The following is a 230686-nucleotide window of genomic DNA, read 5'->3' as shown; positions in this document are numbered from 1 at the left end:
ACCCACGGTGCGTTGACGACGCAAGTCCTCGATGCCGTCATGCTTGTAGGTGATGCGGCCGTCCCAGAAAAATTTGTCGGTCAGGAAGCGATCCAGCGAGTACTCGGCGCTCCAGTTGTTGGTGGTGGTCGTGTCGTCCTGAGTCTCGCGGTTGAACTCGCCTTTGGCGTTGTGCCGCCAACGACCATGGCTGGCAGAGGTCTTGAAGGCCAGGTTGTAGTCGTCGGTGTCCGTGTCCGCCCGCTGGAAGTCCAGCGCTGCATCGATGTTGCCTTTCCAGACCAGATCGGTGACCACCGGCTTGGGTTTCATGATCTGCTGGATGCTGGCCAGGTCGACCGTCTTGGGCGCATCACCGTTGGCCAGGGTCACCTTGCCTTCGTCCGCCGCCTTCAGCGATTTGGACATCTCGCTCGTGTACGCATCCTGTTTCACCAGCAGGTGTTGGTCACTTTCCAGCGTCTTGACTTCTTTCCAGTCCAGCGGAATATCGCCTGCATACTTGGTATTGAGCAGCAGTTTCCCGCCGTCGAAAACCTTGATGGTCCCCGTCAGTTTGTCACCGTTCTTCAACCAGACGGTATCGGCGAGCAAGGGGGTAGAGGCACTGGTGATAGCGATGCACAACAGGGTTCTGGACAACATAAGCGACGACAAGGCTCTGGCTGGCGGTTAAATCGGGCATTATCCCTCGGGACAACATCGAGGCAATCCGTGGACCGCCGACACAGGATTCAAAGACCGTAGGAAGTTTCTTCAGTTCCGTGTCGAACAGAATTGCGGGTCCTTTAAACAGGAACGAACGCGTGAGCGAACACATTTCATGGATGCAAGACCCCAGTGGACAACCGCCCGCAGAAGCCCGGCGCACGGCGGTTTATCTGACCATGCATCAAATCCCCGAAGGCAAGGTCGTCAGTTACGGGCAGTTGGCCGAATTGGCCGGTTTAGGACGAGCGGCACGTTTTGTTGGCCGAACCTTGAGCCAGTTGCCCGACGGTAGCCACCTGCCCTGGCATCGCGTGATCGGCGCGGGCGGACGGCTGAGCCTGCCGGCTGGAACGGTTTCTGGCGAAGAGCAACGCGCCCGCCTGCGCGCCGAAGGCGTGACCATCCGTAACAATCGCGTGGATATGGCGCGTCATGGCTGGCGCCCGACAGAGGACAACGGTTAGAGTGCGCGCTTTGTTTATGTAATCTGAGGCAGATTCCAGCCCATGCCCCGCAAAACCTGGCGCGCCGCGCTCGCCGCTTATGCCAGCCCATCGACGTTCGTGCTGCTGCTCCTCGGATTCGCCGCGGGCATGCCTTATATGCTCGTGTTTTCCACGCTGTCGGTCTGGCTCAGGGAAGCGGGTGTTGCCCGTGAGACCATCGGCTACGCCAGCTTGATCGGCCTGGCGTACGCTTTCAAATGGGTCTGGTCGCCTCTTCTCGATCAGTGGCGGCTGCCACTGCTGGGCAAGCTGGGTCGACGCCGCTCCTGGCTGGTGCTCTCGCAAACCCTGGTGACGCTCGGCCTGATCGGCATGGGCTTTTGCGACCCCCAGCAGCATTTGTCCTGGCTGATTGCGATCGCTGTGGTGGTCGCGTTTTCGTCCGCGACGCAGGATATCGCCATCGACGCCTATCGCCTCGAGATCGCCTCGGACAGCCAGCAAGCCACCCTCGCCGCCAGCTACATGGCGGGCTATCGCGTGGCCGCCCTGCTCGCCACAGCGGGCGCCTTGTATTTCGCCGAAGGCTTCGGCTCATCCGGCTTCGCCTACAAGCACTCAGCCTGGACCGGCACGTATGTCATCTTCGGCCTGCTGATGCTGCCCGCGCTGATCACCACGCTGGTCATGCGCGAACCCGCCGTCGCTTTGCGCACGCAACTGTCGGCGGCGCGCTACGGCTTTGCGCACCAGTTGGCGTCGGTGTTCGTGCTGATCATCCTGCTGGTGTCGGTCCCCGCGATGTTCACCCAGCTCTACAATACCGACTTCGCCAGCGTACTGTTCAAGGATGCCACCTGGAAAAGCCTGTTGATGGAAGATCGGGCGTTCCTGCGCGCCATCCTGTACACCCTGCTCACGGCGGCCTGCCTGTCATCCATAGGCCGACGCGGCCTGGCACCGGTGCTGACGCCAATCAACGACTTCATCCTGCGCTACCGCTGGCAGGCCTTTCTGCTCCTGGGCCTGATCGCCACCTACCGCATGTCCGACACGGTCATGGGGGTGATGGCCAACGTGTTCTACATCGATCAGGGCTTCACCAAGGACCAGATCGCCAGTGTCAGCAAAATCTTCGGCCTGGTCATGACGCTGGTCGGCGCGGCCTTCGGCGGCCTGGCGATCGTGCGCTTCGGCATTCTGCCGATTCTGTTCATCGGCGGCGCAACCTCCGCTGCCACTAACCTGCTGTTTCTGATGCTGGCCGACATGGGCCCTAACCTGAAGATGCTGATCCTTACGATCTCGCTCGACAACTTCAGCTCCGGGCTGGCGACTTCAGCGTTCGTGGCGTACCTGTCGAGCCTGACCAACCTCAAGTTTTCTGCCACCCAATACGCCCTCCTGAGCTCTATCATGCTGCTGTTGCCCCGGCTGATCGGTGGCTATTCGGGGGTGATGGTCGAAAAACTGGGCTACCACAACTTCTTCTTGATCACTGCGTTGATGGGTGTACCGACCCTGTTCATGATCGCCCTGCACTGGGGCCAGGAGTTGCGCAAGGAAAAGCCGTCCGAAGACGAGAAACCGGTAGAGGAGCCCGCCAGCGAGCGACCCTGAAGGCTGCGGAGAGCCTCAGAGACGTCCCGACGCCGCCCCTTTACGCAAAAGCCCCGATCTCTCGCGAGTCGGGGCTTTTGCGTTACAAGATTGTCCGTATCAGGTCAGTGATTAACGCTGCAGCGCGGTTTCCTGCTGCTCCTGCACCACGCGAACGACACGCTGCGGGAACGGAATGTCGATATTGGCGGCGCGCAGGCGGTCGCGGATTTCCGCGTTGAACCGGTTGGACACCTCACCGAAATCACCGGTTTTGGTCCAGACTCGCAGCGAAACGGTGATCGAACTGTCGCCCAACGCCGCCACCACGGCCTGGGGCGCCGGGTCCTGCAAGACACGGGGGTCATCGGCCATTTCCATCAGCACCTGCAGGGCCTGCTTGAGGTCTGCGTCGTAATCGATGCCCACGTCGAACGTGATCTTGCGGGTCGGCTGCCGGTTCGTGTTGGTGATGATGCCGTTGGAGAGGTTACCGTTGGGGAGGATGACCGTCTTGTTGTCGCCGGTGCGGATGATGGTGTGGAAGATCTGGATGCTGTCCACGGTGCCAGCGACACCCTGCGCCTCGATCCAGTCACCGATGCGAAACGGACGGAACAGCAGGATCAGAACCCCGCCGGCAAAATTGGCCAGACTGCCTTGCAGCGCCAGGCCAATGGCCAGACCTGCGGCACCAATCGCCGCGACGAACGAGGTGGTCTCCACACCGATCATCGAGGCGACACTGACGATCAGCAGAATTTTGAGAATGATGTTGCTCAGGCTGCAAATGAACCCCTGCAACGCCAGGTCGACGTGGCGCAACGCCAACAGCGCCCCGACCTTGGATGTCAGCTTGTTGATCAGCCACCAGCCCACCAGCAATACGACAACGGCCAGCAGCACGCGGCTGCCGTACTGCATGACCATGGGAATCCAGGCTTGGGAAGCCTTGACCAGATGATCCACTTGGCCATTCAGATCCAGATCCATTGATTACTCCTTACGGTCGCGAAACGAAACACTGAAACGACACCTGCATCGAGGCTCTTCGTTTCAAGGGACCTGCACTCCGACGCGCACAAACCGGGCAGGTTCCGCGTCGGGGCAAATCGAGGGACGGTCAGTCGCGGAAGTTGTTGAACTGAAGCGGCATGCCGAAGCTGTGGCCACGCAGGGCCGCGATGGCTTCCTGAAGATCATCGCGCTTCTTGCCGGTGACGCGGACCTGCTCGCCTTGAATCGCGGCCTGGACCTTGAGCTTGGCTTCCTTGATGTGGGCGACGATCTTCTTTGCCAGCTCCTTGTCGATGCCCTCTTTGAGGGTGGCTTCCTGCTTCATCACTTTGCCGGAGGGATAAGCGTCTTTGACTTCCAGGCATTGCACGTCGATCTTGCGCTTGATCAGCGCCATCTTGAGGATCTCGATCATCGCCTCGAGCTGGAATTCCGCTTCGGCGGTGAGGTTGACGGTCAGTTCCTTTTCCTTGAATTCGAAGCTGCCTTTGCCTTTGAGGTCGTAACGGCGGTCCAGCTCCTTGATCGCGTTGTCGACGGCATTCGTGACTTCGTGTTTATCCAGTTCAGACACTACGTCGAACGAGGGCATGTCATTTCTCCAATTGATGCGGCGCGGCTCGATGCACAGGGAGCGCGCCTGACGTGACGGGTTGAAAACCGGGTCATTATAACGAGACTTTTCTTCGGTTCATGCGGGCCCGACAATGTCGTGTTGGTTTTACCTTGGCAGACCGGGCGCAGTGGCAGTGAACGAGCGCTTGAAGAGCGCTCCACGAAAACACGACGCGCGGCGTTTATAAGGGGCTGTTTGTGAGCACTCTCATCGCTGATATCGGCGAGCCCACGTCAGTGACGTGGCACATCCTGGGCGCGGGCAGCCTGGGCACTCTCTGGGCCACGCGGCTGGCCCGTGCCGGTTTCAGCGTGCGCCTGATCCTGCGGGATCGGGCGCGCCTGGACGCTTACCTGACGCGAGGAGGCCTGACCTTGAGCGAACAGGGCCAGCGGCATACCTTCGCTCTCCCGGCCGGGATTATCGACGACGCGGAGCCCATCGAGCGCGTCATCGTGGCATGCAAGGCCTACGACGCCGAGCCTGCCGTGGCCGGTATCGCGTCGCGGCTCATCCCCGGCGCGGACGTCCTGCTGCTGCAAAACGGCTTGGGCAGTCAGGAAGCAGTCGCGGCGCGGATTCCTCACGCCCGCTGTACCTTCGTTTCCAGTACCGAAGGCGCTTTCCGCGATGACGACTTCAGCGTCGTCTTCGCCGGCCAGGGCTTCAATTGGCTGGGAGATGACCAGCAAGGTCCCGCGCCCGAATGGCTCGCCGCACTCGTCCAGGCGGGCATTGCGCATGAATGGACGCCGAAGATTCTCGATCGTCTGTGGCGCAAACTGGCACTGAATTGCGCCATCAACCCCCTGACCGTGCTGCACGGCTGCCGCAACGGCCAATTGCAGCAGCATGCCGGGGAAGTCAGCGCGTTGTGCAACGAGTTGACTGCCGTACTCAGGGCGTGTGGACACCCCGAAGCCGCTGAAGGCCTGGATGAGGCGGTGACCGAGGTTATTCAAGCCACAGCGGCCAATTACTCGTCGATGTACCAGGACGTGAAACAGGGGCGGCGTACGGAGATCGGGTACCTGTTGGGGTATGCGTGCAATGCCGCACGGCAGCAGGGTGTGAAAGCCCCCGGGCTGAACGCTTTGCAGGAGCGATTGATACAGCGATTGCTCGCCAAAGGCCTGCCGGCCGATTGAGCGGAGGCGCGTGGCCCTGCGTGTTCGCCCGCTGGGCGGCTTGCAACTGCGCCGCCCATTGAGTCCGGGCTTTCAAATCGCGGGTTTGCGTCAGCCTCGAACAGCGCTAACCTGCCCCTTCCTCATTCGTCAGTGATCCTGCCCCATGCCATTGCGCCAGCGCCTTGAAAATCTGCCCGTCGGCCAGAAGCTACTGGCCGCCCTGCTGGTTCTGCTGACCACCGTTCTGTTGGTCGCCAATCTGACGTTCATCAGTGCCGCTTATTACATTTCCCAGGAAGCGATGGCGCCCCAGGCGCTGCAGACCATCGGGCGGCTGATCAGTAATCCCGGGCTGTCCGAACAGGCACTCGCTTCGTCGACCAATGCCCAAGCGCTGCTCAACGAATTGAAGAACTACGGTCCGCTGCGCGCCGCTGCCGTTTATGACAACAACGGCAACCGACTGGCGCAGGTGCAGCAAGGCGACAAGCTGCGTCTGCCTGAGTATTACCGCAACATCGAAAGCTGGCGCATCACCGAGTTTCGTAACACCCAGCTGATATCAATCCCCAAACCGGGCCAGGCTCCCGGCCATCTGTTATTGGTGGCCAGCAGTGAGCTGCCCGCAGCGTTCTACACTGGCACCCTGACGGCCAGCCTGGGGATCCTGATTTTCAGCGTCCTGCTGTGGGCTGGCGTGGCGCGGCAGATTCGCCGCTTTATCACCGAACCGATTTACCAGTTGGAAGAACTGTCTCGCCGGGTCACCCGTGAGGAAAATTACGCACTGCGCGCGGGCCCTGGCAATCAGGATGAAATCGGTTCCCTGGCTGAAGCCTTCAACACCATGCTGTCGCGAATGGAAGCGCGGGAGCAGCAGCTCAAGCGGGCGCGGGACGAGTCTCAGGAAGCCTATGACCAGGCACAGGGCCTGGCGGAAGAAACCCGCCACACTAACCGTAAATTGGAGCTGGAAGTCCAGGTTCGCAGCAAAATCGAGAAGAAACTCACCGGTTTCCAGAATTATCTGAACAGCATCATCGACTCCATGCCCTCTGCCCTGATCGCGCTGGACGAACAGTTGTACGTGACCCAGTGGAACCAGGAGGCAGGTGCCCTCTCCGGCACGCCGCTGGACGAGGCACTCAACCAACCCATCTTCCTGGCCTTCCCGCCGATGAAGGCATTTCTGCCGCAGATCAAGCAAACCGTCGAAAAGCACACCGTGACCAAGATTGAGCGCGTCACCTGGGTCAAGGACGACCTCACACGCCATTTCGCACTGACGTTCTATCCGTTGACCGGCGGGGCGGGGCGCGGCGTGGTGATCCGCATTGACGACATTACCCAGCGCCTGTCGCTGGAGGACATGATGGTGCAGTCCGAGAAGATGCTTTCGGTGGGTGGGCTTGCCGCTGGCATGGCCCACGAGATCAATAACCCGCTGGGCGCGATCATGCACAACGTGCAAAACATCCGACGGCGTCTGTCCCCTGATCTACCGAAGAACCTGGAACAAGCCGAGCAGGACGGCGTCGAACTGGCCGCCGTGAACCAGTACCTCACTGCGCGGGAAGTCCCGCAATTGCTCGACGGTATTCAGCAGGCGGGGGCCAGGGCAGCGAAAATCGTCAGCCACATGCTCAGTTTCAGCCGACGCAGCAACCGGCAGATGGCCCCTTGCGACCTCCCTGCGTTGATTGATCAGGCGGTAGAAATTGCCAGTAACGACTTCGACCTGACGATCGGTTTCGACTTCAAAGGGCAAAATATTCTTCGTCAGTTCGATCCGGCACTCGGGCCCGTTCCCGGCACCGCGAACGAACTGGAACAGGTGTTGCTCAACCTGTTGAAAAACGCCGCCCAGGCGATCCATCAGCGGGAAAACGAAAACGAACCCGAACCGGGACGGATCATTCTGCGCACGCGGCTCAATCCGCCCTGGGCGGAGATTCAGGTCGAAGACAATGGCGTCGGCATGCCGGAAAACGTGCGTAAGCGCATCTTCGAACCTTTCTTCACGACCAAGGAAGTTGGCCAGGGGACCGGGCTGGGCCTGTCGGTTTCATATTTCATCATCACCAACAATCACAAGGGCCAGATGGAGGTGCACTCCACCCTGGGTCAAGGCACATGTTTCACCCTGCGTCTGCCACTGGAAGGCAACCCGGTGAACGTGCCTGCCCCTCAAGTGATTGGCCAGAACGACCGGGAGTAAGGCACATGGGATTTCGCTTGTCGAAGATTTACACACGGACCGGCGACAAGGGCGAAACTGGCCTGGGCGATGGCCGTCGGGTGCCGAAGGACCATCCGCGAGTCGAGGCCATTGGCGAAGTCGACTCACTGAACAGCCAGTTGGGACTGCTGCTGGCAGGCCTCGAAAAGATCGCCCATGCCGTGCCAACGATTCAGGAGGTGATCGATGTACTCGCGCCTTGCCAACATCGGCTGTTCGATTTGGGGGGCGAGCTGGCCATGCCTGACTATCAAGCGCTGAACGCCGCCGAAGTCGAGCGGCTGGAGCGCGCCATTGATGCCTGGAACGAAGAAGTCGGCCCGCTGGAGAATTTCATCCTGCCCGGCGGCTCGATGCTGGTTGCCCAAGCCCATGTCTGTCGCAGCCTGGCGCGGAGTGCCGAGCGCCGTTGCCAGCACCTGAACGCCGTCGAACCCCTGAATGGGGTGGGGCTGGCGTACATCAATCGTCTGTCCGATCTGCTGTTCGTGGCAGCGCGAATCATTGCGCGCAGGCAAGGTGTTGCGGAGATTTTATGGGAGCCGGCGAAAAAGCCGGAGTGATTCGACTTCCGCAACCCTGTCGGATGCCCGCGACACCCTGAGCACCGCGTTACATGATCGTTCCCACGCTCCGCGTGGGAATGCCGCTCGCGAGGCTCTGCGTCGCACTGACGCGGAGCGTCAGGGGCTACGTACCCACGCAGAGCGTGGGTACGATCAACAGGGGAGTTTTTACACCTTCGGCCAGAACGCGCGGATTCCGGCCACGCCCTGCGCGCCGTTTTCCCACGCCTGTTCCCGCTGCGCAGGCCCTACCCCGCCCAACAGATAGACCGGCTTGCTGAACCCGTCTATCAACGCCCGCGCCTGCTCCCAGCCCAACGGCGTGGCATCCGGGTGCGTCTGGGTCGGTTGAACCGGTGACAGGGTGACGAAATCCACACCCATCTGCTCAGCCAAGGACAGTTCTTCAGCGCTATGGCAAGACGCCGCCAACCAGCGCTCTTCCGGGAACGGACGGCCCTTGCTGGCGTACTTGCGCAGTTGTTCGCTGGTCAGGTGCCAGCCCGCCGCCGGGAAGTCGCCGAGCCACTCCAGAGGACCCTTGAGCATCAACTGGGCTTTGCCTGCGCACAGGCCCACGGCGTCGACCGCTACATCGCGGTATTTAGGGTCGTACATGTTCGGGGCGCGCAACTGGATCAGCTTGATACCGCTGGCGATTGCATTCTGCATGCCTTGCAGCAGCGCCGGCGTGTCGAGGCCGTCCGGCGTGATCAGGTACTCGCTCGGCAAGCGCGCAGCAGCCACGATGGGCGTATTCGCCGCCGGAAACTCGTACCCGACCAGCGCCTTGTTCGACACCCACGCCAACGGCTGCCCTTCGGCGCCATGGGGCTCGCCCCTGAGCGACGAGACCTCCCAGACATCCAGCAACACCTGTTTGTCGGGGTAGTCGTGCTTGATCTTGATCAGCGGCCGCGCGTCAACGACCTCGATACCCAGCTCTTCCCTCAACTCACGCGTCAGGGCCGCCTGGACGGTTTCACCAGGCTCGACCTTTCCACCGGGAAACTCCCACAAGCCGCCCTGGTGCTGCTTGTCAGCCCGTCGGGCAATGAGAATCTTGCCGTCAGTGCCGCGGATGACCGCGGCGGCTACATGGATGCGTTTCACCTCAAACCCCAATCAGGTGCGGTATTCCGCGTTGATCTTCACGTATTCGTGGGACAGGTCGGTGGTCCAGATGGTTTCGCTGCAATCACCCCGGCCCAGCTCGATGCGAATGGTGATCTCTTCTTCAGCCATCACCGCCGAGCCCTGCTCTTCGGTGTACGTCGCCGCGCGAGCACCCTGGCTGGCGATGCAGACGCCGCTGAGGAAGACGTCGATCTTGCTCACATCCAGCTCCGGGACACCGGCCCGGCCCACGGCGGCCAGAATTCGGCCCCAGTTCGGATCGGAGGCGAACAAAGCGGTCTTGATCAATGGGGAGTGGGCAACGGTGTAGCCGACGTCCAAGCATTCTTGATGCGTGCCGCCACCGTTGACTTCGACCGTCACGAACTTGGTCGCCCCCTCGCCGTCACGCACGATGGCCTGAGCGACCTCCATGCAGACGTCGAACACGGCTTGTCTCAGCGCCTCGAACAACGGCCCTTTGGGCTCGGTGACTTCAGGCAGGTCGGCCTGACCGGTGGCAATCAGCATGCAGCAGTCATTGGTCGAGGTATCGCCGTCGATGGTGATGCGGTTGAAGGATTTGTTGGCACCGTCACGCACCAGGTCTTGCAGCACGCTCTGCGAGACCTTGGCGTCGGTGGCGATGTAGCCGAGCATCGTGGCCATGTTCGGGCGAATCATCCCGGCGCCTTTGCTGATGCCGGTGACTGTCACGGTCACGCCGTCGATCTGGAACTGACGGCTGGCGCCCTTGGGCAGGGTATCCGTGGTCATGATGCCTGTGGCGGCCGCTGCCCAGTTATCCACCGAAAGATCGTCCAACGCCGCCTGCAAGGCACCTTCGAACTTTTCCACAGGCAACGGCTCGCCGATCACCCCGGTGGAGAACGGCAGGACGGCACTGGCATCGACGCCGGTCAGTTCCGCCAGCTTCGCCGTGGTGCGTTCGGCCGCGCGCAGGCCCGGCTCACCAGTACCCGCGTTGGCGTTCCCGGTGTTGGTCAGCAGGTAGCGAACGGTGCCGCCCACACGCTGTTTGGACAGGATCACGGGGGCCGCGCAGAAAGCGTTCAGGGTGAACACGCCGGCCACGCTGGAACCTTCGGCGCAGCGCATGACCACGACGTCCTTGCGCCCTGGACGCTTGATGCCGGCAGACGAAATGCCAAGCTCGAAACCGGGAACCGGGTGCAGCGTCGGCAGAGGACCAAGACCAACAGCCATGAAATGCGCTCCTTGAAAGCCAGGCCGCCGGGCAGGCCACGACGGCTCGATAATTGGAAAAACGCCGCGACGGCTAGGCCGGTCGCGGCGCGATATTACAGAGAAACGACTGCCAGGCCGTAGATCAGGAAATCTGACCGTGGCAGTGCTTGTATTTCTTGCCCGAACCGCACCAGCACAGCTCGTTGCGACCCAGCTTCTGGTCGTTGCGCACCGGGGACATTGCAGTCGCAGCGGCCACCGCGACGTCATCGCCCTCCTCCACCAGAGCCGCTGGCTGCTCGAGGCCCGGCGCTTCGGCGTGTTGGAACTGCATGCGCTGGGCCAGCTCTTCGGCCTCGCGACGCAGACGGGCTTCTTCTTCGGCCGGGTCTTCGCGACGGACCTGAACGTGGGACAGTACGCGGATCGTGTCGCGCTTGATCGAGTCCAGCAATTCCTGGAACAGCGTGAACGACTCCCGCTTGTATTCCTGTTTCGGGTTCTTCTGAGCGTAGCCGCGCAGGTGGATGCCGTGGCGCAGGTGGTCCATGGTCGACAGGTGGTCTTTCCACAGGTCGTCCAGCACGCGCAGCAGAATCTGCTTCTCGAAGGTGCGCAGCGCCTCGGCGCTGGCCTGGTCTTCTTTCTCGTTGTAGGCCGCGAGGATGGCTTCCAGCAGCTTGGGGCGCAGGTTTTCTTCGTGCAGGTGATCGTCTTCGTCCAGCCATTGCTGGATCGGCAATTTCACGCCGAAGTCACTGTTCAACGCCGCTTCCAGGCCAGCCACATCCCACTGCTCCGGCAGGGATTGTGGCGGAATGTGAGCGCTGATCGTGGCATCCAGAACTTCCTCACGGAATTCGGCGATGGTGTCGCCAATGTTCTCTGCCGCCAGCAGGCTGTTGCGCATGTGGTAGATCACTTTGCGCTGTTCGTTGGAGACGTCGTCGAACTCCAGCAACTGCTTGCGGATATCGAAGTTGCGGCCTTCGACCTTGCGCTGCGCTTTCTCGATGGCGTTGGTCACCATGCGGTGCTCGATGGCTTCGCCGGACTGCATGCCCAGCGCTTTCATGAAGTTCTTCACCCGGTCGGAGGCGAAGATGCGCATCAGGCTATCTTCCAGCGAGAGGTAGAAGCGGCTCGAACCGGTGTCGCCCTGACGACCCGCACGGCCCCGCAACTGGTTGTCGATACGACGCGACTCATGGCGCTCGGAGGCGATGACGTGCAGACCGCCCGCCTCGATGACCTGCTGATGACGCTTTTGCCAGTCGGCCTTGATCTGTGCGACCTGCTCGGGTGTCGGGTTTTCCAGGCTGGCGACTTCCACTTCCCAGTTGCCACCCAACAGGATGTCGGTGCCGCGACCGGCCATGTTGGTGGCGATGGTCAGGGCGCCAGGACGACCGGCCTGGGCAATGATTTCGGCTTCCTTTTCGTGGAACTTGGCGTTCAGGACCTTGTGATCGATGCCTTCCTTCTTGAGCAGGTTGGACATGTGCTCGGAAGTTTCGATGGTCGCCGTACCCACCAGCACCGGACGTTGCTCGGCCAGGCAGGCCTTGATGTCGGCAATGATGGCCGCGTACTTCTCGTCGGCGGTCAGGTACACCAGGTCGTTGTAGTCCTTTCGCGCCAACGGCTTGTTCGGCGGAATGACCATCACGGCGAGGTTGTAGATCTGATGGAATTCGAACGCTTCGGTGTCAGCCGTACCGGTCATGCCGGACAGCTTGGTGTACAGACGGAAGTAGTTCTGGAAAGTGGTCGAGGCGAGGGTCTGGCTCTCCGCCTGGATGTTCAGGTTCTCTTTGGCTTCGATGGCCTGGTGCAGGCCTTCGGACAAGCGACGCCCCGGCATCGTACGACCGGTGTGTTCGTCGACCAGCATGATGCCGCCGTCCTGAACGATGTACTCGACGTTGCGATGGAACAGTTTGTGCGCGCGCAGGCCGGCATAGACGTGGGTCAGCAGGCCCAGGTTGTGTGCCGAATACAGGCTCTCGCCTTCAGCGAGCAGCCCGACTTGAGTCAGCATCTCTTCGATGAACTGGTGGCCGGCCTCGTTCAGTTCCACCTGACGGGATTTCTCGTCGATGGTGAAGTGGCCCTGCTTGGTCACCTGGCCTTCCACTTCCTCGATGTGCTGTTCGAGTCGGGGGATCAGCTTGTTGATTTCGGTGTACAGCTTGGAACTGTCCTCCGCCTGACCGGAAATGATCAGCGGGGTACGGGCTTCGTCGATGAGGATGGAGTCCACTTCGTCGATCACGGCGAAGTTCAGTTCGCGCTGGAATTTGTCTTCCAGGCTGAAGGCCATGTTGTCGCGCAGGTAATCGAAGCCGAATTCGTTGTTGGTGCCGTAGGTGATGTCGGAATTGTAAGCAGCGCGCTTTTCTTCCGGCGGCTGGAACGGTGTGACGACGCCGACGGTCAGGCCGAGAAACTCATACAGAGGGCGCATCCAGTTGGCGTCGCGACGTGCCAGATAGTCGTTCACGGTCACGACGTGCACGCCTTTACCGGACAGCGCGTTCAGGTACACCGCGAGGGTCGCGACCAGGGTCTTGCCTTCACCGGTGCGCATCTCGGCAATCATGCCTTCATGCAGGGTCATGCCGCCGATCAACTGCACGTCGAAGTGGCGCATTCCCATGATGCGCTTGCCCGCTTCACGGCACACCGCAAAGGCTTCGGGCAGGAGCTTATCGAGGGTCTCACCTTTGGCGATGCGGGCCTTGAACTCTTCGGTCTTGGCGCGCAACTGCTCGTCCGAAAGGGCCACCATTTGCTCTTCGAAGCCGTTGACGATCTGGACCGTCTTGAGCATGCGCTTCACTTCGCGCTCGTTCTTGCTTCCGAAAAGTTTTTTCAACAAAGGTGCAAACATATCGACAGGATCTTCCACACATAGGAATGGAGGGCGGCCCCGTGAGTCGCCCGTGCAGCCCTCATGGCCGCATGCGAACGAGCATTCTACCCGGAAATGGTGGTGAGGAAAGTGGCGTTATTCCACGATGCTGGCACTGCAATGTTACGGGGCAGAAGTACAATAGGGGCATTTCTTCGGACTTCAACCCGTACGGGCATCTGAATACTTAAACTTTTCTTCATAATCAGACTGCTCGTTTTGCACCGAGCCTCGCGTCGAGAGTGAGGGGCACCATTCTGGTAACATCGCTGACTGGTATCGAAAGGCACTCCTGACATGGCATTCCGGCCCCTCCCGGCTCGCGCACCTTCGGTTTTTTTGCGTGATGCAAGATCCCTCAAGGCCATTTTCAATCACGCTCAGCGGCTGGCTCACTTGCAACGACTGCTGGAAAGCCAGCTGCAGCCGGCTGCGAGAGAACATTGTCATGTGGCGTCCTGGCGCGAGGGTACGCTGGTGTTGGTGGTCACCGATGGTCACTGGGCTACCCGGCTGCGCTATCAGCAGAAGCGGCTGCAACGGCAGTTGGTGGCGTTCAAGGAGTTCGCCAATCTGACTCGGCTGTCGTTGAAGGTTCAACCGTCGATCACGCGCGGAGCCTTGCCGGGCGCGGCGAGGGACTTATCTCCCGTGGCCGCAGAGGCACTCAATGAGGCCGCCGAAGGCATTAGCGATCCAAAGTTGAGGGCGGCGCTGGAACGCCTGGCAGCGCATGGGAAACCTCGAAAGTCGAGCGACTGAACGGCCTTCGCGTCTGCCTGAATCCTTCGGCAGTCGCCATAAAAAAGGCCACCCGGAGGTGGCCTGAAATAGTCAAACTGAGAAGAAGAGGTGTTGTTACACCGCCGCTACAGGGCGCATGTACGAGATCGGTGCGGTACTGGCATCTTCGAACGTCACGACTTCCCACGCATCTTCCTGGGCGATCAACGCACGCAGTAGACGATTGTTCAGGCCGTGTCCGGACTTGAAGCCCTGGTACTCGCCGATCAGGCTGTTGCCCAGCAGATACAGGTCACCGATGGCATCCAGGATCTTGTGCTTGACGAATTCGTCTTCATAACGAAGACCGTCTTCGTTCAACACGCCGTCCTTGTCAACGACGATAGCGTTTTCAACGCTGCCGCCCAGGGCAAGGTTGTGCTTGCGCAGGTATTCGATGTCCTTCATGAAACCGAAAGTACGTGCGCGGCTCACTTCTTTCACGAACGAAGTGCTGGAGAAGTCGACGCTCGCCGTTTGCGTGCGGTTTTTCAGGTAGGGGTGGTCGAAGTCAATTTCGAAACTCACCTTGAAACCTTCGAACGGCACGAACTTGGCGTATTTACCGTCTTCTTCCACGCAGACTTCTTTCAGAATGCGGATGAACTTCTTCGGTGCGTCCTGTTCTTCCAGGCCAGCCGATTGAATCAGGAATACAAAGGGGCCTGCGCTGCCGTCCATGATTGGAACTTCGGAGGCGGAAAGTTCAACGTAGGCGTTATCGATGCCAAGGCCAGCCATGGCCGACAGCAAGTGTTCAACCGTATCGACCTTCACATCGCCATTGAACAGCGTCGTGGAAAGCGTGGTATCGCCCACATTCAGCGCGTGTGCGTTGATCTGGACAACCGGCTCGAGGTCGGTACGGAAAAACACAATGCCAGCGTTCACAGGTGCAGGTTTGAGGGTCAGGTAAACCTTTTCCCCCGAGTGCAGGCCGATACCTGTGGCACGGATAATATTCTTCAGGGTGCGTTGTTTAATCATGGCATTGGCCGCTTCAGCGCATATCGCGAATTAGTATCAACAAAGGCTGGCGATGATAGCAGACCTCGCCTTTGCTGAACACCAATCACCCTCATACCCCTGATAGAACTCATCAATCAGCCTGACGACGCAGGAATGCTGGAATATCCAGGTAATCCAGATCGTCCTGCGGATTCATTTTCGCCGCAGCAGTGGCGCCTGCGTGAGCCTGATTGCGCATCACGGTAGGACGGTCCAGGTCGCGGTAATTGACCGAAGGCTGCTCCTGGCGAACGGCCTGCTGCTGCACGGGTGCCGCTTGAGCCGTCTGCATGGTGTTGTCGATGACCTTCACAGGCTTCTCGATCTTCGCACCCAGGCCCGTGGCGACCACGGTGACGTGCAGTTCGTCGCGCATGTCTGGGTCGATGACGGTACCGACCTTGACCATGGCGTGTTCGGAGGCGAACGCTTCGATGATGCTGCCGACGTCCGAGTACTCACCCAGCGACAGGTCAGGACCGGCCGTGATGTTGACCAGAATGCCGCGGGCACCTTGCAGGTTCACATCTTCCAGCAACGGATTGCGGATGGCCGCCTCGGTGGCTTCGCGTGCACGGTTCGGACCACTGGCTGCACCCGTACCCATCATTGCCATGCCCATTTCGGACATCACGGTGCGCACGTCAGCGAAGTCGACGTTGATCATGCCCGGGCGCTTGATGATATCGGAGATACCGCGAACGGCACCGGCCAGTACATCGTCCGCCTTGGCGAACGCCGACAGCAGGCTGGCGTCTTTGCCCAGGATGGTGAGCAGCTTCTCGTTGGGAATGGTGATCAACGAGTCGACGCTTTCGGACAGCGCGCGGATGCCTTCATCGGCGATCTGCATGCGCTTGCGGCCTTCGAACGGAAATGGACGTGTCACGACCGCGACGGTCAGGATGCCCAGTTCCTTGGCCACTTCGGCGATGATCGGGGCTGCACCGGTACCGGTACCGCCACCCATGCCGGTGGTGATGAAGACCATGTTGGTGCCCTGCAGCACTTCAGCGATGCGCTCACGATCTTCCAGGGCGGCCTGACGACCGACTTCCGGGTTGGCACCGGCACCCAGACCTTTGGTCACGCCGGTACCCAGTTGCAGGATGGTCCGCGCACCAATGTTTTTCAGGGCTTGAGCATCGGTGTTGGCGCAGATGAACTCAACGCCTTCGATGTTGCTCTTGACCATGTGATTGACCGCGTTGCCGCCGCCACCACCAACACCGATAACTTTGATTACCGGGCTTTGTGGGATGTTGTCTACGAGCTCGAACATGTTCCCTCTCCTTCACTTCTCTAGTTTTTTATCGCCTACTGCCGCCTACCACTTTTGAAACTTAGAAATTCCCCTGGACCCACCGTTTGAGGCGCTCAAACACGGGGGCCTTAGGTTCATCGCTATAACTGCTACCGGAGCCGGACAAGCCCGACAACGAGATGCCGTCGGACTGCTTTTGCAGTCCATACAGCAACAGGCCGACCCCAGTGGAGTAAATCGGGTTGCGAACCACGTCCGCGAGCCCTTTGACATTGTGCGGTGTGCCCAGGCGCACCGGCATGTGGAAGATTTCCTCGGCCAGCTCGACCGCACCTTCCATCTTGGAGGTGCCACCGGTCAGCACGATGCCCGCTGGAATCAGGTCCTCGTAACCGCTGCGACGCAGTTCGGCCTGAATCAGCGTGAACAGTTCGTCATAGCGGGGCTCGACCACTTCGGCCAAGGCTTGACGGGACAGTTCGCGAGGTGGACGGTCGCCCACGCTCGGCACCTTGATGGTCTCACCCGCACCGGCCAGTTTGGCCAGGGCGCAGGCGTAACGGATCTTGATTTCTTCGGCGTACTGAGTCGGTGTACGCAGCGCCATGGCGATGTCATTGGTGACTTGATCGCCAGCGATCGGGATCACCGCCGTATGACGGATGGCGCCCTCGGTGAAGATTGCGATGTCGGTCGTACCACCGCCGATGTCCACCAGGCACACGCCGAGTTCTTTCTCGTCGTCGGTCAGGACCGAATAGGCCGAAGCCAGTTGCTCGAGGATGATGTCATCGACTTCCAGGCCGCAACGGCGCACGCACTTTTCGATGTTCTGTGCAGCGTTCACGGCGCAGGTCACGACGTGCACCTTGGCCTCCAGACGCACGCCCGACATGCCCAGTGGCTCGCGGACGCCTTCCTGGTTATCGATCACGTAGTCCTGCGGCAAGGTGTGCAGCACGCGCTGGTCAGCCGGGATCGCCACCGCCTGGGCAGCATCGAGCACGCGCTCCAGGTCGGCGGAGCTCACTTCACGGTCACGAATCGCCACGATACCGTGGGAGTTCAGGCTGCGGATGTGATTGCCCGCGACACCGACGAACGCCGAGTGGATGCGGCAGCCCGCCATCAGTTGCGCTTCTTCCACGGCACGCTGAATCGACTGCACGGTCGACTCGATGTTCACCACCACGCCCTTCTTCAGGCCGCGTGATGGGTGGGTGCCGATACCGACGATTTCCAGCGTGCCATCAGCCGCGACTTCGCCTACCAGCGCCACCACCTTGGAGGTACCGATATCCAATCCGACGATCATTTTGCCGCTTTGCACGTTTGCCATGGGTCCTGCCTCTTATCAATTCTTCGCGACGGCGGGTTTTTCCGTCGTTGGCGCTGGTGCCTGCTCACGCCACCCAACAGCCAGGCCGTTGTTGTAGCGCAGGTCGACGCGCGCAATGTTCGTGATCTGTTCTTTAAGCGTTTTTTCATAGATGGCGATAAAGCGGCGCATCTTCTCTACCAGATGGTCACGCCCCAGCAACAACTCCAGGCCAGGCCCGGCATTGTTCGCGCCGGTGGTGAGGAACCAACTGCCTCGCTCACGCAATTCCAGACGCGCGATGGAGAACCCCAATGGGCGCAACATCTGACTCAGCACCTGATACTGCTGCATCACCTGCTGTTGAGCCCGTTGAGGCCCGAACAACTGCGGAAGGTGTTCGTAGTTGGACAGTTCACGCGGGGTGAATGCCTGGCCCTGGTTGTTCAGCAGGGCTTCATCGCCCCAGCGCGCCACCGGCAACTGTTCTTCCAGACGAATCACCACCTGATCTGGCCAGACCCGACGCACTTCGGCGTGGGCGATCCAGGGCATCTGCTCCAGTTCAGTGCGCATCCCCGCCAGATCGATCGTAAAGAAGCTGGTGGCCACGTATGGCGCAATCCGCTGCTGCACCGCTTGCTGGCTGATGTAGCTCAAGTCGCCCTGAACGTTGATCCGCGAGATCGGCCGATCGGCGTAGGGCAATAGACGCTGGGCAGCTTCGTAAGAGCCGAAGCCGAACACCACCAGCAGTACCGGCCACATCAGGCCGCGCAGGAAACCGAAGTTCGGCTTGGGCAGACGGGCCGACAGCGGCTCCTTGGCCACCATACGGCTGGCGCCACGGGGTACCGGCTTGCGACCACCGGAAACGGGTTGCTGATGACGTAGTGTTGTGCCGAGCATGACTTACCCCCGCACCTGGACACTGTCGGCCAGAATCGCCAACACCAACTGGTTGAAATCGAGCCCGGCGGCGCTCGCCGCCATGGGCACCAGACTGTGATCGGTCATGCCGGGAACGGTGTTGACTTCCAGCAGCCAGAACTTGCCCTCGGCATCCTGCATGACATCCGTGCGCGCCCAACCGGCGACACCCACCGCCTCGCAGGCACGGGCGGCCAGCGCCTTGAGTTCCTGCTCCTTGGCCGCATCCAGGCCACACGGAATCCGGTACTGGGTGTCAGAAGCCAGATACTTGGCATCGTAATCGTAAAAACTGTGGGGGGTGCCCAGGCCGATGGGAGGCAGGATTTGCCCACGCAGAGACGCGACCGTGAACTCAGGACCTTGAATCCATTGTTCGACCAATACGTGCGAATCGTAGGTACTGGCGGCATTCCATGCGGCGATCAATTCGTCGACGCCGGTCACCTTGGCCATACCGATACTGGAGCCTTCATGGGCGGGTTTGACGATCAAAGGAAAGCCCAGTTCCGTCGCCGCAGAAATACAGTCAGCTTCGCTGTTCAGTACGGCGTGACGGGGTGTGGGTAAGCCCAGGCTCTGCCAGACCTGCTTGGTGCGCAGCTTGTCCATCGCCAGTGCAGAGGCCAGTACACCGCTGCCTGTATAAGGGATGCCCAGACACTCCAGCAAACCCTGCATGGTGCCGTCTTCGCCGCCACGACCGTGCAGGACGATGAACGCACGGTCGATGGTTTCGCTGGCCAGTCGATGCAGGAAGTCATCGCCCACATCGATGCCAAAGGCATCGACACCCGCGCTCAGCAGTGCCTGAAGCACCGCTTGGCCGGATTTCAGGGACACCTCCCGCTCCGCACTCTTGCCACCGAAAAGCACGGCAACCCGACCGAAGGTTTTCGGTTCCAGGGTCGAGAGCAGGGAGACTGGCGCGACGGCTGTCATTTCAGCTTACCTTCGGTAGAAGCCACGATGGCGCCCGTGAATAACGGGCTCTTGAGCAATTGCGGGGCAAGGCCGCCGATGTCTCCCGCGCCTTGGCACAGCAGAATGTCGCCCGCCCGCAACAGCGGCTTGACCAGCGGGGCCAGTTCGGCGCCACGCTCGATGTAAATCGGGTCCAACTGGCCACGCTGGCGGATGCTGTGCGCCAACTGGCGGCTGTCCGCACCTGGAATCGGCTCTTCGCCTGCGGGGTAGACTTCCATCAACAACAGCACATTGGCGTCATTGAGCACCTGCACGAAATCGTCGTACAGGTCGCGCGTACGGCTGTAACGGTGCGGTTGATAGACCATGACCAGTCGACGATCCGGCCAGCCCCCGCGCACCGCATTGATTACCGCAGCGACTTCCCGAGGATGGTGGCCGTAGTCGTCCACCAGCATGACGTTGCCGCCTTCGACCGGCAGTTCGCCATATACCTGGAACCGACGGCCCACGCCCTGAAAGCCCGAGAGGCCCTGAATGATGGCCTCATCGGTGATGCCCTCATCGGTCGCGATGGCGATGGTGGCCAGCGAGTTGAGCACATTGTGATTGCCTGGCATGTTCACCGACACGTCGAGCGGCTCACGGTCGCGGCGCAGCACGGTGAAGTGAGTGCGCATCCCCTCCTGACGGACATTGATCGCGCGCACGTCAGCGTCTTCGTTGAAGCCGTAGGTCACCACCGGCCGCTTGACCGATGGCAGGATGTCGCGCACCACAGGGTCGTCGGTGCACACCACCGCCAGCCCGTAGAACGGCAGGTTGTGCAGGAACTCGACGAAGGTTTTCTTCAGCTTGTTGAAGTCACCTTCGTACGTCGCCATGTGGTCGGCGTCGATGTTGGTCACGACGGCCACCAGCGGCTGCAGGTGGAGGAAACTGGCGTCGCTTTCGTCAGCCTCGGCGATGAGGTAACGGCTGGTGCCCAGTTGGGCGTTGGTGCCTGCTGCGTTCAGACGGCCACCAATGACGAACGTCGGATCAAGCCCGCCCGCCGCGAACACTGATGCGATCAGGCTGGTGGTGGTGGTCTTGCCATGGGTACCGGCGACGGCGATGCCATGGCGGTAGCGCATCAGCTCGGCGAGCATTTCCGCACGGGGCACCACCGGAATGCGGCGCTCCAGCGCGGTCGCCACTTCCGGGTTGGACGTGTTCACAGCGCTGGACACGACCAGTACGTCAGCCGCCGCGGCGTTTTCCGCACGATGACCGATGAAGATCTGCGCGCCGAACGTTTCCAGACGCTCGGTCACGGGCGACGCTTTCAGGTCGGAACCGGACACGTCATAACCCAGGTTCAGCAACACCTCGGCGATGCCGCACATGCCCACGCCACCGATCCCGACGAAGTGGATGCGACGGATGCGGCGCATTTCTGGTTGTGGCATAGCGCGTTGACTCTCAACCATGGACGACCTCCAGGCAGACATCGACGACGGTGTGGGTGGCGTCCGGCTTGGCCAGTTGGCGAGCCGTTGCAGCCATGCGCTTCAATTGTTCGGGTTGCATCAAAACCTCTTTCAGGCGAGCCGCCATTTCGGCAGCGCCGGTTGTTCTCTGTGGCATGACGAAGGCAGCGCCTTCGCGGGCCAGGTATTCGGCGTTCCGTGACTGGTGGTCATCGATTGCGTGGGGCAGCGGCACCAGCAGCGAAGGCAGCCCAGCCGCCGCCAATTCACTGATGGTCAACGCGCCGGCGCGGCATACCACCAGATCCGCCCAGCCGTAGGCTTGGGCCATATCCTTGATGAACGGCGCGACCTGCGCATCGACGCCTACGGCGCGGTAACGCTCGGCGGTGATTTCGTCGTGGTTTTTGCCAGCCTGGTGGAAGACTTCAGGCCGGACCTCGACCGGTACTTGCGCCAGCGCCTCCGGCAACAGCTTGTTCAGCGGTTCAGCACCCAGACTGCCGCCTAGCACCAGCAGGCGCGGCTTGCGACCTTCCAAGGCCTGGCGCGGGGTTTCGAAGAACAGTTCGGGACGCACAGGGTTACCCGTGGTGCGACGCTTGGCCGACGCCGCGAACGTCTGAGGAAACGCCTCGCACACCCGCGCCGCGAAAGATGCCAGGCTGCGATTGGCCGTCCCCGCGACCGCGTTCTGTTCATGAATGATCAAGGGCACACCCGCCAATTTGGCCGCCAGCCCGCCCGGCCCTGTGACATAGCCGCCAAACCCGACGACGCAGACTGGCTTCAATTCGCGCACGACCTTGCGCGCCTGCAGCAATGCCTTGAGCAGCATGAATGGCGCCTTGAGCAACGAAAGACGCCCCTTTCCGCGCAGACCGGTCACGTCGATCAGGTGCAATTTCAGGCCAGCAGCCGGGACCAGTTCGTTCTCGATACCCCGCGGGGTGCCAAGCCAGTGGACGGTATAGCCACGTGCCTGGAATTCCCGCGCGCAGGCGAGCGCCGGGAACACGTGCCCGCCGGTGCCGCCTGCCATGATCAAGACATTACCGACGGCCATGGCTCGGCTCCTCGGCAAAATCGCTTTCTTTGAACTCGGCTTCTTCACTGCCCATGTTGTTGCGCGACTCCCATTCGATACGCAACAACAGCCCAAGGCTGGCACAGCAGATGATCAGGGAGCTGCCGCCATAGCTGAGGAACGGCAGGGTCAGACCTTTGGTAGGCAGCAGCCCGACGTTCACTCCGATGTTGATCAGGAACTGGCCAATCCACAGGAAGGCCAGACCATAAGCGGTGTAAGCCGCAAAGAATTGCTTGGCGCGCTCGGCCCACATGCCGATGTACATCGCACGAATACTCACGAACACGAACAGCGCGACGGTGGCCAGCGAGCCGACGACGCCCAGCTCTTCGGCCAATACCGAAAACACGAAGTCGGTATGCGCTTCCGGGAGGTAGAACTGTTTCTGCACGCTGTTGCCCAGCCCCACGCCGAACCATTCGCCACGGCCGAACGCGATCAGCGCCTGAGTCAGCTGATAGCCCGAGCCGAACTGATCGGACCAAGGGTCGGTGAAGGTGATCAGACGCGCCATCCGGTACGGCTGCGCCTGAACCAGCACGAACACGGCCGCCACCGCGAGCGCCACCATCAGCGTAAAGCGGAACAAGCCGACGCCACCGAGGAACAGCATTGCGGCAGCCGAGCCCATCATCACGACGGTGGCCCCGAAGTCAGGTTCCATCAGCAGCAGCCCTGCCATCGGCAGCAGCACGATGAAGGGCTTGAAGAAGCCCATCCAGCTCTCGCGCACTTCCTGTTGACGCCGGATGAGGTAACCCGCAAGGAAAATCACCACGAATACCTTGGCGATTTCCGAAGGCTGCACGTTGAACATGCCGAAACCGATCCAGCGCATCGAGCCGTTCACCTCGCGCCCGATGCCGGGCACGATGACCAGCACCAACAAACCGAAGGCGCCGATCAGCATCAGCCAGCCCAGACGTTGCCAGGTGGCCACGGGAATCATCATGGTCGCGATGCACGCACCCAGCCCCAGCACCAGGTAAATCAGATGGCGGGTCATCATGTACAGCGCGTTGCCCGACTGCACGGCAGCCACTTCCGACGAGGCGGAAGTGATCATCACCAGGCCCAGGCCCAGCAGCGCCAGACAGCCGGCGAGCATGGGGAAATCGACATCGACACCACGGCCGCTGATGATCGGCGACGGGTAAGGCTTGATCACGCCAAAGATCATGACAAGTCTCCCACGGCCTGTGCGAACAGGCGTCCGCGCTCTTCGAAATTCTTGAACATATCCAGGCTCGCACAGGCGGGGGACAGCAGCACCGCGTCGCCTTCCAGGGCCGCATCGGCGGCGCTCTGCACCGCTTCTTCCAAGGTATTGACGCGAATCAGCGGCACCGAATCGCCAAAGGTCGCGGCGAGCAGCTCGGCATCGCGCCCTAGCAGAACGACCGCACGGCAGTGCGTCGCCACTGACGCTTTCAAGGCCGAGAAATCAGCGCCCTTGCCGTCACCGCCGGCAATCAGCACCAGCTTGCCCTTGATGTCCGCGCCCAGGCCTTCGATGGCAGCCAGCGCGGCGCCTACGTTGGTGGCCTTGGAGTCATCGTAATAGTTGACGCCATGGCGCTCGCGCACCCACTGGCAGCGATGCACCAGGCCTGCGAAGCGACGCAGCGCCTCAAGCATGGGCGCGAACGACAGCCCGGCGGCGTGCCCGAGCGCGAGCGCTGCAAGCGCGTTCGCCTGGTTATGCGCGCCACGGATCTTCAGTTCACTGACAGGCATCAGGGCGTCGAACTGGAACGCGAGGTATTTTTCGCCGTTTTCTTCGCGCAGACCGAAGCCGTTGACGTCCGGCTTGTTCAAACCGAAGGTCCAACAGGCTACGCCCTCACCAATGAGCGGACGCGACAGGGCGTCCTGGCGATTGACCACCACCTGGCGCGCGCCGCGGAAAATCCGGTGCTTGGCCAGATGATAAGCAGGCAAGCCGCTGTAGCGATCCATGTGGTCTTCGCTGACGTTCAGCACGGTAGCCACTTCGGCGCCAAGATGATCGGTGGTTTCCAGCTGAAAGCTCGACAACTCCAGGACGTACAACTCGACGTCATCGCTCAGCAGGTCGAGTGCTGGCGTGCCGAGGTTACCGCCGACCGCCACGCGTTTGCCCGCTGCGACGGCCATTTCCCCAACCAGCGTGGTGACGGTGCTTTTCGCGTTGGAGCCGCTGATCGCGATGATCGGCGCCTTGGCATTGCGGGCAAACACCTCGATGTCACCGGAAAGCTTGACGCCGCGCGCTGCCGCTTGCTGCAGCGCAGGGGTGGCGAGGGCCAGGCCGGGACTCACGTACAGTTCATCGGCGCGGCAGAGGAATTCGACGTCCAGCTCACCACAACGCACTTCCACCTGCGGGTAGTCGCGACGCAGGGTCGCCAGTTCCGGAGGATTCTCCCGCGTATCGGCCACGGCAAACGCCACGCCCCGGCTCGCCAGGAAGCGAACCAGGGACATGCCGCTCTTGCCGAGGCCGACAACGATGCGGAAGTGGTCAGAAGCGATCAGTGACACTCTGTCTTACCTCAGTTTCAACGTAGCAAGGCCGATCAGCACGAGGATCACGGTGATGATCCAGAAACGGACAATCACACGCGGCTCGGGCCAGCCCTTGAGTTCGAAATGGTGATGGATCGGCGCCATGCGAAAAACGCGGCGGCCGGTCAACTTAAACGATGCAACCTGAATGACGACTGACAGGGTCTCCATCACGAACACGCCACCCATGATGAACAGGACGATTTCCTGACGGACGATGACCGCGATGGTGCCCAGTGCCGCACCCAGCGCCAGCGCGCCGACGTCGCCCATGAACACCTGGGCCGGATAAGTGTTGAACCACAGAAAGCCCAGACCGGCGCCAATCAACGCGCCGCAGAAGACAATCAGCTCACCGGCACCCGGCACATAAGGAATCAGCAGGTATTCGGCGAATTTCACGTTACCGGACAGATAGCAGAAGATGCCAAGGGCCCCGCCGACCATGACCGTCGGCATGATGGCCAGGCCGTCCAGACCGTCGGTCAGGTTGACGGCGTTGCTGGAGCCGACGATCACGAAATACGTGAGGATCACGAAGCCCACGCCCAGCGGGATGCTGAAGTCCTTGAGCATTGGGATCAGCAGTGTCGTTTCTACCGGCGTCTGCGCGGTCATATAAAGGAAGATCGCAGCGCCAAGACCGAACACCGATTGCCAGAAATATTTCCACCGGCTCGGCAGGCCGCGCGAGTTCTTTTCGATGACCTTGCGATAATCGTCGACCCAGCCGATGCCGCCGAACAGCAGCGTGACGATCAGCACGACCCACACGTAGCGGTTGGTCAAATCGGCCCACAGCAAGGTAGCAATACCAATGGCGGACAGAATCAGCGCGCCCCCCATGGTCGGGGTGCCGGATTTGGACAGGTGGGATTGAGGGCCGTCGTTGCGGACGGATTGACCGATCTGCTTGTTCTGCAGGGCACGGATCATCCACGGACCCAGGCACAGCGAGAGCGACAGTGCGGTGAGCACGCCGAGAATCCCGCGCAGGGTCAGGTACTGGAAGACCGCGAAGCCTTTGTAGAACTGTTGCAGATACTCGGCCAGCAGCAGCAGCATTAATGTTTCTCCAGGCGAGTTCCGCACAGCGCGGCGACGACGTTTTCCATCGCGGCGCTGCGAGAACCTTTGATCAAAATGGTGGTGTTCTTGTCTTGCTCGGCGCCCAGCGCCTTGATCAGGTCAGCCTGACTTGCAAAATGGCGGGCATCCTGCCCGAAAGCCTTGACCGCATGGGCCATCAACGGACCGACGGCATACAGCGCATCGACCTTGCCTGCGGCATACGCGCCGACATCGCGATGCCCCTGTTCCGCCCAGTCGCCCAACTCGCCAATGTCCCCCAGTACCAGCACCTTGCGGCCCGGGAACGTCGTGAGGATATCGGTGGCGGCGGCCACGGAGGTTGGGTTGGCGTTGTAGGTGTCGTCGATCACGCGAATGCCGTTGGTCGCCAGTTGCGCGACCGTGCGCCCTTTGACGGGCTGGACATTGTTCAGGCCGGCCACGATGCCGGGCAGTGCAACGCCCAGCGCATGGGCGGCAGCCGCCGCAGCCAACGCGTTGGCCACGTTGTGGGCGCCCAGAAGATTCAGCTGCACCTGCGCCGACCCCGCCGGACTGTGCAGGGTAAACGCCGGGCATCCACGGGCATCGATGCCCAGGTCACTGGCGTAGACGTCCGCTTCGCTGTCCTTGATCGAAAAGCTCAGCACATTCCGCGCCCCTGCCCGCGCGACCCAGATGTCGAACGCCTTGTCGTCACGGTTCAACACCGCGGTGCCTCGACCGTCCAGGCCTTCAATGATTTCGCCTTTGGCTTCGACGATCTTCTGTGGCCCCCCGAACTCACCGACATGAGCAGTCCCCGCATTGGTCAATACCGACACATGGGGCTTGGTCAGACTCACGGTGAATGCGATTTCTCCGACGCGGGACGCACCCAACTCGATGACCGCGGCGTCGAACTCCGGCGCTAGCGCCAGCAAAGTGAGCGGAACGCCCAGCTCGTTGTTCAGATTGCCCTTGGTCGCCAGGACAGAGCCGCGCGTGCGCAGGATGCTCGCCAGCATTTCCTTGACCGTGGTCTTGCCGCTGGAACCGGTGATCGCCGCGACCGGTTTGTCGACGAACGCATTGCGATTCATCGCGCCCAACTGAGCCAGCGCTTTGCGGGTATCGCCGACGATCAACTGGGGCAGAGCACTTCCTGGAACCTCGCGCTCGACCAAGGCGCCAACGGCCCCCTTGGCAGCGACCTGGTCGAGATAATCGTGCCCATCAAAACGCGGGCCGGTCAGCGCCACGAACAATTGCCCGGCTTCGATCGCACGGCTGTCGATGCTGACACCCTCGAAGCTGACATCCTCACCCACCCGGCGTGCGTCGAGTGGCAACAGCAATTCGCTGAACGAAAGCGGCTTAATCATGTGCAGCCTCCCATGCGTCCAGTGCCTTGGCGGCTTCCTCAAGATCGGAAAACGGATGGCGCTGGCCATCGATTTCCTGGTAATCCTCATGCCCTTTGCCTGCCAGCACGATCACATCGGCGGCTTGGGCCTCGGCAATGATCCGGGCGATGGCCTGCCCGCGACCTGCCACGAAGGTCACGCCCTCCACGGCAGCAAACCCGGCGCGGATGTCATCGAATATGACGGCAGGGTCTTCTGTGCGTGGGTTGTCGTCGGTGACCAGCACCTTGTCAGCCAGGCGCTCGACCACTTCGGCCATGATCGGACGCTTGCCGCGATCCCGATCACCGCCGCAGCCGAACAGGCAAGTCAGTTGGCCTTTCACGTGCGGCCGAAGCGCGAGCAAGACTTTTTCCAGTGCGTCCGGGGTGTGCGCGTAATCCACCACCACCAGAGGACGAGCGCCGCCGCCCAGGCGCTGCATGCGCCCGACCGGACCTTCCAGGCCTGGGAGCACCTTGAGAATTTCGTCCAGCGGATAGTCCAGGCCAAGCAACGCGCCGACCGCAGCCAGCACATTGCTCAGGTTGAAACGCCCCAGCAGACTGCTGCGCAGCACATGGTCGCCCTGCGGTGTCACGAGCGTGGCGCGAACACCGTCGTCGTCGAACTGGGCATCGCGACAGAACAGATAGGCGCGGCTGTCTTCCTGGCTGTAGGTAATCAGACGCGAGGGGTGGACCTGGCTCGCCAGTTGACGACCGAAATCATCGTCAAGGTTGACCACGCGGCAACGCAAGTCATCCCAGGCGAACAACTTGGCTTTCGCTGCGCCATAGGCTTCCATCGTGCCGTGGTAGTCCAGATGGTCGCGAGACAGGTTGGTCATGACCGCGACATCGAACGCCAGTGCCGTCACCCGCCCCTGATCCAGGCCGTGAGACGACACTTCCATGGCTATTGCCTTGGCACCGGCCTTTTTCAGGTCGTAGAGGGTCGACTGAACGGAAATCGGATCGGGTGTGGTGTGAATTCCGCTTTTCAGCTCGCTGTAAAAGCCGGTGCCGAGCGTGCCGATCAAACCGCAGCGCTCACCCAGCGCGTCCAGCGCTTGAGCGATCAACTGGGTGACGCTGGTCTTGCCATTGGTTCCGGTCACACCGACCAGGTTCAGACTGCGGCTCGGATCCCCATAGAAACGACCGGCGATATCCGACAATTGCGCCCCCAGCCCTTTGACCGGAATCATGGGGATATCCGTGATCGGCAGCACTTTCGCGCCTTCCGCTTCGTAGGCGACCGCGGCTGCACCGTGGGCAATGGCATCGGTAATGTGATCGCGCCCGTCGACTTTAAGGCCCGGAACCGCCAGGAACAAATCACCTGGACGCACCTTGCGGCTGTCCAGGGTCAGTTCCCGGATCAGCAGGTCGCGGTCGCTCTGAGCGAAGATCTTGTTCAGGTTGAAGGCCATCAGCCGCGCCCTCCTTTTACCGGAACGACCAGTGGCGCCGCGTTGGCCTGCTGCTCGGGCGGAACGGGCGCGAGGTTATCAGGGCGCACGTTCATCAGACGCAGCGTGCCCGACATGACCTTGCTGAAGACCGGTGCCGAGACCAGACCACCGAAGTAGCCACCTTTGCTCGGCTCGTCGATGACCACCACGATGGCGTAGCGCGGATTGCTCATCGGTCCGAATCCGGCGAACAGGGAGCGGTAGGAGTTTTCAGCGTACCCCTTGGTACCGACCGACGTTTTACGCGCAGTACCGGACTTGCCGGCAACGTGGTAGGACGGGACGCGGGCACGATAAACGCCACGCGGGTCCTCGATGACCGCCTGAAGCATGGTTTGCAAGGTCTTGGCGGTTGCTTCCGGGATGGCCTGGGTCGCTTCGGCCGGCTTGTCGGTTTTTAGAATGGTCAGCGGGACGATCTTGCCGTTGTTGGCCAGTGCCGAGTAGGCGTGGACAAGTTGCAGCGCCGTCACCGACAGGCCATAGCCGTACGATAGGGTCGCCGTTTCCGCCTTGCGCCATTCGCGGTAGTTCGGCAGGTTGCCGACACGCTCGCCGGGAAAGCCCAGCCCTGTGTACTGACCCAGGCCTACACGCTGCATGGCACGGAAAATGGCTTCGCCACCCACGTCAAACGCCACCTTGCTCATGCCGACGTTACTGGAGTTGATCAGAATGCCGGTCAGGTCGAGGATCGGGCCTTCGGTCTTGGTCACGTCACGAATGGTGTATTTACCGATCTGCAACGTGCCGGGGTACACCTCGACCTTGTCGCTGGGCTTCCAGCGGCCGCTGTCCAGCGCCGCGGTCATGGAAATCGGTTTCATCGTCGAGCCCGGCTCGAACACGTCGATGATTGCGCGGTTACGCATGGCGGCTGGCACCATGGTCCGGCGGTTATTAGGGTTGTAGGTTGGCTGGTTCACCATCGCCAACACTTCACCGCTCTTCACGTCCATGATGACAAGGCTTCCCGCCTTGGCGTCGTTTTCCTGAATCGCATTGCGCAGCTCGCGGGTCGCCAGGTATTGCAGGCGCAGATCAATAGACAAAGCCAAGGTCTTCCCGGCCTTGGCGTTTTTCTTCACTTGCAGGTCTTTGATCAACCTGCCGCGCCGGTCCTTGATGACCTGCCGCTTACCGGGCACGCCGGCGAGCCAGTCGTCGTATGCCAGCTCCACGCCTTCGCGGCCGTGGTCGTCCAGGTCGGTAAAGCCGACCATGTGCGCGGTGACATCGCCTGCCGGATAGAAACGGCGAAACTCTTCTTTGCCGTAGACTCCCGGTACCTTCAAATCGAGCACCGCCTGCCCCTGCTCCGGGGTCAGGCCACGGACCAGGTAGATAAACTCCTTGGAAGCCTGTTCATTCAGACGGTCGGTCAAGGCTTTGGGATCCTGCCCCAAGGCTTGCGCCAACACACCCCATTTGCTTTTATCCGCCTGCATTTCGGACGGGTTTGCCCAAATAGTGGTGACAGGCGTACTGACGGCCAGCGGCTCTCCATTGCGGTCGGTAATCAACCCGCGGTGAGCGGGAATCGAGACGGTGCGCAGACTGCGAGCATCGCCTTGCTCGATCAGGAAGCGGTGGTCAATGACCTGTAGATCGACGATGCGGTAGGAAATGGCCAAGACCATGACCGACAGCAAACCGACCACCACGCGGAACCGCCACGGATACAGTGCGCCTTCAAGCTTCATCATGGCGACACCATCCGGATGTCGGCGGCATTGGGAATGTGCATTTTCAACTGATCGGTGGCCAGGTTTTCAATGCGGCTATGGGCCGTCCAAGTGCTCTGTTCCAGGATCAGCCGCCCCCACTCGGCCTGCGCCTTGTCACGAACGCTGAGTTCGGCATACAGGGAATTGAGCAACTGGCGGTTCCAGTGCGCGCTGTAGGAAACGGCAATCGCCGATACCAGGACGGCGATGAAAAGCAGCATCATGAAGAAGCTGCCCCCGGGCAGGGGTTTGAAGAAACCGCGATTCACCGGAGTTTCTCCGCAACGCGCATCACGGCACTGCGTGAGCGAGGGTTGGCGCGGGTCTCTTCATCGGAGGCGAATTGAGCCTTTCCGATCAGCTTGATGCGAGGTTCGAAGGCCTGATGCCGGATCGGCAGATTGCGCGGCATGTTGTCCGCTTCGCCCTTCACCAGCTTGCGCATGAACAGTTTGACGATACGATCTTCCAGGGAGTGAAAGCTGATCACGGCCAGACGGCCGCCCACTTCGAGGGCTTCCAGCGCGGCATCCAGGCCCGCTTCCAGATCGCCCAATTCGTTATTGACGTGAATGCGCAACCCTTGGAACGCGCGGGTCGCAGGGTTCTTGCCCTTCTCCCATGCCGGATTGGCCACTTTAAGGACCTCGGCCAGGTCACCGGTGCGCTCGAAAGGCTGGACCTCACGGCGCGCGACCACTGCAGCCGCCATGCGCTTGGCGAAACGTTCTTCGCCATATTCCTTGAAGACACGCGCGATTTCGTCCACGGGGGCGGTATTGACGAATTCCGCAGCGCTGACACCGCGCGACGGATCCATGCGCATGTCCAGCGGACCATCGTTCATGAAGCTGAAGCCGCGTTCCGGGTCGTCGAGCTGTGGCGAAGAAACGCCCAAGTCCAACAGAATACCGCTGACATTCCCGGCAATGCCCCGGGCTAGAGCCTCGTCGCCCAATTCGGCAAAACTGCGCTGCACAATGACAAAGCGGCCGTCTTCGGCCGCCAGCGCTTGCCCGGTGGCAATCGCTTGAGGATCCTTGTCGAAGCCGAGAAGCCGGCCATCCGGCCCGAGCTTCTGGAGAATGAGACGGCTGTGGCCGCCCCGCCCGAACGTGCCATCCAGATAGCAGCCATCGGCGCGCACCGCGAGAGCCTCGACGGCTTCTTCGAGCAGTACGGTGATGTGAGTAAAGCCGCTATTCATAGTCACAGAATCAGATCACGCAGTTCATCAGGCATCGCGCCCGGTTTTTGAATGGCCGCCAGGTCCGCATCAGCCAGCGCGTTCCAGGCGTCCTCATCCCACAATTGAAACTTGTTCAGCTGGCCTACCAGCATGACTCGCTTATCGAGCTTGGCGTACTCACGCAAACGGGGTGGCACCAGGAAACGACCGCTGCCATCGAGTTCCAGATCAACCGCATTGCCGATCAGCAACCGCTGTAAACGGCGGTTCTCTTCGCGAAATGTCGCGAGCTCACGCAACTTGGCCTCAATCAGTTCCCATTCCGGGAGCGGATAGATGCACAAGCAGGGGTCGACGGTATCAATGGTGACGATCAATTGGCCGGCGCTACGCGAATCGAGCTCGTCACGGTACCGGCTCGGCATAGCGAGACGGCCCTTTGCGTCGAGATTGATTGCATTTGCACCACGGAACACAGGCGCTTTCTCCGAATATTATCTTTTTGCGCTCAAAAAACCCACTTCACGCCACTTTCCGCCACTTGCGCACACTATAGGAATCCGCCCACCACACCGTCAAGGCAACTTCTTAAGGAAAAGCCTTACAGGACGGAGATTTACGCGACGTCATAGAGGAGTTTTAAGAAAAAACGGAGCGCTCCTTCGGATAAACCCGAAGAAACTCAAAAGCATGAGGCTCGAAGTTAAAGTGCTTTCTCAGGTTCTGACTTTTTTCGATATTTACGACGAGGGGTATTACGAGGGAAATGCGAGGTGGGAAGAGGTGGAGAGTCGATCTGTAAGCCGGGTTCTGTCGAGGACAGTCATTCCTCTACGATGGCCATCACTGGACATCTTTAGCAACCTACCCGGTTCCAGCGCGGGCCACGCCTTGGAACCCTATTTGGTCTTGCTCCGAGTGGGGTTTACCTAGCCACGCACTGTTGCCAGCCGTGCGGTGCGCTCTTACCGCACCTTTTCACCCTTACCGGCACCGAAGTGCTTAGGCGGTTGTTTTCTGTGGCACTTTCCGTAGGCTCGCGCCCCCCAGGCGTTACCTGGCACTCCGCCCTATGGAGCCCGGACTTTCCTCCCCCTTTCATTGCGGAACAATGAAAAGCAGCGACTGTCCAATCGACTCTCCGCCGCCAAGGGTACTGACTGACGGGCTCCAGAACAAGCTTTAATCAGCCTTCCGGCCATTTAAACGACCGGCTGAGGAGCCACTGTCACTCGCCTTTCTGCCTCTCAAGCGCTACTTGATAAAGCAGATTCTTGCGCACACCGGTGATCTCGGCGGCCAGTGCCGCCGCGCGCTTGAGCGGCATTTCCCCCAGGAGCAGGTCCAGCACGCGCCGCGCTTCGGCACCCACTGCATCTTCACCTTCAGGCTCACTCCACCCTGCCACCAGCACCACGCACTCACCGCGCTGCTGGTTGCTGTCGCGCTCGACGAATTCGCGCAGCTCACCCAGCGGCAACCCCTTCAGGGTTTCAAAGGTCTTGGTCAACTCACGCCCCAGCACAGCCGGCCGATCAGCGCCGAAGATCGCTTCCATATCCTGAAGGCATTCCAGAATGCGGTGAGGCGCTTCATAAAAGATGACTGTGCGCGGCTCCTCCCTGAGCAGTTCGAGTCGCGCCTTGCGGCCGACCGACTTGGCCGGAAGAAAGCCTTCGAAAATGAAACGATCGGACGGCAGCCCGGCGGCGGACAATGCTGCGATCAGCGCGCAGGCCCCCGGAACGGGAATGACCTGAACCCCCGCCGCCCGCGCTTGACGCACCAGGTGATAACCCGGATCGGAAATCAGCGGTGTGCCCGCATCGGAAATCAAGGCCACGTTGTCTCCGGCCTGCAAACGAGCGATGAATCGGCTGCCCTCATCGCGCTCGTTGTGTTCGTGACACGCCGCCAGCGGAGTGGAAATGCCGAAATGCTGCATCAGCCGCAACGAATGCCGGGTATCTTCAGCAGCGATCAACGAAACTTCACGCAACACCTTCAAGGCGCGCACGCTCATGTCATCCAGGTTGCCAATTGGCGTGGCCACCACATAAAGCGAGCCTGCAGTGGAATTCGAAACACCCGGAGCAGTCAAAGCGGACACCTCATGGTCGGTCAAAGCCTGCATTGTACAGGTTAAGGCGAAACAAACAGGGAGATTGACGAATGAAGCGAACGACTCGCCCCGGTCTCAGGGCCGTGTGCCCAGGCCAGGACAAATCATTGACCGAGCAGCCCACTCCATGCGCGAGCGGGCCAATATCTGGGGTTTAACGTCTACGACATCGCACCCCGGCCAGCGCTTGGGTACAATTCCACGCTTATTTGCTTGAGTACCAGGACATATACATGATCGCTTGCCTGCGGCTGTTCTCTGCCCTCTGCCTGGCTGCCCTGTTGGCGGCCTGTGCCAGTTCACCCTCTTCGAGTCTGGGCGAGCTGCCCCGCACGCCGGATGCCAGTATCGAGCAACTGCTTGAACAGGCTGCCGCCGCCAAGACACCGGACCAGGCCGCGCTACTGCGCCTGACGGCTGCGGATCTGGCCGCGCGCCAGAACAATCCGAGCCGCGCGGCCAGCATCCTGGAGCAGGTCCAGATCGATCAGCTCAAGACCGACAAGCAAATCTACGCCAATACCTTGTCCGCTGAACTTGCGCTCGGGCGCAGCCAGCCCAAGGCGGCGCTGACAGCGCTCAACCATTCCAGCATGCAGCACCTGGGCGAAATGCCCGTGGACTTGCAGACCCGAGCTCACACGGCACGCGCCCGCGCTTTCGAGGCCGATGGCCAACCGCTTGCCGCTGCCAGCGAACGAGTCTTCATGGGCCCGCTCCTGCAAGGCGATGCTCTGACCGCCAACAACGATGCCATCTGGACGCTGGTCGCCGCCCTGCCGCCGGAACAACTGCAAAGCACCGCAAATGACGACATGGGGGGCTGGCTGAGCCTCGCACGTGCTGTCAAAGGCGCCGGTACGCTGGAGCAGCAGCAGGCTGCCATCGACAACTGGAAAGCGCAGAACCCGCAGCACCCTGCTGCCCGCCAACTGCCTACCTCTCTCGCTCAACTGCGGGAGCTGAAAAGCCAGCCACTGACCAAGATTGCCCTGCTGCTGCCGCAGGATGGCCCGCTCGCCTCGGTCGCACGCGCCCTGCGCGACGGCTTCATGGCTGCGCATTATCAAGCACAGCAGGCTGGTCAGCCGTCGCCTGCCATTGAGGTCTTCGACAGCTCCCGCGTGACATCCATGGATGCCTTCTACGCTCAGGCCAAGGCCGCAGGCGCGCAAATGGTTGTCGGTCCGTTGGAGAAGCCGCTGGTCAAGCAACTCAGCGCGCACCCGCAGTTGCCGATCACCACGCTGGCGTTGAACTACAGCGATGTGACCACCCAAGGCCCGGCGGAGCTGTTCCAGTTCGGCTTGGCGGCGGAAGACGAAGCTCGCGAAGTGTCTCGCCGCGCCTGGGCGGACGGCAAACGCAGCGCAGTGGCCATGGTGCCGAAAGGCGAATGGGGCGACCGCGTACTTGAAGCCTTCCGTCAAAGCTGGCAAGCCAAGGGCGGGACGCTGCTGGGCGTCGAGCGTATCGACCAACCCGTTGCGCTGGCCCAACAAGTGGCGGACCTGTTCCAGTTGCGTAACAGCGAAGGCCGCGCCCAGCGCCTGCAGAGCACCACTGGCGCTCAAATGGCCGCTCAGCCCTCGCGCCGTCAGGACGTCGATTTCATGTTCCTGGCTGCCACTCCGCAGCAAGCGCAGCAGATCAAACCGACGATGGTCTTCCAGTACGCGGGCGATGTACCGGTCTACGCCACTTCCCATCTGTTCACCAACAGCGGCGACCAAGCCATGTACAACGACTTGGCTGGCGTGCGCTTCTGTGAAACGCCTTGGCTGCTGAATGCGGCCGACCCGCTGCGCCAGCAGGTCACCAATCAGTGGCCGCAGGCCGCCGGCAGCCTGGGTCGTCTGTATGCCATGGGCATCGACGCCTACCGTCTCGCGCCGCGCCTGACTCAACTCAAGACCCTTCCGGAAAGCCGCATCGACGGCCTGTCGGGGAGCCTGGCCATCGGTCAGGGCCAGCGTATCGAGCGTCAATTGCCATGGGCTCAGTTTGTCGATGGCAAGGTCCAGCGCCTGCCGGATACGGCTCCTTGACCACGGACCCGGCGCGACCGACCGCAGGGCAAATGGCGGAAGCCTATGCCCTGCGTCACCTACAGCAGCATGGATTGCAGCTCATCGCGCAGAACTGGTCATGCAAACGCGGCGAGCTTGATCTGGTCATGCTCGACGGCGATACAGTAGTATTCGTCGAAGTTCGCTATAGGCGCCATGCCGGATGGGGCGGCGCACTGGAGAGCGTCGATTTTCGCAAGCAGGAAAAACTCATCCTGGCCGCGCAATGGTTTCTGCAGAGCAATCTGAAATGGTCCGATTTCCCCTGCCGTTTCGATGTCGTGGCGATCAACGGCGACCCAGGCGCGGCCCCTGCTCTGAACTGGCTGCAACATGCGTTCGAAGGCTAAACCCCAGTGAATGCACAAGCGGCGCGCTTTTCCGGACACCTCATTCACACCGTTTTTTGCTCTTTGCTTTGCGGGCTGCACAGTTTTGTGCCGGGAGGCCGCTGACCTGATTCAGACGCCCACCGCCCAGCCGCCCCTATTAAGGTTTTCATAGATGGACATGCAATCCCGAATTCGCCAGCTTTTTCAGGCCAGCATCGATACCAAGCAACAGGCGATGGACGTTCTTGCACCTTACATCGAGCAAGCCAGCCAGGTCATGGTCGACGCTCTGCTTACCGAGCGCAAGATTCTCGCCTGCGGCAACGGCGGTTCGGCGGGAGACGCTCAGCACTTCTCGTCCGAACTGCTGAACCGCTTCGAACGCGAGCGTCCGAGCCTGCCCGCCATCGCACTGACCACAGACACTTCGACGATCACCTCAATCGCCAACGACTACAGTTACAACGAGATTTTTTCCAAGCAGATTCGCGCCCTCGGCCAGCCCAACGATGTCCTTCTGGCGATCTCCACCAGTGGCAACTCCGCCAACATCATCCAAGCCATTCAGGCCGCCCATGACCGGGAAATGATCGTCGTGGCTCTGACCGGGCGCGACGGCGGCGACGTGGCGTCGCTGCTGCTGCCGGAAGACGTGGAAATCCGTGTTCCGGCCGAAGTCACCGCACGCATTCAGGAGGTCCACCTGTTGGTGATCCACTGCTTGTGCTACTTGATCGACAGCCAAATTTTCGGGAGTGAAGAATGATATCCACACGCCTCAGCCTGGTGGCCCTGACCCTTTGCCTGGGTCTCAGCGGATGCAGCTCAGTGGTCAATGTCAGCCGCGAAGCGCCGATCGAGGATGATCGCGGTACCCGCACATTGGGCAGCAAGATCGACGACTCGCTGATCGAAACCAAGGTGGCGGTCAATATCGCCAAAGCCAGTCCCGACCTGGATAACGCTTCGCACATCGTCGTGACCAGCTTCAATGGCATCGTCCTGCTGGCAGGCCAAACGCCTCGCGCCGACCTCAAGCAACTCGCGGAACAGACCGCCAGCCAAGTGCAGAAGGTCAAGAAGGTCAACAACGAGCTGCAGGTCATCGAGCCCTCTTCCCTGCTCGCCCGCAGTAACGACGCCTGGCTGACCAGCAAGATCAAGACCGAAATGCTGACCGACAGCGCCATTCCCGGCTCGCGCATCAAGGTGGTGACCGAGAACGGGATCGTGTACCTGTTGGGCCTGCTGACCCAGGCGGAAGCCAACCGCGCTACCAATCTGGTCCAGGGCGTGAGTGGCGTGCAGAAAATCGTGAAGCTGTTCGAGTACATCGACTGACACGGGTCGAGCTTGTAGGAGCGCCCTTACCCGAGATGGGCTCATGGCGTCCGACACATCCGCTGCGGCTGTAGATACGTATTCGCGGGCAAGCGCACTCCTACAACGGGTTTTTCTGCAGCACAAAAAAGGCGATCCACCCGGATCGCCTTTTTCGTTACTGCCGAAAGATCACTTGACCACTTTCAGACTCGGCCGACCGCTGGGGCGCGGCGGCTCGTCATCAGGTGGCGGCATGTCATCGTCCTCGACATCCAGATCCTCATCGTCGTCGACTGCCGGCTCCAGGTCGAAAACCATGCCTTGGCCATTTTCCCGAGCATAGATGCCCATGACCGCCGCAACCGGCACGTAGAGACTATGGGGAACGCCGCCGAAGCGGCCTTCGAAACTCACGGCGTCGTTGTCCATATGCAAATGACGCACAGCGCTCGGCGAAATGTTGAGGACAATCTGCCCATCATTGGCGAAGCCCTGGGGAACCTGGACGGCCGGATATTCGGCATTGACCAGGATGTGTGGCGTGCAATCGTTGTCCACGATCCACTCGTAAAGAGCGCGGATCAAGTAGGGGCGACTGGAATTCATCGAACGGTTCCTTAAGCCTTAGCGCATGTCGCGTTCGGCAGCAGACAAGCTTGCCTGAAATGCCTCACGCGCGAACTGGCGCTCCATATAATCAAGCAGCGGCTTGGCGGGCCGCGGCAATTCGATACCCAGAACCGGCAGACGCCAGAGTATGGGCAGTAGACAGCAGTCGACCAGACTTTGCTCGTCACTGAGGAAAAAAGGCTTTTCCGCAAACAGTGGCGAGACGCCGGTCAGACTTTCGCGCAATTCCTTGCGCGCCTGGGCACGCGAGGCCTCTTTGGTGCGCGAATCCAGAATGACATCCACCAAAGCACACCAGTCGCGCTGAATGCGGTGCATCAGCAGACGGCTGTTGGCTCGGGCCACAGGGTAAACCGGCAGTAAAGGCGGATGCGGATAGCGCTCATCCAGATATTCCATGACCACCGTCGATTCGTAGAGAGCCAGGTCACGATCGACCAGCGTGGGTACTGTGCCGTAAGGGTTTACCTCGATCAGCCTGGCGGAGGGCTGGCCTCCAACGACATCGATGATCTCGGCGCTGACACCCTTCTCGGCGAGCACGATGCGCACGCGGTGGGAATAGTGGTCGGCGGGGTCGGAGTAACAGGCCAACCGGTTGGTCACGCCCATGGCGATCCTCCTCGCTTGTCAAATAGGCAGAAGCAGAAAAACGAACGCGCCCGAACGACGCCTGCGGCGTTATCCATAAGGGGGTGTTCATCGCGGGCGACAAGATAGCGCATTTATGCCCTGCAAATTCTGCAATCTTTCGCCCGCCACTATACCCGGTCTGTGGTCATTACCCGAATCCGACGCTTCATAGCTGGGCCCGTGAAGGATACGCGCGTGCCAATGCGCGTTCGGCGCTGACCCAGCCACGATCGAAAGCAGGCACTGCTTCAAGCCAGTGGCTCAGTGCACATCCTTCCAGTACTCGCGCTTGAGGAGATAAGCGAAGATGAACAGCACCGCCAGGTACAACAGCACATAGGTACCGATGCGCTGATGCTGCAATTTGACCGGGTTCGCCGAGTAGGCGAGGAACGTCACGAGATTCTTCACCTTTTCGTCGAATTGCTCCTCGGTCAACGTGCCGGTCTTAGGCACGATGGTCAATTGGTCACAGGCTTCATGGGTCAGAGGACTGCCGGTCAGGGGGTCGTACTGCTTCTTGCCCCCCTCGACGCGTTGAATCTGCTTGCAGCCGATAACCTGACGCCCCTGCAGCCCGACGAGGACGTTAGGCATGCCGACGTTCGGAAAGACCGTGTTGTTCACGCCCCAGGGGCGGGCAGGGTCTTCGTAGAACGAACGCAAATACCCATACAGCCAGTCAGTGCCACGCACACGGGCGACCAACGTCAGATCGGGCGGCGCGGCGCCGAACCAGACCTTGGCCTCGGCAGGCTGCATGCCGGTGACCATGTGGTCCCCGATCTTCGCCCCCGTGAACACCAGTTTCTCGAGCATCAGATCGTGGGGAATCCCCAGATCGTCCGCCACCCGCTCATAGCGTTGAAATTTAGCGCCATGACAGCCCATGCAATAGTTGACGAACGTCCGCGCCCCGTCTTGCATCGCCACCTTGTCGGAGACATCGATATCCACACTTTCGAGCTCAGGCCCGCCATGCTCTTCGGCGAAGGCCAGCACCGGTAGCGCTACCAGGAGGAGTACCGCCCATAGTCTTTTCATCAGCCCGTCACCCTTTCCGGTACCGGTTTTGTCTTCTCCATGCGCGTATAGAACGGCATCAGGATGAAGTAGCCGAAGTAGAGGAACGTGCACACCTGTGACAGCAACGCTCGGCCTGGGCTGGGCGGCAGCACGCCCAGCACCCCCAGGGTCACGAACGCCACGCAGAACAACATCAACCAGACTCGGCTCAGCCAACCTTTATAGCGCATGGACTTGACCGGACTGCGATCCAGCCATGGCAGCACGAACAGCACTGCAATGGCGGCCCCCATCGCCATGACGCCCATGAGTTTGTCAGGGATCGCACGCAAGATGGCGTAGAACGGAGTGAAGTACCAGACAGGGGCGATGTGTTCCGGCGTCTTGAATGCGTTGGCTTGTTCGAAATTGGGCTTTTCCAGGAAATAACCGCCCATCTCCGGAAAGAAAAACACAATGGAACAGAAGATGAACAGAAACACGACCACACCGACGATGTCCTTGACTGTGTAGTACGGGTGAAACGCAATGCCATCCAGCGGTTTGCCGTTCTCATCCTTGAGCTTCTTGATGTCCACGCCATCCGGGTTGTTCGATCCGACTTCGTGAAGCGCCAGGATGTGCAGCACCACCAGCCCGAGGATCACGATGGGCAGCGCCACGACGTGCAGCGCGAAGAAGCGGTTCAAAGTAATGCCCGAAATCAGATAGTCGCCACGTATCCATTGGGTGAGGTCATTGCCAATGACCGGAATGGCCCCGAACAGCGAAATGATCACCTGCGCGCCCCAGTACGACATCTGCCCCCAAGGCAAGAGATACCCCATGAAGGCCTCCGCCATGAGCGCCAGGTAAATCAGCATCCCGAAGATCCAGACCAGTTCCCGTGGCTTCTGGTACGAGCCGTAGAGCAGTCCGCGAAACATATGCAGATAAACGACGATGAAGAACGCCGACGCGCCCGTGGAATGCAGCAAGCGCAGGATCGAACCGTATTCCACGTCACGCATGATGTATTCGACGGACGCGAACGCTTCTTCCGCCGAAGGGGTGTAGCTCATCGTCAACCAGATGCCGGTGACAATCTGGTTGACCAATACCAATAGCGCGAGCGAGCCGAAGAAATAGAAAAAGTTGAAGTTCTTGGGGGCGTAGTACTTGCTCAGGTGGTCTTCCCACAGGGAAGTGGCAGGGAAACGTGCATCAATCCAGTCCATGAGCTTGCTCATCACGCTTTCTCCTGGTCGACACCAATGACGATGACCGAGTCCGACTCATAGGAATGGGGCGGTACTGGCAGGTTTAAGGGTGCGGGTTGGGCCTTGTAGACGCGGCCGGCCAAGTCGTAGTGGGAGCCGTGACAGGGACAGAAATAGCCCCCCACCCAATCCTTTCCCAAGTCCGCCGGGGCTACTTCCGGACGGAAGGTGGGCGAACAACCCAGGTGGGTACAGATCCCGATCAACAGCAGCATCTCGGGCTTGATCGAACGGACCACAGGATCGACGTACGCAGGCTGAGTGGAGTTCTTGGACTCGGGATCGGAAAGCTGAGCGGTGATCTTGCCTAAATTGGTGAGGATTTCCGGTGTGCGGTGAACAATGAACACCGGTTGGCCACGCCACTCGGCGATGATCTGTTGGCCGGGCTCGATCTTGCTGATGTTGACCTTGACGGGGGCGCCAGCGGCCTTGGCTTTGGCACTGGGAAACCAGGACCCTACGAACGGAACCGCAGCACCGACCGCCCCTGCAGCACCGACCACCGAAGTGGCAGCGACAAGGAAGCGACGCCGGCCTGCGTTCACGCCGTCATTGCTCATTACGCCCTCTCCCATCAGCTGTTGGATGCCCGGTAAGCCAGGCGCCCTTTTCGAATTATTTTTCTAGCTGTCGATGCATCCTGCCAAGGGCAATCGGAGCACCCCTGATCCTTCTAGGAGACTGCCGTTTGGCGAAAACTGGGAAGCCATGAAGATCGAGGCATCCGCGGGTGATCCACGTCGTCATCACCAATAATAGACGCCCATAAAAAAACGCCCAGTTCCCACAGGGAACTGAGCGTTCTTTTTGAACGAAAGCGAATTAACGCTTCGAGTACTGCGGACGCTTACGCGCTTTACGCAGACCGACTTTCTTACGTTCAACTTCGCGAGCATCGCGAGTGACGTAGCCTGCTTTGCGCAATGCGCTGCGCAGGGTTTCGTCGTAGGACATCAGAGCGCGGGTGATACCGTGGCGAATTGCGCCAGCCTGACCACTTACACCGCCGCCGATAACGGTGACGTAGATGTCGAATTTTTCAACGGTCTCGGTCAGTTCCAGAGGCTGACGAACCACCATGCGGGCGGTTTCGCGGCCGAAGAACGTGTCCAGCGAGCGGTTGTTGATGGAGATGTTACCGGTGCCCGGACGCAGGAAAACGCGTGCGGTTGCGGTCTTGCGACGGCCAGTGCCGTAATTTTGAGTCGCCGACATAATGAACTATTCCGTTAAAACTTCAGTTCTTGGGGCTGCTGAGCAGTATGAGGGTGAGCAGCGCCCGCATAGACTTTCAGCTTACGATACATGTCGCGACCCAGCGGGTTCTTAGGCAGCATGCCTTTGACCGCGGTCTCGATCACGCGCTCAGGAGCTTTGGCGATCAGCTTTTCAAAGTTGATCGACTTGATCCCGCCCGGGAAACCGGAGTGAGAGTAGTAGATCTTGTCGGAGGTCTTGGCGCCAGTGACACGGATTTGCTCAGCGTTGATCACGACGATGTAGTCGCCAGTGTCGACGTGCGGAGTATATTCCGGCTTGTGCTTGCCACGCAGACGGCTCGCGATTTCAGTGGCCAAACGACCCAGGGTCTGGCCAGCAGCGTCGACGACGTACCAGTCGCGCTTTACTGTTTCCGGTTTAGCGGTAAAAGTTTTCATTCTTTATAGCCTCAAAGGCCGCCTGAAAAAATAGACGGCGGAGCATACTCGTTAGTACGGTCTTTGACAAGTCAAAGGCCGCCGGGCACGAACGCTATAGGGGGCTCGGGTCAGCGCGTTCGATCGCAGCGGTGTCTTGTATCGCGGGGCATCACTCCCACGATGAAGAGCTGCGGAATTATGCAGATTGCGAAAAAAATTTCAACCTGCTTTTATGGGTCTTTTGATCGGGAGAGCTGTATGGATTACCGCCAACTGGGCAGAACCGACCTCACTGTCAGCGCGATCTGCCTGGGCACCATGACCTGGGGCGAGCAGAATACCCAGGCCGAAGCCTTCGCCCAGATTGAGCGAGCCAAGGCTGCCGGGATCAACTTCATGGATACCGCCGAGATGTATCCTGTCCCGCCCAAGAAAGAAACCTACGCCAGCACCGAAACCATCATCGGCAACTGGTTCAGTAAAAGCGGCGACCGCGCCGACTGGATCCTCGCCAGCAAAATCGCCGGGCCGGGCAACGGCATCGACTACATTCGCAACGCGCCGCTGAAATTCAACCGCGCGCATATCGTTGCCGCCGTCGATGCCAGCCTCAAGCGCTTGCAGACCGACTACATCGATCTCTACCAACTGCACTGGCCCGAGCGCAGCACCAATTTCTTCGGCAAGCTGGGTTATACCCACAGCGAGGAACAGTTCACGCCGCTGCTCGAGACCCTCGAAGCTCTGGACGAGCAGGTCAAGGCTGGGAAGATCCGCCATGTGGGTCTGTCCAACGAGAGCGCGTGGGGCGCGATGAAATACCTGGCCGAGTCCGAGGCCCACGGCCTGGTACGCCCGGTGTCCATCCAGAACCCCTACAACCTGCTGAACCGCAGCTTCGAGGTGGGGCTGGCCGAAGTGGCGATTCGCGAACAATGCGGCCTGCTGGCGTACTCGCCGATGGCGTTCGGACTGCTGTCCGGCAAGTACGCCGACGGTGCCCGCCCACCCAAAGGTCGACTCAGCCTGTACAGTCGCTTCACCCGCTACTTCAATCCGCAATCGGAAACCGCCTGCGCCCGCTATGTCGCACTGGCCCGAGAGCATGGCCTGGATCCGGCGCAGATGGCGCTGGCGTTCGTCACCGGCCGTGCGTTCGTCACCAGCAACATCATCGGGGCGACGACGCTCGAGCAACTGGAGAGCAACCTGGCCAGCGCCGATTTGGTGTTGTCCGAAGAGGTGTTGGCGGGTATCGAGGCGATTCACAAGGATCAACCAAACCCAGCTCCGTAACGCATAACCCCTGTAGGAGCGCGCTTGCCCGCGATTGCGATGTGTCTGAAACGTTGATATTGACTGACACACCCCATTCGCGGGCAAGCGCGCTCCTACAAGCGTTCGATTCAAAGCGACCGGGCAATGATCTCTTTCATGATCTCGTTGGTGCCCGCATAAATCCGCTGCACCCGCGCATCCGCCCAAGCCCGTGCGATCGGGTATTCCCACATGAAGCCGTAGCCGCCATGCAATTGCACGCATTCGTCCAGCACCTTGCATTGCAGGTCCGTAGCCCAGTATTTGGCCATCGCCGCCGTCGGCACATCCAGCTTGCCCTCTAAATGCAATGCCAGACAGCGGTCGATAAATACACGCCCGATCTGCACTTCGGTAGCGATCTCCGCCAGCTTGAACCGAGTGTTCTGGAAATCAGCGATCGCCTGCCCAAACGCCTTGCGCTCGCGGGTGTAATCCAGTGTCCATTGCAACGCGGCTTCAGCCGACGCAATGGCACCAATGGCGACGGTCAGGCGCTCTTGTGGCAGCTCCTGCATCAAATAGGCAAAGCCCATGCCTGCCTGTCCCAACAGGTTCTCCTTCGGCACCCGAACATCTTGAAAGAACAATTCGGAGGTGTCTTGCGCCTTCATCCCGACCTTTTCCAGACGCTTGCCCTTCTCGAAGCCCGGCGTGCCCGCCTCCACAAGAAACAGGCTTGTCCCCTTCGCGCCTGCGTTGGGGTCGGTTTTAGCCACGACGATCACCAGATCCGCGAGAAACCCGTTAGTGATGAATGTCTTTGAGCCATTGATGACGTACTCGTCCCCTTGCAGAACGGCCGTGGTCTTCACGCCCTGCAGGTCAGAGCCCGCGCCCGGCTCAGTCATGGCGATCGCGGAGACCAACTCGCCAGAGACCATCCTCGGCAGGTATTTGCGCTTAAGCGCCTCATCGCCGTAATGCAGGATGTAAGGCGCAACGATGTCCGAATGCAGGGAGAAACCGATGCCGGTCAGGCCCAGTCGGTAAATCTCTTCGATGACGACCGTGGTGTAGAGAAAGTCCGCCGCCATGCCGCCGTATTCTTCGGGCAGGTGGGAACACAACATCCCTTGTTCACCAGCGCGGTTCCACAGGCTGCGCTCAACATGCCCCTGCTTTTCCCATTGCGCATGAAAGGGCGCGGCCTCTTGCTCGAGAAATTTGCGGACGCTGTCGCGGAAAAGCTCGTGTTCCGGGCTGAAGAGTGGTCTTGGGAGCATGGGGACACCTTATGGGGAAGGATCGGCTGGTCGTCACGGACAGAGCGTAAGCCGAGGGATTTGACGACGACACTGGACACACCCGACAAAAAATAAGACGATCACGCCGTTGCTTGACCACTTTCCCTTATAAGAACAAAAGATTATGTCTACTCAACACACCGTGCCCTTGCGGCGCGTTAGCATCCTCGCGATCGATGGAATCTTCGCCTCGACCCTGACTCAGGCCAAAGACTTCTTTCATCTGGCCAGCCTGCGCTATGGCAAGCAGTTGGGCCAAGGCCTGAAAGCCGCCTTCGAAACTCGGCTCGTCAGCCCCGATGGCCAGCAGGTCCGCAGCTTCAGCGAGGTGATTCTGCCGGTCGACGGTACGCTGGAAAACGCCGATATCATCATCCTTCCTGCCTTCGTCGATAATTTCGACACGCTGCGCGCCCGGTATCCGCAGATCCTGCCCTGGCTACGCGAGCAGCATGCGCGGGGGGCCGTACTCTGCGGGGAAGCCAGCGGTGTGTTCTGGCTGGCGGAGGCAGGTTTGCTCGACGGCAAGGAAGCGACCACCTACTGGCGCTTCTTCAATGACTTCGCCGAGCGCTTTCCAAACGTACTGCTCAATCAAGAGAAACACCTGACTGACGCCGACAACCTGTACTGCGCCGGCGGCAGCATCTCAGCCTGTGACTTGTATATCTATCTGATCGAACGCTTTTGCGGCGCCAACGTGGCGCAAACCGTGGCGCGGGACATTCTCTACGAGGTTCAGCGCAGCTATTCGCCAGGGCGCATGGGCTTCGGCGGCCAGAAACTGCATCAGGACGTGATCATTCTGCAGATTCAACATTGGCTCGAGCAGCACTTCGCCGACAAATTCCGTTTCGAAGACGTGGCGCGCGAACACGGGATGAGCATCCGCAATTTCATGCGTCGCTTCCAGACCGCCACGGGTGATAAACCGCTGCATTATCTGCAACGGCTGCGGATCGAGACCGCCAAAGGGCTGCTGTCAGGGTCGCGCAAGAGCATCAAGACCATCAGTTACGAAGTCGGCTATGACGATGCGAGCTTCTTCGCTCGGCTGTTCAGGCAACACACCGAGCTGTCGCCGAATCAATACCGGCAACAATTCCAGCAGGCCGCCTAAATCGACTGTACGAGCGCGCTTGCCCGCGACAGCGGCGTGTCAGACAACCTTGTTCTGACTGAGCGATCGCGGTCGCGGGCAAGCGCGCTCCTACAGGGGGTGACGCACGCAAGGTCACTCCTTCGCTCGGCTGTACAGGCAACACACCGAGCTGTCGCCGAATCACTACCGGCAACAATTCCAGCAGGCCGCCTAAATCGATTGTAGGAGCGCGCTTGCCCGCGACAGCGGCGTGTCAGGCAACCCTGTTCTGACTGAGCGATCGCGATCGCGGGCAAGCGCGCTCCTACAGGGGGTGACGCACGCAAGGTCACTTGTTCGCTCGGCTGCTCCGCCAGCACACGGAGTTGTCGCCCAATCAATACCGGCAACAATTCCAGCAGGCCGCCTAAATCGACAGTAGGAGCGCGCTTGCCCGCGACAGCGGCGTGTCAGACAACCCTGTTCTGACTGAGCAATCGCGATCGCGGGCAAGCGCGCTCCTACAGGTGGTGACTGCGGTTACGGCTTGTGCGCCCGTGACAGGAACTCGTGGGATTGCATCTCCAGCAAGCGGCTCAGCGTGCGCTGGAATTCGAAGTTCAACCGGCCACCGGCATACAGATCCTTCAGCTCGACTTCTGCCGAAATGATCAGCTTCACGTTGCGGTCGTAAAACTCGTCGACCATGTTGATGAAGCGACGGGCGACGTCGTCGGTGGTGACACTCATCTGCTCAACGCCGCTGAGCAAAACGGCGTGGAAGATCTTGCCCAACTCGATGTAGTCATTCTGGCTGCGCGGGCCGTCGCACAGTTCGCGAAACTCGAACCAAGCCACATCGTCGCAGGTACGCAGCGCCTTGATCGGGCGGTTCTCGATCATCAGCACATCGTTTTCGGTGGCCTTGGTGCACTCTGGCGTCAGGGCACGAAAGCTTTTGCGCAAGCTTTCATGCGCAGCTTCGTTCAGTGGAAAGTGGAACAGCTCGGCCTGCTCCAGATGACGCAAGCGGTAGTCCACGCCGCTGTCGACGTTGACGATGTCGGTATTCTGCTTGATCAGCGCAATCGCTGGCAGGAAGCGAGCCCGCTGCAGGCCGTCCTTGTACAGACCGTCCGGCACGATGTTCGACGTGGCCACGAGGGTCACGCCGTTCTTGAAGAGTTCCTCCATCAAGGTGCCGAGAATCATGGCATCGGTGATATCGGACACGAAAAACTCGTCGAAGCAGATCACTCGGGCTTCCTGAGCGAAGCGCTTGGCAATCGCCTTCAGCGGATCCTTCTCACCCTTGAGGGTCTTCATTTCCTCGTGCACACGCTTCATGAAACGGTGGAAGTGCGTGCGCATCTTGTCTTCGAACGGCAGCGCCTCAAAGAAGGTGTCCACCAGATAGGTCTTGCCCCGGCCTACCCCACCCCAGAAATACAGGCCTTTGACCAACGTGGCGTCCTTCTTGCCGAACAGCTTGCCGAACAGGCCGGGCTTGCTCTCATGGGCGGCGATCAGATCGTCGTACAGACGCTGCAGATGACGCACCGCATTTTCCTGCGCGGCGTCATGGAAGAACTCGGGTTTCTTAAGGTCGTTCTGATAGCTTTCTAGAGGCGTCATAATTTCGTTAACGAGGTAACAAAAACGGGCCGTCACTGTAGCGATGGCCCGTTGTAATGGCAATTAATCCTGCTGCGGCGTCAAGGCCAGCCTCAGGCTCTCGATGGCCGCATCACGGGCCGTAGCCTCGGCATAGGACGGACTGTCCGCGACACAGGCTCCGTCCAGCCAGACAGTGAAGGCCTGGCCTTCGCTGCGGATGTCCAGCGGGCCGCCTTGCTGCAACTGCTTGGTGACGGCACCCGCTGCCTTGCCATCGGCGAAAGTCCGCGACAGCAGCAGTTGCTCGCCATCAGCGGCCAGCAGACGGAAACGGAAACTGCCGTCGTCCTCGCGGAAGCTGACGAAACGCGCGCCTTTGACGGCTTTCTTTTTCGTCGCAGCGACCGCTTGCGTGGACTCGCGGAAAGAGCGCAGGCCCACGGCCTCACGCAGTTCACCGAGGAACGGAGTGGCGATACGACGCGCCTTCTGGGCACCGGCCAGCAGAATGTCTTCGAGATCGGCCGGACGTTCAATCAGACGATGGTAGTTCTCCCGCGCCTCTCCCAGTTCCGTGTCGAGCAACTGGAACAGACGTTGTTTGGCGTCGCCCCAGCCCAGCCCTTGCAACAGATCAGCGCGCAGTGCCTGGGTCTGCTCTTGAGTGCCGAAAGCCTGATACAAGGTAAACAGGTGCGAATTGTCCGGATCCTTGGGCTCGCCCGGCAGGCGGGAGTCAGTGACGATGCGCGAAATCGCCTCCTTCATCGCTTTCGCACTGCTGAACAAAGGGATGGTGTTGTCGTAGCTCTTCGACATCTTGCGACCGTCGAGGCCCGGAAGGGTCGCCACGCTCTCTTCGATCAGCGCTTCGGGCATGACGAAAAACGCTTTGCCCTGGCCGAACAGGTGGTTGAAGCGCTGGCCGATGTCGCGGGCCATCTCCACGTGCTGAATCTGGTCACGACCGACCGGCACTTGCTCCGCGTTGAACATCAGGATGTCCGCCGCCATCAGCACGGGATAGCTGAAAAGCCCCATAGTGACGCCCGCATCCGGGTCCTCTCCCGCTTCGACGTTCTTGTCGACGGAAGCCTTATAAGCGTGGGCGCGATTGAGCAGGCCCTTGCCCGCGACGCAGGTCAGCAGCCAGGTCAACTCAGGGATTTCCGGAATGTCGGACTGGCGATAGAAGGTCACCCGGTCCACGTCCAAGCCAGCGGCGAGCCACGTCGCGGCGATTTCCAGACGCGAACGCTGGATGCGCTGAGGGTCGTCGCATTTGATCAACGCGTGGTAGTCCGCCAGGAAGTAGAACGAATCGGCATCGCTCTGGCGGCTGGCGACGATGGCCGGGCGAATGGCACCGGCGTAGTTCCCCAAATGGGGCGTACCGGTGGTGGTGATACCGGTCAGGATACGAGTGGTCATGGCAGGTCGCTTATTCTGGGTGCGGCGGATTCAAAGGCGCGGTACGACCAGATCCTTGAGATCGGTCAGCTTGCCGTGGAAAAAGTGCCCGCATTCTGCCACTTTCAGCAGCTCATGGGGGCGCGAGAGTGCGTCAGACCAGGCATATACGAGTTGTGGGTCAACGACTTCGTCGGTTTCCGGCTGAATCAGCGTCAAAGGCGCTTGTTGGGGCAGCGAACCCGGATCAGCGATACGCATCACCGCGGGCGCTACCATGAACAGATGACTCAGCACTTGCCCCTTGGCTTCAAGGCGACCACCGAGAGTGGCGGCGACAAAACCACCGAACGAGAAACCGAACAGGGTCATCGGCAGGTCGGGGTGCTTCTCACGCAGCCAGACAGCGGCGGCTTCTGCATCGTCGACTTCGCCCTGGCCCATGTCCGAACTGCCCGCGCTCTCTCCAACGCCCCGATAGTTGAAACGCAGCGTGATGTATCCTGCGTCACGCGCGGTGCGTTGAAGGGTCGAAACGACCTTATTGAGCATCGTGCCGCCCTGGACCGGGTTAGGATGGCAGATCAGTGCCAGGCCCTTGGCCTCCTCCACATCGAGGTACAGGGCTTCGAGTTGGCCCACCGGGCCATCGATGAATACGGGGGTTTCACGCATGAGCAAGAATGAACTCCGTGACCTTCAATTGGGTCGACTCGTCTAGCTGATTGTCTGTGGCTGGCATGTCGGCGACGCGTCGCCGCTATACAGCGCAGGTTCGAGCCGTTAACGTAAAGCAAAGCCGTTTATAGAGGAAGGACTCGTGGATTACTCGCTCTTAGTTTGGTTGCTGCCGACGATTGCCCTGGTTGCCGGTGTTGCCATCGGTTTCTTCGTGGCACGTGCGCTGCCCAATGCCGCGCCTAACAGCACTCAGCGCCAGCTGGATGACGTTCAGGAGCGTTTCGACACCTACCAGAACGAGGTGGTCACTCATTTCAACAGTACGGCTAATCTGGTCAAGAAGCTTTCCCAGAGCTATCAGGACGTTCAGGAACACCTCGCCGAGGGCGCCAACCGCTTGGCCACCGACGACATCACTCGCCAACGTCTCCTGGCCGCTCTGCACCCAGATGCCCTGCAGCCACCTCGCGATCGCCTGACACCGCCACGCACTGCCGCCGAGCCTCCACGGGACTACGCACCTAAAGCGCCGAATACACCCGGCATGCTCGATGAGCATTACGGTTTGAAGAAGTAAGCGCACCAGTGACTGCAAAAGCCCGCCCTTGGGACATTCAAGGGCGGGCTTTTTAGTGCCCCTCAGAAATGCCCGACACGCCTGTCAGACGCCGTCGGATATCACCTCAAGGTTGCCCGCCCTAAGCTCCCCTCGTATTTCTGGAGGGATCATGAACTTCATCAAGGCTGCCGCGTTGTGCATTGCACTGACTGGCTGCATATCCACGGACTGCACCGAGAATTGCTACCTCACCGAACAACAGGCATATGAATCGCGGTGGGAGCAGTTATGTGAGAAACACACGTTTGACCGGCGTTGTGAGGGGCGTTCGCCCTTGCCGGTTTTATGAGCGTCTGATTCTGCCCGAAGGGCGTAGGAGCGTCGCTTGCCCGCGATCTGGCGCGAAGCGGCAATAAAACCTGAGTACTCGGTAAGTCTGAAACAACGCGCTGTCTGATTTTGCTGCCGCTGCGCGCCAGATCGCGGGCAAGGCACGCTCCTACGGCCTGCGGCCATAAGCCGATCGCGGAGCAACAAAAAACCCACCATCGCTGGCGGGTTTCTTGTGCAACGAACAACGCTTAGATCGCGCCGCGGGCACGCAACAGATCGATGACCTGTTTCGCGCCTTCTTCAACACTCAGCGACTGCGTGTCGATCACCAGGTCGGCATCCAGCGGCACGTCATACGGGAAGGACTCACCCGGGATGTTGTCCTTGTCGGCAGCATACAGGCCCTGCGGGTCGCGCTCGCGACAAGCTTGCGGCGAGGCCTGCACGTAGACCGTGATCAGACGATCATCCCCGATCAGCGCTTTGGCATTCGAACGGCCTGCGGCATCCGGAGCCACGAACGCAGCCAGTGTAAGCAGGCCCGCTTCGTTGAACTGGCGCGCCACATGTGCGGCACGGCGCCAGTTTTCGGTACGTCCTGCCCGGTCCTGCGGCAGCCCTTTGTTCAGGTCATGACGCAGGTTCTGCCCATCGAGGACGAACACGGCGCGGCCCATGTCGAACAGCTTGCGCTCAACGGCATAGGCCAGGGTGCTCTTGCCCGCGCCAGACAGGCCGCTGAACAGCACGGTGGCAGGTTTTTGACCGAAACGCTGGGCCCGCTCTTCGACCGAGACATGAGCCAGCGCGCCATGGTGAGTGTCATGACCGGCTGCAACTGGCTTGGCGATGATCATGCCCGCAGCGACGGTGCCGTTGGTCAGACGGTCGATGACAATGAATGCGCCCGTGGTGCGGTTGGTGTCATAGCCGTCCAAGGCGATTGGCGCGTCAAGGCTGACTTTCACCCGACCGATTTCGTTCAACTGCAGCGCGCTGGCGGGGCCCTCTTCCAGGGTGTTCACATCGACCCGGTGGGTGATGCTGGCGATCGAGCCCGGCACATAGGAGGTGGCGCGCTTGATATCGTATTTCTTGCCCGGGAGCATCGGCTCTTCGGCCATCCACACCAGCATGGCATCGAACGCATCGGCCACTTGCGGAACGTTGTCGGCATGGACCAACAGGTCCCCGCGGGAGATGTCGATCTCATCTTCCATGGTCAGGGTCACAGCCTGGCCAGGGCCGGCGTGCTCCAGTTCACCTTCGAAGGTGACGATGGATTTCACCCGGCTGCCCTTACCGGAGGGCAATACCACGACTTCGTCGCCCTTGCGCACGATGCCGCTGGCCAGCGTCCCGGCGAAGCCACGGAAGTTCAGGTTGGGACGGTTGACGTACTGCACCGGGAAGCGCAGGTCATCGAGGTTGCGGTCGTTGGAAATCTCCACGGTTTCGAGGATTTCCATCAGCGACTTGCCGGTGTACCACGGCGAGCGCTCGCTACGGTTCACGACGTTATCGCCCTTGAGCGCCGACATCGGAACGAATTCCATGGTGGTCGGTTTCAAGGAAATACGCTCGGCGAACGCGAGATAGTCGGCCTTGATCTGCTCGAACACCGTTTCGTCGAAGCCGTTGAGGTCCATCTTGTTGATGGCGACCACGATGTGCTTGATGCCCAGCAGCGACGCGATGTAGCTGTGACGGCGGGTCTGGGTCTGTACGCCGTAGCGGGCGTCCACCAGGATGATGGCCAGGTCACAGGTGGAAGCACCGGTGGCCATATTGCGGGTGTACTGTTCGTGGCCAGGTGTATCGGCAATGATGAATTTGCGTTTGGCCGTCGAGAAATAGCGGTATGCCACGTCGATGGTGATGCCCTGCTCGCGCTCGGCTTGCAGGCCGTCCACCAAAAGCGCGAGATCGACGTCTTCGCCCGTGGTACCGGACTTCTTGGAATCACGGGTAATGGCTTCCAGATGATCTTCGTAGATCATCTTGGAATCATGCAGCAGGCGACCGATCAACGTGCTCTTGCCGTCGTCGACGTTGCCGCAGGTGAGAAAGCGCAGCATCTCTTTACGTTCGTGCTGGGCCAGGTAGGCGAGGATGTCCTCGCTGATCAAATCAGATTGGTGACTCATAGCATTCAAGCTCCAAGCTGTAAGCGTCAAGCGGCAAGCTTGTCGGCGTACAGCTAGTTAGAAATTTTGTTGATCAGCCCAACGAGCATCTTGGCAAACCGCAGACTCGTTCAAAGAACCGGTGGCTGCTCACAAAGACTTTGGAGCTATGCACCCAGACTTGCAGCTTGCCGCTTGCCACTCGAAGCTTAGAAGTAGCCCTGGCGTTTCTTGTCTTCCATCGAGCCCGCACCATCGTGGTCGATCACGCGGCCTTGGCGCTCGGACGTTCGCGTCAGGAGCATTTCCTGGATGATGTCTGTCAGGGTTTCGGCCTCCGACTCGACAGCGCCCGTCAACGGGTAGCAACCAAGCGTACGGAAACGCACCTTTTTCTTGACGATGCGCGCCTTTTCTTCATCGGTCAGGTGCTCAAGGATGCGCTCGTCGTCGATCATGATCAGCGTGCCGTTCTTTTCGATCACTTCGCGCTCGGCGGCGAAGTACAACGGCACGATCGGGATGCCTTCGAGGTAGATGTACTGCCAGATGTCCAGCTCGGTCCAGTTGGAAAGCGGGAACACCCGGATGGACTCGCCCTTATTGACGTTGCCGTTGTAGACGTTCCACAGCTCCGGGCGCTGGTTTTTAGGGTCCCAGCGATGCTTGCTGTCGCGGAACGAGTACACCCGCTCCTTGGCGCGGGACTTCTCTTCATCGCGGCGGGCACCGCCAAAGGCAGCGTCGAAGCCGTGTTTGTCCAGCGCCTGCTTCAGGCCCTGGGTTTTCATGATGTCGGTGTGCTTGGAGCTGCCGTGGGTGAACGGGTTGATGTCCTGGGCCACCCCTTCCGGGTTGATGTGGGTAATCAACTCAAGCCCCATCTCCTCGACCATCTTGTCGCGGAAGCGGTACATCTCCTGGAATTTCCAACGCGTGTCGACGTGCATCACCGGGAACGGCAGCTTGCCCGGAAAGAACGCCTTGCGTGCCAGGTGCAGCATCACGGCGGAGTCCTTGCCGATCGAGTACAGCATCACCGGGTTATCGAACTCGGCGGCGACCTCACGGATGATGTGGATGCTTTCCGCCTCCAACTGTTTCAGATGCGTCAGTTTGTCGACCATGGTTACTCACGGGATCACGTACTTGTATGGAGAGCCTGCGGGCTCTATCGAGCGAGGCACTTTATCATGGGGGCTGATTCTAATCAGCGGCCTCTATAGATCGAAACGGTATAACCATATAGCTCGGGATTTGGACCGTTCTTGACGCCGCCGCCTTGGATTGCGCGTGGTCAACAATCGGCCGGATGAGACGCAAAAGACGATGACTTCACTCTCTACAGACACGCTGCAATCGACTCGGCATGACCCATCAGATGGGATTCGGGCAGTCGATGAACAAATGCTCCAGCGCAAAGCGTCGCGCCAGGTAATCCCCCAACGCTTGAACGCCGTATCGCTCCGTCGCGTGATGACCCGCGGCAATGAAGCTGATGTCGTTTTCCCGCGCGCTGTGGAACGTTTGCTCCGAGGCCTCGCCGCTCAAATACAGGTCGACGCCTGCCAGCACGGCCTGATCGATGTAACCCTGCCCGCCCCCGGTGCACCAGCCCACGCGGCGAATCATCTCGCTGCCCTCGATCAGCAACGGTTCACGCCCCAGCGCGCTCTGCACCCGGTGGGCGAAATCCCGCGGCGTCATGGGTTCGGAGAGTGAGCCGACAAGCCCCACGATGCGTGGATTGTCCGGGTCGAGCGGCCCTTCCACCGTAATGTCCAACTGTCTTGCCAGTTGCACGTTGTTACCCACTTCGGCGTGCAGGTCGAGGGGCAGATGATAGGCGAGCAGACTGATATCGTGCTTGAGGAGCGTCTTCAGCCGACGTTGCTTCATCCCGGTGATACGGGCGTCCTCTCCTTTCCAGAAATACCCGTGATGCACGAGCACGACATCCGCCTCGGCATCGACTGCGGCATCCAGCAATGCCTGGCTGGCCGTGACGCCGGAGACGATCCGGGTGACATGTGGCCGCCCTTCGACCTGCAGACCGTTGGGGCAATAATCCTGAATCCGTGCACTGCCCAAATAGCGGTCGGCTTCTTCAACGAGTGTGTTCAGAGAAACAGCCATAAAAGTCTCCTAAATAGGCATTTCAGACCGTGCCGGTCCTCGTATAATGCCCGCCATTATGGCGCAGGTACGCTGCGTTTTTTCCTTTCAGGACCTTGTTCGATGCTCAAAGCGCTGCGTTTTCTCGGCTGGCCATTGCTCGCTGGTGTGCTTATCGCTTTATTGATTATTCAGCGTTATCCGCAGTGGGTCGGCCTGCCCAGCCAGGACGTCAACCTGCAGCAAGCCCCGCAGACCGCCTTCATTCAACAGGGGCCGGTGTCGTACGCCGATGCCGTGAGCAGCGCCGCCCCTGCGGTGGCCAACCTGTACACAACCAAGATGGTCAACAACAAGCCGAATCATCCGCTGTTCGAAGACCCACAGTTCCGGCGCTTCTTCGGTGACAACCTGCCCAAGCAGCGACGCATGGAGTCCAGCCTGGGTTCGGCGGTGATCATGAGCCCCGAGGGCTACCTGTTGACCAACAACCACGTCACCTCAGGTGCCGATCAGATCGTCGTGGCGCTCAAAGACGGCCGGGAAACCATCGCACGGGTGATCGGCAGCGATCCGGAAACCGACCTGGCGGTTTTGAAGATTGACTTGAAAAACCTGCCCTCCATTACGCTGGGCAGCTCGGACAACATCCGCATCGGTGATGTCGCGCTGGCCATCGGCAACCCGTTCGGCGTCGGCCAGACGGTGACGATGGGGATCATCAGTGCCACGGGGCGTAACCAGTTGGGTCTGAACACCTACGAAGACTTCATCCAGACCGATGCCGCCATCAACCCAGGCAACTCCGGCGGCGCGCTGGTGGATGCCAACGGCAACCTCACCGGGATCAATACCGCGATTTTCTCCAAATCCGGCGGCTCTCAGGGCATCGGTTTTGCGATCCCGACCAAGCTGGCGCTGGAAGTGATGAAGTCCATCATCGAACACGGCCAAGTGATTCGTGGCTGGCTGGGCATCGAGGTGCAACCCTTGACCCAGGAGCTGGCTGAGTCCTTTGGCCTGAAGGACCGCCCCGGCATCGTCGTTGCCGGTATTTTCCGCGATGGGCCTGCGCAAAAGGCCGGCCTTCAATTGGGCGACGTGATTTTGAGCATCAATGGCGAGCCGGCGGGCGACGGCCGCAAGTCGATGAACCAGGTGGCCCGCACCAAGCCTTCCGAGCGAATCGCAATTCAGGTCATGCGCAACGGCAAGGAATTGAAACTGACGGCTGAAGTGGGCCTGCGCCCACCGCAGACGCCGCCACCGGCTGCCGATGACTGAGCCGTTGGGCTACTCAGCGGAAAATCGTTAACCCGCCAAATAAAAAAACCGCCGAATACGGCGGTTTTTTATTGGCGAGACAACAGATCAAAGATCCCCCAGCGCCTCCACCAGCGCCTGATTCTGTTCTGGCGTGCCGATCGTGATACGCAGGAACTGGGCAATGCGTGCCTGCTTGAAATGGCGCACGATAACGCCCTGCTCCCGGACCTTAGCAGCCAGGCCCGCCGCATCGTGGTTCGGGTGACGAGCAAAGATGAAGTTGGCCGCAGACGGCAGCACCTCGAAGCCCTTGGCTTGCAGTTGCCCCACCAACTGCTCACGGCTGGCGATGACCAGCCCGCAGGTTTTATCGAAATACTCGCGATCATCGAACGCGGCTGCGGCGCCGACAATGGCCATGCGATCCAACGGGTAGGAATTGAAGCTGTTTTTGACCCGCTCCAGCGCCTCGATCAGGTCCGGATGCCCGACGGCCAGGCCCACTCGCAGGCCTGCCAGCGAGCGGGACTTGGACAGCGTCTGCGTGACCAACAGGTTCGGGTAGCGAGCCACAAGAGCAATTGCGCTCTGACCGCCGAAGTCAATGTAAGCCTCATCGACGATCACCACCGAGTCCGGGTTGGCTTCGACGATGCGTTCGACGGCGTCGAGTGCAAGCAGGCAGCCCGTCGGTGCGTTGGGGTTCGGAAAGATGATGCCGCCATTTGGACGGCTGTAGTCCTCGACGCGAATCTGAAATTGGTCGTCCAGCGGCACCGCTTCGTACTCGACGCCATAGAGGCCGCAGTACACCGGATAGAAGCTGTAGCTGATGTCCGGGAAGAGCAGCGGCTTATCCCGCAGGAAGAACGCGTGATACGCGTGGGCGAGGACTTCATCCGAACCGTTGCCCAAAAACACCTGACGGGCATCGACGCCGTAGTACCGGGCCACGGCCTGTTTCAGCAGGTCGCTGTTCGGGTCCGGATACAAACGCAGGTTGTCGTTGACCTCGGCGCGCATCGCTTCGATGGCTTTGGGCGAAGGGCCATAGGGGTTTTCGTTAGTGTTCAGCTTCACCAACTTGCTCAACTTCGGTTGCTCACCCGGCACGTAAGGCACGAGATCACGGACGAAGGGACTCCAGAACTTGCTCATGATCAACGGCCTTCCTGAGGTGTGTCGACGATTCGGTATTCAGCGCTGCGTGCGTGGGCGGTCAATGACTCGCCACGTGCCAGCACCGAGGCGGTCTTGCCCAGTTCCGACGCGCCTTGTTCCGAACAGAAAATGATCGAGGAACGCTTCTGGAAGTCGTAGACGCCCAGCGGCGATGAGAAGCGCGCGGTGCCGGAAGTGGGCAAGACGTGGTTCGGGCCAGCGCAGTAGTCGCCCAGCGCTTCGGACGTGTGGCGCCCCATGAAAATCGCGCCGGCATGACGAATCTGCGGCAGCCAGGCCTGTGGGTCCGCCACTGACAGTTCCAGGTGCTCGGGTGCGATACGATTGGCGACTTCGATGGCCTGGGCCATGTCGGCCACCTTGATGAGCGCGCCGCGCCCGGTGATGGAGGTCTGGATGATGTCGGCACGTTCCATGGTCGGCATCAGTTTGCTGATGCTGGCGGCCACCCGGTCGAGGAAATCGGCATCAGGGCTGACCAGAATAGCCTGGGCGTCCTCGTCGTGCTCTGCCTGAGAGAACAAGTCCATGGCGATCCAGTCCGGATCGGTCTGGCCGTCGCACACCACCAGAATTTCGGAAGGCCCGGCGATCATGTCGATGCCGACCTGCCCGAAGACATGGCGTTTGGCAGTGGCGACGTAGATATTGCCCGGCCCGACCACTTTATCCACCTGCGGGACGCTTTCCGTGCCGTACGCCAGCGCTGCAACCGCCTGAGCACCGCCAATCGTGAAGACGCGATCGACACCGGCGATGCAGGCCGCGGCCAGCACCAACTCGTTGACCTCGCCACGGGGCGTCGGCACCACCATCACCACCTCACCGACGCCAGCCACCTTGGCCGGAATCGCGTTCATGAGCACAGAGGACGGATAGGAGGCCTTGCCGCCTGGCACGTAGAGGCCTGCACGGTCCAACGGCGTGACCTTCTGGCCCAACACGGTCCCATCGGGCTCGGTGTAGCTCCAGGAATCCTGCTTTTGGCGCTCGTGGTAGCTGCGTACGCGCTCGGCTGCTTTTTCAAGCGCCTGACGCTGGGCGGGTGTGATGCGGGTCAGCGCCAGTTCCAGACGCTCGCGGGGCAGGATCAGGTCGGCCATCGACTGCGCGTTCAGGCCGTCGAAGCGCTGGGTGTACTCCACCACGGCTGCGTCGCCGCGCTCGCGGACATTCTTGATGATATCCAGCACACGCTGGTTGACCGCGTCGTCGGACACACTCTCCCAGCTCAGCAGATGAGCCAGATGTCGAGCGAAATCCGGATCAGCAGCGTCGAGTCGGCGAAGGGTATTGGGACTGGTCATAGCGTGAGCCTCTATAAATGGCGTTTTCTCAGGAGCCTTGAGCAAAGGCAGGAGCCTAAGCTACCAAGCCATCCGCGCAGGCACCTGAGAAATTTGGCTATGACGCGGATAGCTGGGCGCAACGTTCGAAGCCGTTGCGCCAGACAGTCAGCCGCGGTGTCGCGACTCCACGGCTGTGCGAAGCGTATCGATCAACGACTGGATACGCGCGTGTTGCATTTTCATCGAGGCCTTGTTCACCACCAGGCGCGAGCTGATGGTCGCGATCAGATCCTGGGGCTCAAGGCCATTGGCACGCAAGGTGTTGCCCGTGTCGACGACGTCGATGATCTTGTCGGCCAGCCCGACCAGGGGTGCCAATTCCATCGAACCGTACAGCTTGATGATGTCGACCTGACGCCCCTGCTCGGCATAATAACGCTTGGCGACATTGACGAATTTGGTGGCCACACGCAGTCGGCCTTTCGGCTCCGCGGCGCCAACCGCACCGGCAGTCATCAACTTGCACTTGGCAATTTGCAGGTCCAGCGGCTCGTAAAGACCCTGACCGCCATATTCCATGAGGACATCCTTGCCTGCCACGCCCAGATCCGCCGCACCATGCTCGACGTAGGTTGGCACATCGGTGGCCCGGACAATCAGCAGACGCACGTCATCCTGAGTCGTCGGGATAATCAACTTGCGGCTCTTGTCCGGGTTCTCGGTCGGCACGATGCCCGCAGCAGCGAGAAGCGGCAAGGTGTCGTCAAGGATCCGGCCCTTGGACAGTGCGATGGTCAACATGGAAAACGTCAGTCCTTATCAGCATGCGCATGTCGGGTCGCAAGTGGCGCCCGACACTCTTCGAACCTGGGAAGGGCCGAAGCGAAACGATTCAAAAGGTCGAACTTTCAATCAGCCCGTGGCCGTTCGCACGGCGCGAACCGCCACGGACCACTCACCGCTAGCCCGGTACGCGACGGATCTTCGCACCCAGCATCTGCAGCTTCTCTTCGATGCATTCGTAGCCGCGGTCGATGTGGTAGATGCGGTCGATCAGCGTATCGCCTTGGGCGACCAGCGCCGACAGCACCAGGCTGGCCGAAGCACGCAAGTCGGTGGCCATGACCGGCGCGCCCTTGAGCTTCTCACAACCGGTGACGATCGCAGTATTGCCTTCGACCTGGATCTGCGCGCCCATACGGTGCATCTCGTAGACATGCATGAAACGGTTTTCGAAAATCGTTTCGATGATCGCGCCGGTGCCTTCGGCAATGGCGTTCAGCGAGATGAACTGCGCCTGCATGTCTGTCGGAAACGCCGGGTACGGGGCGGTTCGCAGGTTTACGGCCTTCGGACGCTTGCCGTGCATGTTCAGCTCGATCCAGTCTTCGCCGGTGGTGATTTCTGCTCCAGCTTCACGCAGCTTTTCCAGCACCGCTTCGAGAATAGTCGGATCAGTATCCTTGACCTTGACGCGACCGCCGGTCACGGCAGCGGCGACCAGATAGGTGCCGGTCTCGATCCGGTCAGGCATGACGCGATACGTCGCCCGACCCAAGCGCTCGACACCTTCGATGGTGATGGTGTCGGTACCGGCGCCGGAGACCTTGCCGCCCATGGCGTTGATGAAGTTCGCCAGATCGACGACTTCCGGCTCGCGGGCGGCGTTCTGCAGGACGCTGCGCCCTTTTGCCAGCGCGGCGGCCATCATGATGTTCTCAGTGCCCGTGACGCTTACGGTATCGAAGAAGAAATGAGCGCCACGCAGCCCGCCTTCCGGCGCCTTGGCCTTGATGTACCCGCCTTCGACTTCAATGATCGCGCCCATGGCTTCAAGCCCGCGAATGTGCAGGTCGACAGGACGCGAACCGATGGCACAGCCACCCGGCAAGGCGACTTCGGCCTCACCGAAGCGCGCAACCATCGGCCCCAGGACCAGAATGGACGCACGCATGGTTTTCACCAGTTCGTACGGTGCGACCAAGGTCTTGATGGTGCGGGGGTCGATTTCAACGCTGAGCTTCTCATCGATGATGGGCTCGATGCCCATGCGACCGAACAGCTCGATCATGGTCGTGATGTCGTGCAGGTGCGGCAGGTTGGCGACGGTGACGGGACCATCAGCCAGCAAGGTGGCTGCGAGAATCGGCAGGGCAGAGTTCTTCGCCCCGGAAATGCGGATTTCGCCATCGAGGCGAATGCCGCCAGTAATAATCAGTTTGTCCATTGGGATCTCGACGCCAACGTGGCTCAGGTGCGCTCGGCCCAAGCCGCGCGGCTGAAAAATTTCATGGTGACCGCATGGATGCTGCCATCGGCGATCCAAGGGTTCAAATGCGTGTAGATCTGCTGCTGGCGCTTGACTGGACTCAGTGTAGCCAGTTCATCGCTGATCACGTTCAGCTGGAAGTTGCAGCCTTCGCCTTCAACTTCGACCTGGACCTCTGGCAGCTTACCTTCAAGGAAGCTCTTAACTTCTACGGCCTGCATGCTTAACCTCAATCGGCGCCCTACGCGCGCGGGTCGGCCATCATACAAAAAAGCCCTCTCGTTGCGAACCCTGCTTTGCAGGAGCCGGACGAGGGGCTTGAGCGATGACGGCGATCAATGTTGTTCGAACACCTCGGTGACACCCGATACCTGCGCGATTTCTCTCATGTCTTCCGGCAGTGCACGAACGCTGGCCGATTTGCCCGCTGCCTGAGCATCGCGCATGAAGGCCAGAAGCAAGGCCAGCCCTACGCTGCTCGATTTCTCCACTGCCGAGCAATCGAGCACCACGGAAGGCGAATCACTGGCCTTGATCAGTTCGGCGCCCTGCTTGCGCAAGGCGGGAGCGGTGCGATAGTCCAGGATGCCGAACAACTTCAATTCGCCGCCGCCGACCGCGGTGACACATGCCTCACTCATTTGACGACCTTTTCAGGCGAGTTTTCAGTGGCATCCTTGGCCTTGGCGACTTCACCGGCCCAGCCATCGATGGTCTTGTCCAGGTTGTTGCCATTGCGCTGCATCGCATCGGCAAACTGGTCACGGAACAGTTTGCCGATGTTGATGCCGTTGATGATCACGTTACGCACTTTCCAGTTATCGTTGATCTTCACGAGGGTGTAAGAAACGGGGTACACCGCGCCGTTGTTGCCCTTGACCGACATGTCGACCGAAGCACGATCAGAGCCGTCGTCACGCGCCGAGCCAACGGTAATGCCCTGGTTGTTGTACTCCAGCAGCGCATTGCCATAGAACTGGATCAGGCTGCGCTTGAAGTTTTCCTGGAAGCGCTGCATCTGTGCCGGTGTGGCGTTACGCGAGTACTTGACGGTCATGATGCTCTTGGAGATGCCGTCGGCATCGATCACCGGACCGACGATTCCATTGAGCGCGTCATAAAAGGCCTGCGGGTTGGTCTTGTAACTTTCTTTGTTGGCAGCCAGATCCGCCAGCAATTGCTTGGTGGTGTTGTCCACCAGGTCATGGGCGGAGGACAGGCTGGCAGCCGCGTTGGCAAACAGAGGCAGAGCAGCCAGCAGCACCAGAAGGCCACGGCGCAGAATCGAGATCATGAAAAAACTCCTCATTTGGCGTCTTTACCCACAGAGTTGAGCAGGAATTTGCCGATCAGGTCCTCGAGTACCAACGACGACTGGGTGTCATGAATCGTACCGCCATCCTTTAGCAACTGGTCGTCCCCACCTACGCTGATGCCGACGTACTTTTCGCCCAGCAGGCCTGCGGTGAGGATCGAAGCGGTGGAGTCGGACGGCAGGTTGTTGACCCGCTTGTCGACTTCCATGGTCACACGGCCCGTAAAAGTATCGTGGTCCAGATCGATCGCTGTGACCTTGCCGATGGTCACACCGGCCATGGTCACCTTCGCTCTGACAGTCAAACCGGCGATATTGTCGAAATTTGCATAAAGTTTATAGCTGTCAGTGGTCGTGCTGGCGCTCAGACCGCTGACGCGCAGGGCCAGCAAGAGCAGAGCCAGGATACCGGCCAGCAGGAACAGGCCGACACCGGTTTCGAGGGCGCGGTTTTGCATCAGAAGTCTCCAAACATCAAGGCGGTCAGAATAAAGTCCAGGCCCAGTACGGCCAAAGAGGCATAAACCACGGTCTTGGTCGTGGCGCGACTGATCCCCTCGGAGGTGGGCTCGCAGTCATAGCCTTGGAAAACGGCAATCCAGGTGACCACGAAAGCGAAGACAACGCTTTTAATGACACCGTTGATGACGTCGTTGGGAAAGGAAACGCTGTTCTGCATGTTGGCCCAGAACGAACCTTCGTAGACGCCCAGCCAATCGACGGCGACCCACGAACCGCCCCAGATGCCGACGACGCTGAAAATCAGCGCGAGCACCGGCAAGGAGATGAAGCCTGCCCATAGCCGAGGCGCCACGATGTATTTCAGCGGATCGACACCGATCATCTCAAGGCTGGACAACTGCTCAGTGGATTTCATGTTGCCGATTTCCGCCGTCAGCGCCGACCCGGCGCGACCTGCGAACAGCAAGGCAGTGACCACGGGCCCCAGCTCACGCAAAAGAGTCAGCGCGACCATTTGCCCGACCGCTTGCTCCGAGCCGTATTTGGCCAGAATACTGAAGCCCTGCAACGCCAGCACCATGCCGATGAAAATGCCGGAGACGACGATGATCGCCAGGGACATCACCCCCACCGAGTAAAGCTGGCGAACCAGCAACTGGAAGCCACCGCCGATACCGCCCCGCCCCAGCAAGGCGTGAGCCAGAAACAGGCCCGAACGCCCCAGTACTGCAACAATATCGATCGCGGATCGCCCCATCAGGCGAACGCGATCCATCAACGACTTTCTGCGCATCAGCGCTTCCCCAAAAGATCTTCGCGAAAATCCGGCGCCGGATAGTGAAAAGGTACAGGGCCGTCTGGATCCCCTGTCATGAACTGGCGAATGCGCGGGTTATCCGACTGCATCAATTCCTGCGGCGTTCCCTGCCCCAGAACCTGACCGTCGCCGACCACATAGAGATAGTCTGCAATGCTCGCGGTTTCGGCCAGATCGTGAGAGACGACGACACTGGTGATGCCGAGCGCATCGTTGAGCAGGCGAATCAACCGAACCAGCACCCCCATGGCGATCGGGTCCTGGCCCACGAAGGGTTCGTCATACATGAGAATCTGCGGATCGAGAGCGATGGCGCGCGCCAGCGCGACCCGGCGCTTCATGCCGCCCGACAGTTCGTCGGGCATCAACTCGACGGCACCGCGCAGCCCCACCGCCTGCAATTTCAGCAGCACGATGTCGCGAATCATGTCTTCCGGAAGCTGGGTGTGCACGCGCAGGGGAAACGCGACGTTTTCAAAAACATCGAGATCGGTGAACAGTGCACCGCTCTGAAAGAGGACGCCCATCTGTTTGCGCGCATCGAACAGATCGCTGCGCGACAACTTCGGCAGGTTCTGGCCATTGACCCAGACCTCGCCGGCACTGGGACGCAGCTGTGCGCCCATCAATCGCAGCAGGGTGGTCTTACCACTGCCCGACGGCCCCATGATGCCGGTGACCTTGCCCCGGGGGATGCGGATATCCACATTATTGAAGATGCTGCGCGTGCCGCGCTTGAAGGACACTCCCTTCAGCTCGACCGCGTAGGCGTTATCGGCGCTCATCTAAACTCCTTGCGATGCAGCCTGCCTCTCAGAGATCGCGTCGTATTCGATCGACACTCCGCCTGGAGGGGCCGAACAAGCCGCGGACTATAACACCGCTGTCGTACGCCGCCCAAGCGCCAACTTGGTCAGTTGTAATTTCAGCGAAATATTTCATGGCCCGTGGAAATTTCCTTCCAACGTCAGCGCAATTGGGTGACAAGCGCTGAAGGAACAGTCGTTTCGATAAACAAAGAACTGCGATGAGGCGTGAGGGTTTTCAACATTGTCGCTATAATCGCCGCCTTTTCACCCGACCGACCCTTTTCAGACATGACCAACCCTCGCGACCTGATCCAATCCGCCCAGTGCACCATCCGCCTCGAAATCGAAGCGGTCGAAAGTCTGCTCGCGCACATTGACGCGGACTTCGTCAGTGCCTGCGAGATGATTCTCGCCAGCAAGGGCCGGGTGGTGGTCGTCGGCATGGGCAAGTCCGGGCACATCGGCAAGAAAATCGCCGCCACCCTGGCCAGCACGGGTACCCCTGCCTTCTTCGTGCACCCTGCCGAGGCCAGCCACGGCGACATGGGCATGATCACCGGCGAGGACATCATCCTGGCCTTGTCCAATTCAGGCACGACTGCCGAAATCGTGACGCTGTTGCCACTGATCAAACGCCTGGGCATCCAGCTTATCAGCCTGACCGGCAACCCCGAATCCGCTCTGGCCAAGGCCGCAGACGTCAACCTCAACGCACGCGTGGAGAAAGAGGCCTGCCCGCTGAACCTGGCACCCACATCGTCGACCACCGCAGCGCTGGTCATGGGCGATGCGCTGGCCGTGGCACTGCTCGACGCTCGCGGCTTTACCGCCGAGGACTTCGCCTTCTCGCACCCGGGCGGCGCGCTGGGTAGACGCCTGCTGCTGAAGGTCGAGCACGTCATGCACACGGGGGACGCGCTGCCAAAAGTCGCCCGTGGCACGCCGCTGCGCGACTCGCTGATGGAAATGACCCGCAAGGGCCTTGGCATGACGGCCATTCTCGAAGCGGATGGTCGTCTGGCCGGGATCTTCACCGACGGCGATCTGCGCCGCACACTGGATCGCGACATCGACCTCCGCAACGCGTCCATTGACGAGGTGATGACCGTCCATGGCAAGACGGTGCATCAGGAAATGCTCGCCGCCGAAGCCTTGAAGATCATGGAAGACAACAAGATCGGCGCCTTGATCGTGGTCGATGAGAACGACCACCCTATCGGCGCCTTCAACCTTCAGGACTTGCTGCGCGCGGGAGTCATGTAAGTGAGTGACGAAATGAACGAACTGATGCAACGCGGCAAGAAAATCAAACTGGCTGTCTTCGATGTCGACGGCGTCCTGACGGACGGCCGCCTGTACTTCCTTGAAGATGGCAGTGAATTCAAGACGTTCAACACACTGGATGGTCAGGGTATCAAGATGCTGATCAATTCCGGCGTGACTACCGCTATCATCAGCGGACGCAAGACGCCTGTCGTGGAGCGCCGCGCCAAGAACCTGGGCATCGCGCACCTTTATCAGGGCCGCGAAGACAAATTGGTGGTGCTCGATGAACTGCTCGAGCAATTGAACCTGAGCTACGAACAGGTGGCCTACCTGGGCGATGATCTGCCGGATCTGCCGGTGATTCGCCGCGTCGGTCTGGGCATGGCGGTTGCCAACGCGGCCGGTTTCGTCCGCGAACATGCGGACGGCGTCACCCAGGCACGCGGCGGCGAAGGCGCTGCCCGGGAATTCTGCGAGTTGATCCTGAGCGCTCAGGGCAACCTCGAAGCGGCCCACGCCGCCTACTTATAGAAGTGCAATTATGCTGAGTAAACGGATTCGTACATTTCTGACATTCGGTGTCCTTGCCGCACTGCTTGCAGCGGCGGGCTACTGGAACATCAGCCCGGAAAGCTTCATGGACCAACCCAAGCCGGCCGTGGACGAAAGCGCGATCGACTACTATGCGACGAACGCCCACAGCATCCAGTACCTGGAAGACGGCTCGGTCCAGTACGACCTGACGGCGGACAAGGTGGAGCACCTCAAGGCCACAGACGTGACACTGATGACGACGCCTGTCCTGGCGATGTACCGCGGAACGGAATTTCCGTGGCATGTGAAAAGCGTGCGCGCTGAAGTCTCACCTGGCGGCGACCACGTCGAGCTGATCGACGATGTGCGCATCAACCGCACCGACGAAAAGAACCGCACCACGATCATCACCAGCACCCGCATGACCGTCTTCCCTCAGAAGCAATATGCGGAAACCGCGCAACCCGTTAGAATCGACGGATTTAACGGCGTGAGCACCGGTACGGGTATGAAGGCCTATCTAAAAGAAAGCAGGATTCACCTGCTATCGAATGCAAGAGGACAGTATGAGGCTCCTTAAAACCCTCCCTATTTTGCTCGGCTTGGGCGCAGCACTGGGAAGCGTGAGCGCCTGGGCTCTGCCGAACGATCAGGATCAGCCTATCCGTATCCAGGCCGACGACGCCCAGCTGGATGATAAACAAGGCATCGCCACCTACACCGGGAATGTGATCATTACCCAAGGCTCGATGAAGGTCACCGGCAACAAGGTGACCATGACGCGCACTCCGGCGGGCGACATCGACGTCGTGACTTCCGTGGGTAACCTTGCGTATTTCGAACAGCTGCAGACGGCAGGTGATCCGAAACCCGTTCAGGGCTGGGGCGTAACGATTCAGTACCATGCTCCGCAAAACCGGGTCGTGCTGATCGACAAGGCCAAGGTTGTCGACAAGGACAACAACACCACCCAGGGCGAGAAGATTGTCTATGACACCGTGCGCAAGCTGGCGAGCGCCGGCCGCGCCAACGGCAGCAAGGTCACCGAATCGCGCCCTCGCGTCGACATGGTGATCCAGCCGAAAAAGAAAACCGACCAGCAGAAGGCCCAGTAATGGCAACGCTGAAAGCCCAACACCTGGCCAAGTCCTACAAGGCTCGCCAGGTCGTCCGTGACGTCAGCCTGTCCATCGACAGCGGCCAGATCGTTGGCCTCCTGGGGCCGAACGGCGCAGGCAAGACGACCTGCTTCTACATGATCGTCGGCCTGGTGCAGGCCGATCAGGGCCGCGTGCTGATCGACGATCAGGATGTGAGCCATCAGCCCATGCACGGTCGCGCCCGCGCCGGTATTGGCTATCTGCCGCAGGAAGCCTCGATCTTCCGCAAGCTGTCGGTCTCGGACAACATCATGGCCATCCTCGAGACCCGCAAGGACCTCGACCGCGCCGGGCGTCGCAAGGAGCTGGAAAGCCTGCTCCAGGAATTTCACATCACCCACATCCGCGACAACCTGGGCATGAGCCTGTCGGGTGGTGAGCGCCGCCGTGTGGAAATTGCACGGGCCTTGGCCACCTCCCCCAAGTTCATCCTGCTGGACGAACCTTTCGCCGGTGTCGACCCTATCTCCGTTGGCGACATCAAGCAGATCATCCACCACCTGAAAGCGAAAGGCATCGGCGTTCTGATCACTGATCACAATGTCCGTGAAACGCTCGATATCTGCGAAACAGCCTACATCGTTAACGATGGGCAGCTCATCGCAGAGGGTGATGCCGAAACGATCCTTGCCAACCAATTGGTGAAGGAAGTGTACCTCGGCCACGAGTTCCGCCTTTAAAAGGCCGATGACGAGCGGGTGGCGAGTGAACGCAGCATGCGGCTCATCGCCAACCTCGCATTAACTGCCATCACACTCTAGGCAAACGAGCCGCTTTCAGGCATATAATTTGCTTAGTTTGGCGCCTCGGCGCCTCGTAGTGGATGGCGCGAGCGCGCCGGCGAATAAGGTATTAAGCCCCTGCCATGAAACCTTCGCTAGTCTTGAGAATGGGCCAGCAGCTGACGATGACGCCGCAGCTGCAACAGGCCATCCGCTTGCTCCAATTGTCGACGCTGGATCTTCAACAGGAAATCCAGGAGGCATTGGAATCCAACCCCATGCTGGAACGCCAGGAAGAAGGCGACGATTTCGACAACGCTGATCCCATGGCCGATAACGTCGAAGCCAAGCCAGCTGCCGACGTTCAAGAACCGACATACCAGGAATCTTCGACCACCACGGTCGACAATCTCGAAGACGGCGAATGGGGCGACAGCGAACGCATTCCCAACGAACTGCCCGTCGATACGGCGTGGGAAGACATCTACCAGACCAGCGCCAGCAGCCTGCCAAGCAACGATGACGATGAGTGGGACTTCACCACCCGCACCTCGGCGGGTGAGAGCCTGCAAAGCCATCTGCTCTGGCAGTTGAACCTGGCGCCCATGTCCGACACCGACCGCCTGATTGCCGTCACGCTGATCGACTGCATCAACAACCAGGGATATCTGGACGAGTCGCTGGAGGAATTGCTCGACGCATTCGATCCAGAACTCGACATCGAACTGGACGAAATCGAAGCCGTCCTGCACCGCATCCAGCAGTTCGAACCGGCTGGCGTCGGTGCTAGGACGCTGAGCGAATGCCTGCTGCTGCAATTGCGCCAGCTTCCGGTGAAGACCAAGTGGTTGGCCGAAGCCCAGCGACTGGTCAGCGACTACATCGATTTGCTGGGCAGCCGCGATTACGCGCAATTGATGCGCCGGATGAAAATCAAGGAAGACGACCTGCGTCAGGTCATCGAGCTGGTTCAGAGCCTCAATCCCCGCCCCGGCTCGCAGATCGAGTCGACCGAAGCCGAATACGTCGTGCCGGACGTCATCGTGCGCAAGGACAACGAACGTTGGCTGGTCGAACTCAACCAGGAGGCAGTGCCGCGCCTGCGGGTGAATCCTCAGTACGCCGGTTTCGTGCGTCGCGCCGACACCAGTGCGGACAACACCTTCATGCGCAATCAGTTGCAGGAAGCGCGCTGGTTCATCAAGAGCCTGCAAAGCCGGAACGAGACCCTCATGAAAGTGGCGACCCAGATCGTCGAGCATCAGAGGGGTTTCCTGGAATACGGCGACGAGGCAATGAAACCCTTGGTGCTGCATGACATCGCAGAAGCGGTGGGCATGCACGAATCGACGATTTCACGCGTGACCACGCAGAAATTCATGCACACGCCCCGTGGCATCTATGAACTGAAGTACTTCTTTTCCAGTCACGTCAGCACCTCCGAAGGCGGTGAATGCTCGTCCACGGCGATCCGCGCGATCATCAAGAAACTGGTTGCCGCGGAAAATCAGAAAAAGCCGTTGAGCGACAGCAAGATCGCTGGTTTACTGGAGGCACAAGGCATTCAAGTGGCGCGTCGCACCGTCGCCAAGTATCGCGAATCTCTCGGGATAGCGCCTTCGAGCGAACGTAAGCGACTGATGTAACGCCACAGCCACAGCGTTCCAGTGGCAGGCATCCAAGCCTGCCTCTTAATGCACTGGCAACGAAGGAGAAGCTGTATGCAAGTCAACATCAGTGGACACCAACTGGAAGTCACCAAGCCTCTGCGCGAGTACGTCGAGCTGAAGCTGAAGAAGCTCGAAGGGCACTTTGACAAGATTACGAACGTGCAGGTGACGATGGCCGTCGAGAAGCTCAAACAGAAGATCGAGGCCACCTTGCATATCCCTGGTGGAGAGGTGGTTGCCATTGCGGAACATGACGACATGTACGCGGCGATCGACCTGCTCACGGACAAGCTCGACAGACAATTGCTCAAGCATAAGGAAAAGCAGCAAAGCATCCTCAAGGGTGCGGCAGCTCGCTGATACTCCCCATCCATGATCCGACTTGAAAACATCCTGACCCCTGGCCGTTCCTTGGTGAACGTGCCAGGCGGCAGTAAAAAAGCCGTACTGGAACAGATCGCCAGACTGATCGGGCAGCAAGTGCCCGAGTTCGACTGGGAAACTGTGTACGAAAGCCTCATTGCCCGCGAAAAACTGGGCTCGACCGGTTTCGGAAACGGCATCGCCATTCCGCACTGTCGGCTCAAGGGATGCAGTGCGCCGGTCAGCGCGGTGCTCCATCTGGAGCGGCCTGTTGACTTCGATGCCATCGACGGCGCGCCTGTAGACCTGCTTTTCGTCCTGCTCGTGCCCGAAGCGGCAACCGATGCTCATCTGGAGCTGCTGCGCCAGATCGCCAGCATGCTCGATCGCGCCGACGTCCGCGCCAGCCTGCGCGCGGCCAAAAGTAGCGATGAGCTCTACAACGTTGTGCTCCACGTCCAGAACGGCCACTGATCATGCGCATGATCATCGTCAGCGGTCGCTCCGGCTCTGGCAAGAGTACGGCCCTCGATGTTCTTGAAGACAGCGGCTTCTACTGCGTCGACAATCTGCCGGCCGGGCTGCTGCCCGAGCTCGCCGAACGCGCATTGATCAACACTGAACTGGCCGAACCGCTGCTCGCGGTCTCCATAGACGCGCGCAACCTGCCGAGCCATTTGACCCGCTTCCCGCGCATGCTCGAAGAGGTCCGTGGCCGACATATTCGCTGCGACGTGCTGTTTCTGGACGCTGAAGAATCCACCCTTCTCAAACGCTTTTCCGAAACCCGTCGCCGTCACCCCCTGAGTAACGCGACACGCTCGTTGGCCGAGGCCATCCGCGACGAAAAAACGCTGCTAGGGCCGATCATCGACCTCGCCGACCTGACCATCGACACGACTCACCTGAACCTGTATCAGCTGCGCGACACTTTGAAGTTGCGACTGCTGAACAAACCTGAGCCCGGCACGGCTTTCCTGATCGAGTCGTTCGGATTCAAGCGGGGAATGCCGGTCGACGCCGACTTGGTGTTCGATGTGCGCTGCTTGCCCAATCCCTACTGGAAACCCGAACTGCGCGAGCAATCCGGGCTCGATCAGCCGGTTGCCGACTACCTTGCAGCCCAACCCGACGTCGAAGAGATGTTTCAGGACATCGCTTCCTATCTGACCAAATGGTTGCCGCGCTTCGCCGCCAGCAATCGAGCTTACGTCACCATTGCCATTGGCTGCACCGGCGGGCACCACCGCTCCGTCTACCTGACCGAACGTCTCGGCCAGGTGCTGCAGCAATCGCTCAAGAATGTTCAGGTCCGCCACCGCGACCTCAGCTGAAAGGACCCTTCACGCGATGCCCGCTCACCAAATCACCATCATCAACAAGCTGGGCTTGCATGCCCGGGCTGCCGCCAAATTCGTCGGCGTTGCCGGCAAGTATCCCTGCCAGATCCGTGTCGGCCGTTCTCCCGACAGCATGGTCGACGGCAAAAGCATCATGGCCGTCATGATGCTCGCTGCGGGGAAAGGCACCGAGATTCACCTTTTGACCGAGGGACAAGACGAGCAGGCTGCCCTGGAGGGCCTGATCGAGCTTATCAACAACAGGTTCGATGAGGGTGAGTGACACCAGTGGCCCTTGAGCTGTTCGCCCTCCCCGCTTGACGCTTTGAAACCTGCACTATTGCCGATTCTTCATCGTCTGAATGTGTCCCACCGCATACCTTCGCACATCAATTCGCCAAATTGGGATCCCTATACTTGATCATTCAAAGTGGTGGATCTTTAATTCATCGCTTTGAAACACCTCGTCGCTCATCGCCCAGCTCGATCTTGGCAGGCCTGAGCAACAGCTCGACTCCAGACTCGGGCGGAGCATATTCCAGGTGTCCTCCCCAAAGAGCTAATCGATGACACTGTCCGCTGAACTGGTGCGCAAAGGGACTTGGTCCCGTTCGGAAAAGATGTTGATGTCGGGCAGCGTGCTGGCGGTGATAGCGATTTTATCGATCGTTACCTCGTTGCTTGCGCGAGAGTACGCGAGCGCAACCGACAGTGCGGTTCGCGCGGCGCACAACGTGGTGCAACTCATCGATGCGGACGTGCAGCGTAATGCCGACTTGTATGACACCTCGCTGGAGGGAATGATTGCAACATGGCAGCAGCCCGAGGTGATGTCGGTTTCACCGCAGTTGCGCCAACAAATAGTCTTTGATCGCTCGACTGCCGCGCCTTACAAGGGCGACTTGGTGGTCCTGGATGAAACCGGCACCATCGTTGCCGATTCCATCTCGGTCATTCCCCGCCACGACAACTTCGCTGACCGTCCCAGTTTCATCCTGCACAGAAGCAATCCGTCCCTTGGATTGCTGGTCACCGGGCCCTTCAAATCTCGCTGGGGGTTCAAGGACTGGTGCATCAGTTTCAGCCGCCGTATTCCTTCATCCAATGGCAAGTTCGTGGGCATCGTGGCCGCATCAATGCGGTTGGCGTACTTCAGTCGCCTGTTCCGAGGGCTGGACGTGGGACAACATGGCACGATCAACCTGATCAGTGCACAGGGAGTGATGCTGGCCCGGGAGCCGGAGCAAACCGAGCGAACGTTCATCGGCCAGGATTTGAGCGAACGAACGAATTTTCGGCGCATTCTCAGAGAGGTCAACGGCAGCTTCGCTGCTCGATCGGAGTTGGATGGCGAGCATCGGCTCTATACCTTCTCACGAGTGGGCGATCTGCCGTTGATCGTGGTCGTCGCCCAGTCACAAGCTGAGGTGTACGCCGTCTGGAAGCGCAACACGCTGTTGGTTGCGGGAGCCACTGGCCTGCTATGCCTGGGAATCCTCTGGCTGTCCTACCTGCTCGGCAAACAGTTGCAGTTACGACAAAAGGCGGAACGGGAACTTGCCGAACTGGCAGCGACAGATGGCCTGACCGGCCTGGCCAACCGTCGCCATCTTGATCGTGTGCTCCGCCAGGAATGGGCACGCAGCGCCAGGACGGGTAAGCCGCTGTCATTACTCATGATCGATGTGGACCACTTCAAGGCATTTAACGACCGCCATGGTCATCATGGAGGGGATATCGCCTTGCGCAACGTGGCCCAAGCGCTGTCGGCCAACATCCGTCGTCCGGGGGACCTTGCCGCTCGGTACGGCGGAGAGGAGTTCATCGCGGTGCTCCCAGAGACTGACCTCAAGGGGGCGCACGCATTGGCTGAGACGATCAGGGCAGCCATCGCCGTTTTGCCGCCTTATGCTGGCGACCAGCACGCCGTCACCGTCAGCATCGGGGTGGCTTCGCGCATACCAGATTCGAGTGAAAAAGAAGCGCAGCTGTTTACTGAAGCAGACGACGCGCTCTATCGCGCCAAACGAAGAGGACGCAACCGCGTTGAAACTCAACCAGCGATCGAGCCCGAAACGATCCAGCCATAAAAAAACGCCAGGCGGGCTGGCGTTTTTTATGGACGCTAAAGCGATTAGCTCGCTTTACGTACGGCGTCGCGCAGCGCTTTCACTTTATCGTGATTGGCTTGCACGCCTACGAGTTGACGCTTGATCAGGGTCACTACGTTAGTAGGCAGTGCTTTCTCCTCCGCCTTCTGGCGTGCCTCTTTGTAGGCTTTCAAGGCGTGGTCTTCGCCGCGCTCGACTTCATTGAGCACTGCTTCGTCGCTTTTGCCAGTGACAGCCGCTTTCAGCTCCACCCACAGGCGGTGAATGGTCCCAGTGGCGCTCGACGAATTGTCTGGATCACCACCCAGTGCGCGAACCTCTGCCTGGAGTTCACGTACCGCCGAAGCGCATTCGGACGAGCGAGACAGGAAATATGCTTTGATTTCCGGATTCTTCAGGTCTTCGGCGGCAGTATGAAAGCCTTTTTCGCCGTCTTTACTGGTCTCGATCAAATCATTGAGAATCGAAATGGCTTCTTTGTTGATGTCTGTCATTTTTGCAGTTCCTCTATGGCAGTTAATCGAAGAGTTGATGTATCTACGTTCGATGAAAGTCTTGTTGCATTGCCCGTGCCATTTAGAGAGAAAACAACAATCCTTTTATCATCATAGACTTACAAACGAGTTTAATTATTGGATTATCGCGTTCTGCATGATGTTCTCATTGGCATACATGCAGAATGCACGTATCGTCGAGGTTCACTTAATGCGACAGACGGAGCGGTCATGGATGCTGAGAAGCTGAAGCAACTTGTCAGTCTGGAAATGCCCTTTGGCAAATATAAAGGTCGCCTCTTGGCAGATTTGCCAGGCGATTACCTGAATTGGTTCGCACGTCAGGGGTTCCCTGCAGGCGATTTGGGTCGCCTGCTCGCGTTGATGCATGAAATCGACCACAACGGCCTGTCTGCCCTTCTGGACCCACTGCGCAGCCGCCCTCGCGAAGCGCTGAGAGAACGTCCTCTGAAAACGCCGATCCGCTTTTCCTGAACCTGAACCCGAGCCTGACCACAGACCCAGCACAAAAAAGGCGGCGACCGCATACGAATACGGTGCCGCCAAAGAGCTTCATGGAAACACAACTACAAGGAGTGCTGAAGATACGGGAGGGCTCGGTACCGGGTGCGGTACATATCTATCGCGCTTGAATCTTTCGAGAACGATGCAAAAAAAAAACGGCGCTCCTGACCAAGGGAACACCGTTAAATAGCCATGCAACAACGACTTCTTGCGTGACGCCCATCGAGGGGTCATTGAAACAGCTTCTGCTTGAACGGAAGCTGTCGAAGGTCAATCCAGCGAACGGGGTACGGATTCAGCCGAACAAGGCGACAGCTTCAGCGGTCGCGTCGGTGATGCGCCCCCAGTCACCGTTCTTCACCCAGGCGTTATCGATCATCCAGGTGCCCCCCACACACATCACATTCGGCAGCGCCATGTAGCTTTTCAGATTGGCGGCACTGACGCCGCCGGTGGGGCAAAAACGCACTTCCGGGAACGGGCCACCCAGCGCCTTGATTGCACCGACGCCCCCGCTGATTTCCGCAGGAAACAGCTTGAAGCGGCGATAGCCCAGCGCGTAACCGATCATGATCTCCGAGGCGCTGGCGATACCAGGCAGGAGCGGCAATTCGCTTTGCGCACCCGCCTCCAGCAGATCCTGTGTGCTGCCGGGCGTGACGATGAACTGCGAACCCGCATCCTCGGAAGCTTTCAACATGTGTCGATCCAGCACTGTCCCCGCCCCCACGCACAGCTCTGGACGGGCATCGCGCAGGATGCGAATCGCCTTGAGACCGAATTCGGAGCGCAGGGTGATTTCCAGCGCGGTCAAACCGCCCGCCGCCAGCGCGTCGGCCAGCGGCAGCACGTCCTGCTCACGCGCGATGGTGATGACCGGCAAAATCTTCGCTTTCGCGCAGAGTTCGTCGATTTGGGCAACTTTGCTCGCCATGCTGTTCAACGGTTGTGTCATAGGGTTTTTCTCCATGGCGGCTGATCCTTCGCTTATGGGCACCAGTAAATCTCTAGAGACGAGTTAAGGAATGCGCGTACAGGCATTTCGGCAACGTCGCCGCCGGCCAGCGCGGCACGCAGTGTTTCCAGTTTTGCCTGTCCGGAAATGGACAGAATCGGAGTCGTCGCCGACGCCAACAGGGACCGCGTCATGGTCAGACGCTGATGAGGAATGCTCGGCGCCAGCATGGGCAGACAACGACGTTCGCTCCCCAAGTCCAAGGCCTGAGCCAGATTCGGGCTGTTTGGGAACAATGATGCCGTGTGACCGTCGTCCCCCATGCCGAGCACCAGCACGTCGATTTTCGGCAATTCTTTCAGGGCTTCATCCGCAGCGGCAGCGGCTTCATCCAGCGTCGTGGTCGGACGATAGAGGCCAAAAAATCCGGCCTCGGCGGCTGGCCCCTGGAGCAAGAAACGCTTGAGCAGGCCAGCGTTGCTGTCGGCATGTTCGGTGGGCACCCAGCGTTCGTCGGCCAGACTGATGACGACCTTCGACCACTGGATCGGCTTTTGCGCCAGCGCCTGGAAAAAAGCGACCGGGCTTTTGCCACCCGATACCACCAGTGTCGCGACGCCATGCGGGTTGTCGGAAATGGCCGCGCTCAGGCGTTCGGCCACGTGGTCGGCCAACGCACTGGCCAGTTGTTCGGGGCTGTCGAATTCGTTGGCCTTCAGACCAGCCGGCAAATCAAGTTCACATATCGCCATACCAGGATCTCCCGTCACGAGTAATGAGCGCAATGGAACTCATCGGCCCCCAAGAGCCTGCCGCGTAAGGCTTGGGCGCATCGCCCGCCTTTTTCCAGCCAGCAATCAGCTGGTCGCACCATTGCCACGCATACTCAATCTCATCTTTGCGGACAAACAGGTTTTGATTGCCGCGCATGACCTCCAACAACAACCGCTCGTAGGCGTCCGGAATCCGGGCGCTGCGGTAGGCGTCAGAGAAGCTCAGTTGCAGCGGATTGCTGCGAAGTTGCATGCCTTTGTCCAGCCCCTGATCCTTGGTCATCACTTGCAGCGAGATACCTTCGTCGGGCTGCAGGCGGATGATCAGTCGGTTGCTGATCTGCATCCGTTGCTCAGGCGCAAAAATATAGTGCGGGGGTTCCTTGAAGTGGATCACGATCTGCGACAGCTTTTGCGGCATTCGCTTGCCGGTGCGCAGGTAGAAAGGCACCCCGGCCCAGCGCCAGTTGCGAATATCGGCACGAATGGCAACGAAGGTCTCGGTATCGCTCGCCGTGTTGGAGTTCTCCTCCTCAAGATAACCTGGCACCGGCTTCCCTTCGCTGTAACCGGCGATGTACTGGCCGCGTACCACTTGCGTCGCAAGCCGCTCCGGAGTGAACGGCGCCAATGCTTTGAGCACCTTGACCTTCTCGTCACGAATGCTGTCGGCGGACAGGTCGCTGGGGGGATCCATCGCGATCAGACACAGCAGTTGCAGCAAGTGGTTCTGAATCATGTCGCGCAACTGACCGGCCTGGTCGAAGTACCCCCAGCGGCCCTCGATGCCGACCTTTTCCGCCACGGTAATCTCAACGTGGGAAATGTAATTCTGGTTCCACTGGGTTTCGAAGAGGCTGTTGGCGAATCGCAGTGCGATGAGGTTTTGAACCGTGTCCTTGCCCAGATAGTGATCGATGCGGTAAACGCGGTTTTCCGGGAGGAATCTGGCCACGGCGTCGTTGACCCGCTGAGAAGACGCCAGGTCGTGACCAATCGGCTTTTCCAGCACGGCTCGTGTACGGTCAGTCAAGCCAACCAGCGCCAGGTTTTCGCAGATGGCCCCGTAGACCGAAGCAGGCGTGGCGAAGTAGGCGATCATGGTTTGCGCGTCGCCGACCTTCTCGGCCAGCGCGGCGTAGTCTTCGCCTTTCAAAAAATCCACGTGCAGGTAACTCAGGCGCGCCTGGAAACGCTCCACATGTTCACGCTCAAGCTGCGCCTCGGGTACGAAACGACGCAGGCTTTTATCGATATACGCCAGATGCTCCTCAGGCGTACCCGCTTCTCGGGCCAACGCGAGAATTCGCGTCTCGGCGTGCAGCAGTCCAGCACGGTCCAGCTGGTACAACGCAGGGAACAGCTTGCGCACCGCCAGGTCGCCCAAGGCGCCAAACAAGGCAAACGTGCACGGTTCAACCGTAATCGAGAGCATAATGTTGGTTCTTTTATCAAGTTAAGCTACAAATACCTTTTTTAAAGGCGTTACTCAAGGCCATATGTAGTAATAACCACAACATTTGCCCAAAAAGCACTTAAGAGTGGTGATCGCTACAGGCCCCCAGTACGATAGGCCACCTTTGCTACAGGCTAAAGGCCCAGTGAGTACCTTTTGCACAATGGCTCACCGATCAGCCTGTTACAGCTTTACGAGAAGGACGTTGAATGGAACGCGTACGCAATCTTCTGGAGCAGATCCAGAGCCGCCTTGATGAACTGAACAAGGCCGAGCGCAAAGTCGCCGAGGTGATTCTGAGCAATCCCCAACAGGCCACGCGCTTCAGCATCGCCGCGCTCGCGCAGGCCGCCAAGGTCAGCGAACCGACCGTCAATCGTTTCTGTCGGTCATTCGACGTCAGCGGCTATCCCGAACTGAAACTGCAACTGGCCCAAAGCCTGGCCAGCGGCGCAGCCTACGTCAGCCGCGCAGTCGAAGCCGATGACAACCCCGACGCGTATACCCGCAAGATCTTCGCCAGTGCCATCGCGTCGCTGGATAGCGTGTGCCAGGTGCTCGATCCGACGCTGATCAGCAAGGCTGTCGACCTGCTGATCCAGGCACGGCAGATCCACTTCTTCGGCCTCGGTGCTTCTGCGCCTGTAGCGCTCGATGCCCAGCACAAATTCTTCCGCTTCAATCTTGCGGTGACCGCGCACGCCGACGTGCTGATGCAACGCATGCTGGCCTCGGTGGCGCATACCGGCGAACTGTTCGTGATCATTTCCTACACCGGCCGCACCCGCGAGCTGGTGGAGGTCGCGCGCATCGCAAGGGAAAACGGCGCATCGGTCCTCGGCCTGACCGCTGCCAATTCCCCGCTGGCCCAGGCCAGCTCGTTGAGCCTCAATATCCCACTGCCTGAAGACACCGACATCTATATGCCGATGACGTCGCGCATCATCCAGTTGACTGTCCTCGATGTGCTGGCGACCGGCATGACGCTGCGCCGCGGCGTGGACTTCCAGCCCCATCTGCGCAAGATCAAGGAAAGCCTCAACGCCAGCCGCTATCCGGTCGATGATGGGTTGGATTGAACCTGGCGACCTGGCGATCGTGACGCGGCGTCGCCGCATCGAACACTCAACCTACCCGACCAGACTTGCCTGCAGGCTCAACCGGGCACGCTGCCCGGGCGCAAGGTGCAGGCAGTCGCCGACGCCTGAAGCGGCCTCCACCCGCACGAACTCCGCCGCCTCGTGCCCTGTCACCCCCAACAGTGGCCGGCTGCCCGGGTGCCAGACAGCGGTGTTGACGCTGTCATGGGTATCGATGCTCAACCGCCGCTGCCAGTTATCGTCCTGAAGCTCAAGCGCTCCAGCATGATCGAAGCGACGTTGACAGCCACCCGACAGCCGCAACCCGCCGCTCTGGGCGCAAACGGCACGATTGATTCCGTCGTAGCCTTGCACACCGTCCAGCCCCTCCAACGCAACATCGGCGACATCGCTGACTCGCCAGTAAGCATGCAAGGCGTGGCCGAACTGGCATGGTTCGCTGTCCTGATGCTGCGTTTCGAGTCGCAGCCCCATGACAGCCCCCAGTTGGGCGTAGAGGTCCGCCTGCCAGTCCCATAAGCACAAGCGCCAATGCAAGGAGACGCCTTCATCGTGCTCCCGACTGTCGATCAGCTTCCAGTTCAGCAACCGCCCCCAGCCATTCGCTGGCCAGCCGCCTTCCTCGGGATGCCGCCCCACCCACGGCCAACAGACCGGCACACCGCCTCGTATGGCCCCTACATGGGGCCATCGCGAAGCGCACCAAAGCCAGGGTTTCTGTCCGGCAGGCTGAAAGTGCAGGAGCTGAGCGCCCTGCCGACTGAACACCGCCTGACACTGGGGGTGCGTAATGATGAGCACGTCACGCTGTTGGTGACGCTCCCATTGAAACGTCGGCTGAGGGCGTGCGGACGTAAAAAAGCGCTGAAAAGGGTGTTGGGGCACTGTTGGATCGGTGCTGGACATTGCTCGACCCCATAAAAAACGCTCCTGAAAGCGGAGCCGTTACACGAAAAAAAGCGGGCAGCCTGGCTGCCCGCAAAGCACACACGACCCTGGATCGTTTGTGAAGCACATCAAGTGCGCCACGCGGGGGAGCGACCCGCGCAGCGGTTCGAGCGGTCAGAACTTGGATTGAATCTTGAGGCCCGCAACCAGTGCGTTATCCGCTTCGGTCACGCCGCCTGGGCTCTTCACGTATTGCAGGTTCGGACGCACGGTCAGCCAGTCGGTGACGTGGAAGCCGTAGTAAATTTCCGAGTTGTATTCGCTGGTCTGCACAGGCTGGAACAGAGGGTTGTCGTAATCGTTCACGCCGTTGAAGGCATTGAGCTCACGCTGAGCGTCACGAACATCGTCGTTCACGTGAATGCGCGCGATACCAATACCAATGTCATCTTTCGGACGTGCATCGAACGGACCTTTGTACACAAAGCCGATCTGCTGATAGTTGTCGACGAAGTTGGTGGCTTTGTCATGCACGGTAGCGTTGGCGAAGATGCTCAACCCGCGAGAGGTGTCGCCGTTGTGGGTGGTCAACTGTTGTTGCGCCACGATCCACCAGCCGTGCTTGTCCTTGTGAGACTTGAAGTCGCCGCCAAAGATACGCTGGTTCTGGCCATTGACGTTTTCAGTGACGTCATCGGCGCTCGGCGAACTGAGGTAGTAACCGACGCGGTACTCGCCTGGCAGGGAGTTCACGCTTGGCGACCACACCAGTTCCACTGGGACCACGGTGCCTTTCGCGCCGCTGCCACTGAGCTTGAAGCCGTTGCCGGTTTCCAGGTAGGAAGGGTTCTGCTCGTAAACGCCGATCTGGGCGAAGACTTCCGGCGTGATGTTGTATTTCACGCGCAGGGCCCACTGGCTGACCGGCCAGTTGTACCAGGTGTTCACGTAGTTGCCCACTTGCGAGCCGCAGAACGACAGGTTCTGGAAGTCGCATGGGAAGCTGTTGAAATCTTCGCCTTCGCCGAAGCGGCCGAGTTTGATGTCCAGCGCACCGTCAAAATACTTCTGCTTGACCCACATCTGCGTCAGACGCCAAGTCTGCCCGCGGCCCCAGACTTCTTGCGAGGAACTGAGGGTGCCAGCGCGAGGATCGCCTATACGATCGTTGGAGATGTTGTTACCGCTACGCTCGGTGATCGCCAGTTTGAATTCCGCGTCATGCCAACCGAGGATTTTCTGCAGATCCATTTGCACGCCAAACGCGAACTGGTCGCTGTAGCGGCCCGTCGTGTCGTGGTTATAGCCGCCGGCCAGGTTCGAGCCCGCCTCGCCTACGTACTCGATCGGGAAATCGTAGCCCTTGTCGTAAAGCTCCTGGCGCAGTCCGCCCCAGTCGCCGGTCAAGTGTTCACTCGCTTTGAACGGTTCCATCGCGGAAGCCGTTCCCGACAGCGACAACGCGCTCAGGACCGACAAGCCACCGATTAACTGGAACTGGTTAAGCGATTTGCCTTTTACCTTCTTCATCCCTTAGATCCTCGTTTTATTGTTATTAGCCTTGAACAGCGTTAACCACTTGCTTCGTGTGCCTGACAGGGCCCTCGTTACGGCAGCAGCGCCCTGTCAGATGTGCTCGTTGATACGGTATGGGTACCCTTGAATGGTTGCGAGTCAGTTGCGGTTGAGCCGGGTGACGTTACTCACCCCCTCGGCAGGCTGCGACTTCTTCAGCGCGCCCAGGCGCTCGCCGGTAGCGGCGTCGAACAGCAACACCTTGGCCGGGTCGAACTGCAAGGTCAACGTCTCACCCACAGCAGGCGCGACATCCGGCGCGAGGCGGCAGCAGACCTTGCTGTCGTTGAGGGTCACGAATACCAGCGTATCGGGCCCTGTCGGTTCGGTGACCTGCACTTCGGCGCGAATGGTAGGCAGCCCCGCCGCCTCACCGGACGCTAGCGTGATCTGCTCAGGACGAAGGCCCAGAATCACCTCACGGTCTTCAAGCCCGGCATCGCTCATGTTCATCGGCAATTCGCAGCGTGCCTGCCCGCTGTCCAGCAAGGCCACAAGGCGACCCTCCTTGCGTTGCAGGCGCAGCGGAATGAAATTCATGGGCGGCGAACCGATGAAGCTGGCGACGAATTGATTGGCCGGGTCGTTGTAGATCTCTTTCGGCGTACCGAACTGCTGGATGATCCCATCCTTCATCACAGCCACTTTGTCGCCCAGGGTCATGGCCTCGATCTGGTCATGGGTCACGTAGACCGTGGTGGTTTTCAGGCGCTGGTGCATCAGCTTCATTTCAGTACGCATCTCGACACGCAGCTTGGCGTCGAGGTTGGAAAGCGGCTCGTCGAACAGGTAGATCTTCGGACGGCGCGCCAAGGCGCGGCCCATCGCCACTCGCTGCTGCTGACCGCCAGAAAGCTGGCCTGGCTTGCGGTTGAGCAAGTGTTCGATCTGCAACAGCTTGGCGACGCGTGCCACCTCGGCGTCGATGTCCGCCTGGCTCATCTTGCGGATCTTCAGTCCGAACTCGATGTTTTCGCGCACGCTCATCGTGGGGTACAGCGCGTAGGACTGAAACACCATGGCGATGTCGCGGTCCTTCGGGCTCATGCCGCTGACGTCCTGATCACCGATCATGATTGCGCCACCGGTAATGTTTTCCAGGCCCGCGATGCAGTTCATCAGGGTCGACTTACCGCACCCTGATGGGCCTACCAGGATCAGAAACTCGCCATCCTTGATAGACAGCTCGATGTTTTTCAGCGTGTCCGGCAGACCGGTACCATACGTCTTGTTTACATTGCGAAGTTCAAGCGTTGCCATGATTACCCCTTGACTGCGCCGGCCGTCAGCCCACGCACGAAATACTTGCCTGCCAGCACGTAGACCAGCAGGGTTGGCAGGCCGGCGATCATCGCCGCCGCCATGTCCACGTTGTATTCCTTGACCCCGGTACTGGTGTTGACCAGGTTGTTCAACGCCACGGTGATCGGTTGCGATTCGCCGCTCGAGAACACCACGCCGAAGAGGAAGTCGTTCCAGATTTGGGTGAACTGCCAGATCAGGCAGACCATGATGATCGGCGTAGACATCGGCAGAATGATGCGACGGAAGATCGTGAAGAAGCCTGCACCGTCAAGGCGGGCAGCTTTGACCAACGCATCCGGAATGCTCACGTAATAGTTACGGAAAAACAGCGTAGTGAACGCCAGGCCGTAAACGACGTGAACCAGGACCAGGCCGGTCGTCGTGCTGGCCAGGCCCATCTTGCCAAGCGTGAACGAAGCGGGCAGCAGCACGGTCTGGAACGGCAGGAAGCAACCAAAGAGCAGCAGACCGAAGAACATCTGCGACCCTCGGAAGCGCCACATCGACAGCACGTAGCCATTCAACGCGCCGATTGCAGTGGAAATCAGCACCGCCGGAACGGTGATCATGATCGAGTTCCAGAAGTACCCTCTCACCGTCGCCCAGGCCTTGAGCCAGCCGATGGTGGTGATTTCGGCAGGCCAACTCAGCAGGTTGCCAGTGCCAATGTCTTCCGGCGACTTGAAGCTGGTCAGCAGCATCACCACCAGTGGGATCAGGTAAATGAGCACCGCGCCGATCAGCACCGCGTAAATCGCCAGGCGGCTCAAGCTCAATGTCGGTTTCTCGGCGAGACTAGTCATGGCGCTTGGTCCTCAGCTCGGAGTACAGGTAAGGCACGAGGATGGCGAGAATCGCACCGAGCATCAGAATCGCACTGGCCGACCCCATCCCCATCTGGCCACGGCTGAAGGTGAACGAGTACATGAACATGGCCGGCAGGTCCGACGCATAGCCGGGCCCACCCGCAGTCATCGCAGCGACCAGGTCGAAGCTCTTGATCGCAATGTGGGCGAGGATCATCACCGAGCTGAAAAACACGGGACGCAGGCTAGGCAACACGACTTTCCAGTAGATTTTCGGCATGCTGGCGCCGTCGATTTGAGCGGCACGGATGATCGATTGATCGACACCCCGCAGGCCGGCCAGGAACATCGCCATGATGAAGCCCGACGCTTGCCATACCGCGGCGATCACCAGGCAATACACGACGCGATCCGGATCGATCAGCCAATCCAGACGGAACCCTTCCCAGCCCCAATCACGCAACAGCTTGTCGAGCCCCATGCCGGGGTTGAGCAGCCATTTCCAGGCGGTACCAGTGACGATCATCGAGAGCGCCATCGGGTAGAGATAGACCGTGCGGATGAAACCTTCGCGGCGGATGCGCTGGTCCAGGAAAACGGCCAGCAACACGCCAACGACCAGGCTGATGCCAATGAAGAGGCCGCCGAACACCGCGAGGTTCTTGCTCGCGACCCACCAGCGGTCGTTGTCGAACAGCCGGGCATACTGCGCCAGCCCCACGAATTTGTAGGACGGCAGGAATGTAGAGTTGGTGAACGAGAGGATGAACGTCCACAGGATATAACCGTAGAAGCCCACCAGAACGATGAACATGCTGGGCGCCAGCACCAGTTTAGGTAGCCAGCGCTGCAGTGCATCGAACGGCGAGGCTTTGCTGAACACAGCAACAGAACTCATGGTGAAATCCAGTACAGAAAAATGAAGAACACAAACATGTCAAGGTGTAGGCGTGCACTTGCCCGCGATGGCGGAGTATCAGTCAACAATTATGTGTCTGGCACACCGTATCGCGGGCAAGCGCACTCCTACAGCCCAGCGCTACCGCAGCTTACTTAGCCGCCTTGATCGCAGCGCCCAATTTCTTGGCCGCGTCGGCCGGGTCGGCTTTCGGATCATTGATGTAGTTGGTCACAACGTCGAAGAACGCCCCTTGAACCGCCAGGGTAGTTGCCATGTTGTGCGCCATGCTCGGTTGCAGCCCACCACTCTTCGCATCGGTGAGGAAGTCTTTGGCGGCGGTCTGGGCGCAGGCATCGAAGCCGTACTTGCCCATGTCGGCGAGCATGTCGTTGCGCACAGGAATCGAGCCCTTGTTGATGCTGAAGACTTTCTGGAAGTTTTCACCCAACACGACTTTGGCGATGTCCTGCTGCCCGGCAGCGGTTCCGGCATCTTTCTGTTTGAAAACGGCCAGCGAGTCGATGTTGTAGGTGAATGCCTTGTCGGTGCCAGGGAACGCCACGCACTCGTAATCCTTGCCTGCAACTTTCTTGGCGGCGGTCCATTCGGACTTGGCCCAGTCACCCATGATCTGCATGCCGGCCTTGCCGTTGATGACCTTGGCCGCTTCCAGGTTCCAGTCCTGGCCTTTGCCGTCCGGATCCATGTAGGTGGCGACTTTCTTCAGTTCGGTCAGCGACTTGACCATCTCGGGACCGGTCAGGGCGCCGTTGTCCAGGTCGACCAGGGCTTTCTTGTAGCCGTCAGCCCCCATCACCGACAGGACCACCGCTTCGAAGACGGTGCTGTCCTGCCAAGGCTGGCCACCATGGGCAAGCGGGATGAAGCCGGCTTTCTTGAGTTTGTCGCCCGCGGCGTAAAACTCTTCCAGCGTGGTCGGGGCTTTTTCGATACCGGCTTTCTTGAAGACTTCCGGGTTGATCCACAACCAGTTCACACGGTGAATATTCACCGGAACGGCCACATAGTCACCTTCGTACTTCACGGTGTCGGAGACTTTCTTGTCGAGGATGCTGTCCCACTTTTCTTCTTTGGCGGTGTCTTTCAAGACATCGGTATCAAGCAGGCCCGTGGACGCCCACTCCTGGATATCCGGACCTTTGATCTGTGCGACACCCGGTGGATTACCGGCTACCGCGCGGCTTTTCAGCACGGTCATGGCGGTCGAACCGCCGCCACCGGCCACGGCGCCGTCTTTCCAGGTGAAGCCATCTTTTTCGACTTGGGCTTTGAGCACGTCGACAGCCGCTTTTTCACCGCCCGACGTCCACCAGTGGACCACTTCGACAGTGCCTTTGGAATCAGCGGCGATGGCGCTCAGAGGGAACAACGAGGCGAGAGAAACGAGTGCTGCGAGACGGGAGATCGAATTCATCTAGTTGACCTTTCTTGTTGTTATGCATGAGCAAGTCTTGGTGCTTGCGCTGCATGGATTCTAAACAACGAGTTAGAGCGGACGGTAACGAAGGGATGCGCGAATGTCACAAACTGGTGACATTCGCACACCTAACTGCTGCGCCCGCAACGCGTGATGGGACAGCGCCGAAAATGATATTGCTCCCCCTCCCTGTAGCATCGTTGCAGGCACGCTCGCCCTGGTGAACCGCGTTATCGCGAAATGATCAGGCGCATGGACTCAAAAGTTCGCGGCTCGTCGCTTTCGGAAGGCCCGACCGCGTCAACTCATTCAACCCCGCGAGGCAGGTAAAGCGTCACGCGCAGGCCACCCTCGCGCAGGTTCTGCAATGTCACTTCACCGCCATGGCTGTGGGCAATGTTGCGTGCAATGCCCAGCCCCAGGCCGTAGCCCTGCTGCTGTTTACCCGCTAGACGGAAATGCGGCTCGAATACCTGCTCCAGACGCTGTTCAGGAACGCCCGGCCCTTCGTCTTCGACACGCAACACAAAAGCCTCGGCATCGTCCTCGACGAACAGATGCGCCTTGTCGCCGTATTTGATGGCATTGTCGATCAGGTTGCCCATGCAACGGCGCAACGCCAGAGGCTTGCCATAGAACATTGACATGGCCTTGCCTTGAAGGGTGACGCGGCCATCACCATTGACGCCCAAGTAGGGCTCGATCAGGCAATCCAGAGCATGGTTGAGGTCTACCGGCTCGATGTTTTCATGGATGTCCGTATCCTTCACGCATTGCAGCGCGCCTTTCACCAGCAACTCCAGCTCGTCCAGATCGCGGGTGAATTTGGCTTGCATCGCCTCGTCTTCCAACAGCTCGACGCGCAGGCGCAGGCGGGTGATCGGGGTGCGCAAATCATGGGAAATGGCGCTGAACAGTTGGCCGCGCTCGGTCAGGTAACGGCTGATGCGGTCGCGCATGGTGTTGAAGGCGCGCGTCACTTCAATCACCTCGCTGCCGCCGCCTTCCACGACAGGCTCGACGTCCGCGCCCAGCGACAGATCGCGTGCGGCGCGAGCCAGACGTTTGAGCGGACCGCTCTGCCAGTGCACCAACAGGCCGATGAACAGCAGCAGGAAAATGCTGGTCAGCGCGATGAACCAGACCTGTTGGGAGGGCAGCCCCTCCTCCTCCAGCATGGTGTAGGGCTCGGGCAGCAAGGACGCGATATACAGCCATTCGCCCGGTGAGAGCTCGATCTGAGTGACCAGCACTGGAGGATTCAAAGGTTCCAGAGTCAATGCGTAGTGCGCCCAGGAACGCGGCAATTCGTCGAGTTTCAGGCCACTGTTGAAAATGCGCAGGTCTTCGGGTCGCACGAAACGCACGAGGATGTCGGGGGCAGCCCCCAGGTTCTGCCGCAGCACCTGGCCTACCACATCGATCACCGCTGTTTTGCGGACGGTGGGCTCCAACACTTGCATGTCCAGTGGCCGTTCGTTGAGCGACACGAAAAACCGCGTGCCTCCCATGCTGCGCAGTTGGTCGAGCACCATCGGCCGAAACGCCACGGGCAGTGAGCGGAAATAACTCACGCTCGCTGCCATGGAAAAGCCGAGGCTACGGGCACTGGTGATCAGGCCTTCCATTTGCGTCGCACGCAATTGCGACAGCCAGATCAGGCTGGAAAGCGTCTGGGCCAGGAGCACGGCGAGCAACGTCAACAGCAGCATGCGCCCCAGCAGCGAGCGCGGCACCGGCACTCGGCGCTTCTTCTCGTTGCTCATCGACGGTCAGTAACCGTTGCTGGCTTGAGGCAGGACGTTGGCTGCCAGCAGGTAACCGCTGCCGCGAACGGTACGGATCAGCCGGGGTGCCTTGCCCGTGTCCCGCAGACGTTGGCGCAGCCGGCTCACGGCCATGTCAACAATGCGTTCCAGAGGCATCAGCTCCCGCCCTCGGGTCGCGTTGCCAATGGTGTCACGATCGAGAATCTGCTGGGGGTTGTCGAGGAACAGCTTGAGCAGCGCAAAATCGGCGCCAGAGAGAATCACTTCTTCGCCATCGTTGTGAAACAGTCGATGGCTGACCATGTCCAGACGCCACTCGTCGAACACGAGCACTTCGCCACCGCCGCGCTCCTGCCCGAACTGGGCACGCCGCAACAGGGCCTTGATTCGGGCCTGCAACTCACGGGGGGAGAAAGGTTTGGCCATGTAGTCGTCAGCGCCCAACTCCAGGCCGATGACTCGGTCGGCTTCGTCGGAGCTGGCCGTCAGCATGATGATCGGGACATGGGGTTGCCGCGGATGCTGGCGAACCCAGCGGCAGAGGCTGAACCCGTCTTCGTCGGGCAACATTACATCGAGTATCAGCAGGTCACTGGGTTCGTCATTGAACGCCTGACGAAACTCGGCGCCGTCACCGACGGTACGCACCTGAAAACCGGAGCGGCTCAGGTAGGCCTGCAGCAATTCCCGAATCTCCTGATCGTCGTCGACGACCAGTATCGATTTACTGACAGCGTTCAATTGGATCGTCCTTGTGGGTACTCAAATTATTGTTATAAGCATCAGTTGCGAGCCACAGGCTGCAGCTTGTGGCTTAGAGCTGGCGGCTCGCCGCAGCCTGATCGAGGGCCACGCCTGCCCCCACCAGCCCGGGATATTCCGCCGTCACCAGCCAAACCGGCACGTCCTTGAAGTAATCCTTCATCAGGCCTTTTTCCGCGAACGCCTTATTGAAGCCGCTCTGCAGGAAGAAGTCGACAAAACGCGGGATCACGCCACCGGCGATGTACACACCCCCTCGGCCGCCGACAGTCAACACGTTGTTACCCGCCACGCGCCCGAGAAATACGCAGAACTGATCCAGCACGGCGCTGGCCACTGGATCGCCTTTGAGCGCCGCGGAGGTGATTGCGGCAGGAGATTTCAAGACCGGTTCGATATCATCCAAAGCGCAACTGACGCGATAGAGCAGCAACAGACCGGCGCCGCTGAGGACGGTTTCCGCACTGACGTGCTCATGGTCGGCCATCAGGCGTGTCCATAGCAGGGCTTCTCGGTGGCTGCCGATAGGTAAATCGACGTGGCCTCCCTCACCAGGAACAGCAGTCCAATGGGTTTCACCGGAACGGATCAACGTGCCCACGCCCAGCCCGGTCCCCGGACCGATCACCACACGCGCCCCTTTCGGGTCGCCCTTGCCATGACGGACGGTGAGGTACTCGTCATCGGTCAGCCGAGTCATGCCCAATGCCATCGCCGTGAAGTCGTTGACCATGATCAGGTGGTCGATTTTCAACGCCTTGCAGAACGCCTGACGGTTGATTTTCCAGTGACTGTTGGTGAAATGGAAATCATCGCCCGTCACGGGGCCTGCCACGGCCAGGCAGATGGATTGCACATCCCCCAATTGCAGCTCCAGATCCTCCAGATAGACCGCCAACGCCTTCTCGGGGCTGGCGTAATCGACGGTCGGAAAGACCCGGATCGAATGCAACTGATCGTCTTCCCAAATGGCGAAACGCGCATTTGTGCCGCCGATATCACCCACCATCGCCAATGTCACTTGAGCGTCTCCAGATTTGCAGTGAAGGCACTGGCCCCCTTCTCTGCCGAGCTGAAGGCCATGCGCATGAATCCGAACAGTTCGCGGCCGGTGCCCACATTGTGGGACAAGCGACCGATCGCCGGTTCTCTGGCCGCCAATTCTGCCGGTTCGACCAGAACTTGCAACGTCCCTTTGACGCCATCCACTCGGATGAGATCTCCGTCACGCACCAAAGCCAAAGGGCCACCATCCGACGCTTCCGGGCAAACGTGAATCGCCGCCGGGATTTTCCCTGACGCGCCGGACATGCGACCGTCGGTGATCAACGCCACTTTGAATCCGCGGTCCTGCAGTACGCCCAGAAAAGGCGTCATCTTGTGCAACTCGGGCATGCCATTGGAGCGCGGCCCCTGGAAGCGCATCACCGCGACGAAGTCTCGTTCCAGCTCACCCGCTTTGAATGCGTCTGCCAGGTCTTGCTGATCCTCGAAGACGCGGGCGGGCGCTTCGACAATTTGATGCTCGAGCGCCACTGCCGAGACTTTCATTACGCCACGACCCAGGTTGCCTTCCATCACGCGCAGACCACCCTCTGGCGAGAACGGTCGGGCGACCGGACGCAGGATGTTTTCATCCAGGCTTTCTCGGGGGCCATCACGCCACACCAGCTTGCCGTCCTCGAGGAACGGCTCCTGGGTGTAGCGGCGCAGACCACGCCCCATCACCGTGTTGACGTCCTCGTGGAGCAAACCGGCATCCAGCAGTTCACGGATCAGGAACGACATGCCGCCCGCTGCCTGGAAATGGTTGATGTCTGCTTTGCCATTTGGATAGACATGAGTGAGGGTCGGTACGACTTCCGAAAGATCGGCCATGTCCTGCCAGGTCAATTGAATGCCGGCGCACTGCGCGATGGCCGGCATGTGCAGTGTGTGGTTGGTCGAACCGCCCGTCGCGTTTAATGCAACGATCGAGTTGACCAGCGCACGCTCGTCCACAATCTCTCCCAACGGGATGAATTCGCCGCTCTGCTTGGTCAGGCGGGTCACCTGGAACGCGGCCTCGCGTGTCAGGGCATCGCGCAACGGGGTGTAAGGATTGACGAAGGAGGCGCCCGGCAAGTGAAGCCCCATGACTTCCATGAGCAACTGATTGGTGTTGGCCGTGCCGTAGAAGGTGCAAGTCCCCGGACCGTGATAGGACTTCATTTCCGAGTCCAGCAGTTCTTCGCGGGTCGCCTTGCCTTCGGCGTAGCGTTGCCGCACGTCGGCCTTTTCCTTATTGGAAATGCCCGACACCATTGGCCCGCCCGGCACGAAGATCGTTGGCAGGTGGCCGAAACGCAGGGACCCCATCAACAGCCCGGGCACGATCTTGTCGCAGATACCAAGCATCAACGCGGCATCGAACATGTTGTGGGAAAGCGCCACGGCGGTGGCCATCGCGATGACTTCGCGGCTGGCGATACTCAGTTCCATTCCTGGCTCGCCTTGGGTGACGCCATCGCACATGGCGGGCACACCGCCTGCGAATTGACCGACAGAGCCAATCTCACGCAAGGCCTTCTTGATCTGCTCGGGGAAATGCTCGTACGGCTGGTGCGCCGAGAGCATGTCGTTGTATGCCGAAACGATGGCCACGTTGGCCGCATTCATCATCCGCAGGCTGTGCTTGTCTTCGCTGCCACAGGCCGCCACCCCATGAGCGAAGTTGGCGCATTGCAGCTTGCCCCGCATCGGCCCATCACTTGCAGCGCCCCGGATCAGTTGCAGATAGCGCTGACGGGTGTCACGGCTGCGAGCGATCAGCCGTTCAGTTACCTCAAGGACGCGGGGATGCATTGTCATGAACTCCAGGCTAGCGGATGGGTCACCCGTTTCAGGCGCTTACAAAATCTGACAACCATGATGGCCCTGAAGAAACGCTTCAGCAACGCATTGATTTTCAGACGATTGTGCTGGCCCGACGGGTTTCTATTTGTAGATAAAACAAAATACTGCCACTAAAAAGGCTTGTTTTCTATTTTTATGAGAATAATCTTGTAATTCCAACAACAAATTCACCGAGGATGGGCATATGACGCTCCGCATCGCAATCAATGGTTTTGGCCGGATCGGCCGCAATGTCCTTCGTGCACTCTATACCCAGGGCTACCGTCAGGACTTGCAGGTCGTCGCCATCAACGATCTGGGCGACAGCGAGATCAACGCCCACCTGCTCAAGTACGACACCGTGCATGGCCCCTTCGACGCCACTGTCGAACACGACAAGGAAAGCATCACGGTCAACGGTGACCGTATTGCGGTCAGCGCGATTCGCAACCCCGCCGAATTGCCATGGAAATCCGAGAACATCGACGTGGTGTTCGAATGCACCGGGCTGTTCACCGACCGTGCCAAGGCCGCCGCGCACATTACGGCCGGCGCGAAGAAAGTCATCATCTCGGCGCCCGCCAAAGGCGCGGATGCCACTGTGGTCTTCGGCGTCAACCATGACGTGCTGCGCCAATCCCACCAAGTGATCTCCAACGCTTCGTGCACCACCAACTGCCTGGCCCCGGTCGCGCAGGTCCTGAACCGCGAATTGGGGATCGAAAGCGGCTTGATGACCACGATTCACGCCTACACCAATGACCAGAACCTGATTGACGTCTATCACACCGACCCCTATCGCGCGCGCTCGGCCACGCAATCGATGATCCCAAGCAAGACCGGCGCCGCCGAGGCCGTGGGCCTTGTGCTGCCGGAGTTGGCAGGCAAGCTGACTGGCATGGCCGTTCGTGTACCGGTCATCAACGTGTCGCTGGTGGACCTGACCATCCATCTCAAGCGCGATACCACGGTGGAGGAGGTCAACGCGATCATGAAAGACGCCGCGAAGCACTCGAAAATTCTCGGTTATAACTCGCTGCCATTGGTCTCCCACGACTTCAACCACAACCCGCTGTCATCGATCTTCGACGCCAACCACACCAAAGTCAGCGGTCGTCTGCTGAAAGTCCTGGCCTGGTATGACAACGAGTGGGGCTTCTCCAACCGCATGCTGGATAATTGCCTGGCGTTGATGAAGGCGGAATAAGTCTTCCCCGGGGCATTTCAATTTGCAGGTGCGCTGGCCCGCGATGACATCGTGGGCCAGCGCATTCCCACGGCCTTGAAACCCCGTATCTGTCGTTTACGCATTCTTTGCAAACTCAGCCCTTGACCCAATCGGTTAATGACAATCATTATCATTAGCTGATTTTCTGGTTGAGTACATCTGTGAGTCATTCACACTTCAACGACGTTTTCCTGGCAAGGCGGACGATTCTGCTGCGCACGCTCCAACGCATGGTCCGCAACTCCAGCACTGCCGAGGATTTGCTGCAGGAAACCTACCTTCGAGTGGCCCGGGCGCTGCGCGAACGCGCCATCGAGCACCTCGAGCCCTTCGTGTTCCAGACCGCCCGCAATCTGGCGCTGGATCACCTGCGCGCCAGACGCCTGCACGCACGCACGGTCGTCGAGGATTTACCCCTGGCCGACCTTCACAGCATCGTCGCGCCCAACGCCGCGCTGGAAGACACCGAGCACGCCAGCCGATTGCTGCAGAGCCTTACTGCGAGCCTGGAAAAGCTCACGCCGCGCCAGCAGAAAATCTTCACCCTGAGCCGATTGAACGGCTGCAGCTATCCTGAAATTGCCGAAGAGCTGGGGGTTTCCGCCAGCACCGTACAAAAGGAACTCAAGCTGATCATGGCAATTTGCGTCGGGGTTGCAGCCCGGCTTGAACGTCGATGAGAGCTGCCTGATCCTTACTCCACAAGACACCTTGCGGAAGCTCGCCACCGTAGCGCTAAACTCCCGCCCCATACCGTGTAGCCGAGGACGCCCCTTGACGGACTCTCACTCATCCGGCCCTGGTCAGGCATCCCCGACGCCGAACGACAGCGCCATGGATCAAGCCCTGAACTGGCTGATCGAACTGGAAAGTGCTGACGCACGACAGCACGTGCGTTTTCAGGAATGGCTCGCCGCCGACCCTGACCATGGCGAAGCGTTCGCCAAGGCCGAGGCCATCTGGAACTCCCGACCGGTTTTCGATGCCGCGCTGAGCGTTGCCGCGCCAAAAAAATCGTCGACCCTGCGTCGCCTGCGCCCGCACTGGATGCCATTGGCCACTGCCGCCATTGTGCTACTGGGCTTGTTCAACTTCAGCGAGCTGCCCCTACGGTTGAAAGCCGACCACCTGACAGTGGCGGGAGAGCGCCAGCGCCTGGAGCTAGAAGACGGTTCGAGGGTGCTACTCAATACCCGATCGGCATTCTCCAGCGAGTTGGATGATCGGCAACGGATCGCCCGGCTTTACGAGGGCGAAGCTTTCTTCGAAGTGCCTGGCGCCAAGGGTTTGCCACTGGAAGTCGAGGCTGGCCCGGTGCGCATGAGCGCCAGCAGCACCTCGTTTGCCGTGCGTTATCTGGACGGCGTCGCGCAGATTCAGGTCGAACGTGGCGCCGTAAATGTCCATTCAGCCAAAGGCAACTCCCAGATGAATCTGAATGCAGGCGACAGTCTGCGCGTCGGCCCCGATGGTTTCGGAGACCGAGAGAAGCTAGATCGGAACAGGGACTTGGCCTGGGTCCAGGGACGCCTGATCTTCGATAACTGCCCGCTGAGCGAAGTCCTGACAGAGCTACGCCGTTACTACCCCGGCTGGATCGTCAACGCCAACACCCAGCTGGATCGGGTCGCGGTGACAGGCAACTATCGGCTGGACAATCCCATCGACGTGGTCCGCTCATTGGCGCAAATCACCTCCGCGCGCCTGCACGAACTGCCTGCGCTGCTGATTCTGAATTGAGGGCAATTATTTTTACGCGATAGCCGCGAGTCGTTCGTCTCGTTATAGCCAATGCAAGTGATTCCTATTACCAACACACTTGCGAACACTGTACCGACACGCATGACACGGAGTGCTATCGATGCCGCCCACGTTTACCCCTCCCCTATCCGACTCCTCCAGCGCCACCGGTCATTTCGCCCTGACGCTGCTGACCATCGCGGTGCTGTGCGCCGGCCTGCACAGCGCGCCCCTTTCAGCCGCCGAGCAGCCGGCGCGCGTGGCGGGCAACTACGCGTTCTCGATTGAGCAACAACCGCTGGTGTCAGCGCTGAACGCGTTCAGCACAGTGACAGGGTGGCAGATGGGGATGTCGGCAGACTTGGCGCAGAACGTCACGTCGCCAGGAGTCACCGGCTCGATGTCCGCAGAAAAGGCCCTCGATCGTCTGCTGGCAGGCAGCAACCTGAGCTATCGCCATTTGGGCGACAACACTGTCGTGCTGGAGAAACGCAACACCGCGGGTACCTTGGCACTGGACCCGGTGACCGTCAGTGCCACCCGTCAGGCGCAGTCGGTAGCTTCGGTTCCCAGCACCGTCACCGTGCACGACCGCGCCGAACTGGATCGCCAAAACGTCAACAACATTCGCGATCTGGTGCGCTATGAGCCGGGCGTGACAGTGGGCGGCGCCGGTCAGCGCGCTGGCACCAGTGGCTACAACATTCGCGGCATCGATGGGGACCGCATCCTGACTCAAGTCGACGGGGTCGAAGTGCCGGATAACTACTTTTCAGGCCCCTATGCCAACACGCACCGCAACTACGTCGATCCGGAAATCGTCAAGCGCGTGGAAGTCCTGCGCGGCGCGGCCTCGGCGCTGTACGGCAGCAGTGCCATCGGCGGTGCAGTGAGCTATTACACGCTCGACCCGGACGACATCATCAAAGAAGGCAAAGATGTCGGCGCCCGCTTAAAGACCGGGTACAGCTCGGCGGACAATAGCTGGCTGAACTCGGCCACGGTGGCCGGTCGCGAAGGTGATTTCGACGCGTTGCTGCATGTCAGCCAACGCAACGGGCGCGAGACCGAATCCTTCGGTGAGCACGGTGGCACTGGCCTGAATCGTACGGCGGCCAACCCGGAAGACGCTCGCGCCACCAATGTGCTGGCCAAACTGGGCTGGAACTATGACGAAGGTGATCGTCTGGCATTCACTTATGAGAAGTACAAGGACGACACCCACACCAATCAGAAGAGTGCAGTGGGTGGGCCCTTCACCGGCGGGCGCGGTTTCGGCTTCTATCGAGGCCGCGAAGGCAACGACGTCATCACCCGTGAGCGTTTCGGTCTGGAAAACACCTTCGCGCTGGACAGCCTGCTGGTAGACAACGTCAAGTGGAGCTTGAACTACCAGATTGCCAAGACCGATCAGAACACCATCGAGCGTTACGTGCCGGGCAGCCGGGACGTTTGGCGAACTCGCGACACCACCTATAAAGAACGCCAGTGGATCTTTGACGCTCAATTGGACAAGGCCTTCAACCTCGGTGATACCGAGCACCTGTTGACCTATGGCACCACCCTCAAGCAACAGAAAGTCACAGGTGAACGCAGCGGGACCGCAACCTGTGCCGCCGTTCTGGGCAGTTGTCGCACCCTTGGCACGGCCAGCCCCACTGCCTCCGACAGCCTGGCGACCAACAGCGACTTCCCTGACCCAACCATCAACACCTATGCCCTGTTCGCTCAGGATCAGATCACCTGGGGCGACTGGACCTTCATGCCAGGTGCACGCTACGACTACACACGGCTCGATCCGCACGTCACGGATGCGTTCCTGCGCGCGGTCAACCTGACCAGCGCCGATCAGTTCAACGACAAAGAGAAGAAATGGCATCGTCTGTCGCCAAAACTGGGTGTGACCTACGCCATCAACGACGCCTATACCTGGTACGGCCAATATGCCGAAGGTTTCCGAACGCCAAGTGCCAAAGCGCTGTACGGCCGGTTCCAGAACCTCAATTCTGGCTATGTCGTCGAGCCGAACCCGGACCTCGAACCGGAAAAGAGCATAGGCTACGAAACGGGCCTGCGCGGGCGCTTCGACGAAGGGTCGTTCGACTTGGCGGTGTTCTACAACAAATACCGCGATTTCATCAATGAAGACGCCATTCAGCCAGCGACCTCCTCGGCCGCGGTGTTCCAGTCCAATAACATCAAGCACGCCACCATCAAGGGGTTGGAACTCAAGGGTCGTTTGAATCTGGACACCTTCGGCGCGCCGCAGGGCCTGTACACCCAAGGCTCGCTCGCCTACGCCTACGGACGCAATGACGACACGGGTCAACCGCTCAACAGCGTCAACCCGCTGACCGGCGTATGGGGGCTGGGTTATGACCAGAAACGCTACGGTGGCCTGCTGAGCTGGATCCTGGTCAAGCGCAAAACCCGTGTCGACGACTCCAGTTTTCACGCGCCCGACGGCTCGAGTTCGCCATTCAAGACGCCGGGGTTCGGCCTGGTGGATCTGACCGGCTATTACAAGGTTGCCGACGACGTGACGGTCAGCGGCGGTCTCTACAACCTGGCCGACAAGAAATACTGGCTGTGGGATGACGTGCGCGGCTACGACGGCGTTGGCGAAGCAGGCGTGACTGCGCCAGCCAACCTTGACCGCCTGACCCAACCCGGTCGCAATTTCGCTATCAATCTGGTGTGGGACATCTAAACGTGACGCTCTTGTAGGAGCGCGCTTGCCCGCGATTCAGGCGCCTCGGTCTGTCAGGCAAACCGTGTCAGCGTTTATCGCGGGCAAGCGCGCTCCTACGGATCGCGTCGATCATCATCTTTTTTACTGTGGTTCGAGACTCAATCGTCTTGTTTACAAGGCCTCACTTTCCAAGGAAGACACCATGTCCGATGTCCCGATTCGCCGCTCGCAGCGGCTCAACCAAATAACCCATGCCCCTCACGAGAAGCTGGACCAGGCCGTGAAAGCCCACGCGCCTTTCGAAACGCTGGCGAGCTACAAGCGTTTTCTGAGTGCTCAGTACCTGTTCCAGCAAGAACTGAAAGCGCTGTACAACGACCCACAACTGGCCGTTCTGATCGCCGATCTTCCGGAGCGCTGCCGGGCCGAGCAGGCCAAAGCCGATCTCCATGACCTCGACGCCCCCCTTCCGTCGCCCTTGGCGGGTGCCGTTGACGCGCCATCACAAGCCGAAGCGCTGGGCTGGCTCTTCGTGTCAGAGGGCTCGAAACTCGGCGCAGCGTTCCTGATCAAGCGTGCCGTCGTGCTGAATCTGAGCGAAACCTTCGGCGCCCGCCATCTGGGTGAACCCGTGGGTGGCCGTGCCGATGGGTGGAAGCGCTTCATCCGCATCCTCGATGAATTACCTTTCAGTGACGAACAGGAGCGCCAGCTCGACCAAGGCGCAATCGCGGCATTCGAGCGTTTCAACGTGTTGCTGGACTACGCCTACGCGTCGGCACCCGAGTCCGAACCCGCGTGAGGGTGCCCACGGGCTGCCTGGCTTTGTTAAGCTGGGCACCTTCAACGGGCGCGCCCCGTGCAAAGCTCTTCACCCGGTTGTCCCGAGACCCATGACCCACACACCGCCCGGCAGCAAACTGTCCCGCATCCTGTTCGGCATCCTGGCGTACGTCAGCCTTGCCATTGGCATCATCGCCATCTTCATTCCAGGGCTGCCCACCACCGAGTTCATCCTGCTGGCCGCCTGGGCGGCAACCAAAAGCTCCCCCCGCCTGAGCGCGTGGCTGGAAAACCACCGGCTGTTCGGCCCGATGCTCAGCAATTGGCGCAACGGCAAACTCATCGCTCGCGGCGCGAAGATCAGCGCGACGGTCACCATGCTGATCTGCGCAGTGGTCATGCTGCTGATGCTGAAGCACCACTGGTGGATGTATTTCGCTATTACCGGCATGGTGCTGGTCAATCTTTGGATATGGTCCCGCCCCGAGCCTGCCGTACGCACGACCGACTGTTCCGAGTCTTCCGGCCAGCGCTGAACCCAATGCCAGCAACAGGGTCTGCTCCTTACGATCATCGCTTCTTGAGGGAGTCGTCACATGTTCGAGCCAGGCCATCTGCACATAGCCCACGCGGCCCTGCAGCCGGAAGACGTCGGTTACGACCTGCACATTCGCTATGAATTGAGCCAGACCGACGCCGGTCCCGGCATGCATTTCATCTTAGAAGGCGAGATCGATGGCAAAAGCGTCAACGAAACATTCGACCTGCCCAAAGACCTGGCCTACAACTTCGCCCACGATGTTTCGCGTCTGGCCGAGCAACACGGCTTGCCGAAGCACACGGACCTGCACGACATGCATGGGCAGTACGACGCCATGTTCAAAGACATTCGCGACCAACTCGACATGAAATCGGGAGACCCAGTCAAGCCAGAGCATTTAGGCTAGCGGCGCTTTCCTATTGCTCGCCACCCGGTACGGCATGAAATGCCGCAGGCTTTGCTGGCATAATCTGCGCTCACTTCCGCCCGGCCGCTTTCACACCCCATGCGCATCCACGTCACGTTCATCGACCGCGTCGGCATCACTCAAGAAGTGCTGGCGATCCTCGGCGCGCGGAATCTGAACCTCGATGCCGTGGAGATGGTGCCACCCAACGTCTACATCGATGCACCGACGCTGAGCCATGAATTGCTCGAAGCGCTCAAGGACAGGCTGTTTCGTGTGCGGGGCGTGGAAGCGATCAAAGTCGTGGACATCCTCCCCGGGCAGCGACGGCACCTGCAACTCGACGCGCTGCTTGCCGCCATGACCGACCCGGTGCTGGCACTCGACAGCGCCGGCCACGTACTGCTGGCCAACCCCGCACTGGTCGCTCTATACGGTCGCGACCCTTCCGGAGAATCGGTAGGCGATCTGTTCACCGATTCCGCACTGCAGACGGCATTGCTGGAAAACGGCTTCCGGCTGCCCATGCGTGAGGTCACCCTGAACGGCGAGGCTTTGCTGCTGGACGCCACGCCGATCACCGACGCCGGGGCTCTGCTCACGCTGTACTTGCCCAGCCGCATCGGCGAACGCCTCTCGGCGCTGCATCACGACCATGCCGAGGGCTTCGATTCGCTGCTGGGCGATTCCGCTCCGATCCGCACACTCAAGGCCCGTGCGCAGCGCGTTGCCGCCCTGGACGCCCCGCTGCTGATCCGCGGCGAAACCGGGACCGGTAAAGAGCTGGTGGCCCGCGCCTGTCACGCCGTCAGCGCGCGCAACGGCGCGCCTTTTCTGGCGCTGAATTGCGCAGCGCTGCCGGAAAGCCTGGCCGAGAGCGAACTGTTCGGTTATGCCCCCGGGGCGTTCACCGGCGCTCAACGAGGCGGCAAACCCGGCCTGATGGAGATGGCGAATCAGGGAACGGTCTTTCTCGATGAGATCGGAGAGATGTCGCCGTATCTGCAGGCCAAGTTGCTGCGGTTCCTGAATGATGGGAGCTTCCGTCGGGTGGGCGGCGATAAAGAAGTGAAGGTCAACGTCCGGATTGTCAGCGCGACCCACCGCGACCTCGAAAAAATGGTCGCCGAAGGCACCTTTCGTGAAGACCTGTTCTACCGCCTGAATGTGCTCAACCTGGAAGTCCCGCCGTTGCGTGAACGGGGTCAGGACATCCTGCTGCTCGCGCGCTTCTTCATGGAACAGGCCTGCACGCAGATTCAGCGTCCGGTGTGCCGACTCGCGCCTGCGACATACCCGGCTTTGCTGGGCAATCGCTGGCCAGGGAATGTCCGACAGTTGCAGAACGTGATCTTCCGCGCTGCCGCCATCTGCGAAAGCGCGCTGGTCGACATTGGCGATCTGGACATTGCCGGGACGTCCGTGGCCCGGCAAGGCGACGGCGAGATTCACAGTCTCGAAGCAGCGGTAGAGGGTTTTGAAAAGTCGCTGCTGGAAAAACTCTATGGCGAATATCCCTCGACCCGGCAATTGGCGGCTCGCTTGCAAACCTCCCACACCGCCATCGCCCATCGGCTGCGCAAGTATGGAATCCCTGGCAGACCGTAGACTGCCCTGTAGGAGCGCGCCTGCCCGCTACAGAGGGGGTATTGCTGATACAGGCATTGCCTGACACACGCCAGGGCGGGCAAGCGTGCTCCCACAAAAGCAATCCGGAACGAATTCGAAACACCGGAACGATATCGTTACGACCTGCGTATACCCCCAAGCGACAAGGCGTTGATCCCGAAGCACTTTTCAAACCGTGCCAAACTGTAGCGATTTCGCTACACATACCCCTCTCGATACTTCGCAGAACTCCCTGGAGGCCTTGATTTACAAGCCTGGTACAAGTTTGGCCGCAAACTTGCTATAGACCTGCCCCATCATGCTCGCGCCAACGACGAGCAGTCTTTACCCCCGGGGAGTTTCCATGAGCGAATTGCGTTTTACCGAAGATCATGAGTGGCTGCGTGCCGAAGCGGATGGCAGCGTTACGGTCGGCATCACGGCTTTCGCACAAGACGCACTGGGCGACGTGGTTTTCGTTCAACTGCCTGAGCTACAGTCCTACGACAAAGGCGCCGAGGCGGCTACCGTTGAATCGGTCAAAGCGGCCAGCGGTGTTTACATGCCATTGAATGGCGAGGTCGTCGAAATCAACCCGGCACTGGATGCCAATCCGGAACTGGTCAACGAAGACCCGATGGGCCAAGGCTGGTTCTTCCGTTTTATTCCTTCCGACGCTACCGCTGTCGGCCATTTGCTGGATCAGGACGCCTATGACCGCCTGATCAAAGCCAACGCCGAAGCCTGAGGAACGCGTAATGACCGATCGCATCGAATTGAGCACCGCCAACGAATTCATCCCCCGCCACATCGGCCCTCGTGCCAGTGACGAACACGCCATGCTGGCGACTCTGGGTTTCGACTCGCTGGAGGCGCTGAGCGCCACCGTCATCCCAGAGTCGATCAAAGGCACCAGCGTCCTGGGCCTTTCTGCCGGACAAAGCGAAGCAGACGCACTGGCGGACATCAAAGCCATCGCCGCGAAAAACCAGCTGTTCAAAACGTACATCGGACAGGGCTATTACAACACCCACACACCGGCGCCGATCCTGCGTAACCTGCTGGAAAACCCGGCCTGGTACACGGCATACACCCCGTACCAACCTGAAATTTCCCAGGGTCGCCTGGAGTCGCTGCTCAATTTCCAGACCCTGATCAGCGACCTGACCGGCCTGCCCATCGCCAACGCCTCGCTACTGGACGAAGCGACCGCTGCCGCCGAAGCCATGACGTTCTGCAAGCGCTTGAGCAAAAACAAAGGCAGCAACAAATTCTTCGCTTCGGCTCACTGTCACCCACAGACCCTCGACGTGCTGCGCACCCGTGCCGAGCCGCTGGGGATCGAGGTGGTTGTAGCGGATGAAAGCCAACTGAACGATGTCAGCGAGTTCTTCGGCGCCGTGCTGCAATATCCGGCCAGCAATGGCGACCTGTTCGACTACCGCGAACTGGTAGAGCGTTTCCATGCCGCCAACGCACTGGTGGCCGTTGCCGCCGATCTGTTGGCCTTGACCCTCCTGACACCGCCGGGTGAGTTCGGCGCGGACGTGGCGATCGGCAGCGCGCAACGCTTCGGTGTACCACTGGGCTTTGGTGGCCCGCACGCGGCGTACTTCTCCACCAAAGATTCCTACAAGCGTGACATGCCCGGCCGCCTGGTGGGCGTGTCCATCGACCGCTTCGGCAAAACGGCCTTGCGCTTGGCCATGCAGACCCGCGAGCAACACATCCGTCGCGAAAAGGCCACCAGCAACATCTGCACCGCGCAGGTCCTCCTTGCCAACATCGCCAGCATGTACGCCGTTTACCATGGCCCCGTCGGATTGACCCGTATCGCCAATCGCGTGCATCACCTGACCGCGATCTTCGCCAAGGGCTTGAGCCAGCTGGGCTTGAACGCCGAACAGGCCTTCTTCTTCGACAGCATCACCCTGAACACCGGGGCGAAAACCGCGGAATGGCACGCCAAGGCCCGTGCCCAACAGATCAACCTGCGCGAAGTGGATGCCGAGCGTCTGGGTCTCTCGCTGGACGAAACCACCCAGCCCGCCGACGTTGAAGCGCTGTGGAAACTGTTCGCGACCGACGGCCAGGCGCTCCCTGATTTCGGCGCCCTGGCAAGCAGCGTGGAATCACACCTGCCCGCCGGATTGAAGCGTCAATCGCCGATCCTCAGCCATCCGGTATTCAACCGCTACCACTCAGAAACCGAGCTGATGCGTTACCTGCGTCGCCTGGCCGACAAGGACCTGGCGCTGGACCGCACCATGATTCCGCTGGGTTCCTGCACCATGAAGCTCAACGCCGCCAGCGAAATGATTCCGGTGACCTGGGCCGAGTTCGGCAACTTGCACCCATTCGCGCCTGCCGAGCAGAGTGCTGGCTACCAGCAACTGACCGACGAGCTGGAAGCCATGTTGTGTGCAGCCACCGGGTATGACGCGATCTCGCTGCAACCGAACGCCGGTTCCCAGGGCGAGTACGCTGGTCTGCTGGCCATCCGCGCCTATCACCAGAGCCGTGGCGATGAGCGCCGTGATATCTGCCTGATCCCATCCTCGGCCCACGGCACCAACCCGGCCACCGCCCAGATGGCAGGCATGCGCGTGGTCGTCACCGCTTGCGATGCCCGTGGCAACGTCGACATCGAGGACTTGCGCGCCAAGGCCATCGAGCACCGTGACCACCTCGCGGCGCTGATGATCACCTACCCGTCGACTCACGGCGTTTTCGAGGAAGGCATTCGCGAAATCTGCGGCATCATCCACGACAACGGCGGCCAGGTGTACATCGACGGCGCCAACATGAACGCCATGGTGGGCCTCTGCGCACCGGGCAAGTTCGGCGGTGACGTGTCCCACCTGAACCTGCACAAGACATTCTGCATTCCCCATGGCGGCGGCGGCCCAGGTGTCGGCCCTATCGGCGTGAAGTCGCACTTGGCGCCATTCCTGCCGGGCCACGGCAAGATGGAGCGCAAGGAAGGCGCGGTCTGCGCAGCACCGTTCGGCAGCGCGAGCATCCTGCCGATCACTTGGATGTACATTCGCATGATGGGCGGCGAAGGGCTGAAACGGGCTTCGCAGCTGGCGATCCTGAACGCCAACTACATCTCCCGCCGCCTGGAAGAGCACTATCCCGTGCTGTACACCGGCAGCAGTGGCCTGGTCGCGCACGAATGCATCCTCGACCTGCGCCCGCTCAAGGACAGCAGCGGCATCAGCGTAGACGATGTGGCCAAGCGCCTGATCGACTTTGGCTTCCACGCTCCGACCATGTCGTTCCCGGTGGCAGGAACCCTGATGATCGAGCCGACCGAAAGCGAGTCGAAGGAAGAACTGGACCGTTTCTGCGACGCGATGATCAAGATCCGCGAAGAAATTCGTGCGGTCGAGAGCGGTGAGTTGAACAAAGACGACAACCCACTGAAAAACGCACCGCACACCGCTGCGGAATTGGTCGGTGAGTGGAGCCATCCGTACAGCCGCGAGCAAGCGGTCTACCCAGTGGCCTCGTTGGTCGAGGGCAAGTACTGGCCACCGGTCGGGCGTGTCGACAACGTGTTCGGCGACCGTAACCTGGTTTGCGCTTGCCCCTCCATCGAAAACTACGCCTGACGAACAGCCCCAAGCTGCAAGCCACAAGAGAAAGCAGGTCGCGTTTTCTTGTGGCTGGCGGTCTGGAGTCCGAAACCCATCAGCTCGTTACCTGCCGCTTGAAGCTTGAAGCTCATAGCTGCTTTCCCTTCGGAGGCGACAATGTCCCTGAGCGTGTTTGACCTGTTCAAGATCGGCATCGGCCCCTCCAGCTCCCACACCGTGGGCCCCATGCGCGCCGCGGCGCGGTTCGTCGAAGGCTTGCGCCGCGACGGTCTTCTACCCTCGACGGCCTGTGTGAAAGTCGAGCTGTACGGATCCTTGGGCGCCACCGGCAAGGGGCACGGAAGCGACAAAGCTGTACTGTTGGGCCTGGAGGGTGAGCACCCGGACACGGTCGATACCGAACAGGTGAATGAGCGCTTGCAGCGCATCCGCAGCAGCCAGCGGATCAACCTGCTGGGTGAGCACAGCATTGCATTCATTGAAAAACAGCACCTGGCAATGATCCGCAAACCGTTGGCGTATCACCCCAACGGCATGATCTTTCGCGCATTCGACGATGCGGGATTGCAGATCCGCAGCCGCGAGTACTACTCGGTCGGCGGCGGATTTGTGGTCGATGAGGAGGCGGCGGGTGCCGACCGAATCGTCGAAGACAGCACCGTTCTCCCCTACCCGTTCAAAACCGCCAAGGAGCTGATGGCCCATTGCGCCAACACCGGGTTGTGCATCAGCCAAATCATGCTGGCCAACGAAGCTGCCTGGCGACCGGAGGCCGAAACCCGTGCCGGGCTGCTGAATATCTGGCAGGTGATGCAGGATTGCGTCGAAGCCGGCTGCCGCAACGAAGGCATTCTCGCCGGAGGTTTGAAGGTGAAGCGCCGCGCTGCCGGGTTGTACCGGCAGCTGTGCAAGAACCCGGAGGCTTCGCTGCGCGACGCGTTGTCCGTGCTGGACTGGGTCAATCTGTACGCGCTGGCAGTCAATGAAGAAAACGCCAACGGTGGGCGCGTGGTCACAGCGCCCACCAATGGCGCGGCAGGCATTGTGCCGGCCGTTCTGCATTACTACATGCGCTTCATCAACGGTGCCAACGAAGAAGGCGTGGTCCGTTTCCTGTTGACGGCCGCTGCCATTGGCATTCTCTACAAGGAAAACGCCTCCATTTCGGGTGCCGAAGTCGGCTGCCAAGGCGAAGTCGGCGTGGCCTGTTCAATGGCCGCGGGGGCATTGTGCGAGGTCCTGGGCGGCAGCGTGCAGCAGGTGGAAAACGCCGCCGAAATCGGGATGGAACATAACCTTGGCCTGACGTGCGACCCGATTGGCGGCCTGGTCCAGGTTCCTTGCATCGAGCGCAACGCCATGGGCTCGGTCAAGGCCATCAACGCTGTGCGCATGGCTTTGCGCGGTGACGGCCAGCACTTCGTGTCGCTGGACAAAGTCATTCGCACGATGCGCCAGACCGGTGCCGACATGAAAAGCAAGTACAAGGAAACAGCCCGTGGCGGGCTGGCCGTGAACATTATCGAGTGCTGATTTCAGCCGTTTTTTCGGGTTTCAGCGGCGAGCGCCGAAGCCCCCTCCAAGGAGTCATCGATGTCCACTGAACTGTTGAAAACCCCGCTGAACGCCCTGCACCGAGAATTGGGCGCCAAGATGGTCGAGTTCGCAGGCTACGACATGCCTGTCCAGTACCCGGCGGGCGTGATGAAGGAACACCTGCACACTCGCGATCAGGCAGGCCTGTTCGATGTGTCGCACATGGGTCAGATCCTGCTTAGCGGCGCCGACGCTGCCGCCGCCCTGGAAACCCTGGTGCCGGTGGACATCATCGACCTGCCCGTGGGCATGCAGCGTTACGCTCTGTTCACTGACGCTGCAGGCGGGATTCTGGATGACCTGATGGTCGCCAACCTGGGCGACGATCGATTGATGCTCGTGGTCAACGCCGCTTGCAAGAACGACGACCTGGCTCACCTGCGCCAGCACATCGGCAGCCGGTGTGAAATCACGCCACTCTTCGAGGAGCGCGCGCTGTTGGCGCTGCAAGGTCCACAGGCCGTGACGGTACTCTCCCGCCTGGCGCCGGACGTGGCGAAAATGACCTTCATGCAATACACCGCAATGCAGATCGACGGCATCGACTGCTATGTCAGCCGCTCGGGCTACACCGGTGAGGACGGTTACGAAATCTCGGTTCCCGGCGACCAGGTTCAGTCCCTGGCCCGGCGTCTGCTGGCCGAGCCGGAAGTCGCCCCCATCGGCCTGGGCGCGCGTGACTCCCTGCGACTCGAAGCCGGGCTCTGCCTCTACGGCCACGACATGAACACCGAGACCACCCCCATTCAGGCCAGCCTGCTGTGGGCCATCTCCAAGGTGCGCCGTGCCGATGGCGCCCGCGCAGGCGGTTTCCCGGGCGCCGAGCAGATTTTTGCTCAGCACCAAAACGGTGCAGCACGCAAGCGCGTAGGGCTCTTGCCACAAGAGCGCACGCCTGTTCGGGAGGGCGCCGACATCGTCGATGCAGATGATCAGGTCGTCGGCCGAGTGTGCAGTGGGGGTTTCGGCCCGACACTGGGCGCTCCTGTTGCGATGGGCTACGTGGACGCCGCATTGACGGCACTGGAGACGCCGCTCTGGGCAATTGTGCGCGGTAAAAAAGTGCCGATGAAAGTCAGCAAAATGCCCTTCGTCGCACCTCGTTATTTCCGCGGCTGACCTGGACGCCAACAGACTGCAGCACCGCAACAGTGCAAGTCATTGCTCGACTGCTGCAGTCTGGCGCCTTGAAAACAGCAAAGAAAGTGTCAAAAAAACTGCACTTCCATATAAGCATCAACTGCAAAAACTATCGATTCGCGCCCCTTGGTTAAAGTTTTCAAAAAGTGGCCGAAAGCCCCTGAAACCGGGCTTATCCGGGGCTTGTTTTTTCTGCGAGAGTTAGCGTAGAGTCGCTTAACTGTGTTTGCATGGGTCGCTGGGATCGTGACCTGGGCAGTAGCGCTGAAAGCAATGCTACATCCCGCTCTACGTTTCTTCTTCCTGCAACCAGCCCAGTACTCTTTCGTGTGAAAGGGGCTGTCATTAATTTATGCTTCAAGGAATAAGAAAATGTCTCAACGTCAGAGCGGTACCGTTAAGTGGTTTAACGACGAGAAAGGTTTTGGTTTTATCACTCCAGAGAGCGGTCCGGATCTGTTCGTCCACTTCCGCGCTATTCAAGGCAGCGGCTTCAAGAGCCTGAAAGAAGGCCAGAAAGTGACCTTCGTCGCCGTGCAAGGCCAGAAAGGCATGCAGGCTGACGAAGTTATCGCTGAAGCTTGATTGCTGAAGCCTGAAAAGCCCCTGATGGCAACATCAGGGGCTTTTTTATGCCTGTCGTTTTCTACACTGTCGGTACCTTCACGATCAGGCAGCGTCATGTCCCGACACCTCTTGAGCCCTCAGGGCGATTTCCCACCGGCCGGGCTTGGTCGACGTTTGGCGGCCATTTTCTACGACGCCTTGCTGTGCGTTGCCCTCCTCATGGTGACCACCTTCATTTACAAACTGCTGTGGATGGGCGTCATGGGCGAAGCCAGGCTTCGCCAACTGTCCGATGCAGGAGCCCTCGATGGCGATCCGCTGCTCTCGACTCTTCTGGTGTTCGCGCTGTTCGCATTCTTCGCCAAATTCTGGACCCACGCCGGGCAGACCCTGGGCATGCAGGTTTGGGGCATCCGCGTGCAAAACGCCGATGGGACGGCCATCAGCCTGTGGCAGGCATTGCTGCGTTTTCTGGTGGCGATCGCTTCCTGGCTGTGTGTGGGCCTGGGTTTCTTTTGGAGCCTCTTCGACCAGCGCAAACGCACCTGGCATGACCTGTATTCGAACACGCAGTTGGTGCGAATTCCGAAGCGCGGTAAATAAGTGAGCGATGAAGTCCTTGAGCGCCTCGCTCTGCATATGCTTTCAATTCCATCTCGCGCCCACAAAAAAGCCGACCCGGAGGTCGGCTTTTCCTGGCATCAGGCGATCAGCCCGCTCGACGCAGCAGCCAGAGGCCGGCCAGCGCGCAAATCCCTGCGGGCACCAGCACCGCGAACAGCGGTGAGAAGCCGAACACCAGACTCGACGGGCCCAACAGGTCCTGAGCGATCCGGAAGGTGAACCCCACCAGAACACCGGTGAACACGCGCTGCCCAAGGGTCACGGAGCGCAGCGGACCGAAGATGAAGGAGATCGCCATCAACACCAGGGCGACCGTCACCAGCGGTTGCAGAATCTTGGTGTAGAACGCGAGCCAATAGCGACCGTTTGCCAGCCCTTGGTCAGCCAGGTAATGCGCGTAGCCATACAGCCCCGTCATCGACAACGACTCGGGCGGCAGCACGACCGTGCTGAGCAATTGCGGGCTAAGGGAAATGTCCCAGCGCTCTTCCGGGGCAGTGACGACTTCGGTACGGCCCTCATGGAACAGTGTGGTGGAGACATCCTTGAGCAGCCAGTAATCGGTTTTGTAGTTCGCCTGCTTGGCGAAACTGGCGCTGAGCATGTGACGCTGGTCGTCGAAACGGTACCGCGTCACACCATACAGCAGGCCATTGGGCTGCACCGTGTTGATGTGGATGAACTCTTCACCTTGACGGTGCCAAAGACCATGGCGAGCACTTTGCGCGTCGCCCGTGCCCTGTGCCAGCGAACGAGCGGCCTGAGCGGACGCTTCGGTCACGGGGGCAACGTATTCGCCAATGAGCAGACCGGCCACCATCAGCACCAGCATGGGCTTCATGACCGCCCAGACGATGCGCCCAATGGAAACGCCCGCCGCCCTCATGATGGTCAATTCGCTGCTGCTGGCCAGCGTTCCCAGGCCAATCAGGCAGCCGATCAGTGCAGCCATCGGCAGCATGTCATACAGCCGCCGCGGCGCGGTCATGACCACGTAGCTGCCCGCATCCCAGAAGGTGTAGGTGTCGCTGATGTCGGCCATCTCGTCGATGAAGGCGAACAGCGATGCCAGACCGAGAATGATGCCGAGCACGGCGATGATCGCCATGAAGACGCTTTTACCGATGTAGCGATCCAGCTTAACCACGGGCCACCTCCGATTGTGCACGGCGACTCGCCCGATTCAAACGCAACGGCTCCCAGTAAAGCAGCCCCAGACCAATGGCCAGGAAGATGCCGTGCACCCACCACAGGCCCAGCACGGCGGGAATTTTGCCTTTTTCCAGCGCACCGCGAGAGGCAATCAGGATGGTCAGGTACGCCATGTACAGCAGAATGGCGGGCAGCAACTTGAGGAAACGGCCCTGACGCGGGTTGACCCGCGCCAACGGAACGGCCATCAATGCCACGATGAACACCAGGATCGGCAACGAAATGCGCCATTGCAACTCGGCCCTGTTCCGCAGCGAGTCTTCGCCGGTGAACAATTCGGAGGTCGGGATGGCGTCGCGGTCGGTGATTTCATCGCTGATGTCAGGCTTGGGCAACAGCGCACCATAGGTGTCGTACTTGATGGAACGGTAGTTGGCCTGCCCCGGGTTGCCATCGTAGCGATAGCCATTGTTCAGAATCAGATAACGGCTGCCGTCCGGCTTGATTTCCTGCTTGCCCTTCTCGGCCACCAGCACCGTGATGCCGTGATCCTTCTTCTCGTCCATCTTCTTCTCGGAGATGAACACGCCGCCGAGGTTGATCCGGTCGTCGGTCATGGTTTCGGTGTAGGTCACGCGGCTGCCGTCCCGCAGCAACTGGAAGCGGCCCGGTACGAGGGTATCGAACTCGGTCATCGCATCCTGTTTGTTGATCAGCAGTTGAAACTGGGTGGCCCCTTGCGGCGCGAGGCTGAAGCTCAGCCAGGCAACGAGCAGCGACACCAGCGCGGCAGGTGCCAGGGTCATCGCCAAGAGACGCTGCTGGCTCATGCCGGTCGCCGACAAAACGGTCATTTCGCTTTCCAGGTACAGGCGCCCGTAGGCCAGCAAAATGCCGAGGAACAGCCCCAGCGGCAAGATCAGTTGCAGAAAGCCCGGCAGACGGAAGCCCATGATCAGAAACAGCACACCCGGATCGAGCGCACCTGAAGCCGCCTGGGCGAGGTATTTGATGAAACGGCCACTCATGATGATGACCAGCAGCACGGCACTCACAGCGCTCAAGGTAACCAGCACTTCTCGGGACAGGTAACGGAAGACAATCAAACCAGACACTCCAGGGGCGTCACGCTCAGGCAGCCTGACAAGGAAATGGGTCACTCAGGGCGCGCGCGACCGCGGGCCCTCGAAAAAATATGCGGCATTATCCTGTGATTGATCGTGTCTGTCACTGCGTGCACCGGATACTTATTTACCCTATAGGCGCCTGAGCGCCCTGTACGGGGTTGTCAGGGGTCATGAGCCGGGGTCAAACTGCGGGCCTTGTCGCGAGCACAGGGTTGCAGCTCATCGCAATCCGCCGCGCCGCGCATTCAAATTGCGATGAACCACAGTTTATTCGGGGACCCCGACATGGAATTGGTTGTTAAGAGCGTCAGTGCAGAAACCTTGAAAACCGCCACATTGGTGGTTGCCGTCGGTGAAGGCCGTACCCTGAGCGATGTAGCACAAAGTATCGATCTGCTGAGCGGCGGCGCGATCAGCGCGGTGCTCAAGCGCGGCGACCTGGCGGGAAAAGTGGGCCAGACCCTGCTCCTGCACAACCTGCCGAACCTCAAGGCTGAACGCGTGTTGTTGGTTGGCACCGGGAAAGAGCCTGAACTGGGCGACCGTCCCTTCCGCAAGATCGTCGGCGCAGTGCTGAGCACCTTGAAAACCCTGGGCGGGACCGATGCGGCCTTTGCGCTGGATCACCTCAAAGTCAAAAACCGCGACACCTACGGCAAGAGCCGCCTGCTGGTAGAAACGCTGGCCGATGGCGAATACGTGTTCGATCAGTTCAAGAGCCAGAAAGTCGACCCTCGCGCCCTCAAGAAAGTCACGCTGCTGACTGCCAAATCCAACGTCGCGGATGTAGAGCGCGCCGCCAAACACGCCCAGGCCATCGCCGCAGGCATGGCGGTAACCCGCACCCTGGGCAACCTGCCGCCGAACATCTGCCACCCGACGTACCTGGGCGAACAGGCCAAAGCCTTGGGCAAGGCCAACAAGGGCCTGAAGGTGGAAGTCCTGGACGAGAAGAAAATCGCCGATCTAGGCATGGGCTCGTTCCTCGCCGTCGGTCAGGGCAGCGCTCAGCCACCTCGACTGATCGTGATGCAGTACAACAACGGCAAGAAGAGCGAGAAGCCCTTCGTGCTCGTCGGCAAAGGCATCACCTTCGACACGGGCGGCATCAGCCTGAAGCCGGGCCTGGGCATGGACGAAATGAAATTCGACATGTGCGGCGCGGCCAGCGTGTTCGGCACCCTGACTGCCGCCCTGCAACTGCAGTTGCCGATCAACCTGGTGTGCATCATCGCCGCTGCCGAAAACATGCCGAGCGGCACCGCGACGCGTCCGGGCGATATCGTCAAGACCATGAGCGGCCAGACCGTCGAAATTCTCAATACCGACGCCGAAGGCCGTCTGGTGCTGTGCGACGCTCTGACGTACGCCGAACGCTTCAAACCGCAGGCGGTGATCGATATCGCGACCCTCACTGGCGCTTGCGTCGTCGCACTGGGAGGCCATACCTCGGGCCTGCTTGGCAACAGCGACACGCTGATCGAGCAAGTACTGGACGCGGGCAAACGCGCCGACGACCGCGCCTGGCAACTGCCGCTGTTCGACGAATACCAGGAGCAACTGGACAGCCCGTTCGCCGACATCGCGAACATCGGTGGCCCGAAAGCCGGCACCATCACGGCTGCCTGCTTCCTGTCCCGCTTCGCCAAATCGTTCGAATGGGCACACCTGGACATCGCCGGTACCGCATGGCTGAGCGGCGGCAAGGACAAGGGTGCCACGGGCCGTCCTGTTCCGCTGCTGACTCAATACCTGCTCGACCGCGCCGGCGTGTAACACGCCCCTGAAACGTGCCGCAGCGCTGATCCTGAAGCCTGCGGCACGCTTCACGCCATGGACCGTTCATGACCCAAGTCGACTTTTACATTCTGCCCACCGCCGATCCTGTCGCGCGCCTGGACTTCGCCTGCAAACTCACCGACAAGGCCTGGCGGCTGGGCCACCGCATCTACCTGCATTGCAGCGATGCCGAACAACGGGCAGAACTGGACGCCCGTCTCTGGCGCTTCAAGGGCGAAACCTTCGTGCCCCACGGCCCACTCGAAGACGATCCCGACGCCCCTGTGGCACTCGGCATCGGCGACGACCCGGCGACCCATCAGGATCTGCTGGTCAATCTCGACCTGCGCATCCCTCCCTTTTTCAAACGATTCGCGCGCGTCGCGGAAATCGTCGTAGAAGACCCGTCCATCCGCGAAGCGGCGCGAGAGAGTTTCCGCTTCTACCGTGAACAGGGCTATCCTCTGCACAACCACCGACTGCAGCGTTTTTGAGTACACGATGGATAATCCAAAATCCCTGAAAGACTCGGCGCACTTGCTGGATGATCTCGAGTCGATCCGCCAGCTGTTGGGCGACGACACCCTGCAACCGCCATTGCTGACGGACACCGTTCCCGGCGAAGGCCAGATTCCCTTGCTGTTCGATGTGGTCAGCGGCCAGATCGTTGCCGCAGACGAACCCGACGCTCACGACGTTCCAGTGTTGCAACCGGAGCCTGTCGCCGCCCCTGCAGCGCCTGCCCCTCCCCGCCCTGAACCTGTGCCCGTTGCGCCAAATCCCGACGACCTGTTGCACCTTGACAGCGAATTGCGGGCGGCTGCGCAACTGATCATGCAGGACGTCATCCACGACTTCGCACCGCATATCGAAAACGAGATCAAGCGTCGCCTCGAAGCGCGGATGGAGCGGCTGATAACAGCAGCCTCAAGCGGCAAGCTTTAAGCTGCAAGCAGGAGCGCGCTTGCCCGCGATGAGGGCGTGTCAGTGAGCCGAGATATTGGATTTACCGACGTAGTTGCGGGCAAGCGCGCTCCTACGATCTGCGGACAAAATCCACAGTCCCCCCACGCTGGCGATCAGCTTGCGGCTTATAGTTTGTGGCTTGAAGCTGCCCCTGTAGCTATACTGACCGGCTTTTCCGACTGAAAGCAGATCAGGTTCCCGCCGCGCATGGACAAGACCTACCAGCCGCACGCCATCGAAACTTCCTGGTACCAGACCTGGGAGTCCGAAAACTATTTCGCTCCGCAAGGCGCGGGCGACTCGTACACCATCATGATTCCGCCGCCGAACGTCACCGGCAGCCTGCACATGGGCCATGGTTTCAACAACGCGATCATGGACGCTCTGATCCGTTTCCGCCGGATGCAGGGCCGCAACACCCTGTGGCAACCGGGCACCGACCATGCCGGTATCGCCACCCAGATGCTGGTCGAGCGTCAGCTCGAAGCTCAGGGCCAGAACCGCCATGATCTGGGTCGTGAAAAATTTCTCGAGAAGGTCTGGGAGTGGAAGGATCAATCCGGCGGCAACATCAGCCGTCAGATCCGTCGTCTGGGCTCGTCCGTGGATTGGAGCCGTGAGCGCTTCACCATGGACGACGGCCTGTCCGAAGCCGTCAAAGAAGCGTTCGTACGCCTGCATGAAGACGGCCTGATCTATCGTGGCAAGCGTCTGGTCAACTGGGACACCAAGTTGCACACGGCCATTTCCGACCTGGAAGTGGAGAACCACGACGAAAAGGGCAGCCTCTGGAACCTGCGCTACCCGCTGGCCGACGGCGTGAAAACCGCCGACGGTCAGGACTACCTGATCGTCGCCACTACCCGTCCTGAAACCATGCTCGGCGACGCGGCCGTCGCAGTGAACCCGAACGACGAGCGCTACAAGGCGTTGATCGGCAAGTTCGTCGAGCTGCCGCTGGTAGGCCGTCGCATCCCGATCATTGCCGACGACTACTGCGACCCTGAATTCGGCACCGGCTGCGTGAAGATCACGCCCGCCCACGACTTCAACGACTACGAAGTCGGCAAGCGCCACAACCTGCCGCTGCTGAACATCTTCGACAAGAATGCCACCGTGCTTGCGGCGGCGCAGGTGTTCAACCTCGATGGCACGCTCAACGAAAGCATCGACGCTGCCCTGCCTGCCGAATACGCAGGCCTGGACCGCTTCGAGGCGCGCAAGCGGATCGTTGCCGCCTTCGACGCCGCCGGCCTGTTGGTCAGTGTCGATGACCACGCCTTGAAAGTGCCGAAAGGCGACCGCTCCGGCACGGTCATCGAACCATGGCTGACCGACCAGTGGTACGTGTCCACCAAGCCGCTGGCCGAGCCCGCCATCGCCGCAGTCGAGGACGGGCGCATCGCTTTCGTGCCCAAACAGTACGAAAACATGTATTTCTCCTGGATGCGCGACATCCAGGACTGGTGCATCAGCCGCCAGTTGTGGTGGGGCCATCGGATCCCGGCGTGGTACGACGAAGCCGGCAAGGTGTACGTCGGCCGCGACGAAGCTGAGGTGCGCGCCAAGCACAACCTCGGGCCAGACGTCGCGCTGCAGCAGGACAACGACGTGCTCGACACCTGGTTCAGTTCGGGCCTGTGGACGTTCTCCACGCTGGGCTGGCCGGAGCAAACCGAATTCCTGAAAACCTTCCACCCGACCGACGTGCTGGTGACCGGCTTCGATATCATTTTCTTCTGGGTCGCCCGGATGATCATGCTCACCATGCACCTGGTGAAGAACGAAGACGGCACCCCGCAGATCCCGTTCAAGACCGTCTACGTGCACGGCCTGGTGCGCGACGGCCAGGGCCAGAAGATGTCCAAGTCCAAGGGCAACGTGCTGGACCCGCTGGACATCGTTGACGGCATCGAGCTTGAAGCCCTGGTGCAAAAACGCACCAGCGGGATGATGCAGCCTCAACTGGCCAAGAAGATCGAGAAGCAGACCCGCGCCGAATTCGCCGAGGGCATCGCCAGCTATGGCACCGATGCCCTGCGCTTCACCTTCTGCTCGCTGGCGTCCACCGGTCGTGACATCAAGTTCGACATGGGCCGCGTCGAGGGCTACCGCAATTTCTGCAACAAGATCTGGAACGCCGCGCGCTACGTGCTCGACAAGGGTGAAGACTGCGGTCAGAACGGCGAAGCGTTCGAGCTTTCGCTGCCGGACCGCTGGATCATCTCTCAATTGCAACGCACCGAAGCCGAAGTGACCCGTCAACTGGATCAATTCCGATTCGATCTCGCGGCACAGGCGCTGTACGAGTTCATCTGGAACCAGTATTGCGACTGGTATCTGGAGTTGTCCAAGCCTGTGCTGTGGGATGAAAACGCACCCGTCGAGCGTCAGCGTGGCACCCGCCGTACGCTGGTGCGGGTCCTGGAAGTGGCGCTGCGTCTCGCGCACCCGTTCATGCCGTTCATCACCGAGGAAATCTGGCAGCGCCTGGCGCCGTTGGCCGGCGTGCAGGGCAAGACCATCATGCTGCAACCTTGGCCAGTGGCGAACGAAGAGCGCATCGACGCCGCCGCCGAAGGCGACATCGAGTGGCTCAAGGGCCTGATGCTGGGTGTGCGCAACATCCGTGGCGAAATGAACATCGGCCCCGGCAAGCCATTGCAATTGTTCCTCAAGAACGTCAGCGTCGAAGATCAGCGCCGCCTGAGCGAAAACGAGCACCTGCTCAAGAAGCTGGCCAAGCTCGAGTCCTTCACCGTGCTGGCTGCTGGCGCCGAGGCCCCGCTCTCCGCCACCGCGCTGGTGGGCGAAATGGAAGTGCTGGTACCAATGGCCGGCCTGATCGACAAAGGCGCTGAGTTGGCACGTCTGGACAAGGAAATCCAGCGCCTGCAAGGCGAAGTGCAGCGCGTGGGCGGCAAGCTGTCCAACGCTTCCTTCGTCGACAAGGCCCCTGCCGATGTCATCGCCAAGGAGCGCGCCAAGCTGGCCGAGGCCGAGCAGGCCCTGGGCAAGCTGGCCGAGCAGCACGCACGGATTGCGAGTTTGTAATGAAACAAGCGGTCAGCCTGACATCCGGTCAGACTGACCGGTCGCAAGCCCCGTAGGAGCGCGCTTGCCCGCGATAGCATTTTGTCAGCCCCATTGTGTAGCTGACACAACGCAATCGCGGGCAAGCGCGCTCCTACGGGGTTTTGTATTCTCACGAGAATCGAATTCGTCATGGCTACTCCAGACACACCCAAACCACCACGCAAGAAGCCCAAAGCTGCCCCTGCCGCTAAACCCGCCGAACCGCGCGAAAAAGCCAGCCTGCATCCACGCAATCGCCATCAGGGGCATTACGACTTCCCGCGGTTGATCAAAAGCAGCCCTGAACTGGGCCAGTTCGTGATCATCAATCCCTACGGCAAGGAGAGCATTGACTTTGCCAATCCAGCGGCGGTTCGGGCGTTCAATCGCGCTTTGCTCAAGGCCTACTATGGCATCGCCCATTGGGACATCCCGGCGGATTACTTGTGTCCACCAATCCCCGGCCGCGCGGACTACGTCCACTTTCTGGCCGACCTCTTGGCCGAGCACAACGAAGGGGCCATCCCTCGCGGTGCGGCGATCAAGGCGCTGGACGTCGGGACCGGCGCCAACTGTATCTACCCGCTGATCGGTCATCGCGAATACGGCTGGCACTTCGTGGGGTCAGACATCGACAAGGTCGCCCTCGCCTCGGCCACTACCATCGTCAAGGCCAACGCCTTGGGCAAAGCCATCAGCCTGCGTCAACAAACCGACCGCAAGCACATTCTGGTCGGTCTGTTACAGGCCGATGAGCGCTTCGACCTGAGCCTGTGCAACCCGCCCTTCCACGCTTCCGCTGACGCAGCATTGCGCGGCAGCCAGCGCAAATGGCGCGCGCTGGGCAAGGCCGACCCCAAGCGCAAACTGCCGGTGCTGAACTTTGGCGGGCAAGCAGCCGAACTGTGGTGCGAGGGGGGCGAGGCGCGGTTTGTTTCACAACTGATCAGCGAAAGCGCTCAAGTGCCGAATCAGGTGTTGTGGTTCAGCACGCTGGTGTCAAAAGCTTCCAACCTGCCGCTGATCGAGGCGGCCCTGAAAAAGGCCGGCGCGCTGGAACGCCATGTGGTGGAGATGTCACAGGGGCAGAAACAAAGCCGCTTCGTGGCCTGGACGTTTCAGGACGGGGCCCAGCGGGCCAAATGGCGTGCCGAGCGTTGGGTGACCGAACGCAGCTGATTGTCGGTGTATGAGCGCGCTTGCCTGCGACCGTGTCGTGCCAAGCGCCTGAATGTCGTCCGACACACCGCCGTTGCGGGCAAGCGCGTTCCTACAAAAACCAGAGCGCAGGCACAAAAAAACCGTGTTCGGATCGCTCCGTCACACGGTTTCTCTTCACAAGCAGCGTTGTCGCTTACTTGTTGATCGAGTCGGTCAGCACTTTGGCTGGAACGAACTTGACCACTTTCTTGGCTGCGATTTCGATGGCTGCGCCAGTCGATGGGTTGCGGCCAGTGCGAGCCGGGCGGTCGGTGATTTTCAGTTTGCCGATGCCTGGCAGAGTGATCTCACTACCGGCTTCCAGTTGGTCAGCGACGATTTGGCCCAATTGGTCCAGAGCATTGCGCGCGGTGGTTTTTGGCGCGTCGATAGCTTCTGCGATATCGGCGATCAATTGGTCTTTAGTCAGAGCCATGGTGGTGTTCCTTCCCTATCAAATTCATATGGTTTGCAGAGTGTGCACGGACGCGAAATGTAGATACCGAAAACGGTCTTTGGTTCGGCCAAACGCCCACAAACTGCATGCTTGGCGCGCCTCGGTGCGCAAGACCGGGCAAAGCTAGCACAGAGACAGGTAAATATCCGCACCTGACTAGCCATTTGGTCAGCTTTATCGTGTTTGAGGGGTAAAAAAGTCATATCAATACGCTCTCCTCCCCTGTTTCAGCCCTCGCCCACGCGAGATTCACCCAGTCTGCGGTACACTTGCCGACTTTCGCACGGGCCGTCCTTTTCCCGTTCAGTCCCTTTTCAGCAGCCGAGAAATCCATGCCGATCCGTCACGCCATCGTTCACCTGATCGACAAGAAACCCGACGGTACGCCAGCAGTCCTCCACGCCCGAGATTCCGAACTGGCAGAGTCTCAAGCCATCGAAAACATGCTGGCCGACCTCAACGAAAGCTACAACGCGAAACAAGGCAAGGCCTGGGGGCTGTTTCATCCCGAGTCCGGGGCTTATCCGTTCAGCGGCTGGCTCAAGGAATACCTCGACGATGGTAAGGACTTCACTGCGTTCAGCCGGGTGGCCGTCGAACACCTGCAGAAGCTGATGGAGGAGTCGAATCTCTCCGTTGGTGGGCACGTGCTGTTCGCCCACTATCAGCAAGGCATGACCGAGTACCTGGCGATCGCTTTGCTGCACCACAGCGAAGGGGTCGCGGTGAACGAAGCGCTGGACGTCACGCCCTCACGTCATCTCGACCTGGGCCAATTGCACCTTGCCGCGCGGATCAACCTTTCGGAGTGGCAGAACAACAAAGCATCCAAGCAATACATCTCGTTCATCAAGGGCAAGAACGGGAAGAAGGTCTCCGAGTACTTCCGCGACTTCATCGGTTGCGAAGAAGGCGTCGACGGCCCCGGCGAGACTCGCACCCTTCTGAAGGCCTTCAGCGACTTCGTCGAGAGCGAAGACTTGCCCGAAGAGTCCACCCGCGAGAAAACCAAGGCACTGGTGGATTACGCCAGCAGCCAGAGCAAAATGGGTGAGCCGATTGCGCTGGAAGAGCTTTCCGGGCTGATCGACGAAGACCGCCCGCGTGCGTTCTACGAACACATCCGCAACAAGGACTACGGCCTGTCGCCGGAAATCCCCGCCGATAAACGTACGCTCAATCAATTTCGCCGCTTCACTGGCCGCGCTGAAGGACTGTCGATCAGCTTCGAAGCGCACCTGTTGGGCGACAAGATCGAATACGACGAGGAAAAAGGGACGCTGATCATCAGAGGTTTGCCGACCCAACTGACCGATCAATTGAAAAGGCGCTGATCGCGATGCTCGTACGCACCTTGAAGAAGTTCGTGTTGATCATGATGGTGGTCGTGGTCTATCAGAACTGGGGCAAAATCGAAAACTTCGTCCACCCTGACCCCACCGTGTCCGCGCAGGTCCGGAGCAACGCCAGGGTCACCCTGTATGCGACCGATTGGTGTGGCTACTGCAAACAGACGCGGCGCTTCCTCGACAGCAAGGGCATTCCCTATACCGAGTACGACATCGAGAAGTCCAAGGAAGGCCGCAAGGCTTACGAGGCGCTGGGTGGTCGCGGCATTCCCCTGATCGATGTGAATGGCACGTTGATCAGGGGCTTTTCACCGGAGGAGATTCTGGCAGCGTTGAAGTGATTCAAGCCTTTTCGATACGGAACCCATAGCGCGGGAAGTGCACATGCACGATTCCCGCGCGCTCATCTTCACGGCGCAGGATCATTTCCTCTCGGCCGTTGAAGACCAGTTCGCCCTGAACGCGGTCCACGCCGTAGTCCACCGCTGACACGCTCACCTGCTGCCCCGCTTCGAAGCCGTTGGGATCAACGAAGGCTTGCTGCGGCAACGCCGCAGGCTGGGCTTTGCGTGCGATCTCCACAGCATCGGCCGAACTCAATTCGCTTGCCGCGCCATGTCCAAAACCAAGCACACGCTGATACCAAGCCAGTACAGCGGGGTAATCGTCTACCAGAGGTGCAGTGACGGGCGTCTGTTTCAGGAACCACAGGGTATGGGCCACCGAGAAGTCGGCAATGGATGGCACGCCCAGCAGGAAGTCGCCGTTGCGCTCCAGTTGGGTTTCCAGTCGGTTCATGAGCGTCGGCCACTGGTGTTGTGCCAGCTCCAGCGGCACGCGGGTCGCGTTGCCGCCATCGAACAGGGTCGCGCGGTCAGCGACGAACGCTTTCACGGCTTCCGGCGGCACCTTGGCGAAACGCACAGCCAGCGAGGCGGGCTGAAAAACAAGACTTACAGCATGCAGAAACAGCACCGAATCGGCCCAGTTGGCCAGGCTCGCCGAGGTGAACTCCTGGCCTTCGGGATAGAAGGTGGGTGAGGTCTTTTCGGCTTCGAGACGGTGGGCAATCAACGCCGTGTCGCAGTAGATGTCCGCGCCGACTTGCAGCACCGGCGTCTTGCGATAGCCACCGGTGAGGGCGGTGACATCGGGCTTGGGCATGATTGACGGAATGATCACCGAACGCCACGACAGTCCCTTGAAGCCAAGCATCAGGCGGGCTTTCTCAGAGAACAGGGAAGTGGGGTAGTGATGCAGGATCAGCTCTGACATGTGCTTCGAGGCCTCGTCTGTAGAGCGTTCAGCCTAATCACTGACAAACGCCGCGTCGAGTGACGTGACGGCCAAATCGAGTACTCGCGATATGCTGCGCCAGACTTATCGCGAGATCTTCCAAACAATACCGAGCACCTCGACAGGAGAAAACTAGGCTTGAACTGACACCCACGGAAGGAAGTTCATCATGAAAATGGCCTGCTTTGTCTTCATCATCTGTACAGCGCTGGTACATGGCTGCGCGTCCGTCACCTCACCACAACCGCCCACCGTCGCCAATGCCCGCGCTGAACAGTCCGAGCAAGCGGCAGCGGACCTGAATCGACTGTTCAACGATGTTCAGCAAAATGATTGCCGGGAAATCGGCACCAACTTGCCGCGCGGTCTTTACTATTGCAGCGGCGTGATCATCCGGGCCACCAGCGATGGCGACTACTTGCCGTGGACTCACAGTCCAGCGTCTATGGCTCGTGGATCCGCATCGTTCTCATGGTTTCGCAAGGATGATCACCCCACGGTGCTGCTGAGTGGGTCGGGGTTTATCGTTCGCAACGCTGTCGAAAGTCATCGATTGGGCCTGCCAGGCTTCGATGAGGGGTTTATCTGCCTGTTCCCCAAGGACGCCTCAACAGGGGGCAACGTTCTGCATAACGGCTGCATCAGCAGGTTTGCGAAGCCAGTGATCCATCAGGCTCATCTCCAACCTGATATTCCCCATCACAATGCCAGGTTTGCGTGGGGTTCGTGCGAAGACGCAGGCATTACATCGCTCGAACAATGGATGGACTACACCGGGGACATGCTCGGAGACTACAGCACCTCGACGCAGTGCTCCTGGAATGTGGACAGTCAGAACGGATGGCGAAATTCGCTCGCGATGCAGACCCACTATCCCTTGTTCGACTTTTATTGGAACGAGCTGCTCATGGCGACGGTAGACGACGGTTATTCACTGAAAGACATGATCTCCGCTGTCTTTCTGGACGTCTCAAATTATGACCAGAATATTCAACCTGCACGTAACTTCCAGCGTAAACTGATCGCCAATAACAGCTACGCGCCGATCCTGCGACTGGATCTGTCCAGTGACCAGCCGTTCTCGTTCCATCAGGAAGACCAGATCACTGAGGCGCATTAACATCGCTGCCGCCATGAGCGCCAAGGCCCAGCGCGGCCAGATTCTCCTTGGCGCTCTTGCGCAGTTTCTTGATCAGACGCTCCTGACGTAGCGCCTCACCCTTATCGGCACAGGCTTCGATATAGACCAGCGCGACCGCCGGGCTTGAGAAGAAAAAGCGAGCACCCTTGCCGCTCTGATGCTTGGCAAAGCGCTTGTGAGGGTCGTCGCTGATGCCGCAATACAAGGCTCCATTCGCTGCGCGTACCAAGTAAACGAACCACCGTTTCACCTCAGTGGGTTCGGATGCGAGATCAGTGACAGGCGTATCGTTCATCGGGCATCAAGGGCATTGTTCGCAGAAGCGAGAAGTCTAACAGAGCCTCAGCGGCTCGCCTGAAACGCCTTGAGCCCTTTTTGCGCCTGTGCACGAATGGCGTTCTGCACCAGCGGCGTCCAGCCCAGCAGCGCGCCTTTCGCACCGAGGGCCTGCCGTGACCAGCGCCACAGGTCGAAGTGGTCATGGTGTTCGCAGATCTTGCCGTCCCGGAAGACGAACCGCGCCTGTATATCGTTGACCACGGTACGTCCGGTCTGGCTGAACAGATAGGTCGCGACCCAATGCGCGCTACCGGAACGCTCGTCAGCGCGCACGTTGTCGAAGTGCACCGAAAAAGACTGGGCACGGGATGTCAGCATTCGCCACATATCACCCGCCTCGGCCCCTCGCAATTCACCGAAGACCGGGTCGCTGAAGAGCACGTCTTCGCTGTAGCAGGCGGCCATGGCTTCTGCATCGAGGCGACTGAACGCCTCGTAGAAGCGGCTGATCAGTGCCTTGTTCTGTTCACTCGTGGTGATGTCGCTCATGGGAAGTTGGCGTCCATGGAAAAGATGCCTGCACGATAAGCGGCAACACAGGGTTTTGCCACGGACATTCGCCAGGCAAATACCCCGAATCACACTTTTTCGCTGATGACATCGACGTACAGGGAGCGACCTGCGCCCAGTCCGGCAATGATGGCTGCCACACCGATCACCCCGAAGATCCAGCCGACTGCGCTCCAGCTACCCGTCCAGTCGTGCACCACGCCTACCGCGAATGGCCCCAGTGAGGCCAGCGTGTAGCCGATGCCTTGAGCCATGCTCGACAGGTTGGCAGCGACGTGGGCGTCCCGTGAGCGCAGGACGATCAGGGTCAACGCCAGGCTGAAGGTACCGCCCTGTCCCAGCCCGAGCACCACCGCCCACACCCACAACTGACTCACAGGGGCATAGAGGCAACCGTACAGCCCGCCAAGGGTCAGGCCCATGACCAGAAGAATCGCCAAACGCTGATCTTTGCCTCGCGTCGCCAGCCAAGGCGCTACCAGCGAGCTGAACAGTTGAATCATGATCGACCCCGAGAGCAGCAGGCCGCTTTCGGTCGGCGTCAGTCCACGAGCGATGAGAATGGAGGGCAACCAGCCGAAAACAATGTAGGCCAGAGACGATTGCAGGCCCATGTACAACGTGACTTGCCGGGCCAGCCGATCGCGAAATAGCCCCCGAACGCGGTAGGCAACCTGGTGTTTGCCGTGGCTGTTACGGGTTTGCGGCCACCAGAACGCGGCCGCGAGCACTGCTGGAACGATCCAGAAACCGAGCCCGAGCGTCCAGCTATTGCCGACATCGCCTCCAAACGCATGGCTCAAGGGCACGGTCGAGCCCGCGGCAACCGCTGCGCCGAGGCACAGCGCCATGGTGTAAACGCCGGTCATGGCCCCGGCCTGACGGGAAAAGTCGCGTTTTACGATGCCGGGCAACAACACGCCAATGATGCCAATGCAGGCGCCTGCCAGAATGCTCCCCGTAAACAACCCGACCACGCCGAACGAGCTGCGCAGAAGAATGCCGCAGGCCAAGGTCAGCAGAATGCCAAGCACCACCCGCTCACTCCCAAAACGCCGCGCCAAAATGGGGGCCAATGGCGCAAACAATCCCAGGCACAGCACGGGCAAGGTCGTCAGCAGGCCCGCAGTGGCAGCCGACAGCCCAAGACTCTTCGACACCTCGCTCAACAGCGGCGCCATGCTCGACAATGCCGGGCGCAAGTTCAGCGCCACCAGCACCAGCCCCAACAGCAAAAACCACGGTCGCTTCAACACTGGACGATGCTGTTGAACCTGCTCGTCGTCAGCTTCCGCATCGATCAGCATTTCGTCGATTTCGTGATGTTTTCGGGAAAGGGATAGCGTGTCGCTCGCCGTCGGCGCCTTGGTCGTCATGGGATTCTCGTGGGGGCAGGATTGTGTAACAGCGCAGAGCGCAAAGACGTCATCCTGTTTGAGAATGGCAAAGAACACAAGTTTCAAGGGGATTGGGTACAGTTTCCACCGCCCCCCGAACGAACCCAATCCCTGTAGGAGCGCGCTTGCCCGCGACCAAGGTGTGGCAGACACCTACAGACTGCCTGATACACCCGCAGTCGCGGGCAAGCGCGCTCCTACAAAGGTCAACTGTGCATTTTCAGCCGTCATAAAAAACCCGGGCACAAGGCCCGGGCTTTTGGGTACGGCGACTGTTAACTCAATGCAGGATCTGGCTGAGGAACAGTTTAGTGCGGTCGCTTTGCGGGTTATCGAAGAAGTCGTTCGGGGCGGCCTGTTCGACGATCTCGCCTTTGTCCATGAAAATCACGCGGTTGGCCACGGTGCGGGCGAAGCCCATTTCGTGGGTAACGCAGAGCATGGTCATGCCCTCTTCCGCCAGGCCGACCATGGTGTCCAGCACCTCTTTGACCATTTCCGGGTCAAGGGCCGAGGTGGGTTCGTCGAACAGCATGATCTTCGGTTTCATGCACAGTGCCCGGGCGATGGCCACGCGCTGCTGCTGACCACCCGAGAGCTGACCCGGGTATTTGTGGGCCTGTTCCGGGATGCGCACGCGCTCAAGGTAGTGCATGGCGATTTCTTCGGCTTTTTTCTTCGGCATCTTGCGCACCCACATCGGGGCCAGCGTGCAGTTCTGCAGGATGGTCAGGTGCGGGAACAGGTTGAAGTGCTGGAACACCATGCCGACTTCGCGGCGGATGGTCTCGATCTGCTTCAGGTCTGAAGTCAGTTCGGTGCCGTCGACGATGATGCGGCCTTGCTGGTGCTCTTCCAGGCGATTGAGGCACCGAATAGTGGTCGATTTACCTGAGCCCGACGGGCCGCACAGGACGATGCGCTCGCCCTGACGCACGTTCAGGTTGATGTCTTTGAGTACGTGGAACTGGCCGTACCATTTGTGTACGCCTTCCATCCGGATCATGCCTTCGGCGCCCAGAGGCTTGCTGATAGCTTCACTCATCACTTAACTCCTAACGCTTGTGGCCTGTGTCCAACTTACGCTCCAAGTGCATGGAGTAGCGGGACATACCGAAACAGAAGATCCAGAACACCAGGGCTGCGAACACGTAGCCCTCGGTTGCCATACCGAGCCAGTTCGGGTCGGCGGCGGCTTGTTTGACGCTGTTGAGCAGATCGAACAGCCCGATGATGATCACCAGACTGGTGTCCTTGAACAATGCGATCACGGTGTTGACCAGCCCCGGAATCACCAGCTTCAGGGCTTGCGGCAAAATCACCAGGCCCATGCGACGCCAGTAGCCCAGGCCCATGGCCGCAGCGGCCTCATACTGGCCTTTCGGAATGGCCTGCATGCCGCCACGTACCACCTCGGCCACGTAGGCCGACTGGAACATGATCACGCCGATCAGGGCGCGCAACAGCTTGTCGAAGTTCATGCCTTCGGGCAGAAACAGCGGCAGCATCACCGAGGACATGAACAGCACGGTAATCAGCGGAACGCCACGCCAGAACTCGATGAAGGTGACGCAGATCACCCGAATCGCGGGCAAATCGGAACGACGCCCCAGGGCAAGAATCACTCCCAGCGGCAGCGCACCGGCGATACCCACGGTGGCGATGACCAGGGTCAGCATCAGGCCGCCCCATTGGCTGGTCGCCACTTCGGCCATGCCGAACAGCCCGCCGTGCAGCAGGAAGAACGCCACGATCGGGTAGATCACGAGAAAACTCAGGCCGTAGATCGCCTTGCGCGGCACTGCTTTGATAAACAACGGCGCAGCGCCGATGATTGCCAGCCAGACGGTCAGGTCTACCCTCCAGCGCAGCGCTTGAGGATAGTAGCCGTACATGAACTGGCCGAAGCGCTGCTCGATGAACACCCAGCAGGCGCCCGCCTTGGTGCAGTCGGCCCGCGTAGTACCGACCCAGTTGGCATCGAAGATTGCCCAGCTCAACAGCGGCGGGACCACCAGCCAGATCAGGTAGATCGCGAACAGCGTCAGCAGGGTGTTGATCCAGTTCGAGAACAGGTTCTGACGGATCCATGCCACCGGGCCGAAGACTTTGCTCGGCGGCGGCATGTCAGGTTTGAAAGTATGGGATGTCATGCGCGTGTCCTCACCGCTCGATCAGCGCAATGCGCTTGTTGTACCAGTTCATCAGCAAGGAGATGCTGATGCTGATCGCCAGGTAGACGCTCATGGTGATGGCAATCACTTCGATGGCCTGACCGGTCTGGTTGAGTACCGTACCGGCGAACAGCGACACCATTTCCGGGTAACCGATACCGGCCGCCAGCGAAGAGTTTTTCGCCAGGTTGAGGTACTGGCTGGTCAGCGGCGGAATGATCACGCGCAGCGCTTGTGGAATGATCACCTTGCGCAAGGTTGGCCCTGGCCGCAGGCCCAGCGAGCGAGCCGCCTCGGTCTGACCATGGCTGACTGACTTGATACCCGAGCGGACGATTTCGGCGATGAACGCTGCGGTATAAACGGTCAATGCCAGCGTCAGCGCCAGCAATTCAGGGATCAGGACCCAGCCGCCCACGAAGTTGAAGCCTTTGAGCTCCGGCAATTCCCAATGCACGGGCGCACCGAAGATCAGTGCACACAACGCTGGAATCACGATGAACAACGCCAGGCCCGCCCAGAACTTATGGAACGGCACGCCCGTCTCGTCGAAGCGCTTGTTCGCCCACTTCGCCATGAACACGATGGCGACGATAGCCAGCACAACGCTGATCACGAACGGCAGGGTCGCGTCGTTGGTGATCGCGGCCGGCATATTCAAGCCACGGCTGCTGACGAAGAACGAGCCCAGGAAACCATGCGCTGCACGAGGGCCGGGCAAGGTCAGGAAGACAGCGAAATACCAGAACAGGATCTGCAGCAGCGGCGGAATGTTACGGAACACTTCGACGTAAACGGTTGCCAGCTTGTTGATGATCCAGTTGTTGGACAGCCGCGCCACCCCCACGATGAAGCCCAGGAGCGTCGCGAGAATCACGCCGATGAAGGTAACCAGCAGCGTGTTGAGCAAACCGATGACGAAAACCCGCGCGTAGGAGTCCGATTCCGTGAACGGAATCAAATGTTGCGCGATGCCGAAGCCGGCACTGTTTTCAAGGAAACCGAAACCGGAGGTGATGCCCCGGTGTTGCAGGTTGGTCTGGGTGTTATCGAACAGATACCAACCCATCGCGACTACCGCGATAACCGTGATTATCTGGAATAGCCACGCACGCACTTTAGGGTCGCTGAGGGATAGCCTCTGCTTGGGTGCGCTGATCTGATTTTGCATGGGAGTGCCCCGGAAGAAATGCAACGAAGTGCCCGGCTGCGCATCACGCGGCCGGGCACAGGTCCATCAACGTACTGGTGGTGCGTATTGAATGCCGCCGTTGGTCCACAGGGCGTTCATGCCACGGTCGATTTCCAGAGGCGTGGTTTTGCCCAGGTTTTTCTCGAAGATTTCGCCGTAGTTGCCGACTTGGGAAACGATCTTGACGACCCAGTCCTTCGGCAGTTTCAGCTGCGGACCGTACTCACCGTCAGCGCCCAGCAAACGAGCGACGTCAGGGTTTTTGGTCGACTTGGCTTCAGCTTCGACGTTCTTGGAGGTCACGCCTGCTTCTTCAGTGTTCAGCAGTGCGTAGCCGACCCAGCGAACGATCTCGGCCCACTCTTCGTCACCGCGACGCACGACCGGCGCCAGAGGCTCCTTGGAGATGGTCTCAGGCAGAACGACGTAGTCTTTTGGCGAGGCCAGTTTGGAGCGTTGTGCGTAGAGTTGCGATTTGTCGGAGGTCAGTACGTCGCAACGACCGGATTCCAGCGACTTGGCGCTTTCGTCGGAGGTGTCGAAGGTGATCGGGGTGTATTTCAGGCCGTTGGAACGGAAGTAGTCCGACACGTTCAGCTCGGTGGTGGTACCGGCTTGAATACAGATGGTCGCACCGTCCAGTTCCTTCGCGCTCTTGACGCCCAGCTTGCTGTTGGCCAGGAAGCCAACGCCGTCGTAATAGGTCACGAAGCCTGGGAACACCAGACCCATGCTCGCATCGCGGGAGCTGGTCCAGGTGGTGTTGCGGGACAGGATGTCAATCTCGCCCGATTGCAGCGCGGTGAAACGCTCTTTGGCGTTCAACTGGCTGAATTTGACTTTCTTGGCATCGCCAAACACGGCAGCAGCTACAGCACGGCAAACGTCGGCGTCGATACCAACGATGGTGCCTTTTGCATCGGGCACCGAGAAACCCGGCAGACCGTCGCTCACACCGCACTGAATGAAGCCTTTCTTCTGAATGGCGTCCAGTGTCGCACCCGCCTGGGCGAAACTGCTGACACCGAGTGCTGCTGCGGCGGCCACTACAGCCAGGGTGGATTTCAACATCTTCATTCAAACCTCCAGTTTGCCCTTTGTTGTGTAAGGAGCTTTAGCCCCGTCGCACCCTTGTGAGGCATTAATGACCCGTGTTGGCTTGATTTTGGGTCATGCGACGTGAGACCCGGATCTTTTCCGTGCCGCTGGCATCATGCTGCTGCGCCGGTCGGATTCCATAGGGTCAAGCGGACTGAAGCCCCCTGATGTCCCGCAACGCGAGGTTACGGGCAAATCGTGCCAGGCATCCGCTTCACGGACCCCGTGCTGCCCCGGCGTCACACCAGACTGCATCATTGATGGCCTGATAGTGTTACCGCCCGAGGTGAGCGCCTTCACTCCGACGGTCTTATAGCAAAGCGCGTACCATCATGGTGGCAATGTCAAATTAGCGACAGGTCAAGATGTAAACTTGTAACCTTGCGACATCTTCTTTCATATACCGCGATGACCGCGCACAACCTTGAAGCATGGCGCCAAAGTCATCGCACACAAATGGAGCAAGCATGAGTGAACCCCTGATTATCCAGCCTGAAAAACCAGCGGATGCTTGCGTCATCTGGCTGCACGGCCTGGGTGCCGACCGTTATGACTTCATGCCCGTCGCGGAAGCGCTGCAACAGCGGTTGCTCACGACGCGCTTCGTGTTGCCCCAGGCGCCTACCCGCCCTGTTACCGTCAACGGCGGCTACGAAATGCCGAGTTGGTACGACATCAAGGCCATGAGCCCGGCGCGGGCCATCGATCGCGATCAGTTGGAAGCCTCGGCGCAGCACGTGATTGCATTGATCGAGCAGCAACGGGACAGCGGCATCGACCCTGCGCGGATCTTTCTCGCGGGCTTTTCCCAAGGAGGCGCGGTGGTTTTACACGCGGCTTTCTTGCGATGGGAAGGCCCGTTGGGGGGTGTACTCGCGCTGTCTACCTACGCTCCCACCTTCAGCGATGACATGAACTTGTCAGCGAGCCAGCAGCGCATTCCGGTGTATTGCTTGCATGGCCATTACGACGAAGTGGTTCAGAACGCCATGGGACGGACGGCCTATGAGCAATTGAAGGCTCAAGGCGTCACCGCGTCATGGCAGGAATACCCAATGGGCCACGAAGTGTTACCGCAGGAAATTAACGACATAGGCGCCTGGCTCGCAGATCGGCTGCATTGAAACCCAGCGCTTTCACTTTCTTTTTTCCTGCGGATTTGGTATGGCACTACGCCGCGCCGGGTTCTTGCTTTACACTGCCCGGCGTACACTCCTTAATCAATCGACGAGATGACCGTGCTCAAAGCACTTAAAAAGATGTTCGGCAAGAGCGAGGCTGAGCCACTCGCGCCAGCAGTCCACCTCCCCGCCGCTCCAAACCCGACTGAAGCCGCCCCCCGGGAAGCCGCGACGCCCGTCGCCAACCCTGCGCAGGCCGAAACACAGGCCAAGTCAGCGCCCTCACGGCAAAAGACCGAACGCCCCCGTCGCGAGCGCGTACCCAAGCCAACCGTGGCGCCTTGGAAACTGGAAGACTTCGTGGTTGAGCCGCAAGAAGGCAAAACCCGCTTCCACGACTTCCCCCTCGCCCCCGAACTGATGCATGCCATCCAGGACCTGGGCTTCCCCTACTGCACGCCGATCCAGGCGGGTGTGCTGGGCTATACCCTCAAGGGCCAGGACGCCATCGGACGCGCCCAGACAGGAACGGGAAAAACCGCCGCGTTCCTGGTTTCGATCATCACGCAATTGACCCAGACGCCGCCGCCAAAGGAACGTTACATGGGCGAGCCCCGGGCGCTGATCATCGCGCCCACCCGCGAGCTGGTGGTGCAGATCGCCAAGGATGCCGCCGCGCTGACCAAATACACCCAGTTGAACGTCATGACATTCGTCGGTGGCATGGACTTCGACAAGCAACTCAAACAGCTCGAAGCCAGGCACTGCGACATTCTCGTGGCCACACCAGGCCGCTTGCTGGACTTCAACCAGCGTGGCGAAGTGCATTTGGACATGGTCGAAGTGATGGTGCTGGACGAGGCCGACCGGATGCTGGACATGGGTTTCATCCCTCAAGTGCGTCAGATCATTCGCCAGACGCCGCCGAAAAGCGAACGCCAGACTTTGCTGTTTTCTGCGACCTTCACGGACGACGTGATGAATCTGGCGAAACAATGGACGACCAACCCGGCGATCGTCGAGATCGAAGCCGAGAACGTTGCCAGCGACAACGTCGAGCAGCACGTCTATGCCGTCGCAGCAGCGGACAAATACAAGCTGCTCTACAACCTGGTCAACGACAACGGCTGGGAGCGCGTGATGGTGTTCGCCAACCGCAAGGACGAAGTGCGCCGCATCGAGGAGCGCCTTGTGCGTGACGGCGTCAATGCCGCGCAGCTTTCCGGCGATGTCCCGCAGCACAAACGCATCAAGACCCTTGAAGGGTTCCGGGAGGGCAAGATCCGCGTGCTCGTCGCCACCGACGTCGCTGGGCGCGGGATCCACATCGATGGCATCAGCCACGTGATCAACTTCACCCTGCCCGAAGTACCGGACGACTACGTACACCGGATCGGCCGCACCGGTCGGGCGGGTGCCGAAGGCGTTTCCATCAGTTTTGCTGGCGAAGACGACTCGTATCAGTTGCCGGCGATCGAAGAAAAGCTCGGGCGCAAGATCAGCTGCGAAATGCCGCCCACTGAGCTCCTGAGGGCGGTGGTGCGTAAGCAGAAGGCACAGCCTGCTTCTGAATAACGCCCACTGTCTGTAGGAGCGCGCTTGCCCACGATGGTGTTACGTCTGCAACGATTGAGTTGTCTGACAGTACGCCATCGCGGGCGAGCGCGCTCCTACACAAGGGAGAGCTAAAGCTCGGTAGTCTTCCACCGCTCTGCGGCCTGATGGTCGCTGTCCCGCCCTTCCACCCAGCGCGGGCCTTCTGACGTGTTTTCCTTCTTCCAGAACGGCGCGCGGGTTTTGAGATAGTCCATCACGAAATCACAGGCTTCGAACGCCGCCTGCCGATGGGCGCTGGCCACCCCGACGAACACGATCGGCTCGCCTGGTTGCAGCTCGCCGATCCGGTGCAGCACCTCTATTTTCAACAACGGCCAACGCTGCCGGGCTTCCTCGACAATCCGCGACAGGGCCTTTTCCGTCATGCCTGGATAATGCTCGAGGAACATGCCCGCCACGTCGCGACCCTCGTTGAAATCGCGCACGTAGCCCACGAAGCTCACCACTGCGCCGACGCCAACATTGGCATCGTGCATCGCATTGACTTCGGCGCCCGGATCGAACGCCGCAGCCTGCACACGAATCGCCATGATCAGCCTCCGGTCACGGTCGGGAAAAACGCCACTTCATCACCCTGCTCGACCGGTTCACTCAGCGAGCACAATTCCTGATTGCGAGCGCACATGATGCTTTGCTCGCTCAGCACGTCCCAGACGCCGCCGCGTTGCAGCAAATGTTGCCGCACGGCATCCACCGTAGCGAAAGCACCGTCGAGGGTCTCGCTCTCCACGCCCAATGTTTCGCGGAAACGGGCGAAGTATTGGACCTGAACATGAATGCTCATCTTGCCCCCTCCGCGTCACCGGCAACGAAATGGCCACTCTTGCCGCCCAGCTTCTCTAGCAGCCGGATGTGCTCGATGACCATGCCACGGTCGACCGCCTTGCACATGTCGTAGAGGGTCAGCGCAGCGACACTGGCAGCGGTCAGCGCCTCCATTTCCACACCGGTCTGCCCAGACAGCTTGCAGCGGGAAACGATGTGAACGGTATCGGCGCCTTCTGCATTGAGCTCCACCTTGACGCTGGTCAGCATCAGGGGATGGCACAAGGGGATCAGGTCACTGGTTTTCTTCGCTGCCTGGATACCTGCGATTCGCGCGACGGCAAATACATCCCCTTTTGGATGAGCACCGTCGACGATCATTTGCAGCGTTTCAGGCAACATGCGCACGCGCGCTTCGGCCACGGCTTCACGGGACGTCACCGCCTTGTCAGTGACGTCGACCATGTTGGCGCGGCCTTGGGAATCGAGATGGGTAAGCACAGGATGGCTCCGGGACCAGGAGTCGGGATTGTAAACCCAAACGCAGAGGTGCGGCTTTCCGATTGTGGAAGCGCGCTTGCCCGCGACTACGGTGCGTCAGCGACACTTTCGTCGTTTGACACTGCGCAAATCGCGGGCAAGCGCGTTCCTACAGGTTAATCGTCAAGCCGTTTTGAGCCTTACAAATGACTCTCTGCATACTCGGCCAGTATGGAGCGTGGCACCCCTTGCAGAGTGATGTGCACGCCGTTGGGGAAATCCTTGAAGCGCTCCGTCAAGTAGGTCAGCCCTGAACTCGTGGCCGACAGGTAAGGGGTGTCGATCTGCGCCAGGTTACCCAGGCAGACCACCTTGGAACCGGCACCGGCACGGGTGATGATGGTTTTCATCTGATGCGGGGTGAGGTTCTGGCATTCGTCGATCAGGATCAGGCTTTGCTGGAAACTGCGGCCTCGAATGTAGTTGAGGGACTTGAACTGCAACGGCACCTTGCTGAGGATGTAATCGACACTGCCATGGGTGTTTTCGTCATCCATGTGCAGTGCTTCCAGGTTATCGGTGATCGCGCCCAGCCATGGCTCCATCTTCTCCGCTTCGGTGCCCGGCAAAAAGCCGATTTCCTGGTCCAGCCCTTGCACACTGCGGGTGGCGATGATGCGGCGGTAACGTTTGCTGACCATGGTCTGCTCGATGGCAGCGGCCAGTGCCAGAATGGTCTTGCCCGAGCCCGCGGCGCCAGACAGGTTGACCAGGTGAATGTCTGGGTCCAGCAAGGCAAACAGCGCCAGCCCCTGATAAATGTCACGAGGTTTCAGCCCCCAGGCTTCCTGATGCAGCAGCGGCTCCTGGTGCATGTCCAGCAACACGATTTCATCGGCCTTCACTCCCTTGACCCATCCGACGAACCCCTGCTCATCGATGATGAATTCATTGATGTGCACGGCCGGTATCTGCTCGTTCATCTGCACTTTGTGCCAGGTCCGCCCGTGATCCTGCCGGGTGTCGACCTTGCTCACGCGATCCCAGAATGAACCGCTCAGCGTATGGTAGCCGCGGGACAGCAAGGACACGTCATCGACCAACTGGTCAGTGCTGTAGTCCTCGGCCGCGATACCACAGGCGCGCGCCTTGAGGCGCATGTTGATGTCTTTGGTGACCAGCACGATGCGCGTGTCCTTTTTACGTGCATGCAGGTCGATCAACTGGTTGATGATGATGTTGTCGTTCAGGTGCTCGGGCAGAAGGCTGTTAGGCTCTTCACGCTTGTTCATCAGGATGGACAGATAACCCTTGAACACCCCCGTACCCCGATCGATGGGTACGCCTCGCTCGACCTCCTCCGGGGTCGCTTCGCCGAGTGTCTTGTCGATCAGCCGAATCGCCTGGCGGCATTCAGCGGCGACCGAGTGCTTGCCCGCCTTGAGCTTGTCCAGTTCTTCCAGGACCGTCATGGGGAGTGCAACGTGATGTTCTTCGAAATTCAGCAGTGCGTTTGGATCGTGAATCAGGACATTGGTATCGAGCACGTAGAGGATTGGCTGGTTAAAGGAAGGGCTGCGTCCGTGGTCATCCATACTCGCTCACCTTTGTAGTCGCCAGATAACGCGGCACACTGACGATGCCGCGCCTGAAGGCCGCCGAGGTTCTCACCTTAAGGCAGGAGAGAAATGCGCAAAGTGGGGTCTGGGTGACGCCACCTGTGTTGCAGGGTTCGGCGGTCTGTTGTCGTAATACCGCAAAACCGATGACATGAAAAAGCGTTTTGAGCGCATTTTGAAGTTTATTTCACAGCATGACGAATAGCCCTTGGCGGATCCGCCACACCCGTTTACAGTCGGAAGTCCGGTCGAAGGGAAATCCTGAAAAAACTCGACGCGGCCCTCTCCTATCCCGTTCTTCTATCCCCTGTTTCCGGGCTGTTCAGCCTGTGTATCGGCGCCTGGCGCCTGCGCTTCCTCCTGCTCGTCGGCGGGCTCGTCAGGGTCGTCATCTTCAGGCTCATCGGGATCGGCTTCGTCCGACAGCTGCTGTGGATAAATATGACAGTCTTCCCACTGAATACCGCTTTGGGCAGTGTTGGCCATCAGCCATGGCACCGCTTGTTGCGCTTTGTCCGCACTGTCATGAAAGACGACGTTGCCACGACGCCACAACAGCATCAGGGTCAGCACCCGATTCGCCGCCTGCTCGGCACTGATGCGCCCCGTGGCGTCCTGAGAGTCGATATTCCACAGCGAAACACGCAGCTCCTGCTCGCGGAAAAAGGTCGCGCTGTCCGCCCGGCGATGCCCGTAAGGAGGACGGAACAACGGCACGAAGTTGTCCGGCAACACTTGCTGCACCAGCGCAGCGCTTCGCTCAATGGAATCTTGCCAGCCATTCCAGTGCGCATGTGAGCGGTATTCCCAACCCTGAAGACCCACGCATTGCTGGCGATATACGCGTTGCAAGGCTTGCGGTGTGCTGTTTTGCACCCGACTCTGGAGCGGTTTGCCCAGCACGAAGAACGTGGCGTTGATGTTCTGTTGCCGCATGAAGTCGGCCAGCCAGTCCGTGGCGCCATCGACGGCCGACGGCCCGCTCTCGAAATTGAGTAGAAAGGTGCGGTCCGGCATTTCCTCGCCGCTCAGCTCATCGGAGTTGTAGCGTTCGATTTCGCTGCTGGTTTGCGGAAACAGGGCCGCCATGCGCAGCAGCTCATTGAGGTAGCGCTGGTTGAAGGCATCGGCGGGTGCTGCCCAAGGCGCATAAAAGGAGTCATCGGCGACTTTGTATTCACTCGCGCGCTGTCGCAGCATCGGGACATCGTCCACCAGCACACAGAAAGAGGCGTCTGCTTCGCAGGATTTTTCAGCGGCTTTCCAGTTTTCGAACAGACGGGTCCACAAGCGCGTGCGCACGACGTTGATCGTCTGAATGTTGATCTGCCTCAAGCCCAACCGATCAGCGAGCTGTGTATCGCCAAGGCCCTCGCTCTCGAACAATTGATGGGCGAAGCTGAGGATCTGCGCGCGGGAGGCGACATCGAATAACTGCGGCGTGTCCAACGCTTCAGGCCAGACGCTGCGGTCGATGATGGCGATATCACCGGTAGCGGCGTGAGCATTGAGGCCCATCAGACAGGCACCGATCAATAACAGCTTGCGCAAGCCACGTGCTCCCAATCCTTGAACGAAGAGGCCAAAACCAGCGGGGCACTATAGCGGATTTGGCCAAGGCCAGCCGCAGTAGCGAACAGAAACGGCCTTCAGCCCACAGGGCTATCGCCACCATAGCTGGAGTCAGTCACGCACAACCCCTAGAATCGCCCCACGATCAAAGGAGACGACCCCATGCTGATGGTGATATCCCCAGCGAAAACCCTCGATTTCGAAACGCCCCCGACCACCGAGCGCTTTACCCAGCCGCAGTACCTGGATCACTCTCAAGAACTGATCACCCAATTGCGCGAACTGACCCCGATGCAAATCGGTGAACTGATGCACCTGTCCGAAAAACTCTCCGGCCTCAACGCCGCACGCTTCGGCAGTTGGACCCCGGCCTTCACCCCTGAGAATGCCAAGCAAGCCATCCTCGCCTTCAAAGGCGACGTTTACACCGGCCTCGACGCCGAAACCCTCGCCGACAGCGACCTCGATTACGCCCAACAGCACCTGCGCATGCTCTCCGGTCTCTACGGGCTGCTGCGACCATTGGACCTGATGCAGCCCTATCGCCTGGAAATGGGCACTAAACTGGCCAACGCCCGCGGCAAAGACCTCTATGCCTTCTGGGGCACACTCATCAGCGAATGGCTCAACGAGGCGCTGGCTGAACAAGGCGACGACGTCTTGCTCAACCTCGCATCCAACGAATATTTCTCCGCCGTCAAACGCCCGGCCCTCAAAGCCCGCGTCATCGACACTGAATTCCGTGACCAGAAAAACGGGCAGTACAAAATCATTAGCTTTTACGCCAAAAAAGCCCGCGGGATGATGAGCCGCTTCGTGATCAGCGAGCGTATCGAAAAGCCCGAACATTTAAAGCAGTTCGATGTACAGGGCTATCGGTTCGCCAAATCGCTATCGAGCGCGGACAAGCTGGTGTTTCTGCGGGATGAGGCCGACGCCTAGCCGCTCCGAGCAGGTGCGTCCAAGCGTGGCGCACCCTCCTCGCAAAATCCCTGCTCCCGACACACGCACTAGAGCGGCCATCACCATCATTCCCCTTCTTTCTTCTAAAGTGCCAAGCGCTGAAGTTCCGTTTTGCCGTTTATGCCAGACGAACGGCGCAGGCGTCAGAAGCTCGCCGCCAATAAACAGTCATGGCGCAGGTCCCCGAACTTTTTCTCAAAAATTTAACACTGGGATTGCCCACCATTCGTCTCCAGATTTTCACTAGTGGCACTTTTGCCCTAACTAGGGCCAACCCCTTCTAGATAAAGGGGGAAACGGTAAGTGCTATCAAAGTGCAACCATCAAACATCGACGCAGTGTTTCAAAAAATCTCAAAAAGAGGACAGACGGCCAGGAACTTCTGGGGAAACCTTGCGTTCCTACATCCCGTAACAATTCTCGCCCCCTCTGTGAGACATCTCTTACAAGGACTAGCGATAGATCTGGAAGTTGAGGTTCAACATAGTTAGGCACTTCGTCTAAATGGTTCGTGCAAGGAGAGAACGCACCAAACTAGTTGAGTTAAACGAGCAAGCACCAAAAGGGTGCCTTTAGCCACTGACGAGCGAGGCAAGACTGCATCATGGCCCAAAGCCCTGGTCCAGAGGCCCGCCAGGGACTCGCAAACACCCGCTGGAGTGCTATGCCATATCCCAGATCGGGAACGCATACAACTATGTATGGGTTACTCGACGCGTGTAATCGTTAGTATTAGAGCCCGCCTCATATATTCAGGCCGCTCAACTTTAAATTCTGCCTGTGCTTGTATCACGACATTAACGTGCCGTGCGAACGAGTGCGCGAAGCATGTAAGAAAGTTCTTATATCCAGCCAACTAAATGGCATAAAAATCGAGGAGATTACGATGCGTATTAGCATCTTTGGTTTGGGCTATGTCGGTGCAGTCTGTGCTGGTTGCCTCTCGGCGCGTGGTCATGATGTGGTCGGTGTGGACATTTCCAGCGCCAAGATCGATCTGATCAACCAGGGTAAATCTCCGATTGTGGAGCCAGGCTTGGGCGAGCTTCTGGAGGACGGTATCAAGACCGGCCGACTGCGCGGAACGACTGATTTTTCCGAGGCCATTCGTGCCACTGACCTGTCGATGATCTGCGTCGGCACGCCAAGCAAGAAGAACGGCGATCTGGAACTGGACTTCATCGAATCCGTCTGCCGCGAAATCGGTTTCGTGCTCCGCGAAAAGACCTCGCGCCACACCATCGTCGTGCGCAGCACCGTGCTGCCAGGCACCGTTGCCAACGTGGTCATCCCGATTCTGGAAGACTGCTCGGGCAAGAAAGCCGGCGTAGATTTCGGCGTTGCCGTCAACCCCGAATTCCTGCGTGAAAGCACCGCGATCAAAGACTACGACCATCCACCGATGACCGTCATCGGCGAGTTCGACAAAGCCTCCGGCGACGTTCTGCAATCGCTGTACGAAGAGCTCGATGCTCCGATCATCCGCAAGGACATCGCGGTCGCCGAGATGATCAAGTACACCTGCAACGTCTGGCATGCCACCAAAGTCACTTTCGCCAACGAAATCGGCAACATCGCCAAAGCGGTCGGCGTCGATGGCCGCGAAGTGATGGACGTGGTCTGCCAGGACAAGGCGCTGAACCTGTCCCAGTACTACATGCGCCCTGGCTTCGCGTTCGGCGGCTCCTGCCTGCCGAAAGACGTTCGCGCCCTGACCTACCGTGCCAGCTCGCTGGACGTCGAAGCCCCCCTGCTCAACTCGCTGATGCGCAGCAACGTGTCGCAGGTACAGAACGCGTTCGACATCGTCGCCGCCGCCGACACGCGCAAAGTGGCGCTGATGGGCCTGAGCTTCAAGGCGGGCACCGATGACCTGCGCGAAAGCCCACTGGTCGAACTGGCCGAAATGCTGATCGGGAAAGGCTTCGATCTGAGCATCTACGACGCAAACGTCGAGTACGCCCGCGTTCACGGTGCAAACAAGGATTACATCGAGTCCAAGATCCCTCACGTGTCATCGCTGCTCAATTCCGACTTCGACGCAGTGATCGACAACTCCGACGTCATCATCCTGGGCAACCGCGATGAGCGCTTCCGCGAACTGGCCAACAACGCGCCAGCCGGCAAGAAAGTCATCGACCTGGTGGGCTTCATGAAAGGCACCACCAGCGAAGACGGCCAGACCGAAGGCATCTGCTGGTAACGCAGCCGCAAGCTGCAAGTTTCAAGCGACACGTCAAGAGCCTGCTCCAGGTCTCGAGTCCAGCGCGTTCTGCCTGGGCTCGAGGCTTGAAGCTTGCGGCTTGCAACTGTTTTTTAGGGATGCAGATTATGAACGGGCTCAGACACGCCTTTCTTCAAGCCGCAGGTTGGCTGTTTTACTTGTGTTTGCTGGCGGTCATTGCGATGGCCCTGCCGAAATCGCTGTTCGACTCGCAGTCGAAAGACTTTATTTTTCTCGTCGGTATCGTCGGCATCTGGCGTTATTCGATGGGCGCAACGCACTTTGTGCGCGGCATGATTTTTCTCTACATCGTCTACCCGCATCTTCGCCGCAAGGTGCGCAAGTTGGGCAAGGCGGCCGATCCGTCTCACGTGTTCCTGATGGTCACCAGCTTCCGTATCGATGCGCTGACCACCGCCCAGGTATACAGCTCGGTCATTCAAGAGGCGATCGCCTGTGGCTTTCCAACCACGGTCGTCTGCTCGTTGGTGGAAAGGTCCGATGAGTTGCTGGTCAAGTCACTCTGGGCCAAGTACAACCCTCCCGCCCATGTCACCCTGGACTTCGTGCGCATCGCCGGTACCGGCAAGCGCGACGGGCTGGCGTACGGCTTCCGCGCCATTTCCCGCCACATGCCCGATGACCGTGCCGTGGTTGCCGTGATTGACGGCGACACCGTTCTGGCCGAAGGCGTGGTGAAAAAAACCGTGCCCTGGTTCCAGTTGTTCGGCAACGTCGGCGGCCTGACCACCAACGAATTCTGCGAAGTGCGTGGCGGCTACATCATGAGCGAGTGGCACAAGCTGCGCTTCGCCCAGCGTCACATCAACATGTGCTCCATGGCCCTGTCCAAGCGCGTGTTGACCATGACCGGCCGGATGTCCGTATTCCGCGCCAGTGTGGTGACCAATCCTGACTTCATCGCCGACGTCGAAAGCGACTCGCTGCAGCATTGGCGTCTGGGTCGTTTCAAGTTCTTGACCGGTGACGACAAATCCAGCTGGTTCAGCCTGATGCGTCTGGGTTACGACACGTTCTACGTGCCCGATGCGGCGATCAACACCGTCGAGCACCCGCCCGAAAAGAGTTTCCTCAAGGCCAGCCGCAAGCTCATGTACCGCTGGTACGGCAACAACCTGCGCCAGAACTCCCGTGCGCTGGGGCTCGGTGTCCGCCGCTTGGGCGTATTCACCAGCATCGTGCTGTTCGACCAGCGCGTGTCGATGTGGACATCCATTCTCGGCCTGACCGTCGCCCTGTTGGCCAGCTTCAAATACGGCATTGCATTTTTGCTGGCCTACTTGCTGTGGATCGGCATCACCCGCCTGATCCTCACCCTGCTGCTGTCGTGCAGCGGGCACCGCATCGGCCCGGCCTATCCAGTGATCCTCTATTACAACCAGATTGTCGGCGCACTGATGAAGATCTACGTGTTCTTCCGCCTCGACAAACAATCCTGGACCCGCCAGCCCACCGCTCTGAAACGGGACCTGGCCAGCTTTCAACAATGGTTCAACACCTGGTCTTCCCGAACCATGACTTTCTCGGCGGGCAGCATCTTCGTTGCCGTGCTGCTGACGTTGGTATGAAAAGGCTTTTGAGCAGCGCTCTGACAACACGTATGGATCAACCGATTAATCAGGAATTACCGTCATGAATACAGCCGTGAATGCAAACGTCGTCCATGAATCCGAAGCCCAGCGCCAGCACGCCCGGATCAAGATCCCAGCCAAGCTCCGCCTGCTCAACGGCCAGCCCAACGCGCCGCTGGTGCGCATCGAGGACCTGTCCGCTGGCGGCCTGAGCTACATCGCCCCTGCCAACCTGAAACCGCGCGTGGGTGACGTGATCAAGGGCCGCCTGCAGTTCCTGATCGATAACCTGGGCCTGGCCATGGACGTCGAACTGCTGGTTCGCGCCATCGATCCCGCCACGAACCGAATCGGCTGCCAATTCCAGCACCTCGAAGCGCAGGACATCGCAACCCTGCGCCACCTGATCACCTCTCACCTGTCGGGCGAGATCGTCAGCATGGGCGAGGTCCTCGCCACCCTGCAACGCGACAATTTCACCAAGGCCCGCAAGGTCAAGGACAACGGCAGCGGCCTGAGCGCGTTCGGCCGCCTGCGTGCAGTGACCTTCAGCGCCGGTATCTTCGTGGTCGGCCTGGCCGCCTTCGCATTCGTCGCCAAATCCGTCTACGGCATGTATTTCGTCAGCCACTCGACGTCGGGCCTGGTCAGTGTACCGACCATGGACGTGACCATGCCGCGCGAGGGCACCATGACCAGCCTGGTCGCTCCGAACGGTGATGTGGCCAAGGGCGCCCCGCTGGCCACCTTCAACACCAGCATGCTGGACATGCTCAAAGGCAATCTGGATCCGGATGAAATGCAACCGGCGAAGATCGAAGAGCTCTTCGGTCGCCAACTGGCCGGGACCATGACCAGCCCTTGCGACTGCATCGTCAGCAAGCAACTGGTCGCAGACGGCCAGTACGCAAGCAAAGGCCAGGTGATTTTCCAATTGGTGCCACGCAACACGGCCGCCACTGTCGATGCGCGCTTCACCTATCGCCAGTTCAACGATGTGCAGCCGGGCGCGCGCGTCAACTTCACCGTGGCCGGCGACGACACCACCCACAGCGGCAAAATCGTTAGCTCCACCGCGCTGAGCCCTGCCGACCTGTCCTCCGACCTGCGTGTGCAGATCCAGCCTGACGAATCCCTGAGCAGCACCCTGGCCGGGCGCCCCGTAGAAGTGGTCAGCGACCGCGGCCCTTCGCTGAACTGGCTGATCGATAAAGCCACTGCAGCAGGTCTCTGATCATGACAGGCCCTCTACGAAACGTGTCTGCTCCGGCGGTGCTGAACCTGGCCATCGCCGTGGGCATTGCCCTGGGCTTGAGCGGCTGCGGCCTGAACCTGCCCGACCAACGCCTGGCCAATGAAGCGCTGCAACGGGGCGATACCAACCTCGCGGAGCAGAACTATCGCCAACTGGCAGACATGGGCTACACCGATGCGCAGGTGGGTCTTGCAGATATTCAGGTCGGCACACGCGACCCCGAGCTCATCAAACAGGCTGAAGCGACCTATCGCGCAGCGGCGCAGACCTCGCCTCGCGCCCAGTCGCGGCTCGGGAAGTTGCTGGCGGTCAAGCCCAACTCCACCGAAGCCGAGCAGCGCGAAGCCGAGACCCTGCTGAAGAAGGCCTTCGCCAACGGCGAGGCTGGCACGCTGATTCCGTTGGCCATGCTTTACCTGCAATACCCGCACACGTTTCCCAACGTGAACGCGCAACAAAAGATCAACGAATGGCGCGCGCAGGGTTACCCCGAAGCCGGGCTGGCCCAAGTGGTGCTGTACCGCACCCAGGGCACCTACGACCAGCATCTGGCGGAAGTCGAATCGATCTGCACGCAAGCGCTGCGGACGAACGATGTCTGCTACATGGAGCTGGCAACGGTCTATCAGAAACGGGGTGAAGCCGACAAACAGGCAGCGCTGATCAAGCAGATGGAAAGCGGCTATGCCAGCGGCGCTGTCCCCGCCATGCGCGTCGACACCGTCGCCCGCGTCCTGGCCGATTCCAGCCTCGGCAAACCTGACGAGAAAACCGCTCAGCAATTGCTGGAGAAGATCGCGCCGGGCTACCCGGCGTCGTGGGTCAGTCTGGCGCAGTTGCTGTACGACTACCCCGAACTGGGCGACGTGAACAAGATGATGGAATACCTGGACAACGGCCGAGCTGCGGATCAACCGCGCGCCGAGTTGCTGCTGGGCAAGCTGTATTACGAAGGCAAGCTGGTGCTGCCGGACGCGAAGAAGGCCGAAGCGCATCTGAGCAAAGCCGCGCCGACACAGATTTCCGCGCACTACTACCTCGGTCAGTTGTACCGCCGTGGCTACCTTGGCAAACCTGACCCGCAACGCGCCGTCGATGAACTGCTGACCTCCGCTCGCGGTGGTCAGAACAGCGCCGACTTCGCGCTTGCGCAACTGTTCTCGCAAGGCAAGGGCATCAAGCCCAACCCGGTCAATGCGTGGGTTTTCGGCCAATTGGCCCAGGCCCAAGGCACACCGCAAGCGGCCGACCTGATGCAGCAACTCAACGATCAATTGCCACCCGAGAAGCGCGCCGAAGCACAAAGCCTTCTCCAGCGCGAGCAGCAGGTCCGTGGCGCTACCGCCCAGAACGCGCTGGCGCTGCAAACACTGCAAGAAGAAAAAGAAGGCGAGGACGCACCTCTATGAAGCTTAAGTTGAATCCTCTGGTGACAGCCGGGCTGGGCCTGGGCTTCACCTTGATGTGGGCCACGCCGACATTGGCTGCCTTGACCGATACGCCGAACAATTTCGGGATCGAGATCAAAATCACCGGGCAGGCTGAAGACGACCGTGACCTCGGCACCCGTGGCGGTGGCGATGTCAACGGTATCGGTCTGGACTTGCGTCCATGGGCCTACGGCGAATGGGGCAACTGGAGCGGCTATGCCATGGGCCAGGTGGTCACCGCCACCGACACCATCCAGACCGACCCGCTGGACCAGCAGGTCACCGACGCCACTGGGCAAAGCAGCCAGCGCGCGCGCAAGACCTCCAGCAGCCGCGAAGTGGACGACAGCTACGCCGCACTGCGTGAATTCTGGGTCGGCTACAGCGGTTTCACCCCCTACCCCGGCGAGATTCTCAAGTTCGGTCGCCAGCGTCTGCGCAACGATGACGGCCAATGGCATGACACCAATATCGAAGCGCTCAACTGGATCTTCGACACCACGCTGCTCAAGGCTGAGGTCGGCGCGGCCCAGCGTTTCAGCGAATACCGCACCGACTTGACCGAACTGTCAGCCGAAGACAAGGACCGTCAGCACATCTTCGGCGACGTGGCCTACCAATGGACACCCGGCCAGTGGGCAGGCATTCGCGCTCATCACAGCCATGATGGCGGCAGCCTGAAACATCAGGGCGAATCCATCGACGACCTGGACAAGACCACGCGCTCAGACCTGACCTGGCTCGGCATTCAGGCCAACAGCGACGCCTACAACTACCGCAACCTGAACACCCTCAATTACTGGGGAAGCGTGACCTGGCTGACCGGTGATCGCGATCGCCTGGGCACCACCTACGATGCCACGAGCGACCAGTACGTGGCGGGGCGCAAGGACAACGAAAACGTCAACGGCTGGGCGACCGACCTTGGCCTGCGTTTGCGCCTCGACCCGCAATGGCAAGTCGGGGGTGCCTACTCCCGCGCCAGCAAGAATTACGAGCAGAACGGGCTGGAAAGCAACCGCTCGAACTGGACCGGAACCCGTTCGCGCGTTCACCGCTTCGGCGAAGCCTTCCAGGGTGAAATGGCCAACGTGGAATCCGGCTCTCTGTTCGCTTCCTGGCAGATGCAGGACGAGTACGACGCCTCGCTGATTTACCACAAGTTCCGTCGGGTGGACGGCCACGCCGGCATCGGCGGTGCGGGCATCAATCCGGCTCGTGAAAACGTCGACGCTGACGGCATCAGCACCTTCGACTCCCTGCCGCTGGAAGACGGCCGCAAGGATTTGGGTCAGGAGATGGACCTGGTGGTCACCAAGTACTTCAAGCAAGGCCTGCTGCCTGCGTCGGTGAGCCAGTCGTTCGATGAGCCGTCAGCGCTGATTCGTCTGCGCGCGGGCGTGTTCAAACCCGGCGATGCGTATCACAGCGGTGTCGACGACTACATGCATCGCGCCATCGTCGACGTCATCTGGCGCTTCTGAGGATGACCACGATGGATTACATCCCCGTCCTGGCCATTCGGCGCGCCCACGAAGGCTCGGCGGTCAGCCACGCGGGTATGACATTCGACAGTGGTTTTCAGGTTGATGAGAGTGCAAATGACATGAACAGCCAAACAAGCAATTTGCGCCCTCGGGCGTGGCCTCACGCTCTGCTGGACAGTGTCGCGCTGAGAAACGCGGTGCTCGGCGGCATCCTGCTGCTGTCCGGCGTGCCCGCGATGGCGAACACCGCGGCGGTCGCCAAACCCGCCGCAGCGGCGGCGCAGGCGCCTGCCGACAGCGGAACGGTCAAGGACCTGCACGAAGCCAAGACCTACACCATCTCCAGCCCACCCGCCGAACCGCTGATGATGGACAAGCCCAAGCTGCCGGACTTGTCGGGTTATACCCAGCAAGCGATGCAGAAGAAGATCGTGCGCAACAAGGTTGCGAAGGTGTCGATCCGCCGCATGATGCAGGAAGACGCGTTGAAGGAATTCATCGGCGGCGACAACAAAATGGCCGAATGGGTAGCCCGTCAACATGGCATCCCACAGGCGATCTTCGTCGATGACGGGTACCTGAACCTTCAGGACCTGGCGAAGAAAGTACCCAAGCAATACCTGAGCGAAACCTCGCCAGGCGTGTTTCTTGCGCGCCTGCCGATCGTCGTCGGGAAAAAAGGTATCTTCGAAATCGACAAAAAGACCACCGAGCTGCGCCTGTCCCAGGAAGCCGGCGCCTTCGTGATCAACGACAACCAGCTGTTCATCCAGGACACCCGAGTGACCGGCTGGAGCGAGAAAGCCAACGGCCCTTCGACGTTCAAGGCACCCAAGGAATTTCGCCCCTTCCTGCTGTCTTGGGGTGGCACGCAGACCTATATCTTCAACACCAAGGTCGCAAGCCTGGGGTACAACAACAGTAAGTCGTACGGCATCAGTATTTCCCAATACACGCCAAACATGAAAGCGCAGATGAATCGGCCCGACCCTACCGGCTGGATCGTCAATTCCGAATTCTCGGACCTGTGGTATGGCTACTACTGCTACGAGACCCGCGACTTCGTGGTCAAGGGCAATACCTACCACGACAACATCGTCTACGGCATCGACCCTCACGACCGCTCCCACGGCCTGATCATCGCCGAGAACACCGTCTACGGGACCAAGAAGAAACACGGGATCATCATCTCCCGTGAGGTGAACGACAGCTTCATCATCAATAACAAGAGTTACGAAAACCACCTGTCGGGCATCGTGCTGGACCGTAACAGCGTGAACAATCTGGTGGCCTACAACCAGATTTACCGCAACCACACCGACGGCATCACGCTGTATGAGAGCGCCGACAATCTGCTGTGGGGCAACCGCGTGTTCGCCAACAAACGGCACGGCATCAGGGTCCGCAACAGCACCAACATCAAGCTGTACGAGAACCTGGCGATCGGTAATGGGCTGATGGGGGTCTACGGCCACATCAAAGACCTGACCGACACAGACCGCGACATCAAGCTCGACCCGTTCGACGCCGAAGTCTCGCTGATCATGGTGGGCGGCGAACTGACCTCCAATGGTTCAGGCCCCCTGTCCATCGACTCGCCACTGAGCGTGGAGCTTTACAAAGTGTCGATGCTCGCACCGACCAAGAGCAGCGGAATCAGCTTCAACGGTGTACTCGGCGATCGCCAGGACGAAATCCTCGATCTGCTGGTGCGCCAACAAAAAGCCGTGTTGATCGACCCGGTCGAAAGCCAGAAACAACTCCGGGACTGAGGAAGCCAAATTCATGCACGCACACTTGATCAAATTGCTGACCCTCTCGGGCCTCGCCGCTGCATTGTTCGCGGGCAGCAACACGGCGTCAGCCGCCGATGCGACGGCGCCAAGCTTCACCGCGGAACCTTGCTGCAGCCTGTGCCCGGAAGCGCATGATGCGAAAAACTACGTCACCCGCTACCAGCAGAACTTCACCACGCTGGTGCAGGCTCAGGGCGACTGGCTGTTCCGGACACGCGAGGACTTGCGCACAGAGTTCGACACCACCCCTGAAGGCTATCGCCGCATGCAGCAACTGCACGACGCGTTCAAGAGCAAGGGGGTCGAGCTCGTCATCGTTTACCAACCGACCCGCGGCCTGGTCGATCGCAACAAACTGTTCCCTGCCGACCGCGACAAGTTCGACTACAACACCGCCTTGCGCAATTACCAGACGATGCTCGGCCGCTTCGCAAAAATGGGCTACACCGTGCCGGACCTGTCGCCGTTGACCAACGAGCAGCAGGCCCACGACTTCTACTTCCGCGGCGACCAGCACTGGACCCCCTACGGCGCTCAGCGCACCGCGAAAATCGTGGCCGAGTCCGTGAAGAAAATGCCGGCGTTCGCCGACGTTCCCAAGCGGGAATTCGAGACCCATTTGTCAGGTCGCATGGGCAAGAAGGGCACCTTGCACAATATGGCGGGTCAGTTGTGCGGGACCAGTTACGCGATCCAGTACATGGATCAGTTCGAAACCGAACCCAAGGGCGAGGCTGCAGACGGCGATCTGTTCGGCGATTCCGGCAACCCGGAGATCACCCTGGTCGGCACCAGCCACAGTGGCAAGAACTACAACTTCGCCGGTTTCCTGCAGGAGTACATCGGTGCCGACGTGCTGAACGTTGCATTCCCGGGCGGTGGCCTGGAGGGCTCCATGCTGCAGTACCTGGGCAGCGAGGATTTCCAGAAGCACCCGCCGAAGATCCTCATCTGGGAGTTCTCGCCGCTGTACCGTCTGGATCAGGAGACCATCTACCGCCAGATGATGTCGCTGCTGGATAACGGCTGCGAAGGCAAACCGGCGTTGATGACCACCAAGACCTCGCTCAAACCGGGCATCAACGAACTGCTGGTCAATGGCAAAAACGGCATCAAGGATGTGCGCAACGGCAGCAACCAGATCGACATCAAGTTCGCCGATACCTCGGTGAAAACGCTTCAGGCGCGCCTCTGGTACATGAACGGCCGCCACGAAGACTTGAAGATCGAGAAACCTGAAACATCCGAAACCGACGGGCGCTTCTCCTTCGAACTGCGCAATGACGGCGACTGGGCCGACCTGCAGCTGCTTGCGCTGGAAGTTCAGGGCCCCGAAGCGGGCACTGCGCCGCAAGAAGTCGAAGCGAAAGTATGCAAACGCAACGTGTTCCCGAATGCCGCGCATCAAACCGCGCAAGCCGGGTTATGAGGCTCTTATGCACACTCCAAAACTGATGCTCCCTACCTTGCTCTCACTGGCCGTGCTGTCTGCGGCGGCCTTCGCCACCTCGGCCAGCGCAGCATCGAATCTGGTGCCGCCGCAGGGGTACTACGAGGGCGTCGAGAAATTCAAGACGGGCGAGAACAAGTTCACCTGCGAGGCCACGCCGCAGCCCTACACCGGCTCGCTGCAGTTCCGCAGCAAGTACGAGGGCTCGGACAAGGCTCGCGCTACCTTGAACACCGTGTCGGAAAAAGCCTTCCGCGATTCGACCAAGGACATCACCACCATGGAGCGCAACACCGCGAAAGTGGTGATGCAGTACATGCGTGACGGCCGTCCGGAGCAACTCGACTGCGCGCTGGGCATGCTCACGACTTGGGCACGGGCTGACGCACTGGAATCCACGGACTTCAACCACACCGGCAAGTCCATGCGCAAATGGGCATTGGGGAGCATGTCCTCGTCCTATCTGCGCCTGAAATTCTCCGAGTCGCATCCATTGGCTACTCGCCAACAGGATGCCCAAGTGATCGAAGCCTGGTTCAGCAAACTGGCCGATCAGGTTGTCAGCGACTGGAATAATTTGCCGCTGGACAAGACCAACAACCATTCGTACTGGGCGGCGTGGTCAGTGATGTCGACCGCCGTAGCGACCAACCGCCGCGACCTGTTCGACTGGTCGGTGAAGGAATTCAAGATCGCCGCCAATCAGATCGATCCGCAAGGCTTCCTGCCCAACGAGCTGAAACGCAAACAGCGGGCGCTGGCCTACCACAACTACGCCCTGCCGCCGCTGGCAATGATCGCCAGTTTTGCCCAGGCCAATGGGGTCGATCTGCGCCAGGAAAACAACGGTGCGTTGAAGCGTCTGGGTGACCGAGTGCTGGCCGGGGTCAAAGACTCGGGCAATGAATTCCAAGCGCGCGATGGTGAAAAGCAGGACATGACGGACCTGAAAACCGACATGAAATTCGCCTGGCTCGAACCCTACTGCTCGCTCTACGACTGCGGTCCCGATGTGCTGGATCAAAAACACAAGATGCAGCCCTTCAAGAACTTCCGCCTGGGCGGCGACCTGACCCGCACCTATGACCCAAGTCATGAAAAGGGTGAGAAAGGCGGTTCGTAAGATGTGATGCCCCCTGTCTGATCGTTCCCACGCTCCGCGTGGGAATGCCTTCCCCGGCGCTCCTGCGCCGTCCGCGGTGACGCGGAGCGTGGGTACGATCAGCACAGAGTGCGGCGTTGGCAGTGAGATTCATGTTTCACCCCTCCCGTTTTTCATGGGGGGGTTTGGGGGGGCTGTGGCCCTTGATGCTGGACAAACGGAGAAAGAAGGATGGTTTTCTCATCCAACGTGTTCCTGTTCCTGTTCTTGCCGGTATTTCTCGGCTTGTACTACGTGAGCGGAAACCGCTACCGCAACCTGCTGCTGCTGGTTGCCAGCTACGTGTTCTACGCCTGGTGGCGTGTGGACTTCCTGGCCCTGTTCGCGGCGGTAACGCTGTGGAACTACTGGATCGGCCTGCGCGTTGGCGCCGCCGGGGTCAAGACCAAACCGGCCCAGCGCTGGCTGTTGCTCGGCGTCGCCGTTGACCTGTGCATCCTCGGCTACTTCAAGTACGCCAACTTTGGCGTGGACAGCCTCAACGCGATCATGACCTCGTTCGGCCTAGAACCGTTCATCCTGACTCACGTGTTGTTGCCGATCGGGATCTCGTTCTACATCTTCGAGTCCATCAGCTACATCATCGACGTCTACCGCGGCGACACGCGTGCGACACGAAACCTGATCGACTTCGCCGCATTCGTGGCGATCTTCCCTCACCTGATTGCAGGGCCCGTGCTGCGCTTCCGTGACCTGGTGGACCAGTTCAACAACCGCACGCACACGCTGGACAAGTTTTCCGAAGGCTGCACGCGGTTCATGCAGGGTTTCATCAAAAAGGTGTTCATCGCCGACACCCTGGCCGTGGTGGCAGACCACTGCTTTGCGCTGCAGCACCCCACCACAGGTGATGCCTGGTTGGGCGCGCTGGCCTACACCGCGCAGCTGTACTTCGACTTCTCCGGTTACAGCGACATGGCCATCGGCCTGGGCTTGATGATGGGTTTCCGTTTCATGGAAAACTTCAAACAACCCTACATCAGCCAGTCGATCACCGAGTTCTGGCGCCGCTGGCACATCAGCCTCTCCACCTGGCTGCGTGACTACCTCTACATCACCTTGGGTGGTAACCGTGGCGGCAAGGTGGCGACCTATCGCAACCTGTTCCTGACCATGCTGCTGGGCGGCCTGTGGCATGGCGCGAACATCACTTACATCGTCTGGGGCGCCTGGCACGGTGTGTGGCTGGCCATCGAGAAAGCGCTGGGCATCAACACCACGCCAAAAACCTTCAACGTGGTGCGCTGGGCCTTCACCTTCCTGCTGGTGGTGATGGGCTGGGTGATCTTCCGCGCAGAGAACCTGCACGTCGCTGCCCGCATGTACGGTGCAATGTTCAGCTTCAGTGAGTGGCAGCTGTCGGACCTCAACCGCGCCAGCCTGACCGGCCTGCAAGTGGCCACCCTGATCGTCGCGTACATCACCCTGGCGTTCTTCGGCCTGCGCGACTTCTACCGCAATCGGGCCCCGCAAAAGCCTGTCTCGGACACCCCGAGCAGCGATGCGGCAGCTCAGGCGGATGGCCCAGCGTCAGCAGTCCCTGGCCTGATCAAGGCCGTGCCAGGAGACAAGCCGGGCAGCATCCATCAACCGGGCTACATCGTCGGAACAGAAGCGCAGGTGCAGCCTGCCTACTGGACCGCCGACTGGTCGCGCTACGTCATGCGCGCCTTGATCCTGCTGATGTTCGTCGCCTCGATTCTCAAACTTTCGGCGGCCAGCTTCTCGCCGTTCCTGTACTTCCAGTTCTGAGGCGCCTGACATGACCCGCTCATTGCGTTTCATATATATCTTCCTGTTCCTGGCCATTCTCCTGGTGCTGGGCCTGTGGTCGCTGCGCAGCTTCGTTGGCTTCTCGACTTCGAAAGAAACCACGGTGCTCGATGGCCACTGGACAAAGGCGGTGGAAACCCACTACGACGATCAGTTTCCGATCAAGCGCCTGGGCACCAATCTCTGGGCCGCGCTGGATTACAAGCTGTTCAACGAAGGTCGTCCGGGCGTGATTCTGGGCAAGGACCAGTGGCTGTACACCGATGAGGAATTCGACGCGGTGGTCAACGGCGAGCAAAACGAAGCCGACAATCTGGCCATCATCCAGGGGGTGCGTGACACCCTGAAAAAACAGGGCACCGAGCTGGTCTTGGCCATCGTCCCGGCCAAAACCCGCCTGTATCCCGAGCACATCGGCGACAACAAGCCTTCGGCCCTGCACACCGACCTGTACCAGCAGTTCCACGCCCAAGTGAGCCAGGCCGGCATTTTCGCGCCTGATCTGTTGGCGCCGTTGCAAAGTGCCAAGGGTAAGGGCCAGGTCTTCCTGCGCACCGACACTCACTGGACGCCGATGGGCGCCGAAGTGGTCGCCCAGCAATTGGGGGACGCGATCTCGAAAAGGACGCCGCTGAGCGGTGATCCGCAAACGTTCGTGACCGAAGCCAAGAGCACCGCGCCGTACAAGGGTGACCTGACCAACTTCCTGCCGCTGGACCCATTGTTCAGCAACCTGCTGCCAAAGCCTGACGACCTCCAACAGCGCAGCACCAATCCTGCGCAAGCCGAGGGTGAAGGGGATGACGCACTGTTCGCCGACAATTCGGTAGCCGTCGGCCTGGTGGGCACCAGCTACAGCGCCAACCCCAACTGGAACTTCGCTGGCGCGCTCAAACAGGCGTTGCACAGCGACGTGGTGAACTACGCCGAAGACGGCCACGGTCCGATCCTGCCGATGCTCAAGTACCTGCAGACGGACGCGTTCAAAAGCAACCCACCGCAAGTGCTCATCTGGGAATTTCCCGAGCGCTACCTGCCTGCACACAACGACCTGACCGAGTTCGATCCGCAGTGGATCGCCGAACTCAAGAAGGCCCGTGACCCACAACAAAATCTGGCGCAGAACGCCAATAACTCCGATTCGCCCAACCGGGCGCAAAACTGAGAGGACTCCTCAAATGACTATGCAGACCACTACTCACATGCCTACTCGTTCGACCAAATCCGGCCTGCTGAAAACTTGCGTGTTGGCCGCTAGCCTCGGCTTCGTCTCTCTGTCCGCCTTCGCCGGCGGCGACGCTGCCCTGTATGGCCCCACCGCGCCAAAAGGCTCGACCTTCGTGCGCGTCTACAACGCCAGCAACAGCGAGATCAGCGCGAGCGTCGGCAACACCAGCCTCAATGAAATCGGCCCACTGGCCAGCAGCGACTTCAGCTTCATGCCGCAGGGCGACTACAGCGCCAAGATCGGCAGCAACACCTTGCCGGTGAAATTGGCGAGCGACCACTACTACACCATCGTCAACAACACCTCGGGCGCCCCGCAACTGGTTGAAGAGCCGCCCTTCAAGAACAAGCAGAAGTCCCTGGTGCGCGTGCAGAACCTCAGCGACAAGGCGCTGACCCTGAAAACCGCTGACGGCAAGACGTCGGTCGTGGATTCGGTGAAGGCCAAAGGTACCGGCGAACGTGAAATCAACCCGGTCAAGGTCAGCTTTGCGCTGTTCGACGGTGACAAGAAGGTCAGCGACCTGAAACCCGTTGCGCTGGAACGTGGCGAAGCCGCCGTGCTGTACATCACTGGCAACGGCAGCAACCTGTCGCCTGTGTGGGTCAAGCGCCCGACTTCGACCCAGTAAACCTGAACACACCGCCTTCGGCTTTTGATTCTGGCCGAAGGCCGTAGGAGCGCGCTTGCCCGCGAAAGGGCCGGTACATCCGACACAGATGTGTGGAATGGACCATTGCAATCGTCCGAATGCGGCCCAGAGCAAGCGCGCTCCTACAGATAACGCACAACTAGAAACACCCGAAACGACAGATACAACCGACGTATAGCCCAAACAAACGCTATAGAAATTTTGGAGAAACAAAATGATTCCAGTGATCTTGTCAGGTGGCAGCGGTTCCCGACTCTGGCCTCTTTCGCGCAAACAGTTTCCAAAACAGTTTCTGGCATTGACCGGCGAACACACGCTGTTCCAGCAGACCCTCGAACGCCTGCAGTTCGAAGGCATGCAGCACCCGATCGTGGTGTGCAACAAGGACCACCGCTTCATCGTCGGCGAACAGCTCGACGGCCTGGGCCTGGACACTCAGGGCATCATCATGGAGCCGTTCGGTCGCAACACGGCGCCTGCCGTGGCCATCACCGCGATGATGCTTGCCAACGAAGGCCGTGATGAGTTGATGCTGGTGCTGCCCGCTGACCACGTCATCGACGACCAGAAAGCGCTGCAGCGTGCACTCGCCCTGGCCACCGTCGCCGCCGAGCGTGGCGAGATGGTGCTGTTCGGTGTGCCAGCCACCCGTCCTGAAACAGGCTATGGCTACATCAAGTCCACCAACGACGCGCTGCTTCCGGAAGGCGTCAGCCGCGTGGCGCAGTTCGTCGAGAAGCCTGACGAAAAACGCGCTCAGGAATTCGTCGAAGCCGGTGGCTACTTCTGGAACAGCGGCATGTTCCTGTTCCGCGCCAGCCGCTACTTGGAAGAGCTGAAGAAGCACGACCCGGACATCTACGACAACTGCCTGCTGACCCTCGAGCGCAGCAAGCACGACGGCGACAGCATCGAGTTGGATCAAGCCAGCTTCGCTTGCTGCCCGGACAACTCCATCGACTATGCTGTGATGGAAAAAACCCAACGCGCCTGCGTGGTGCCGCTGGAAGCCGGCTGGAGTGACGTTGGCTGCTGGGCGTCGCTGTGGGAAGTGCACGACAAGGATGAGCACGGCAACGTCACCAAGGGCGACGTGGTCATTCAGGACAGCCGCAACTGCATGGTGCAAGGCAACGGCAAACTGGTCACCGTGATCGGTCTGGACAACATCGTCGTGGTGGAAACCAAGGACGCCATGATGATCGCCCACAAGGACAAGGTTCAGGGCGTCAAGCAATTGGTCAACACCCTCAACGAGCAGGGTCGTAACGAAACCCAGAGCCACCTCGAAGTCTACCGCCCATGGGGCTCGTACGATTCCGTGGACATGGGCGGTCGTTTCCAGGTCAAACGCATTTCGGTCAAACCGGGCGCCAGCCTGTCGCTGCAGATGCACCACCACCGCGCCGAACACTGGATCGTCGTATCGGGTACCGCTCAAGTCACCTGTGACGAAAACGTCTTCCTGCTGACCGAAAACCAGTCGACCTACATCCCGATCGCCTCGGTCCACCGCCTGCGCAACCCCGGCAAGATCCCGCTGGAAATCATCGAAGTGCAGTCCGGCAGTTATCTGGGCGAGGACGACATCGAACGCTTCGAAGATGTCTACGGCCGTTCGACGCCGGGTATCGATGTAGGTGTGAAGACTCAGACCATCGCCCGTTGATCGGTCTGTAAAAAATAGTTGTACTGCCCCCGCCCGCCTTCTGTGTATCCCCATCCGCAGAGGGTGGGTGGGGGCTTTTTTATAGCCAGGAATGAGCAGAGCCGATACTGAGAAATTGCCTCATTGGCATCCTTTTTTTTAACTGCTGCCGGTGCCGAACCCGATTTTTTATCGTGCCTCCTTGATCAAATGCTATTGTCGCTTCAAACAACTTTCTAAGTTTGGGGTCATGACGAGTCAACACGCGCGTAAACACCGCCGGTCCCGTGACATCTGAAACAATCTTCAACTTCGCGGAAACTTCATCCGCCGTGCTGGAGGGCATAGCGCTCAACGCCACGCCCAAATTCTCGGTCTCACGAGCTTGATAAGCTTTGCTGACTTCATCGATAAGGGCATTCAACGCGCTGTTCTGACGATGAGAGGCAAAAGCATTGTTGTTGATGACGTATTCAGTCTTCGCCCAAGGCGGATTGACAGGGGACATCGTAAAAACCCGGTTTTTCTTGACTGCAAAGTCGTCAGACCTAATACCTCGCCTGAATTCGTCGTCCATGTCGACATAAATTCCCCCGTAATGATTGATCATGCTGTACCTGAGAACATCCGTAGCGGAGGCGTAGTTTCGAGGGTCGTCTCCAAAAAGATCGGAGTAGGCCTGATAGGAGGGTGAACGAGCGAAATCCAAAAAAAAAGGCTCTTCACGTAGTCGTGTCACACTGACATTTCGAGAATCCTTGAATTGCTCTTTGATTTTTTCAAAGCCTGTGTCGCCCGTTCCAAGATCCAGATGCACCCTCACGCTGTATTGCGGATTGAGTACTGAGGCATCCTTGATGTTAGGGAAATATTTATGCATCGCCTTACTTTTCCCTATCCAGATGTAGTGGATCTCCTTGGGGATTTCGGGCTTTTGCCCATCGTTATCGACGAATACCAACGGACTGTTATTCACCATTTTGTACAGATTAAGAGTTCCGACCTCGCCCATAGGATCAGGGTTGATCCACCGCATTAACCAAGGCGCGTAATACCTCAATCCATAGTAATAAAGCCCTGTCGCATCCCGTTCCTTTCCGGAATACCGGACCGTTTTGTAGGTCGCCTCAACCTCACTTCTCGCAGCGAACCACGCTGTCTCCCCGTAGGGGTAATACGCTTCTTGGCTGATGCGTTGCCCCGCTTGATCCAGCTCCAAGGTGCTCGACCCGAGATGATCCTTGAGGCTGTAACGCACTTGATCATTGTCAATGTTCGCTGGGCGTCCCGCTTCCCAATGCAACACGCGTACATCGCGACCTTCCGCCTCCGCAACGACGATCTGCAGCGCTTCGCCCGTCGCCTCGATCGTACGGATTTCCAGCCCCGGCAGATAACGCACCTCACTCACGTGCGTCACCGCTCTGGCACGAATGACACGCACCTTGCGCAGCCGTTCTCCTGCGGCGTCGTATCGATAAACTTCATGGTCGTTGACCCCGGATTCTCGCTTAACCGGGGTGACTTCACTGATCTGATTGCGCACATCCCAACTCAAGCGCTGCCCCGGCGCCAGCTCCCGTAAGTTGCCCGCAGCATCGAAGCCCTGCGCGATGTTTTCTTCACTGGGCGGTTGATCACCCGTTTGCAGCAATGTCCGATTGCTATAGCGTGCAGTGGAGAACAACCGTGTGTGATTTTGCGCACCCGTATGGACCATCTTCTGCAGATTGCCTCCGGCGTCGTATTCATAATGCTGGGTGTAATTGCGTAAATCCGCGGCCGTGGAAAAACCGAGCGCATCAGGTCCACGAGAGGCAACCGCCGACTCGTACCCCGTCGCATTGATCAATTGATACAACGAATCGTAAGCGAACGTGCGCAGGGGTTCGATTTGCTGATTGGCGAAGTAGCGCGTGGGCTGCGCCTTATCTTCGATGCTCAGCACATTGCCAACCGGGTCATAGGCGTAATGGAGGTCTTGCAGCCGACCGTCATCCACTCGCAGATTGAGTAATCGGCTGTCCGCCTTATCGAAAATGTGCGAAGTGACCACACCATTTCCGGCGGTTTCAGACTCAACGCGCCCCTGTGCGTCATAAGTAACGTCGATGCTCAGCGCTTGTACCGCCTGGCCCACCAGCTGCAAGTGGCTCCCTTTGAGCAGCCCCGACGGGGCAAATGTCGACAGGCGAAGATGGCCCATCGCGTCGGTTTGCCTGATGGCGTCACCTGTTGCCGAAAACTGCCAACGCGTCGGATAGCCCTCTCCGGCCTCCAGCAAGGCGTCTCGCTCGTTCAGGGCTTCTGGCCAGTCGGGCGTATCGAGCACCGTCAAAAATCGACGCGCCTGCTGCGTGATGCCACCCGTGATCGCAAATGCCTCGTTGAACAGTGAACCCGCCGGGTCATCGTGTCGGATCAGTTGCCCGCACTGATTACGCTCTGCAAGATCAGCCCCGCCATAGCTCATCCGCTCCAAACATCGCTCGTCCGAACCCTCGCCTTCGAAGATCGCAACCGGCCGAAGCAGCCCGTCGTGCTCCACCCGCTGCACGTGGTCTTTCGCCCCCCAGCGACATGCGCGTGCTCCAGCCTCGTTCAACAACTCGACAGCACAGCCCGCATCGACACTGTCAGTGAGCAGCACTCGCCCGGACAGCGAATGAAGATTGTGCAGGTTGCTGGGAGCATCGCTCGTCCCGTTGGCGGCGATCCATAAACGCGGATCCCAACGAAAGACCAGCCTGCTCGATGCATCGAACGCCGAACGATCAACACGTTCCGAAGGCAGGGCATCTACCCCTGAACGATAAAAAGACACAGCTCGAATCGGCAAACCGCGCGGCTCGTTCACGGTCAACGTGGGCGTGTGGGCGTGCAGCCTGGAGAGAGAGGACATGATGGGTGCAATCCTTGGCGGTATCTCTTCCAAGATTAGTGCGACGTTTTTCCGGTAACTGACCTCCGATCCGAAGGCCGGCCAAGGTGCCGTTTGGTCTCTTCCCACGAGGACGACATCGAACGTTTCGAAGACGTCTACGGCCGTTCGACGCCGGGTATCGATGTAGGTGTGAAGACTCAGACCATCGCCCGTTGATCGGTCTGTAAAAAACCGTTGTACTGCCCCGCCCGCCTTCTGCGTATTCCCCATCCGCAGTGGTGGGCGGTTTTGCCAGCAAACATCAAATGGAGGTTAGCTAGCCCTTTGAACAGGACGATTGACAGACCGCCACCATTTCTCTGGAAGCCTTGTTGCCATCACCAGCGAAGCCGTTGTATCAGCATTCATTCGCAACAGTGACGCCCTGACAGAGGGGATGTTTAGAAAAGCTCCCTTGCGCTGCTCGGGACTCTCGGCGTGCTCTGTAATCGCCTGCATGACCTCGATGTATTCGGGGCCAGTTGAACCGGTCTCGACAGGTGCCTGCCGAGCAATGCGACGTAGTGACTGCCTAACCTTTTTTGACCAGCTTTTAACTTCATTCTCGCTTGCCTCAGCGTCAAGAAACGGGACATGGTAGTAATGTGTATCGCGGGCAAAATTGGCAGCGTGAGCAGTTTCATGCACAAGCGTATGCGCAATTCGCAATACATGGTCATTCTCGACGTGAGATTTGAATAGTCGGATATTCCCGGCAGTATCCCCGAACTCTCCCAATAAATCCGCCGCACCCTGCATGTTTTTCGGCCCATCAAAAAGTTCTATCTCCAAATCTGCCTCGGGTGTGCCGAAGGAAACCAGAAGTTTCCTCTGCTTATCCAGTTCCTCAGCGACAGCATGCATAGTCTGTATACGAAGCCCTTCATCCAGCTTACCGAATGCGGCGTCGAACGCTTTGGTAACTCCCGCGCCCGGCCTGCTCTTGAGCAATTCATCGCGAGTGCGAGTGACAAAGTCCGAAGAAATGTCCAGAGCTTGCCTGACTTTAGCCAACTGACTTGGACTGAACGCTCCCAGCCCGCTCGCGACCATTACAGTAAGAGGTACATCGTATGGAGCAGCGCCATCAGGATCACCGTATCGAATCGGTGAGCTTTTGCAGAAACAAAACTGATTAATTCCGCCGTTCTCGCCATCAGGATCCGGACTCACCCATCGCATCAACCACGGTGCGTAATACCTCAATCCGTAGTAATAAAGTCCCGTCACATCCCGCTCTTTCCCCGAATAACGCACCGTCTTGTACGCAGCCTCAACATCGCTTCTCGCCGCAAACCGAGCCGTCTCACCATAGGGGTAAAACACCTCATGACTAATCAAATGCCCCGTTTGATCCAGTTCCATCGCACTGGACCCCAGGTGATCCGAGAGGCTGTAGCGAATCTGGTCGTTGTCGATTTCCGAGGGGCGTCCGGCTTGCCAATGCAACACGCGGGCATCACTGCGCCCTGCCGATGCGACAATCACATGCAGCACTTCACCGGTCGCGCTGTTGGTGCGGATTTCCAGGCCCGGTAGATAGCGCACCTCGTGGGTATGAGTGACCGCTGCTTTAGCTTGGGTAACACGCACTTTGCGCAGTCGCTTTCCTGCGGCGTCGTAGCGATAAACCTCGCTGTCATCTGCACCGGTATCCCGCTCGACTGGCGTCACTTCACTGAGCTGATTACGTGAATCCCAGCTCAGTCGCTGACCCGGCGCCAGTTCCCGCAAATTGCCACTGGCATCGAAGCCCTGAGCAATGTCTTCCTCGCTCGGTGGACGATCGCCGTTTCGCAGCAGCGTACGATTACTGTCCTGTGCTGTGGCAAACACGCGAGTATGATTTTGCGCGCCTGTGTGAATCATCTTTTTGAGATTACCCCCAGCGTCATATTCATAGCGCTGGGTGTAATTGCTCAGTCCGGTCGCTGTGGAAAACGAGCGAGGGCCGCGATTGGCGGCAGCGGATTCGTAACCCGTTGCCTCGATCAGTTGATACAGCGTGTCGTAGGCAAATGTACGCAAAGGCTCGATCTGTTGATTGGCGAAATAGCGTGTAGGCTGCGCCCGGTCCTCAATACTGACGACATTGCCCACTGGGTCATAGGCATAGTGCAAATCCTGCAGACGCCCGTCACCGCTAAGCAGCCGTGTCAGACGACCGTCGAGGGCGTCGTACGTCAGCGTTATAACAAGCCCATTGCCTGCCGTCTCTGACGCAATGCGTCCGTGCGCGTCATAACGAATGTCCCTCACCAGCGTTTGAACGGCCTGTTCTGTCGGTTGAACGTGTGTGAACACCAACTGCCCGGCGACGGTGTGCCTAAAGCTTTGAGTGTTGCCTTCAGCATCGACCTGCCGAATCTTGTCTCCTAACACGCCGAACATCCAGCACGTCGTGGCGCCTTCCTCGGATTCCAGCAGTTGATCACGCTCGGCCAAGGCCTCAGGCCAATCAGCGTCATCGAGCGTATTCAGGAATCGCCGCGTCTGCTGCGTCAGTTCACCACTCAGGGAAAAGGCGTCGCTGCTGAGCGAACCCGCCGGATCATCGTGTCGAATCAACAAGCTGCAACGGTTGCTCTCAGCCTGATCAGGCCTGCCGTAGGTCAACCTCTCGACACAGGTCTCTACCGAATCATCACCTTCAAAGATCGCAACAGGCCGAAGCGACGTATCGTACTCCACCCGCTGCCACTGGCCTTTGGCGCCCCAGCGACAGACACTCGCCCCCGCTTCGCTCAACAACTCGACGTCGCAGCCTGCATCGACGCTGTCACTCAGAAGCACTTGCCCCGAGAGCGAGTGGATCGCTCGCACATTGCTCGATCCATTTCCGGCCTGATTCGCCGCGTCCCACAATCGGGGGTCCCAGCGGTCCACACGACGGCCACTGGGATCGTAAGCAGAACGATCAACCCGTTCCAGGGGAACGTCATCACTGTCTGCTCTAAAAAAAGACACATCACGCACCAGATAGCCGCGAGATTCGCTCACGGTTAGCGTGGGGGTGTTCGCATGCAGCGCGGAGAGAGACGCCATGGGTTTGCAATCCTTTGCGATCTGTCTCAAAGATTAGTGCGGCATGGCTCTCACTCTGAACCGTCTGTCTGGAGAACGCCGCTTGGTCTCCCCTCTTCCCTTTCGGTACGATGCCCTCATCTGCCTTCGCGAGACGGAATTCATGATCATCGGCGCCGTACTGATCTTCACCTGGCTGATTCTGCTGCTGCGCTATCCGGCCAAAGCCTTGCCGGTCTCAATGGCAGCCGCCATTGGGTTGGGAATCGTCGCGGGGTTCGTGGTCTGGGAGGACAAGCGCGATGCTCAGCGCTTGGAGCGTCTTCAACTGCGCGTCAACTACGCCCCACAGCAATGCCCGGTCGGTCGCCCGCTGCTGGTGCTGATTGACAATGGCAACGACGTTCCACTGCAGGAGTTGCGCTGGAAAGTCGCCGCTTATGCCCCGGGCGATACCGTCAACCTCGCGGACGACACCTACACTGCACCACGCTATCGCGGCCCCGGCGAACTACTGCCGGGCAGCCAGTGGCAGGATTGCCTCCCGATGCCCCCCTTGCGTAACGGCTATCGGCCGCAAACCCTGGAATTTCGCGCCGAGCGCCTGCAAGGGACGTTTTCCGGCTAACCCTTTGACTTCAAGGAATGGATCACGATGGCTGTCATTCTGATCACCGGTTGCTCCAGCGGCATCGGCCGCGCCATGGCGGATGCCTTCAAAGGGGCCGGACATGAGGTGTGGGCAACGGCGCGCAAGACAGGCGATGTCCAAGCATTGGCAGCGGCCGGTTTTCAAGCGGTGGAACTCGATGTGAACGACAGTGCAGCCGTCGAGCGGCTGGCGAATGAGCTCCTTCAGCTTGGCAAAGGGCTGGATGTGCTGATCAACAACGCAGGATACGGCGGAATCGGGCCATTGCTCGATGGCGGTGTCGAGGCGATTCGCAGACAGTTCGAAACCAACGTGTTTTCCATCGTCGGCGTGACCCGAGCAGTGTTCCCACTGCTGCGCCAGAACAAAGGTTTGGTGGTGAACATCGGCAGCGTCTCGGGAGTGCTGACGACGCCTTTTGGCGGCGCTTACTGCGCGTCAAAAGCGGCGGTCGGTTCGCTGAGCGATGCGCTGCGCATGGAACTGGCTCCGTTCGGTGTGCGCGTCATGGAGGTGCAACCCGGCGCAATCGACACGCAGTTCGCCAAAAACGCCAGCCATGAAGCCGAACAGGTCATTCGGGAAAGCTCGCCGTGGTGGCCACTGCGCGAAGGCGTACGGGCCCGCGCCAATGCCTCGCAAACCCACCCCACCCATGCCGCCGATTTCGCCCGAGACGTGCTCGATGCCGTGCAACGACGCCAACCGCCGCGTCTGCTGCGCTCCGGCAATGGCAGCCGCGCGCTGCCGCTGATGGCGAGGCTTCTGCCCAAAGCGCTGCTGGAAAGGATCCTGCGCAAGCGATTCAAACTGGATGCTTCGCTTTAACTGACCCCAACCACGCCGTTTTCTCTAACGCGCGTAAGAAACGGCCAAGCCCCGTGACGCCTTTTCGCCTGTCACTCGGTAAATATCCTTTCAGCGTCGGAAAACTCGTCGCGTCATACTCTCGGCTGTGTCCCGAAGAAGGACCCGACCAAAGGCTTCTGGATGAAGCCGCTCATTATCAAGGAAGATGCCATGAGTACAGATACTGCGTTACATGATGGGCCAGCCGCCCCCGAGGATTTGAGCGAAGAGGCGCTGACGCGTCTGAGCGACGAAATGATCGCCTTGATCGACGATGTCTACGATCCGAGCCTGCTGGATCCGCTGCAATACATCGACACCGCGATAGGTGAGATCGTCAGTGCGTCTACAGCCCCGGACGAGTTGAAACAGCAAATCAGCGCCGAGACGGGGATCAAGGTGCAATTTCGAGAGACCTACAAGGAATCCAGTGGGCTGATCTCGATCTCCGGTGAGCTTTTCCCTCTGAGAAGCCAGAACTTTACTCTTCGGGAAATCGTTACCGACACCTATCGGCGTGCGCTGGCAGCCGAGACTGCAGTGAGCGTCGTGTGGCCTGACGATTACCCCGAAGATCTGATCACTGCATTGGAATCGGCAAATCTCCAGGCCCGATACACGGCTGAAGTCGAGCGACGCTTGAAGACGCCGAACGCAAAGAGACTTTCGAAGCTGCTGCTGTCTGTCGAGGCCGATACGCACTTGGAGAATTTCGCCATGCGTGACGATGCGCCGCCCGTCTACCGGGAGACGGCGCGGGCGTACCTCCGGGGTGAGGTCAAACTTCGACTGGTAGAGCTCCGAACCCGCAGCAGGATCTACACCGTAGGACAGGTGGCCTATTTGCCCTGCGCAGATGAACCCACTCATGGCGGGCTGGTGATATTTCTGGGTGACCCCCAAGGCAACGCGGTTCATGTGCTACCCATGAAATACCGCAATGTCTTCATTCAGATGCCTGTGTTTCGCCGTGCGATTCTTCAACGACTTGCGCTGTATGACCAGCTAAGTCTGGGGGACTACAAGCTGCGGCCGATCATGTCTTACATCAGTGTCCCTCCGCGCGCGCGGCCGGCGTTGAGCTTTCCTCCTGCCGAAGACATTTTCGAGACCCTCAATACCCTTCAGATCGAGCGCATGGTTTCAGATATGGACACCTTGGTGTCGACCGATGGCGAGCGACTGTTGGACCAGGCTTTGGACGCAGGGGTGTTCATCCTCAAGACGCTCGCACTGTTGTCGACACTTCCGCTGGGGCCTGCGGGCGGTATGTCAGTACGCTTGCTGGCCAGCTTTCTGCTCGGGCAGAGTGCTGCCGTACTGGAGGCCATTCGCGGCGCACAAGCCGATATACCCGAACAGGCAAGTGCTCAATACGAGGCTGCACTTTATGAAAGCATCAGCGGGATCGTCGTGCCGCTCGGTGTTGCCTTGGCTGGCAAGACGCTGTCAGCCATCACCAGAACCCGGATCAGCACCAGGATCTTGAAGCACTTGAGAAAGGCCCAAACCTTTCACGGTCAGGTCTCACCCCCCGATATGATCAAGCCACACTCGGGGGACCTCAAACGCATCAAAGGGGAGCTGGTCGACAGGCTTCGCCGGGGGCCGGAGCATGCTCAGCGGCTGGTAGAAACGGATGCTCGGCTGTTGAACAGGCACGTGGAAGGTCACGATCTGGTGGTGTATCGAGGCAAGGTCTTCAGGGGCGACATGCGCCCGCCTGAGGAAATTTTCGCCAAGGGTTTCGAACTCAGGACACCCGCCTTCGAAATTCAGAAAGACATTCATCAGATCACGGGTGTGCGCGGAGGCTTTGGCGGTGACCCCAACGCACTCGGACTCGACGGCAGAGGCATTTCGACCTCCGCCTATTACTACCGGGAACACACCGGCGCGTTCGTCTACGGCGGTCAAAAGGGAGGGCACACCTATCTGATCGACGCGCGGAAACTGGATGGCTATCACCTCTACCAGAACCATCACAACGCCAGGCATCCGACGCAGGCGAACAAAATTCGCTACAAGCCGACCGAGATCAACTTCGGTGAAAACATTCCCCCCAGCAGCATTCTGGGGGCCTACAACTCGGCGGGGGTCTTCATTCCCAACAACCCGGCCCTCAAGCACTACGTCCGGGATCTCACGATAAAGATCATCCGCGAAACGTTGGCTGGCGTGGCTGTCACAGCGACGACGACATCGGTCCTGGCCGCCGGGATCACCGCTGCGTACGCCGTCGAGAGCATTGAGGTGCCGATCGACTGATCCACGGGCGCGCGTCCCTCACTGAGGATTCACGATCACCGTACAGGTCATCCCCGCCGCCAGGACCACGCCTGCCGGTACGCTGTCCAGATGAATGCGTACCGGCACGCGCTGGGCCAGGCGCACCCAGTTGAAGGTGGGGTTGACGTCGGCAATCAGCTCGCGGCTTTCCGGGTTGTCCCGGTCATAAATGGCCCGCGCAATGCTTTCCACATGCCCCTTCATCACTTCGCCACTCATCAACTGCATGTCGGTCGGGTCGCCGACGGTGAGATGAGGCAACTTGGTTTCTTCGAAAAAGCCGTAAACCCAAAACGAGTTTTTGTCGACGACGGCCATTTTCGCCTCACCGATACGCGCGTAGTCGCCGCGATGGACGTTGAGGTTGGTAACGTAGCCATCGACCGCCGCCAGCACGCGAGTGCGCTGCAGGTTCAGTTGCGCGGCCTCCAGTTGGGCGATCGCGAGTTGGTAGTCGGCCTGGGCCGAGTTAGCGACATTGGAGGCGTCTTCGCGGTTTTCAGCCGAGATCACCAGCGCATCCATGTCCTTGCGGCGGGCGGCATTGACCTTGCGCATCTCCCAGGTCGCCTTGCGCGACGCCACCACGGCCTCAGCCTGCTTGACCGCCAACTGGTAGTGATCGGGGTCGATCTGCATCAGCAGGTCGCCTTTCTTCACGGGTTGGTTGTCCTTGACAGGCACGTCGATGACCACACCGCTGACGTCGGCGGCGACATTGATCACGTCGGCCCGGACACGACCGTCGCGGGTCCACGGGGTGTCCATGTAGTGAATCCACAGCAGGCGGCCTATCCAGATGGCCAGTGCCAGGATCAATAATGTCGCGATCAGACTGATGAGTTTTTTCATCTCGAGTTCACATGTGCCTTAACGGTAAACGGTCAGCGCCATTGCGCCGAACATGCAGCTGAACAGCCCCAGACGCAGTAACGCCGGATGCCAGAAGAATCGGTACAGATCGAGGCCGGACATCAAGCGATCCAGCGCCCAAGACAACACCATCGCAACCAGAAACATCAGGGTCACGGTCGGCATGTAAACGCCGTGAAAGGCGATTTCACGAGGCATGCGAAAGTCCTTGCGCCAATTGCGCGTCAGCTTGGGCGGGCGCAAAGGCGGCCAGCGGTGATTGCGGGTCGAGCAGGCAGGTCCGGATGAAATGCAGGTAGCTCTTCACCCGGCGCAGCGCCGACGTGTCGAAATGCGGGGCGAACGGCTCGTCGGTGTTCTGCACGCAGTTGATCGCGTGGTCCACCGCATACAGGCAACGCGCCAGGTTGTGGTGATCGGGTTGGATGAACAGCCGCACCAACGCCCGCCCCATGGCACGAACCGCTTGTTGCCAGGGCTGGGATGAGGCGTAGCTCGGATGCACGGGAAGCGCGTCCTGCTCGCGACGCAGTTCGATGATTGCGTGGCCGACTTCCAACACCACGAACATCCAGCGCAACAAATTGCGCTGCACCTGCGGCTGGCCCGCTGCCAACCCGTACGCCTGGTGCATGAGGTCCCGGGTGCGGCTTTCGAAACTGGAGCGGATGCCGCGCAAAGGGGCGCTGATGGCAAAACTCACCTGCTGGCGCAGATCGCTTTCCAGTCGCCGCCAGAACCAGCGACTGTTGGGCGGCAGGATGATAGCCCCCGCCGCGGCGCATAACAGCATGCCGATGACCATGCCGATGTAGTCGTTGATGAACGCATAAGGGTTGTACACCGTGAGGTTGTCCGGCGCCGAACCGATGCTGAAGAAGATCAGCAAGCCCAGCCCATACCCCGCCCACTGCGGCCGCGTGGTGAGAAACGCCCCCACCGCGAACACCGGGGCCAACACCATGCACAGCAGCGCAAAACCGTCGATCCGCGGCAGCACGAAGAACGTGATGAAAAACCCGAGGAGCGCCCCGATGAAGGTCCCGCACGCCATTTGGAAGGACATGCGGCGGGGATTGGGCGTGGTGGCCGACAACGCGACCGTGGCCGCCGACACTAACGTCATCATCGCCCCGCTTGGCCAGGCGGTCGCGACCCAGTACCACGACAGCACGGCCATGATCACCAGCGCCCGCAGACCGGACGCCAGCGACAGCGTCCAGTTAGTGGTCGATACGAATGGCTCGACCCACTTCTCGCGCGCGTGACGATGGTCGGCCAGCGAAGCGTGGGTCTGCGCGTAGTCGTGCATGTCATCGACGAAGCGATAGAGCAGCTCGTACGCCGTGTGGAAGTCCAGCAAGTCGTCGTCGCTGGGGTCCGTCTTGACGAATTCGGCACGCAGGCTGCGGACGTGGTCGGGCATCTCGGATTTGAAGGCGCTCAAACGCGTGGCCAGCAGCGCAGCGTCCGCATCGGTCAGGGCGCGTCCGGCAAAGGGCTCGAGCAATCCGCCCAGCGCGTCGAGCCCCGGCTCGATGGCCTGGACAGCCGGCGTCAGGCCACGGCGGCGCAAACGTTCGAGCAGCTGGTGCAGGGCGTTGAAGCGCGTGGTGATGGTCATGAACTCGCTGTTCAATCGGTTCAGACGACCGTTGCGGCGGCGCATGTGCGGGTCTTCGAAAACGGTCACCGCACGCTGGCCCTCGAGGCCAACGGCATCGGCGATGAAACGCACGTTGCTGGCCTCGAACGCCTCGGGATTACTCTGCCCGCGCAGTCCATCGATCACGAATCGGGCGAATACGCCAAATCGCTGATACACCGTGTTGCGCATGGCAACGCCGGAACTCTGCGGCAGGATCGCCGCGCTGATCAATGTCGAACAGACGATGCCCAGTGAGATTTCCAGCAACCGCCAGACCGCTGCCATGAACGACGTTTCCGGGTGCGCGAGCGCCGGAAGCCCGGTGAAGGCTGCGGTGTAGCCCGCCAGGACGAACCCGTAGGCGCGAAAGTTGCGATAACGCGCAGCCCCTGCGCAACAAAAGCCTACCCATAGCGCCATCAGGGTCAGAAACGGCGCACTGTCCTGGGGGAAGAGCGCCATCATGATCACCATCGCCACGGACCCCGCCACCGTGCCGAGCAGGCGATAGAAACTCTTGGCGAACACGTGCCCGCTCTGCGGCTGCATCACGATGAACACCGTGATCATGGCCGTGCGTGGCTGCGGCAGTTCGAGGCGCATCGCGATCCAGTACGTGAGGAAGGCGGCGATCAGTACCTTGAAGATATACACCCAGGTTACCCCGTCACTGCGCGCCCAGCCGTTGAGTTCGCGACGCAATTCCAGGGATTTGAGCCAACGCAGGACGGTGGTCATTTCAACAAAGGCCCTGTATCGCCCGATAGGACGATATCGCGGACAAGCGCGCTCCTACGTTGGAATGCGATCCCTTGGAGGCGCGCGCTGGGCCTGGGCGGCACATCCGACGAAGTGGCCTGTTTGTCTGGCGGAACATTCATCTGATCACCGTCCCAGCACGCTCAGCGAAACCGGCGTTTTCGGCGCGACGGTTTTTTCAGCCGCTGGCGAATCGTTCCCTGCCATCAATCCCCCACCCAGCGCCACCACCAATTCGGCGTGAACGGTCAGACGAGCGGCCTGTACCTGCTGCTGAACCTGCTCCTGATGAAACAGCAACGTTTGCGCGTTGAGCACATTGAGGTAATCGGTCAGGCCGCGTTGATAGGCGACCCTTGCGATGTCGTAAGTCTTCTGCGCAGCCGCCACCGATTGATCGGCGAAGACTTGCTGTTTGCTCATCGACTCGCGGCGAATCAACTGATCGGAAATGTTCTTGAGCGCATTGATCAAGGTTTGGTTGTACTGCCCTACCGCAGCGTCGTACCCCGCCGATGCCACACCCAGTTCCGACCGCAGACGCCCGCCATCGAAGATGGGCAACGTGACGGCGGGGCCCACGCTGTAGTTGAATTTCTTACCGGTGAGAAACTCCAGCATCCCGCCACCGGTGGCCATGTAACCGAGGCTGCCCATCAAGTCGACGTTGGGGTAGAAGCCGGCATGGGCGACGTCGATGCCCCGAGCCTGGGCCGCCACGCGCCAGCGGCTGGCCACGACATCAGGGCGCTGGCCCAGCAGTTGCGCAGGCAACGAGGACGGCAGTTTGAGTGCTGTCCCTAGCGACAAGGTCGGACGCTTGAGGCTGGCGCCGTCGCCCGGCCCCTTTCCAGCCAGGGCTGCGATCTGATTGCGACTCAGGGCAATGGCTTCATCCAGCGCGTCGATCTGGCGGTGGGTCTCCGGCAGCGGCGCCTGTGCCTGACTCACCTCGAAGTGAGTGCCAATCCCCCCCTTCAACCGACGCTGAGCCAGTTCGAGGATCTGCTCCTGCTGGGCAAGGGTCGCCTCGGCGATGTCACGCTGGGCGTAGTTCAGCGACAGCTGAATATAGGCGCGGACGATGTTGTCCTGCAGTTCCAATTGCGCCTGCCGCGCTTGCGCTGCGCTCATATGGGCCATGTCCAGCGCCTGCTCGGTGCTGTTGCTTTCCTTGCCCCACAGGTCCAGGGAATAGCTCAGGCCGATGGACGCGTTGTTATCCCACGTACTGGTGTTCGACAGGTCGCCGGGGCCGTAGAACGGGTCGGTGGGCCAGTTGTGACGTTTGAGAGTGCTGTCCGCGGTAGCGTGCAACGACTCAGCGGACTCGGCGACGCCGGCCATGGCCCTGGCCTGCCGAACCCGGGCGGCGGCAATCGCCAGGCTGGGACTGCCCAGCGCCGCCAGCTCGATCCAATGGTTGAGTTGATCATCGCCATAGGCCCGCCACCACTGGCCGTCCGGCCAATGGGCATCCTTGTCGGCTTCCTTGATGGCCTCGTCGGTCGCCAGACTGTCTGGCGATAACGTGGTGCTCTGAGGGGCAATTCCGCCGGTTCCAATGCAGCCGCTGATGAGTAACGTTAAAGCCCAGACACTGAGGGGCATGAGGCCCCTGACGATGCGACGCGGCACAGCTGCAATTACCCGAAATGAGAGATGTGGAAGCGAGCGGCGATTCTAGGACGCGTCTGTTTCGCCGATAAGCCGGGCGTTCTGCGAATCTTTGTTACCGAAAGGAAGATAATCCTTTGGTATGGCTGACATAGATCAGTAACTTCATGTCACAATTTGCTATCTCACCAGAGAACGGCCCATGGACACTCTGCAAAACATGCGCGCTTTCAGTTGCGTGGCCCAGGCGGGCAGTTTCACCGCTGCGGCCGCTCAACTGGACACCACAACCGCCAACGTTTCCCGCGCTGTTTCCAATCTCGAAGCGCATCTGCAAACCCGCCTCCTGAACCGCACCACTCGCCGCATCGCCCTGACAGAAGCCGGCAAGCGCTACCTCCTGCGTTGCGAGCAGATCCTTGCTTACGTCGAAGAAGCGGAAGCAGAAGCCAGCGATGCGCATGCACGCCCTGCCGGGCAATTGAAAGTCCATACCATGACGGGCGTCGGCCAGCATTACGTCATCGATGCTATCGCTCGCTACCGACGAAACCACCCCGACGTGTCATTCGACCTCACGATGACCAACCGCGTGCCGGACCTGCTCGAAGAAGGGTTTGACGTGTCCATCGTGCTGGCCAGCGAACTGCCGGACTCAGGCTTCGTTTCGCAGCGGCTGGGCATCACCTACAGCATCTTTTGCGCTTCGCCGGCCTACATCAAAGCCTTCGGGCTGCCGCAGAAGCCGACGGATCTGCTTAACCATGCGTGTCTGCGGCTGGTCAGCCCGGCCTTTCCGCTGGAAAAGTGGGCATTCGACGGACCCGAGGGCCAGGAAACCGTGACCATCGGCAGTTCGCCCTTTCAGGTCAACTCGGCCGACGCGATGAAGGCTGCCATCAGCAGCGGCATGGGCGTGGGCATCCTGCCGATCTATTCGGCCATCGAAGGTTTGCGTAACGGCTCGCTGAGCCGCGTATTGCCGCAATACCGCTCGAACGAGCTGAACCTGTATGCCATTTACCCGTCGCGCCAGTATCTGGATGCGAAGATCAAGACCTGGGTGGAATACCTGCGCGGCTCGCTGCCGGAAATCATGGCGGCCCATGAGGCGGATTTGCAGACCCACGTCCTGCCAGAGTTGGTGTAACGGCGAACGATATCCATTGCCGGACCGCGCGTGCTCTGGGCGGCGTTCCGACGATTGCGGAGTGCCAGTCCTACTACCTGCTGTGGCCCACCGCAATCGTCGGATTGCCGCCCAAGGCAAGCGCGCTCCTGCAAAAGCCGTTGCGCGGCTCCCCCTGCCCAACCTCCAACAAGAATGTTAGCGTGCTACGCATCGTCCTTCTGAACTGCCGAGAGAAGCTATCCGATGAAAAAGACCGTCCTTGCCTTCAGTCGCGTGTCCCCGGAAATGGCCGAGCGCCTGCAGCAAGACTTCAACGTGATCATTCCCGACCCTAAAAAAGGCGACTTGAACGCACAGTTCAACGATGCCCTGCCCCACGTGCACGGCATGATCGGAGCGGGCCGCAAGCTGGGCCGCGAGCAGTTGGAGAACGCCGCGCAACTGCAGGTGGTGTCGAGCATTTCCGTCGGTTACGACAATTACGATGTCGATTACCTCAGCGAACGCGGCATCCTGTTGACCAACACGCCGGACGTGCTAACGGAAAGCACCGCGGACTTGGGTTTCTCGCTGATCATGAGCACTGCGCGACGCGTGGCCGAATTGGACGCCTACACCAAGGCCGGGAAATGGACGCGAAGCATCGAGGCGCCGCAGTTCGGTACCGATGTCTACGGGAAGACACTCGGCATTGTGGGTATGGGCAACATCGGTGCGGCCGTCGCACGTCGCGGGCGACTAGGGTTCGACATGCCGATCCTGTACAGCGGCAACTCGCGCAAGCCGGCGGTGGAGCAAGCGTTGGGTGCGCAATTCCGCACGCTGGATCAACTGCTGGCCGAATCCGATTTCGTCTGCCTGGTCGTACCGCTGAGCGAAAAGACTCGACACTTGATCAGCACGCGTGAACTGGCGTTGATGAAAAAAAGCGCAATCCTGGTGAACATCGCACGCGGTCCGATCGTCGACGAACAGGCCCTGATCGAAGCGTTGCAAAACGGCACGCTGCGCGGTGCTGGGCTGGATGTGTATGAAAAGGAGCCATTGTCCGACTCGCCGCTGTTCCAGTTGAGCAATGCCGTGACCTTGCCACACATTGGCTCGGCGACCCATGAAACCCGTCAGGCCATGGCAGACCGAGCCTACAGCAACCTGCGCGCCGCATTGTTGGGTGAGAAACCGCGGGACTTGGTAAACCCCCAGGCCTGGAAGGGCTGAGCCTTCATGTGGACCGTTCCCACGCCCAGCGTGGGAACACACCTCAGAGCACCGACCTCAGGCCAACTTGGCCGCTGCCGGCAATACCGCTTTCGGTTTCCTGAACACCAGAACATTACCCACCATGACCAATGCCAGCCCCATCAAGGCGGGCAAGGTCCACTGATAGCCTTCGGCGAACGCCGAGACGTTGAGCGCTACCACGGGGAACAGCACGGTGCAGTACGCGGCGCGTTCCGGGCCCATACGACCCACCAGCGTCAGATACGCCGTGAAGCCGATCACCGAACCCGGAATCACCAGGTACAACAGCGAGCCGATGTAGCGGGCATTCCATTCGAACGCGAACGGTGTTCCGCTGATCAGGCAGTACCCACACAGCATTGCCGCGCCGTACAACATGCCGTACGCGTTGGTGGTCAGCGGCCGCAGGCCGGCCTTTTGCTGCAGGCTCGACAGCATGTTGCCCGCCGAGAAGCACAGCGTGCCAAGCAGGGCCAGACCGAGCCCGATGAGCGTTTCGCGACTGGCGCTGTGCCCCGAAAGCTCAGGCCAGAACAGACACCCCAGGCCGAGCAAGCCCAATGCGCCACCGGCCAGCACATTGCGAGCGATTTGCTGTTTGAAGAACACCCGCGCGTTGAGCGCATTCCATAAGGTGGCGGTAGAAAACACCACCGCCACCAACCCGCTGGGAATCCAGCGGCTCGCCGTGTAGAAGCACATGAAATTGACGCAGAACAGGCAAAGCCCCTGCGCCAGGCAAATGAACTGCCCCCGGCGCCCGAGCCGTTGCAACTTGCCGCTGACCAACAGCAGCGTGAACAGAATCAAAGCCGAGAGGGCGAAGCGGTAAACGATCGACACCGGAATCGCCACCTCGCCCAATTGCAGCTTCAGGGCTATCCAGGTGGTGCCCCAGATCAGGACGGTCAGCAGGTACAACGAAATGTTCATGACAGGCTCCTCGATGAGCCACCAGTCTGCTCGACGCCTGTCGGCGCCACTTGCAAAAACTTGCGCATTTGCGTGCTCCCCCGCTGCCAGCGAGCCTCTCAGGGAGTAGGATGCAAACACCGCAACCGATGGCGTTCACGTCTCGGCAGTCAAGGTTCCACGAGCAGCCCCATGCCCCCACTCGACCACATTCAGGTATTCCAGTCGCTGAACCGCTCGCCCCATGCGCGCTTGGAGCAAAGTGCCTCGTTGGGAGATGGCGTCGTGGCTGCACTGTGGAACAACCGCCACGATGCCCAGGACTATCACGCCCCCAGCCACCATACCCTGTCCTGCTACATCGACGGTGGCACAGGGACTTACCGCCGAGATCAGCCCGACCGCAAAGGCGCACCGGGCAAGCTGTGCGTATTGCCTGCCGGGCACCAGTCGTCATGGGTGGTCAATGGCGATATCCGGCTGGCTCACCTTTACATCAGCCCTGAGGACTTCGCGCACCGTTGCGTCACGTTGCTGGACCGCGAGCCTCGGGAAATGATGCTGCGCGAAGCCACCTTCCTCGATGATCAGGCGCAGGCGGAGCGCTTTCATCGTTTAATCCGCATGAACTGGAGCGAACCGGGTGACCGTCTGCAGACCAGCAGCTTGGCGCATGACCTGCTCGATCACATGGTGCTCAACCAGATGGGACTGCGCGAAGGCCTGAAGCTCAAGGGTGGCCTGGCGCCGCACCTGCGTCGTCAGCTGGTGGAGTTCATCGAGCTGAACCTCGCCGAACCCCTGAGTCTCGGGCAACTGGCGAACCTGTGCGCGCTGTCCGAATACCACTTCGCGCGGATGTTCCGTGAAAGCTTCGGTTTGCCGCCACACCGCTACCTGCTCGCCCGCCGCATCAACCGGGCCCGCGAACAACTTCGCAACACGCGCCAGCCCTTTGGTGACATTGCGCTGGCCTGTGGATTCGCCAGTGCCAGCCATTTCAGCAACACGTTCAGGCAGGCGATGGGCGCAACGCCGGGGGCCTATCGGCTGGCGTTTCAATCCTGAGGACGCATCCCGAGCGGGTTCGTGCCGGTGTTCGACCTCCGCACCTAGAAAAACCTGGCCACGCGGTGCGTCAGACAGCCCGACAGGCAAGCTCAGGCGCAGCGCTCAGAAGCCTCTCAAAAGGCCAGCGTGGTCGCCAGAACCACTTGCCGCGCGTCCCCGAGGGAAACGAAATACTGGCTTACTGCCGAGCTGTAGTACGTTCGGTCGAACAGGTTCTTCACGTTGAGTTGAAACGTGAGCGTTTGCCCGTCCAGCTTCGTTTCGTAGGTCGCGAAGGCGTCGGCGATGGTATAACCCGGCAAGGTGAAATCGTTCGCGGGATTGCCCGCTCGATCGCCTACGTAAGTGGCGCCGGCGCCGACTCTCAGTCGATCACCGCCCAGCACCGCACCCGCGTCGTACGCCGCCGAAAGCGAGCCGCTATGCCTGGGCACGTTCTGCAAACGGTGACCCTCCAATGTCGGGTCTTTCGTCACCCAGGCATCCGTGAAGGCGTAGCCACCGATCAGGCTCCAACGCTCGGATAACTGCCCACTGAGCTCCAGTTCGACACCCCGTGAACGCACCTCGCCGGCCGTGCTGTAGACCGTGCTGGCGCTTGGCGCGTCGAAATTGGCCACCAGTACGTTGCGTTTCCTGATATCAAACAGCGCCAGCGTGCCGCTGACCCCGCTCTGCAAATCCCATTTCGAGCCCAGCTCCCAGGCCCTGGACTGTTCGGGCAAGGTGCCTGAATCGAGCACGGTGCCGCCCGTCAGCGCCGCGATGCTGGCGTTGGGTTTGAACGCCTCGGTGTAACTGCCATACAACGACACCTCGTCGTCGTATCGATAGACCAGCCCCGCGCGGGGAATCCATTTTTCGCCGTTCAGGTCGGTGTTCCGGGTGAACGGAATGCCCTTGCCGGCCTGCTGATCGAAGCGTTGATAGCGCGCACCCGCGACGAATACCCACTTATCGTTCAGGTGCAGCGAATCCTGGAGAAATAACGCGTCACTGCGCAGAACATCCAACTGATTGCTGTCGGGGGCGCTGACGTGCGTACCCTCGACCTCTCGGCCATACATCGGGTCCAGGTAACTGAAGGTGCTCAGGCTCCTTTGCCGAATCAACTCACCACGGTAGAACTTGCGGTACTCGTCATCGAGTCCCACCAGCAGATCATGGCGCATTCCCGCGATATCGAGGCTGCCATCGAGGCTCAGCGTGGTGAAACGGTCCGTGCTCAAGGCGTCCCCGGTACCATCCATCGAGCGACTCAAGGTGCCGCTGGCCGGGTTCACGGCGGTGACCCGCACCTGGCTGGCGTCGTAGGTTTCCCGGTTGTAGCTGTAGCCCAGATGGCCCTTCCAGTTCTCGTCGAACTGATGATCGATTTGCAAGTGATACAGGTCCGAGCGCCCCTCCATGCTATTGAACGGCTCGTCCAGCCTACGAGTGGCTGGAATGTCCAGCGGATGATGGGTGACGGGGTCGATAGCGGTCCCTCGGTCGAATGGCGTCAAGAACTCACGATGCTCATAACGAGCGATCATTTGCGTGGCCTCGCCATACCAAGCCAGCGATGGCGCCACCAGGGACTCGCGATGAACGCCGAAATTGCGCCAGTAATCTTCGTCCTCGTGGTCAACGATCAAACGATACGCAAGCGCCGAATCGCCCACCGGCCCCGTGCTGTCGAACGTGGCGCCGCTGCCGTTTTTCCCCGAGCCGTAACTCGAGCCTCGGGCCGTCAGCGCATGGCTGGGCTGCGATTCGGGCCGTTTGCTGACCACGTTGATCACCCCGCCCGGATCTTGAATGCCATACAGCAGCGAGGCAGGGCCTTTCAGGACTTCCACGCGCTCTGCCGTGGCATTGAGGCTGCGGCCCTGAACCACCGGCATCCCGTCGCGCATGATCGAACCGTCACGGTTTTCGCCAAAGCCGCGCTTGATCAGCGTGTCCTGGGTACTGCCCAGCGTGTTGCCCTGAGTCACGCCGCTGACGTTTTTCAAAGCGTCGTCGAGGTTACGAGGGGCCAGGTCTTGCAGCACCTGAGCAGGTACCGTACTGACGAACTGCGGATTTTCCAGCGAAGGGGTGGAGGTCCGCATGACGGAGGCACTGGCCGGAGGCTGCCAGGTCTTTGTGCGGTCGCGCGTCGCGTCGATTTGCGTCAGGTCCAAGGCAATGGCGCCGTCGCTCGGTGCAGGTTCCAGCGTGAACGTATCGTGGGTCGCACGACGAAACCGCAGCCCCGATCCACTCAGCAATCGGCCCAATGCCTGTTCGGCAGTGAATGATCCTTTGAGGGCGGCAGCCTCGACGCCATACGGAGCGTCCTGCGTGTAGATGACGCTTTGCCCGGTGACACGGCTGAATTCGCTTAGCGCCTGGGGCAGCGGTTTGGCAGACAGTGAAAACGCATACGCAGGCTCGTCCGCCTGAACGCAAGTGCTCCATACGGTGACCAGGGAAATGCCGAGCCAGACTTTCACGTGCAAACACACCTCTGCATGATCCGCTCAACGAATCACAATCACCCGCCCCAACGCTTCGTACTGCTCGAACCCAACGACCGATTTGAGTGCTGCCAGCACCGCCGCCGGGTCTTTGCTCGGGAAACTGCCACTGACTGTCTTCGCAGCCAGCCGATCGTTGAGCACCACGATCCGCCCTGGGTAGTAGCGGCCCAGGTCGTCAATGACTTCCGCCAACGGTGTGCGGTAGTAATTCAGCCACCCTTGACGCCAGGCCAACTGGCTTTCGCTGTCGACAGGCTGAGGAGGCGCCGTGTGGATCGCGTCATAGGTGACGCGCTGGCCCGCCGTGAGTGTCTGTTGCGGCAAGTCGGCGCCCGCCTTCACCCCCACGCGCCCGGACAGCACCGTGACCCGCGCCCCGTCGGGCTGCAGGCGCACTTCGAACTGTGTTCCCAGCACCCGTGTTTCACCCTGCTTTGCGTCGACCACGAAAGGCTGGCCTGTGTGAGTGACCTGAAAGAAAGCCGCACCTCGACGCAAGCGCACATGCCGCTCGCCCCTGGAGAAATCCACCGCAATGGCGCTGTCTGCGTCGAGCGTGACCTGTGAGTCGTCGGCCAGCGTTACAGTGCGCACGAGCCCCGGCCCCGTAACGTAATCGGCACCCATATCGTCGATCCAGCGCTGTGGCTGCCAGCCCAAGCCTATGCCGACCGCCATCACCACCGACGCGGCCATCGCCAGTGCGGCGGTCCAATGTGGCCATAGACGCCTGGACGGCGCATCCATCTTGCTGAGCAACGCGTCCAAGGCTGCCGAGTCCTCCGCGGCGAGCTTGGACGCCGGCTCTTCACTCAGCTCCCAGATCACCTGGGCCTGCGCGTAAGCCTCGGCGTGAGCGGGATCGGCGCGCAACCAGCGGCTGAAACGCGCCTGATCCGCAGCACTCGGCTGCTCGTGAAGCAGGGCAAGCCACTGCAAGGCAGCGGCATGTTGTTCGGGCGAAACTATCAGAGCGGAATCCAGAGGCGCTTTCATCGGCGAGCGTCCTGATCCAGGCTCGCCTTGCAGACTTGCAGGGCGCGCATCATATGTTTTTCCACCGCGCTTTGTGAGAGCCCCATGGCCTTGGCGATTTCGCCATATTTGCGTCCGTGGATGCGGTTGAGCAGAAAGATACGGCGGGTCTTGTCGGGCAACTCGCGGAGCGCGGCTTCGATATGGCGCAAATCGTTGCTCGCTTCGACGGCGGCTTGTGGCTCATCGGTACGCAGGTCCTGCTCGTCGGGCAGCAGCTCTTCATTGATACGGGCACGCGTGCCCTCGGTGCGCAAATGATCAATGGCGATATTACCCGCGCAGCGCAGCAGGTACGTGTTGAGTTCCTCGACCTGAACCAAAGGTCGCCGCCAGAACCTCACGAACAGGTCCTGCACCAGGTCCGCCGCCGTTGCCCGGCAACCGACGCGCCGACTGACCAGCGCTTCCATCTGCGAGCGTTGAGAGAGGAAGACTTGCAGAAAATGCGCCCGTGCCGCTTTAGGGCCATCGGGGTCGGCGTCAGCAGGCGCCGAGGTCGGGGGGACGAGGTCGATCATCTTGGGCTCAGGCCGAATGTTGAAGGCAGGCAGCGACCGGCGCGAGCAGCGCACCGATTCCTGCCATCGACAAGGCCAGCCTTGGCCAATAGGACATCGCAAAAACCAGCACCACTGCGCTGGCCATCAACGCGGCAGACCATTGCACCAACGCTTGCCCCAAGCTCAGGGCCCAAACGGCCACCCAGAGCGAAGCAAGCAACGTGCCCCAGCCCATTAATTTGAGCCACCGACTCCGCGCGACCGACAATGAGCCGCCGATGAGCGCCTCGTAGTGACGGCTCATCGACAAGCACAGTGCCGTGAAGCCGAGGTAACAAAGCAACGTCGCCAGCACCATCAGTTGACCTCGCGAACGTTGGCGGAGGCGCCGTCCGGCTGATGACGCAAGCCAGGGGCCCGCCTCACGTCTTGGGAGGTGAACCTACCCTCCAATGCGGCGCTGCTGTCCCGCCGGAACCTGAACGCTCCCCAGGCCAGAAACACCCCCGTCGCCGCCGCAGTCGCATCCAACGCTGCCTGGGTCATGTCTCCCTGTTTCAACGAGGCCAGCAGATAGTCGCCCGCCGTTAGCACGTCCAACACCGGCAGCGTGCAGTACAGCAATGCCCCGAGCGTCAACTGCTCTCGCCACGCGGTACGGCCGTCACGCAGGAACACACGGACGAAGCCATGCAGCAAGGCCACGGCCCATACGTAGAAAAACACTTTCACTTCCCAATCGCTTCGCGGGGCGAAACCGGTCGGCAACAGTCGGTTGGCCCAGAAAAAACTGACCACCGCCAGCATCAACCCCGCCATCCCGGACACATTCAATGCTTCCACCAGCCGCAGCTCGAAAGGCATGACGCCAGCTTTGGCGTGCTTGAGCTTGCGTTTGCCCAGCCAGATCACCAAACCGGTGCCGATCATTGCGGTACCGCCGATACCCGCCAGGAAGTACAGCCAGCGCAGGAGCGGGCCGGCGAAATGCCCCATGTGCAACCCGTAAAGCCCACCCGCCAGCACCAGCGATGCCGAGCTCATGGTGGTTTGATTCTTCAAGTCACCGCTCACCCCATCGAACACCAACGCGGTGCCGGGTTCGTTGGCAATGTGATCGGCGCCATGGCGGGTCAACGTCACCGAAGCATTCGCGCTGCCGGGGTTGTTGACCGTTATCAGCCCGACCCGACTGCCCGGCCATTTGTCCGCCGCGACAGCGAGCATTGGCGCGATCGGTGCCAGCGGCGCACGTTCGGGCGCTGGGGGAGCCGTTTTGAATGCGGGGAACAGGTCGTCGAAAAAGCCCTGCGTATCTTTACCGTAGGTGGTGAGAATGCTGGCGGGCATGATCATGGTCATGAAAATCACCAGGCTGCTGTAGGTGATCATCAGGTGGAAAGGCAGCACCAGCACCGCGACTGCATTGTGACCATCGAGCCAAGTGCGCTGCCCTTTGCGCGGGCGAAAAGTGAAGAACTCCTTGAAGATTTTCTTATGGGTAATGATGCCGCTGATCAGCGCGACGAACATGGCCATCGCGGCCAGCGACGCCAACCAGCGGCCCCACGGATGAGGCATCTGCAACTGGAAGTGGAAACGGTAGAAGAACTCGCCTCCCTTGCTGTCCCGGGCCAGGACTGGAGTACCGGTCAGCGAGTCCAGCGGTTTTTCCTCGAAACCGCCCTTTGCCTTCGCCCAACTCACGCCCAATTCGGGGGTGCGCTCGTCCGGCAGCCGAATGAACCAGCGTTTGGCGTCGGAAGCGTTTTGCTGCAGCCAACCCTGCGCCAGGCGAATGCTGTCCACCGTCGTGACCGCATGAGGCACGATTTCCGGTTGTGTCCATCGGGTGATTTCGTTCTTGAAATACGAAAGCGTGCCAGTGAGAAAGATCGCAAACAGCAGCCAGCCGAATACCAGCCCAACCCAGGTATGCAACCAGGCCATTGCCTGGCGAAACCCATCTTTCACAGCAGCCACCTCGCACTGGCGTATACCGTGCCGAGGATCGCGCTGAGCATTATCAGGCCATACCAGGCGCGCCACGCGGTACGGCAGGCGAAGCACCACAGCACAGCCGGCAAGTACACGAGAAACGACAACGTCATCGACAGCACCGCCGCTTCAGCCCGAGGCAACGGCAGGAACTGCGCCATGCAGACACTGGCCAAGGCAGCCAGCAGGTAGCCGCCGATCAGCGCCGCCACTACACGGGATGCAACGGCCAACCGGATGCCGACGCTTACTCCCGCGCGCGTGCGGGCAGGTATTGGGCGCCGTTTCAGGGCGCAAGGGCTTGACGACGAGACTCGCATCAGGAAAAGACCCTCATCACGGCGTCAGAGATTTCGCGGCAGTACGAGCGAATCGTCATCAGAGGAAGGGGTCCCGATCAAGGTCAATGCGAAGGCCGAATAACGGCAGAAGCATAAAAGAACGCAATATTAATGATAAATATTCTCATATGCAAAAAGATTGGCAATCTACTTCGCACAGTCTCGGCAGACGTGAGGGGATATTATCCAAACGCATGTCTTACGGCGTCGAAAAGTGCTGTATCTCCTTTTTAAGTGACTTGAAAAATCAATTCTGCAAGGAAATATTTCTCTGTTTTGGGGGTTGAATTGTTATCCGTTCGGCGCCAACACTGTGCCTGAGGGCAGACGAAAATCCATCTTCGTCGAGACTCTCCCGAGCAAGCCAAAGTAAGGGAAGAACTATGCAAATCCAGGTCAACAGCGATAACCACATCGAAAGCAGCATCCGACTGGAGGAGTGGGTACGAACCACCGTTGAAAGCACGCTCGAACGCTACGATGAAGACATCACCCGCGTCGAAGTCCATATCGGCGACGAAAACGGCGACAAGCCTGGCCCCCATGACATCCGCTGCCAGATGGAAGCCCGGCCGAAAGGACACCAACCCATTTCCGTCACGCACAAGGCCGATTCGCTGGACCAGGCCGTGGACGGCGCCGCGCTGAAGCTCGATCACGCGCTGGATCATCTGTTTGGCAAGTTGCGCAGCAAGCGTGGCGGCGTTTACTCCATCAGTGGCGCCAACAGTCGTAATACCGACCAAACGGACGCCCTGCTACAGGAAGAATTTCTCGAAAACGATCAGGCTCGGCAAGGCTGAGTCGCTCGGCTAGATAACAGAGCGATCAAGATGAACAGGCGGGCCCGTCCACACGGGCCCGCCTTTTTTACGTCTCAACAACAGCCAAACGGCAGGCAGCTTGATGCTCACGAGCCTGAATCGGCCGATTAGACAGCCTTCTGGCTAACCTCGAGAACTGACCAACCCGTCAGGTCACGCACACAAAGCAGGCACCCAGCGCGTTAATGGTGCTCGGACCCTGAAGAGGCGGCAGTTGGCTAGCACTGCACACTGATCCGAAACGATTAACTCAGTCACATTTCAGGTGCTTAAAGGATTCACGAGCGATTGAAGCGCGCTGAAATCGCTGACTGGCCCGAACCCTGCAAGTATCAGAGCGTCGAGCCACCACCTCTGCAGGCCCCGCTTTTCATGGCTCGACGGGGCCGCTGACGACCACCCGACGCAAATGGACGACGACCGTCCATCCACCGTCCAGAACTAAAGGGACTAACCCTCAGTCAACTTATGCAGATCGATAATCAGGTATCAGGCCATGGACAACCCTTTTCAGCAGATCACTGATGCATTCCACCCAGAGTACCGGGTCAATCTGAGTATCCAGGGCCTAGACGGCACCATCATGCTGACCCTTTCCAACGCGTCAGGCGTGGTTGCGAAACGCCTGATCAGCGCCGAGCAGCGCAACTCTCCGAAGCGTTTGCGCCGTCTGATCGAAAGCGTTCAATTCGGCATTGCCATCGAACAGGGTCACAGTGCGATCAAGATTCTGGCCGCCATGACCGATGGCGACCTCAAACAACTGACGCCGCCCCCGGCGAACCAGCAGCCCTTCAATCGTCCGCAGTTGAATGTGGGCATTTGACACCGAACGTCTGAGCCGGAAGTTTTCCCGCATGATGCGAAGCTGAAGGAGGCGACGAGTACCCTCGCCTCCCATTTCGCGGATCTCCCCCTCCCCGCTTGCAGTGCAGTGTTTCTAAACCGAAGGCCTGTTGTTATTGGTTCATGTGGCCAAACCGGCCGAACACTTCGCCAAGCCCCTCAGATCTCTCCCTTTTCCTCGATCACCGCGCCCTTCTTGTTGCTGTGCGGGTCCGGCACTTTCACCGAAGGAAATTGCGACGATGCGTAGCGCACCACAAGGATCGCGAAGGCCAGCAGCAGAATTGCACCACTGAGGTACACGACACCCAGGTCCGGCGGCGCGTGGTGCGAGACGTCGGAGATCAGCAGCCGGGTCAGCGCAGTGATGGCCACGTAGATAAGGAAGCGAACCGGCATGTGGTTGGTCTTGAAATAAATTCCGACCATCGCCCCGAGTTCCAGGTAGATGAACAGCAGCAAGATGTCATCCACCGTGATATGCCCTTTTTCGAGCATGCCCAGAAACGCCATGACCGCCGCCCATGCGGTGACCGCGCCGATGGCGAACAAGGCCAGGTAATGGAAGGTTTCGACGAACAGATTGCCGAGCGATTCGGCGCAGCTGTGTACGTGCTGACGGAGGGACTCGGCCCAATTGATTTTCACGATGCACTTCCTTGGATGACACGAAACGGAGGATGCCAAGCGCGTATGACGCGCTGATGGCCGTGCATTAAAAGGGCCATCCCTCACGGTTGAGAACGTGACCGGTTGTCGCAAGGCTTTATATGAGCATCAATAATGCATACGAAATGCCACTACCCAGGCGACCAAAATTGCCTTATGCTGCGCACTGTATAAATAAACAGTAGCCGCCACGTGCCGACTGTTGGCCCGCCGCCTCAGCGGTCCTTATGCGCTTCAGGCGAGGTCGCAACCCTCGCCGCGCGTCAGAGGGTCGCTGCACGGCCGGGCTCACCACCACACTGGAAATGACGACGAGGCCAAAATGGCTGTTGAAACCCTTTACCGCAGTACCCGCGATTTGGAGACTACGTTCGTGGACCGCAAACTCGCCGATGCGCATGATCAAATGCTCGAGCTGGCAGAGCTCCTCACCGACGTTTTGATGAAGAACGTACCGGGCTTGTCCGAGAAGCATGCGGAAGATGCGAGCATCTACATGGCGAAGAATCGCGCAGTGTTTGCGGCGGCGTTCAAGAACAACGCCACGGCATTGAACGAGCTTTCCGAGCCTGGCAACACTGACAGTGAAAGCTGATGTGCCAGCTGAAAAAGACGACCTCCTTCGGGAGGTTTTTTTATGCCCTTACGCGGTCACCTGCCGCGACACACGCCTTCGAGCGAAAGAGCAAAACCCACCGTCCCCAAATCAGAAACAATGAGTCTCACATTAGCCTGATTGTCTGCCAATCCATCGGTCCGTAAATTCACTTCCAAGCCAGCCACGATGCAGCAAGCACGTTGACAGTGGCGATCCGAACTCTTTGAATCGAATCCGAAGGAATCTGAACATGACCGACCGCACGCTGAAGACGCTCAAGAAGACCCTGGCCGCTACCCTCCTCGCACTGTCCGCTAGTAGCGCCTTCGCCGCTGAAACCGCGGTACCCGAGCATCAGACCCAAGCGTTTCTCAACGCACTGGCCGCCGGTGGCGGTCGTCCACTGGAACAACTGAGCCCGAAAGACGCTCGCGCCGTGCTGACGGGCGCTCAAAATTCGGTAAAAGTGGACATGTCAGGCATCGAGGTCAGTGAACAAACGATCAAAGCCGACGGCCAGGACCTCAAACTCACCATCGTGCGTCCGGCGGGGGCCAAGGGCGAATTGCCGGTCTTCATGTACTTCCACGGTGGCGGCTGGGTTTTGGGCGACTACCCGACTCACGCGCGTCTGATTCGTGATCTGGTGGTTGGCTCGGGTGCCGTAGCCGTCTACGTCGGTTACACCCCCTCGCCTGAAGCTCATTACCCGACCGCGATCAATCAGGCGTATGCCGCGACCCGGTGGGTCGCCGAACATGGCAAGCAGATCAAGGTCGATAGCTCGCGGCTAGCGGTGGCAGGGAACAGCGTAGGTGGCAACATGGCCGCGGTCGTGGCGTTGAAAGCCAAGGAACAGGGCACGCCTAAACTTCGCTTCCAATTGCTGCTGTGGCCTGTGACGGACGCCAACTTCGACACGGGCTCCTATCAAGCCTATGCCGAGGGCCACTTCCTGACCAAAAATATGATGACGTGGTTCTGGGACAACTACACCACTGACGCCAAACAGCGTGCCGAGATCTATGCCTCACCACTGCGTGCGACCACCGAGCAACTGAAGGGGCTACCGCCGGCACTGGTTCAGACAGCCGGGCTGGACGTGCTGCGGGACGAAGGCGAGGCCTACGCCCGCAAACTGGATGCCGCGGGTGTCGACGTCACCGCTGTACGCTACAACGGGATGGTCCATGACTACGGCTTGCTGAACCCACTGGCCAACATTCCGGAGGTCAAGGCCGCCCTGCGTCAGGCCGCAGGTGAACTCAAAGCCCACCTGAACTGATCGCCCTGCCACATCCCGCCCGCGAGGTGATCGTGATCCTTCGCGGGCCTTTTGCGTTGCAGCAACAGCCTGAGGTGGCGCGGATCAGGCACGCGGTCCGGTGTAGTCGAGCGCCCATTTCTCCTGCGCATGCAACTGCCCCTTGAAACGCGCGATTTGCTCGGCGACGCACTCCGGCGAGGTACCGCCCCACCCGCTACGCGCAGCCAATGCAGCATCGAGCGTGAGGCAGTCGAGCACTTCAGGGGTCAGGCGGGCATCCGTGCGGGCGAGCATGTCGGGAGTAAGCTGCTCCAGCCCAATGTCTTGGGCCTCGCACAGCTGCACCAATTGCCCTGTGATCTCATGGGCCTCTTTGAATGGCACGCCCCGCAAGGCGAGCCAGTCCGCCACTTCGGTGGCCAGCGTGAAGCCCAGCGGCGCTTGGCGCAGTAATTCGTCCTTGCGTACAGTCATCGTCGCGACCATGCCCGCAAACGCCGGGAGCACCAGGTTCAACGTATCCAGCGTGTCGATGACCGCATGTTTGTCTTCGCTCAAATCGCGGTTGTAGGACAGGGGCTGCGCCTTGAGGACTGAGAGGATACCTGTGAGTGAGCCAATGATGCGCCCCGACTTGCCCCGCGCAAGCTCAGCGATATCCGGGTTCTTTTTCTGCGGCATGATCGAGCTGCCGGTCGCGTAGCCATCGTCCAGATCGACCCAGCGAAACTGCCTTGAGGTCCAGAGGCAGAACTCTTCCGCCATGCGGGAAATGTTGATGCCCAGCATGCTGCCGCAAAACAGGAACTCGGCCACATGATCACGGCTGGCGACAGCGTCGATGGAGTTCTCGCACGGCCCGGCATACCCCATCTCCGCAGCCGACCGCTGCGGGTCGCGTGCGATCGCCGAACCCGCCAGCGCGGCCGCGCCCAGCGGGGACAGGCTGAAGCGCTTGTCGAAATCCTGCAGCCGTTGAATGTCGCGATGAATGGCCTGCGCATGGGCCATCAGATGATGGGCGAAGACAATGGGCTGGGCCTGCTGCAGGTGGGTGAAACCTGGTGCAATGGTGTGAATGTGCTGCTCGGCTTGTCCGACCAGTGCCGTTTGCAGCTCCAGAATGGCAAGGGTCAAGCGGCGGACCTGATCCCGGAGGTAGAGTCGCATATCGTTCGCCGTCTGATCATTGCGCGAACGCCCGGCACGCAGCTTCCCGCCCAGAGCACCCAGCCGTTCGGTCAGCAAACGCTCGATGAACGTGTGTACATCCTCATCAGCGGCAATCGGCTGCACGACGCCCGCCGCATAGTCCGAATCGATGGCCGTCAGCGCTTCGATGATGCGTCGGGTTTCGTCGGCATCGAGCAAGCCCGCACGATGCAATTCATTAGCATGGGCCTTCGACCCGGCCACATCGTAGGGCAGGAGACGGAAATAGGCATGAGGCGCGCGTGAAAGGTTGGCCATGGCTTGGGCAGGACCGGACTTGAACCGCGCCCCCCAGAGGCGCTCGGTAGCATCAGACATTTACCTTCTCCTTTGACACGGTGGTTGCTGAATCGCGAACGCAGAATCGGTCACAGGACAGGGATGCTAGGAAACTTCAGCAGAGGGGCAAATGTTTCAAATGGCAAGTCTACTTGCAGATATTGGAAACCTGTTCGTCATTCAGGGCTTTCATTCCTTGCAGGAAAACGGTTTCCGCCATGGTCAGGCGCTGCTCGAGGTTCCAGAGCACATGGATATCAATCTCACAGACGCTGTCGTCTGGGGGAAGTCGCCAAAGCGTGCCTTCCGACACTCCCCTTTCGCACAGATGTTCCGGTAGGCAGCCGATGCCAAACCCGGCCAGCACCAATCGCAGCACTTCTTGCGTGTTGGCAGACGATGCGATGATCTGCCCGTCCAGGGCATGCCGACCGCGAAATTCCGCCAACGCTGACAGGGTCCCGCCGAGCAGATCCCCGGCAAAGCTCACCAAGTGTTCATGCCGCAGGTCGTCAAGGCTCAGGTCCTTACGCCCGAACAAGGGGTGCTGATCGCTGCAATACAGCCCATAGCGCTCCCTCGTTAGCCAGGATTGCCCCATCCAGGGTTGAGCGACGCGATGGACGGCCAGCCCGAAAGTGGCCGTTTTTTGTGCCAACGCACTGACGATGGCGTCGCTCGATTGCACTTCGACCTCCAGGGCAATGCCTGGATAGTCACGGTGCAATTGCGCGAGAAAACGGTCGAAGGGCGGGCACTGTATTCCACTGACCGTCAGCAGACGAACCCGCCCGACCACCTGACCGCTGGACTGTTCGAGGGCGGCGTCGAGTTGCGCGAATTGCCCCTGCAGTTCGGTGGCGACCCGCAGCGCCTCGATGCCCGAACGCGTCAGGCTGAAGCGAGGCCCGTGGCGTTCCACCAAGGCGGTCCCCATTTGTTCTTCCAGGCGCTTGAGCGCCTGGCTCACCGCCGGTTGTGACAAATGCAAACGAGCGGCGGCGCGGCTGATGCTGAGCTCTTGGGCCACCACTTGAAAGGTGCGCAGCAGGTTCCAGTCGACCCGCTCGCTCAGTGGGCGCGAAGAGGTTCGAGGTGGCGAGGGATGTGAGGGCGTTGTCACGGCGTCAGCCTTTATTGGCACACGGAATATTAACTATAAGAAATGCCACATTGAGCCGGTGGCAGGTTGTCTTTAAAACGTGTGCATCAAATACGCCAACTCACTCAGGGGACACCCCATGTCAGAACGCCCCGCAGGAATGTCTGCTCAGGAATGGGCCGCGCGTTGCGACCTGGCCGCGCTCTATCGACTCATTGCGCACCTGCGCATGACCGACCTGATCGACACCCACATCTCGTTGCGGCTGGAAGGCCCGGACGGCCATTTTCTGATCAACCGCTACGGCACCCTATTCGAGCGGATGAAAGCCAGCACCCTTGTCAAAATCGACGGCGAAGGCCGCGTGGTCGACGAATGCTATCCTGAGCATCGCGTCAATCGCGCAGGATTCGTCATCCATTCGGCTATCCACCAGGCACGACCCGACCTGCACTGCGTCATCCATACCCACACCGCTGCCGGGATTGCCGTTTCGGCACAAGCCCAAGGATTGTTGCCCATCAGCCAGCACGCGTTGAAGTTCTATAATCGCGTGGCTTACCACGCTTACGAAGGCATTGCGCTGCGCACCGCCGAGCGCGAACAACTGGTCAAAGACCTGGGGCCGCGCCACAAGGCGATGATCCTGCGCAACCATGGCCTGCTGGCTGCTGGGGGCAGCACCGCCGAAGCGTTCATCAACATCTATTTCTTGGAGCGAGCCTGTCAGGCACAGGTTCAAGCCCTTGCCGGGGGCACAGCGTTGCTGACACCGACGCCCGAAACCTGCGAATTCACCGCGCGTCAGTTCGAAAGTGAAGGGGAAGAAGAAATCGTGGACTTGGCCTGGGCGGCCGCACTGGAAATGATCGAGCAGCAGCGGGACGACTACTGTTCGTGAGCCACCCGATGCCGCAAATGCGACGGGGCACTCGATGCACGTCGCATGCTCTCATTGAGCAGCGCGGGTAAGACCATCACTCAAGGTTCAATAGACGCTCCGCCAAGGCGTCAGCCACCCGCGCGGGTGAGCGCTTTTCCGCCTGCGCATGAGCGAACACTTCGGTCAGCCGTGTTCCTATCTGGGACAAATGTGCGGTGATGGTGTGCGAGTTTTCCCCCTTATGTTGCAGGGCGACGTAGATCAATCCGCCGGAATTGATCACGTAATCGGGCGCGTACAGGATGCCGCGTGCTTCGAGCTGATCGGCGATGGCCGCGCAGCTCAGCTGATTGTTGGCCCCTCCGGCCACGGCGGCGCAACGCAGCTTGGTCACGCTGTGGCTGTTGAGCACGCCCCCGAGTCCGCAGGGAGCGAGGATGTCGCACGGGGTACTGAGCAAGGCTTCGCTCGCGACGGGTTTGGCCCCCATCTGCTCCATTGCCAGTTGCACCTTGCCGCTATCAAGGTCAGCGACCAGCAGTTCGGCCCCTGCCGCGTGAAGTTGCTCGGCCAGTGCCCAGCCGACGTGACCCAGCCCTTGAATCGCCACCCGCAGTCCTTCCAGGTTGTCGCTTCCCAGCCGCGCCATCGCGGTGGTGCGGATCCCGGCGTACAGGCCCATGGCCGTGTAAGACGAAGGATCGCCTGACTCAGTGGTGCTGGTGACGTGTTGGGTGTATTGAGCGATGCAGTCCATGTCTTCGCTGGACGTCCCACTGTCGATGGCGGCGATGTAACGGCCATCAAGGGTCTGAATGAAGCGTCCGAACGCTTCGAACAACGCGGCGCGGGCGGGCACGTGCGCAGGTCGCAAGATGACAGCCGTCCCTCCGCCCAAAGGCAGGCCAGCCAGGACGGCCTTGTAACTCATATTCCTTGCCAATTGAATGGCATCTTCAACAGCACTCTCTTCATTTGGATAGGAAAGGTAGCGCACGCCGCCCAGTGCAGGCCCTTTCTGACTGCTGTGGATCGCGATCACGGCTTTGAGGCAGGTCTGCGGATCGACGATCAAATGCAACGACTGAACGCGCGCGCTTTGCATGAGAGCGAGCATTGGCAGTGCTCCCGGTTTTTTGTATTGCGAGTATAGGCGCTGCCGAAAAAAACGACGGGTGAACGAGCAATCTTCCAGCAGGGAATCGACGAATACCGGGCAGAAACGATCAGCCGGCATTCGCCACTGGACGAACACCGCCGCCAGCGCTAAAACGAAACTTCCAACGTACCGTTTCAGCCGCCTGTTCCGACGGGAGACGTCGATGAACCCACGCCAGTGCTGCCTTGACTGCCTGCACCGCACTCCGCCTGCCACCTTTGAGGCAGCGCTGTGGATTTCGGTCGAACATGATGCTCAGGCCGACCTTCGGCATTGTCATGAATCGATGGACGAGGTCCACCGGCGCATCAGCGCGGCGCTGCCGCTGCTGCCTGCCAATGAGCTTGCTCAACCCTTGCTACGGCAAATGGCGACCCTCGGCTTCCAGCAAGACGACGTCGCCCAGCCCAAGCCGCCAGTGGCGCTGTTGCACAAAATCATCGATCGTCGTCGAGGTCAGCCATTGGGCTTGGGGATCATTGCACTGGAGCTGGCCCGTCGCCTGGAAATTCCATTGGAAGGCGTGAACTTTCCCGGGCATTTCCTCCTGCGTGTGCCGGGTGCGGACCATGCGCTGGACCCCTGCGGTGGTCGCCGCCTGTACCCCAAGGATTGTCGCGAACTGTTGCTGCGCCAGTTCGGCCCCGACATGCCACTCAGGGCCGAGCATATGCGCACTGCCACTCCTCAGGCGGTGCTGCAGCGGTTGTCACGCAACCTGCGCCATCTGCACCAAATCAACGACGATCTCATTGCATCGCTCAAAGATGCCAATCGGGTTCTGGAACTGGGGCAGGCCAACACCAGCGATTACCTCGCTCGTGCCAGCCTGTACCAGACGCTTGAATGCCCTCAGGCCGAACGGTACGACTTAGAGCATGCGCTGATGTTGAGCGACGACCCGGTTCAGCAAATCCGCTTGACGCAGCGATTGGCGCAATTGCCATCAAGCCGCGCCGTGCACTAGGCAGGGATAGTGTACGCCCGATCCAGTTTAAGTTTGCGCCAGGCCCACACCCCTGCGCGCACGCCGATGCCCTTGAGCAGCGTAAGGGAGCCCTGGAGGAACGCGCGAACTCCGTCGGCCGTGGTCACTATCCCTATCACGCCGAAGATCAGCAAAGGCAATGCCGCCGCTTTGTCCCCGGAGGCGTAAGCGTCGTAGGCCTTGATCAAGGTCACAACGCTCGTCAGAGTGCCCCAGGCAAAGCTGGCGACCGGAAATGGCAATAGAAGGATGGTCCCCGTCCATCTGATGACATTCCATGCCGTCGACAGCCTTTTTTCAGCCAAGCTCTCGATTTCCTCGTCGACGTCCGCAATCATCCGCTCGAGCATGTCGCCATACAGTTGACCGGCATCGCGCAGGCGATCTTCCATTCGGTTGACGATGGTCAAAAACGAAGGATCGTGTTTGCCGCCTCGCTCGAAGTTGTCGATGAAGGTCCCAACCCTGCGCTGCCCAGCGTAAGCCACCCGACCATAGAAGTAGCTCTGCATCGAGACCGAACCCAGCAGCGCGCCATAATCGGTCAAGGGCCTGAAGTGCACTCCATCCGGCGCACCGGGGGTGTAAAGAAGTTTGTAGCCCGGCTCGCCTCGAGCAAAGTCTTGGAATATGTATACGCCTTCGACGATCTGGCCCGCCATGCGAAATGCCGAAACACCAGTGGTCCCATTACCAACGTTGCTCGATTGATCAGTGCCTAGCGCGATGATGGCGCCGCGAAGCCAGCTATATTGCGGGTCGCTCAGGTCGCCTTCTAAATATTGCAGCATTGCGCCGCGAATCATCTCGTGCTGCACACGCTTGGCCATCAACGCCTTGCGGCGGGCGTAACGCGGGTCTTTGCGTCCGAGAAAGCCTTCAGTGAGAAAATCCATGTAACGCGCACCGAGATCCGCTTCCCGCACCTGTTTGTCGGCGAATTGAATCAGGTGGCGCGGCAATTGCGACACATCGAGACCCGTCGACGAGTAAAGATGAATGGCTTGGCGGTGAGACAGGATGTCCTCTGTACCGTACATGACCAGTTCAGTCAGCGAGCGCAATGGCGTGTGCTCACCGAAATCCGGCGTCTCGAAGTACGGCTGCCCCAACCCGAAGTAGAGCGTGTCGGGATCGACATGGCGTTCATACCCCTGGCTGCGCAGAAAACCGTTCAATTCCGCGGAGACGTGCTTGTGAGCGTAGTCCTGCAGTGTGACAAGCCCCGGACTGAGCTTTGCAAATTCAGCATTGAGTGCACCGATTCGCGCCTCCACCGTTGCCAGCAACTGCCTGGAGACCAGCGAACCTGGTGCGTCCAGCGGTGAGACGGCGATCTTTTCTCCTTTTACGATCGCGACGACCTTCAACAGGACCAGCAACGCCAGGTTCGCTTCGTAGTTCTCATGCGGGCAAGGCTCGAAGACGCAGGTGTCCGGTCCCCACAGCGTGGGCTTGAGCTGGATGTCATTGAGCTGAGCGTTGAGACCGTGTTGCAGGGGGCCCGCCAACTGGTCATGAACGAAGGAACGACCGGACTCGCTGGCCAGCCAACCCCCTACGTGAAAGCTCAGCTGCCGCCAGGAAGCGAACTCATAAAAATCCTGCCCCCCCGGAGCGCCGGGCGCATAGAGCACGAAATGCTCGTCGACCGCCGTCTTCTCGCTAAACACGATGAGGTCTCTGAAACGCGCTCCTGTGCCCATGATGTGCAGGCTGCCGATGCTGTGATCGGCGTCCGGCCTGCGGACATCCCCGCGGATCTGTATCAACAGCTCGTGGCTTCGGTCCTGAAGGAGATGGCCTTGCATCAACGCTGCCTGCGCGCTCATCGCCAGGGCGCTGTCGCGATGGCGGGCCATGGTGCGAAGGTTTTCCTCGTCCAGATAGCGATCGCGTAGGGCATGTGCGTATCGCTGTGGAATGTCCAACTCATTGAGCATGGTGTCGATGAACGTGCTCGTAAAGTCCACGTGCAGCCCAGCGGGCGCGACCTGGACCTCATCGCGGGTGGCTGGCAGCCCGTTGACCGCAAAGTGCAGCAACGTCCCCTGATAGACCGCGTTCAACGGTTCACTTCCATCGACACCAATCGAGTCGTTGACCGTCAGCTCGATCGCGGCAGGATCGAGGGTCAACCCAAGACGCTCACGGCAATACTTCACCATCTCAGCGGCTGCGAAACCTTCGACGGATTCAAGGCCGGTGAGCACGGCTTCAACATCTCGCTTACGGCGCAAATGCTCCTGTTCAAGATTCGTGAGATGGACTTGATGGTCAGGCTGCGCAAATTTGCGCCAGCGAGGCTGGACCAGCGTGCAAAGGTCGCTCGACAGACGGGCGAAGCGTTGACCCACCGCTTCATCCAGATCGCTGCAAACGCGTACACGCTCGAGGTCCCGCAGAAAAGAATCGGTATCCGACCCGGCATCGCTGTGCTGCAGCAGGTGATGCGAATCGTCCCTCTGCTTGGCCTGCACCGCACGCGTGAACGTGTCTATCAAAGGAGCGTTCAGAGGGGTGAAGGCCCACAGGTGAGCGACGACAGGCCCGTGGACGCTCAGCCGTTGCTGGTCACGCGACCTCAGGAGGAGCGTCAATGCGTCGGCGGGGTCGCTGATTCGGCGAGAGAGCTCTTCGCGCAGTGCCGCTAACGACCCGAAACGCGCGATGCCGCCTCCGACCGCCACCAGAAACACTTCACCTTGCGGCTGAGTACTCTGCTCAGCCGATGCGTTGACGGCCCAGGCCGACGGCAGCGTTATCACCGAATCGTCGACCGCCAAATCGATCGAAAACACGCCTACAGGCCCCCGGCTCTCTAGAACCTCCGACAGTCGCCGCTGCTCCTCTTCAGACAGCTGGCGGGAAAGGCCCAGCAGTGCGATGTCGTTTTTGAGCGTCGTGTCATGCAGCGCCGACAATTGTTGGCGCGCCGAGCCTTCGTGCATGGGCTCGGGCTGGTCCCAGAAGCCGTCCAGGTTGCGTATATAGATGTCCGGCAACTGCGCGACGGCATCGCGCACGATCTCGATCACCGATCGGCGCTCTTGGACAGCGATGCGCAGGGCGGGATCGAACGTGTCATGGCGAAGAAACACCTCGGCGTCCTCGAGCGCCTCGAGAGAAATCGCACCCCGTAACACGTCGATCATCATATTCATGACCGAGCGGGAAACCCGCCCGACTTGCGCGTCCTCACGGTTGAAAAACAGCGCATCGGGGTTGGATACGCTCAGCCCTGTTTCCTGGCTTATGCGAGTCTTCAGGTACGTATGGGCCAGACTGTGCAAGGACTGACTGTTGTCCAAGAGATGGGCGGATTCAGCACCCGCTTCTGCGAGCGCCGCCAAGTGGCGGGTCACACCGTCAAAGGTGCCGAGGGCAGATGAGTTTTCAGTTACAGAGTTCATAGGTAACGCTCCAAGATTGAATCACCTTTCTCCGTCGCGGCATCCAGCCGTTCAGGCACGCAGAGAGGCGATGAAAAGGAGCGTCTATAAAAAAGGTTTGTAGCGACTGGATGGCGGTAAATATTGATTGGTCGCTAAAGGCTGGTACGACGTAATCGGTAGGAAAAACCATTTTAAATGGTAGGACGGATGACATTATTGCCATCCGGGTAAAACTGCATGTCATGAACCGGGCTGTTTAGGAAAGATTGAGTATCTTACTCTTCTCTCACCTCGCGGCTGCCCTCGCCGCGAACCTGGAACCCGAAGGGGAAGCGCGATTGTTACCGGCATCAACTTCTCGAACGGGTTCTACGACGTAGATTTTCAAGCTCCTGGATCTAACGTCTTGTTTAGCCGCTGCGCCTGCAGCGGCTTTTTTTCATTTTCAAAACTGTCAACTCTTCAGACATCTGCGACTCGATTATCACGAGCAGCCTGACTGTGTTTAAACATCAGCCATCGACACGGAATTGCCCAGGTCATTTAGTGGAGGCACACAATTCGATGACTAATCAGGCATACCACCTGAAAGGTCACTACACGCGGATATTCACCAAGGATCGCTGCCGGGGCGTTTTCGCATACTCCTCCAGCGCCATGATGATTGAAATAGAGGTTTTCAACTCAACCATTGCGCCTTTTGCAATTTCGTTACCTTCGTTGATGACACCCTGAAGAAGTGTCAGTTGCTCATCGAAAAACCGATAGGCATTCACCTCTCGGTCCATCTCGATTTCTCGGCCCGTGGCATCGTACTTCACGTTGATTGATGACATCACGCCCACCAGATCCCCATCAATTATGCCCCGATCGGCCAAAATGGCGCCGATCTCTCTCAGTTGCTTGCTGCTTGTCTTTCGGGGATCGAATCCGGACAAATCAATATTCAGCCCCTCCAGCTTTTTTAGGCCGGATACGTCTTTATCAGCCCAGAACTGTCTGACTTTTGACTTGACCGCTTCTTCGGAGGGTGTAAGTCCAGACTTGACGTCGAAACGCCGGTCGGGGGCTGCGAAATACGTTCTCAGCCGGTTTTCGACTTTGCTCAAATTCCCGATCATACAACCTCCTGTCGATAGATTTATCGACAGGAATGTCGTGCGAGGACCTCAAGAGTTGAGGCAGAAATGATCGAAACAACGCCGTTTTCGAGTTTCGAGAGCCGTCCTACTATCGCCTCAGAAAACTTCCTACAAAAATGGCCTGTTAAATCCCCCGAACCGGCCATTCCAAGCGCACGCTAAGGCGATCACCTCGCGAACCGCTGCAAATTGGCCATCATCTCTTTCAAGGCCTCGACATTGTCTGCTGGGTGCACGGCATCGTTGAAGTCGTCAATCTTGCTCCACTGCGACGCGACGTCTTCAGGAGAGAAGCCCGCACGTGGATCGAACCCGGCGCCCAGGCTACGCTCCCAACGTACTTTGCCTATCCAGCCCCCGCCCACTTCGTACAAGCCCGAGGTGTCTTGGCACTGCTCACTGCCCAAATACACCACCAGCGGACTGACGAGCTCAGGCTTGAGCAACTCGAATACACTCGCCGGAATCAGGCCTTCAGTCATTCGGGTGCCACCCGTGGGGGCGATGGCGTTGACCAGAATGTTGTTCTTGCGCCCTTCCAGTGCCAGCGTGCGAGTCAGGCCATACAGCCCCAGCTTGGCCATGCCGTAGTTGGACTGGCCGAAGTTGCCATAGATGCCCGAAGTGGATGAGGTGAAAACCACGCGGCCATAGTTTTGTTCGCGCAAATACGGCCAAGCGGCACGGGTGACCTTATAGGCGCCTTCAACGTGCACCTTGTAAACCAGGTCCCAGTCCGCGTCCTCCATTTTGGCGAAACTCTTGTCGCGCAGGATGCCCGCGTTGTTGACCACCACATCCACTCTGCCGAACGCATCCAGCGCGTGCTGAACGATCCTGCCGCCCTCGGTGACCGAGTCGTGATTGGCCACCGCTTCGCCGCCAAATGCTCGAATTTCTGCGACCACGCGATCGGCCGCCGACGCACTGGCGCCTTCCCCATGGGCAGACCCGCCGAGGTCATTGACCACGACCCGCGCACCGTGGCGGGCGAACAACAAGGCATGAGCGCGTCCGAGGCCACCGCCCGCCCCCGTCACGATCACTACCTTTGCGTCATAACGTATGGATTCGCTCATTGAACCTTCCCCCCCGATGATGAAGCGCTTCGACCCTGCGAGGCCGACAGCCGCTGTACAGTCACGGGAGTGTCAGCTACCCGAACCGGGGTCACAATCAATACGGGGCAGGCTGAATGGTGCTCGATAACGCAACGGGATGATTCATCGACTGAAGGATCGGTGCCGTGCGCGGGGTGAGCGGCGCTGGCCGAAAACCCGTCAATGCCGCACGAAAGCCGTCGTACAGGCGTAACACCTGTAAAGGCGCCTCGGTCTGTGGGTAATGGCCGATACCGGGCAGCGAAACGACGTCGGCTTCAGGTATCAATTGCCGATACCGCTGTGCCATGTGTTCGCCGGAAACCGGATCGGCAGCACCATTGATGAGCCGCATGGGTACGCAATGCTGCTGCATCGCTTTCACCCAGCGCTCTCGGTGCGTGATGCGTTCGGGAATGTAATGAATCAGGCGATACAAGACTCGCTGGCCGGAATGGGCCGCGATCAGACTCCAGAAGTCATCCAGCTCACTTTCGCTGGGCCGGGTATCGGGCCCGAAAATGCGGCTGAAATCCCGATCCAGCCAACTTCGATCAAACAAATGGCTGACCAGCCAACCCACGCGACCTAACAGGAGTTTTTGAGCCCGAACCGCCCGATGCGCCTCTGGAAACAGTCCGCCGTTGAGAAACGCGCAACTGGCCATGCGGAACTGCCCCTCGGCATGCCTCGCGATCAATTCCTGCGCGACACTGTCGCCGTAGTCATGGGCGAGGACGTGCACCGGCTGCGAGACCGCCAGATGGTCGAGCAACGCTTGTTGCAGATCGGCCTGCTCAAGGAGGCTGTAGGCATGCCGACGCGGCTTGGCCGAATCACCGAAGCCGAGCATGTCACAGGCAATCACCCGATATTGGCGAGACAGCGGCTGCCACAGGTAATTCCAGTCCCAGCTCGCTGTCGGAAAGCCATGAATCAGCAGCAGGGGCTCGCCCTGCCCCGCGACCCAGTAACGAATGTTTCGGCCGCGAAATTGGAAATCACGCCCGCGCGTTCGCCAGACGCAGAGCGGGATCTCGGCAGGCCTCATTACTGCGCATACCCGGGGGAACATTGGTCAAGCTTTCGCAACAGCGCTGGCCACGCCAGTTTGCCGCCCATGCCTTCAGCGCTGCGGGTGACGCCTGCGACCATGGCTTTGGCGCCCGCCAGAATATGCCCGTCGATGGGAATCAACTCTGCACCGCCGCCTTGGGCGAGTACCTGAATCTCGCAGGCCCGCTGAAAGGTGAACATCATGAGAAAGGTATCGGCGATGCTGGAACCGCACGTCAGTAACCCGTGGTTATTGAGCATCAGGAAATTGCAGCCACCCAGGTCGGCTTGCAGGCGCGCCTTTTCTTCAGGGTTGAGAGCGACGCCTTCATAGCCGTGGTAGGCAAGGCTGGCCATTACGAACAACGACTGTTGGCTGATCGGCAGCACACCCTGTTTCTGAGCGGATACGGCGACACCGGCGGCGGTGTGGGTGTGCATCACGCAGAGCACGTCGTCCCTTGCTTCATGAACCGCACTGTGAATGGTGTAGCCGGCTGGGTTGATGTCATAGGGGCTGTCCATGAGTTTCTTGCCTGACTGGTCGACCTTGACCAGACTCGACGCGGTGATCTCATGAAACATCATGCCGTAAGGGTTGATCAGAAAGTCTTCGGTGCCCGGCACCTTGCCCGAGATGTGGGTAAAGATCAGATCGTCCCAGCCATGCAGGGCGACCAATCGATAGCAAGCGGCCAGATCGACCCGGGCTTGCCACTCTTCTGCGCTGACCTGGTCTTTGACGGTGTGATTGATGTGGCTGACGGTTTCGGCAACGGCCTGTGCGACGTTCACGATCGGCTTCCCTCGGCATTTGTTCTGCTCTAATGGATCAGCAGTCTAGTCACCGCCGGTGAATGCGGTACTTGCCTTGGCAGCCAGCTTAATGACCATGCGAGTCAGCGGCCATCCCACGCCACTGCGGCAGGCGGATCAGAGCAGCCACACCAACAACGGTGCGGCGAAGAGATTGAGCAGCCCGGTCAGCACCATGACCAGCCCGGCCACCGAGCCTTCTTCACCACCGACCTCCCTTGCCCGACTGACCCCCGCACCATGGGCACCGACGCCAAACAGCGCTCCGCGCGCCAAGGCCGTGCGCAGTGGGAGCCACTTGAGCAACACGCCGCCCAGTGCTGCACCGAACACACCGGTGCACATCACGAACACCGCCGTCAGTTCGGGAACGCCCCCCAGATCATGAGCCAGCGGCATGGCAAACGGGGTGGTGATGGAGCGAGGGACCAGTGACATCACGACCGACGTGTCCAATGCCAGCGCCTTTGACAATCCGAACGAACTGCCAATCGAAGCCGCGCTGCCTGCCAGCATGCCGATCAGCAACGCTGGCCAGTGCCGGGCGAGCAAGGCGCGCTGTTGCCAGATTGGAACCGCAAACGCGACAGTGGCGGGACCAAGCACCCGCATGAGCCAGTGCGTGTCGGTGGCATATTCGGCGTAAGGGGTGTGCATCGGCAGCGCGACCGCCAGCAACACGGTAGGCACCAGAATCAACGGGGAAAGCAAGTAACGCCCAGTGCGGCGATACAACCAACGGCTGGCAAAGTAAGTGCCGAGCGTCATCAGTAACCAGAAGACCGGCATCAGCTCAAGGGTCATGCCTGATCCTCCGCCGGCCGATCTCTGAGGCGACAGACCACCTCGACCGTCACGGCAGTCACCAGCATCACCATCAAAGTGCTGCTGCCGATGACCAGCATGATCCGCCAACCTTCCTGGCGCACCAAGGCGCCGTAGTCCAACAGGCTCATCAGCGGCGGGATGAAGAACAGCAACATTTCTGCGAGCAGCAGCCCGGCACCGGTTTGCAGCGACGCGGGTTTTACCGCGCCCGTGGCGAAAATGACCAGCAATATTGCCAGGCCAATGACCCCGCCGGGTATTGGCCAATCAAGCCATGAAGCAATCTGGCAGCCGATCCAGTACACCGCCAACAGAGCAATGAGCTCGACAACCACGCGTGCGAGACGAGGCAAGCGTTTCATGATGTTCAGTTCCTCCGATGGCCTCTAGTGTAAAGGCCGACCTCCCATCCCAATAACGAATTGTTCGACTTCAATGTATTCCAATTCGGAATTCAGTACGCCACACTGCACGCATCGCCCGGCTGCCGAACGGGCATGACGGGGCGGTTATTTCATGGAATTCAAGCAACTGCGCACTTTCGTGGAGGTGGTTCGCGAAGGGGGCTTCACGCAAGCGGCCAAAACGTTGTATGTCAGCCAATCGGCGGTCAGCAAACAGGTGGCGCAACTGGAAGAAAGTCTGGGCGTCACGTTGCTTGATCGTCACGGTTCCCAGGTCAATCTGACGGCAGCAGGCCGCGTGGTGCTGAATCGGGCGGAAGAAATGCTGATCCTGCGCAATGGGCTGCTGCGTGAGCTCGACGACTTGAGCAATCTGGCCCGTGGCGAACTGCACCTTGGGCTCCCGATGCTTGGAAGCGACACACTGTTTGCCAAAGCCTTCGCCGAATATCGCCGGTTGTATCCGAACGTCACTATCCATTTGCTGGAAGGCGGCAGCCGCGCCATCGAGCAGGCTGTCATGAGCGGAGAGTTGGAGGTCGGTGCCAGTTTGACTCCGAGCGATCCGGCGTTTGCCTCACAGGCGTTTTGCGACGAACCGTTGGACGTACTGCTGCCCGCAGACCATCCGTTGGCGCACTTGAAAACACTGGAACTCGGCCAGTTGGCCGACACGCCCTTCCTGTTCTACCAGCGCAGTTTCGTGCTCAATGACCGGCTGCTGCAGGCCTGTCAGCAGGTTGGCTTCACCCCGAGAGAAGGAGGCCGTAGCGGGCAGGCGGACTTCCTGGCGGCACTGGTGGCCGCCGGTCAGGGAGTGGTTCTACTGCCGCAGGTGGTGGCGCGGGCCCTGGTTCGGCCCGGCGTCGTGCACGTCACGCTCACGGCCCCTGAAGTTCTGCGCTGGGATATCGCCTTCATCTGGCGTGAAGGCGCGTATCTTTCAAGGGCGGCCCAAGCATGGCTGGACCTGGTGAGACGCTGACACGGGGTGTCAGGCGTTGAGTTTCTCGACGAATTCGGCAAGCCAGGGCTCGGCGTCGGTTTCAGGGGTAACGGTTTCGCTTGCGTCCAGACGCAACATCTCCTGCACTTCGCGCACGCCCAACTCCATGAACAGCTCACGGAACTGCTCGCCTCCCCCACAGAAGGTATCGCCATAGCTGGCATCCCCGAGTGCGATGACCCCGCCTGGAAGCCCCCGCCAAGCGGCGGGCAGCACGTCGCGGATCTGCGCGTAAAGGGGCTGGACGTTATCGGGTAGCTCTCCCAAGCCTGTGGTCGATGTGACGGCCAGAAGGGCATGGGGGGAGAATGCTTGCAGATCGGCCAGGGTCACGCGCGGGTTGAACAGAACCTCGTGACCGGCATCCTGAATGATCTGTTGGGCATGCCGAGCGACCTCTTCAGCCGACCCGTACACCGAGCCCGAAACAATGGCGACTTTCATTGGGAATCCCTTGGAGAGTTGAAATCGTGCGGCATTATGCCCCAGCGCGACGGAATGTCTTAGAATGGCGCTCACGTCAGATACCCGCGAAACGGATCGCATTACGCGGCAGACAAGCGCATGCTGCTCCTTGGAAGCAGGCTGAAAACGCAAAGCCGCCGAGCAACTGACGAACGGCGGCAACCAAATAGTGAATTTTGTGTCTGCTCATTCAATTACCGGTTAACAGAGCTTGACCATGCAACACGACAACCTTCTCACTCAGGATGAACTCGATTTCATCCTGAATATGCAGCATAACCCCAAGCTGAACGTGCGCGACAAGTCACGTAGCCTGGTGGTTAACGGCGGCGTGCAGATCCAGGATCTGTTGACGCGTCTGGCTGCTCACGAGCAGGTCACGCTTCAAGCCCAGTTCGACAACCAGCAGATGACCTTCCCCTTGCACCTGGTGGAAGACGAATTTCATGCGCTGCATCTCGAGCTGGGTGCACCGAGCATCTTCGAAGAAGGCCCTCGCATCCGCCCATGGCGGCTGATCCTGACTGAGCCCATTGCGCTGGAAACCGAAAAAGGGTCACTGACAGCGCTGTGGGTTCACGAAATTTCGTTCAAGGGCATTCTCTTGGAGAACCGCAGGCAGACCAAGCCGCCCAAGTATTTCTCTGCCTATTTCACGCCCACCGGCCTTGCCCCCATCGCCCTGCGCGGCACGTTCGAGCGCCTCACCGAACAAGGCCTGGCTGCCTATCGCCTGAACCAAAACAGCAAAGAAGACATTGAGCGGTTGCGTCAATACATCCTCCAGGAACATCGCAAGATCCATCCTTCCATGCACCTTTGAAGCGGCATCCAGTTGGCGACCGCTAATCTTCGACCGATCAGCGCTTTTCGATACCACCTGCTCCCTCCTCTTGTCACTTGCGGCTTGAAGCTTGTCACTGGCATCAGGAATACTATTTGCACGCTTTTCTGCGAAGCTGACGCAACGCCACCACCCCGGCGCTGCGCCATGTGATTTCCCTACCCGGGAATCTCACTCGTCTACCGGAGATACACAATGTCTACGTCCCCCGTCACGCTGATGGTTGCGCGTCGCGTCGCCCATGGCCGCTATCAGGAACTGATTGCCTGGCTGCACGAAGGCGAGCAACTGGCTACCGACTTTCCCGGCTACCTGGGCTCAGGTGTGCTCGCACCGCCGCCGGGCGACGACGAATTTCAGATCATTTTCCGTTTTGCCGATGAAGCCACCATGCACGCTTGGGAGCATTCTGCGTCCCGACGCTCCTGGTTGGTGCGGGGCAGCGGCCTTTTCGCCAAGAATTCCGTCCACCGGGTGCGCGGCATGGACGGGTGGTTCGGCACCGTTGGTCAGCGCCCGCCGCGTTGGAAACAGGCGATTGCGATCTGGCTGGCATTTTTCCCGGTTTCGCTGATTTTCAACTACGTGCTGGGTCCGTTGCTCAGCCAGTTCGACCTGGTTCCTCGCATCCTGATCAGCACCCTGATCCTGACGCCGTTGATGGTGTTCTGGTTCATCCCTCTCTCGACGCACCTATTGTCTGGATGGCTGCACAGCGCACCCACTGCAGCACCGGCACCTGCGGAATCGGCTCGGCACACTGAGCCTTCTCGGTCTTCATGAGTCTTGACCGGAGGGCGCTTAGAGCATCGCAGCCACCCTGCAGGATGATCGCGCTCGACGATGGACTCACCTTCACGGTCACTGTCATCCGGCAGTGACCGCCGCCCAACGACGCTTGAAGCCACCGTGGTTTCGGCGCGTTGGACGCAAACAATGCTCCGCTGTTGTGCGCCACTGACCATTGGGTTAATTTTGCCGCTGACGATCGTTTTCTGATGGCTCATTGCTCGCAATGAGCGGCCCCGCCTCAGCGACCGACGCCGTTTCTCTCCCTGATCACGCGTGAGCTGCCATGGCCTCCTCTTCTGCCCCTGTCCTGATCACTGGCGCAAGCCAGCGCGTCGGCCTGCATTGCGCGCAAAGGCTGCTGGAGGAAGGCGAACGCGTGATCATCAGTTACCGCACCGACCGACCGGCCGTACAGCAACTCAAGGCGTCAGGTGCCACTGCGATACAGGCTGACTTTTCGTCCGAGCAGGGCGTGATGGCCTTTATTGCACAGCTCAAGGAGCGCACAGACAGTCTGCGCGCCATTGTCCACAATGCTTCGCAATGGCAGGCGGAAACCGAAGGCGACGAGGCGCAGGTGTTCCAGAACATGTTCAACGTTCATATGCTCGCGCCGTATCTGATCAACCTGCATTGTGCCGATCTGCTCCGGCGTTCGGAAAGGGCCGACATCATTCACATCGGCGACGACGTGACGCGCAAGGGCAGCCGTAATCACATCGCCTACAGCGCGAGCAAGGCGGGACTCGATAACCTGACGCTGTCCTTCGCCGCACGCTACGCGCCTCGCATCAAGGTCAATGGCATCGCCCCGGCCATGTTGATGTTTCAACCCGACGACGACGCGGCGTACCGCGCCCGCACGCTGGCCAAGTCCGCGCTGGGCGTGGAGCCTGGGCCAGACGTGGTTTACCAGAGCGTGCGCTATCTGCTGGATAATCCCTATGTCACCGGCACTACATTGACCTTAAATGGTGGACGGCACGTCAAGTAGGCCGCCCCAAGGAAACTTTCGATGACCCTGTCATTGCCTCAGCACTACCGCGAAATCCTTGTTGGCCTGGGTGAAGATCCCGAGCGCGAAGGCCTGTTGGATACGCCGAAGCGCGCCGCCAAAGCCATGCAATACCTGTGTCATGGCTACGAACAGACGCTGGAAGAGATCGTCAACGGCGCCCTGTTCGCCTCGGACAACGATGAGATGGTCATCGTCAAAGACATCGAGTTGTACTCGCTGTGCGAACATCATTTGCTGCCGTTCATTGGCAAAGCCCATGTGGCCTACATGCCTACTGGAAAGGTCCTCGGGTTGTCGAAAATTGCGCGCATGGTCGACATGTTCGCGCGCCGACTGCAGATTCAGGAAAACCTGACCCGCCAGATTGCCGATGCCATCCAAGACGTGACCCAGGCGGCAGGCGTAGCCGTGGTGATCGAGGCCCAGCACATGTGCATTATGATGCGTGGCGTCGAGAAGCAGAATTCGACCATGAACACCTCGGTGATGCTGGGCGCCTTTCGCGCCTCCACCACGACAAGAATGGAATTTTTGCAATTGATCGGACGGAGCAAATAGTCCATGGCAAGACTCGAACCCGGCACTGCGCGCATACGGGTCAAAGACCTGTGCCTGCGCACCTACATCGGTATCAATGAAGAGGAGATCCTCAACAAGCAAGATGTGCTGATCAACCTGACGATCCTCTACGCGGCCCAGGAAGCGGTGCGTGACAACGACATCGACCATGCACTGAATTACCGGACCATCACCAAATCCATCATTCATCACGTTGAAAACAACCGCTTTGCACTGCTGGAACGCCTGACCCAGGAAGTGCTGGATTTGGTAATGGCGCACAAGGCCGTGCAGTACGCCGAGGTCGAAGTCGACAAGCCCCACGCCCTGCGGTTCGCCGAGTCGGTCTCCATTACGCTGGCGGCAGAGCGCTGAGTGATTGGCCTGCAGGCCTTCACGAGGATCGACGGAGCCTGCTTCCAATGACGCAGTGGGCGTCTTGAACCATTGCTCAGCTGCGCTCGGCCTCCTATCATCCGCCCATCTTCTACTCCCTCAGAGCCCATCATGACCGAGCAACAACGCCTCGAACTCGAAGCCGCCGCTTTTCGTCGTCTGGTCGCGCACCTGGACAGCCGCAAGGATGTACAGAACATCGACCTCATGAACCTGTCCGGTTTCTGCCGCAATTGCCTCTCCAAATGGTACAAGGCCGCCGCTGACGATCGCCAGATCGACATCACCCTCGATGACGCCCGTGAAGTGGTGTACGGCATGCCCTACGGCGAGTGGAAATCCCTCTATCAGAAAGAAGCCAGCACCGAGCAGCAGGCGGCGTTTGCCAAGGACAAGGAACATGACTGACATGACCGCCCTGCGCGCTCGGCTGAAATCCGGCGACCACGCCTTCGCCGACACCCTGGCCTTCATCGCCGCGCACTACGACTACCAGCCGCAGGCCTTCACCAATGGCCCTGTGGTCAACGCTGCCGGTCAGAACGAAGGCTCTTGCAAGACTCTTGGCCTGGCGCTGCTGGAAGGCTTGAGCGATGAAGAGGCTTTGCTGGCCTTTGGCGAACATTACCGTTCCGTGGTGGCGACGCCGGAAGGCAACGACCATGGCAACATTCGTGCGCTGATGGCACATGGTCTGACCGGTGTGAAGTTCAGCGCGCAGCCGCTCACCCGCAAGGCGTGACGGCAACGCCGATACTGTTGCAGCTCTGCCTGTCTGCAGACACAAAAAAACCGGCTCGATGAGCCGGTTTCGTTTTGCAGGGTACCGTCAGAACGAGGCGTTCGCCAAACCGTCCAGATAGCGCTCGACGTCCAGTGCAGCCATGCAGCCTGCGCCGGCGGAGGTGATTGCCTGTCGATAGACGTGATCCGCCACATCGCCCGCAGCGAAGACACCTTCGACGCTGGTAGCTGTGGCATTGCCTTCACGGCCGCCGTTGACCACCATGTAACCATCTTTCAGCGCCAGTTGGCCCTCGAACAGCGAGGTGTTCGGCGTGTGGCCAATCGCAATGAACACGCCGTCGACCTTCAGTTCGTCGAAGCTGCCGTCATTGTTCTTCAAGCGAGCGCCTGTCACACCCATACCGTCACCCAGCACTTCGTCCAGCGTTGCGTTGAGCTTGAGTTCGATTTTGCCCTCAGCGACACGCGCGTGCAGCTTGTCGATCAGAATCTTCTCGGCGCGGAAGGTGTCGCGACGGTGAACCAGGGTGACTTTGCTGGCGATGTTGGCCAAGTACAACGCTTCTTCCACAGCCGTGTTACCGCCACCGACCACGGCTACCGGCTTGTTGCGGTAGAAAAACCCGTCACAGGTCGCACAGGCCGAGACGCCTTTGCCCATGAACGCTTCTTCCGACGGCAAGCCAAGGTAGCGAGCGCTGGCGCCCGTGGCGATGATCAGCGCATCACAGGTGTAAGTGCCACTGTCGCCCTTGAGACTGAACGGCTTGCCGGCCAGATCCACCGCGTTGATGTGGTCGAAGATGATCTCGGTCTCGAAACGCTCTGCGTGCTCGCGCATGCGCTCCATCAATACCGGGCCGGTCAGCCCATGGGGGTCACCCGGCCAGTTGTCGACTTCAGTGGTAGTGGTCAGCTGACCGCCCGCTTGCATGCCGGTGATCAGCAGAGGTTTGAGGTTGGCGCGGGCAGCGTAAACCGCAGCACTGTAACCGGCAGGGCCGGAGCCGAGGATAATCACTCGGGAATGACGTACATCAGACATGACACACTCCTATCGACCGGCCATCGTTACGGGTGGTCGGAGTTACTGAAATCTGTACCGGCGTACCGGCTGAATAAAAAGGATCGGCGAGTGGCTTCGCACAGCACGCCCGCCCATCCAAAAAATCGTGACGCTGCGGCCTAGACCGCAGCGACCGTGTTACAGGCTCTTGGCGTTCTCAGCCAGGTAATCAGCCACGCCCGAAGCGTCAGCCTTCATGCCTTTCCGGCCTGGACGCCAGCCAGCCGGGCAAACTTCACCATGCTGTTCGGTGAATTGCAGCGCTTCAACCAGACGTACCATCTCATCAACGTCACGACCCAATGGCAGGTTGTTCACGACCTGGTGCTGAACCACACCGTTCTGGTCGATCAGGAACGAACCGCGCAACGCAACGCCGTCGTCGTGTTCGATACCGTAAGCGCGGGTGATCTCGTGCTTGATGTCAGCGACCATGGTGAACTGGACTTGGCCAATGCCGCCCTTTTCTACCGGGGTGTTGCGCCAGGCGGCGTGGGTGAAATGCGAATCGACGGATACGCCGACCACTTCGACACCCAGTTCGCGGAACTTGGCGACGCGGTTGTCGTGGGCGATGATTTCCGACGGGCAAACGAAAGTGAAGTCCAATGGCCAGAAGAACAGAACGACGTATTTGCCACGCAGCGAAGACAACTGAAAGCTATCGACGATCGAGCCGTCACCCAGGACTGCTGCCGCGGTGAAATCAGGGGCTTGTTTGTTTACCAGAACGCTCATCAAAACTCCTTCGAGGTTCAGCGTGAATGGAAATAGGCTTGGAATTTGCCCGCAAGCTTATCGGGGCGGGGAAGATTAAGGAAATATCGTTTCACAATCCAGTTCATAGACCGCCGCTATTCCGACAGGCCGCTGGGCAAGGTTCCTCAGTAGACTCTACCTTCGCGAGAGTGTTTCGGCGAATGTCCATGTGCGGAGGCGGCTTCCGTCGCCGTGACAAAGCCGGTAAGGTCGGCCGGATTCCCAAGCTTGGAGGCCCACATGCCTGCACCCGCCCTGTCTGGCCCGCAATACCTGCGTGAAGGCCTTAAACTGGTTCTCAGCCCTGGGCTGCGTCTGTTCGTGCTCTTACCCTTCACCATCAACCTGGTACTGTTCAGCGGCCTGATTTATTTCGCCGGTCACGAATTCAGACTCTGGGTCGATTCATTCATGCCGACGCTGCCCAGTTGGCTGAGCTTTCTTAATTACATCCTCTGGCCGCTGTTCGTGGCGCTGGTCGTCCTGATGGTGTTTTTTACCTTCACCATGATCGCCAACGTCATCGCCGCGCCGTTCAACGGCTTTCTTTCGGAAAAAGTGGAAGTCGTGCTCCGCGGCAAGGATGATTTCCCGGCGTTCAGTTGGGGGGAACTGATCGAGATGATCCCCCGTACCTTGAGCCGGGAAATGCGCAAGCTCGGCTATTTCCTGCCACGCGCCATCGGGCTCTTCATCCTGTCGTGGATCCCCGTGGTCAACATCGTCGCTGCGCCGCTGTGGCTGATTTTCGGCGTCTGGATGATGGCCATTCAGTACATCGACTACCCCGCCGACAATCACAAGATGAGCTGGCAAGACATGCTCGCCTGGCTGCGCGCCAAACGTTGGCAGAGCATGAGCTTTGGCGGGATTGTGTACCTGGCGCTGCTGATCCCGGTGGTCAACATTCTGATGATGCCTGCGGCGGTGGCCGGGGCGACGATGTTTTGGGTCAGGGAGCGAGGGGCGGAGACGTTGGCAGCCAAGATATGACTAAAAAGGCCTCTAACCGAGGCCTTTTTTGATCACATTTTAGCCAAACCGTACGTGTTGGCACCGATCACCAACCATATCAGCAAGCCGATACTGATCCAGATGACATTGCCAACAGTGTAACCGTCATTCGCCAAGCCATTCGGGTCTACATTAACCCGATTAATGAATCCTTGAACTCTTGAGATGATCAAGGTTTGCAGCACCAGTGCTGCCGTCCCCACCATGAAGTCGAGCCAAAGCAAGTTCGGCACATCTTCAGCTCCCGCTGGCCTCAGATACAGGCCATAAACGAGTCCAATAAAAAACGGAGAGACTTGCAGGAGAATCAGCATGGCACTGCTCAATGCCCAATAACGCATACCCGTTTTGTCAAAGTTCTTACATGCCCTATCGACTTTGCAAAACAGTGAGGGAGCATAGAAGAACGCCAAGATCGTACGCGCGGTAGGCCAGATCGCACGGCCCGAGTGGTTTCCGTAGTTTTTCCAGTTCTGATAGAACCAGTAAACGGTGTAGAGACCATGCGTCAATAGCATCATCACGATCAGCTTGCGGGGCGCAACCGTGAAAAACTCGGGCTCATCGTTCGTGGCTGGCTGTAGATCAGCCGCAGGCGGCGTATAAAAAACGTTAGACACATCGTTCCCTCGGTGAGTAAGTGCAGCGCATCCTAGCGGTCAAAACCTGCTTTTAATCACCTCCCAAAAAATCAGGACGGTTCCTACAAAAGTCTTCCGAACATCCCACAGCCGAGCTGTTCAACCATGGGCTGGCCCACTCCGGGCGCTCTCATCAGGAGTGTCATGTCTATGGAAATGAATCGTGTCAATACGTCGAACCCGCCTCAGTTCGTGCTGCTGCAACCGAAACCTCAGCCAGAACCCAACGCGCCTAAGTTCCTGCAGGCGCTCGCCGAAGCAGTGGAAACGGTGACATCCACGACTTTGAAAGCGGAACCCGCAAACCTGGCAAGACAACTCAAACCTCGTTGCCATCTGGACTTGGTCAGCTTGAACCCTGTGCAGACGAGTTATGTGTCGGAAGCGGCGGCACTGGAGCGAGTTGGCAGGTCACGTATTTTGCCGCTCACCGCCGCCGAATAAAGACCGCACCTGTTTTTGAACAATGGCAAGTAACGCTATGCGCCATTGTTCAACCGTCACAAATCCATCACCCAGCCGCCACACAAGGGAAACACTGCCCTCTGAAACTGGCTGTCATGATGAAGTCCCTGCACATCACGCTGATCACTGAAACCTACGCACCGGAGATCAACGGCGTGGCCAATACGCTGAGCCGATTGTGCGACGGTTTGCGCACACGCGGACACCGGGTGGAGGTGATTCGGCCGCGCCAGAGTGAGGATGAACTGCGGGCGGCCGGGGATGATTTGATGCTATGTCGCGGCTGGCCGATTCCAGGGTATCCCGGCCTGCAATGGGGGCAGTCGTCGATGCACAAACTGCTGAGGCGCTGGCGGCGCAATCGGCCGGACGTTCTGTATATCGCGACCGAGGGGCCGCTGGGGCTGTCGGCATTACGGGCGGCGCGGCGGTTGCGTATTGCTATCGTCAGCGGCTTTCACACGAACTTCCAGCAGTACACGCGCCAGTATGGCCTGGGGTTCATCACCCGCTTGCTCATTTCTTACCTGCGCTGGTTCCACAACCGCTCCAGTGCCACGCTGGTCCCGAGTGTCAGTCAGAAAACCGAGCTCGCCCGTCGAGGTTTCGAGCGGTTGGAGCTGCTGGCGCGGGGTGTGGATTGCCAACTTTTCCACCCCTCACGACGCTCGAACGATCTGCGTGAAACCTGGGGCATGCGGCCCCACGATACGGTCGTATTGCATGTCGGGCGCTTGGCGCCGGAGAAGAACTTGGGTCTGCTCAAGACCAGCTTCGACAGCCTCACCGCTACCTACCCTGATAAGAGGCTCAAACTGGTCATCGTGGGCGATGGCCCCAGCCGCATGGAGCTAGAGCAGCAATTGCCTGAGGCGGTCTTTTGCGGGGCGCAGCGGGGCGAAGCGTTGGCAGTGCACTATGCGTCAGGTGATGTGTTTCTGTTCCCCAGTCTCACCGAGACCTTCGGCAACGTGGTACTCGAAGCGCTGGCCTCGGGGCTAGGCGTGGTGGCGTATGACGAAGCGGCGGCGGCTCAGCACATTCGTCACGGACACAACGGCGCAGTGGCGATGCCGGGCGATGAAGAAGGCTTCATCGATGCGGCGCGCTGGATGCTGGAAGACGATGAGACGCTGCGACGGGTGCGGTTGAACGCTCGCCAACATGCCAGCCGACAAGGCTGGGCGGGGGTGATCGATGCGTTCGAGGATTACTTGCGCACCGCAAGTGAAATGCAGAGCGGGTTGGCGCTGGAGGTGTGATCCAGCGCGCTGCCCCTGTAGAAGCGGGATCCTTCACGAACGTGTCAGACCCGCTTCAACGCCCGCTGACCACGGATGATTATCCCCGCGCTCAGGTGGCAACAGCTCCCGGAATCACTCGAGCCGGCCCAGCGCATCCCGACTGAACGGGAGGATGTCCTGCTCACGTCCTTCCCGCACTTTGATGGCCCAGTCCGGGTCGACCAGCAGCGCGCGGCCCACCGCCACCAGGTCGAATTCTTCATCGCTCAGTCGCTTGAGCAAGTTCTCCAGACTCGCCGGTTTGGCAACTTTGTCGGTATTGACCATGAACTGAAGGAACTCACCATCCAGACCGACACTGCCCACGGTAATCGTCGGCTTGCCGGTCAGCTTACGCGTCCAACCCGCCAGGTTGAGGTCGGAGCCTTCGAACTCCGGCTCCCAGAAGCGGCGCGTCGAACAGTGGAAAATGTCCACACCTGCGTCCGACAGCGGCTTGAGGAAAGCGTCGAGCGCTTCGGGGGTCTGCACCAGCCGCGCGCTGTAATCCTGCTGCTTCCACTGGGAGTAGCGAAAAATGATGGGGAAATCCGGCCCCACGGCCGCGCGCACCGCTTGAATCAACTCGATAGCGAACCGTGAGCGCTGCCCCAGGTCGCCGCCGTATTCATCGGTGCGCTGGTTGGTCCCCTCCCAGAAGAACTGATCCACGATGTAACCGTGAGCACCGTGAATTTCCACGCCATCCATGCCAATGGCCTTGGCGTCCTTCGCAGCCTGGGCGAATGCCGCGATGACATCCGCGATGTCTTGCTTGCTCATGCCATGAACGACTACTTGGCCATCTTTGAGCTTTTCAGTCGGGCCGTATGCCGGGATGGTCCCATCGGGTTCGGTGCCCAGCCGGCGCACAGCGCCTACGTGCCAGAGTTGCGGAACGATCTTGCCGCCTTCGGCGTGAACCGCCTCGACCACGTTCTTCCAGCCCGCCAATGCCGCTTCACCAAAGAACTGCGGCACATTGGGGTAACCATTCGAGGCTTTGTGACCGACCGTCGTGCCTTCCGTGATGATCAAACCGACCCCGGCCGCTGCACGGCGCCGGTAATACTCGACCACTTGGGCATTCGGCACGCCTCCCGGCGAAAACGAGCGGGTCATGGGCGCCATCACGACGCGTGTTGGGAGCGCCAGGCCACCCATAGTGAAAGGTTTGAACAAGGCTTTGACTGGCATTGGAGCTCCTCGGCGGCCGCAAATATGATGAAGGTCATAAAGCATGAGCCGACGAGACCGCGATGCCTAGCACTATTGATTTGGGTGATTAAGATTCAAAAGCTGATAATCGATCTTGTAGGAGCGCGCTTGCCCGCGATTGCGGTGTGTCAGTTATTGTGAGTTCAACAGACAGATCTCAATCGCGGGCAAGCGCGCTCCTACAAAAAGGTGCAACAGAGATCAATGCAGCGCCTTTTCAATGGCCTGGATCACGGCGGGGTCATCCGGTGCAGTGCGTGGTGAGAAGCGCGCCAGCACACGGCCGTCCTGCCCAACGAGAAACTTTTCGAAATTCCAGGTGATATCGCCTGGGAATTCCGCGCCCTCACCCGCCAGCATTTGATAAAGCCGGTGGCGATGCGGACCATTGACTTCCAGTTTGTCGCCCAAGGGGAACGTAACGCCGTAGTTCAGTGAGCAGAACTCCCGGATTTCGTCCTGAGTTCCGGGTTCTTGGCCGGCAAATTGGTTGCACGGCAGCCCGAGAACGCTGAAACCGCGATCTTTGTATTTCTGATAGAGGTTTTCAAGCGCGGCGTATTGTGGCGTGAGGCCGCATTTGGAGGCGACATTGACCACCAGCACCACTTTGCCCTTAAGGGGCGCGAGAGGCAGCTCCTGACCATCCAGAGCTTTTAATTTCAGGTCGTGAAATATACTCATGACGAAACGCCCCCCGCTCTTTGCCTATAACCATCCACCGAAAAAGGCGCCCTGTCGGACCGCGAAAACCCATGGATTTTCGCAAAGACCGCGAGGACGCCTGGCCAGCCATTAGAGCTTAGCAGGACAAATCAGTGGTGATGGCCGCCTTCGCCATGCACATGACCGTGAGCGACCTCTTCCTGGCTGGCGTCGCGAACGGCAACGACCTTGACCTGGAAGTTCAAACGCTGGCCCGCCAATGGATGGTTGCCGTCCACGGTCACATCATCGCCGTCCAGATCACGGATGGTGACGATCTGCATCTGACCATCGGGCGCCGAGGCGTGGAACTGCATGCCGACTTCCAACTCGTCGACGCCTTCGAACATGCTGCGGTTCAGGGTGCTGACCAGCTCTGCGGAGTACTCGCCGTAGGCATCTTCCGGTTCGATAGCCACTTTCAGCTCGTCGCCGACGTCCTTGCCTTCCAGCGCCTTTTCCAGACCCGGGATGATATTGCCCGAACCATGCAGGTAAACCAGCGGCGCGCCGCCGGACGAACTGTCAATGACCTCACCAGCGTCGTTAGTCAGGGTATAGTCGATGGAGACAGCCTTGTTGGCGGCGATCGGCATGGGTAAGACCTTTTGCAAAAAGAGAGATGAGCGACCAAGTCTAACCAAGCCCTCGCGCGAAAGCGAACGCAACTCAGACGGACGGCCCCGATTGCGCGACCCCGCATTTCCCAGAAACGACACCACCGTAACCGGCTTCCGGCAAGACCAGGACGGCCACTGGATCGCTGAACTGTCGTGCGGCCACACCCAGCATTTGCGCCATCAGCCGCCTTGGCAATCGCGGGCATGGGTGCTGGATTCAAAGCAGCGCCAGGAAAAAATTGGCCAGCCCTTTCATTGTGGCTGGTGCGCGCAGGGGGCAGATGACGATAACCTTGCGCCCCAGGCTCCATACGAAAAGTCCTGAGACTCGGTCATGCTGCGTTGAAAACAGCCTCGGAATGCTCATTTACAACCCGTAGATTCCGCTTCTTTGGCTATTTTCGCCTTGCCTTACCTTCGCCTCAAAACATTTCGTACGGAGCCTGACAAGACACTTGAGACGCTGCGTCTGAACGGCGTCCTGTTTCGCCCGGTCCATTGATGACCTTTGCACGCTCACCTTCGAGAAGCCCGCATGCAGACTTTCTTTATCGCGCCCACAGACTTTGGTGTGGGTTTGACGTCCATCAGCCTGGGGCTGGTGAGAACCCTGGAGCGCGCCGGACTCAAAGTCGGCTTTTTCAAACCCATCGCTCAGCCTCATCCGGGCGATCTCGGCCCAGAGCGCTCGACCGAACTGGTGGCGCGCACCCACGGCCTCAGGCCGCCCAAGCCGCTGGCCCTGGCCCACGTCGAGCGTATGCTCGGCGAAGGCCAACTCGACGAACTGCTGGAGGAGATCATCAATCTCTACCAGCAAGCCTGCGCCGGTCGCGATGTGGTCATTGTCGAAGGAATGGTGCCAACCCGCACGGCCAGCTATGCCGCCCGCGTCAACCTGCATCTGGCCAAGGCGCTGGATGCCGAAGTGATTCTGGTCTCGGCGCCTGAAAACGAAGTGCTCACGGAGCTGTCGGGCCGGGTAGAGCTGCAGGCGCAGATGTTCGGCGGTCCGAAAGACCCGAAAGTGCTGGGTGTGATCCTCAACAAAGTGCGCACCGAGGAAAGCATGGAAAGGTTTTCGGCTCGGCTCAAGGAGCACTCACCGTTACTGCGCAGTGGTGATTTCCGCCTGCTGGGGTGCATCCCGTTTCAGGCTGACCTTAACGCCCCGCGCACGCGAGACGTGGCGGAGTTGCTGGGCGCTCAGGTGATCAATGCGGGCGACTACGAACAGCGTCGCATGTCGAAGATCATCATCTGCGCGCGCACCGTGCTCAATACCTTGCAATTACTCAAACCCGGTGTGCTGGTGGTGACCCCAGGCGATCGCGACGACATCATCCTGGCGGTGAGCATGGCCACCATGAACGGCGTGCCCTTGGCGGGGCTGCTGCTGACCAGCGACACGCATCCCGACCCGCGCCTGATGGAGCTGTGCAGCGGCGCCCTGCAAGCCGGGCTGCCCGTGCTGTCGGTCAGCACTGGCTCGTACGACACCGCCAATCAGCTCAATCAATTGAACAAAGAGATTCCCATCGATGACCGCGAGCGGGCGGAAATCATCACCGACTTCGTCGCCAGCCACCTGGACGCCGCCTGGCTGCATCAACGCTGCGGGACGCCGCGTGAGATGCGCCTCTCGCCTGCCGTATTCCGCTACCAACTGATTCAGCGCGCCCAGACCGCCAACAAGCGCATCGTGCTGCCCGAGGGCGCCGAACCGTTGACAGTGCAAGCTGCGGCGATCTGTCAGGCGCGGGGGATTGCGCGCTGCGTGCTGCTCGCCAAGCCCGAGGACGTCCAGGCCGTTGCACGCGCCCAAGGCATCGAGTTGCCCCCAGGGCTGGAAATCCTCGACCCTGACGCAATTCGCGAGCGCTACGTCCAGCCGATGGTCGACTTGCGTAAAAACAAGAGCCTCAACGCTCCAATGGCCGAGCAGCAACTGGAAGACCCTGTGGTAATCGGCACCGTGATGCTGGCGCTGGACGAAGTGGATGGATTGGTTTCGGGGGTGATCCACTCCACCGCCAATACCATTCGCCCCGCGTTGCAGTTGATCAAGACCGCCCCAGGCTGCACGCTGGTGTCGTCGGTGTTCTTCATGCTTTTCCCCGAACAAGTGCTGGTCTACGGCGACTGCATCATGAACCCGCACCCCACCGCCCAGGAATTGGCGGAAATCGCGGTGCAGAGCGCTGACTCGGCGGTGGCGTTCGGGCTGTCGCCGAGGGTGGCGATGATCAGCTACTCCAGCGGTAATTCAGCCAGCGGCGAGGAAGTGGAAAAGGTCCGTGAAGCCACACAACTGGCGCGGGAAACCCAGCGCGGCCTGCTGATCGACGGCCCATTGCAATACGACGCCGCGGCCAACGAAACCGTCGCTCGGCAACTGGCGCCAGACAGCCCGGTGGCCGGGCGCGCCAACGTGTTCGTGTTCCCGGATCTCAACACTGGCAACACCACCTATAAAGCGGTGCAACGCAGCGCGGACTGCGTCAGCCTGGGCCCGATGCTGCAAGGCCTGCGCAAGCCGGTCAACGACCTGCCACGCGGAGCTCAGGTCGATGACATCGTATACACCATTGCCCTCACGGCCATTCAGGCCGCTACCTTGCCGCAGTAACACCCGCGTGCAGGTTCTTGCTCACAATAACGCCGCCGGGCATCCACCGGCGGCCGTCTTACCTCGGAGTTCGATTTTCCATGAGTTCACTGTCCGCCCCCTTGCGCGGCGTCATCGCCTCGCTGCTGTTGGCGCTCAATACGGTCGTCTGCTGCACACCGCTGTTCATAGTCGCCCTCTTCAAACTCTGCCTGCCCTTCCCGGCCGCACAGAAACTCACTGACTGGCTGATGGGCCACATTCATGAAGCGTGGATCAGCAACAACAATGCCTGGATCAACCTGCTCGGGCGGACCCGCTGGCACCTGAGCGGCCTGGAGGGGCTGGACTATCAACACTCGTACTTGGTAACCAGCAATCACCAGAGTTGGGTCGACATCATGGTGTTGCAGTACGTGCTCAACCGGCGCATTCGCCCGCTGAAATTCTTCCTGAAACAGGAATTGATCTGGGTCCCGGTGATCGGCCTCGCCTGGTGGGCACTGGGTTTTCCTTTCATGAAACGCTACAGCAAGGCTTATCTGGCAAAGCATCCAGAAAAGAAAGGCAAGGACCTGGAAACCACGCGCCGGACCTGCGCGAAATTTCGCGACAACCCGGTGGGCATTTTCAATTTCGTTGAAGGCACCCGCTTCACTCCAGCCAAACAGGCCCAGCAGCAATCGCCGTTTCGTTACTTGCTGAAACCCAAGGCCGGTGGCATTGCCTTCGTATTGGACGCAATGGGTGAACAACTGGAATCCATCGTCAACGTTACCCTCCACTACCCGGCAGGTCGGCCTGGGTATTGGGACCTGCTATGCGGGCGGGTGCGCGAAGTGGTCGCGCATTTCGAAGAGGTGCATATCCCTGCCCAGTTCATCGGCAAGAGCTACGATCAGGACGAGGCCTACCGTGCGGCGTTCCAGCAATGGATCAACGGGTTGTGGGAAGAGAAGGATGCGTTGCTGGAGCAGATGCATCAGCGTTATCCCCGCTGACTCCCCAGCGCCGCCTGGCGCGCCAATCTCGCGTTGCGCCACGACGGTGGCCGCCACAAATAAAAACCCCGGCACATAGGCCGGGGCTTTCAAGACTGGCGTCTGACGGCAGATTCAAATCACTGTTGCGGGTATTGCTGACCTGGAATCGGCTTGAGGTTGACTTCGACGCGGCGGTTCTGGGCGCGGCCATTCACGTCGGCGTTGCTGGCAATCGGCGAATCGGGACCGGCACCGCGGACCGACAGGTGCGAGGCATCCACACCTTGCGACGTCAGGTACGTCGCCACACTCTGTGCCCGCTGTTGCGACAGATCCATGTTGTGCTGACGGCTGCCTGTGCTGTCGGTGTAGCCGACGATTTCGATCATGTTCTGGTTGTATTGCTTCAGAGAGCCCGCCAGGTTGTTCAACGGTGCGTAGAAGCTGCTGGCGATGGCCGAAGAATCGGTGGCGAAGGTAATGTTGCCAGGCATCACGAGTTTGATGTTGTCACCCTGCCGCTGCACTTCGACACCGGTGTTGGCCATGCTGGCGCGCAAGGCGGCTTCCTGTTTGTCAGCGTAATAACCGTAACCCGCAGACGCCGCACCGACGACGGCTGCGCCAATCAATGCACCTTTGCCACGGTGGTTGTGGTCAATGGCGGCGCCGGCGACGGCCCCAGCCAGCGCACCTAGACCACCGTATTTGGCGGTTTTGCTCATGCCGCCGGAATTCTGAGCCTGTCCCTGATTGTCGTATGGATTTTGCGACGCGCAACCCGACAAAACGGCGAGCGCAGTGGCAGCGATGATCAAACGGCGAAAGGTAAACATCTGGAACGAGCTCCTGTTTTGCTTTTACCCAGCCACTGCAAGGGCCGGGCGATGTGCCCAATTAGAGCATGCTCCCTGTCAAAAATTCCTTAACACCGCCTGAACGATTTCACGCCCGCACGAAAGGGTTTTCTCGCATCTCGTCCCCCAGCCGCGTGTCCGGGCCGTGGCCGGTGATCACCGTCGCCTCTTCATCCAGCGTATAGAGGCGCTCTCTGATCGAGCGAACGATGGTGGCCTGATCGCCGCCCCAGAGGTCGGTCCGACCGACACCGCGTTTGAACAGCGTATCCCCCGCAATCAGCAATTGCGCCTCTTCGAACCAGAAACTCATCGACCCCGGCGTGTGGCCTGGGGTATGGAGCGCAATGCCGCACCCGCACGCCAGTTCCTCGTCATGCTCGAGCCAGCGATCCGGCGAAGGCACCGGCACGTAGGGCACGCGAAATACCTGACACTGAGTTTCAAGGTTGTCCCACAGAAACTTATCCTCTTTATGCAGGTGTAACGTCGCGCCGGTCTTCTCCTTCAACTGCCCGGACGCCAGAAAATGATCCAGATGGGCGTGGGTGTGGATGATGCTCACACACTTCAACCCGTGGGCTTCGAGCTTGGCCATGATCAATTCCGGATTGCCGCCGGGGTCGACGACCACTGCGGTCTTGGTGATCGGGTCGCCAATGATCGTGCAGTTGCACTGCAAAGGTCCGACGGGGAAGGTTTCTCGTATGAGTGGGGTGTTCTGAGCATTCATGGTAGGGGGGTGCCAGCGCTGAGTTCGACAGGGTCGGGCAAGGGTCACCCGAAATCGAGGGACATTCAACCCGCCCACATTCAGCAAAATTATTTTCGGCGGCCTTTTTCACACCTCTTCGAGCATCCGCCGCTAACTATTTGCCTCGTTGGAAAAATCCGGAAATCGGGCCATTTTGCGCGCCGTTTTGACCGATGTCTTTTTCGAAATACTGCCCATATACTGGCCCTGCGCAACCATCGAATCCGGTGGCGTTCGAGTAGATAAGATGTCACTCGATGATCCCGCAGGGCAGCCAGACCTACGTGTTGCGAGCAGGCGCCATGCTAAGAAAAATAGCCGTCTCCGATTTGACGCTGGGCATGTATATCCACGAATTCTGCCGCCCACGGCTTCATGATCCGTTCTGGACGCAAAACGTCGAACGCGAGCTGTGTGACGAGGCAGTATTGCAGCGCATCAAGGCCTCGATACGCGAGGTGTGGATCGATACAAGGCGCGGAAGAGGTCCGGATGAGCGGGCGACGATTCTGGCCGAAGCGTGCTCCATCCCGTACAAGCCCGACACCGCGCCAAGCAGCCTGGACGAGGAGCTCATACGCGCCAAGGCGATTTGTGGCCGGGCCAAGGCGGCCGTCATGACCATGTTCACTGACGCTCGCATGGGCCGGGCCATGAATGCCGAGGACGTCGACCTGCTGGTCGAGGAAATCTCGGCCTCAGTGATGCGTCATCCCCATGCACTGATCAGTCTGTCCCGCCTGAAAACCTCCGACGAATACACCTACATGCACTCTGTCGCCGTGTGCGCCCTGATGGTAGCGCTGGCACGGCAGATGGAAATGAGCGAGGAACAGGTGCGCGAAGCCGGTGTCGCCGGACTGATGCACGACGTGGGCAAAATGATGATTCCCGCCGCCATCCTGAACAAGCCGGATCGGCTGACGTTGGAAGAGTACGAGGCGATGAAGCACCATCCCGAAGCCGGACTGAAGATCCTGCAAGACACACAGCAAACCACCCCGGCAGTCATGGATGTATGCCTGCATCACCACGAGAAGATCGACGGCAGCGGCTATCCCCACGGACTCAAAGGCGAAGCGATCAGCCTCTTCTCGCGCATGGGCGCAATCTGCGACGTGTACGACGCCGTGACCTCAGATCGCCCTTACAAAAAGGGCTGGGATGCTGCGCAATCGATTCGCGAAATGGCGTCTTGGAAAGGCCATTTCGACGAGACGATTTTTCAGCACTTCGTGAAGACCATCGGCATTTACCCTGTCGGCACATTGGTTCGCCTGAAAAGCGAGCGCCTGGGTGTCGTCATGGAACAGGGCGAAAAATCACTGCTGCATCCTAAAGTGAAAGTCGTTCTGTCGACCCGCACCCGCTTGCCTTGCGCTCCCAAAGTCATCGACCTGGCCCACGCCGATGAAGAGGACGCGATCGTCAAGTGCGAACTGGCTGCTGACTGGGGGCTGCGCGACATTGAAAAACTATGGGCGGGAGAGGCTTGGGTTTAAACGTTCGCTCGCGCCGCAACGGCAGGATGCCGACGCAGGTAACCAACGGTGGGAGTGATTACCCGAGCAATCCCAGTTCCTGTGCACGCGCTACCGCCTGGGTACGCCGCTCGACCCCCAGCTTGCTGTTGATGTGGCTGGCGTGGGTTTTCACCGTGTGCAGGGAAATGAACAACCGCTCGCTGATCTCTTGATTCGAACAGCCCTGCGCGATGAGTTGCAGGACACCCAATTCGCGCGCACTGAGCGTGTCGCCGCCGGAACAGGCCACTGGCTCACTCATGTCTCGCGCGCATGGCAGGGCCTTTTCAGTGCCGGGGGGCAGTTGATTGAGCAGATAGTCGACCAACCGGCAGCGCGGGCGTTTTAGCAATTGCTCGTGCAGCCAGGCAGCGTGTTGATGAATCACACCATGAAACGGCAACACCGCGCCGCCGGTCGCGCCCAGAAGGCTTCGATCAAGCAAATCCGGCGCCTTGGACGTGTCGTGCGCGGCCAACGCGAGCAGCAGATGCTGAGTCGCGGCGTATACCCCAAGCAGCCCTGCGCCAATGCGATGGGCGTGGTCCTCCAACTGGCTCAAACGGCGGGCGGCGTCCTCGTTGCGCCCCTGGACCCGCACCAGCGAGGCACGCAGCAATTCAATGTGCTGCGGCATCTGCGGCAGGCATTCGGGCGCCGCTGCAGGCCGTTCGCCGCCATACGTCTGGCCCAAGCGCAGCAGCCAGGCATCGGCCAGGTCGATGCGCCCCTGCGCCAGCCACAGCTCGCACTTGGCTAACGTGATCATCGCCAGATAATAGACCGGCGGCACATCCCAGATATGCATCAGACGCTCGGCCTCGGCCAGTTCGGCGAAGGCATCGGCAAAGCGTCCTTCTCGCCCCGCCAGGCCCGCGATGACGCAATGCCCGATCAGCACGCTGATGTCGCGACAGGCGCGGGCCTCGCTCAGCCCCGCTTCGAGCCTAGCGCGGCCGGCCTCGGTTTGCAGGCACTGAACAAGCAGGTACCCCTCGTACAGCGTGAGCCTTGCGCGAACCGCGTAAAGCCGCTGTGACGACAGCCCGGCCAGACGACGCAAACCTTGACGCACCTCCTCCAGCGCTCGCAACGCCTCGCCCCGAGCCTGCAATGTGCGCGCCCGATCGTAGTGGGCCAGTGCCTCGAACAAGGGGTTGGCCACCCGCTGCGCCAACTCCAGCGCTTCGCGGTTCAGAGACCGGGCGCGCCATAGGTCGCCCTCGGCAATCGCCAGATTGGCCAGTGTCGACAGGCACAGCAGGCGCTGGCCATAACGCTTTTGCGGAAGGCTGGCCAAGGCTTCATTGCAATAGCGCTCGGCGGTTTCGCGGTCGCCACGGCCGCGCGCGATGATTCCACTCAATGCCAGCCATTGAGCGAGCATGGATTTTTGCGCGGTCGCCGAAGGCGCAGGCAGAAAGCGGCTGAGGTGATTGCCCAGTTCCTCGGCCGCGTCGAGCTGGCATGCCAGCCCTAACGCCCAGGCGTACAACACGATCAGTCGGGGGGTGCTGATCAGCAGGCTGTCCGGCAAATCCATCTTCCAGCGCAGCAGCATGCCCACGTTCTGCTCGGCCAGCAGTTGCTCTTCGGAGAGGTTCTGCACCAAATTAGCCGCGACATCGTGATGCCCCGCCCGCAATGCCTGTTCAATGGCTTCATCGAGCAGCCCCTGCTCGCTGAACCAGCGACAAGCATTCAGGTGCAGCCGTCGTTGTTGGGGCGCCACTGTGCTGCCGGCCCGCGCACGCAAGAGGTCGGAGAACAAGTGATGGTAACGGAACCAGCGACCGTGCTCATCCAGAGGCACCAGAAACACTTGGTGAGCTTGGAGAAAGGCGAGCATTTCGGCGCTGTCATGGGTGTCGCGAGCAGCGTTGCACAGGGCGCTGCAGAACCGCTCAAGGCAGGCTGTTTCATACAAAAAAGCCTGCACCTCGGAGGGCAGGCAGTCGATGACTTCCTCCAGCAGGTAGTCGCGGATCATTCCCTCGCCGCCGTTGAGTTCCTGCGCCAACGCATCGCCCCCGGCCTCCGCAGCAGCCAGCAACCAGAAGCGCAGCCCCGCCACCCAGCCCTCGCTGCGCTGTAGCAGGTTGCTGAGGGCGTCTTCGCTCAGGGTGCTGCCGCGCTGATCGAGCACCGCCCGGGATTCCTCGTCGGTCAGACGAAGATCCTGCTCAGAGAGTTCGAGTAACTGGCGCGACAGACGCAACCGCGCCAGATGCCAGTCCGGCCGCTGGCGACTGGTGACCATCACGACCATACCGGCAGGCAAGTGGTTAAGGAGAAATTGCAGGCAACGATTGAGTACCGGGCCCTGAACCAGATGGTAGTCGTCGAGCACGAGCAGCAGGGGTTTGCTCAACATCAGGTGCATCGTCAGCTCATCGAGCAGGCCATCGAGCCATTCCTCGAAGGCGAAGGGCTGATGTCGCTGGCGCATTTTCAGCAGCCCTAGGGCCTGGCTACCGAGTTGGGGAAAGAAGTGTTGAAGGCCGGCCAGCAAGCGCTCGAGGAAACGCCCGGGGTCGCTGTCGCGCTGGCTTAAGCCCAGCCAGAGGTTCTGCCATTGCTCGGGCAGGCTCTCGCAGAATTCGACGGCAAGGGAGCTCTTGCCAAAACCGGCTGGCGCGCTGACCAGCAGCAGACGCCCTGAAAGCCCCGCCCCCAGACGTTCGCACAGACGTGGTCTGGGCACGTAGCCCTCAGGCAGTGGCGGACGGAAGAACCGCCCCTCCAGTGAAGTGACCGCGTGATTTGCGAATCCTTGCAAACGCGACAGATCAGTCATGGCCGACTCTTGTTAAAAGTGTTTGTTATTCGGCGTTCAACTGACGGGAGACTAGCGGCTATGGTGCGGGTTTTGAAGAATGTTCGACGAAAGACTGTAAGAAAACATATCCAATCAACACCGCGAATGTCGCTTCATAGGCCGGAGGTGGGCTCAGGGATCGCCACTTTCTGGAGCGGCCGCGCGGCGATGGCGGGTTTGCGGGGAATCACCCCGACGAATCGGGGTGATGGTGTGGCGCCCTTGGCGCTCGGCCTCAGGGTAGAGCAGCGCAGGACATCGGGTGCTTAGCCGCTGTGATCAACAATGCCCCCCCTGCGCCCCATGCGTTCACGCGATCACCGCACCCCTTCCTGACGCAGCGCGTTAGGCTGGAAGTCGCTGATCGTCGCGGTGAAACCGAAGTCATAGGCCTTCTTCTCTTCGTTTTTCATGCCCAGCGCCAGATAGCGGCCCGATTGCAGGTCGTACAGGGCTTCGAGTGCGTACCAAGGCACTTGCTTGTCGTAGTAGTTCTCGCCGTGGGCTTCCGCCACACGCCACAACTGGCCACGGCCATCGTAGTGATCGATCACCGCCGCTTGCCAGGTGTCTTCGTCGATGAAGAAGTCGCGCTTGGCGTAGATGTGACGCTGGCCCTCCTTCAGGGTCGCGGTCACGTGCCAGACGCGGCGCAGTTCATAGCGGGCCAGGTCCTGGTTGATGTGTCCTGCCTTGATGATGTCGGTGTACTTGAGCTTCGGATCGTCGAGTTTGTAGCTGTTGGACGCGATGTACATCTCCTGCTTGCCGATCAGCTTCCAGTCGTAGCGGTCAGGCGCGCCGTTATACATGTCCAGGTTATCGGAGGTGCGAAGGCCGTCCGCTGCCGTACCCGGCCCGTCATACGACACCTGTGGCGCCCGACGTACGCGGCGCTGGCCGGCGTTGTAAACCCAAGCCGCGCGCGGCTCCTTGACCTGGTCGAGGGTTTCGTGAACCAGCAGCACGGAACCTGCCAGACGCGCCGGAGCGGTCACTTCCTGCTTGAAGTAGAACAGGATGTTCCCCGGGTTCTTCGGATCGAAATCCTTCATCTTGTCGCGGAAGACGAACTCATCGTGGAAGTACACCGGGTTGAACGAGCCGTTGGTTTGCGGCGTGGCCTGAGTGACCAGCCGCGAAACACTGCCGCCGCGGTACCGGGTAATGTGGTTCCAGATGACTTCCAGGCCGTCTTTTGGAATCGGGAATGGCACGGCAGTTTCGAAGTTTTCCAAGCCGTTACCACCGGCTACCAGTTTAGTGTTGGTGGCGTTGCGCTTGATCGCGGCAGCTACGTCGGCAGGCACCGTGGCGCCACGATGGGTCGGATAGACCGGCATCTTGAAGGTGTCGGGGTATCGCTTGAACATCGCATATTGGCCCGGCGCCAGTTTGTCTTTGTATTGCTCGACGTTCTGCGCAGTGATGGTGAACAGCGGTTTTTCGTTGGCGTACGGGTTGGCCAAAAAGCCTTTTTCGTCCACCGCGCCCGCGTTGGTGGGCATGGGGCTCCAGGCGCTGATGGTGTTGGCCGCGTTGCCAGCCTTTTCGGCCCCCATCGGCGTCAGAGTAGTGCCCAGCTTCGCCGCTTCGGAATCGGAAACTGCCGCCATCACCCCGGTCGCCAACAACGACAGCCCCAGAACGCCGACCTGCAGCAGACCCTTTGTTATTTTCATCTTCATGGTCATTCCTTAGAAATTCATGCCAAAGCTGAGCGCCACGAAATCGCGGTCATCCACGGTGGTGTACTTGCCATCGAAGAAATTGGTGTACGAAAGGTTGGCGGTGTAGGTGTTCTGATACTCCGCCTCCACCCCCAGGCTGACCGCTTTACGGCCTTCTTCGAAGTTGCCGCCAGGGCCTGGGGAGTAACCGTCGACGTCATGGGACCAAGCCACGCTTGGCTTGAGGTTCACGCCGGCGAACACGTTGTTGTAATCCCAGATGGCGCGAGCGCGGTAGCCCCAGGAATCGGTGGTGGTGAAACCGTCGTTTTCACAGTAGCGGCTGAGATTGTTCAGCGGCGCCCCGGCCAGGGTGCCCGCGTTGAGGGTCGTGCACTGACCGTTCGGCAGCGGACCAGGACCGTAGCTGGGGTCACGTCCGTAACGCAGCTTCGAGGTGCTTTCCAGACCACCGACGTGAGTCCATCCCACTTCACCCACGACCGTCAGACGTTCAGCCCCCATCACTTGATCGAAGAAATGGGTGAAAGTGGTCTGGGCCTGGCTGATCTCCTTGCGGCGGTAGCCCTTCTGATCGGCATTGGGCGAACCCTGCAACAAGGCAACGCTGGGGTTCAGTGGCGTCAATCCGGAGTAGAGGATGTCGGTGGTGTTCAGTTGTACCGGCGCGTTCGGGCGGTAGCTGATTTCGCCGCTCCACGCGGTGCCGGTCGGCAACGTGGTGGAGAAGCTCAGGCCGAACAGGTGGATGTCTTCGGGGTACTCGACGTAATAGCTGGAGTTGCCCGCGACCACCAGTGGCAGCAAGGTCGGCGCAAGGCTCGTCGCCACGCCAACCGGGACGCCGTTGCGCGCCAACTGCCCTACCAGGCCTGCGCCGCTGTAAGCGCTGGCCGGGCCACCCTTGCCGCTGAAAATCGGCAGGCGGCTGTGGTAGTTCATGTAATAGGCACCGAATTCGGTATCCAGCGGCTCGAAGTTGTAGTGCATCGCCACGCCGTACTGGCCACTGTCACGGGCACCACGGTCAGGACCACGACGCACCACCGCCCCCTCGTCAGGGTTGCCGAACACCACGCCGCGCTGGGAGAGTGCGTTTTGCACCGGGTTACGCAGCGCAGCTGGCAAAGCAGCGTTCAAGCTGTTGCGCGTGCGCAGCACTGCGAGGTTGTTCTTGCAGCCATCGGCGATGACGTCCGGTTGCGAGAAGAACGTGCCGCAGTTGTCGACCACGGTCTGGTCCCATTCCAACTGGTAGAAGCCCTCGGCCGACAAGTTCTCGGTCAGGCTCTGGGACAGGTAGAACATGTTGACCGGAATCAGGCCTTCCTTGATTTCCGAACCGGGACGACGGAAGGCCGAAACGTCGATGGGGTTGATGCTGTTGATCCCGCCGCCAATGAAGGTGCTCTCGCCCCAACTGACCACTTGCTTGCCGAACCGCACCGAGCCCGGCTCATCGCCGATGGAATAGTTGTGGTAGACGAACGCGTCGAGCAGTTCGAAGCCTGAGGACTTGGCTCCCTCCTTGCGACCCGAATCACTGATGTCCTTGAACTCGCGGCCTTCGTCCTTGAGCTCGAAGTCGTACCAGTACTTGCCCCGCAGGAACACCCCTGTATCGCCGTACTTCAGCTCCAGATCATGGATGCCCTTGAAGATCTTCGAGAAGGTCTCCCCACTTTTGAAATTCAAATGACCGTCATCGGATGTTTGCGAAAGACCGTGTCCGCCGTTGTTCGAACCGATCAGGTTCTTGTTGGCGTTCTGCGTCGACCAACTGGCGCCGATGGACAGGGACGAGTCGAAATTACCTTCGATTTCACCGATGTTGAAACTGACGCCGAATGCGGGTCCGGCGAGCGAGGACGCGAGGCTGACGGCCAGAGGCAGTTTCGCCCGGCGCCAGAACAGGTTTGCTGATGTCATCGACGCTACTCCATGTGCTTTTATTTTTATGGCAGTGGGTGCTTCCAGAAACGACTCAGGTGGACTGATCCGCAGTGCCTGGGTGTCGACGCGTATCGGGCAGCCCATGCAAAGCTGCGAAACGATGAAGGCGTCTTTCTCCGGTACCAACCTACTGCCGACTATAGCCAGCAGGTGCTACTGCTTGATCCCTCTAAAGTGTGATTTACAGCGGCGACGCCTCTAATCCGCCGATTTCGACGGACTGGCCGCGCTGCACAAGGAGGGTGGCTGAAAGGGTTAATTTGGCAAGGCAGACGCCAGCCAGACGCGTTCCGGCACATTGCCACGATCCATTTCGTGACACTGTGCGCGGAAACATCGGGCTCAGAGGGTGGAGAGAAACGTGCTATTGGTGCTCTGCCATTCGAGGATATCCAGGCGGATACGCTTCTTGTCGAGCTTACCGACGCTGGTCTTGGGAATTTCGGTAACAAGTGCGATTTGACTCGGAATCGCCCACTTGTTGATGTGGCCCTGCTCGACGAAAGGCTTGAGGTGTTCCTTCAGCGCCTTGGCATCGATGACGTGGCCTTCATGGACCACCAGCAACGCGAACGGCCGCTCGCCCCACTGAGGATCGGCAACGCCCACCACCGCCACTTCGCGGACACCCGGATGACGGCTGCACAGATCCTCCAGTTCCAGGGAGGAGACCCACTCCCCACCTGTCTTGATCACGTCCTTGATCCGGTCACGAATGTCGATACCGCCCATGCTGTCCAACGTGGCCACGTCGCCTGTGTGTAACCAGCCACCGGCCCAGAGCTCGGCGCCTTTTGCCGGCTCGCGGTAATACCCTTCGGTGAGCCACGGCGCGCGGAGCACCAATTCGCCTTGCGTTTCACCATCGGACGGCAGGAAATTGCCCTCACTGTCGACAATGGCGGCTTCGACCAGCACCCCCGGCGCCCCGGCCTTGATCCGGTAAGTGGTGCGCTCGTCTTCGCTGCCCGCCATCAACTCATCGTTCAGGTGTGCAACCGATACCAGCGGCCCGGTTTCGGACATCCCATAGGCAGCGGTCAGTTGAATGCCTTTGGCTTTGGCAGCTTCGTACAACGAGCGGTTCAGCGAGCTGCCGCCAATGATGATGTTCCAGCCGGTGAAATCCACGTCCTTTGCAGCCTTGGCATTGAGCACCATCTGCATGATGGTGGGCACGCAGTGGGAGAAATTGACCTTTTCCTTGCGCCACAGCTCCACCAGCAGTTCCGGGTCATAGCGGCCGGGATAGACCTGCTTCACGCCGAGCATGGTGGCGGCGTACGGCACGCCCCAGGCATGGACGTGGAACATTGGCGTGATCGGCATGTAGACCTTATCGGTGCCCAGCAACCCTTCGACGCTGCCCATGATCGTCGCCACGGCCAGGGTGTGCAGCACCAACTGGCGGTGGGTGAAATACACGCCTTTGGGGTTGCCTGTGGTACCGGTGGTGTAAAACGTGGTCGCCACCGAGTTCTCGTCGAAGTCTTCGAAGGCGTAGGTCGGGCTGGCGGCCGCCAGCAGGCTTTCATACTCCCCGACCAGATTCGACAACTCGGCGGTCTTATCGGACGTATCGGTCAGTAGCAGGGTCTTTTCGACGGTGGTCAGTTTGCTCGCAAAGCAGTTGTAAAGCGGCACGAATTCCCTGTTCACCAGCACGAACTTATCTTCGGCGTGATTCATGGTGAACAGGATCTGGTCCGGCGACAGGCGCACGTTGATGGTGTGAATCACTGCGCCGATCATGGGAATGGCGAACATGCATTCCAGATACCGGTGGCTGTCCCAATCCATGACGGCCACGGTATCGCCCGCTTTCACGCCTGCTTCGGTCAGCACGTTGGCGAGGCGGCAAATGCGCTCGTTGAGCGTCAGATAAGAGTAGCGTGATTGGTCCCGGTAGACGATTTCCCGCGTTTTTTCGTAACGGCTGCCCGACAGCAGCAAACGCTTGATCAACAGGGGGTACTGGTACGCGCCATCAGCTGGCGGAATCACGCGTGTCTGCAGCATAGGAGTCCCTTTTCAAGATGCCATGGCGGTGCCAAAAATATGCACTCTAGAGCCTTCACTCGCCAGTCAAATCAGCCAAAGGGATGATTCGATTGACGAGTGACCCGACCGGCATCATGCCAATTGAAAGGGTGGAACTGCCTCCACCAAGCGGTGTAGAAGGGGTTTCAGGGGGCGCGCGAGGCAACGCTGGCATGCCATTCAGGACAGGCCACGGTCAGTCGGCTGTAAGCGAAAGCACGCAGGAGTGTCGGGGCCCCGAAGCATTTAAGTGGTTTGAACTTCGGCTCGACAGTCGGCCATGGGGTGCATGAGCCTACTGTCTACAACGCCCACTTGATCAATGCACCTCAGTCAGCGCCAGTTTGAGCCCCAACGCCACCAGTACCCCACCCATGGCGCGATCGAACCAGTGGCCCATGCGCGCAAAACCGGCGCGCACACGTTCCTGACTGAACAGGCGCGCGACCATGCAGAACCACAGGCCGGTCGCGACGGCCAGGTAGACGCCGTAGCCCGCCTGTACCAGCAATGGCGTATGGGGGTTGATGACCACAGTGAACAGTGACAGGAAGAACAACGTGGCCTTCGGGTTCAGGCCATTGGTGACGAAACCGGCGGTGAAAGCCCCACGTGCGGTGCGCTCCGCTTTCGCGAGGTGGAGGGACGACTGGGCCCCGTCCGAAGGTTTGGCGCGCAGCGCCTTGAAGCCGATATACAGCAAGTAGGCCGCCGCCGCCCATTTCAGGGCGTTGAACAGCACAATGGACTGGGAAACGATCAGCCCGATGCCCAAGAGCGAATAGCCAACGTGCAGGCAAATCGCGGTGCCCACACCCATCGCCGTATAGGTTCCAGCCTTGCGCCCGTGCGTCACACTCTCCCGAACGACCACCGCAAAGTCGGGACCGGGGCTCGCGACGGCGAGCAGGTGAATGAGGGCAACGGTGAAAAATTCCGTCCAGTACATGATGTTCTCCGGGCGTTCAGGCAAGCGGCTGGCTCTGGTAGGCTCGTTACCTTACGCCCACTCATCACCGAGCAAAAGGTACAGCTGATGTCCAGTCAAAGCAGAGCAGTTTTCCTCGACCACACTTCTCTGGATCTCGGCGATCTGGACCTCAGCCCGTGGAGAGAGACTTTTGGTGAACTGATCCTGCACGCCAGTAGTTCGGCCGATCAGGTCATCGAGCGGCTGCAAGGCGCACACGTCGTGATTTCCAACAAGATCTCGCTCGATGCCGAGACATTCGCGGCGTGTCCGGACCTGAAACTGGCACTGGTCACCGCTACCGGCGTCAACAACGTCGACCTCGACGCCGCCCGCAAACACGGGGTGGTCGTGAGTAACTGCCAGGGTTACGGCACGCCTTCGGTTGCCCAGCACACCCTGATGTTACTGCTGGCGCTGGCGACCCGTCTGCCTGACTACCAGCAAGCCATCCATCAAGGCCAGTGGCAGAAATCCCGGCAGTTTTGCCTGCTGGACTTCCCGATCGTCGAACTGGAAGGCAAGACGCTGGGGTTGCTGGGCCACGGCGAACTCGGTGGCGCGGTGGCGAAGCTGGCCGAAGCCTTCGGGATGCGCGTGGTATTGGGCCAGATTCCCGGCCGCCCTGCTCGCCCGGATCGCATGCCGCTGCAGGAACTGCTTCCTCAAGTAGACGCCTTGACCCTGCACTGCCCACTCAACGAGCACACCCGCGACATGCTCGGCGCCCATGAGCTGAGCCTGATGAAACCCAAAGCATTCATCGTGAACACGGCCCGCGGCGGGTTGATCAACGAGCAAGCCCTGGCCGATGCGCTGCGCAATGGGCACCTGGCAGGCGCCGCCACCGACGTCCTGACCGTCGAGCCTCCCGTAAACGGCAACCCGCTGCTGTCCGGAGACATCCCCCGGCTCATCGTGACGCCCCACAGCGCCTGGGGCAGCCAGGAAGCCCGCCAGCGCATCGTCACCCAAGTCAACGAAAACGCACGCGCGTTTTATGCAGGCGCGCCGATCCGCGTCGTGAGCTGACCGGACAAAACGCCGCGGAAGTCATCGCCGACACATCCCTGTTAAACTCCGCCCTTTTTCAGGAGCCGACGATGGACCCGCGCAGTGAAGTGTTACTCCGTCAGGCCGAGCTGTTTGAAGGTTCATTGTTGCTGGCTGGCCTGCCTGCCGACGACCTGCTGACCAGACTGCCCGATGCACGAGGGTGGAGTTGGCATGCCGGAGATTTTGCCGCACTGGAAAGCCGTTTCAGCGGGCGCATTCACTTTGGCACCGAGGCCCCGGACGCGCCGTTCGAGGCCGCCGTGCTCTTCCTCCCGAAAGCCAAGGACCTGAGCGATTATTTGCTCAATGCGCTGGCCGCTCGCCTGGCCGGCCGCGAACTTTTTCTGGTGGGTGAAAAGCGCGGCGGTATCGAAGCGGCAGCGCGGCAATTGAGCCCTTTCGGCCGTGCCCGCAAGCTTGACAGCGCTCGCCATTGCCAACTGTGGCAGGTAACGGTGGAAAACCCGCCGCAGGCCGTTGAACTCGAGCAGTTGGCCAAACATTTCGACATCGAGACGCCCAACGGCCCACTGAAGATCGTGAGCCTCCCCGGCGTGTTCAGCCACGGGCGGCTGGACCGGGGCACTGCCCTCTTGCTGGAGCACATCGGCAAGCTGCCACCGGGCCATCTGCTCGACTTCGGTTGCGGCGCCGGCGTGCTGGGGGCTGCGATCAAGCGGTGCCACCCGGATGTTCAGGTGACGATGCTCGATGTCGACGCGTTCGCAACCGCAAGTAGCCGACTGACGCTGGCAGCCAATGGTCTACCAGGCGAGGTACTGACCGGCGATGGCATCGATGCTGCACCCGAGCATCTGGACGCGATCGTCACCAATCCACCCTTCCACACCGGCGTTCACACCGACTACGCAGCGACAGAAAACTTGTTGCGAAAAGCTCGTGAACATCTGAAAAAAGGCGGCGAATTGCGCCTGGTAGCCAATAGTTTCCTGCGTTATCAGCCGATCATCGAAGCGCATCTCGGGGTGTGCGCGGTGATGGCAGAAGGGAATGGTTTTCGAATTTACCGCGCCAAGCGTGGGTAAAAATAAACGCTTGCCGAATCGGATTCCCGAAGGCAGAATCCGCTCCGTCCTAGGGGAGTAGTCTCCCACGAGCCTCTCGCTCGTCCGGCGCGCATCAACATACTTGGTCCTCAGACCATGGTGCTCGCGACCCCAGATCCGCCTCAGACGGATCGGAGGTTTGACAAGACCTATGACACGCACATCCTGACCCGGGGCGGGGAGGCTGTACGTGTCATAGCCGTGTTGTCCCGCCCCTTAGGAAACTCCTGATGCTGGAATCCCTATTGGTCCCTACCGCGGTCGTCGCACTGGCCGAAATCGGTGACAAGACCCAACTCCTCGCACTCATCCTCGCTGCCCGCTTTCGTAAGCCGTGGCCGATCATCGCCGGTATCGTCGCGGCCACGTTGGCCAACCACGCCGCCGCCGGTGCCGTAGGTGCCTGGTTCAGCAGTTTCCTCTCTGACGCGATGTTGCACTGGATCCTGGCCGCCAGTTTCACTGCTACCGCACTGTGGACGCTGGTTCCCGACAAGATGGACGACGACGAGGCCACCACGGCGCGTAAGTTCGGCCCCTTCATGACGACCCTGATCGCGTTCTTCCTCGCTGAAATAGGCGATAAGACGCAAATCGCGACCGTGATGCTGGCGGCGCAATACTCCTATCTGTGGCTGGTAATTCTGGGCACGACCCTGGGGATGTTGCTGGCCAACGTGCCGGTGGTGCTGGCAGGCAACTTCGCCGCAGAGAAATTACCGCTGACACTGATCCGTAGGCTG

At 59.8% G+C, this 230686-nt stretch carries 207 protein-coding genes, 1 other RNA gene and 3 pseudogenes (2 of these 211 cut by a window edge); 95 read left to right on the top strand and 116 right to left on the bottom strand.

Annotated features, from left to right (window positions below; translation table 11 throughout):
- On the bottom strand, positions 1–645 hold the 5' portion of the coding sequence (locus N5D61_RS08425; protein WP_279891975.1) for a DUF481 domain-containing protein. Its footprint begins 363 nt before the window's first position; the window shows 645 of its 1008 coding nt (coding positions 1–645); it begins with the start codon at positions 643–645; its stop codon lies beyond the left edge, outside the window.
- Between the two features lie 182 nt (positions 646–827).
- Between N5D61_RS08425 and N5D61_RS08420 the strand changes: the two genes are divergently transcribed.
- Together N5D61_RS08420 and N5D61_RS08415 are read left to right on the top strand one after the other, a co-directional pair.
- Positions 828–1175: an MGMT family protein gene (locus N5D61_RS08420; protein ID WP_279892098.1), complete on the top strand. Its 348-nt coding sequence runs from the start codon at positions 828–830 to the stop codon at positions 1173–1175.
- 42 nt (positions 1176–1217) lie between these two features.
- The gene (locus N5D61_RS08415; protein ID WP_108236931.1) at positions 1218–2777 is read left to right on the top strand and encodes an AmpG family muropeptide MFS transporter; all 1560 of its coding nucleotides are present in this window, start codon (positions 1218–1220) and stop codon (positions 2775–2777) included.
- Between the two features lie 111 nt (positions 2778–2888).
- On the opposite strand, the gene N5D61_RS08410 is transcribed toward N5D61_RS08415, so the two are convergent.
- Both N5D61_RS08410 and N5D61_RS08405 read right to left on the bottom strand, forming a co-directional pair.
- A complete protein-coding gene (locus N5D61_RS08410) occupies positions 2889–3743 on the bottom strand; it encodes a mechanosensitive ion channel family protein (protein ID WP_108237043.1) in 855 nt (284 codons plus the stop codon).
- A 136-nt stretch (positions 3744–3879) separates the two neighbouring features.
- Complete coding sequence (locus tag N5D61_RS08405) at positions 3880–4365, bottom strand: YajQ family cyclic di-GMP-binding protein (protein WP_108236930.1); 486 nt, start codon at positions 4363–4365, stop codon at positions 3880–3882.
- A gap of 221 nt (positions 4366–4586) precedes the next feature.
- Here N5D61_RS08405 and N5D61_RS08400 point away from each other — a divergent pair, with 221 nt between their 5' ends.
- The 3 genes from N5D61_RS08400 (at position 4587) to N5D61_RS08390 (ending at position 8321) form a co-directional block, all read left to right on the top strand.
- Positions 4587–5537, top strand: a complete 951-nt coding sequence (locus N5D61_RS08400) for a putative 2-dehydropantoate 2-reductase (RefSeq protein ID WP_279891972.1) — start codon at positions 4587–4589, stop codon at positions 5535–5537.
- Positions 5538–5682: 145 nt separating this feature from the next.
- Positions 5683–7737: an ATP-binding protein gene (locus tag N5D61_RS08395; protein ID WP_279891970.1), complete on the top strand. Its 2055-nt coding sequence runs from the start codon at positions 5683–5685 to the stop codon at positions 7735–7737.
- 5 nt (positions 7738–7742) lie between these two features.
- Entirely contained in the window at positions 7743–8321 is a 579-nt protein-coding gene (locus tag N5D61_RS08390) for a cob(I)yrinic acid a,c-diamide adenosyltransferase (RefSeq protein ID WP_279891968.1), read from the top strand.
- Between the two features lie 171 nt (positions 8322–8492).
- On the opposite strand, the gene N5D61_RS08385 is transcribed toward N5D61_RS08390, so the two are convergent.
- The 3 genes from N5D61_RS08385 to secA all read right to left on the bottom strand — a co-directional run bounded on the left by N5D61_RS08385 (position 8493) and on the right by secA (position 13542).
- Positions 8493–9437: a Nudix family hydrolase gene (locus N5D61_RS08385; RefSeq protein ID WP_279891966.1), complete on the bottom strand. Its 945-nt coding sequence runs from the start codon at positions 9435–9437 to the stop codon at positions 8493–8495.
- 12 nt (positions 9438–9449) lie between these two features.
- Positions 9450–10667, bottom strand: a complete 1218-nt coding sequence (gene argJ / locus N5D61_RS08380; protein WP_279891964.1) for a bifunctional glutamate N-acetyltransferase/amino-acid acetyltransferase ArgJ — start codon at positions 10665–10667, stop codon at positions 9450–9452.
- 124 nt (positions 10668–10791) lie between these two features.
- On the bottom strand, positions 10792–13542 hold the full coding sequence (gene secA / locus N5D61_RS08375; RefSeq protein ID WP_108236926.1) for a preprotein translocase subunit SecA: 2751 nt from the start codon (positions 13540–13542) through the stop codon (positions 10792–10794).
- Positions 13543–13860: 318 nt separating this feature from the next.
- On the opposite strand from secA, the gene N5D61_RS08370 reads away from it, so the two are divergent.
- Complete coding sequence (locus N5D61_RS08370) at positions 13861–14325, top strand: DUF721 domain-containing protein (protein ID WP_108236925.1); 465 nt, start codon at positions 13861–13863, stop codon at positions 14323–14325.
- 96 nt (positions 14326–14421) lie between these two features.
- On the opposite strand, the gene lpxC is transcribed toward N5D61_RS08370, so the two are convergent.
- From lpxC to rsmI, 18 genes are all read right to left on the bottom strand, one after another.
- Entirely contained in the window at positions 14422–15333 is a 912-nt protein-coding gene (gene lpxC, locus N5D61_RS08365) for a UDP-3-O-acyl-N-acetylglucosamine deacetylase (protein WP_108236924.1), read from the bottom strand.
- A gap of 112 nt (positions 15334–15445) precedes the next feature.
- Positions 15446–16636 (bottom strand): cell division protein FtsZ, encoded by a 1191-nt coding sequence (ftsZ, locus tag N5D61_RS08360; protein WP_108236923.1) that lies wholly within the window; start codon positions 16634–16636, stop codon positions 15446–15448.
- A 61-nt stretch (positions 16637–16697) separates the two neighbouring features.
- Positions 16698–17957, bottom strand: coding sequence for a cell division protein FtsA (gene ftsA / locus N5D61_RS08355; protein WP_108236922.1), 1260 nt, complete (start codon positions 17955–17957; stop codon positions 16698–16700).
- Positions 17958–17972: 15 nt separating this feature from the next.
- A complete protein-coding gene (locus tag N5D61_RS08350) occupies positions 17973–18845 on the bottom strand; it encodes a cell division protein FtsQ/DivIB (protein ID WP_108236921.1) in 873 nt (290 codons plus the stop codon).
- Between the two features lie 3 nt (positions 18846–18848).
- Positions 18849–19808, bottom strand: a complete 960-nt coding sequence (locus N5D61_RS08345) for a D-alanine--D-alanine ligase (RefSeq protein ID WP_108236920.1) — start codon at positions 19806–19808, stop codon at positions 18849–18851.
- The gene (gene murC / locus N5D61_RS08340; RefSeq protein WP_108236919.1) at positions 19805–21265 is read right to left on the bottom strand and encodes a UDP-N-acetylmuramate--L-alanine ligase; all 1461 of its coding nucleotides are present in this window, start codon (positions 21263–21265) and stop codon (positions 19805–19807) included. Before murC ends, N5D61_RS08345 begins: the two co-directional genes overlap by 4 nt.
- Positions 21258–22331, bottom strand: coding sequence for an undecaprenyldiphospho-muramoylpentapeptide beta-N-acetylglucosaminyltransferase (gene murG, locus N5D61_RS08335; protein WP_279891959.1), 1074 nt, complete (start codon positions 22329–22331; stop codon positions 21258–21260). The genes murC and murG overlap by 8 nt, the downstream gene beginning before the upstream one ends.
- Positions 22318–23532 carry a putative lipid II flippase FtsW gene (gene ftsW, locus N5D61_RS08330; RefSeq protein ID WP_177411035.1) on the bottom strand — a complete coding sequence of 405 codons (1215 nt, stop codon included), beginning with the start codon at positions 23530–23532 and terminating at the stop codon, positions 22318–22320. Before ftsW ends, murG begins: the two co-directional genes overlap by 14 nt.
- Complete coding sequence (gene murD, locus N5D61_RS08325; protein ID WP_279891957.1) at positions 23532–24878, bottom strand: UDP-N-acetylmuramoyl-L-alanine--D-glutamate ligase; 1347 nt, start codon at positions 24876–24878, stop codon at positions 23532–23534. The genes ftsW and murD overlap by 1 nt, the downstream gene beginning before the upstream one ends.
- A gap of 6 nt (positions 24879–24884) precedes the next feature.
- Positions 24885–25967, bottom strand: coding sequence for a phospho-N-acetylmuramoyl-pentapeptide-transferase (gene mraY / locus N5D61_RS08320; RefSeq protein WP_108236915.1), 1083 nt, complete (start codon positions 25965–25967; stop codon positions 24885–24887).
- Positions 25967–27337 carry a UDP-N-acetylmuramoyl-tripeptide--D-alanyl-D-alanine ligase gene (gene murF, locus N5D61_RS08315; protein WP_279891954.1) on the bottom strand — a complete coding sequence of 457 codons (1371 nt, stop codon included), beginning with the start codon at positions 27335–27337 and terminating at the stop codon, positions 25967–25969. The genes mraY and murF overlap by 1 nt, the downstream gene beginning before the upstream one ends.
- Complete coding sequence (locus tag N5D61_RS08310) at positions 27330–28793, bottom strand: UDP-N-acetylmuramoyl-L-alanyl-D-glutamate--2,6-diaminopimelate ligase (RefSeq protein WP_279891952.1); 1464 nt, start codon at positions 28791–28793, stop codon at positions 27330–27332. Before N5D61_RS08310 ends, murF begins: the two co-directional genes overlap by 8 nt.
- Entirely contained in the window at positions 28793–30541 is a 1749-nt protein-coding gene (locus tag N5D61_RS08305; RefSeq protein WP_108236912.1) for a penicillin-binding protein 2, read from the bottom strand. Before N5D61_RS08305 ends, N5D61_RS08310 begins: the two co-directional genes overlap by 1 nt.
- On the bottom strand, positions 30538–30831 hold the full coding sequence (gene ftsL / locus N5D61_RS08300; RefSeq protein ID WP_279891950.1) for a cell division protein FtsL: 294 nt from the start codon (positions 30829–30831) through the stop codon (positions 30538–30540). Before ftsL ends, N5D61_RS08305 begins: the two co-directional genes overlap by 4 nt.
- Complete coding sequence (rsmH, locus tag N5D61_RS08295; protein WP_108236910.1) at positions 30828–31769, bottom strand: 16S rRNA (cytosine(1402)-N(4))-methyltransferase RsmH; 942 nt, start codon at positions 31767–31769, stop codon at positions 30828–30830. Before rsmH ends, ftsL begins: the two co-directional genes overlap by 4 nt.
- A gap of 2 nt (positions 31770–31771) precedes the next feature.
- Entirely contained in the window at positions 31772–32227 is a 456-nt protein-coding gene (gene mraZ / locus N5D61_RS08290) for a division/cell wall cluster transcriptional repressor MraZ (protein ID WP_037017349.1), read from the bottom strand.
- Between the two features lie 307 nt (positions 32228–32534).
- An RNA gene (rnpB, locus tag N5D61_RS08285) (RNase P RNA component class A) lies at positions 32535–32892 on the bottom strand.
- Positions 32893–32979: 87 nt separating this feature from the next.
- Positions 32980–33885 (bottom strand): 16S rRNA (cytidine(1402)-2'-O)-methyltransferase, encoded by a 906-nt coding sequence (rsmI, locus tag N5D61_RS08280; RefSeq protein ID WP_279891946.1) that lies wholly within the window; start codon positions 33883–33885, stop codon positions 32980–32982.
- 221 nt (positions 33886–34106) lie between these two features.
- Here rsmI and N5D61_RS08275 point away from each other — a divergent pair, with 221 nt between their 5' ends.
- The 4 genes from N5D61_RS08275 to N5D61_RS08260 all read left to right on the top strand — a co-directional run bounded on the left by N5D61_RS08275 (position 34107) and on the right by N5D61_RS08260 (position 37615).
- Positions 34107–35921 carry a penicillin-binding protein activator gene (locus N5D61_RS08275; protein WP_279891944.1) on the top strand — a complete coding sequence of 605 codons (1815 nt, stop codon included), beginning with the start codon at positions 34107–34109 and terminating at the stop codon, positions 35919–35921.
- The gene (locus tag N5D61_RS08270) at positions 35918–36292 is read left to right on the top strand and encodes a YraN family protein (RefSeq protein ID WP_279891942.1); all 375 of its coding nucleotides are present in this window, start codon (positions 35918–35920) and stop codon (positions 36290–36292) included. The genes N5D61_RS08275 and N5D61_RS08270 overlap by 4 nt, the downstream gene beginning before the upstream one ends.
- Before the next feature lie 154 nt (positions 36293–36446).
- A complete protein-coding gene (locus tag N5D61_RS08265; RefSeq protein WP_108236906.1) occupies positions 36447–37040 on the top strand; it encodes a phosphoheptose isomerase in 594 nt (197 codons plus the stop codon).
- Positions 37037–37615 carry a BON domain-containing protein gene (locus N5D61_RS08260; protein WP_108236905.1) on the top strand — a complete coding sequence of 193 codons (579 nt, stop codon included), beginning with the start codon at positions 37037–37039 and terminating at the stop codon, positions 37613–37615. The genes N5D61_RS08265 and N5D61_RS08260 overlap by 4 nt, the downstream gene beginning before the upstream one ends.
- A 171-nt stretch (positions 37616–37786) precedes the next feature.
- Here N5D61_RS08260 and N5D61_RS08255 read toward each other — a convergent pair whose 3' ends face one another.
- The 7 genes from N5D61_RS08255 to rplM all read right to left on the bottom strand — a co-directional run bounded on the left by N5D61_RS08255 (position 37787) and on the right by rplM (position 42806).
- Positions 37787–38203: a ClpXP protease specificity-enhancing factor gene (locus tag N5D61_RS08255; protein WP_108236904.1), complete on the bottom strand. Its 417-nt coding sequence runs from the start codon at positions 38201–38203 to the stop codon at positions 37787–37789.
- An 18-nt stretch (positions 38204–38221) separates the two neighbouring features.
- Positions 38222–38839, bottom strand: a complete 618-nt coding sequence (locus N5D61_RS08250; protein ID WP_108236903.1) for a glutathione S-transferase N-terminal domain-containing protein — start codon at positions 38837–38839, stop codon at positions 38222–38224.
- Between the two features lie 282 nt (positions 38840–39121).
- Positions 39122–39904 (bottom strand): cytochrome c1, encoded by a 783-nt coding sequence (locus tag N5D61_RS08245; RefSeq protein WP_108236902.1) that lies wholly within the window; start codon positions 39902–39904, stop codon positions 39122–39124.
- Positions 39904–41115, bottom strand: a complete 1212-nt coding sequence (locus N5D61_RS08240) for a cytochrome bc complex cytochrome b subunit (protein WP_108236901.1) — start codon at positions 41113–41115, stop codon at positions 39904–39906. The genes N5D61_RS08245 and N5D61_RS08240 overlap by 1 nt, the downstream gene beginning before the upstream one ends.
- A complete protein-coding gene (petA, locus tag N5D61_RS08235; protein WP_108236900.1) occupies positions 41115–41708 on the bottom strand; it encodes a ubiquinol-cytochrome c reductase iron-sulfur subunit in 594 nt (197 codons plus the stop codon). Before petA ends, N5D61_RS08240 begins: the two co-directional genes overlap by 1 nt.
- A gap of 262 nt (positions 41709–41970) precedes the next feature.
- A complete protein-coding gene (rpsI, locus tag N5D61_RS08230) occupies positions 41971–42363 on the bottom strand; it encodes a 30S ribosomal protein S9 (RefSeq protein ID WP_108236899.1) in 393 nt (130 codons plus the stop codon).
- Positions 42364–42377: 14 nt separating this feature from the next.
- Positions 42378–42806, bottom strand: coding sequence for a 50S ribosomal protein L13 (rplM, locus tag N5D61_RS08225; protein ID WP_108236898.1), 429 nt, complete (start codon positions 42804–42806; stop codon positions 42378–42380).
- 240 nt (positions 42807–43046) lie between these two features.
- Between rplM and N5D61_RS08220 the strand changes: the two genes are divergently transcribed.
- A complete protein-coding gene (locus N5D61_RS08220) occupies positions 43047–44084 on the top strand; it encodes an NADP(H)-dependent aldo-keto reductase (RefSeq protein WP_279891936.1) in 1038 nt (345 codons plus the stop codon).
- A gap of 110 nt (positions 44085–44194) precedes the next feature.
- On the opposite strand, the gene N5D61_RS08215 is transcribed toward N5D61_RS08220, so the two are convergent.
- A complete protein-coding gene (locus N5D61_RS08215; RefSeq protein WP_279891934.1) occupies positions 44195–45331 on the bottom strand; it encodes an acyl-CoA dehydrogenase family protein in 1137 nt (378 codons plus the stop codon).
- A 244-nt stretch (positions 45332–45575) separates the two neighbouring features.
- On the opposite strand from N5D61_RS08215, the gene N5D61_RS08210 reads away from it, so the two are divergent.
- Positions 45576–46472 carry a GlxA family transcriptional regulator gene (locus N5D61_RS08210; protein WP_177411034.1) on the top strand — a complete coding sequence of 299 codons (897 nt, stop codon included), beginning with the start codon at positions 45576–45578 and terminating at the stop codon, positions 46470–46472.
- A gap of 501 nt (positions 46473–46973) precedes the next feature.
- On the opposite strand, the gene zapE is transcribed toward N5D61_RS08210, so the two are convergent.
- The 3 genes from zapE to N5D61_RS08195 form a co-directional block, all read right to left on the bottom strand.
- Positions 46974–48068 carry a cell division protein ZapE gene (gene zapE, locus N5D61_RS08205; RefSeq protein ID WP_108236894.1) on the bottom strand — a complete coding sequence of 365 codons (1095 nt, stop codon included), beginning with the start codon at positions 48066–48068 and terminating at the stop codon, positions 46974–46976.
- 63 nt (positions 48069–48131) lie between these two features.
- On the bottom strand, positions 48132–49481 hold the full coding sequence (locus N5D61_RS08200) for a tryptophan--tRNA ligase (RefSeq protein ID WP_279891932.1): 1350 nt from the start codon (positions 49479–49481) through the stop codon (positions 48132–48134).
- Positions 49482–49511: 30 nt separating this feature from the next.
- Positions 49512–50135 carry an alpha/beta fold hydrolase gene (locus N5D61_RS08195; protein ID WP_279892093.1) on the bottom strand — a complete coding sequence of 208 codons (624 nt, stop codon included), beginning with the start codon at positions 50133–50135 and terminating at the stop codon, positions 49512–49514.
- A gap of 145 nt (positions 50136–50280) precedes the next feature.
- On the opposite strand from N5D61_RS08195, the gene N5D61_RS08190 reads away from it, so the two are divergent.
- Positions 50281–50718, top strand: a complete 438-nt coding sequence (locus N5D61_RS08190) for a DUF1043 family protein (RefSeq protein ID WP_108236891.1) — start codon at positions 50281–50283, stop codon at positions 50716–50718.
- Between the two features lie 563 nt (positions 50719–51281).
- Here the strand turns inward: N5D61_RS08190 and cysN are convergent.
- From cysN to N5D61_RS08175, 3 genes are all read right to left on the bottom strand, one after another.
- Complete coding sequence (cysN, locus tag N5D61_RS08185) at positions 51282–53180, bottom strand: sulfate adenylyltransferase subunit CysN (protein WP_108236889.1); 1899 nt, start codon at positions 53178–53180, stop codon at positions 51282–51284.
- Between the two features lie 188 nt (positions 53181–53368).
- Positions 53369–54286 (bottom strand): sulfate adenylyltransferase subunit CysD, encoded by a 918-nt coding sequence (gene cysD / locus N5D61_RS08180; RefSeq protein ID WP_279891930.1) that lies wholly within the window; start codon positions 54284–54286, stop codon positions 53369–53371.
- A gap of 250 nt (positions 54287–54536) precedes the next feature.
- Positions 54537–55295 carry a Nif3-like dinuclear metal center hexameric protein gene (locus N5D61_RS08175; protein ID WP_108236887.1) on the bottom strand — a complete coding sequence of 253 codons (759 nt, stop codon included), beginning with the start codon at positions 55293–55295 and terminating at the stop codon, positions 54537–54539.
- 102 nt (positions 55296–55397) lie between these two features.
- Between N5D61_RS08175 and algW the strand changes: the two genes are divergently transcribed.
- The gene (algW, locus tag N5D61_RS08170) at positions 55398–56558 is read left to right on the top strand and encodes a Do family serine endopeptidase AlgW (protein ID WP_279891929.1); all 1161 of its coding nucleotides are present in this window, start codon (positions 55398–55400) and stop codon (positions 56556–56558) included.
- A gap of 87 nt (positions 56559–56645) precedes the next feature.
- Here algW and hisC read toward each other — a convergent pair whose 3' ends face one another.
- From hisC to N5D61_RS08120, 10 genes are all read right to left on the bottom strand, one after another.
- Positions 56646–57698, bottom strand: coding sequence for a histidinol-phosphate transaminase (gene hisC / locus N5D61_RS08165; protein ID WP_279891927.1), 1053 nt, complete (start codon positions 57696–57698; stop codon positions 56646–56648).
- A 2-nt stretch (positions 57699–57700) separates the two neighbouring features.
- Positions 57701–59029 carry a histidinol dehydrogenase gene (gene hisD / locus N5D61_RS08160; protein ID WP_279891925.1) on the bottom strand — a complete coding sequence of 443 codons (1329 nt, stop codon included), beginning with the start codon at positions 59027–59029 and terminating at the stop codon, positions 57701–57703.
- Between the two features lie 147 nt (positions 59030–59176).
- Positions 59177–59812, bottom strand: a complete 636-nt coding sequence (hisG, locus tag N5D61_RS08155; RefSeq protein WP_279891923.1) for an ATP phosphoribosyltransferase — start codon at positions 59810–59812, stop codon at positions 59177–59179.
- Between the two features lie 160 nt (positions 59813–59972).
- On the bottom strand, positions 59973–61238 hold the full coding sequence (gene murA / locus N5D61_RS08150) for a UDP-N-acetylglucosamine 1-carboxyvinyltransferase (RefSeq protein WP_279891921.1): 1266 nt from the start codon (positions 61236–61238) through the stop codon (positions 59973–59975).
- 23 nt (positions 61239–61261) lie between these two features.
- Positions 61262–61501 carry a BolA family protein gene (locus N5D61_RS08145; protein WP_081565357.1) on the bottom strand — a complete coding sequence of 80 codons (240 nt, stop codon included), beginning with the start codon at positions 61499–61501 and terminating at the stop codon, positions 61262–61264.
- A gap of 114 nt (positions 61502–61615) precedes the next feature.
- Complete coding sequence (locus N5D61_RS08140) at positions 61616–61921, bottom strand: STAS domain-containing protein (protein WP_279891916.1); 306 nt, start codon at positions 61919–61921, stop codon at positions 61616–61618.
- Positions 61918–62574 (bottom strand): ABC transporter substrate-binding protein, encoded by a 657-nt coding sequence (locus tag N5D61_RS08135; RefSeq protein WP_279891914.1) that lies wholly within the window; start codon positions 62572–62574, stop codon positions 61918–61920. The genes N5D61_RS08140 and N5D61_RS08135 overlap by 4 nt, the downstream gene beginning before the upstream one ends.
- Before the next feature lie 11 nt (positions 62575–62585).
- Positions 62586–63053: an outer membrane lipid asymmetry maintenance protein MlaD gene (mlaD, locus tag N5D61_RS08130; RefSeq protein ID WP_108236879.1), complete on the bottom strand. Its 468-nt coding sequence runs from the start codon at positions 63051–63053 to the stop codon at positions 62586–62588.
- Positions 63053–63850, bottom strand: coding sequence for a lipid asymmetry maintenance ABC transporter permease subunit MlaE (gene mlaE, locus N5D61_RS08125; RefSeq protein ID WP_108236878.1), 798 nt, complete (start codon positions 63848–63850; stop codon positions 63053–63055). Before mlaE ends, mlaD begins: the two co-directional genes overlap by 1 nt.
- Positions 63850–64659 carry an ATP-binding cassette domain-containing protein gene (locus tag N5D61_RS08120; protein ID WP_108236877.1) on the bottom strand — a complete coding sequence of 270 codons (810 nt, stop codon included), beginning with the start codon at positions 64657–64659 and terminating at the stop codon, positions 63850–63852. Before N5D61_RS08120 ends, mlaE begins: the two co-directional genes overlap by 1 nt.
- Positions 64660–64971: 312 nt before the next feature.
- Between N5D61_RS08120 and N5D61_RS08115 the strand changes: the two genes are divergently transcribed.
- The 11 genes from N5D61_RS08115 (at position 64972) to N5D61_RS08065 (ending at position 73828) form a co-directional block, all read left to right on the top strand.
- The gene (locus N5D61_RS08115) at positions 64972–65946 is read left to right on the top strand and encodes a KpsF/GutQ family sugar-phosphate isomerase (protein WP_279891909.1); all 975 of its coding nucleotides are present in this window, start codon (positions 64972–64974) and stop codon (positions 65944–65946) included.
- Between the two features lie 12 nt (positions 65947–65958).
- Positions 65959–66480 (top strand): HAD family hydrolase, encoded by a 522-nt coding sequence (locus N5D61_RS08110; protein ID WP_108237039.1) that lies wholly within the window; start codon positions 65959–65961, stop codon positions 66478–66480.
- A gap of 10 nt (positions 66481–66490) precedes the next feature.
- Positions 66491–67063, top strand: coding sequence for an LPS export ABC transporter periplasmic protein LptC (gene lptC, locus N5D61_RS08105; protein ID WP_108236875.1), 573 nt, complete (start codon positions 66491–66493; stop codon positions 67061–67063).
- Positions 67050–67598, top strand: a complete 549-nt coding sequence (lptA, locus tag N5D61_RS08100; RefSeq protein WP_108236874.1) for a lipopolysaccharide transport periplasmic protein LptA — start codon at positions 67050–67052, stop codon at positions 67596–67598. Before lptC ends, lptA begins: the two co-directional genes overlap by 14 nt.
- Positions 67598–68323: an LPS export ABC transporter ATP-binding protein gene (lptB, locus tag N5D61_RS08095; RefSeq protein WP_108236873.1), complete on the top strand. Its 726-nt coding sequence runs from the start codon at positions 67598–67600 to the stop codon at positions 68321–68323. The genes lptA and lptB overlap by 1 nt, the downstream gene beginning before the upstream one ends.
- Positions 68324–68508: 185 nt before the next feature.
- Positions 68509–70011: an RNA polymerase factor sigma-54 gene (locus N5D61_RS08090; RefSeq protein WP_108236872.1), complete on the top strand. Its 1503-nt coding sequence runs from the start codon at positions 68509–68511 to the stop codon at positions 70009–70011.
- A gap of 75 nt (positions 70012–70086) precedes the next feature.
- The gene (gene raiA / locus N5D61_RS08085) at positions 70087–70395 is read left to right on the top strand and encodes a ribosome-associated translation inhibitor RaiA (RefSeq protein WP_108236871.1); all 309 of its coding nucleotides are present in this window, start codon (positions 70087–70089) and stop codon (positions 70393–70395) included.
- 12 nt (positions 70396–70407) lie between these two features.
- Positions 70408–70872, top strand: a complete 465-nt coding sequence (ptsN, locus tag N5D61_RS08080) for a PTS IIA-like nitrogen regulatory protein PtsN (RefSeq protein WP_279891905.1) — start codon at positions 70408–70410, stop codon at positions 70870–70872.
- Positions 70873–70874: 2 nt separating this feature from the next.
- Entirely contained in the window at positions 70875–71732 is an 858-nt protein-coding gene (gene rapZ / locus N5D61_RS08075) for an RNase adapter RapZ (RefSeq protein WP_108236869.1), read from the top strand.
- Between the two features lie 16 nt (positions 71733–71748).
- The gene (locus tag N5D61_RS08070; protein ID WP_108236868.1) at positions 71749–72021 is read left to right on the top strand and encodes an HPr family phosphocarrier protein; all 273 of its coding nucleotides are present in this window, start codon (positions 71749–71751) and stop codon (positions 72019–72021) included.
- A 283-nt stretch (positions 72022–72304) separates the two neighbouring features.
- Entirely contained in the window at positions 72305–73828 is a 1524-nt protein-coding gene (locus tag N5D61_RS08065; RefSeq protein WP_279891903.1) for a diguanylate cyclase, read from the top strand.
- Between the two features lie 44 nt (positions 73829–73872).
- On the opposite strand, the gene N5D61_RS08060 is transcribed toward N5D61_RS08065, so the two are convergent.
- Positions 73873–74343, bottom strand: a complete 471-nt coding sequence (locus N5D61_RS08060; protein ID WP_279891902.1) for a PA2169 family four-helix-bundle protein — start codon at positions 74341–74343, stop codon at positions 73873–73875.
- Between the two features lie 231 nt (positions 74344–74574).
- On the opposite strand from N5D61_RS08060, the gene N5D61_RS08055 reads away from it, so the two are divergent.
- Positions 74575–74838 (top strand): DUF3820 family protein, encoded by a 264-nt coding sequence (locus N5D61_RS08055; protein WP_108236866.1) that lies wholly within the window; start codon positions 74575–74577, stop codon positions 74836–74838.
- Between the two features lie 325 nt (positions 74839–75163).
- Here N5D61_RS08055 and N5D61_RS08050 read toward each other — a convergent pair whose 3' ends face one another.
- Genes N5D61_RS08050 through zwf form a run of 3 tightly spaced genes read right to left on the bottom strand, consistent with a single transcriptional unit; the run spans position 75164 to position 78031 of the window.
- Positions 75164–75838, bottom strand: coding sequence for a bifunctional 4-hydroxy-2-oxoglutarate aldolase/2-dehydro-3-deoxy-phosphogluconate aldolase (locus N5D61_RS08050; RefSeq protein ID WP_108236865.1), 675 nt, complete (start codon positions 75836–75838; stop codon positions 75164–75166).
- 17 nt (positions 75839–75855) lie between these two features.
- The gene (gene pgl, locus N5D61_RS08045; RefSeq protein WP_108236864.1) at positions 75856–76575 is read right to left on the bottom strand and encodes a 6-phosphogluconolactonase; all 720 of its coding nucleotides are present in this window, start codon (positions 76573–76575) and stop codon (positions 75856–75858) included.
- Positions 76562–78031: a glucose-6-phosphate dehydrogenase gene (gene zwf, locus N5D61_RS08040; protein ID WP_108236863.1), complete on the bottom strand. Its 1470-nt coding sequence runs from the start codon at positions 78029–78031 to the stop codon at positions 76562–76564. Before zwf ends, pgl begins: the two co-directional genes overlap by 14 nt.
- A 230-nt stretch (positions 78032–78261) precedes the next feature.
- Between zwf and N5D61_RS08035 the strand changes: the two genes are divergently transcribed.
- Positions 78262–79131 (top strand): MurR/RpiR family transcriptional regulator, encoded by an 870-nt coding sequence (locus N5D61_RS08035; protein WP_279891898.1) that lies wholly within the window; start codon positions 78262–78264, stop codon positions 79129–79131.
- Positions 79132–79182: 51 nt separating this feature from the next.
- Here the strand turns inward: N5D61_RS08035 and N5D61_RS08030 are convergent, their stop codons facing one another.
- From N5D61_RS08030 to edd, 10 genes are all read right to left on the bottom strand, one after another.
- On the bottom strand, positions 79183–80058 hold the full coding sequence (locus N5D61_RS08030; protein ID WP_279891897.1) for a D-hexose-6-phosphate mutarotase: 876 nt from the start codon (positions 80056–80058) through the stop codon (positions 79183–79185).
- A 156-nt stretch (positions 80059–80214) separates the two neighbouring features.
- A complete protein-coding gene (locus N5D61_RS08025; RefSeq protein WP_108236860.1) occupies positions 80215–81570 on the bottom strand; it encodes a carbohydrate porin in 1356 nt (451 codons plus the stop codon).
- Between the two features lie 144 nt (positions 81571–81714).
- Positions 81715–82875, bottom strand: a complete 1161-nt coding sequence (gene ugpC / locus N5D61_RS08020) for a sn-glycerol-3-phosphate ABC transporter ATP-binding protein UgpC (protein WP_279891894.1) — start codon at positions 82873–82875, stop codon at positions 81715–81717.
- A 2-nt stretch (positions 82876–82877) separates the two neighbouring features.
- Positions 82878–83723 carry a carbohydrate ABC transporter permease gene (locus N5D61_RS08015; RefSeq protein ID WP_279891892.1) on the bottom strand — a complete coding sequence of 282 codons (846 nt, stop codon included), beginning with the start codon at positions 83721–83723 and terminating at the stop codon, positions 82878–82880.
- Positions 83716–84624 (bottom strand): sugar ABC transporter permease, encoded by a 909-nt coding sequence (locus N5D61_RS08010; RefSeq protein WP_279891890.1) that lies wholly within the window; start codon positions 84622–84624, stop codon positions 83716–83718. Before N5D61_RS08010 ends, N5D61_RS08015 begins: the two co-directional genes overlap by 8 nt.
- 151 nt (positions 84625–84775) lie before the next feature.
- Entirely contained in the window at positions 84776–86062 is a 1287-nt protein-coding gene (locus tag N5D61_RS08005; protein ID WP_279891888.1) for an ABC transporter substrate-binding protein, read from the bottom strand.
- A gap of 308 nt (positions 86063–86370) precedes the next feature.
- On the bottom strand, positions 86371–87831 hold the full coding sequence (locus tag N5D61_RS08000) for an ATP-binding protein (protein WP_108236855.1): 1461 nt from the start codon (positions 87829–87831) through the stop codon (positions 86371–86373).
- A 6-nt stretch (positions 87832–87837) separates the two neighbouring features.
- Positions 87838–88575, bottom strand: coding sequence for a response regulator transcription factor (locus N5D61_RS07995; protein WP_108236854.1), 738 nt, complete (start codon positions 88573–88575; stop codon positions 87838–87840).
- A 73-nt stretch (positions 88576–88648) separates the two neighbouring features.
- Positions 88649–89617 carry a glucokinase gene (locus N5D61_RS07990; protein WP_279891886.1) on the bottom strand — a complete coding sequence of 323 codons (969 nt, stop codon included), beginning with the start codon at positions 89615–89617 and terminating at the stop codon, positions 88649–88651.
- Entirely contained in the window at positions 89614–91440 is a 1827-nt protein-coding gene (edd, locus tag N5D61_RS07985; RefSeq protein ID WP_279891885.1) for a phosphogluconate dehydratase, read from the bottom strand. Before edd ends, N5D61_RS07990 begins: the two co-directional genes overlap by 4 nt.
- A gap of 235 nt (positions 91441–91675) precedes the next feature.
- Between edd and gap the strand changes: the two genes are divergently transcribed.
- From gap to N5D61_RS07915, 14 genes and pseudogenes are all read left to right on the top strand, one after another.
- Positions 91676–92677 carry a type I glyceraldehyde-3-phosphate dehydrogenase gene (gene gap / locus N5D61_RS07980; RefSeq protein ID WP_108236851.1) on the top strand — a complete coding sequence of 334 codons (1002 nt, stop codon included), beginning with the start codon at positions 91676–91678 and terminating at the stop codon, positions 92675–92677.
- A gap of 182 nt (positions 92678–92859) precedes the next feature.
- Positions 92860–93378: a sigma-70 family RNA polymerase sigma factor gene (locus N5D61_RS07975; protein WP_279891883.1), complete on the top strand. Its 519-nt coding sequence runs from the start codon at positions 92860–92862 to the stop codon at positions 93376–93378.
- Positions 93379–93532: 154 nt separating this feature from the next.
- Positions 93533–94438, top strand: coding sequence for a FecR domain-containing protein (locus N5D61_RS07970; RefSeq protein WP_279891882.1), 906 nt, complete (start codon positions 93533–93535; stop codon positions 94436–94438).
- 121 nt (positions 94439–94559) lie between these two features.
- Positions 94560–97148, top strand: a complete 2589-nt coding sequence (locus N5D61_RS07965; RefSeq protein WP_279891880.1) for a TonB-dependent receptor — start codon at positions 94560–94562, stop codon at positions 97146–97148.
- A 184-nt stretch (positions 97149–97332) separates the two neighbouring features.
- The gene (locus tag N5D61_RS07960; protein ID WP_279891878.1) at positions 97333–97932 is read left to right on the top strand and encodes a biliverdin-producing heme oxygenase; all 600 of its coding nucleotides are present in this window, start codon (positions 97333–97335) and stop codon (positions 97930–97932) included.
- 57 nt (positions 97933–97989) lie between these two features.
- Positions 97990–98449: pseudogene (locus tag N5D61_RS07955) on the top strand (YbaN family protein).
- A gap of 60 nt (positions 98450–98509) precedes the next feature.
- Entirely contained in the window at positions 98510–98860 is a 351-nt protein-coding gene (locus N5D61_RS07950) for a DUF5064 family protein (protein ID WP_108236845.1), read from the top strand.
- A 99-nt stretch (positions 98861–98959) separates the two neighbouring features.
- A complete protein-coding gene (locus N5D61_RS07945; protein ID WP_279891876.1) occupies positions 98960–100468 on the top strand; it encodes a sigma-54-dependent transcriptional regulator in 1509 nt (502 codons plus the stop codon).
- Positions 100469–100832: 364 nt separating this feature from the next.
- On the top strand, positions 100833–101216 hold the full coding sequence (gcvH, locus tag N5D61_RS07940) for a glycine cleavage system protein GcvH (RefSeq protein WP_108236843.1): 384 nt from the start codon (positions 100833–100835) through the stop codon (positions 101214–101216).
- Positions 101217–101226: 10 nt separating this feature from the next.
- Positions 101227–104085 (top strand): aminomethyl-transferring glycine dehydrogenase, encoded by a 2859-nt coding sequence (gene gcvP / locus N5D61_RS07935; RefSeq protein ID WP_279891874.1) that lies wholly within the window; start codon positions 101227–101229, stop codon positions 104083–104085.
- Positions 104086–104226: 141 nt separating this feature from the next.
- Positions 104227–105603, top strand: coding sequence for an L-serine ammonia-lyase (locus N5D61_RS07930; RefSeq protein WP_279891872.1), 1377 nt, complete (start codon positions 104227–104229; stop codon positions 105601–105603).
- Positions 105604–105663: 60 nt separating this feature from the next.
- A complete protein-coding gene (gene gcvT, locus N5D61_RS07925; protein ID WP_279891870.1) occupies positions 105664–106785 on the top strand; it encodes a glycine cleavage system aminomethyltransferase GcvT in 1122 nt (373 codons plus the stop codon).
- A gap of 393 nt (positions 106786–107178) precedes the next feature.
- The gene (locus N5D61_RS07920) at positions 107179–107391 is read left to right on the top strand and encodes a cold-shock protein (RefSeq protein WP_108236839.1); all 213 of its coding nucleotides are present in this window, start codon (positions 107179–107181) and stop codon (positions 107389–107391) included.
- Positions 107392–107487: 96 nt separating this feature from the next.
- On the top strand, positions 107488–107976 hold the full coding sequence (locus tag N5D61_RS07915; RefSeq protein ID WP_108236838.1) for an RDD family protein: 489 nt from the start codon (positions 107488–107490) through the stop codon (positions 107974–107976).
- Between the two features lie 106 nt (positions 107977–108082).
- On the opposite strand, the gene lptG is transcribed toward N5D61_RS07915, so the two are convergent.
- Positions 108083–109144: an LPS export ABC transporter permease LptG gene (lptG, locus tag N5D61_RS07910; RefSeq protein WP_279891868.1), complete on the bottom strand. Its 1062-nt coding sequence runs from the start codon at positions 109142–109144 to the stop codon at positions 108083–108085.
- Positions 109137–110255, bottom strand: a complete 1119-nt coding sequence (gene lptF / locus N5D61_RS07905; protein WP_108236836.1) for an LPS export ABC transporter permease LptF — start codon at positions 110253–110255, stop codon at positions 109137–109139. The genes lptG and lptF overlap by 8 nt, the downstream gene beginning before the upstream one ends.
- 306 nt (positions 110256–110561) lie before the next feature.
- On the opposite strand from lptF, the gene N5D61_RS07900 reads away from it, so the two are divergent.
- The 5 genes from N5D61_RS07900 to rlmF all read left to right on the top strand — a co-directional run bounded on the left by N5D61_RS07900 (position 110562) and on the right by rlmF (position 117275).
- Entirely contained in the window at positions 110562–112052 is a 1491-nt protein-coding gene (locus N5D61_RS07900; RefSeq protein ID WP_279891865.1) for a leucyl aminopeptidase, read from the top strand.
- A gap of 68 nt (positions 112053–112120) precedes the next feature.
- Complete coding sequence (locus N5D61_RS07895) at positions 112121–112549, top strand: DNA polymerase III subunit chi (protein ID WP_279891863.1); 429 nt, start codon at positions 112121–112123, stop codon at positions 112547–112549.
- 7 nt (positions 112550–112556) lie between these two features.
- On the top strand, positions 112557–113000 hold the full coding sequence (locus N5D61_RS07890) for a DNA polymerase III subunit chi (protein WP_279891861.1): 444 nt from the start codon (positions 112557–112559) through the stop codon (positions 112998–113000).
- A 228-nt stretch (positions 113001–113228) separates the two neighbouring features.
- Entirely contained in the window at positions 113229–116075 is a 2847-nt protein-coding gene (locus N5D61_RS07885; protein WP_108236832.1) for a valine--tRNA ligase, read from the top strand.
- A gap of 171 nt (positions 116076–116246) precedes the next feature.
- Complete coding sequence (rlmF, locus tag N5D61_RS07880) at positions 116247–117275, top strand: 23S rRNA (adenine(1618)-N(6))-methyltransferase RlmF (RefSeq protein ID WP_279891858.1); 1029 nt, start codon at positions 116247–116249, stop codon at positions 117273–117275.
- 175 nt (positions 117276–117450) lie between these two features.
- Here rlmF and N5D61_RS07875 read toward each other — a convergent pair whose 3' ends face one another.
- Positions 117451–117732, bottom strand: a complete 282-nt coding sequence (locus tag N5D61_RS07875) for an HU family DNA-binding protein (protein ID WP_108236830.1) — start codon at positions 117730–117732, stop codon at positions 117451–117453.
- A gap of 353 nt (positions 117733–118085) precedes the next feature.
- On the opposite strand from N5D61_RS07875, the gene yejK reads away from it, so the two are divergent.
- Both yejK and N5D61_RS07865 read left to right on the top strand, forming a co-directional pair.
- Positions 118086–119087, top strand: coding sequence for a nucleoid-associated protein YejK (gene yejK / locus N5D61_RS07870; protein ID WP_279891857.1), 1002 nt, complete (start codon positions 118086–118088; stop codon positions 119085–119087).
- Positions 119088–119092: 5 nt separating this feature from the next.
- Positions 119093–119443 carry a glutaredoxin family protein gene (locus tag N5D61_RS07865; RefSeq protein ID WP_279891855.1) on the top strand — a complete coding sequence of 117 codons (351 nt, stop codon included), beginning with the start codon at positions 119093–119095 and terminating at the stop codon, positions 119441–119443.
- Between the two features lies 1 nt (position 119444).
- Here N5D61_RS07865 and N5D61_RS07860 read toward each other — a convergent pair whose 3' ends face one another.
- Positions 119445–120377 (bottom strand): glutathione S-transferase family protein, encoded by a 933-nt coding sequence (locus N5D61_RS07860; protein ID WP_279891853.1) that lies wholly within the window; start codon positions 120375–120377, stop codon positions 119445–119447.
- A 190-nt stretch (positions 120378–120567) separates the two neighbouring features.
- Here N5D61_RS07860 and N5D61_RS07855 point away from each other — a divergent pair, with 190 nt between their 5' ends.
- Positions 120568–121518: a hypothetical protein gene (locus tag N5D61_RS07855; RefSeq protein ID WP_279891851.1), complete on the top strand. Its 951-nt coding sequence runs from the start codon at positions 120568–120570 to the stop codon at positions 121516–121518.
- Here N5D61_RS07855 and N5D61_RS07850 read toward each other — a convergent pair.
- From N5D61_RS07850 to N5D61_RS07820, 7 genes are all read right to left on the bottom strand, one after another.
- On the bottom strand, positions 121502–121834 hold the full coding sequence (locus tag N5D61_RS07850; protein WP_279891849.1) for a GIY-YIG nuclease family protein: 333 nt from the start codon (positions 121832–121834) through the stop codon (positions 121502–121504). The genes N5D61_RS07855 and N5D61_RS07850 overlap by 17 nt on opposite strands.
- Before the next feature lie 47 nt (positions 121835–121881).
- Positions 121882–122367, bottom strand: a complete 486-nt coding sequence (locus tag N5D61_RS07845; protein WP_279891847.1) for a nuclear transport factor 2 family protein — start codon at positions 122365–122367, stop codon at positions 121882–121884.
- An 89-nt stretch (positions 122368–122456) separates the two neighbouring features.
- Positions 122457–123764 carry a CynX/NimT family MFS transporter gene (locus tag N5D61_RS07840; protein ID WP_108236824.1) on the bottom strand — a complete coding sequence of 436 codons (1308 nt, stop codon included), beginning with the start codon at positions 123762–123764 and terminating at the stop codon, positions 122457–122459.
- 301 nt (positions 123765–124065) lie between these two features.
- A complete protein-coding gene (locus N5D61_RS07835; protein ID WP_062386562.1) occupies positions 124066–124830 on the bottom strand; it encodes an amino acid ABC transporter ATP-binding protein in 765 nt (254 codons plus the stop codon).
- A 10-nt stretch (positions 124831–124840) separates the two neighbouring features.
- The gene (locus tag N5D61_RS07830) at positions 124841–125938 is read right to left on the bottom strand and encodes an amino acid ABC transporter permease (RefSeq protein ID WP_108236823.1); all 1098 of its coding nucleotides are present in this window, start codon (positions 125936–125938) and stop codon (positions 124841–124843) included.
- 10 nt (positions 125939–125948) lie between these two features.
- On the bottom strand, positions 125949–127130 hold the full coding sequence (locus N5D61_RS07825; protein ID WP_279891843.1) for an amino acid ABC transporter permease: 1182 nt from the start codon (positions 127128–127130) through the stop codon (positions 125949–125951).
- A 66-nt stretch (positions 127131–127196) separates the two neighbouring features.
- A complete protein-coding gene (locus N5D61_RS07820) occupies positions 127197–128228 on the bottom strand; it encodes an amino acid ABC transporter substrate-binding protein (protein WP_108236821.1) in 1032 nt (343 codons plus the stop codon).
- Positions 128229–128716: 488 nt separating this feature from the next.
- Between N5D61_RS07820 and N5D61_RS07815 the strand changes: the two genes are divergently transcribed.
- Together N5D61_RS07815 and rhlB are read left to right on the top strand one after the other, a co-directional pair.
- Positions 128717–129373 (top strand): alpha/beta hydrolase, encoded by a 657-nt coding sequence (locus N5D61_RS07815; RefSeq protein WP_279891839.1) that lies wholly within the window; start codon positions 128717–128719, stop codon positions 129371–129373.
- 108 nt (positions 129374–129481) lie between these two features.
- The gene (gene rhlB / locus N5D61_RS07810) at positions 129482–130945 is read left to right on the top strand and encodes an ATP-dependent RNA helicase RhlB (RefSeq protein WP_279891837.1); all 1464 of its coding nucleotides are present in this window, start codon (positions 129482–129484) and stop codon (positions 130943–130945) included.
- Positions 130946–131055: 110 nt separating this feature from the next.
- Here the strand turns inward: rhlB and moaE are convergent, their stop codons facing one another.
- The 5 genes and pseudogenes from moaE to N5D61_RS07785 all read right to left on the bottom strand — a co-directional run.
- Positions 131056–131517 (bottom strand): molybdopterin synthase catalytic subunit MoaE, encoded by a 462-nt coding sequence (gene moaE, locus N5D61_RS07805; RefSeq protein ID WP_108236818.1) that lies wholly within the window; start codon positions 131515–131517, stop codon positions 131056–131058.
- A 2-nt stretch (positions 131518–131519) separates the two neighbouring features.
- On the bottom strand, positions 131520–131765 hold the full coding sequence (locus tag N5D61_RS07800; RefSeq protein WP_108237037.1) for a MoaD/ThiS family protein: 246 nt from the start codon (positions 131763–131765) through the stop codon (positions 131520–131522).
- Between the two features lie 2 nt (positions 131766–131767).
- The gene (gene moaC / locus N5D61_RS07795) at positions 131768–132253 is read right to left on the bottom strand and encodes a cyclic pyranopterin monophosphate synthase MoaC (protein ID WP_108236817.1); all 486 of its coding nucleotides are present in this window, start codon (positions 132251–132253) and stop codon (positions 131768–131770) included.
- A gap of 179 nt (positions 132254–132432) precedes the next feature.
- Entirely contained in the window at positions 132433–133827 is a 1395-nt protein-coding gene (locus tag N5D61_RS07790) for a PhoH family protein (protein ID WP_108236816.1), read from the bottom strand.
- Between the two features lie 468 nt (positions 133828–134295).
- Positions 134296–135402 (bottom strand): annotated as a pseudogene (locus N5D61_RS07785) (polysaccharide deacetylase family protein); the annotation flags it as partial.
- Between the two features lie 183 nt (positions 135403–135585).
- On the opposite strand from N5D61_RS07785, the gene yaaA reads away from it, so the two are divergent.
- The 13 genes from yaaA (at position 135586) to N5D61_RS07720 (ending at position 154104) form a co-directional block, all read left to right on the top strand.
- On the top strand, positions 135586–136365 hold the full coding sequence (gene yaaA / locus N5D61_RS07780; protein WP_279891835.1) for a peroxide stress protein YaaA: 780 nt from the start codon (positions 135586–135588) through the stop codon (positions 136363–136365).
- 907 nt (positions 136366–137272) lie between these two features.
- On the top strand, positions 137273–138589 hold the full coding sequence (locus N5D61_RS07775; protein WP_108236814.1) for a nucleotide sugar dehydrogenase: 1317 nt from the start codon (positions 137273–137275) through the stop codon (positions 138587–138589).
- Positions 138590–138717: 128 nt separating this feature from the next.
- Positions 138718–140199: a mannuronan synthase gene (alg8, locus tag N5D61_RS07770; protein ID WP_279891833.1), complete on the top strand. Its 1482-nt coding sequence runs from the start codon at positions 138718–138720 to the stop codon at positions 140197–140199.
- A gap of 64 nt (positions 140200–140263) precedes the next feature.
- On the top strand, positions 140264–141436 hold the full coding sequence (locus N5D61_RS07765; protein WP_108236812.1) for an alginate biosynthesis protein Alg44: 1173 nt from the start codon (positions 140264–140266) through the stop codon (positions 141434–141436).
- 2 nt (positions 141437–141438) lie between these two features.
- The gene (gene algK, locus N5D61_RS07760) at positions 141439–142866 is read left to right on the top strand and encodes an alginate biosynthesis TPR repeat lipoprotein AlgK (protein ID WP_279891831.1); all 1428 of its coding nucleotides are present in this window, start codon (positions 141439–141441) and stop codon (positions 142864–142866) included.
- The gene (locus N5D61_RS07755) at positions 142863–144371 is read left to right on the top strand and encodes an alginate export family protein (protein ID WP_108236810.1); all 1509 of its coding nucleotides are present in this window, start codon (positions 142863–142865) and stop codon (positions 144369–144371) included. Before algK ends, N5D61_RS07755 begins: the two co-directional genes overlap by 4 nt.
- Before the next feature lie 122 nt (positions 144372–144493).
- The gene (gene algG, locus N5D61_RS07750) at positions 144494–146146 is read left to right on the top strand and encodes a mannuronan 5-epimerase AlgG (RefSeq protein ID WP_279892090.1); all 1653 of its coding nucleotides are present in this window, start codon (positions 144494–144496) and stop codon (positions 146144–146146) included.
- Positions 146147–146159: 13 nt separating this feature from the next.
- Entirely contained in the window at positions 146160–147599 is a 1440-nt protein-coding gene (locus tag N5D61_RS07745; protein WP_279891830.1) for an alginate O-acetyltransferase, read from the top strand.
- 7 nt (positions 147600–147606) lie between these two features.
- Positions 147607–148743 (top strand): mannuronate-specific alginate lyase, encoded by a 1137-nt coding sequence (locus N5D61_RS07740; RefSeq protein WP_108236808.1) that lies wholly within the window; start codon positions 147607–147609, stop codon positions 148741–148743.
- A gap of 210 nt (positions 148744–148953) precedes the next feature.
- Positions 148954–150534 (top strand): MBOAT family protein, encoded by a 1581-nt coding sequence (locus N5D61_RS07735; RefSeq protein WP_279891829.1) that lies wholly within the window; start codon positions 148954–148956, stop codon positions 150532–150534.
- A 10-nt stretch (positions 150535–150544) separates the two neighbouring features.
- Positions 150545–151720: an alginate O-acetyltransferase gene (locus N5D61_RS07730; RefSeq protein ID WP_279891827.1), complete on the top strand. Its 1176-nt coding sequence runs from the start codon at positions 150545–150547 to the stop codon at positions 151718–151720.
- A gap of 13 nt (positions 151721–151733) precedes the next feature.
- On the top strand, positions 151734–152414 hold the full coding sequence (locus N5D61_RS07725) for an alginate O-acetyltransferase AlgF (RefSeq protein WP_108236805.1): 681 nt from the start codon (positions 151734–151736) through the stop codon (positions 152412–152414).
- A 235-nt stretch (positions 152415–152649) separates the two neighbouring features.
- A complete protein-coding gene (locus N5D61_RS07720) occupies positions 152650–154104 on the top strand; it encodes a mannose-1-phosphate guanylyltransferase/mannose-6-phosphate isomerase (protein WP_108236804.1) in 1455 nt (484 codons plus the stop codon).
- Positions 154105–154183: 79 nt separating this feature from the next.
- Here N5D61_RS07720 and N5D61_RS07715 read toward each other — a convergent pair whose 3' ends face one another.
- The gene (locus N5D61_RS07715; protein ID WP_279891824.1) at positions 154184–156985 is read right to left on the bottom strand and encodes an RHS repeat-associated core domain-containing protein; all 2802 of its coding nucleotides are present in this window, start codon (positions 156983–156985) and stop codon (positions 154184–154186) included.
- Between the two features lie 93 nt (positions 156986–157078).
- Here N5D61_RS07715 and N5D61_RS07710 point away from each other — a divergent pair, with 93 nt between their 5' ends.
- Positions 157079–157183, top strand: a complete 105-nt coding sequence (locus tag N5D61_RS07710; protein ID WP_108236802.1) for an alginate biosynthesis protein AlgA — start codon at positions 157079–157081, stop codon at positions 157181–157183.
- A gap of 96 nt (positions 157184–157279) precedes the next feature.
- On the opposite strand, the gene N5D61_RS07705 is transcribed toward N5D61_RS07710, so the two are convergent.
- Complete coding sequence (locus tag N5D61_RS07705) at positions 157280–160051, bottom strand: RHS repeat-associated core domain-containing protein (RefSeq protein ID WP_279891822.1); 2772 nt, start codon at positions 160049–160051, stop codon at positions 157280–157282.
- 142 nt (positions 160052–160193) lie between these two features.
- Between N5D61_RS07705 and N5D61_RS07700 the strand changes: the two genes are divergently transcribed.
- From N5D61_RS07700 to N5D61_RS07690, 3 genes are all read left to right on the top strand, one after another.
- Positions 160194–160658, top strand: coding sequence for a multidrug transporter (locus tag N5D61_RS07700; RefSeq protein WP_108237034.1), 465 nt, complete (start codon positions 160194–160196; stop codon positions 160656–160658).
- Between the two features lie 27 nt (positions 160659–160685).
- A complete protein-coding gene (locus tag N5D61_RS07695) occupies positions 160686–161510 on the top strand; it encodes an SDR family oxidoreductase (protein ID WP_279891820.1) in 825 nt (274 codons plus the stop codon).
- Between the two features lie 192 nt (positions 161511–161702).
- Positions 161703–163799 carry a hypothetical protein gene (locus N5D61_RS07690; RefSeq protein ID WP_146749655.1) on the top strand — a complete coding sequence of 699 codons (2097 nt, stop codon included), beginning with the start codon at positions 161703–161705 and terminating at the stop codon, positions 163797–163799.
- 18 nt (positions 163800–163817) lie between these two features.
- Here N5D61_RS07690 and N5D61_RS07685 read toward each other — a convergent pair whose 3' ends face one another.
- From N5D61_RS07685 to N5D61_RS07670, 4 genes are all read right to left on the bottom strand, one after another.
- On the bottom strand, positions 163818–164672 hold the full coding sequence (locus tag N5D61_RS07685) for an HlyD family secretion protein (protein ID WP_108236798.1): 855 nt from the start codon (positions 164670–164672) through the stop codon (positions 163818–163820).
- 18 nt (positions 164673–164690) lie between these two features.
- Positions 164691–164891, bottom strand: a complete 201-nt coding sequence (locus N5D61_RS07680; RefSeq protein ID WP_108236797.1) for a DUF1656 domain-containing protein — start codon at positions 164889–164891, stop codon at positions 164691–164693.
- Positions 164881–167079, bottom strand: coding sequence for an FUSC family protein (locus N5D61_RS07675; protein ID WP_279891819.1), 2199 nt, complete (start codon positions 167077–167079; stop codon positions 164881–164883). The genes N5D61_RS07680 and N5D61_RS07675 overlap by 11 nt, the downstream gene beginning before the upstream one ends.
- A 147-nt stretch (positions 167080–167226) precedes the next feature.
- Complete coding sequence (locus N5D61_RS07670) at positions 167227–168738, bottom strand: efflux transporter outer membrane subunit (protein WP_279891816.1); 1512 nt, start codon at positions 168736–168738, stop codon at positions 167227–167229.
- A gap of 181 nt (positions 168739–168919) precedes the next feature.
- Between N5D61_RS07670 and N5D61_RS07665 the strand changes: the two genes are divergently transcribed.
- Together N5D61_RS07665 and N5D61_RS07660 are read left to right on the top strand one after the other, a co-directional pair.
- Complete coding sequence (locus N5D61_RS07665; RefSeq protein WP_108236794.1) at positions 168920–169867, top strand: LysR family transcriptional regulator; 948 nt, start codon at positions 168920–168922, stop codon at positions 169865–169867.
- Positions 169868–170092: 225 nt separating this feature from the next.
- A complete protein-coding gene (locus tag N5D61_RS07660; RefSeq protein WP_108236793.1) occupies positions 170093–171067 on the top strand; it encodes a D-glycerate dehydrogenase in 975 nt (324 codons plus the stop codon).
- Positions 171068–171124: 57 nt separating this feature from the next.
- Here N5D61_RS07660 and N5D61_RS07655 read toward each other — a convergent pair whose 3' ends face one another.
- A complete protein-coding gene (locus N5D61_RS07655; protein ID WP_279891812.1) occupies positions 171125–172024 on the bottom strand; it encodes a DMT family transporter in 900 nt (299 codons plus the stop codon).
- A gap of 171 nt (positions 172025–172195) precedes the next feature.
- Between N5D61_RS07655 and N5D61_RS07650 the strand changes: the two genes are divergently transcribed.
- A complete protein-coding gene (locus tag N5D61_RS07650) occupies positions 172196–173071 on the top strand; it encodes an AraC family transcriptional regulator (protein ID WP_108236791.1) in 876 nt (291 codons plus the stop codon).
- 116 nt (positions 173072–173187) lie between these two features.
- On the opposite strand, the gene N5D61_RS07645 is transcribed toward N5D61_RS07650, so the two are convergent.
- The 6 genes and pseudogenes from N5D61_RS07645 to N5D61_RS07620 form a co-directional block, all read right to left on the bottom strand.
- On the bottom strand, positions 173188–175536 hold the full coding sequence (locus N5D61_RS07645; protein WP_279892087.1) for a TonB-dependent receptor: 2349 nt from the start codon (positions 175534–175536) through the stop codon (positions 173188–173190).
- A 45-nt stretch (positions 175537–175581) separates the two neighbouring features.
- On the bottom strand, positions 175582–176577 hold the full coding sequence (locus N5D61_RS07640; RefSeq protein WP_279891808.1) for a FecR family protein: 996 nt from the start codon (positions 176575–176577) through the stop codon (positions 175582–175584).
- Positions 176566–177137: pseudogene (locus N5D61_RS07635) on the bottom strand (sigma-70 family RNA polymerase sigma factor); the annotation flags it as partial. The pseudogene N5D61_RS07635 and the gene N5D61_RS07640, both read right to left, overlap by 12 nt.
- A gap of 7 nt (positions 177138–177144) precedes the next feature.
- The gene (locus N5D61_RS07630) at positions 177145–177477 is read right to left on the bottom strand and encodes a DUF3325 domain-containing protein (protein WP_279891804.1); all 333 of its coding nucleotides are present in this window, start codon (positions 177475–177477) and stop codon (positions 177145–177147) included.
- Positions 177477–179093, bottom strand: a complete 1617-nt coding sequence (locus tag N5D61_RS07625; protein ID WP_279891802.1) for a PepSY-associated TM helix domain-containing protein — start codon at positions 179091–179093, stop codon at positions 177477–177479. Before N5D61_RS07625 ends, N5D61_RS07630 begins: the two co-directional genes overlap by 1 nt.
- On the bottom strand, positions 179090–179437 hold the full coding sequence (locus N5D61_RS07620) for a DUF3649 domain-containing protein (protein WP_279891800.1): 348 nt from the start codon (positions 179435–179437) through the stop codon (positions 179090–179092). The genes N5D61_RS07625 and N5D61_RS07620 overlap by 4 nt, the downstream gene beginning before the upstream one ends.
- 404 nt (positions 179438–179841) lie before the next feature.
- On the opposite strand from N5D61_RS07620, the gene N5D61_RS07615 reads away from it, so the two are divergent.
- Both N5D61_RS07615 and N5D61_RS07610 read left to right on the top strand, forming a co-directional pair.
- Positions 179842–180261 carry an HPF/RaiA family ribosome-associated protein gene (locus tag N5D61_RS07615; protein WP_108236784.1) on the top strand — a complete coding sequence of 140 codons (420 nt, stop codon included), beginning with the start codon at positions 179842–179844 and terminating at the stop codon, positions 180259–180261.
- A gap of 517 nt (positions 180262–180778) precedes the next feature.
- Positions 180779–181108, top strand: coding sequence for a DUF3509 domain-containing protein (locus N5D61_RS07610; RefSeq protein ID WP_279891797.1), 330 nt, complete (start codon positions 180779–180781; stop codon positions 181106–181108).
- Positions 181109–181287: 179 nt separating this feature from the next.
- Here N5D61_RS07610 and N5D61_RS07605 read toward each other — a convergent pair whose 3' ends face one another.
- Positions 181288–181776 (bottom strand): phosphate-starvation-inducible PsiE family protein, encoded by a 489-nt coding sequence (locus N5D61_RS07605; RefSeq protein WP_279891795.1) that lies wholly within the window; start codon positions 181774–181776, stop codon positions 181288–181290.
- 343 nt (positions 181777–182119) lie between these two features.
- On the opposite strand from N5D61_RS07605, the gene N5D61_RS07600 reads away from it, so the two are divergent.
- Positions 182120–182392 (top strand): YebG family protein, encoded by a 273-nt coding sequence (locus N5D61_RS07600; protein ID WP_108239155.1) that lies wholly within the window; start codon positions 182120–182122, stop codon positions 182390–182392.
- Between the two features lie 268 nt (positions 182393–182660).
- Positions 182661–183680: an alpha/beta hydrolase gene (locus N5D61_RS07595; RefSeq protein WP_279892085.1), complete on the top strand. Its 1020-nt coding sequence runs from the start codon at positions 182661–182663 to the stop codon at positions 183678–183680.
- Between the two features lie 84 nt (positions 183681–183764).
- On the opposite strand, the gene argH is transcribed toward N5D61_RS07595, so the two are convergent.
- Positions 183765–185192: an argininosuccinate lyase gene (argH, locus tag N5D61_RS07590; protein ID WP_279891792.1), complete on the bottom strand. Its 1428-nt coding sequence runs from the start codon at positions 185190–185192 to the stop codon at positions 183765–183767.
- A gap of 109 nt (positions 185193–185301) precedes the next feature.
- Complete coding sequence (locus N5D61_RS07585) at positions 185302–186276, bottom strand: LysR family transcriptional regulator (protein WP_279891790.1); 975 nt, start codon at positions 186274–186276, stop codon at positions 185302–185304.
- A 118-nt stretch (positions 186277–186394) separates the two neighbouring features.
- Here N5D61_RS07585 and N5D61_RS07580 point away from each other — a divergent pair, with 118 nt between their 5' ends.
- Positions 186395–187156, top strand: a complete 762-nt coding sequence (locus N5D61_RS07580) for a class II aldolase/adducin family protein (protein WP_256600931.1) — start codon at positions 186395–186397, stop codon at positions 187154–187156.
- Positions 187157–187232: 76 nt separating this feature from the next.
- On the opposite strand, the gene N5D61_RS07575 is transcribed toward N5D61_RS07580, so the two are convergent.
- The gene (locus N5D61_RS07575) at positions 187233–188255 is read right to left on the bottom strand and encodes a Glu/Leu/Phe/Val dehydrogenase dimerization domain-containing protein (RefSeq protein ID WP_279891786.1); all 1023 of its coding nucleotides are present in this window, start codon (positions 188253–188255) and stop codon (positions 187233–187235) included.
- 205 nt (positions 188256–188460) lie between these two features.
- On the opposite strand from N5D61_RS07575, the gene N5D61_RS07570 reads away from it, so the two are divergent.
- Entirely contained in the window at positions 188461–189264 is an 804-nt protein-coding gene (locus N5D61_RS07570) for a transglutaminase family protein (protein WP_279891784.1), read from the top strand.
- On the opposite strand, the gene N5D61_RS07565 is transcribed toward N5D61_RS07570, so the two are convergent.
- The 7 genes from N5D61_RS07565 to N5D61_RS07535 all read right to left on the bottom strand — a co-directional run bounded on the left by N5D61_RS07565 (position 189261) and on the right by N5D61_RS07535 (position 197984).
- Positions 189261–192698 carry a DUF6543 domain-containing protein gene (locus N5D61_RS07565; protein ID WP_279891782.1) on the bottom strand — a complete coding sequence of 1146 codons (3438 nt, stop codon included), beginning with the start codon at positions 192696–192698 and terminating at the stop codon, positions 189261–189263. The two genes, N5D61_RS07570 and N5D61_RS07565, sit on opposite strands and share 4 nt — an antisense overlap.
- Before the next feature lie 578 nt (positions 192699–193276).
- Complete coding sequence (locus tag N5D61_RS07560) at positions 193277–193801, bottom strand: hypothetical protein (protein ID WP_279891780.1); 525 nt, start codon at positions 193799–193801, stop codon at positions 193277–193279.
- A 188-nt stretch (positions 193802–193989) separates the two neighbouring features.
- Positions 193990–194901, bottom strand: coding sequence for an SDR family oxidoreductase (locus N5D61_RS07555; RefSeq protein ID WP_279891778.1), 912 nt, complete (start codon positions 194899–194901; stop codon positions 193990–193992).
- 97 nt (positions 194902–194998) lie between these two features.
- Positions 194999–195973: an alpha/beta hydrolase gene (locus N5D61_RS07550; RefSeq protein WP_279891776.1), complete on the bottom strand. Its 975-nt coding sequence runs from the start codon at positions 195971–195973 to the stop codon at positions 194999–195001.
- Positions 195973–196734 carry a class II aldolase/adducin family protein gene (locus N5D61_RS07545; RefSeq protein WP_279892083.1) on the bottom strand — a complete coding sequence of 254 codons (762 nt, stop codon included), beginning with the start codon at positions 196732–196734 and terminating at the stop codon, positions 195973–195975. The genes N5D61_RS07550 and N5D61_RS07545 overlap by 1 nt, the downstream gene beginning before the upstream one ends.
- Before the next feature lie 177 nt (positions 196735–196911).
- Positions 196912–197598 (bottom strand): LrgB family protein, encoded by a 687-nt coding sequence (locus N5D61_RS07540; protein WP_108239145.1) that lies wholly within the window; start codon positions 197596–197598, stop codon positions 196912–196914.
- Positions 197595–197984 carry a CidA/LrgA family protein gene (locus N5D61_RS07535; RefSeq protein WP_279891773.1) on the bottom strand — a complete coding sequence of 130 codons (390 nt, stop codon included), beginning with the start codon at positions 197982–197984 and terminating at the stop codon, positions 197595–197597. Before N5D61_RS07535 ends, N5D61_RS07540 begins: the two co-directional genes overlap by 4 nt.
- A gap of 154 nt (positions 197985–198138) precedes the next feature.
- Here N5D61_RS07535 and N5D61_RS07530 point away from each other — a divergent pair, with 154 nt between their 5' ends.
- The gene (locus N5D61_RS07530; protein WP_108239143.1) at positions 198139–199011 is read left to right on the top strand and encodes a LysR family transcriptional regulator; all 873 of its coding nucleotides are present in this window, start codon (positions 198139–198141) and stop codon (positions 199009–199011) included.
- A 9-nt stretch (positions 199012–199020) separates the two neighbouring features.
- Here the strand turns inward: N5D61_RS07530 and N5D61_RS07525 are convergent, their stop codons facing one another.
- The gene (locus tag N5D61_RS07525; RefSeq protein WP_108239142.1) at positions 199021–199476 is read right to left on the bottom strand and encodes a flavodoxin; all 456 of its coding nucleotides are present in this window, start codon (positions 199474–199476) and stop codon (positions 199021–199023) included.
- 238 nt (positions 199477–199714) lie between these two features.
- On the opposite strand from N5D61_RS07525, the gene N5D61_RS07520 reads away from it, so the two are divergent.
- From N5D61_RS07520 to N5D61_RS07490, 7 genes are all read left to right on the top strand, one after another.
- Complete coding sequence (locus tag N5D61_RS07520; RefSeq protein ID WP_279891770.1) at positions 199715–200320, top strand: hypothetical protein; 606 nt, start codon at positions 199715–199717, stop codon at positions 200318–200320.
- Between the two features lie 216 nt (positions 200321–200536).
- Positions 200537–201124, top strand: coding sequence for an antibiotic biosynthesis monooxygenase (locus N5D61_RS07515; protein ID WP_279891768.1), 588 nt, complete (start codon positions 200537–200539; stop codon positions 201122–201124).
- 292 nt (positions 201125–201416) lie between these two features.
- On the top strand, positions 201417–202127 hold the full coding sequence (gene folM / locus N5D61_RS07510) for a dihydromonapterin reductase (RefSeq protein ID WP_279891766.1): 711 nt from the start codon (positions 201417–201419) through the stop codon (positions 202125–202127).
- Positions 202128–202148: 21 nt separating this feature from the next.
- A complete protein-coding gene (gene folE, locus N5D61_RS07505; RefSeq protein WP_279891764.1) occupies positions 202149–202709 on the top strand; it encodes a GTP cyclohydrolase I FolE in 561 nt (186 codons plus the stop codon).
- Positions 202710–202712: 3 nt separating this feature from the next.
- Positions 202713–203084, top strand: a complete 372-nt coding sequence (gene folX / locus N5D61_RS07500; protein WP_279891762.1) for a dihydroneopterin triphosphate 2'-epimerase — start codon at positions 202713–202715, stop codon at positions 203082–203084.
- 132 nt (positions 203085–203216) lie between these two features.
- The gene (locus N5D61_RS07495) at positions 203217–203513 is read left to right on the top strand and encodes a DUF1244 domain-containing protein (RefSeq protein WP_279891760.1); all 297 of its coding nucleotides are present in this window, start codon (positions 203217–203219) and stop codon (positions 203511–203513) included.
- Positions 203506–203847 (top strand): HopJ type III effector protein, encoded by a 342-nt coding sequence (locus N5D61_RS07490; protein WP_279891757.1) that lies wholly within the window; start codon positions 203506–203508, stop codon positions 203845–203847. Before N5D61_RS07495 ends, N5D61_RS07490 begins: the two co-directional genes overlap by 8 nt.
- 87 nt (positions 203848–203934) lie before the next feature.
- On the opposite strand, the gene trxB is transcribed toward N5D61_RS07490, so the two are convergent.
- A complete protein-coding gene (gene trxB / locus N5D61_RS07485) occupies positions 203935–204897 on the bottom strand; it encodes a thioredoxin-disulfide reductase (RefSeq protein WP_108239134.1) in 963 nt (320 codons plus the stop codon).
- Between the two features lie 159 nt (positions 204898–205056).
- On the bottom strand, positions 205057–205656 hold the full coding sequence (locus N5D61_RS07480) for a peroxiredoxin (protein ID WP_279891754.1): 600 nt from the start codon (positions 205654–205656) through the stop codon (positions 205057–205059).
- A 261-nt stretch (positions 205657–205917) separates the two neighbouring features.
- Between N5D61_RS07480 and cysZ the strand changes: the two genes are divergently transcribed.
- Positions 205918–206670: a sulfate transporter CysZ gene (gene cysZ, locus N5D61_RS07475; RefSeq protein WP_279891752.1), complete on the top strand. Its 753-nt coding sequence runs from the start codon at positions 205918–205920 to the stop codon at positions 206668–206670.
- Positions 206671–206702: 32 nt separating this feature from the next.
- Here cysZ and N5D61_RS07470 read toward each other — a convergent pair whose 3' ends face one another.
- On the bottom strand, positions 206703–207311 hold the full coding sequence (locus tag N5D61_RS07470) for a hypothetical protein (RefSeq protein WP_279891750.1): 609 nt from the start codon (positions 207309–207311) through the stop codon (positions 206703–206705).
- A gap of 171 nt (positions 207312–207482) precedes the next feature.
- On the opposite strand from N5D61_RS07470, the gene N5D61_RS07465 reads away from it, so the two are divergent.
- A complete protein-coding gene (locus tag N5D61_RS07465) occupies positions 207483–207776 on the top strand; it encodes a hypothetical protein (protein ID WP_279891747.1) in 294 nt (97 codons plus the stop codon).
- Between the two features lie 116 nt (positions 207777–207892).
- A complete protein-coding gene (locus tag N5D61_RS07460) occupies positions 207893–209059 on the top strand; it encodes a glycosyltransferase family 1 protein (RefSeq protein ID WP_279891745.1) in 1167 nt (388 codons plus the stop codon).
- Between the two features lie 114 nt (positions 209060–209173).
- Here N5D61_RS07460 and N5D61_RS07455 read toward each other — a convergent pair whose 3' ends face one another.
- The 3 genes from N5D61_RS07455 to N5D61_RS07445 form a co-directional block, all read right to left on the bottom strand.
- Positions 209174–210277 carry an NADH:flavin oxidoreductase gene (locus tag N5D61_RS07455; protein WP_279891743.1) on the bottom strand — a complete coding sequence of 368 codons (1104 nt, stop codon included), beginning with the start codon at positions 210275–210277 and terminating at the stop codon, positions 209174–209176.
- A gap of 222 nt (positions 210278–210499) precedes the next feature.
- On the bottom strand, positions 210500–210982 hold the full coding sequence (locus N5D61_RS07450) for a glutathione peroxidase (RefSeq protein ID WP_108239127.1): 483 nt from the start codon (positions 210980–210982) through the stop codon (positions 210500–210502).
- Between the two features lie 131 nt (positions 210983–211113).
- On the bottom strand, positions 211114–211599 hold the full coding sequence (locus N5D61_RS07445) for a peptidylprolyl isomerase (protein ID WP_108239164.1): 486 nt from the start codon (positions 211597–211599) through the stop codon (positions 211114–211116).
- Here N5D61_RS07445 and N5D61_RS07440 point away from each other — a divergent pair.
- The 3 genes from N5D61_RS07440 to N5D61_RS07430 all read left to right on the top strand — a co-directional run bounded on the left by N5D61_RS07440 (position 211568) and on the right by N5D61_RS07430 (position 215232).
- Positions 211568–211948, top strand: coding sequence for a DUF3565 domain-containing protein (locus N5D61_RS07440; protein WP_279891739.1), 381 nt, complete (start codon positions 211568–211570; stop codon positions 211946–211948). The two genes, N5D61_RS07445 and N5D61_RS07440, sit on opposite strands and share 32 nt — an antisense overlap.
- A 210-nt stretch (positions 211949–212158) precedes the next feature.
- A complete protein-coding gene (gene pta, locus N5D61_RS07435; protein ID WP_279891736.1) occupies positions 212159–214252 on the top strand; it encodes a phosphate acetyltransferase in 2094 nt (697 codons plus the stop codon).
- Positions 214253–214332: 80 nt separating this feature from the next.
- A complete protein-coding gene (locus N5D61_RS07430) occupies positions 214333–215232 on the top strand; it encodes an acyltransferase (protein ID WP_279891734.1) in 900 nt (299 codons plus the stop codon).
- 119 nt (positions 215233–215351) lie between these two features.
- On the opposite strand, the gene N5D61_RS07425 is transcribed toward N5D61_RS07430, so the two are convergent.
- Together N5D61_RS07425 and N5D61_RS07420 are read right to left on the bottom strand one after the other, a co-directional pair.
- On the bottom strand, positions 215352–216050 hold the full coding sequence (locus N5D61_RS07425) for an OmpA family protein (RefSeq protein WP_108239123.1): 699 nt from the start codon (positions 216048–216050) through the stop codon (positions 215352–215354).
- A gap of 109 nt (positions 216051–216159) precedes the next feature.
- On the bottom strand, positions 216160–216804 hold the full coding sequence (locus tag N5D61_RS07420) for an MBL fold metallo-hydrolase (RefSeq protein ID WP_279891731.1): 645 nt from the start codon (positions 216802–216804) through the stop codon (positions 216160–216162).
- Positions 216805–217127: 323 nt separating this feature from the next.
- Here N5D61_RS07420 and N5D61_RS07415 point away from each other — a divergent pair, with 323 nt between their 5' ends.
- Positions 217128–218327, top strand: a complete 1200-nt coding sequence (locus tag N5D61_RS07415) for an HD-GYP domain-containing protein (protein ID WP_279891729.1) — start codon at positions 217128–217130, stop codon at positions 218325–218327.
- Positions 218328–218385: 58 nt separating this feature from the next.
- On the opposite strand, the gene N5D61_RS07410 is transcribed toward N5D61_RS07415, so the two are convergent.
- The 5 genes from N5D61_RS07410 to N5D61_RS07390 all read right to left on the bottom strand — a co-directional run bounded on the left by N5D61_RS07410 (position 218386) and on the right by N5D61_RS07390 (position 227799).
- Positions 218386–221145: a LuxR C-terminal-related transcriptional regulator gene (locus N5D61_RS07410; RefSeq protein ID WP_279891727.1), complete on the bottom strand. Its 2760-nt coding sequence runs from the start codon at positions 221143–221145 to the stop codon at positions 218386–218388.
- Positions 221146–221483: 338 nt separating this feature from the next.
- Complete coding sequence (locus N5D61_RS07405) at positions 221484–222848, bottom strand: DUF1329 domain-containing protein (protein ID WP_279892080.1); 1365 nt, start codon at positions 222846–222848, stop codon at positions 221484–221486.
- A 15-nt stretch (positions 222849–222863) separates the two neighbouring features.
- Positions 222864–224786 carry a DUF1302 domain-containing protein gene (locus N5D61_RS07400; protein WP_279891726.1) on the bottom strand — a complete coding sequence of 641 codons (1923 nt, stop codon included), beginning with the start codon at positions 224784–224786 and terminating at the stop codon, positions 222864–222866.
- Positions 224787–225152: 366 nt separating this feature from the next.
- Entirely contained in the window at positions 225153–226829 is a 1677-nt protein-coding gene (locus tag N5D61_RS07395) for a fatty acid--CoA ligase (RefSeq protein ID WP_279891724.1), read from the bottom strand.
- A gap of 340 nt (positions 226830–227169) precedes the next feature.
- Positions 227170–227799, bottom strand: a complete 630-nt coding sequence (locus N5D61_RS07390; protein ID WP_279891721.1) for a LysE family transporter — start codon at positions 227797–227799, stop codon at positions 227170–227172.
- Between the two features lie 87 nt (positions 227800–227886).
- On the opposite strand from N5D61_RS07390, the gene N5D61_RS07385 reads away from it, so the two are divergent.
- The 3 genes from N5D61_RS07385 to N5D61_RS07375 form a co-directional block, all read left to right on the top strand.
- Positions 227887–228852, top strand: coding sequence for a 2-hydroxyacid dehydrogenase (locus N5D61_RS07385; protein WP_279891719.1), 966 nt, complete (start codon positions 227887–227889; stop codon positions 228850–228852).
- A 71-nt stretch (positions 228853–228923) separates the two neighbouring features.
- Positions 228924–229922, top strand: a complete 999-nt coding sequence (locus N5D61_RS07380) for a class I SAM-dependent methyltransferase (RefSeq protein ID WP_279891717.1) — start codon at positions 228924–228926, stop codon at positions 229920–229922.
- 251 nt (positions 229923–230173) lie between these two features.
- Positions 230174–230686 carry the 5' portion of a TMEM165/GDT1 family protein gene (locus tag N5D61_RS07375; RefSeq protein ID WP_279891715.1) on the top strand. 72 nt of this gene lie beyond the right edge of the window, so 513 of the gene's 585 nt are visible here — the first part of the coding sequence; its start codon is at positions 230174–230176; its stop codon lies beyond the right edge, outside the window.

This window comes from Pseudomonas sp. GD03842 (assembly GCF_029841165.1).
Taxonomy (GTDB): Bacteria; Pseudomonadota; Gammaproteobacteria; order Pseudomonadales; family Pseudomonadaceae; genus Aquipseudomonas.
Note: the sequence above shows the minus strand (reverse complement) of the source record. Positions and strands in the feature narration are given on the sequence as shown.

What these genes read in the sequence shown, in the direction of transcription:
- N5D61_RS07550 (WP_279891776.1), bottom strand. Translation starts at nt 195,973, where the DNA reads ATGAGGCCTGCCGAGATCCCGCTCTGCGTCTGGCGAACGCGCGGGCGT.
- algG (WP_279892090.1), top strand. Translation starts at nt 144,494, where the DNA reads ATGAACAGCCAAACAAGCAATTTGCGCCCTCGGGCGTGGCCTCACGCT.
- ftsZ (WP_108236923.1), bottom strand. Translation starts at nt 16,636, where the DNA reads ATGTTCGAGCTCGTAGACAACATCCCACAAAGCCCGGTAATCAAAGTT.
- gcvP (WP_279891874.1), top strand. Translation starts at nt 101,227, where the DNA reads ATGACCGATCGCATCGAATTGAGCACCGCCAACGAATTCATCCCCCGC.
- N5D61_RS07450 (WP_108239127.1), bottom strand. Translation starts at nt 210,982, where the DNA reads ATGAGTATATTTCACGACCTGAAATTAAAAGCTCTGGATGGTCAGGAG.
- petA (WP_108236900.1), bottom strand. Translation starts at nt 41,708, where the DNA reads ATGAGCAATGACGGCGTGAACGCAGGCCGGCGTCGCTTCCTTGTCGCT.
- rsmI (WP_279891946.1), bottom strand. Translation starts at nt 33,885, where the DNA reads ATGCAGGCTTTGACCGACCATGAGGTGTCCGCTTTGACTGCTCCGGGT.
- N5D61_RS08030 (WP_279891897.1), bottom strand. Translation starts at nt 80,058, where the DNA reads ATGTCCAGCACCGATCCAACAGTGCCCCAACACCCTTTTCAGCGCTTT.
- N5D61_RS07495 (WP_279891760.1), top strand. Translation starts at nt 203,217, where the DNA reads ATGACCGAGCAACAACGCCTCGAACTCGAAGCCGCCGCTTTTCGTCGT.
- N5D61_RS08175 (WP_108236887.1), bottom strand. Translation starts at nt 55,295, where the DNA reads ATGGCTGTTTCTCTGAACACACTCGTTGAAGAAGCCGACCGCTATTTG.
- cysD (WP_279891930.1), bottom strand. Translation starts at nt 54,286, where the DNA reads ATGGTCGACAAACTGACGCATCTGAAACAGTTGGAGGCGGAAAGCATC.
- N5D61_RS07690 (WP_146749655.1), top strand. Translation starts at nt 161,703, where the DNA reads ATGAGTACAGATACTGCGTTACATGATGGGCCAGCCGCCCCCGAGGAT.
- N5D61_RS08420 (WP_279892098.1), top strand. Translation starts at nt 828, where the DNA reads ATGCAAGACCCCAGTGGACAACCGCCCGCAGAAGCCCGGCGCACGGCG.
- N5D61_RS08010 (WP_279891890.1), bottom strand. Translation starts at nt 84,624, where the DNA reads ATGAGTTCTGTTGCTGTGTTCAGCAAAGCCTCGCCGTTCGATGCACTG.
- N5D61_RS07665 (WP_108236794.1), top strand. Translation starts at nt 168,920, where the DNA reads ATGGACACTCTGCAAAACATGCGCGCTTTCAGTTGCGTGGCCCAGGCG.
- N5D61_RS07600 (WP_108239155.1), top strand. Translation starts at nt 182,120, where the DNA reads ATGGCTGTTGAAACCCTTTACCGCAGTACCCGCGATTTGGAGACTACG.
- N5D61_RS08135 (WP_279891914.1), bottom strand. Translation starts at nt 62,574, where the DNA reads ATGATCTCGATTCTGCGCCGTGGCCTTCTGGTGCTGCTGGCTGCTCTG.
- N5D61_RS07385 (WP_279891719.1), top strand. Translation starts at nt 227,887, where the DNA reads ATGTCCAGTCAAAGCAGAGCAGTTTTCCTCGACCACACTTCTCTGGAT.
- N5D61_RS07580 (WP_256600931.1), top strand. Translation starts at nt 186,395, where the DNA reads ATGTCAGAACGCCCCGCAGGAATGTCTGCTCAGGAATGGGCCGCGCGT.
- N5D61_RS08015 (WP_279891892.1), bottom strand. Translation starts at nt 83,723, where the DNA reads ATGACTAGTCTCGCCGAGAAACCGACATTGAGCTTGAGCCGCCTGGCG.
- lptA (WP_108236874.1), top strand. Translation starts at nt 67,050, where the DNA reads ATGAGGCTCCTTAAAACCCTCCCTATTTTGCTCGGCTTGGGCGCAGCA.
- zapE (WP_108236894.1), bottom strand. Translation starts at nt 48,068, where the DNA reads ATGACGCCTCTAGAAAGCTATCAGAACGACCTTAAGAAACCCGAGTTC.
- N5D61_RS07400 (WP_279891726.1), bottom strand. Translation starts at nt 224,786, where the DNA reads ATGACATCAGCAAACCTGTTCTGGCGCCGGGCGAAACTGCCTCTGGCC.
- N5D61_RS08390 (WP_279891968.1), top strand. Translation starts at nt 7,743, where the DNA reads ATGGGATTTCGCTTGTCGAAGATTTACACACGGACCGGCGACAAGGGC.
- N5D61_RS07675 (WP_279891819.1), bottom strand. Translation starts at nt 167,079, where the DNA reads ATGACCACCGTCCTGCGTTGGCTCAAATCCCTGGAATTGCGTCGCGAA.
- N5D61_RS07425 (WP_108239123.1), bottom strand. Translation starts at nt 216,050, where the DNA reads ATGTTTACCTTTCGCCGTTTGATCATCGCTGCCACTGCGCTCGCCGTT.
- N5D61_RS07790 (WP_108236816.1), bottom strand. Translation starts at nt 133,827, where the DNA reads ATGGATGACCACGGACGCAGCCCTTCCTTTAACCAGCCAATCCTCTAC.
- trxB (WP_108239134.1), bottom strand. Translation starts at nt 204,897, where the DNA reads ATGTCTGATGTACGTCATTCCCGAGTGATTATCCTCGGCTCCGGCCCT.
- yejK (WP_279891857.1), top strand. Translation starts at nt 118,086, where the DNA reads ATGCCGATCCGTCACGCCATCGTTCACCTGATCGACAAGAAACCCGAC.
- ugpC (WP_279891894.1), bottom strand. Translation starts at nt 82,875, where the DNA reads ATGGCAACGCTTGAACTTCGCAATGTAAACAAGACGTATGGTACCGGT.
- murF (WP_279891954.1), bottom strand. Translation starts at nt 27,337, where the DNA reads ATGATTAAGCCGCTTTCGTTCAGCGAATTGCTGTTGCCACTCGACGCA.
- N5D61_RS07565 (WP_279891782.1), bottom strand. Translation starts at nt 192,698, where the DNA reads ATGAACTCTGTAACTGAAAACTCATCTGCCCTCGGCACCTTTGACGGT.
- N5D61_RS07965 (WP_279891880.1), top strand. Translation starts at nt 94,560, where the DNA reads ATGCCGCCCACGTTTACCCCTCCCCTATCCGACTCCTCCAGCGCCACC.
- N5D61_RS08220 (WP_279891936.1), top strand. Translation starts at nt 43,047, where the DNA reads ATGGATTACCGCCAACTGGGCAGAACCGACCTCACTGTCAGCGCGATC.
- pgl (WP_108236864.1), bottom strand. Translation starts at nt 76,575, where the DNA reads ATGGCGATATGTGAACTTGATTTGCCGGCTGGTCTGAAGGCCAACGAA.
- N5D61_RS07730 (WP_279891827.1), top strand. Translation starts at nt 150,545, where the DNA reads ATGACCCGCTCATTGCGTTTCATATATATCTTCCTGTTCCTGGCCATT.
- N5D61_RS08250 (WP_108236903.1), bottom strand. Translation starts at nt 38,839, where the DNA reads ATGGGCGTGACCAACCGGTTGGCCTGTTACTCCGACCCCGCCGACCAC.
- alg8 (WP_279891833.1), top strand. Translation starts at nt 138,718, where the DNA reads ATGAACGGGCTCAGACACGCCTTTCTTCAAGCCGCAGGTTGGCTGTTT.
- raiA (WP_108236871.1), top strand. Translation starts at nt 70,087, where the DNA reads ATGCAAGTCAACATCAGTGGACACCAACTGGAAGTCACCAAGCCTCTG.
- cysN (WP_108236889.1), bottom strand. Translation starts at nt 53,180, where the DNA reads ATGAGTCACCAATCTGATTTGATCAGCGAGGACATCCTCGCCTACCTG.
- N5D61_RS08110 (WP_108237039.1), top strand. Translation starts at nt 65,959, where the DNA reads ATGAACGAACTGATGCAACGCGGCAAGAAAATCAAACTGGCTGTCTTC.
- N5D61_RS07735 (WP_279891829.1), top strand. Translation starts at nt 148,954, where the DNA reads ATGGTTTTCTCATCCAACGTGTTCCTGTTCCTGTTCTTGCCGGTATTT.
- N5D61_RS07455 (WP_279891743.1), bottom strand. Translation starts at nt 210,277, where the DNA reads ATGCCAGTCAAAGCCTTGTTCAAACCTTTCACTATGGGTGGCCTGGCG.
- N5D61_RS08215 (WP_279891934.1), bottom strand. Translation starts at nt 45,331, where the DNA reads ATGCTCCCAAGACCACTCTTCAGCCCGGAACACGAGCTTTTCCGCGAC.
- lpxC (WP_108236924.1), bottom strand. Translation starts at nt 15,333, where the DNA reads ATGATTAAACAACGCACCCTGAAGAATATTATCCGTGCCACAGGTATC.
- murC (WP_108236919.1), bottom strand. Translation starts at nt 21,265, where the DNA reads ATGGTTGAGAGTCAACGCGCTATGCCACAACCAGAAATGCGCCGCATC.
- N5D61_RS07920 (WP_108236839.1), top strand. Translation starts at nt 107,179, where the DNA reads ATGTCTCAACGTCAGAGCGGTACCGTTAAGTGGTTTAACGACGAGAAA.
- N5D61_RS07655 (WP_279891812.1), bottom strand. Translation starts at nt 172,024, where the DNA reads ATGAACATTTCGTTGTACCTGCTGACCGTCCTGATCTGGGGCACCACC.
- N5D61_RS07845 (WP_279891847.1), bottom strand. Translation starts at nt 122,367, where the DNA reads ATGAGCGACATCACCACGAGTGAACAGAACAAGGCACTGATCAGCCGC.
- N5D61_RS08265 (WP_108236906.1), top strand. Translation starts at nt 36,447, where the DNA reads ATGGACATGCAATCCCGAATTCGCCAGCTTTTTCAGGCCAGCATCGAT.
- N5D61_RS07440 (WP_279891739.1), top strand. Translation starts at nt 211,568, where the DNA reads ATGGAGACAGCCTTGTTGGCGGCGATCGGCATGGGTAAGACCTTTTGC.
- N5D61_RS07855 (WP_279891851.1), top strand. Translation starts at nt 120,568, where the DNA reads ATGAAAATGGCCTGCTTTGTCTTCATCATCTGTACAGCGCTGGTACAT.
- N5D61_RS07650 (WP_108236791.1), top strand. Translation starts at nt 172,196, where the DNA reads ATGCCCCCACTCGACCACATTCAGGTATTCCAGTCGCTGAACCGCTCG.
- ftsA (WP_108236922.1), bottom strand. Translation starts at nt 17,957, where the DNA reads ATGGCAAACGTGCAAAGCGGCAAAATGATCGTCGGATTGGATATCGGT.
- N5D61_RS07390 (WP_279891721.1), bottom strand. Translation starts at nt 227,799, where the DNA reads ATGTACTGGACGGAATTTTTCACCGTTGCCCTCATTCACCTGCTCGCC.
- hisC (WP_279891927.1), bottom strand. Translation starts at nt 57,698, where the DNA reads ATGAGCAAGTTCTGGAGTCCCTTCGTCCGTGATCTCGTGCCTTACGTG.
- N5D61_RS07820 (WP_108236821.1), bottom strand. Translation starts at nt 128,228, where the DNA reads ATGAAGATGTTGAAATCCACCCTGGCTGTAGTGGCCGCCGCAGCAGCA.
- N5D61_RS07555 (WP_279891778.1), bottom strand. Translation starts at nt 194,901, where the DNA reads ATGAGCGAATCCATACGTTATGACGCAAAGGTAGTGATCGTGACGGGG.
- N5D61_RS07520 (WP_279891770.1), top strand. Translation starts at nt 199,715, where the DNA reads ATGCAACACGACAACCTTCTCACTCAGGATGAACTCGATTTCATCCTG.
- murG (WP_279891959.1), bottom strand. Translation starts at nt 22,331, where the DNA reads ATGGCCGTCGGTAATGTCTTGATCATGGCAGGCGGCACCGGCGGGCAC.
- N5D61_RS08120 (WP_108236877.1), bottom strand. Translation starts at nt 64,659, where the DNA reads ATGAGCGCCGATAACGCCTACGCGGTCGAGCTGAAGGGAGTGTCCTTC.
- rplM (WP_108236898.1), bottom strand. Translation starts at nt 42,806, where the DNA reads ATGAAAACTTTTACCGCTAAACCGGAAACAGTAAAGCGCGACTGGTAC.
- mlaD (WP_108236879.1), bottom strand. Translation starts at nt 63,053, where the DNA reads ATGCAAAACCGCGCCCTCGAAACCGGTGTCGGCCTGTTCCTGCTGGCC.
- lptC (WP_108236875.1), top strand. Translation starts at nt 66,491, where the DNA reads ATGCTGAGTAAACGGATTCGTACATTTCTGACATTCGGTGTCCTTGCC.
- N5D61_RS08305 (WP_108236912.1), bottom strand. Translation starts at nt 30,541, where the DNA reads ATGATGAAGCTTGAAGGCGCACTGTATCCGTGGCGGTTCCGCGTGGTG.
- yaaA (WP_279891835.1), top strand. Translation starts at nt 135,586, where the DNA reads ATGCTGATGGTGATATCCCCAGCGAAAACCCTCGATTTCGAAACGCCC.
- hisG (WP_279891923.1), bottom strand. Translation starts at nt 59,812, where the DNA reads ATGTTGACCATCGCACTGTCCAAGGGCCGGATCCTTGACGACACCTTG.
- gcvH (WP_108236843.1), top strand. Translation starts at nt 100,833, where the DNA reads ATGAGCGAATTGCGTTTTACCGAAGATCATGAGTGGCTGCGTGCCGAA.
- cysZ (WP_279891752.1), top strand. Translation starts at nt 205,918, where the DNA reads ATGCCTGCACCCGCCCTGTCTGGCCCGCAATACCTGCGTGAAGGCCTT.
- N5D61_RS08260 (WP_108236905.1), top strand. Translation starts at nt 37,037, where the DNA reads ATGATATCCACACGCCTCAGCCTGGTGGCCCTGACCCTTTGCCTGGGT.
- ptsN (WP_279891905.1), top strand. Translation starts at nt 70,408, where the DNA reads ATGATCCGACTTGAAAACATCCTGACCCCTGGCCGTTCCTTGGTGAAC.
- folM (WP_279891766.1), top strand. Translation starts at nt 201,417, where the DNA reads ATGGCCTCCTCTTCTGCCCCTGTCCTGATCACTGGCGCAAGCCAGCGC.
- N5D61_RS08035 (WP_279891898.1), top strand. Translation starts at nt 78,262, where the DNA reads ATGGAACGCGTACGCAATCTTCTGGAGCAGATCCAGAGCCGCCTTGAT.
- N5D61_RS07830 (WP_108236823.1), bottom strand. Translation starts at nt 125,938, where the DNA reads ATGACATCCCATACTTTCAAACCTGACATGCCGCCGCCGAGCAAAGTC.
- N5D61_RS08240 (WP_108236901.1), bottom strand. Translation starts at nt 41,115, where the DNA reads ATGAGCAAGCTCATGGACTGGATTGATGCACGTTTCCCTGCCACTTCC.
- pta (WP_279891736.1), top strand. Translation starts at nt 212,159, where the DNA reads ATGCAGACTTTCTTTATCGCGCCCACAGACTTTGGTGTGGGTTTGACG.
- N5D61_RS07535 (WP_279891773.1), bottom strand. Translation starts at nt 197,984, where the DNA reads ATGAAACGCTTGCCTCGTCTCGCACGCGTGGTTGTCGAGCTCATTGCT.
- N5D61_RS07530 (WP_108239143.1), top strand. Translation starts at nt 198,139, where the DNA reads ATGGAATTCAAGCAACTGCGCACTTTCGTGGAGGTGGTTCGCGAAGGG.
- N5D61_RS07610 (WP_279891797.1), top strand. Translation starts at nt 180,779, where the DNA reads ATGGACAACCCTTTTCAGCAGATCACTGATGCATTCCACCCAGAGTAC.
- folX (WP_279891762.1), top strand. Translation starts at nt 202,713, where the DNA reads ATGGCAAGACTCGAACCCGGCACTGCGCGCATACGGGTCAAAGACCTG.
- N5D61_RS07445 (WP_108239164.1), bottom strand. Translation starts at nt 211,599, where the DNA reads ATGCCGATCGCCGCCAACAAGGCTGTCTCCATCGACTATACCCTGACT.
- N5D61_RS07540 (WP_108239145.1), bottom strand. Translation starts at nt 197,598, where the DNA reads ATGACCCTTGAGCTGATGCCGGTCTTCTGGTTACTGATGACGCTCGGC.
- N5D61_RS07970 (WP_279891882.1), top strand. Translation starts at nt 93,533, where the DNA reads ATGGATCAAGCCCTGAACTGGCTGATCGAACTGGAAAGTGCTGACGCA.
- rhlB (WP_279891837.1), top strand. Translation starts at nt 129,482, where the DNA reads ATGACCGTGCTCAAAGCACTTAAAAAGATGTTCGGCAAGAGCGAGGCT.
- mraY (WP_108236915.1), bottom strand. Translation starts at nt 25,967, where the DNA reads ATGCTGCTGCTGCTGGCCGAGTATCTGCAACAGTTCTACAAAGGCTTC.
- N5D61_RS07715 (WP_279891824.1), bottom strand. Translation starts at nt 156,985, where the DNA reads ATGTCCTCTCTCTCCAGGCTGCACGCCCACACGCCCACGTTGACCGTG.
- N5D61_RS08060 (WP_279891902.1), bottom strand. Translation starts at nt 74,343, where the DNA reads ATGACAGACATCAACAAAGAAGCCATTTCGATTCTCAATGATTTGATC.
- N5D61_RS07640 (WP_279891808.1), bottom strand. Translation starts at nt 176,577, where the DNA reads ATGAAAGCGCCTCTGGATTCCGCTCTGATAGTTTCGCCCGAACAACAT.
- secA (WP_108236926.1), bottom strand. Translation starts at nt 13,542, where the DNA reads ATGTTTGCACCTTTGTTGAAAAAACTTTTCGGAAGCAAGAACGAGCGC.
- N5D61_RS07740 (WP_108236808.1), top strand. Translation starts at nt 147,607, where the DNA reads ATGCACACTCCAAAACTGATGCTCCCTACCTTGCTCTCACTGGCCGTG.
- N5D61_RS08000 (WP_108236855.1), bottom strand. Translation starts at nt 87,831, where the DNA reads ATGAGCAACGAGAAGAAGCGCCGAGTGCCGGTGCCGCGCTCGCTGCTG.
- N5D61_RS08070 (WP_108236868.1), top strand. Translation starts at nt 71,749, where the DNA reads ATGCCCGCTCACCAAATCACCATCATCAACAAGCTGGGCTTGCATGCC.
- N5D61_RS07465 (WP_279891747.1), top strand. Translation starts at nt 207,483, where the DNA reads ATGGAAATGAATCGTGTCAATACGTCGAACCCGCCTCAGTTCGTGCTG.
- N5D61_RS08090 (WP_108236872.1), top strand. Translation starts at nt 68,509, where the DNA reads ATGAAACCTTCGCTAGTCTTGAGAATGGGCCAGCAGCTGACGATGACG.
- N5D61_RS07960 (WP_279891878.1), top strand. Translation starts at nt 97,333, where the DNA reads ATGTCCGATGTCCCGATTCGCCGCTCGCAGCGGCTCAACCAAATAACC.
- lptB (WP_108236873.1), top strand. Translation starts at nt 67,598, where the DNA reads ATGGCAACGCTGAAAGCCCAACACCTGGCCAAGTCCTACAAGGCTCGC.
- N5D61_RS07420 (WP_279891731.1), bottom strand. Translation starts at nt 216,804, where the DNA reads ATGAATGCTCAGAACACCCCACTCATACGAGAAACCTTCCCCGTCGGA.
- N5D61_RS08395 (WP_279891970.1), top strand. Translation starts at nt 5,683, where the DNA reads ATGCCATTGCGCCAGCGCCTTGAAAATCTGCCCGTCGGCCAGAAGCTA.
- N5D61_RS07685 (WP_108236798.1), bottom strand. Translation starts at nt 164,672, where the DNA reads ATGAAAAAACTCATCAGTCTGATCGCGACATTATTGATCCTGGCACTG.
- N5D61_RS07430 (WP_279891734.1), top strand. Translation starts at nt 214,333, where the DNA reads ATGAGTTCACTGTCCGCCCCCTTGCGCGGCGTCATCGCCTCGCTGCTG.
- N5D61_RS08050 (WP_108236865.1), bottom strand. Translation starts at nt 75,838, where the DNA reads ATGGAGAAAAACCCTATGACACAACCGTTGAACAGCATGGCGAGCAAA.
- N5D61_RS08370 (WP_108236925.1), top strand. Translation starts at nt 13,861, where the DNA reads ATGGCATTCCGGCCCCTCCCGGCTCGCGCACCTTCGGTTTTTTTGCGT.
- argH (WP_279891792.1), bottom strand. Translation starts at nt 185,192, where the DNA reads ATGTCTGATGCTACCGAGCGCCTCTGGGGGGCGCGGTTCAAGTCCGGT.
- algW (WP_279891929.1), top strand. Translation starts at nt 55,398, where the DNA reads ATGCTCAAAGCGCTGCGTTTTCTCGGCTGGCCATTGCTCGCTGGTGTG.
- N5D61_RS07930 (WP_279891872.1), top strand. Translation starts at nt 104,227, where the DNA reads ATGTCCCTGAGCGTGTTTGACCTGTTCAAGATCGGCATCGGCCCCTCC.
- N5D61_RS07950 (WP_108236845.1), top strand. Translation starts at nt 98,510, where the DNA reads ATGTTCGAGCCAGGCCATCTGCACATAGCCCACGCGGCCCTGCAGCCG.
- N5D61_RS07755 (WP_108236810.1), top strand. Translation starts at nt 142,863, where the DNA reads ATGAAGCTTAAGTTGAATCCTCTGGTGACAGCCGGGCTGGGCCTGGGC.
- N5D61_RS07895 (WP_279891863.1), top strand. Translation starts at nt 112,121, where the DNA reads ATGACCCAAGTCGACTTTTACATTCTGCCCACCGCCGATCCTGTCGCG.
- N5D61_RS08255 (WP_108236904.1), bottom strand. Translation starts at nt 38,203, where the DNA reads ATGAATTCCAGTCGCCCCTACTTGATCCGCGCTCTTTACGAGTGGATC.
- N5D61_RS07835 (WP_062386562.1), bottom strand. Translation starts at nt 124,830, where the DNA reads ATGAGTGAAGCTATCAGCAAGCCTCTGGGCGCCGAAGGCATGATCCGG.
- zwf (WP_108236863.1), bottom strand. Translation starts at nt 78,031, where the DNA reads ATGCTCTCGATTACGGTTGAACCGTGCACGTTTGCCTTGTTTGGCGCC.
- N5D61_RS08065 (WP_279891903.1), top strand. Translation starts at nt 72,305, where the DNA reads ATGACACTGTCCGCTGAACTGGTGCGCAAAGGGACTTGGTCCCGTTCG.
- N5D61_RS08245 (WP_108236902.1), bottom strand. Translation starts at nt 39,904, where the DNA reads ATGAAAAGACTATGGGCGGTACTCCTCCTGGTAGCGCTACCGGTGCTG.
- rlmF (WP_279891858.1), top strand. Translation starts at nt 116,247, where the DNA reads ATGGCTACTCCAGACACACCCAAACCACCACGCAAGAAGCCCAAAGCT.
- N5D61_RS07680 (WP_108236797.1), bottom strand. Translation starts at nt 164,891, where the DNA reads ATGCCTCGTGAAATCGCCTTTCACGGCGTTTACATGCCGACCGTGACC.
- N5D61_RS07765 (WP_108236812.1), top strand. Translation starts at nt 140,264, where the DNA reads ATGAATACAGCCGTGAATGCAAACGTCGTCCATGAATCCGAAGCCCAG.
- N5D61_RS08005 (WP_279891888.1), bottom strand. Translation starts at nt 86,062, where the DNA reads ATGAATTCGATCTCCCGTCTCGCAGCACTCGTTTCTCTCGCCTCGTTG.
- N5D61_RS07575 (WP_279891786.1), bottom strand. Translation starts at nt 188,255, where the DNA reads ATGCTCGCTCTCATGCAAAGCGCGCGCGTTCAGTCGTTGCATTTGATC.
- N5D61_RS07630 (WP_279891804.1), bottom strand. Translation starts at nt 177,477, where the DNA reads ATGGTGCTGGCGACGTTGCTTTGTTACCTCGGCTTCACGGCACTGTGC.
- N5D61_RS07775 (WP_108236814.1), top strand. Translation starts at nt 137,273, where the DNA reads ATGCGTATTAGCATCTTTGGTTTGGGCTATGTCGGTGCAGTCTGTGCT.
- N5D61_RS07395 (WP_279891724.1), bottom strand. Translation starts at nt 226,829, where the DNA reads ATGCTGCAGACACGCGTGATTCCGCCAGCTGATGGCGCGTACCAGTAC.
- N5D61_RS07725 (WP_108236805.1), top strand. Translation starts at nt 151,734, where the DNA reads ATGACTATGCAGACCACTACTCACATGCCTACTCGTTCGACCAAATCC.
- N5D61_RS07850 (WP_279891849.1), bottom strand. Translation starts at nt 121,834, where the DNA reads ATGAACGATACGCCTGTCACTGATCTCGCATCCGAACCCACTGAGGTG.
- N5D61_RS08415 (WP_108236931.1), top strand. Translation starts at nt 1,218, where the DNA reads ATGCCCCGCAAAACCTGGCGCGCCGCGCTCGCCGCTTATGCCAGCCCA.
- N5D61_RS07945 (WP_279891876.1), top strand. Translation starts at nt 98,960, where the DNA reads ATGCGCATCCACGTCACGTTCATCGACCGCGTCGGCATCACTCAAGAA.
- N5D61_RS08200 (WP_279891932.1), bottom strand. Translation starts at nt 49,481, where the DNA reads ATGACCACTCGTATCCTGACCGGTATCACCACCACCGGTACGCCCCAT.
- argJ (WP_279891964.1), bottom strand. Translation starts at nt 10,667, where the DNA reads ATGGCTGTTGGTCTTGGTCCTCTGCCGACGCTGCACCCGGTTCCCGGT.
- gap (WP_108236851.1), top strand. Translation starts at nt 91,676, where the DNA reads ATGACGCTCCGCATCGCAATCAATGGTTTTGGCCGGATCGGCCGCAAT.
- N5D61_RS07570 (WP_279891784.1), top strand. Translation starts at nt 188,461, where the DNA reads ATGAACCCACGCCAGTGCTGCCTTGACTGCCTGCACCGCACTCCGCCT.
- N5D61_RS07525 (WP_108239142.1), bottom strand. Translation starts at nt 199,476, where the DNA reads ATGAAAGTCGCCATTGTTTCGGGCTCGGTGTACGGGTCGGCTGAAGAG.
- N5D61_RS07825 (WP_279891843.1), bottom strand. Translation starts at nt 127,130, where the DNA reads ATGCAAAATCAGATCAGCGCACCCAAGCAGAGGCTATCCCTCAGCGAC.
- N5D61_RS07915 (WP_108236838.1), top strand. Translation starts at nt 107,488, where the DNA reads ATGTCCCGACACCTCTTGAGCCCTCAGGGCGATTTCCCACCGGCCGGG.
- N5D61_RS07875 (WP_108236830.1), bottom strand. Translation starts at nt 117,732, where the DNA reads ATGGCTCTGACTAAAGACCAATTGATCGCCGATATCGCAGAAGCTATC.
- N5D61_RS07480 (WP_279891754.1), bottom strand. Translation starts at nt 205,656, where the DNA reads ATGAGCGTTCTGGTAAACAAACAAGCCCCTGATTTCACCGCGGCAGCA.
- N5D61_RS07705 (WP_279891822.1), bottom strand. Translation starts at nt 160,051, where the DNA reads ATGGCGTCTCTCTCCGCGCTGCATGCGAACACCCCCACGCTAACCGTG.
- rpsI (WP_108236899.1), bottom strand. Translation starts at nt 42,363, where the DNA reads ATGTCGGCGACTCAAAATTACGGCACTGGCCGTCGCAAGACCGCAACC.
- N5D61_RS07700 (WP_108237034.1), top strand. Translation starts at nt 160,194, where the DNA reads ATGATCATCGGCGCCGTACTGATCTTCACCTGGCTGATTCTGCTGCTG.
- rsmH (WP_108236910.1), bottom strand. Translation starts at nt 31,769, where the DNA reads ATGAATAGCGGCTTTACTCACATCACCGTACTGCTCGAAGAAGCCGTC.
- N5D61_RS07515 (WP_279891768.1), top strand. Translation starts at nt 200,537, where the DNA reads ATGTCTACGTCCCCCGTCACGCTGATGGTTGCGCGTCGCGTCGCCCAT.
- N5D61_RS07695 (WP_279891820.1), top strand. Translation starts at nt 160,686, where the DNA reads ATGGCTGTCATTCTGATCACCGGTTGCTCCAGCGGCATCGGCCGCGCC.
- N5D61_RS07460 (WP_279891745.1), top strand. Translation starts at nt 207,893, where the DNA reads ATGATGAAGTCCCTGCACATCACGCTGATCACTGAAACCTACGCACCG.
- N5D61_RS07660 (WP_108236793.1), top strand. Translation starts at nt 170,093, where the DNA reads ATGAAAAAGACCGTCCTTGCCTTCAGTCGCGTGTCCCCGGAAATGGCC.
- N5D61_RS07840 (WP_108236824.1), bottom strand. Translation starts at nt 123,764, where the DNA reads ATGACGACCAAGGCGCCGACGGCGAGCGACACGCTATCCCTTTCCCGA.
- N5D61_RS07560 (WP_279891780.1), bottom strand. Translation starts at nt 193,801, where the DNA reads ATGATCGGGAATTTGAGCAAAGTCGAAAACCGGCTGAGAACGTATTTC.
- N5D61_RS07745 (WP_279891830.1), top strand. Translation starts at nt 146,160, where the DNA reads ATGCACGCACACTTGATCAAATTGCTGACCCTCTCGGGCCTCGCCGCT.
- mlaE (WP_108236878.1), bottom strand. Translation starts at nt 63,850, where the DNA reads ATGCGCAGAAAGTCGTTGATGGATCGCGTTCGCCTGATGGGGCGATCC.
- N5D61_RS07405 (WP_279892080.1), bottom strand. Translation starts at nt 222,848, where the DNA reads ATGAAAATAACAAAGGGTCTGCTGCAGGTCGGCGTTCTGGGGCTGTCG.
- N5D61_RS07410 (WP_279891727.1), bottom strand. Translation starts at nt 221,145, where the DNA reads ATGACTGATCTGTCGCGTTTGCAAGGATTCGCAAATCACGCGGTCACT.
- N5D61_RS07415 (WP_279891729.1), top strand. Translation starts at nt 217,128, where the DNA reads ATGCTAAGAAAAATAGCCGTCTCCGATTTGACGCTGGGCATGTATATC.
- N5D61_RS07615 (WP_108236784.1), top strand. Translation starts at nt 179,842, where the DNA reads ATGCAAATCCAGGTCAACAGCGATAACCACATCGAAAGCAGCATCCGA.
- rapZ (WP_108236869.1), top strand. Translation starts at nt 70,875, where the DNA reads ATGCGCATGATCATCGTCAGCGGTCGCTCCGGCTCTGGCAAGAGTACG.
- edd (WP_279891885.1), bottom strand. Translation starts at nt 91,440, where the DNA reads ATGCATCCCCGCGTCCTTGAGGTAACTGAACGGCTGATCGCTCGCAGC.
- hisD (WP_279891925.1), bottom strand. Translation starts at nt 59,029, where the DNA reads ATGACCAGTCCCAATACCCTTCGCCGACTCGACGCTGCTGATCCGGAT.
- N5D61_RS08345 (WP_108236920.1), bottom strand. Translation starts at nt 19,808, where the DNA reads ATGACAGCCGTCGCGCCAGTCTCCCTGCTCTCGACCCTGGAACCGAAA.
- N5D61_RS07900 (WP_279891865.1), top strand. Translation starts at nt 110,562, where the DNA reads ATGGAATTGGTTGTTAAGAGCGTCAGTGCAGAAACCTTGAAAACCGCC.
- N5D61_RS08310 (WP_279891952.1), bottom strand. Translation starts at nt 28,793, where the DNA reads ATGGCCTTCAACCTGAACAAGATCTTCGCTCAGAGCGACCGCGACCTG.
- N5D61_RS08055 (WP_108236866.1), top strand. Translation starts at nt 74,575, where the DNA reads ATGGATGCTGAGAAGCTGAAGCAACTTGTCAGTCTGGAAATGCCCTTT.
- N5D61_RS07815 (WP_279891839.1), top strand. Translation starts at nt 128,717, where the DNA reads ATGAGTGAACCCCTGATTATCCAGCCTGAAAAACCAGCGGATGCTTGC.
- N5D61_RS08145 (WP_081565357.1), bottom strand. Translation starts at nt 61,501, where the DNA reads ATGCAGGCCGTAGAAGTTAAGAGCTTCCTTGAAGGTAAGCTGCCAGAG.
- N5D61_RS08025 (WP_108236860.1), bottom strand. Translation starts at nt 81,570, where the DNA reads ATGAAGAAGGTAAAAGGCAAATCGCTTAACCAGTTCCAGTTAATCGGT.
- N5D61_RS08405 (WP_108236930.1), bottom strand. Translation starts at nt 4,365, where the DNA reads ATGCCCTCGTTCGACGTAGTGTCTGAACTGGATAAACACGAAGTCACG.
- moaE (WP_108236818.1), bottom strand. Translation starts at nt 131,517, where the DNA reads ATGGCGATTCGTGTGCAGGCTGCGGCGTTCGATCCGGGCGCCGAAGTC.
- N5D61_RS07860 (WP_279891853.1), bottom strand. Translation starts at nt 120,377, where the DNA reads ATGTCAGAGCTGATCCTGCATCACTACCCCACTTCCCTGTTCTCTGAG.
- N5D61_RS07720 (WP_108236804.1), top strand. Translation starts at nt 152,650, where the DNA reads ATGATTCCAGTGATCTTGTCAGGTGGCAGCGGTTCCCGACTCTGGCCT.
- N5D61_RS08140 (WP_279891916.1), bottom strand. Translation starts at nt 61,921, where the DNA reads ATGAGTGAGGCATGTGTCACCGCGGTCGGCGGCGGCGAATTGAAGTTG.
- algK (WP_279891831.1), top strand. Translation starts at nt 141,439, where the DNA reads ATGACAGGCCCTCTACGAAACGTGTCTGCTCCGGCGGTGCTGAACCTG.
- N5D61_RS07490 (WP_279891757.1), top strand. Translation starts at nt 203,506, where the DNA reads ATGACTGACATGACCGCCCTGCGCGCTCGGCTGAAATCCGGCGACCAC.
- N5D61_RS07865 (WP_279891855.1), top strand. Translation starts at nt 119,093, where the DNA reads ATGCTCGTACGCACCTTGAAGAAGTTCGTGTTGATCATGATGGTGGTC.
- N5D61_RS08350 (WP_108236921.1), bottom strand. Translation starts at nt 18,845, where the DNA reads ATGCTCGGCACAACACTACGTCATCAGCAACCCGTTTCCGGTGGTCGC.
- N5D61_RS08115 (WP_279891909.1), top strand. Translation starts at nt 64,972, where the DNA reads ATGACCAACCCTCGCGACCTGATCCAATCCGCCCAGTGCACCATCCGC.
- N5D61_RS08195 (WP_279892093.1), bottom strand. Translation starts at nt 50,135, where the DNA reads ATGCGTGAAACCCCCGTATTCATCGATGGCCCGGTGGGCCAACTCGAA.
- N5D61_RS07890 (WP_279891861.1), top strand. Translation starts at nt 112,557, where the DNA reads ATGGATAATCCAAAATCCCTGAAAGACTCGGCGCACTTGCTGGATGAT.
- gcvT (WP_279891870.1), top strand. Translation starts at nt 105,664, where the DNA reads ATGTCCACTGAACTGTTGAAAACCCCGCTGAACGCCCTGCACCGAGAA.
- N5D61_RS07885 (WP_108236832.1), top strand. Translation starts at nt 113,229, where the DNA reads ATGGACAAGACCTACCAGCCGCACGCCATCGAAACTTCCTGGTACCAG.
- N5D61_RS08275 (WP_279891944.1), top strand. Translation starts at nt 34,107, where the DNA reads ATGATCGCTTGCCTGCGGCTGTTCTCTGCCCTCTGCCTGGCTGCCCTG.
- N5D61_RS07380 (WP_279891717.1), top strand. Translation starts at nt 228,924, where the DNA reads ATGGACCCGCGCAGTGAAGTGTTACTCCGTCAGGCCGAGCTGTTTGAA.
- murA (WP_279891921.1), bottom strand. Translation starts at nt 61,238, where the DNA reads ATGGACAAACTGATTATTACTGGCGGCATTCGCCTCGATGGCGAAATC.
- N5D61_RS07620 (WP_279891800.1), bottom strand. Translation starts at nt 179,437, where the DNA reads ATGCGAGTCTCGTCGTCAAGCCCTTGCGCCCTGAAACGGCGCCCAATA.
- folE (WP_279891764.1), top strand. Translation starts at nt 202,149, where the DNA reads ATGACCCTGTCATTGCCTCAGCACTACCGCGAAATCCTTGTTGGCCTG.